Annotated in this window: 184 protein-coding genes, 3 pseudogenes and 1 riboswitch; of the genes and pseudogenes, 156 read left to right on the forward strand and 31 right to left on the reverse strand. The window is 44.1% G+C overall.

Annotation, left to right across the window (positions count from 1 at the left end; all coding sequences use genetic code 11):
- Positions 1-86 precede the first annotated feature (86 nt).
- From udk to mtnN, 4 genes are all read left to right on the forward strand, one after another.
- Entirely contained in the window at positions 87-722 is a 636-nt protein-coding gene (gene udk, locus GDZ68_RS10545) for a uridine kinase (RefSeq protein ID WP_153722267.1), read from the forward strand.
- Between the two features lie 207 nt (positions 723-929).
- Complete coding sequence (greA, locus tag GDZ68_RS10550) at positions 930-1406, forward strand: transcription elongation factor GreA (protein WP_153722268.1); 477 nt, start codon at positions 930-932, stop codon at positions 1404-1406.
- A gap of 111 nt (positions 1407-1517) precedes the next feature.
- Entirely contained in the window at positions 1518-2204 is a 687-nt protein-coding gene (locus GDZ68_RS10555) for a DUF1510 family protein (protein ID WP_194841127.1), read from the forward strand.
- 42 nt (positions 2205-2246) lie between these two features.
- Entirely contained in the window at positions 2247-2939 is a 693-nt protein-coding gene (mtnN, locus tag GDZ68_RS10560; RefSeq protein ID WP_153722270.1) for a 5'-methylthioadenosine/S-adenosylhomocysteine nucleosidase, read from the forward strand.
- A 225-nt stretch (positions 2940-3164) separates the two neighbouring features.
- Here mtnN and sigK read toward each other — a convergent pair whose 3' ends face one another.
- Positions 3165-3866, reverse strand: a complete 702-nt coding sequence (gene sigK / locus GDZ68_RS10565; protein ID WP_153722271.1) for an RNA polymerase sporulation sigma factor SigK — start codon at positions 3864-3866, stop codon at positions 3165-3167.
- Positions 3867-4021: 155 nt separating this feature from the next.
- Between sigK and GDZ68_RS10570 the strand changes: the two genes are divergently transcribed.
- The 11 genes from GDZ68_RS10570 (at position 4022) to GDZ68_RS10620 (ending at position 12590) form a co-directional block, all read left to right on the forward strand.
- The gene (locus GDZ68_RS10570) at positions 4022-4537 is read left to right on the forward strand and encodes a YqeG family HAD IIIA-type phosphatase (protein WP_153722272.1); all 516 of its coding nucleotides are present in this window, start codon (positions 4022-4024) and stop codon (positions 4535-4537) included.
- A 2-nt stretch (positions 4538-4539) separates the two neighbouring features.
- Entirely contained in the window at positions 4540-5640 is a 1101-nt protein-coding gene (gene yqeH, locus GDZ68_RS10575; protein WP_194841128.1) for a ribosome biogenesis GTPase YqeH, read from the forward strand.
- Positions 5641-5665: 25 nt separating this feature from the next.
- Complete coding sequence (aroE, locus tag GDZ68_RS10580) at positions 5666-6493, forward strand: shikimate dehydrogenase (protein WP_153722273.1); 828 nt, start codon at positions 5666-5668, stop codon at positions 6491-6493.
- 2 nt (positions 6494-6495) lie between these two features.
- Entirely contained in the window at positions 6496-6786 is a 291-nt protein-coding gene (gene yhbY, locus GDZ68_RS10585) for a ribosome assembly RNA-binding protein YhbY (protein ID WP_153722274.1), read from the forward strand.
- A 10-nt stretch (positions 6787-6796) separates the two neighbouring features.
- Complete coding sequence (locus GDZ68_RS10590; RefSeq protein ID WP_153722275.1) at positions 6797-7381, forward strand: nicotinate-nucleotide adenylyltransferase; 585 nt, start codon at positions 6797-6799, stop codon at positions 7379-7381.
- Positions 7356-7928 carry a bis(5'-nucleosyl)-tetraphosphatase (symmetrical) YqeK gene (gene yqeK / locus GDZ68_RS10595; protein WP_153722276.1) on the forward strand — a complete coding sequence of 191 codons (573 nt, stop codon included), beginning with the start codon at positions 7356-7358 and terminating at the stop codon, positions 7926-7928. The genes GDZ68_RS10590 and yqeK overlap by 26 nt, the downstream gene beginning before the upstream one ends.
- Before the next feature lie 3 nt (positions 7929-7931).
- Positions 7932-8276 (forward strand): ribosome silencing factor, encoded by a 345-nt coding sequence (gene rsfS, locus GDZ68_RS10600; protein WP_153722277.1) that lies wholly within the window; start codon positions 7932-7934, stop codon positions 8274-8276.
- Positions 8273-9013 carry a class I SAM-dependent DNA methyltransferase gene (locus GDZ68_RS10605; protein ID WP_153722278.1) on the forward strand — a complete coding sequence of 247 codons (741 nt, stop codon included), beginning with the start codon at positions 8273-8275 and terminating at the stop codon, positions 9011-9013. The genes rsfS and GDZ68_RS10605 overlap by 4 nt, the downstream gene beginning before the upstream one ends.
- A gap of 72 nt (positions 9014-9085) precedes the next feature.
- Positions 9086-9730, forward strand: coding sequence for a helix-hairpin-helix domain-containing protein (locus GDZ68_RS10610; RefSeq protein WP_153722279.1), 645 nt, complete (start codon positions 9086-9088; stop codon positions 9728-9730).
- A 17-nt stretch (positions 9731-9747) separates the two neighbouring features.
- Positions 9748-10311, forward strand: coding sequence for a ComE operon protein 2 (locus GDZ68_RS10615; protein WP_153722280.1), 564 nt, complete (start codon positions 9748-9750; stop codon positions 10309-10311).
- Between the two features lie 17 nt (positions 10312-10328).
- Positions 10329-12590, forward strand: a complete 2262-nt coding sequence (locus GDZ68_RS10620) for a DNA internalization-related competence protein ComEC/Rec2 (protein WP_153722281.1) — start codon at positions 10329-10331, stop codon at positions 12588-12590.
- Positions 12591-12653: 63 nt separating this feature from the next.
- Here the strand turns inward: GDZ68_RS10620 and GDZ68_RS10625 are convergent, their stop codons facing one another.
- Both GDZ68_RS10625 and GDZ68_RS10630 read right to left on the reverse strand, forming a co-directional pair.
- Entirely contained in the window at positions 12654-12788 is a 135-nt protein-coding gene (locus tag GDZ68_RS10625; protein ID WP_153722282.1) for a YqzM family protein, read from the reverse strand.
- Between the two features lie 133 nt (positions 12789-12921).
- The gene (locus GDZ68_RS10630; RefSeq protein WP_153722283.1) at positions 12922-13083 is read right to left on the reverse strand and encodes a hypothetical protein; all 162 of its coding nucleotides are present in this window, start codon (positions 13081-13083) and stop codon (positions 12922-12924) included.
- Positions 13084-13188: 105 nt separating this feature from the next.
- Between GDZ68_RS10630 and holA the strand changes: the two genes are divergently transcribed.
- A complete protein-coding gene (holA, locus tag GDZ68_RS10635; protein WP_153722284.1) occupies positions 13189-14196 on the forward strand; it encodes a DNA polymerase III subunit delta in 1008 nt (335 codons plus the stop codon).
- A gap of 72 nt (positions 14197-14268) precedes the next feature.
- On the opposite strand, the gene rpsT is transcribed toward holA, so the two are convergent.
- Complete coding sequence (rpsT, locus tag GDZ68_RS10640) at positions 14269-14520, reverse strand: 30S ribosomal protein S20 (RefSeq protein WP_153722285.1); 252 nt, start codon at positions 14518-14520, stop codon at positions 14269-14271.
- Between the two features lie 195 nt (positions 14521-14715).
- Between rpsT and gpr the strand changes: the two genes are divergently transcribed.
- The 25 genes from gpr (at position 14716) to recO (ending at position 40236) form a co-directional block, all read left to right on the forward strand.
- Positions 14716-15753, forward strand: a complete 1038-nt coding sequence (gene gpr / locus GDZ68_RS10645; RefSeq protein WP_153722286.1) for a GPR endopeptidase — start codon at positions 14716-14718, stop codon at positions 15751-15753.
- A gap of 56 nt (positions 15754-15809) precedes the next feature.
- A complete protein-coding gene (gene spoIIP / locus GDZ68_RS10650; RefSeq protein ID WP_228551078.1) occupies positions 15810-16610 on the forward strand; it encodes a stage II sporulation protein P in 801 nt (266 codons plus the stop codon).
- Between the two features lie 83 nt (positions 16611-16693).
- Entirely contained in the window at positions 16694-18517 is a 1824-nt protein-coding gene (lepA, locus tag GDZ68_RS10655) for a translation elongation factor 4 (protein ID WP_153722288.1), read from the forward strand.
- Between the two features lie 75 nt (positions 18518-18592).
- Positions 18593-19738, forward strand: a complete 1146-nt coding sequence (gene hemW / locus GDZ68_RS10660) for a radical SAM family heme chaperone HemW (protein WP_153722289.1) — start codon at positions 18593-18595, stop codon at positions 19736-19738.
- 84 nt (positions 19739-19822) lie between these two features.
- The gene (gene hrcA / locus GDZ68_RS10665; RefSeq protein WP_153722290.1) at positions 19823-20878 is read left to right on the forward strand and encodes a heat-inducible transcriptional repressor HrcA; all 1056 of its coding nucleotides are present in this window, start codon (positions 19823-19825) and stop codon (positions 20876-20878) included.
- Positions 20875-21453, forward strand: coding sequence for a nucleotide exchange factor GrpE (gene grpE, locus GDZ68_RS10670; RefSeq protein ID WP_153722291.1), 579 nt, complete (start codon positions 20875-20877; stop codon positions 21451-21453). The genes hrcA and grpE overlap by 4 nt, the downstream gene beginning before the upstream one ends.
- Positions 21454-21491: 38 nt before the next feature.
- The gene (dnaK, locus tag GDZ68_RS10675) at positions 21492-23321 is read left to right on the forward strand and encodes a molecular chaperone DnaK (RefSeq protein WP_153722292.1); all 1830 of its coding nucleotides are present in this window, start codon (positions 21492-21494) and stop codon (positions 23319-23321) included.
- Between the two features lie 356 nt (positions 23322-23677).
- On the forward strand, positions 23678-24799 hold the full coding sequence (gene dnaJ, locus GDZ68_RS10680; RefSeq protein WP_153722293.1) for a molecular chaperone DnaJ: 1122 nt from the start codon (positions 23678-23680) through the stop codon (positions 24797-24799).
- Positions 24800-24814: 15 nt separating this feature from the next.
- The gene (gene prmA, locus GDZ68_RS10685) at positions 24815-25759 is read left to right on the forward strand and encodes a 50S ribosomal protein L11 methyltransferase (protein ID WP_153722294.1); all 945 of its coding nucleotides are present in this window, start codon (positions 24815-24817) and stop codon (positions 25757-25759) included.
- 2 nt (positions 25760-25761) lie between these two features.
- The gene (locus tag GDZ68_RS10690; protein ID WP_153722295.1) at positions 25762-26502 is read left to right on the forward strand and encodes a 16S rRNA (uracil(1498)-N(3))-methyltransferase; all 741 of its coding nucleotides are present in this window, start codon (positions 25762-25764) and stop codon (positions 26500-26502) included.
- A 16-nt stretch (positions 26503-26518) separates the two neighbouring features.
- Positions 26519-27859, forward strand: coding sequence for a tRNA (N(6)-L-threonylcarbamoyladenosine(37)-C(2))-methylthiotransferase MtaB (mtaB, locus tag GDZ68_RS10695; RefSeq protein ID WP_153722296.1), 1341 nt, complete (start codon positions 26519-26521; stop codon positions 27857-27859).
- Between the two features lie 93 nt (positions 27860-27952).
- Positions 27953-28624, forward strand: a complete 672-nt coding sequence (gene deoC, locus GDZ68_RS10700) for a deoxyribose-phosphate aldolase (RefSeq protein WP_153722297.1) — start codon at positions 27953-27955, stop codon at positions 28622-28624.
- Positions 28625-29139: 515 nt separating this feature from the next.
- Positions 29140-29313, forward strand: coding sequence for a 30S ribosomal protein S21 (gene rpsU, locus GDZ68_RS10705; RefSeq protein WP_009496905.1), 174 nt, complete (start codon positions 29140-29142; stop codon positions 29311-29313).
- A gap of 289 nt (positions 29314-29602) precedes the next feature.
- Entirely contained in the window at positions 29603-30940 is a 1338-nt protein-coding gene (locus GDZ68_RS10710) for an NfeD family protein (protein ID WP_153722298.1), read from the forward strand.
- Complete coding sequence (floA, locus tag GDZ68_RS10715; RefSeq protein WP_153722433.1) at positions 30940-31941, forward strand: flotillin-like protein FloA; 1002 nt, start codon at positions 30940-30942, stop codon at positions 31939-31941. The genes GDZ68_RS10710 and floA overlap by 1 nt, the downstream gene beginning before the upstream one ends.
- Before the next feature lie 40 nt (positions 31942-31981).
- Positions 31982-32518, forward strand: coding sequence for a hypothetical protein (locus tag GDZ68_RS10720; RefSeq protein WP_153722299.1), 537 nt, complete (start codon positions 31982-31984; stop codon positions 32516-32518).
- A gap of 47 nt (positions 32519-32565) precedes the next feature.
- Complete coding sequence (locus GDZ68_RS10725) at positions 32566-32823, forward strand: hypothetical protein (protein WP_153722300.1); 258 nt, start codon at positions 32566-32568, stop codon at positions 32821-32823.
- Positions 32813-33904 carry a sporulation protein YqfD gene (locus tag GDZ68_RS10730; RefSeq protein WP_153722301.1) on the forward strand — a complete coding sequence of 364 codons (1092 nt, stop codon included), beginning with the start codon at positions 32813-32815 and terminating at the stop codon, positions 33902-33904. The genes GDZ68_RS10725 and GDZ68_RS10730 overlap by 11 nt, the downstream gene beginning before the upstream one ends.
- Before the next feature lie 5 nt (positions 33905-33909).
- Complete coding sequence (locus GDZ68_RS10735; RefSeq protein ID WP_194841129.1) at positions 33910-34875, forward strand: PhoH family protein; 966 nt, start codon at positions 33910-33912, stop codon at positions 34873-34875.
- A 245-nt stretch (positions 34876-35120) separates the two neighbouring features.
- A complete protein-coding gene (locus GDZ68_RS10740; RefSeq protein ID WP_228551079.1) occupies positions 35121-37235 on the forward strand; it encodes an HD family phosphohydrolase in 2115 nt (704 codons plus the stop codon).
- Positions 37236-37252: 17 nt separating this feature from the next.
- Complete coding sequence (ybeY, locus tag GDZ68_RS10745) at positions 37253-37726, forward strand: rRNA maturation RNase YbeY (RefSeq protein WP_153722302.1); 474 nt, start codon at positions 37253-37255, stop codon at positions 37724-37726.
- Positions 37727-37730: 4 nt separating this feature from the next.
- Positions 37731-38081: a diacylglycerol kinase family protein gene (locus tag GDZ68_RS10750; protein WP_153722303.1), complete on the forward strand. Its 351-nt coding sequence runs from the start codon at positions 37731-37733 to the stop codon at positions 38079-38081.
- Positions 38082-38111: 30 nt separating this feature from the next.
- Positions 38112-38522 (forward strand): cytidine deaminase, encoded by a 411-nt coding sequence (locus GDZ68_RS10755; RefSeq protein ID WP_153722304.1) that lies wholly within the window; start codon positions 38112-38114, stop codon positions 38520-38522.
- Positions 38506-39420, forward strand: coding sequence for a GTPase Era (era, locus tag GDZ68_RS10760; RefSeq protein WP_153722305.1), 915 nt, complete (start codon positions 38506-38508; stop codon positions 39418-39420). Before GDZ68_RS10755 ends, era begins: the two co-directional genes overlap by 17 nt.
- A 33-nt stretch (positions 39421-39453) precedes the next feature.
- Positions 39454-40236: a DNA repair protein RecO gene (gene recO / locus GDZ68_RS10765; RefSeq protein WP_153722306.1), complete on the forward strand. Its 783-nt coding sequence runs from the start codon at positions 39454-39456 to the stop codon at positions 40234-40236.
- Positions 40237-40263: 27 nt separating this feature from the next.
- On the opposite strand, the gene GDZ68_RS10770 is transcribed toward recO, so the two are convergent.
- The gene (locus tag GDZ68_RS10770) at positions 40264-41643 is read right to left on the reverse strand and encodes a glycine--tRNA ligase (RefSeq protein WP_153722307.1); all 1380 of its coding nucleotides are present in this window, start codon (positions 41641-41643) and stop codon (positions 40264-40266) included.
- A gap of 315 nt (positions 41644-41958) precedes the next feature.
- On the opposite strand from GDZ68_RS10770, the gene GDZ68_RS10775 reads away from it, so the two are divergent.
- From GDZ68_RS10775 to GDZ68_RS10815, 9 genes are all read left to right on the forward strand, one after another.
- Positions 41959-42597 (forward strand): helix-turn-helix transcriptional regulator, encoded by a 639-nt coding sequence (locus tag GDZ68_RS10775; RefSeq protein ID WP_153722308.1) that lies wholly within the window; start codon positions 41959-41961, stop codon positions 42595-42597.
- An 11-nt stretch (positions 42598-42608) separates the two neighbouring features.
- Positions 42609-43427 carry a pyruvate, water dikinase regulatory protein gene (locus GDZ68_RS10780; protein WP_153722309.1) on the forward strand — a complete coding sequence of 273 codons (819 nt, stop codon included), beginning with the start codon at positions 42609-42611 and terminating at the stop codon, positions 43425-43427.
- Positions 43428-43595: 168 nt separating this feature from the next.
- On the forward strand, positions 43596-45407 hold the full coding sequence (gene dnaG, locus GDZ68_RS10785; RefSeq protein ID WP_153722310.1) for a DNA primase: 1812 nt from the start codon (positions 43596-43598) through the stop codon (positions 45405-45407).
- 15 nt (positions 45408-45422) lie between these two features.
- Entirely contained in the window at positions 45423-46592 is a 1170-nt protein-coding gene (gene rpoD / locus GDZ68_RS10790; RefSeq protein WP_153722311.1) for an RNA polymerase sigma factor RpoD, read from the forward strand.
- Positions 46593-46682: 90 nt separating this feature from the next.
- Positions 46683-47249, forward strand: coding sequence for a hypothetical protein (locus tag GDZ68_RS10795; RefSeq protein ID WP_153722312.1), 567 nt, complete (start codon positions 46683-46685; stop codon positions 47247-47249).
- Between the two features lie 94 nt (positions 47250-47343).
- Positions 47344-48483 carry an acyl-CoA dehydrogenase family protein gene (locus GDZ68_RS10800; RefSeq protein WP_153722313.1) on the forward strand — a complete coding sequence of 380 codons (1140 nt, stop codon included), beginning with the start codon at positions 47344-47346 and terminating at the stop codon, positions 48481-48483.
- 138 nt (positions 48484-48621) lie between these two features.
- Positions 48622-49005, forward strand: coding sequence for a cytochrome c550 (cccA, locus tag GDZ68_RS10805; RefSeq protein ID WP_228551080.1), 384 nt, complete (start codon positions 48622-48624; stop codon positions 49003-49005).
- A 120-nt stretch (positions 49006-49125) separates the two neighbouring features.
- Positions 49126-49824 (forward strand): tRNA (adenine(22)-N(1))-methyltransferase, encoded by a 699-nt coding sequence (locus GDZ68_RS10810; RefSeq protein WP_153722315.1) that lies wholly within the window; start codon positions 49126-49128, stop codon positions 49822-49824.
- Positions 49821-50939 carry a Nif3-like dinuclear metal center hexameric protein gene (locus tag GDZ68_RS10815; RefSeq protein WP_153722316.1) on the forward strand — a complete coding sequence of 373 codons (1119 nt, stop codon included), beginning with the start codon at positions 49821-49823 and terminating at the stop codon, positions 50937-50939. Before GDZ68_RS10810 ends, GDZ68_RS10815 begins: the two co-directional genes overlap by 4 nt.
- A gap of 49 nt (positions 50940-50988) precedes the next feature.
- On the opposite strand, the gene GDZ68_RS10820 is transcribed toward GDZ68_RS10815, so the two are convergent.
- Together GDZ68_RS10820 and vrrA are read right to left on the reverse strand one after the other, a co-directional pair.
- The gene (locus GDZ68_RS10820; RefSeq protein ID WP_153722317.1) at positions 50989-51954 is read right to left on the reverse strand and encodes a 4-hydroxy-3-methylbut-2-enyl diphosphate reductase; all 966 of its coding nucleotides are present in this window, start codon (positions 51952-51954) and stop codon (positions 50989-50991) included.
- 69 nt (positions 51955-52023) lie between these two features.
- The gene (gene vrrA / locus GDZ68_RS10825; protein WP_153722318.1) at positions 52024-52476 is read right to left on the reverse strand and encodes a VrrA/YqfQ family protein; all 453 of its coding nucleotides are present in this window, start codon (positions 52474-52476) and stop codon (positions 52024-52026) included.
- A gap of 113 nt (positions 52477-52589) precedes the next feature.
- Here vrrA and GDZ68_RS10830 point away from each other — a divergent pair, with 113 nt between their 5' ends.
- Together GDZ68_RS10830 and GDZ68_RS10835 are read left to right on the forward strand one after the other, a co-directional pair.
- On the forward strand, positions 52590-53885 hold the full coding sequence (locus GDZ68_RS10830; protein ID WP_153722319.1) for a DEAD/DEAH box helicase: 1296 nt from the start codon (positions 52590-52592) through the stop codon (positions 53883-53885).
- Positions 53886-53896: 11 nt separating this feature from the next.
- On the forward strand, positions 53897-54784 hold the full coding sequence (locus GDZ68_RS10835) for a deoxyribonuclease IV (protein ID WP_153722436.1): 888 nt from the start codon (positions 53897-53899) through the stop codon (positions 54782-54784).
- 38 nt (positions 54785-54822) lie between these two features.
- Here the strand turns inward: GDZ68_RS10835 and GDZ68_RS10840 are convergent, their stop codons facing one another.
- Positions 54823-55065 (reverse strand): hypothetical protein, encoded by a 243-nt coding sequence (locus GDZ68_RS10840; RefSeq protein WP_153722320.1) that lies wholly within the window; start codon positions 55063-55065, stop codon positions 54823-54825.
- Between the two features lie 99 nt (positions 55066-55164).
- Between GDZ68_RS10840 and GDZ68_RS10845 the strand changes: the two genes are divergently transcribed.
- The 8 genes from GDZ68_RS10845 (at position 55165) to GDZ68_RS10875 (ending at position 59668) form a co-directional block, all read left to right on the forward strand.
- The gene (locus GDZ68_RS10845) at positions 55165-55935 is read left to right on the forward strand and encodes a metal ABC transporter ATP-binding protein (protein WP_153722321.1); all 771 of its coding nucleotides are present in this window, start codon (positions 55165-55167) and stop codon (positions 55933-55935) included.
- Positions 55932-56762: a metal ABC transporter permease gene (locus GDZ68_RS10850; RefSeq protein WP_153722322.1), complete on the forward strand. Its 831-nt coding sequence runs from the start codon at positions 55932-55934 to the stop codon at positions 56760-56762. The genes GDZ68_RS10845 and GDZ68_RS10850 overlap by 4 nt, the downstream gene beginning before the upstream one ends.
- A 22-nt stretch (positions 56763-56784) precedes the next feature.
- A complete protein-coding gene (locus GDZ68_RS10855) occupies positions 56785-57201 on the forward strand; it encodes a Fur family transcriptional regulator (RefSeq protein WP_153722323.1) in 417 nt (138 codons plus the stop codon).
- Between the two features lie 278 nt (positions 57202-57479).
- On the forward strand, positions 57480-57656 hold the full coding sequence (locus GDZ68_RS18095; RefSeq protein ID WP_194841130.1) for a hypothetical protein: 177 nt from the start codon (positions 57480-57482) through the stop codon (positions 57654-57656).
- 382 nt (positions 57657-58038) lie between these two features.
- Complete coding sequence (locus tag GDZ68_RS10860) at positions 58039-58329, forward strand: hypothetical protein (protein ID WP_153722324.1); 291 nt, start codon at positions 58039-58041, stop codon at positions 58327-58329.
- Positions 58330-58448: 119 nt separating this feature from the next.
- A complete protein-coding gene (locus GDZ68_RS18395) occupies positions 58449-58658 on the forward strand; it encodes a DUF4083 family protein (protein ID WP_194841131.1) in 210 nt (69 codons plus the stop codon).
- Positions 58659-58754: 96 nt separating this feature from the next.
- Positions 58755-59198 (forward strand): hypothetical protein, encoded by a 444-nt coding sequence (locus GDZ68_RS10870; protein WP_153722325.1) that lies wholly within the window; start codon positions 58755-58757, stop codon positions 59196-59198.
- Between the two features lie 188 nt (positions 59199-59386).
- Positions 59387-59668 (forward strand): hypothetical protein, encoded by a 282-nt coding sequence (locus GDZ68_RS10875; protein WP_194841132.1) that lies wholly within the window; start codon positions 59387-59389, stop codon positions 59666-59668.
- 466 nt (positions 59669-60134) lie between these two features.
- On the opposite strand, the gene GDZ68_RS10880 is transcribed toward GDZ68_RS10875, so the two are convergent.
- Genes GDZ68_RS10880 through GDZ68_RS10895 form a run of 4 tightly spaced genes read right to left on the reverse strand, consistent with a single transcriptional unit; the run spans position 60135 to position 62779 of the window.
- Positions 60135-60698 (reverse strand): 5' nucleotidase, NT5C type, encoded by a 564-nt coding sequence (locus tag GDZ68_RS10880; protein ID WP_153722326.1) that lies wholly within the window; start codon positions 60696-60698, stop codon positions 60135-60137.
- Positions 60695-61819, reverse strand: a complete 1125-nt coding sequence (ispG, locus tag GDZ68_RS10885) for a flavodoxin-dependent (E)-4-hydroxy-3-methylbut-2-enyl-diphosphate synthase (RefSeq protein WP_255425145.1) — start codon at positions 61817-61819, stop codon at positions 60695-60697. Before ispG ends, GDZ68_RS10880 begins: the two co-directional genes overlap by 4 nt.
- A gap of 60 nt (positions 61820-61879) precedes the next feature.
- Positions 61880-62224 (reverse strand): hypothetical protein, encoded by a 345-nt coding sequence (locus tag GDZ68_RS10890; protein ID WP_153722327.1) that lies wholly within the window; start codon positions 62222-62224, stop codon positions 61880-61882.
- Between the two features lie 45 nt (positions 62225-62269).
- On the reverse strand, positions 62270-62779 hold the full coding sequence (locus GDZ68_RS10895) for a DUF1189 family protein (RefSeq protein WP_194841133.1): 510 nt from the start codon (positions 62777-62779) through the stop codon (positions 62270-62272).
- A gap of 239 nt (positions 62780-63018) precedes the next feature.
- Between GDZ68_RS10895 and GDZ68_RS10900 the strand changes: the two genes are divergently transcribed.
- From GDZ68_RS10900 to GDZ68_RS10915, 4 genes are all read left to right on the forward strand, one after another.
- Positions 63019-64650 (forward strand): Na/Pi cotransporter family protein, encoded by a 1632-nt coding sequence (locus GDZ68_RS10900; protein ID WP_153722329.1) that lies wholly within the window; start codon positions 63019-63021, stop codon positions 64648-64650.
- Between the two features lie 133 nt (positions 64651-64783).
- Entirely contained in the window at positions 64784-65266 is a 483-nt protein-coding gene (locus GDZ68_RS10905) for a DUF456 domain-containing protein (protein WP_153722330.1), read from the forward strand.
- Between the two features lie 87 nt (positions 65267-65353).
- A complete protein-coding gene (locus GDZ68_RS10910; protein ID WP_153722331.1) occupies positions 65354-65962 on the forward strand; it encodes a superoxide dismutase in 609 nt (202 codons plus the stop codon).
- Between the two features lie 100 nt (positions 65963-66062).
- On the forward strand, positions 66063-68225 hold the full coding sequence (locus GDZ68_RS10915) for a peptidoglycan D,D-transpeptidase FtsI family protein (protein ID WP_153722332.1): 2163 nt from the start codon (positions 66063-66065) through the stop codon (positions 68223-68225).
- Positions 68226-68266: 41 nt separating this feature from the next.
- Here the strand turns inward: GDZ68_RS10915 and GDZ68_RS10920 are convergent, their stop codons facing one another.
- Both GDZ68_RS10920 and GDZ68_RS10925 read right to left on the reverse strand, forming a co-directional pair.
- Complete coding sequence (locus tag GDZ68_RS10920) at positions 68267-68755, reverse strand: hypothetical protein (protein ID WP_228551081.1); 489 nt, start codon at positions 68753-68755, stop codon at positions 68267-68269.
- Complete coding sequence (locus GDZ68_RS10925; protein ID WP_153722333.1) at positions 68752-69108, reverse strand: hypothetical protein; 357 nt, start codon at positions 69106-69108, stop codon at positions 68752-68754. The genes GDZ68_RS10920 and GDZ68_RS10925 overlap by 4 nt, the downstream gene beginning before the upstream one ends.
- A 173-nt stretch (positions 69109-69281) precedes the next feature.
- Here GDZ68_RS10925 and rpmG point away from each other — a divergent pair, with 173 nt between their 5' ends.
- The 5 genes from rpmG to GDZ68_RS10950 all read left to right on the forward strand — a co-directional run bounded on the left by rpmG (position 69282) and on the right by GDZ68_RS10950 (position 73386).
- On the forward strand, positions 69282-69431 hold the full coding sequence (gene rpmG, locus GDZ68_RS10930; RefSeq protein ID WP_153722334.1) for a 50S ribosomal protein L33: 150 nt from the start codon (positions 69282-69284) through the stop codon (positions 69429-69431).
- A gap of 55 nt (positions 69432-69486) precedes the next feature.
- Positions 69487-70071 carry a 5-formyltetrahydrofolate cyclo-ligase gene (locus tag GDZ68_RS10935; protein ID WP_153722335.1) on the forward strand — a complete coding sequence of 195 codons (585 nt, stop codon included), beginning with the start codon at positions 69487-69489 and terminating at the stop codon, positions 70069-70071.
- Positions 70064-70246: a YqgQ family protein gene (locus tag GDZ68_RS10940; RefSeq protein WP_153722336.1), complete on the forward strand. Its 183-nt coding sequence runs from the start codon at positions 70064-70066 to the stop codon at positions 70244-70246. The genes GDZ68_RS10935 and GDZ68_RS10940 overlap by 8 nt, the downstream gene beginning before the upstream one ends.
- A gap of 141 nt (positions 70247-70387) precedes the next feature.
- Entirely contained in the window at positions 70388-72280 is a 1893-nt protein-coding gene (locus GDZ68_RS10945; RefSeq protein WP_153722337.1) for an LTA synthase family protein, read from the forward strand.
- An 80-nt stretch (positions 72281-72360) separates the two neighbouring features.
- The gene (locus tag GDZ68_RS10950) at positions 72361-73386 is read left to right on the forward strand and encodes a YqgU-like beta propeller domain-containing protein (protein ID WP_153722338.1); all 1026 of its coding nucleotides are present in this window, start codon (positions 72361-72363) and stop codon (positions 73384-73386) included.
- A gap of 49 nt (positions 73387-73435) precedes the next feature.
- Here GDZ68_RS10950 and GDZ68_RS10955 read toward each other — a convergent pair whose 3' ends face one another.
- On the reverse strand, positions 73436-73618 hold the full coding sequence (locus tag GDZ68_RS10955; RefSeq protein WP_114923628.1) for a DUF2759 family protein: 183 nt from the start codon (positions 73616-73618) through the stop codon (positions 73436-73438).
- A gap of 158 nt (positions 73619-73776) precedes the next feature.
- Between GDZ68_RS10955 and GDZ68_RS10960 the strand changes: the two genes are divergently transcribed.
- A complete protein-coding gene (locus GDZ68_RS10960; RefSeq protein WP_153722339.1) occupies positions 73777-74412 on the forward strand; it encodes an MBL fold metallo-hydrolase in 636 nt (211 codons plus the stop codon).
- Positions 74413-74473: 61 nt separating this feature from the next.
- Here GDZ68_RS10960 and GDZ68_RS10965 read toward each other — a convergent pair whose 3' ends face one another.
- Positions 74474-74716: a DUF2626 domain-containing protein gene (locus GDZ68_RS10965; protein WP_153722340.1), complete on the reverse strand. Its 243-nt coding sequence runs from the start codon at positions 74714-74716 to the stop codon at positions 74474-74476.
- A 380-nt stretch (positions 74717-75096) separates the two neighbouring features.
- On the opposite strand from GDZ68_RS10965, the gene comGA reads away from it, so the two are divergent.
- The 10 genes from comGA to gcvPB all read left to right on the forward strand — a co-directional run bounded on the left by comGA (position 75097) and on the right by gcvPB (position 83599).
- A complete protein-coding gene (gene comGA / locus GDZ68_RS10970) occupies positions 75097-76101 on the forward strand; it encodes a competence type IV pilus ATPase ComGA (protein ID WP_153722341.1) in 1005 nt (334 codons plus the stop codon).
- Positions 76088-77131: a competence type IV pilus assembly protein ComGB gene (comGB, locus tag GDZ68_RS10975; RefSeq protein ID WP_194841134.1), complete on the forward strand. Its 1044-nt coding sequence runs from the start codon at positions 76088-76090 to the stop codon at positions 77129-77131. The genes comGA and comGB overlap by 14 nt, the downstream gene beginning before the upstream one ends.
- 61 nt (positions 77132-77192) lie before the next feature.
- A complete protein-coding gene (comGC, locus tag GDZ68_RS10980; RefSeq protein WP_408020121.1) occupies positions 77193-77453 on the forward strand; it encodes a competence type IV pilus major pilin ComGC in 261 nt (86 codons plus the stop codon).
- Between the two features lie 6 nt (positions 77454-77459).
- Positions 77460-77903, forward strand: a complete 444-nt coding sequence (locus GDZ68_RS10985) for a prepilin-type N-terminal cleavage/methylation domain-containing protein (RefSeq protein ID WP_153722344.1) — start codon at positions 77460-77462, stop codon at positions 77901-77903.
- A complete protein-coding gene (locus GDZ68_RS10990; RefSeq protein ID WP_153722345.1) occupies positions 77896-78195 on the forward strand; it encodes a hypothetical protein in 300 nt (99 codons plus the stop codon). Before GDZ68_RS10985 ends, GDZ68_RS10990 begins: the two co-directional genes overlap by 8 nt.
- Positions 78180-78626 (forward strand): competence type IV pilus minor pilin ComGF, encoded by a 447-nt coding sequence (gene comGF / locus GDZ68_RS10995; RefSeq protein WP_153722346.1) that lies wholly within the window; start codon positions 78180-78182, stop codon positions 78624-78626. Before GDZ68_RS10990 ends, comGF begins: the two co-directional genes overlap by 16 nt.
- A gap of 162 nt (positions 78627-78788) precedes the next feature.
- Positions 78789-79295: a shikimate kinase gene (locus GDZ68_RS11000; RefSeq protein WP_153722347.1), complete on the forward strand. Its 507-nt coding sequence runs from the start codon at positions 78789-78791 to the stop codon at positions 79293-79295.
- Between the two features lie 139 nt (positions 79296-79434).
- Positions 79435-79528: riboswitch (glycine riboswitch) on the forward strand.
- A 146-nt stretch (positions 79529-79674) separates the two neighbouring features.
- A complete protein-coding gene (gene gcvT, locus GDZ68_RS11005; protein ID WP_153722348.1) occupies positions 79675-80775 on the forward strand; it encodes a glycine cleavage system aminomethyltransferase GcvT in 1101 nt (366 codons plus the stop codon).
- Positions 80776-80796: 21 nt separating this feature from the next.
- Complete coding sequence (gcvPA, locus tag GDZ68_RS11010; protein WP_153722441.1) at positions 80797-82143, forward strand: aminomethyl-transferring glycine dehydrogenase subunit GcvPA; 1347 nt, start codon at positions 80797-80799, stop codon at positions 82141-82143.
- Entirely contained in the window at positions 82136-83599 is a 1464-nt protein-coding gene (gene gcvPB / locus GDZ68_RS11015; protein ID WP_153722349.1) for an aminomethyl-transferring glycine dehydrogenase subunit GcvPB, read from the forward strand. The genes gcvPA and gcvPB overlap by 8 nt, the downstream gene beginning before the upstream one ends.
- 48 nt (positions 83600-83647) lie before the next feature.
- On the opposite strand, the gene GDZ68_RS11020 is transcribed toward gcvPB, so the two are convergent.
- Both GDZ68_RS11020 and GDZ68_RS11025 read right to left on the reverse strand, forming a co-directional pair.
- Positions 83648-84916, reverse strand: a complete 1269-nt coding sequence (locus GDZ68_RS11020) for an ATP-binding protein (protein ID WP_153722350.1) — start codon at positions 84914-84916, stop codon at positions 83648-83650.
- 59 nt (positions 84917-84975) lie between these two features.
- Positions 84976-85353 carry a rhodanese-like domain-containing protein gene (locus GDZ68_RS11025; RefSeq protein ID WP_228551082.1) on the reverse strand — a complete coding sequence of 126 codons (378 nt, stop codon included), beginning with the start codon at positions 85351-85353 and terminating at the stop codon, positions 84976-84978.
- 147 nt (positions 85354-85500) lie between these two features.
- On the opposite strand from GDZ68_RS11025, the gene GDZ68_RS11030 reads away from it, so the two are divergent.
- The 4 genes and pseudogenes from GDZ68_RS11030 to GDZ68_RS11045 all read left to right on the forward strand — a co-directional run.
- On the forward strand, positions 85501-86334 hold the full coding sequence (locus GDZ68_RS11030) for a lipoate--protein ligase family protein (RefSeq protein ID WP_153722352.1): 834 nt from the start codon (positions 85501-85503) through the stop codon (positions 86332-86334).
- A gap of 163 nt (positions 86335-86497) precedes the next feature.
- Positions 86498-87313, forward strand: a pseudogene (locus GDZ68_RS11035) (ribonucleotide reductase N-terminal alpha domain-containing protein); the annotation flags it as partial.
- A gap of 281 nt (positions 87314-87594) precedes the next feature.
- A pseudogene (locus tag GDZ68_RS11040) lies at positions 87595-88779 on the forward strand (vitamin B12-dependent ribonucleotide reductase); the annotation flags it as partial.
- Positions 88780-89055: 276 nt separating this feature from the next.
- Positions 89056-89658, forward strand: a pseudogene (locus GDZ68_RS11045) (vitamin B12-dependent ribonucleotide reductase); the annotation flags it as partial.
- A gap of 83 nt (positions 89659-89741) precedes the next feature.
- On the opposite strand, the gene GDZ68_RS11050 reads toward GDZ68_RS11045, so the two are convergent.
- On the reverse strand, positions 89742-90947 hold the full coding sequence (locus GDZ68_RS11050) for an MFS transporter (protein ID WP_153722355.1): 1206 nt from the start codon (positions 90945-90947) through the stop codon (positions 89742-89744).
- Between the two features lie 250 nt (positions 90948-91197).
- Complete coding sequence (locus GDZ68_RS11055) at positions 91198-92193, reverse strand: DUF1385 domain-containing protein (RefSeq protein WP_153722356.1); 996 nt, start codon at positions 92191-92193, stop codon at positions 91198-91200.
- A gap of 122 nt (positions 92194-92315) precedes the next feature.
- Between GDZ68_RS11055 and GDZ68_RS11060 the strand changes: the two genes are divergently transcribed.
- The 26 genes from GDZ68_RS11060 (at position 92316) to GDZ68_RS11185 (ending at position 114699) form a co-directional block, all read left to right on the forward strand.
- Positions 92316-92741 (forward strand): hypothetical protein, encoded by a 426-nt coding sequence (locus tag GDZ68_RS11060; protein WP_153722357.1) that lies wholly within the window; start codon positions 92316-92318, stop codon positions 92739-92741.
- A gap of 71 nt (positions 92742-92812) precedes the next feature.
- The gene (aroQ, locus tag GDZ68_RS11065; protein ID WP_153722358.1) at positions 92813-93259 is read left to right on the forward strand and encodes a type II 3-dehydroquinate dehydratase; all 447 of its coding nucleotides are present in this window, start codon (positions 92813-92815) and stop codon (positions 93257-93259) included.
- Positions 93256-94314, forward strand: a complete 1059-nt coding sequence (locus GDZ68_RS11070; RefSeq protein WP_153722359.1) for a M24 family metallopeptidase — start codon at positions 93256-93258, stop codon at positions 94312-94314. Before aroQ ends, GDZ68_RS11070 begins: the two co-directional genes overlap by 4 nt.
- A 21-nt stretch (positions 94315-94335) precedes the next feature.
- Positions 94336-94893, forward strand: coding sequence for an elongation factor P (efp, locus tag GDZ68_RS11075; RefSeq protein WP_153722360.1), 558 nt, complete (start codon positions 94336-94338; stop codon positions 94891-94893).
- A gap of 102 nt (positions 94894-94995) precedes the next feature.
- Complete coding sequence (locus tag GDZ68_RS11080; RefSeq protein WP_029054553.1) at positions 94996-95205, forward strand: hypothetical protein; 210 nt, start codon at positions 94996-94998, stop codon at positions 95203-95205.
- Positions 95205-95582, forward strand: a complete 378-nt coding sequence (locus GDZ68_RS11085; RefSeq protein WP_153722361.1) for a stage III sporulation AC/AD family protein — start codon at positions 95205-95207, stop codon at positions 95580-95582. Before GDZ68_RS11080 ends, GDZ68_RS11085 begins: the two co-directional genes overlap by 1 nt.
- Positions 95583-95618: 36 nt before the next feature.
- Entirely contained in the window at positions 95619-96518 is a 900-nt protein-coding gene (locus GDZ68_RS11090; RefSeq protein WP_153722362.1) for a stage III sporulation protein AE, read from the forward strand.
- A 9-nt stretch (positions 96519-96527) separates the two neighbouring features.
- On the forward strand, positions 96528-96692 hold the full coding sequence (locus GDZ68_RS11095) for a hypothetical protein (RefSeq protein ID WP_153722363.1): 165 nt from the start codon (positions 96528-96530) through the stop codon (positions 96690-96692).
- A gap of 67 nt (positions 96693-96759) precedes the next feature.
- Positions 96760-97185 carry a hypothetical protein gene (locus GDZ68_RS11100; RefSeq protein ID WP_153722364.1) on the forward strand — a complete coding sequence of 142 codons (426 nt, stop codon included), beginning with the start codon at positions 96760-96762 and terminating at the stop codon, positions 97183-97185.
- The gene (locus tag GDZ68_RS11105) at positions 97172-97723 is read left to right on the forward strand and encodes a SpoIIIAH-like family protein (RefSeq protein ID WP_153722365.1); all 552 of its coding nucleotides are present in this window, start codon (positions 97172-97174) and stop codon (positions 97721-97723) included. Before GDZ68_RS11100 ends, GDZ68_RS11105 begins: the two co-directional genes overlap by 14 nt.
- 960 nt (positions 97724-98683) lie before the next feature.
- Entirely contained in the window at positions 98684-99178 is a 495-nt protein-coding gene (gene accB / locus GDZ68_RS11110; RefSeq protein WP_153722366.1) for an acetyl-CoA carboxylase biotin carboxyl carrier protein, read from the forward strand.
- A gap of 13 nt (positions 99179-99191) precedes the next feature.
- Positions 99192-100538, forward strand: a complete 1347-nt coding sequence (gene accC, locus GDZ68_RS11115) for an acetyl-CoA carboxylase biotin carboxylase subunit (protein WP_153722367.1) — start codon at positions 99192-99194, stop codon at positions 100536-100538.
- A 16-nt stretch (positions 100539-100554) separates the two neighbouring features.
- Positions 100555-100941 carry an Asp23/Gls24 family envelope stress response protein gene (locus tag GDZ68_RS11120; RefSeq protein WP_153722368.1) on the forward strand — a complete coding sequence of 129 codons (387 nt, stop codon included), beginning with the start codon at positions 100555-100557 and terminating at the stop codon, positions 100939-100941.
- Between the two features lie 232 nt (positions 100942-101173).
- Positions 101174-101548: a transcription antitermination factor NusB gene (nusB, locus tag GDZ68_RS11125; RefSeq protein ID WP_153722369.1), complete on the forward strand. Its 375-nt coding sequence runs from the start codon at positions 101174-101176 to the stop codon at positions 101546-101548.
- Between the two features lie 42 nt (positions 101549-101590).
- On the forward strand, positions 101591-102457 hold the full coding sequence (folD, locus tag GDZ68_RS11130) for a bifunctional methylenetetrahydrofolate dehydrogenase/methenyltetrahydrofolate cyclohydrolase FolD (RefSeq protein WP_153722370.1): 867 nt from the start codon (positions 101591-101593) through the stop codon (positions 102455-102457).
- Between the two features lie 77 nt (positions 102458-102534).
- Positions 102535-103887 (forward strand): exodeoxyribonuclease VII large subunit, encoded by a 1353-nt coding sequence (xseA, locus tag GDZ68_RS11135; protein WP_153722371.1) that lies wholly within the window; start codon positions 102535-102537, stop codon positions 103885-103887.
- Positions 103887-104129, forward strand: coding sequence for an exodeoxyribonuclease VII small subunit (locus GDZ68_RS11140; protein ID WP_153722442.1), 243 nt, complete (start codon positions 103887-103889; stop codon positions 104127-104129). Before xseA ends, GDZ68_RS11140 begins: the two co-directional genes overlap by 1 nt.
- Positions 104122-105006 carry a polyprenyl synthetase family protein gene (locus GDZ68_RS11145; protein ID WP_153722372.1) on the forward strand — a complete coding sequence of 295 codons (885 nt, stop codon included), beginning with the start codon at positions 104122-104124 and terminating at the stop codon, positions 105004-105006. Before GDZ68_RS11140 ends, GDZ68_RS11145 begins: the two co-directional genes overlap by 8 nt.
- A gap of 195 nt (positions 105007-105201) precedes the next feature.
- Positions 105202-107100 (forward strand): 1-deoxy-D-xylulose-5-phosphate synthase, encoded by a 1899-nt coding sequence (dxs, locus tag GDZ68_RS11150; RefSeq protein WP_153722373.1) that lies wholly within the window; start codon positions 105202-105204, stop codon positions 107098-107100.
- A complete protein-coding gene (locus GDZ68_RS11155) occupies positions 107097-107918 on the forward strand; it encodes a TlyA family RNA methyltransferase (protein WP_153722374.1) in 822 nt (273 codons plus the stop codon). The genes dxs and GDZ68_RS11155 overlap by 4 nt, the downstream gene beginning before the upstream one ends.
- A gap of 79 nt (positions 107919-107997) precedes the next feature.
- On the forward strand, positions 107998-108447 hold the full coding sequence (ahrC, locus tag GDZ68_RS11160) for a transcriptional regulator AhrC/ArgR (RefSeq protein WP_153722443.1): 450 nt from the start codon (positions 107998-108000) through the stop codon (positions 108445-108447).
- A 17-nt stretch (positions 108448-108464) separates the two neighbouring features.
- A complete protein-coding gene (gene recN, locus GDZ68_RS11165) occupies positions 108465-110162 on the forward strand; it encodes a DNA repair protein RecN (protein WP_153722375.1) in 1698 nt (565 codons plus the stop codon).
- A gap of 117 nt (positions 110163-110279) precedes the next feature.
- Entirely contained in the window at positions 110280-111239 is a 960-nt protein-coding gene (locus tag GDZ68_RS11170) for a SpoIVB peptidase S55 domain-containing protein (protein WP_153722376.1), read from the forward strand.
- A 235-nt stretch (positions 111240-111474) separates the two neighbouring features.
- Complete coding sequence (gene spo0A / locus GDZ68_RS11175) at positions 111475-112269, forward strand: sporulation transcription factor Spo0A (RefSeq protein WP_153722377.1); 795 nt, start codon at positions 111475-111477, stop codon at positions 112267-112269.
- A 155-nt stretch (positions 112270-112424) separates the two neighbouring features.
- Positions 112425-113987 (forward strand): DUF342 domain-containing protein, encoded by a 1563-nt coding sequence (locus GDZ68_RS11180; RefSeq protein ID WP_153722378.1) that lies wholly within the window; start codon positions 112425-112427, stop codon positions 113985-113987.
- Positions 113980-114699, forward strand: a complete 720-nt coding sequence (locus GDZ68_RS11185) for a glycerophosphodiester phosphodiesterase family protein (RefSeq protein WP_153722379.1) — start codon at positions 113980-113982, stop codon at positions 114697-114699. Before GDZ68_RS11180 ends, GDZ68_RS11185 begins: the two co-directional genes overlap by 8 nt.
- A 19-nt stretch (positions 114700-114718) precedes the next feature.
- Here GDZ68_RS11185 and GDZ68_RS11190 read toward each other — a convergent pair whose 3' ends face one another.
- Positions 114719-114961 carry a DUF2627 domain-containing protein gene (locus GDZ68_RS11190; protein ID WP_153722380.1) on the reverse strand — a complete coding sequence of 81 codons (243 nt, stop codon included), beginning with the start codon at positions 114959-114961 and terminating at the stop codon, positions 114719-114721.
- Between the two features lie 200 nt (positions 114962-115161).
- Between GDZ68_RS11190 and GDZ68_RS11195 the strand changes: the two genes are divergently transcribed.
- From GDZ68_RS11195 to GDZ68_RS11235, 9 genes are all read left to right on the forward strand, one after another.
- Positions 115162-116259, forward strand: a complete 1098-nt coding sequence (locus tag GDZ68_RS11195; RefSeq protein WP_153722381.1) for a Leu/Phe/Val dehydrogenase — start codon at positions 115162-115164, stop codon at positions 116257-116259.
- A gap of 116 nt (positions 116260-116375) precedes the next feature.
- Positions 116376-117803, forward strand: a complete 1428-nt coding sequence (lpdA, locus tag GDZ68_RS11200) for a dihydrolipoyl dehydrogenase (protein WP_153722382.1) — start codon at positions 116376-116378, stop codon at positions 117801-117803.
- Positions 117804-117816: 13 nt separating this feature from the next.
- Entirely contained in the window at positions 117817-118821 is a 1005-nt protein-coding gene (locus tag GDZ68_RS11205) for a thiamine pyrophosphate-dependent dehydrogenase E1 component subunit alpha (protein WP_153722383.1), read from the forward strand.
- Complete coding sequence (locus tag GDZ68_RS11210) at positions 118821-119804, forward strand: alpha-ketoacid dehydrogenase subunit beta (protein WP_153722384.1); 984 nt, start codon at positions 118821-118823, stop codon at positions 119802-119804. The genes GDZ68_RS11205 and GDZ68_RS11210 overlap by 1 nt, the downstream gene beginning before the upstream one ends.
- An 18-nt stretch (positions 119805-119822) precedes the next feature.
- Entirely contained in the window at positions 119823-121163 is a 1341-nt protein-coding gene (locus GDZ68_RS11215; protein ID WP_153722385.1) for a dihydrolipoamide acetyltransferase family protein, read from the forward strand.
- Positions 121164-121982: 819 nt separating this feature from the next.
- Positions 121983-123656, forward strand: a complete 1674-nt coding sequence (locus tag GDZ68_RS11220; protein WP_153722386.1) for a methylmalonyl-CoA mutase family protein — start codon at positions 121983-121985, stop codon at positions 123654-123656.
- The gene (gene scpA / locus GDZ68_RS11225) at positions 123649-125805 is read left to right on the forward strand and encodes a methylmalonyl-CoA mutase (RefSeq protein WP_153722387.1); all 2157 of its coding nucleotides are present in this window, start codon (positions 123649-123651) and stop codon (positions 125803-125805) included. Before GDZ68_RS11220 ends, scpA begins: the two co-directional genes overlap by 8 nt.
- Positions 125806-125837: 32 nt before the next feature.
- Positions 125838-126887, forward strand: a complete 1050-nt coding sequence (meaB, locus tag GDZ68_RS11230) for a methylmalonyl Co-A mutase-associated GTPase MeaB (protein WP_153722444.1) — start codon at positions 125838-125840, stop codon at positions 126885-126887.
- Between the two features lie 99 nt (positions 126888-126986).
- A complete protein-coding gene (locus GDZ68_RS11235; protein WP_153722388.1) occupies positions 126987-127427 on the forward strand; it encodes a BrxA/BrxB family bacilliredoxin in 441 nt (146 codons plus the stop codon).
- Between the two features lie 57 nt (positions 127428-127484).
- Here the strand turns inward: GDZ68_RS11235 and prli42 are convergent, their stop codons facing one another.
- Positions 127485-127580, reverse strand: a complete 96-nt coding sequence (gene prli42 / locus GDZ68_RS11240; protein WP_153722389.1) for a stressosome-associated protein Prli42 — start codon at positions 127578-127580, stop codon at positions 127485-127487.
- Positions 127581-127704: 124 nt separating this feature from the next.
- Here prli42 and mce point away from each other — a divergent pair, with 124 nt between their 5' ends.
- The 6 genes from mce (at position 127705) to rnz (ending at position 133599) form a co-directional block, all read left to right on the forward strand.
- Positions 127705-128112: a methylmalonyl-CoA epimerase gene (gene mce, locus GDZ68_RS11245; protein ID WP_153722390.1), complete on the forward strand. Its 408-nt coding sequence runs from the start codon at positions 127705-127707 to the stop codon at positions 128110-128112.
- Between the two features lie 3 nt (positions 128113-128115).
- Positions 128116-129663 (forward strand): acyl-CoA carboxylase subunit beta, encoded by a 1548-nt coding sequence (locus GDZ68_RS11250; RefSeq protein WP_153722391.1) that lies wholly within the window; start codon positions 128116-128118, stop codon positions 129661-129663.
- A 17-nt stretch (positions 129664-129680) separates the two neighbouring features.
- Complete coding sequence (locus GDZ68_RS11255) at positions 129681-130808, forward strand: M20/M25/M40 family metallo-hydrolase (protein WP_153722392.1); 1128 nt, start codon at positions 129681-129683, stop codon at positions 130806-130808.
- A 35-nt stretch (positions 130809-130843) separates the two neighbouring features.
- The gene (locus GDZ68_RS11260) at positions 130844-131311 is read left to right on the forward strand and encodes a chemotaxis protein CheW (protein ID WP_228551083.1); all 468 of its coding nucleotides are present in this window, start codon (positions 130844-130846) and stop codon (positions 131309-131311) included.
- 134 nt (positions 131312-131445) lie between these two features.
- Positions 131446-132636 carry a DNA polymerase IV gene (locus tag GDZ68_RS11265; protein ID WP_153722394.1) on the forward strand — a complete coding sequence of 397 codons (1191 nt, stop codon included), beginning with the start codon at positions 131446-131448 and terminating at the stop codon, positions 132634-132636.
- Between the two features lie 15 nt (positions 132637-132651).
- On the forward strand, positions 132652-133599 hold the full coding sequence (gene rnz, locus GDZ68_RS11270; RefSeq protein WP_153722445.1) for a ribonuclease Z: 948 nt from the start codon (positions 132652-132654) through the stop codon (positions 133597-133599).
- A 43-nt stretch (positions 133600-133642) separates the two neighbouring features.
- Here the strand turns inward: rnz and proC are convergent, their stop codons facing one another.
- The 3 genes from proC to GDZ68_RS11285 all read right to left on the reverse strand — a co-directional run bounded on the left by proC (position 133643) and on the right by GDZ68_RS11285 (position 136803).
- A complete protein-coding gene (proC, locus tag GDZ68_RS11275; protein WP_153722395.1) occupies positions 133643-134452 on the reverse strand; it encodes a pyrroline-5-carboxylate reductase in 810 nt (269 codons plus the stop codon).
- Positions 134453-134540: 88 nt separating this feature from the next.
- A complete protein-coding gene (locus GDZ68_RS11280; RefSeq protein WP_153722396.1) occupies positions 134541-135650 on the reverse strand; it encodes a hypothetical protein in 1110 nt (369 codons plus the stop codon).
- Between the two features lie 10 nt (positions 135651-135660).
- Entirely contained in the window at positions 135661-136803 is a 1143-nt protein-coding gene (locus tag GDZ68_RS11285) for an SPFH domain-containing protein (protein ID WP_153722397.1), read from the reverse strand.
- Between the two features lie 189 nt (positions 136804-136992).
- On the opposite strand from GDZ68_RS11285, the gene GDZ68_RS11290 reads away from it, so the two are divergent.
- The 8 genes from GDZ68_RS11290 to GDZ68_RS11325 all read left to right on the forward strand — a co-directional run bounded on the left by GDZ68_RS11290 (position 136993) and on the right by GDZ68_RS11325 (position 146774).
- Positions 136993-137937 carry an MBL fold metallo-hydrolase gene (locus tag GDZ68_RS11290; RefSeq protein ID WP_153722398.1) on the forward strand — a complete coding sequence of 315 codons (945 nt, stop codon included), beginning with the start codon at positions 136993-136995 and terminating at the stop codon, positions 137935-137937.
- On the forward strand, positions 137924-138679 hold the full coding sequence (locus GDZ68_RS11295; protein WP_153722399.1) for an SDR family NAD(P)-dependent oxidoreductase: 756 nt from the start codon (positions 137924-137926) through the stop codon (positions 138677-138679). Before GDZ68_RS11290 ends, GDZ68_RS11295 begins: the two co-directional genes overlap by 14 nt.
- A gap of 278 nt (positions 138680-138957) precedes the next feature.
- Positions 138958-140208 carry a YbfB/YjiJ family MFS transporter gene (locus GDZ68_RS11300; RefSeq protein WP_194841136.1) on the forward strand — a complete coding sequence of 417 codons (1251 nt, stop codon included), beginning with the start codon at positions 138958-138960 and terminating at the stop codon, positions 140206-140208.
- A gap of 971 nt (positions 140209-141179) precedes the next feature.
- A complete protein-coding gene (locus tag GDZ68_RS11305) occupies positions 141180-142016 on the forward strand; it encodes a squalene/phytoene synthase family protein (protein WP_153722401.1) in 837 nt (278 codons plus the stop codon).
- Positions 142017-142048: 32 nt separating this feature from the next.
- A complete protein-coding gene (locus GDZ68_RS11310) occupies positions 142049-143791 on the forward strand; it encodes a sensor histidine kinase (protein ID WP_153722402.1) in 1743 nt (580 codons plus the stop codon).
- Positions 143784-144515: a LytR/AlgR family response regulator transcription factor gene (locus GDZ68_RS11315; RefSeq protein WP_153722403.1), complete on the forward strand. Its 732-nt coding sequence runs from the start codon at positions 143784-143786 to the stop codon at positions 144513-144515. Before GDZ68_RS11310 ends, GDZ68_RS11315 begins: the two co-directional genes overlap by 8 nt.
- Positions 144516-144649: 134 nt before the next feature.
- Positions 144650-146107 (forward strand): carbon starvation CstA family protein, encoded by a 1458-nt coding sequence (locus tag GDZ68_RS11320; RefSeq protein ID WP_153722404.1) that lies wholly within the window; start codon positions 144650-144652, stop codon positions 146105-146107.
- 208 nt (positions 146108-146315) lie between these two features.
- Positions 146316-146774: a helix-turn-helix transcriptional regulator gene (locus GDZ68_RS11325; RefSeq protein ID WP_153722405.1), complete on the forward strand. Its 459-nt coding sequence runs from the start codon at positions 146316-146318 to the stop codon at positions 146772-146774.
- A 78-nt stretch (positions 146775-146852) separates the two neighbouring features.
- On the opposite strand, the gene GDZ68_RS11330 is transcribed toward GDZ68_RS11325, so the two are convergent.
- The gene (locus tag GDZ68_RS11330) at positions 146853-147629 is read right to left on the reverse strand and encodes an NRDE family protein (RefSeq protein WP_153722406.1); all 777 of its coding nucleotides are present in this window, start codon (positions 147627-147629) and stop codon (positions 146853-146855) included.
- Between the two features lie 262 nt (positions 147630-147891).
- Here GDZ68_RS11330 and GDZ68_RS11335 point away from each other — a divergent pair, with 262 nt between their 5' ends.
- From GDZ68_RS11335 to GDZ68_RS11375, 9 genes are all read left to right on the forward strand, one after another.
- Positions 147892-148644: a DUF2087 domain-containing protein gene (locus GDZ68_RS11335; RefSeq protein WP_153722407.1), complete on the forward strand. Its 753-nt coding sequence runs from the start codon at positions 147892-147894 to the stop codon at positions 148642-148644.
- Between the two features lie 25 nt (positions 148645-148669).
- Positions 148670-149026 carry a GIY-YIG nuclease family protein gene (locus GDZ68_RS11340; RefSeq protein ID WP_153722408.1) on the forward strand — a complete coding sequence of 119 codons (357 nt, stop codon included), beginning with the start codon at positions 148670-148672 and terminating at the stop codon, positions 149024-149026.
- 216 nt (positions 149027-149242) lie between these two features.
- A complete protein-coding gene (locus GDZ68_RS11345) occupies positions 149243-149656 on the forward strand; it encodes a pyridoxamine 5'-phosphate oxidase family protein (protein ID WP_153722409.1) in 414 nt (137 codons plus the stop codon).
- A 169-nt stretch (positions 149657-149825) separates the two neighbouring features.
- Entirely contained in the window at positions 149826-151076 is a 1251-nt protein-coding gene (locus GDZ68_RS11350; RefSeq protein WP_153722410.1) for a Y-family DNA polymerase, read from the forward strand.
- A 119-nt stretch (positions 151077-151195) separates the two neighbouring features.
- Positions 151196-152956: an ABC transporter ATP-binding protein gene (locus GDZ68_RS11355; RefSeq protein WP_153722411.1), complete on the forward strand. Its 1761-nt coding sequence runs from the start codon at positions 151196-151198 to the stop codon at positions 152954-152956.
- Positions 152949-154727: an ABC transporter ATP-binding protein gene (locus GDZ68_RS11360; protein ID WP_153722412.1), complete on the forward strand. Its 1779-nt coding sequence runs from the start codon at positions 152949-152951 to the stop codon at positions 154725-154727. Before GDZ68_RS11355 ends, GDZ68_RS11360 begins: the two co-directional genes overlap by 8 nt.
- A 136-nt stretch (positions 154728-154863) precedes the next feature.
- Positions 154864-155574, forward strand: a complete 711-nt coding sequence (locus tag GDZ68_RS11365) for a cytochrome c biogenesis CcdA family protein (RefSeq protein ID WP_153722413.1) — start codon at positions 154864-154866, stop codon at positions 155572-155574.
- A gap of 33 nt (positions 155575-155607) precedes the next feature.
- Complete coding sequence (locus tag GDZ68_RS11370; protein ID WP_153722414.1) at positions 155608-155940, forward strand: thioredoxin family protein; 333 nt, start codon at positions 155608-155610, stop codon at positions 155938-155940.
- Positions 155933-156448: a CcdC family protein gene (locus GDZ68_RS11375; RefSeq protein WP_153722415.1), complete on the forward strand. Its 516-nt coding sequence runs from the start codon at positions 155933-155935 to the stop codon at positions 156446-156448. Before GDZ68_RS11370 ends, GDZ68_RS11375 begins: the two co-directional genes overlap by 8 nt.
- 41 nt (positions 156449-156489) lie before the next feature.
- On the opposite strand, the gene GDZ68_RS11380 is transcribed toward GDZ68_RS11375, so the two are convergent.
- Positions 156490-156900 carry a DUF2621 domain-containing protein gene (locus GDZ68_RS11380; RefSeq protein WP_153722416.1) on the reverse strand — a complete coding sequence of 137 codons (411 nt, stop codon included), beginning with the start codon at positions 156898-156900 and terminating at the stop codon, positions 156490-156492.
- A 132-nt stretch (positions 156901-157032) separates the two neighbouring features.
- Between GDZ68_RS11380 and GDZ68_RS11385 the strand changes: the two genes are divergently transcribed.
- The 5 genes from GDZ68_RS11385 to GDZ68_RS11405 all read left to right on the forward strand — a co-directional run bounded on the left by GDZ68_RS11385 (position 157033) and on the right by GDZ68_RS11405 (position 159149).
- The gene (locus GDZ68_RS11385) at positions 157033-157257 is read left to right on the forward strand and encodes a DUF1659 domain-containing protein (RefSeq protein WP_153722417.1); all 225 of its coding nucleotides are present in this window, start codon (positions 157033-157035) and stop codon (positions 157255-157257) included.
- Positions 157258-157280: 23 nt separating this feature from the next.
- Complete coding sequence (locus GDZ68_RS11390; protein ID WP_153722418.1) at positions 157281-157499, forward strand: DUF2922 domain-containing protein; 219 nt, start codon at positions 157281-157283, stop codon at positions 157497-157499.
- Positions 157500-157566: 67 nt separating this feature from the next.
- Positions 157567-157695, forward strand: coding sequence for a YvrJ family protein (locus GDZ68_RS11395; protein ID WP_153722419.1), 129 nt, complete (start codon positions 157567-157569; stop codon positions 157693-157695).
- A 117-nt stretch (positions 157696-157812) separates the two neighbouring features.
- Positions 157813-158448 carry an SCO family protein gene (locus GDZ68_RS11400; RefSeq protein ID WP_285835508.1) on the forward strand — a complete coding sequence of 212 codons (636 nt, stop codon included), beginning with the start codon at positions 157813-157815 and terminating at the stop codon, positions 158446-158448.
- A gap of 20 nt (positions 158449-158468) precedes the next feature.
- A complete protein-coding gene (locus GDZ68_RS11405; protein ID WP_153722420.1) occupies positions 158469-159149 on the forward strand; it encodes a lytic transglycosylase domain-containing protein in 681 nt (226 codons plus the stop codon).
- Positions 159150-159197: 48 nt separating this feature from the next.
- Here the strand turns inward: GDZ68_RS11405 and GDZ68_RS11410 are convergent, their stop codons facing one another.
- Positions 159198-159452, reverse strand: coding sequence for a GlsB/YeaQ/YmgE family stress response membrane protein (locus GDZ68_RS11410; RefSeq protein ID WP_153722421.1), 255 nt, complete (start codon positions 159450-159452; stop codon positions 159198-159200).
- Between the two features lie 122 nt (positions 159453-159574).
- Positions 159575-160090, reverse strand: coding sequence for a cysteine hydrolase family protein (locus tag GDZ68_RS11415; RefSeq protein ID WP_153722422.1), 516 nt, complete (start codon positions 160088-160090; stop codon positions 159575-159577).
- 325 nt (positions 160091-160415) lie between these two features.
- On the opposite strand from GDZ68_RS11415, the gene acnA reads away from it, so the two are divergent.
- From acnA to GDZ68_RS11430, 3 genes are all read left to right on the forward strand, one after another.
- Positions 160416-163130 (forward strand): aconitate hydratase AcnA, encoded by a 2715-nt coding sequence (gene acnA, locus GDZ68_RS11420; protein WP_153722423.1) that lies wholly within the window; start codon positions 160416-160418, stop codon positions 163128-163130.
- Positions 163131-163246: 116 nt separating this feature from the next.
- A complete protein-coding gene (locus GDZ68_RS11425) occupies positions 163247-163672 on the forward strand; it encodes an acyl-CoA thioesterase (RefSeq protein WP_153722424.1) in 426 nt (141 codons plus the stop codon).
- Entirely contained in the window at positions 163672-163986 is a 315-nt protein-coding gene (locus GDZ68_RS11430; protein WP_153722425.1) for a hypothetical protein, read from the forward strand. Before GDZ68_RS11425 ends, GDZ68_RS11430 begins: the two co-directional genes overlap by 1 nt.
- Positions 163987-164018: 32 nt before the next feature.
- Here GDZ68_RS11430 and GDZ68_RS11435 read toward each other — a convergent pair whose 3' ends face one another.
- Entirely contained in the window at positions 164019-164315 is a 297-nt protein-coding gene (locus GDZ68_RS11435) for a HesB/YadR/YfhF family protein (RefSeq protein ID WP_153722426.1), read from the reverse strand.
- A gap of 30 nt (positions 164316-164345) precedes the next feature.
- The gene (plsY, locus tag GDZ68_RS11440; protein ID WP_153722427.1) at positions 164346-164948 is read right to left on the reverse strand and encodes a glycerol-3-phosphate 1-O-acyltransferase PlsY; all 603 of its coding nucleotides are present in this window, start codon (positions 164946-164948) and stop codon (positions 164346-164348) included.
- Positions 164949-165174: 226 nt separating this feature from the next.
- On the opposite strand from plsY, the gene parE reads away from it, so the two are divergent.
- From parE to GDZ68_RS11470, 6 genes are all read left to right on the forward strand, one after another.
- Complete coding sequence (gene parE / locus GDZ68_RS11445; RefSeq protein ID WP_228551084.1) at positions 165175-167190, forward strand: DNA topoisomerase IV subunit B; 2016 nt, start codon at positions 165175-165177, stop codon at positions 167188-167190.
- Entirely contained in the window at positions 167187-169613 is a 2427-nt protein-coding gene (gene parC, locus GDZ68_RS11450) for a DNA topoisomerase IV subunit A (RefSeq protein WP_153722428.1), read from the forward strand. Before parE ends, parC begins: the two co-directional genes overlap by 4 nt.
- Positions 169614-169757: 144 nt before the next feature.
- Positions 169758-170801, forward strand: coding sequence for a S66 family peptidase (locus tag GDZ68_RS11455; protein ID WP_153722429.1), 1044 nt, complete (start codon positions 169758-169760; stop codon positions 170799-170801).
- A gap of 388 nt (positions 170802-171189) precedes the next feature.
- Entirely contained in the window at positions 171190-171426 is a 237-nt protein-coding gene (locus tag GDZ68_RS11460; RefSeq protein ID WP_153722430.1) for an ATP-dependent Lon protease, read from the forward strand.
- 56 nt (positions 171427-171482) lie between these two features.
- Positions 171483-171992: a GNAT family N-acetyltransferase gene (locus GDZ68_RS11465; protein WP_194841138.1), complete on the forward strand. Its 510-nt coding sequence runs from the start codon at positions 171483-171485 to the stop codon at positions 171990-171992.
- Between the two features lie 53 nt (positions 171993-172045).
- On the forward strand, positions 172046-173704 hold a 1659-nt coding region (locus GDZ68_RS11470; protein ID WP_153722431.1), incomplete at its 3' end, for a M3 family metallopeptidase.

Consider the following 173704-nt stretch of genomic DNA (forward strand, 5'->3'; position numbering starts at 1 on the left):
AGCATATGATACTTCGCTTCTGCCCGTTGGCGACGGTATTTTGATAGCGGTGAAAAAGGAATAGCAGGCAATAAAGGAGAATAGCTGTGAAGAAAAAACCAGTTGTGATCGGGATTGCCGGAGGTTCGGGTTCCGGTAAGACAAGTGTCACCAAAAAGATACATGAAGTGTTCCAAGGCCATTCGGTTGTGGTGATCGAGCAGGATGATTATTACAGAGACCAGTCGCATTTAGTGTTCGAAGAGCGTCTTCAGACGAACTATGATCATCCTTTGGCGTTTGACACGGATTTATTGATTCGGCATATTGAAGAACTTTTAGACAGAAAGCCGATTCAAAAACCGACGTACGATTATACGATTCATACCCGTTCGGCTGAAACAATTACGGTGGAGTCTCAGGATGTAATAATTCTTGAAGGGATTCTAGTACTGGAAGATGAACGTCTTCGTAATTTGATGGATATCAAATTATTTGTCGATACCGATTCGGATATCCGGATCATTCGTCGCATTTTGCGTGACATCAATGATCGCGGACGTACCGTAGATTCTGTTGTGGAGCAATATTTGTCAGTCGTCCGGCCGATGCATAATCAGTTTATCGAACCGACTAAAAAATATGCCAATATCATCATTCCCGAAGGCGGCGAAAATGCAGTTGCCATTGATTTGATGGTTACCAAAATAAAAACAATTCTTGCTTCTGAAGAAGAAGTATAATATGATGATGACATAATTTTAAATTAATTCAGCGAAAGCTCCTGTCTGACGGCTGCTGGATTATGTATAATTCGTAAAGTCACATTGGTTCAATTCTTTCCGAAAGTAGCGTAAGATGTGAACAATAATAGTTCCACTATGTCACATACCGAACGGCGGTGTGGCATAGTATTTTTTATGAACAGAAATTTTGAGGAGTGTTGTTAGATGGTTTCAGAGAAAAAATTCCCGATGACAGCTGCGGGTAAACAAAAATTAGAAGAAGAGCTAGAATACCTTAAAACAGTAAAACGTAAAGAAGTTGTGGAGCGCATTAAGATTGCACGCAGTTATGGTGACCTTTCAGAGAACTCAGAGTACGATTCGGCGAAAGAAGACCAGGCATTCGTGGAAGGTAAGATTTCTTCAATGGAGTCAATGATCCGCAATGCAGTCATCATCACGGAAGATGAACAGAACACAGATGAAGTGCAGTTAGGTAAAACGGTTACATTCAAGGAAATCCCGGACGGCGATGAAGAAACATACACAATCGTCGGATCTGCTGAAGCAAATCCAATCGAAGGACTTATTTCGAATGACTCTCCTATCGCTAAAGGGATAATCGGACGCAAAACAGGTGACAAAGTGAAGATACTTACTCCCGGCGGTGAAATGTCAGTAGAGATACGCGAGATAAAATGACAACTGTACCGTCTTCTCACTGAAGGCGGTATTGCTTATTTTGCAACCAACAGGCCCGCATAAACGTCTGATTGGAAAAGAGCGCAGACCGTGCAGAAGGAGATGCAAAGTATGGCAGATCGAGAACCCAGTTTTTCAAGGATGTCACGTAAAAAAGGTAAAAAAGATAAGTTATTGAATATCTTAATCGGTGTTGTCATTCTTCTCATACTAATCGTTGGAGTCACCTATATTGCAGGCAATGGCAAAGACGAAGCGAAAGAGGAGTCCCAGACAGAAAATGCACCGAAAGAGCCGATCGTTATTGAAGAACCGAATGACGAAGTTGCAAAAGATAAAGAAGAAGATGCGCCAGAAAAAGAATCTGCTGACGAAAATGAAATGGATGAGCATGTTGAGGGACAGATCGTCAATGAAAATAATCCTGATAAACTGGAAGATAACGACGGTGATTCCGTGACTGTCGCTCCCTCATCTGACAATAATGTAAAAGAAACGGTTATTGATTCGGATTGGAAACCAGTCGGAACTTCACAAACAGGCGAACATGTCTCGAAATACGACGGCGAGTCAGATGACTGGAATGAGAAAAAACAAGCAATAGCCTATGCGACAGGTTTATCTGAAGATCAAATGATTTTCTGGCGTATCCAAAATGGCGGCGGCCCGCAGAAATCAGAGGGCATTGTCTCCAGCAAGGACAAGTCTGAAAAATACAAAGTCTATCTGGAGTGGGTGGATGGCGAAGGCTGGAAACCGGTCAAAATGGACGTGCTTAATACATTGGAAACAAAGTGATGTGATTCATCAGGAAACCGAACTTTGAAGGAGCGAAAACAAATGAAAATAGCTATCGTCGGCGCAATGGAGGAAGAAGTTGAAATCTTGCGCAGAGAAATTGGCCTGGGGAAAATAACTGCCATCGGAAATTGTGAATTTATCGAAGGAAAAGTCGGCAAGCACCAAGTCATCTTAACAAAGAGCGGCATCGGTAAAGTAAATGCGGCCATGGCTACTGCCATCTTGCTGCAGAACTATAAACCGGATATTGTCCTCAATACTGGTTCAGCAGGCGGCACGCACCCCGATTTAGAAGTCGGGACTGTGGTGATCTCGGATTATGTCCTGCATCACGATGTGGATGTTACAGCATTCGGCTATGAGCCCGGTCAGGTGCCTCAACTGCCTGCATCATTCCCTTCAGACCAGAACTTGATTGACCTGTCAAGGGAAGCCGTTGTTGAGCTGGATACATACGAACATGCTGTAGGGACAATTGCTTCGGCCGATACTTTTATGTCAGACCCGCAAAAAGTTCTGCAAGTAAAAGAGCGTTTCCCCCGTGTTATCGCTGTGGAAATGGAAGCGGCTGCAGTTGCGCAGGTATGTTATCAATTCCAAACGAAGTTTGTTGTGATTCGCGCATTGTCTGATATAGCCGGGAAAGAATCATCTGTCAGTTTTGATGAGTTCCTGCCGCTTGCAGCAAAACATTCGTCACAGATAGTTATGCGTGTCATATCGAAACTCTAATTGTTATATGGTAAAATTAAAGGGTAGACAAAGCATAGGATAGTTTTGTTGAAAGGAGGGACATTCAATGGGATTCTTAATGGGTGGAGTATTTTTAATTACAGCTATTTTGGCTGCAGTGATTTTACGTGAGGTAAAAGCTGATTGAAGACAGATAAAATCAAAGCGTTTCCGATGGCGGGGGCCAAGGCTCCCGCATCAGAAACGCTTTTTGATTTACTGGACCTATCCCTGATATTCATGTTTAAAAGATTGGTATAGTTTAACGATTGCTCTTTTCTCGATGCGAGATACATAGCTTCTGGAAATGTTCAGTTGTTCTGCAATTTCTTTTTGAGTCATGGGTTGATCGTCGAGCAAACCGTAACGCCGCTGGATGATCTCCAGTTCCCGGGCATCCAGCTTGCCCAGATGCTTATACAAGCGCTCTTTTTGTTCGTTTTGCTCCACGGTGGTTTGAGGCGGAATGTCATCAGTCTGGAGAAGGTCTGCGATTTCTAAAGATTGGCCGTCTTTGTCGAGACCGATGGGTTCATAGAGGGAGACATCTTTTTGAACTTTTTTCTGTGTTCGTAAATACATGAGGATTTCATTTTCAATACAGCGGGCAGCATAAGTAGCCAGTTTTGTTTTCCGGTCCGGCGTAAAACTGTTAATAGCTTTCATGAGTCCAATTGCACCGATAGAAATATAATCATCGAGCAGCTCATGTTTCGGCTGAAATTTTTTCACGATATGGGCAACCAGCCGCATATTGTGTTCAATCAGTTCATCACGTGCACTTACATCGCCTTCTGCTAATCGTCTCAGGCAATCGGCTTCTTCCTTTTTCGACAGCGGACGAAGAAAAGCCTGCCCTTTTATATAGCCGATTAACGCGGGGATCTCTAACCACAGTTGCATGACGGCCATGAAAAACCCGCTCATGTGACCACCTCCGAATATTGATAGTTCAGCATATGCGAAGAACAGGCGTCCTATCACCCGATGAGAAAGTTACAAAAGCAGTCATTGGATTGCGTGCAGTATAAGCAACTATGTTATAATCAGACAAGAATTTGTTGTAGGGCGGAGTGGATAACGTGTTAAAACAATTTTTGCCAAGCGCATACGTGAAGTCGGTGCTGCACATCAAGCCGGAACAGCTTGTGGAAAATGGCATCAAGGGGATCATAACGGATCTCGATAATACATTGGTTGAATGGGACCGGGCAGAAGCCACAGAGGATATTATGGCTTGGTTTGATGAGATGCATAAGGCTGGTCTGCAGATTACGGTCGTATCAAATAATCACATAGAGCGCGTAAGTCATTTTTGTGATCCGCTCGGAATCCCCTATATCTGTGAGGCGCGGAAGCCGTTGAAGAGATCGTTCCGGCAGGCTATTGGGACACTTGGTTTGCCGAAAGAGCAAATCGTCATGATTGGCGATCAGCTGCTGACGGATGTCTTAGGGGCAAACCGTGCGGGGCTGTCCGTGATTTTGGTAGTGCCGGTAGCGAGTTCGGATGCGCCGATCACAAAATTCAATCGGGCGATTGAACGGAGAATTATGGCAAGGTTTAAGAGAAAAGGATTGATAACGTGGGAGGACTGAATTTGGAACCAATTAAGTGTATTGGATGCGGTATTACGATCCAGACGGCAGATAAGAAGGCAGAAGGCTATGCACCGCCGTCTTCGCTCGAAAAAGAGGATGTCATCTGCCAGCGCTGCTTTAAATTACGGAATTATAATGAATTACAGCCGGTCTCTTTATCGGGAGACGATTTTTTAGCGATTCTTAATGGAATTGGTGAAAAAGAAGGTCTGATTGTCAAAGTGGTTGATATATTCGATTTCAACGGCAGCTGGATCAATGGTCTTCAGCGTTTTGTCGGCAAGAAAGATATTTTATTGATTGGCAATAAGTCAGATATTCTGCCGAAAGCACTTAATCCGAAACGCCTGACGAACTGGATGAAGACCGAAGCAGCTAAATTAGGACTGAAGCCAATTGATGTCCTGCTTGTTTCCGCTGTAAAAGGCAACGGCATGGAAGAAGCACTGGAAGCGATCGAGAAATACCGCAAAGGCAAAGACGTCTATGTCGTCGGCTGCACGAATGTTGGGAAATCCACGTTCATTAACCGGATCATCAAGAATGCGACGGGTATGCAGGACGTCATTACCACATCTTATTTTCCCGGTACAACGCTTGATGTAGTGGAAATTCCGCTCGATGACGGTAAATCCTTAATAGATACACCCGGAATTATTAACGAACACCAGATAGCACATGATCTGGATGCGGAAGATTTGAAAATCATTACACCGAAGAAAGAACTGAAGCCGAAAGTCTATCAACTGAATGCGGAGCAGACGCTGTTCATCGGCGGCCTGGCGCGTTTTGACTTTATCCGGGGTGACCGGTCTTCTTTCAATCTGTATGTCGCAAACGGCCTGCAGATCCACCGTACAAAGCTGGCGAATGCGGATGAATTATATGCCAAGCATCTAGGCGAAATGCTGTCACCTCCGAGTGCAGCGTCGCTTGAAACGCTTCCGCCGCTTGTGCGTCATGAGTTTTCGATTAAGCAGGCGAAGACAGATATCGTGATTTCAGGTTTAGGCTGGATCACTATTCAGCACGAAAATGTACAAATTGCAGTACACGCGCCTAAAGGCGTCAATGTAATGATCAGACCGTCATTAATTTGATGACTAGCGGCAAGGGGGAATGAAGATGAAAAGTTGGTATGCTGTGTTAGGCGATCCAATCGCTCAATCGATGTCACCGGTGATGCATGATCAGTGGTTTGAAGAAGCAGGTCTCCACGCAACCTATATCCCGATCCATGTGCAGGCAGAAACGCTGGAACAGGCGATTGCCGGCTTGCGTACACTTGGCTCCGGGGGCTGGAATGTGACGGTGCCGCATAAACAGGCCATTATTCCTTACTTGGATGAAGTTGACAGCTCGGCTGAACGGATGGAAGCCGTCAATACCGTTTATCGTACAGAAGACGGAAGACTGATCGGCGCCAATACCGACGGCAGAGGATTTGTGAAGTCACTGGAAGAGTTTACGGCGCAGGAGCGTGTCACAGGGCCTGTACTTGTCATCGGAGCAGGCGGCGCTGCAAGGGGCATTGCATTTGCTTTGCAGGAAGCTGGCTACGGTCCGATGTACGTAACGAACCGCACTGTCTCTAAAGCGGAGGATCTTGCTTCCGAAATGGACGGCACACAAGTAATTTCAACCGAAGAAGCGGAACAGCGGCTCGGTGAATTCGGTCTGGTCGTGCAGACTACTTCCGTCGGCATGAATTTTGCGCAGGCGGGAATGCCGCTTGATCCGAAAGCTGCTGCCAAAAATGCAGTAGTGGCGGATATAATTTATAATCCGCTGGAAACGGCATTTCTGCAGACGGCAAGACTGGCAGGCGCCCGCACGATGAACGGTGTCGGGATGTTTGTTCATCAAGGAGCACTTGCTTTTGAGAAATGGACAGGCATTTATCCCGACACGAAAAAAATGATAGATACGATTACAATGAAAGTTGGCGGGTAAACATGTTAACAGGTAAACAAAAAAGATATTTGCGCAGCAAGGCTCATCATTTGACGCCGTTATTTCAAATTGGGAAAAGCGGTTTGACTGAACCGATCCTGGATCAAATTGACGAAGCGCTCGAAGCACGCGAACTGCTGAAAGTCAGCGTTCTGCAAAACTGTGAAGAAGATAAGACGGAAATTGCAGATACAATTGGTGCATTTAAAGGAATTGAAGTAGTACAGACCATCGGCAGTACGATTGTTCTATACAGGGAATCGAAAGAGAAGAAACGCATACAATTACCATAAGGAGAATCAGATGAAACGAATTGGCATATTAGGCGGCACATTCAATCCGCCGCATACAGGTCATCTGCTGATTGCCAATGAAGTCCGGTACGCCTTGCAGCTGGATGAGGTGCGTTTAATGCCGACAGCTGTTCCGCCGCATAAAACAGCTCCCGGAGACGCTTCTGCGGAACAGCGGCTGAGGATGGTCAAATTGGCGACGGCTGAAATAGAAGGTCTGAGTGCGTCTTCCTTTGAAATTGAGCGGGGCGGTGTATCCTACACGTATGATACGATGTCCCGATTAGTCCAGGAAGAACCGCAGCATGATTTTTATTTCATTATCGGCGGGGATATGGTCGATCAATTACCGAGCTGGCACCGGATTGCAGATTTACTGGACATCATCACATTTATAGGGGTGGAACGTCCGGGTGCCGAAAATCGTTCAGAGATTCCTGTCCGTATGGTAGAGACTCCGCAGCTGGATTTATCTTCTACTTTGATCCGCCGGCGCTTTCTTGAGGGAGGAACAGTGCAGTTGCTGCTTCCTCCTGCTGTCGAGGCTTATATTCGAGAGGAGAGATTATATGGATCTTCAACAAGTACGAAATGATCTGGAACAGCGACTGCCGCAAACACGCTACGAGCACATCCTGCGGGTGACAGAGGCTGCCAAAGAGTTGGCCAAAGAATCAGGCGTGTCCGTTGAAAAAGCGGAAATTGCGGGATTATTCCATGATTACGCCAAGTTTATGGATAAAGATGAGTTGCTTGAACTTTTGAAACGGGATGAAGAATACAAATTGTATTCACAATATCACTCAGAGCTGTGGCACGCGCCGGTCGGAGCATTGCTGGCGAAAGAGCGGTACGGCATAGATGATGAAGATATTCTTCAGGCGATTCGTTTTCATACCACAGGGCGGGCAGGCATGTCTAATTTGGAAAAAATCATTTATATTGCCGACCTAACAGAACCAGGAAGAAAATTTCCGGGTATCGAGGAATTACGGGAACGTATAAAAGGCCAGTCTCTTGAAGACCAAATGACCGAATGCATCCAACATACAGTAAAATTTCTTGTTCATCAGTACGCAGTCATATTCCCTTATTCATTTGACTGTTATAATGAACATGTACGGAGAAGAAAGGAACAGTGAAATATGCCAACATTATTGGAATTAGCTTATCAAGCAGTAGATAGTAAAAAAGCGGAGGATATCGTCGTGCTGAATATGGAGGGCATTTCGTTAATTGCCGACCAATTCATCATTTGCCACGCAAACTCTGAACGCCAGGTGCAGGCGATTGCACGCGAAGCGGCTGATCAGGCGTCAAAAGCAGGCTATACAGTTAAACGTATGGAGGGCTTTGATTCGGGTCGCTGGATTTTGGTCGATCTTCTCGATGTTGTAGTTCACGTCTTCCATAAAGAAGAGCGCGGGTTCTATAACTTGGAGAAACTATGGGGAGACGCACCGCTGCTGGACGTGGCGAGTGATCAATGAGTTCTTCCTATACTGAGTTCGCCCATATTTATGATGAACTAATGAATGATATTCCATATGACGCCTATATCGAGCTTCTCGATTTGGCGTCTGCTGGCGTTTCCGGAAAAAAAGTGCTTGATATCGGCTGCGGCACTGGCTTGTTATCTGCGATGCTTGCAAAAAGAGGGGCATATGTAACAGGGGTTGATCTGTCCTGTGACATGCTCGAAGTCGCTGCTCACCGTGCTGGCTCGCTCGGTCTGGCTATTCAGTTTAAAGAACAGCCTATGCAGCAGCTCGACGTGGAAGGGAAATTTGATGCGGCGGTTATTTCGATTGATTCGCTGAATTACGTAATTTCACAGAAAGATGTGGAAGAGACGTTTAACAGGGTCTACCAGGCGCTTGTCAAAGACGGCGTGCTGCTTTTCGATGTCCATTCGTTATACAAGATGGATGAAATTTTTCTTGAAGGCCCTTTTGTCTATGACAACGGAGGCATTGCGTATATTTGGGAAACGTCTCCCGGTGATCACGAACATTCGGTATATTCGGAGCTGGCTTTTTTTATGCGCCAGGAGAACGGCAGCTTCATTCGTTTTGACGAAGTACATATGCAGCGTTCTTTTTCAATCCCCGATTATGTCCGGATGATTGAAGAAGCGGGTTTTCATATTGAGCGGATTTTCGCTGACTGGGAGGATGAGCCGCCAACGGAAGAAAGTGAAAGAATATTCTTTCAAGTGCGTAAATAAGACTACCAAATTTGTAATCGATCGGGTATAGTTAGGAAGACTCCATACGGTTCCGAAAGAAAGGATGTTTGAATGATCCGTTCATTCCTTACCGAACAATGGCGTAAATTACTCATTCCTATTGCAGCAATCGCTGTATTATCCTCAGTTCTGTTCTTTCCCCGGGAACAAGCGGATATAACTTCCGAAGAACGAGGGCTAACCCTTTTCGAAACAATTGAAGAACCAGCCGAAGAAATGGAACCGCCTGCTGAAATATTGGCAGAAGTTGCAGTGCTGCCTATTTTAGTTGATGTTAAAGGCGCGGTGAAACATCCGGGTCTCTATTCATTGACAGAAGGAGACAGGCTCCACGACGCTGTAGAGAAGGCGGGAGGCTACAGAGACGATGCAGATACGCGTCTGCTGAATCATGCCCAGAAACTGCTGGATGAATCGGTCGTCTATGTCCCCGTTGCAGGGGAAGAGCCTCCGGTGTTCGAGCAGCCTTCAACAACTGCGGCTGGCGGCGGCGATTCTGATTCAGCCTTGATTAATATTAATACAGCCAATGAAACTGAATTCCAGCAACTGCCGGGTATCGGTCCGTCTAAAGCAACAGCGATCGTAAAATACCGTGAAGCGAACGGGGCATTTTCCCAGCTGGACGGCTTAAAAGAAGTTTCAGGAATTGGTGATAAAACATTTGAAAAATTAGAAGCGTTAATTACGCTTTGATAGATGGAGGCAACCGTATGGAGCGAATTACATGGGACCAGTTCTTCATGGCGCAAAGTCATCTGCTGGCGATGCGCAGCACATGCACACGTCTGTCTGTCGGGTCGATCTTAGTGCGCGATCAGCGGATTATTGCAGGCGGATATAATGGATCGATTTCCGGCGGCGATCATTGTATCGAACATGGCTGTTATGTGGTAGAGAATCATTGCGTGCGGACAATCCATTCCGAAATGAACGCCTTGCTGCAGTGTGCGAAATATGGAATTCCCGTAACGGATGCGACGATTTATGTGACGCATTTTCCATGTCTGCAATGCAGTAAAGCGCTGATTCAGGCCGGTATCCAACGGGTGAATTATGCGGAGGACTACCGTAACAGCGAATATGCGCTCGAGCTTTTTGCACAGGCGGGTGTAGAAGTTGAAAAAATACCGTTTGACGAGCGTTCCATCGACTTCGCAAGTGAAGGGAAGTTCTCCCTGTTCAGCGAAATGCTCGTGAAGATGCAGTCGCTTGGCGCCGACGATGAAGAATTGGATGCCCTTCAGCAAAGGGTGAACGATTTATTTGGCAAATAATCCGATCGATACGTTGGATGTATACAGCGATTCCTGTAGCCATTTCCGCGTTTGCTGCGGAAATCTCGGAATCGCTTCTATTACTTAATCTATTATTCCTCATACCCTTCCTCATTTTGCGAAAAGATTATGTTCATCTTGTGTTAACAGGAGTCATCGTCTGTTCCTCTTTTATGTATTTCTCCAAAGCTGTCCCGCCTTTATCAGTCACTGCTGCTACATCCTTTCAATGGAATGACCAAGTAAAAATTGACGGCGGTAAAATAAAAGGTTTTGCCAGACTTTCCGATGGCACGACAGTCTATTTGATGTATGCTCTACAATCGGAGAGTGAAAAAAAGAAATTCCAGTCAATAAATTTAGCAGCCTATCAATTTATGGCTGATATTGAGCAGAAAGAATTGGAACTGGCAGCTCATAGCTTTGCATTTGATATGGAACGTTATTTACGTATGAACGGGGCAGCCGGAATTATGGAAGTTGCAGCACTGCACTCGGGGGAAAAAGTTTCAACAGTCCGCAGCCGTTTATCAAACTATCGGTATCAATTAAAACAGCATATTTCTGAGCGTTTTCCTGCATCACTTGTTACGGAAGCGGAAGCGCTGTTAATCGGCGACCGTTCCGGGATGGACAGCGAGCTTCAGAAACAGTATCAAACTCTTGGCATTACGCATTTATTCGCCATCTCAGGTCTGCATGTCGGATTGCTTACATTTTTCATTCGAACGATACTTTTGCGTGCGAGTTTCCGCAGGGAGTGGGTGACGTATTTCCTTCTGGGGTTTCTGCCGATCTATGCGTGTATTGCAGGGGGAGCGCCGTCCGTGTGGCGTGCCGTATCCGTTACGATGATTTTGCTGCTGGCCGTCTCTGGAAAACTCCGGCTGAGACTCGATGATGCGCTTGCGTTAAGTGCTGCCTGTTTCATCATTCTGCAGCCGCATGTCGTTTTTCAGCCAGGTTTTCAGTTATCCTATCTAGCGGCTTTTTCATTGCTTTATTCTTCCGCGATTCTTCAACAGGCTAAAAATGGCCTTCATGTATCATTTTTAGTGACAGTTATTACGCAAGTGGCACTCTATCCAGTTTTGCTATACCATTTCTATGAATTATCGCTGTCTTCCTTTGCTGTCAACCTTCTCTACGTACCCCTTTATTCCGTTTTCATTCTGCCTGCGAATCTACTGTTGCTTGCGTGCAGTTTTATCTTGCCGCCTGCTGCCCAGCTGTTATTCAGTATCTATGAGCCGATTCGCGCTGCAATAGGCAGCTTTACCTCATGGCTTGCTTCTTTTCCTTTTCAGATGTGGACGCCCGGTCAGCCTGATGGACTCGGAAGTATAGCGGCAGTTGCGGGTATTCTAATTTTTTTAGTTTGTCTCGAGAAGAAAAAATCGGTCGTATTTGGACTCATCTGCTTGCTGCTTCCAGCTGTATTTTTAGAAATTAAGCCTTTGTTTCACCGTGAAATGATTATTTCGTATGTAGATGTCGGGCAAGGGGACAGTACAGTCATTGAGCTGCCGTTTCGCAAGGCTGTCTATGTAATCGATACCGGCGGGGTCGTTCATTTCGGTGAAAAGAATTGGAAGACGCCTGAAAAACCATTTGAAGTCGGGCGTAATATCGTCGTTCCCTATCTCAAGGCCAAAGGGATCACTACAATCGACAAGCTGATCATCACACATGCTGACTTGGATCATATGGAAGGTGCAGATGAAGTATTGGAAGAATTACTAATAAAGGAAATCCAGATGCCGCCGGGCAGTGAGCAGGAAAATACGATGGAAGAGGTGCTGCGGCTGGCAGTGGAGCAGAAGATTCCGCAAAAGCTTGTCAGTGAAGGAGTCAATTGGCGGATAGGTACATATGATTTTCTGTATGTGGCCCCAAGCGAAAGAGCGTACGAAGGAAATGACAGCTCATTGGTTTTGCTGATGAAAGCAGGAGAATGGACGTTTGTTTTTCCAGGAGACCTTGAAATGGATGGGGAAAAACGGCTGCTGAGCAGTTATAAGGGAGCAGATTTTGGACGAGTGATCTTAAAGGCAGGCCATCATGGCAGTAAGACATCAAGTACTGAGCCGTTTATTCGTTTCTTGATGCCCGAACTTGCTATTATATCTGCAGGTCGCAACAGCCGTTATGGACATCCGCATGCTGAAGTGACAGATCGTTTTAAAGAGTACGGCATACCCTATCTGTCGACTGCGGAAAATGGCACCATCGAGATTCGGGTACAGAAAGATTCTTATTCATTGCAGTCTTCTCGTTAGGGTATGAAATACAAATAGACACAGCCGATAGGTAACGGCTGTGTCTATTTTATCCGATAATAATTAGCGGGCGACGAAATCGATAATCGTAGCAACAACAAAAATTGCTGAAAAACCGATAAACGAAACGATAAAGCCGATGCCTGAATCAATCGCGTCATTGCGTTTTGATTGTACATCATGTTCAAATTCATTCATTGCTACACCTCCTAATTCCATACTAAGTATAGATGAAAGTGAATTAAAAATCCATAAAAATCGCAGTTTAATGGACTTGCAATGAACGATGACACAATTTGTTCAAAGAATGGATAAGGAAGCTGCCGTTATTTTAATAATATTTGTCTTTTTCCGCCTTTTCCCGATGGTTCGGTGTCATCGGCTGCTGTTTTGGCTGTAAGTGATCCAGTTCCGCAAGCTCCAATGAGATTTCTTCTTTTTCATTTAATTTTTTTTCGGAGTTTTTTACAGCAAATTTTTTATTCCGATTCATCTTGAAAAACCTCCTTTACTGCTTAGTATGATGGTTGATGAACAATTCATGTATCTGCTTCAAAGGTTTTTACGATATACTAAGGAAATAGTCGAGGTGAAAATCATGGTGACAAAAATTTGGAATGAAATTGAGAAAGGCGATGTGCAGCCGGTCTATTTATTGACGGGCACAGAGCAGCATTTGATAGATGAGACAGTTAAACGGCTGATCCGTGCTGTGCCGGGAATGACTGCATCTGAAGTGAATCGCTTTGATTTAGAAGAAGTGCCGGTACAGACGGTGCTCGAAGTAGCGGATGAATTGCCTTTTCTGGTAGATCATAAACTGATAGTCGCGAAAAACAGTACTTTTTTAAAAGCGACGGATAATTCGAAAGAAAAGCAGCCGCATCAACTGGAGCTGCTGGAAAAGTGGCTGGAAAATCCATCTCCTACTTCAACCGTTGTGTTTGTGGCGCCGTATGAGAAATTGGATGCCCGTAAAAAGATTACAAAAAAAATTAAAAAGCATGCAGTAGTGCTGGAGGCGGTAGCGCTGCAGGGACAGGATATGACGACTTGGATCATGCAGCAGGGCCGGGATAAAGGGGTGACCATCGATAAGAAAGAAGCGGCGTTTCTCATTGAAATGACTGGTTCCGATCTATTGATGTTGTCGACTGAAATAGATAAAATTGCAGGGTATCTGGCGTTTTCTGGAACGGTTACAGAGGATATTATTGAACAGCTCGTGCCGCGGACACCTGAAATGGATGTTTTTCGTCTGACGGATTCATTCGTCAATAACAGGAGAGCGGAATCATTGTCTGTTTATCATGATTTGCTTCGCAACGGTGAAGAACCGATTATGCTCTCTTCCTTAATTGCCAGTCAGGTACGTCTGATGATTCATGTCGTGAATCTGCGGAAGAAAGGCTATCAGCAGCAGCAAATTGCCACAACGCTTCACATTCATCCGTACCGGGTGAAATTGATGATGCAAAAAAGTCTGCCGGCTATGACTGTTCTGATGAAAGCACTGGATGATCTGGCGACGATCGATCTTCAGCTTAAGACGATGAGCGGCAACCGGCAGCGGTGCCTGGAATTATTTTTGATGAATGGTTTGTAACGCAATGAAATGTTCCGCAAATAATATAAAAAAAGACTGCCATCATAAGAGTGGCAGTCTTTTAATATTTCATTATTGAGCTTTTTTAGTTAAGCGTGATTTTTGACGAGCTGCAGTGTTTTTATGGATAAGACCTTTACGAGCAGCAGTATCCACTTTTTTCACAGCATCCTTCAAAAGCGCTTGTGCGTTTTCATCTTCACTGATGATCGCAGCGTCCGCTTTACGGACTGCTGTACGCATAGCAGCTTTCACATGTGAGTTTTGCACGTTAGCAGCGTTACTTTGTTTCACGCGTTTAATTGCACCTTTAATGTTTGGCATTTCATTCACCTCCAGCTTTCAGGTAAGGCAAGAGTGTTTCCACTATCATCCGGACATCTCTTTACAACAAGCATAATTTTAACAAAGCTCATGAAAGAATGCAAGAAAAAAAGGTAAAGTATATCAGCTTTACAGCAATCTTTTTCAGAATAATCACCGCTGATTTGCACAAGCTTTACATAAGAGGTGATTATCATGACGGAAATAAATTATTATCGGACAGATCTAATTGATGAAAGTGATGAATTTGTCAGGCATCAAGGGGCAAATGAAGAAAAAAAACTGAAAAAGATGTCAGGTATATCTGTAGAAGAACAGACGATTGGGCGAATTAAGGCGACGACTGTAAAAGTAACAGCTGAAGGTGAGGAAGAGATTGGAAAAGCCAAAGGTACATACATTACGCTTACAATTCCGACTCTCGCTGTTCATGAAATCGATGAATTAAAAAAACTCTGTGATACAGTCGTTGAAAAAATGGATAATTTGCTGAAAGAAAAACTGGACGGCAATTTTGATAAAATCCTTTTTATCGGACTTGGCAACCCGGATATCACGCCGGATGCTGTAGGTCCTGTGACAATGGGATTTGTGAAAGAAGTTATTCCGGATTATTACGAAGAGGATGACAGTGGAATCTTGGTCTATGCACCCGGCGTGACAATTCAGACCGGTCTTGAGACAGCGTCATTCGTTAAGGCCATCGTAGAAGAAGCAAAACCCGATGTCCTGATTGTTGTAGATGCACTGGCCGCTAGAAGCAGTTCTCGGCTGTGCAGAACCGTACAGCTGACAGATACGGGTATTCATCCCGGCTCGGGTGTAGGAAACAGCAGGAAGGAGTTGTCCGAAAATAGCCTTGGAATTCCTGTGATTGCGATTGGTGTGCCGACCGTCGTGGACGGGCCGGTGCTTGTAGCGGACGCGATCGATACGATGTTCGGCTATATCGCCGCGAAAATAGAGGAGGAAGGCATGCCGTCATCTAAACTGGCAACCCCGCGTTTTGCACAACGGTCAACGAATGACGCGGACCGTGCTTCATTGGCTCCGATTTTCGGCGACTGGTCCTCCTGGTCGCATGAAGAACGGATTCAGCTATTTGAAGAAGTCCTGACACAGCAAGAATTATCAACTTTCATTTCACCAAAAGAAATTGATTCGTGGGTCGCGCAGTACGCATCCTCCCTTTCCAGTTCTTTATTAAATTGGATTAGAAAAGTCAAAGAATAATTCAGTCATGGTCCTTTTTTCTTCTGCATACAGTGGAAGATAGAGGAGGGAGCATTATGAAAAAAACTTTGCAAATCTGGATGAGCGTCATATTCCTGCTATTCATCTTCCCTGTCGTTCTGCAGTTCCTGCCTAAAGAGCCGACAATTCCACCTGCTTTCTCATTGAAGGAACCAAGCATGATTGTCTATGCATCAAATATTCTGGAAGAAGATATCGAGCCGAAAGTGGAAGGGAATGTGCTGATTTATTCAACGCATTCCCATGAAGCGTATGAACCGATTACGAAAGCGGCTGATGGAAAAGTAGCTGCGTCTCACCATTCAGAAAATATTATGAAGGTCGGCAGTAAACTGAAGGACAATCTGAACGTTAATGGTGTGACAGCTGAGCAGCTGGATCTTGATATCGTCAAAATTATGCAGAAGGAAAAAATTCCTTATCACCGGTCTTACGCAGCCATTCGTCCGTATGTCAAGGAAAAGGTAGAGCAGCAGCCGTATGATCTCGTGATCGATCTGCACCGGGATTCATTGGGACCGTCAAGGTCGACAATCACTCATGCGAACGAGCGCTATGCCAAAGTCGGTTTTGTGGTAGGCAAAGATCATCCTTTCTTTGAAAAGAATTTAAGCAAAGCAAAACAATTAAAAGATCAAATGGAACAGCGTGTGCCTGGATTAACGAGGGAAATCATTATTAAAGGCGGACGTGGAGTTGACGGTAAATACAATCAGGACCTCGATACCAGCATGATTCTGATTGAGCTTGGCGGCGTCGGGAATACGGAAACTGAACTAAACCATACCATTTCAGTCATCGGAGAATCTGTTTCTGCCTTATTAACTGTGCAATAACCTCTCAAATATTGAAGTCTGCAAGGTTCACTGCTATAATTCAATTAGTCTAAATAGGTTCGTAAACGTAGGAGTGAACAGGGATGAATCAAGAGCAGAGAGCAGCACGTCAGAAGAACATACGGAATTTTTCTATCATCGCCCATATCGATCATGGGAAATCGACGTTAGCTGATCGTATTTTAGAAAAAACAGAAACCGTCAGCAAGCGTAATATGAAATCACAGACATTGGATTCCATGGACTTGGAACGTGAACGCGGCATTACGATTAAACTGAATGCTGTCCAATTAACATACACCGCTAAAAATGGTGAAGATTATACATTTCATTTAATTGATACACCGGGTCACGTCGACTTTACGTATGAAGTTTCCAGAAGTCTGGCTGCTTGTGAAGGCGCCATTCTGGTCGTTGATGCAGCCCAGGGAATTGAAGCACAAACACTGGCCAACGTTTATCTGGCACTGGATAATGATTTGGAGATCCTGCCGGTAATCAATAAAATTGATCTTCCTGCCGCTGATCCTGAAAAGGTAAGACAAGAGGTGGAAGATGTCATCGGGCTTGATGCTTCAGAAGCGGTTCTGGCATCTGCCAAAGCCGGTATCGGCATCGATGAAATCCTGGAACAAATTGTAGAAAAAGTACCGGCTCCCGAGGGAGACCCTGATGCTCCTTTGAAAGCGCTGATTTTCGACTCGCATTATGATCAATATAAAGGGGTTATTGTGAACATCCGAATTGTCGAAGGCAGAGTAAAGCCCGGCGACAAAATTCGTATGATGGCAACAGGAAAAGAATTCGAAGTTCTCGAAACGGGTGTCTTTACCCCGACCATATCCATGCGTGATGAATTGACGGTAGGAGACGTCGGTTTCTTATCTGCGTCTATTAAAAACGTCGGTGACACGCGTGTCGGTGATACTGTGACCACAGTAGAGAACTCTGCAAGTGAGCCTTTGCCGGGTTACCGCCGCATGAATCCGATGGTGTTCTGCGGGCTCTATCCGATTGACACATCTAAATACAATGATTTGCGTGAAGCACTGGAAAAACTAGAACTGAATGACTCCGCTTTAGAATATGAAGCAGAAACATCCCAGGCGCTTGGTTTCGGCTATCGCTGCGGTTTCCTCGGCCTGCTGCATATGGAGATCATCCAGGAGCGGATCGAGCGTGAATTTAAGATTGACTTGATCACAACAGCACCAAGTGTTATTTATAAAGTGAATTTAACAGACGGTACGTCCATAAACGTCGATAATCCGTCTATGATGCCGACTGCACAAAAAGTTGATTACGTTGAAGAACCTTACGTCAAAGCATCTATCATGGTGCCGAACGATTACGTAGGGGCTGTTATGGAGTTATGCCAGCACAAACGCGGTGATTTCATTACCATGGATTATATGGACAGTACGCGTGTAAACGTTATTTATGAACTGCCGCTCGCGGAAATTGTGTACGATTTCTTCGACCAGCTGAAGTCCGGCACAAAGGGCTATGCATCTCTTGACTACGAGCTGATCGGCTATAAACGTTCGAAACTTGTAAAAATGGATATCTTGCTAAACGGTGAAAATGTCGATGCACTGAGCTTCATTGTCCATAATGATTTCAGCTACGAGCGCGGAAAAGCGATCGTCGAGAAGTTGAAATCTCTTATTCCGAGACAACAGTTTGAAGTGCCGGTTCAAGCGGCGATAGGACAGAAAATTGTAGCCCGTTCGACGATTAAATCAATGGGCAAGAACGTTCTTGCTAAATGTTACGGGGGAGATATATCCCGTAAACGAAAACTTCTTGAAAAGCAAAAGGAAGGTAAGAAGAAAATGAAGCAAGTCGGATCGGTAGAAGTGCCACAAGAGGCGTTCATGGCCGTTCTGAAGATGGATGAAGATTAACAAATAGTTGCATGAGAGGGCAAAAAAACGCCCTCTTTTTGCTGTTTACATACTTAAATAAAAGGAGTTACAAGCATGCGCGGTGTGTATATTCATATCCCATTTTGTCAGCAAATCTGCCATTACTGTGATTTCAACAAAGTATTTCTGAAGAACCAGCCTGTCGATCAATATATTGAATCAATCGGTGACGAGTTCCGACTTATGCAGAAAGCAGGGCATTCTTTTGAACAGGTGGAAACCGTTTTTCTGGGCGGCGGCACACCAACTGCACTAAATGTCAAGCAGCTGGACCGATTACTGACGATCATTGCACAATTCGTTGATGTAGAGTCGTTGCGCGAATTCACATCAGAAGCCAATCCTGACGATCTATCTGAAGGTCAACTGGCTATCTTAAAAGAAAAAGGCGTCAACCGGCTGTCTATTGGTGTGCAGTCCTTTAATGAAAGACTGCTGCAGCAAATAGGGAGAACGCATTCTGCCGACGATATTGAGCGTGTCATTTCTTCAGCGCGTGCTGTCGGATTTGAAAACATCAGCCTCGATCTAATGTATGGCTTACCGACGCAAACCGTTAAAGAATGGGAAGAAACACTGGATCGTGCTCTGGCACTCGATTTGCCGCATTATTCGGCATACTCATTAATAGTGGAGCCGAAAACAGTATTTTATAACCGGATGACAAAAGGCAAATTGCCGCTACCGGGAGAAGATGCCGAAGCGGAAATGTTCGCGATGGTTATGGATCGTATGAATGAAGCGAACCGGCTACAGTACGAAATCAGTAATTTTGCGATTCCGGGCTATCCTTCGTTTCATAACCTGATCTATTGGGAAAACTCTCAATATGCCGGAATCGGAGCAGGAGCTCACGGATACTTAGGAACACAGCGATATGCAAATGTCGGTCCGCTGAAACATTATATAGAACGTCTGGCATTAGATGAACTGCCGATTAAAGAGGCTCATGAAGTGACTTGGAAAGAATCCATGGAAGAAGAAATGTTCTTGGGTCTGCGGAAAATTCAAGGGGTTTCGATTCCTCATTTTAAAGAAAAATTCAATAAGCCCATCGAAGAAGTATTTGGCCGCCCGATTGAAAAAATGCAGAAGCAGGGCTTGCTGCAAGTGAAAGATGACCATCTTTGCCTGACGAGAAACGGGATTTTTCAAGGAAATAATGTCTTCGAACAATTTTTGCTCGAAGACGAAGTTTGATTCGTTGACAGGCAAATTATAATTTGATAAATTATGAGTAGTATTAGCACTCGAAGTTAATGAGTGCTAACAGGAGTGATGATCATGTTGACAAACAGACAATTACTCATACTACAATTGACGGTGAAAGATTTTATCGAGTCTGCTCAGCCTGTTGGTTCCAGACAGCTGTCAAAGAAACCGGAAGCGCCATTCAGTTCAGCTACTATTCGGAATGACATGGCAGATCTGGAGGATATGGGTTATTTAGAAAAGACTCACACATCATCTGGAAGAATTCCATCTGAAAAAGGCTATCGGTTTTTTGTAGATCATTTATTACAGCCGCAAACCTTGAATTTGGAAGACAGCTTGCAACTGCGTACTTTATTCCAAGATAAAGTGGGGGAATCAGAAGAATTGATTCGAAATTCAGCAACGATCTTATCCGAGCTGACGAATTATACTTCTATCTTGCTCGGACCGGATACCTCGACGCATGCTGTAAAGAAATTCTCAATTGTTCCGTTGGATCAGAAGAAAGCTGTTGCGATTATCGTAACGGACAACGGTCATGTGGAAAATCGAATTTTCGATGTTCCGGAAGGACTGTCTGCTTCTGAAATTGAAAAGACAGTCAATATTTTAAATGAACGCCTGATCGGCACCTCTCTTGTACAGCTTCAACAAAAGCTGATGCAGGAAGCAAAGCATGTATTTCAGCAGCATATTAACCAGGCCGAGAAGTTATTCAGCTCGCTTCAGCAAGCAGTTGCGGTCGAGCCTGAAGAACGTCTTTATTTTGGCGGCAAGCTGAATATGTGGAAGCAGCCCGAATTTCATGACTTCCAGAAAATGAAGTCATTCTTTGAACTGATGGAAAAAGGCAATCCAGCTATGTCCCTGTTTCAAAAGAACGACCAGGGGATTCACGTTCGCATCGGTTCTGAGAACAAGGTAATTGATATGGAAGATTACAGTGTAATTACTTCGACATATTCGGCAGGTGAGAATATGGAAGGTTCCATTGCAATCATCGGTCCGAAACGAATGGATTACGGAAGAGTCATCACTTTGCTCGACATACTGAGCAGCGACTTATCTTCTGCGCTTCATCGGCTGACGATCGGACAAGACGCAGACAGGAGGCAAGACACGTGACTGAAAAAGACGAACTCCAGCCAAACGCTCAGGATGAAAACAGTTCTGAAGACGAGCAGGCTTTGGAAGAAACGACTGAACAGCAGAATGAACCTGCTGAAGAGCTCAGTGAAACAGAAATCCTTACAGCAAAAATAGATGAACTGACAAAAGCCCTTGAAGAAGAAGAGAGCAAGAAATTACGTGTGCTGGCGGATATGGAAAATGTAAAGAGACGGGCTTCACTCGATTACCAAGCACTGCAGACCTATCGGGCACAAAATGTGATGGTGCATATTCTTCCGGTCCTGGACAACTTCGAACGCGCACTTTCTGTTGAAGCAAAGGAAGCGGAAAGTCAATCGCTCCTCACGGGGATGGACATGGTATACCGTTCATTAGTGGAAGCACTGAAGGCAGAAGGTTTAGAAGAGATCGAAGCGAAGGATCAGGAGTTTGATCCAAACTTCCACCAGGCTGTAATGACAGGCAGCGATGAAGATAAAGAGTCTGGAATTGTTTTGGAAGAACTTCAAAAAGGGTATAAGCTGAAAGAACGTGTTTTACGGCCTTCCATGGTTAAAGTAAACGAGTAAATAACATTTATTGATGAAAATTAGGAGGAAAATCACACATGAGTAAAATTATCGGTATTGACTTAGGTACAACAAACTCAGTAGTAGCAGTATATGAAGGCGGAGAAGCGAAAGTTATTCCAAACCCTGAAGGCAACCGGACAACACCTTCTGTCGTTGCATTTAAAAACGGGGAGCGTCAAGTAGGGGAAGTGGCAAAGCGCCAGTCCATTACAAATCCTCACACCATCATGTCTGTTAAAAGACATATGGGTTCTGACTTCAAAGTAGAAGCAGACGGAAAAGAATATACGCCTCAGGAAGTTTCTGCAATGATTCTTCAATATATGAAGGGGTATGCAGAAGACTATCTTGGAGAAAAAGTAACAAAGGCAGTCATTACTGTACCAGCTTACTTTAACGATGCACAGCGTCAGGCAACAAAAGATGCCGGAACAATTGCCGGACTGGAAGTTGAGCGTATTATCAATGAGCCGACGGCGGCAGCGCTTGCTTACGGTATGGATAAGACAGACGAAGACCAGACAATTCTGGTTTACGACCTCGGCGGCGGTACATTTGACGTATCGATTCTTGAATTAGGCGACGGTGTCTTCCAAGTGCGTTCTACAGCAGGAGACAATAAACTGGGCGGAGATGACTTTGATGATATCATCATTGACTATCTAGTGCAGGAATTCCGTAAAGAAAATGCCATCGATCTTTCCAAAGATAAAATGGCGATGCAGCGCTTGAAAGATGCAGCTGAAAAAGCGAAAAAAGACTTATCAGGAGTTACATCAACACAGATTTCACTGCCGTTCATCACTGCAGGAGATGCAGGTCCGCTTCACTTGGAAATCACATTAACACGCGGTAAATTCGATGAATTAACAGCTGGTTTAGTAGAACGTTCAATGGTTCCTACACGCCAGGCGTTAAAAGATGCAGAACTATCTCCATCTGAAATCGACCGTGTAATTCTTGTCGGAGGATCAACACGTATCCCTGCTGTACAGGAAGCGATTAAAAAAGCAACAGGCAAAGAGCCGTTTAAAGGCGTTAACCCTGATGAAGTAGTCGCAATGGGTGCGGCGGTTCAAGGTTCAATCCTGACTGGTGACGTAAAAGACGTAGTATTACTTGACGTAACACCACTTTCATTGGGAATTGAGACGATGGGTTCTGTCTTCACAAAACTGATTGACCGGAACACAACGATTCCGACTAGTAAGTCACAGGTATTCTCGACAGCAGCGGATAATCAGCCGGCAGTGGATATCCATGTATTGCAAGGGGAGCGTCCGATGGCAACAGACAATAAAACGCTTGGCCGTTTCCAATTGACTGATATTCCACCGGCACCGCGCGGCGTTCCGCAAATTGAAGTAACTTTTGACATCGATAAAAACGGTATTGTAAATGTTAAAGCGAAGGATCTTGGAACTCAAAAAGAACAGAACATTACAATCCAGTCTTCATCAGGCCTTTCTGACGATGAGATTGATCAAATGGTTAAAGATGCGGAAGCACATGCTGAAGACGACAAGAAGCGTAAAGAAGAAGCAGAGTTGCGCAACGAAGCGGATCAGTTAGTATTCATGGCTGAAAAAACTTTGAAAGATCTGGAAGGCAAAGTGGACGAAGCGGAAATTAAAGAAGCACAGGATGCATTGGATGAGCTGAAAGCTGCCAATGAATCTGGAGACCTTGAAGAAATCCGTACAAAGAAAGAAAAACTGGACGGATTGGTTCAGGCACTTTCTGTTAAATTATACGAGCAGGCTGCAGCAGAAGCACAGGCGGCAGAAGGCGCAGAGCCGGGTTCTGCAGACGACGATGTAGTCGATGCGGACTTTGAAGAAGTAGACGACAAAGACAATAAATAATAATTAAGTTGAATTAAATGTTCTAAATTAGAAGCAATGCAGTTTGAATACTGCTTAGTTGATTGGAGTGCAAGGCGGCGACTCTGGGAGGATCAGCCCGACAGGTGATGACAACTTAGGGGAGCGAAGCGACCAAGTTGGCTCACCGCGGGCCCTCCAGAAAGCGTCCGCCTGGAACGGAAATCAACGATGCTAAGTTACTTCTACAATTTAGTATTTAAAATTCAACTTATATAAATCTTGACGGAAAAGTCAAAGTCCGAAATTCCGGCTTTGACTTTTTCGTTTGTTAACACAATTCATTTTCCACGTGGTACAATGGGCCACAGGTAAAATGCGATGAGGGGTGCAAATGAATGAGTAAACGAGATTACTATGATGTGCTGGGTGTTGCTAAATCAGCCACAAAAGAAGAAATACGCAAAGCATATCGATCACTTTCCAAGAAGTACCATCCGGACTTAAATAAAGAGTCGGATGCTGAAGTGAAGTTTAAAGAAGTCACAGAAGCATTTGAAGTGCTGAGCGACGAAAATAAACGTGCAAACTACGACCAGTTCGGCCATGAAAGTCCGAATCAAGGGTTTGGCGGATTTGGCGGCGGCGGTGCTGAAGGTTTCGGCTTCGAAGATATATTCAGTACATTTTTCGGCGGCAGTGCCAGAAGACGCGATCCGAATGCTCCTCAAAAAGGAAACGACCTACAATATACAATGACGGTGGATTTCATGGATGCGATCTTCGGCAAAAAGACGGAAATCGAGATTCCGCGTGAGGAAGTCTGTGACACATGTGACGGAACAGGTGCTAAAAAAGGTACAAGTGTAAAAACTTGTACAGAATGTAATGGTTCCGGTGAAATTTCTGTTGCGCAAAATACACCATTCGGTCAAGTTGTTAACCGAAGAACATGTCCGACATGTCAGGGAACTGGAAAGATTATTCCTGAAAAATGTGAGACTTGTCACGGTAAAGGCCGCGTAAATAAGAAGAAAATAATTGAAGTATCCATCCCTGCCGGAGTCGATCAGGGACAGCGTCTGCGTGTCGGCGGTCAGGGCGAAGCCGGAATTAACGGAGGACCTCCGGGTGACTTGTATATTGTCTTTAATGTACGTCCTCATAAGAAGTTTATTCGTGAAGAAGACGATATTATCCTTGAGCTTTCATTGACATTCCCGCAGGCTTCTCTCGGAGATGAATTAGAAGTTCCGACTGTTCACGGAAAAGTGAAGCTGAAAATTCCTGCAGGCACACAAAATGGCACGAATTTCCGTCTGCGCGGTAAAGGAGTCCCAAATGTTCACGGCCACGGAATCGGGGATCAGCACGTGATTGTCAAAGTGGTTACACCGAAGAAAATGACCGAAAAACAAAAAGAATTGCTGCGAGAGTTTGCTTCTATTGAAGGAGAAACCCCTGATGAATACTCCAGTTCATTCTTTGACAAAATCAAACGTACTTTCAAAGGCGAATGAAAGGATTGAAGAACTGTGAAATGGTCAGAAGTTTCCGTCCACACTACCCACGAAGCAACTGAGGCAGTAGCGAACATCCTGCACGAAGCAGGAGCAAGCGGCGTCATCATAGAAGACTCCAACGAACCCGATAAAGAACGTGTCAATCAGTTCGGAGAGATGTATGCTCTGAATCGTTCAGATTTTCCGAATGAAGGAGTCGTTATTAAAGCGTATTTGCCTGTCAACAGTTTCATTAATGAAACGGTGCAGGAGCTGGAGTTGGAAATTGAAGGACTCCGTCAATTTTCATTGGATCCCGGAGCATTCACGATTGGAATAACAGAAGTCGACGAAGAAGACTGGGCAAATTCCTGGAAACAGTATTATCATCCGGTGAAAATTTCAAAGCGGTTCACTATTGTGCCGACTTGGGAAGAGTATACGCCTTTCGAGACGGATGAACTGATCATCGAATTGGATCCCGGAATGGCTTTCGGCACGGGTACCCATCCGACAACCGTTCTGTGCCTCCAAGCGCTGGAGAAGTATTTAGAGCCCGGGCAGACGATTGTCGATGTCGGTACAGGGTCCGGTGTGCTCGCAATTGGAGCAGCACTGCTCGGCGCCAGTCAAATTACTGCACTTGATTTAGATGAAGTGGCAGTCCGGGCGGCGCAGGAAAATGTTGCGTATAACCATGTGGATGACCGCATCACTGTTCTGAAAGGTAATTTATTGGAAGCAATAGAAGAACCACCGGATGTAATCATTGCGAATATACTGGCTGACGTGATCATGTCGTTTTCTAAAGATGCATTTGACCTGGTCAAACCGGGAGGCTTATTTATTACGTCCGGCATTATTGGACAAAAGCGTGATGAAGTGCGGGAGGATTTACTGACCAAAGGCTTCGAAATTGTGGAGTCGGTGCTCATGGAAGACTGGGTGGCCATCATTGCGCGCAAAGGGCGTGAATAAGTGTGCAGCGATATTTTACAGAACATGCTTTTGACGCGCAAAGTACACTCTCTATAGCCGGAGAAGACTTCAAGCATATCGTCAAGGTGATGCGAATGACTACTGGTGATGAAATCATTACGGTTTACAATGGATCCGCAGTTGTGGCGGTCATTAAAGAAATAACAGATGACCAGGTAGTCGTCGAAAAGCGGAGTGAGCTTGGAAAGGATACTGAAATGCCTGTTCAAGTTACGCTCGCGTGCGGGCTGCCTAAAGGCGATAAGATGGATCTGATCACTCAAAAAGGAACAGAGCTCGGAATGACTGCTCTGATTCCTTTCGCTGCCGGCCGTTCTATTGTGAAATGGAATGCTTCAAAAAGCGGTAAAAAGATCGATCGTCTGCAAAAAATCGCAAAAGAAGCAGCCGAGCAGTGCCATCGCAATTACATACCGGAAATTTCTCCGGTCCTCAATCTGAAACAATTGATCGAAACAGCTGCAGACTTTGACGTCAAACTGTTCGCAGACGAAGAAGATGCGAAGAGCGATATCCCTCATAAGATTGCAGACCGGCTGAAAAACGTGTATCATAAACAATCGATATTAGTTGTTTTCGGACCGGAAGGCGGATTGGCGAGGGAAGAAGTTGAAATGCTGCAGGATGCAGGGTTTCTTCCAGTATCGCTGGGACCCAGAATACTGCGTACGGAAACGGCGCCCTTATACTTATTGTCCGCTATGTCTTATGAATTTGAATGAAAGAGGTGAGCAGCTTATGTCATCGGTTGCTTTTCATACATTAGGCTGCAAGGTGAACCATTACGAAACAGAGGCGATCTGGCAGTTGTTCCAGGAAGCCGGTTACGTGCGCGTGAACTTTGAAAAGAGTTCAGACGTATATGTAATCAACACCTGCACCGTAACCAATACAGGTGATAAAAAGAGCCGGCAGGTGATCCGCCGCGCGATCCGTAAGAATCCCGACGCGGTCATTTGCGTCACAGGATGCTATGCGCAGACATCACCTGCTGAAATCATGGCGATTCCCGGTGTGGATATCGTTGTCGGTACACAAGACCGCACAAAACTTTTAGGGTTGATTGAGCAGTACCGCGAAGAGCGGCAGCCGATCAATGCAGTGCGGAATATTATGAAGAACCGCGTTTATGAAGAGCTTGATGTACCTTCATTTACGGACCGTACTCGTGCTTCTCTGAAAATACAGGAAGGCTGCAATAACTTCTGTACTTTTTGCATCATTCCTTGGGCGCGCGGGTTAATGCGTTCACGTGATCCTCAGGAAGTCATCCGTCAGGCACAGCAGCTTGTGGATGCGGGTTATCTGGAGATCGTTCTAACGGGGATTCATACAGGCGGTTACGGAGAAGATTTGAAGGATTACAATCTTGCCCGTCTGCTGCGAGATCTGGAAGAACAAGTTACAGGACTTAAACGTCTGCGGATCAGTTCAATTGAAGCAAGCCAATTAACAGATGAAGTCATCGACGTACTGCGCGACTCGAAGATTGTGGTTCGTCACTTGCATATCCCGATTCAATCAGGTTCAAATACTGTACTCAAGAGGATGCGCCGCAAGTATACGATGGAATTTTTCTCTGAGCGTCTTATGCGTCTGAATGAAGCTCTGCCTCAATTGGCGATTACCTCTGACGTAATTGTCGGTTTCCCGGGTGAAACAGAAGAAGAATTTATGGAAACGTATAATTTTATTCGCGACCACAAGTTTTCTGAACTTCACGTTTTTCCGTATTCCATGAGGACGGGAACTCCTGCTGCACGAATGGAAGATCAAATTGATGAAAGCATCAAGAATGAACGTGTGCACCGTCTGATCACACTGAATGATCAGCTGGCTAAAGATTATGCAGCACAATTTGAAGGCGAAGTATTGGAAGTTATTCCGGAAGAGCTCTATAAACTGGATCAGGTCTCTGGTTTATATGAGGGCTACACTGATAACTATCTAAAAGTCGTTCTGCCTGCCGATGAAACGATGGTTGGACAAATTGTGCGCGTGAAAATTTCTAAAGCCGGGTATCCTTACAATGAAGGACAGCCTGTGCGAATCATTGAAGACCAAAAAATCACGATATAAGAAGAGGCCGCCGGACTTGGCGGTCTTTTTCGTGCAAGCAATTTCAAGCTTTGCTATACTGAAAGAAATGATATAGAAAAAGGAGCGCTTTCATTGACGAATAAATATGCCGCTTATATTGATCATACATTGCTAAAGGCAGAGGCAACAAAACAGCAAGTTCTGGAATTGTGTGAAGAAGCAAAGAAATATTCATTTGCCTCTGTTTGTATTAATCCATATTGGGTTCACACAACAGCCGAAGCACTGCAGGGAACCGAAGTAAAGGTCTGCACGGTCATCGGTTTCCCGCTGGGCGCAAGCACAACAGAAACAAAAGTCTTTGAAACAGAAGATGCAATTGCCAACGGAGCGAATGAAGTGGATATGGTACTGAATATCGGCGCGCTGCATAGCGGATTGCTTGATTATGTGCAGAAGGATATAGAAGGAGTCGTCCGGGCGGCCAAAGGCAAAGCGTTGGTTAAAGTCATTTTAGAAACATCTTTGCTCGATGATATGCAAAAACGGACTGCCAGTGAACTGGCGGTACTGGCAGGTGCTGATTTTGTAAAAACATCGACTGGTTTCTCAACCGGCGGAGCAACTCCTGAAGACGTCAAGTTAATGCGTGCAGTTGTAGGCCCGGAAATCGGCGTCAAGGCGTCAGGAGGCGTCCGCAGCCTTGAAGACGTCAATAAAATGATCGAAGCCGGTGCTACGCGTATCGGAGCAAGTTCAGGTGTTGCTATCATGAAGGGTCTCGAGTCAACTTCTGATTATTAATCAAAAGCGGAAAGCGCCGTTCAGCCTCGACCGGCACTGGAGGGTAAGCTGAAAAGGTGCGCCCTTTGCGCCTTTACAGCCTACCTGAAGTGACCCGAGAGGCTGGCGCTTGCAGCTGGATGAAATCAAAAGCGGAAAGCGCCGTTCAGCCTCGACAGGCACTGGAGGGTAAGCTGAAAAGGTGCGCCCTTTGTGCCTTTGCAGCCTACCTGAAGTGACCCAAGAGGCTGGCGCTTGCAGCTAGATGAAATCAAAAGCGGAAGCGGCTGTTCAGAGGCGGCAGGCATAAGGCAAAGCTGCGATGCGGTGTAGTTTGCCGTTCAGCCTCGACCGGCGTCGAAGAGCTTAAAATAAAGACGCCTTTCTGACTTTACCTTTAACACCGCAACGGCCCAAAAATTCTTATTAATATTCTAATAGTTTTTTATTGACCGGCAGCATTTTTTACGTTATAATTTGCTAGTACATGGCAAACAGCTATGTATGAAGTGTGCTCGGAGGGAGGGACAAGAGATATGACTAAGACAGTCGTTCGCAAAAATGAATCACTTGAAGACGCTCTTCGCCGCTTCAAACGTACTGTATCTAAAAGTGGTACAATACAAGAGGTAAGAAAGCGCGAGTTCTATGAAAAGCCAAGTGTAAAACGTAAAAAGAAATCAGAAGCGGCACGTAAGCGCAAATTCTAATTTCTGCCTACATTGAATTTTGAGACTAACAATTATTGCAATATCAGATAAACCGAAGATCCATAAAGGATTTTCGGTTTATTTTATTGTGTTGCATTTTTTTGCTTTAACTCAAAGTTCGTTCTGCAAATGCCCGGCCGCCGTGCTGAATTTTATCAAACACCTGCTTTAATACAAAGTTTTATGAGAAAACTTCATTTTTTTAAAATTCTTTTCAAGAAATGAAACCAAATGCTTTTTCAAACGTAAATAGTAAGTATAATAGGCAGTAGAGAGAGGTGAGAAAACAATGACTAAAATGATTAGGTCAGTTTTTCTGCTCATTTTATTCATCGGGACAATCGCGTTGCCTTTTATGCATACAGCAGCAGCTGAAACAAAAGTATATCATGTGCCTCTTCATCAAGAAGTAGAAAAAGGTCTCCATGCATTTCTTCAGCGCTCATTCAAAGAAGCAGCTGATGCAGGTGCTGACACGATTGTATTAGATATAGACACACCCGGGGGCTTCGTGGATGCAGCTGACCAGATTGCCAAGTTGATGAAATCAACGGATGCAGAGATCGTTGCGTTCATTAATAACCGTGCCTTGTCGGCGGGTGCGTTCCTTGCACTCTATGCAGATCAAATCTATATGACGCCGAACGGATCAATGGGTGCAGCGCAAGTAATCGACGGCTCCGGAAACGCAGCAGAAGCAAAAACCAACAGCTATTGGCTGGCTCAAATGAAAAATGCCGCTCTGCACAAAGAGGGCCGCGATGAGCAATATGCATTGGCTATGGCAAATCCAGACATTCATTTGCCGGACTTACGGGCACCAAAAGGTGAACTTTTAACACTTACCGCTTCGGAAGCAGAAGAAGTAGGTTATAGTGAAGGAACGGTTGCGACGTTTGATGAGTTGCTTGCGAAATTGGGCTTGGAAGATGCAACAGTGATCTCTACAGCGGAAACGTTCTCAGAGAAAGCTGCCCGCTTCATTACCAATCCGGTAGTCGTTCCGATTTTACTATCAATCGCCAGTCTTGGATTGATAGTGGAACTTTATTCGCCAGGTTTCGGTGTGCCGGGAAGTATGGGGCTCATTGCTCTGTTTTCATTTTTCTACGGACATACAGTAGCAGGGCTCGCGGGATATGAGACACTGATCCTATTCCTATTGGGCGTCGGACTCATCATCGCCGAGTTTTTCATTGCAGGAGGGATAGCGGGTGTCTTCGGAGTCCTGGCTATCATAGGAAGTATTTTGCTTGCAGGCACCAATTTGGCATTCATGGCAATCTCGGTGCTGATTGCGATAGCCGTAGCAAGTATAGGAGCGGTGGTTATAATGAAATTCTTCGGAAAAAAACTTCATCTGTTGAATAAAATCATCTTAATGGATACGATGGATACGGAAAGCGGTTACGTATCCAATGAAAACCGCACGGACTTACTGAATAAAGTTGCGGTCACGCTGACTCCGCTATATCCTTCCGGAGTTGCTGAATTAGACGGCGAACGGATTGATGTAGTGTCAGAGGGGCGTTATATTGATCGCGATACAGAAGTAGTGATCGTGGCGGTGGAAGGCTTTAGAATCGTTGTAAGAGAGAAGAAGAAAGAGGAGGAACAAGGCTTATGATGGGACTAGGAACAATCGGACTGGTAGCAGCAGTCTTTATTATCATCATCGTACTGGCAATATTCTTTACATTCGTTCCAGTAACGCTGTGGATTTCCGCTATGGCGGCAGGAGTACGAGTAAGTATCTTTACACTGGTCGGGATGCGTTTACGTCGGGTAATCCCGAGCAGAGTGGTTAATCCGCTGATTAAAGCACATAAAGCAGGTCTGACGGTATCGATCAACCAGCTGGAAAGCCACTACTTAGCGGGTGGTAACGTGGACCGCGTTGTCAATGCACTGATTGCAGCACAGCGCGCGAACATTGATTTGACATTCGAAAGAGCTCAGGCGATTGACTTGGCGGGACGTGACGTACTGGAAGCAGTTCAAATGTCTGTTAACCCGAAAGTTATTGAAACGCCATTTATCGCAGGTGTTGCGATGAACGGTATCGAAGTAAAAGCGAAAGCCCGAATTACAGTACGTGCAAACATTGACCGTCTCGTCGGTGGTGCAGGGGAAGAAACAGTGGTAGCCCGTGTCGGTGAAGGTATTGTATCGACGATCGGTTCTTCTGTCAGCCATGCGAAAGTATTGGAAAACCCGGATATGATTTCTCAAACTGTCCTGAAAAAAGGATTGGATTCAGGTACCGCTTTCGAAATTCTGTCGATTGATATTGCCGATGTGGATATCGGTAAAAACATCGGTGCGGAACTTCAGACTGAGCAAGCAATGGCAGATAAGAACATTGCCCAGGCCAAAGCGGAAGAACGCCGTGCGATGGCTGTTGCCAGCGAGCAGGAAATGAAGGCGAAGACTCAGGAGATGCGCGCGAAAGTGGTGGGCGCAGAATCTGAAGTGCCTCTAGCAATGGCAGAAGCGCTACGTACAGGAAATATCGGAATTATGGATTATATGAACTATAAAAATATTCAGGCCGATACAGGTATGCGTGATTCCATCAGTAAAGTAGGCGGCGACCAGCAAGGTCCCGAGCAGCACAAAAAAGACTGATTAACAGTAAAACAATGAATTCCCGGGAAGGGGATGCATAATGGAACAGCTCATCATTTTGGTCATCATGCTGGCGCTGGGCTCCCTGTTCGGCAAAAAGAAAGAAAAACCCGAACCGAAAAAACAGCCGCCAGTACAAAAACCGACTTATACACAGACAGTTCAGCGAGACTCGAGAGAACCGCAGCGCTCAAATGCAGCGCCTGTAAACAAATCACGTTCGCTGAAAGATCTTTCAAGAAACCTGTTTGAAGATATTCAAAAGGAATTTAAAGAGCTTCAGCAAGAAATACAGCCAGAAGAAGCCCCTGTAAAATCCCAGGCGCCTCAAACAGAAATCTTCTACCCGGAACCTGCCTTGGAGAAGAAGCGTCAGGAACGGGCTGTAAAGGCTGTTTCTACGCCGCGTTCAGAGCGTCAGTCCAACGCTAGAGGTAGATTCAGTTCAGATCAGCAGGAAGCGTTTCAGTCAAATGACCGCATTTTGCAGGAAGACTTGATTCCGACTACCCGTCAGCAAGTTTTGCAAGGGATTGTTTATTCTGAAATTTTAGGTCCGCCAAAATCAAAACGATAAGCATGTACCCCCTGTCACTTTCATAGAGTGAGACAGGGGGTTTTTTCGTGAAAAAATTATTCGCACTTCATCCATCTGTCATATTAGATGAGTTCCACACGTTACGGATTACGGGCTCTTATCAATTGAAAGCACTGAGCGAACAAGCCGTTTCCTTTCAAACTGATGATTTTTCTTTAACTGTTCAGGCTGAGGAGATAACTGTGCTCGCGCTGACTGAACAGCATGCCCATATCTCCATTTCTGAGCTGAAAGATTTATCAATCCGCTATCAGCCTCGCGAGGAATCGGCTTATGGCTACTAAACGTTTTGAAGTCCAGCTGAGTGCTGCCGGCGGAACATCTTCATTTCTTGGAAAGATGCAAGCTGAGCATGTTAAGATAAAAAATTTATATGTCGCGGGAAAGTCCGTGTATTTTGAAACGGACAGTAAAGGCATTCAGACGATTCGGCGTTTCAGAAAAAAGTACAGAGTAAAAGTGAAAATCTCCCGTAAAGGAAGTGATTCGCTTCATTTTCGTTTGTTCTCTTCATTTCTTTTTCTGATCGGCTGTCTGCTGCCCCTTTTGGCATCCATGTTTTTATGGAATGTTCAAGTAGACAGCGAAGTACCCGAACTGGCTGAGCGGCTGGAGAAAAAAATGACTAAAGCGCATATCGCGGTGCCTTCCTTACTGTCCCGACTGCCTGAAGAAGATGAAATGCGGCGAATGCTGATGCAGGATGAGCCTGCTCTGTCCTGGATTCGATTTAAGCGGGCGGGAACTTCTTTACAGGTCACACCGATGCTGGCACCTATGTCGACGGATGTGAAAGAAGATGTGAAAGAAAAGCCGTCTCATTTAGTGGCTAGAACAGGAGGCGTCATCACTAATTTTGCTTTGACCCGTGGCGAACGTGCGAGTATTATTCATCAGACAGTGAAAAAAGGAGACCTTCTGGCGACAGGTATCCTGGAACAAGGAGAAAAAACGACCGTAGTCGGAGCAGCCGGCGAGGTATTCGCAGATTATTGGCTGGAGGTACATTTTGAGCTGCCGCGCACAGTCAGCTATTCCTCGCTTGGAGAAGAACAGCTAAACGTAAAATGGAGAGTTCCATGGTTTGAAAGCAAAAGCGGGACCTATCATTTCAGAAGTCCGGTCGATGTAATCAAAACACGGAAAGATCCCGTTCATACTGTACGCTTGAAAAAGGGGATGGAAGAGACGGTTATTCTTCCGCTGCTGAAATATGACCTGTTATCGAAGAAACAAAACGAACTGCTGATTAAAGAGGAAAACATTTTACATGTATCGTTCACTAATGATAAAGTTAAAGGAGTTCTATTGTTTTTAATTAATGAAAATATTGCTGAAAAACAACCGATAACTCAAGGAGACTGAATATATTGAGCGAACAAACCATTCAACTGCATATTGAGGAACCAAATGAAGCGATCATGCTTCTTGGCATTTCTGATCAGAACATGAATTTGATTGAGGAAGAATTGAATATTTCTATCCGTACGAGAGGCGAGACGATCACGATCAGCGGAGAAGAAGAACAAGGTATAGCGGCCAAGGCATTGCTCGAGCAATTACTGAAAGTCATCCGCAAAGGAATCAATATTAATTTACGGGATGTTGCCACTGCGATTGAAATGGCGAAAAACGGCACGATCGAGTATTTCTCTTCTCTGTACGACGAAGAAATCGCGCGCAACACAAAAGGCAAAGTCATCCGAGCGAAAACGATAGGCCAGCGTGAGTACGTGTCCGCGATTCGTTCCAGAGATCTGGTATTCTGTATCGGTCCTGCCGGAACAGGAAAAACATATTTAGCTGTTGTCATGGCTGTTCAGGCTATGAAATCAGGCTCAGTAAAACGTATTATCCTGACACGTCCGGCTGTAGAAGCGGGAGAAAGCCTCGGTTTCCTCCCAGGAGACCTGAAGGAAAAGGTAGATCCGTATTTACGTCCGCTGTATGATGCGCTTCATGACATATTAGGTGCAGAACATACAGAGCGTCTCATTGAACGGGGGGTCATCGAGATCGCGCCATTAGCCTATATGCGCGGCAGAACACTGGACGATGCATTTGTTATTTTGGATGAAGCACAAAATACTACCAAGGCACAGATGAAAATGTTTTTAACACGGCTGGGCTTTGGGTCTAAAATGGTCATAACGGGTGATAAAACTCAGATTGATCTTCCGCGCGGAGCAGAGTCAGGCATCATTGTAGCTGAGCACATCCTCAAGAAAGTCCAGGATATCCAATTTATCTACCTGGAGCAGGGTGACGTTGTACGGCATCCGATTGTAGCTAAAATCATCGATGCATATGAGAAAGAACAGTCATCAAAATCATAAATTATAAATAGCCCGAGAACCTTTGCTTTAAGGTTTTCGGGCTTTTGTGTGAGGAACAATATGGCGGGGAGCTTAAACATCACTTCCGACAATGAGGAAATACATGCAGTATAACCCTCTAATGAGGTATAATGGCTAACATAGCTGTAAGGGTTCAAGCGTAATGTGAAAAAAGTTATAATGGATGAAGTAATTAAATGAATACATAAGCAATCGGCAAAAGTTATTGAAGGGAGGCAGTCTACTTGGGTAATGTTAAGCAATTGCTTTTGCAGCTGAAAAAAGTGAAATTTTCTTTTTTGCTGCTTCTGGTAGTTTCGCTGTCCAGCATTCTCTTATTTTTCATGATGTACGGCAACAGTCAGAATGAGACGTATGAAATTTCGGCTTATGAAATCTCACCAAAAACGATACGCTCGCCTAAAACGATTGAGGATACAGAGAAGACGGAACTGGAACGGGTCAGAGCCGAGCAGGCTGTTGCTGAATCCTACCGTTTTTCAGAAGATATCATGAAAAATAGACAGGCTCTGGTCAGCTCTATTTTCACTGCGGTCAGCGACGTGAAAGTAGAAGCGAAAAAAGAACCGGACATGACGACCGGCATGAAACTGAAACTGCTCAGAGAAAAACTTGACGGAATGGAGAACGAAGAATCCCTACTGCGTTTATCTGATGAGCAATTAAAACAGCTGGTGTCGTCAGAGCAATCCGAACTTGATGCTTTGCATCAGCAATTGCTGCAGATCATAGGCAAAGAATTGTCCAAACCGTTTAAACAGGAAGCAGTGCCGACACATCGCTATGAAGTGGAACGGCAGCTTCGTCAGACAAGCACCGCGTCGTCAGGACTGTTGGATGTAGCCCTGTCACTGGGAAGGGCGGCAATGGTCGAAACCGAGGTTATCGATGATGAATTGACGGAGAAAAACAAAGCGGATGCGCGTGAATCAGTGGAACCGATCCGTATTCTGCAGGGACAAGTCATTGTACGTGAAGGACAATTGATTGACCGGGATATCTATCAGCAACTGAAACTGGCGGGAGTGCTGACGAATCAGTCTTCTATCAAACCGTTGCTTGGCATCAGTATATTTGTGCTTTTCATTTCAGCGTTAATTGGAATCCATTTTTCTAAATCAAAAAAGGAAACACAGTTTAAAAAGAAAGCCTTGCTAATGTTTTATGTAATCTTTTTTTCGGTCATATTATTAATGAAAATGATCAGTTATATCGATCATGAATTTGATGTGCAGATCGCTTTTTTATTTCCGACTGCACTCGCACCGATGCTTATTAAACTGCTGATCAATGAACGCACTGCCGTCTTATCGGCCATATTAACAGCAGCCACTGCAGGAATCATGCTTCAGGAAGGTCTCGCGGCCATTATGCAGATGGAAGTGGCATTGTATATTTTGTTCGGCGGGATTGTCAGTATTTACGTAATCAGCGAGACAGGCAGACGGTCGACGATCCTGCAGGCGAGTCTTGCAGTATCAGCGTCAAACCTGTTATTTATTATTTTTTATCTGCTAATGACGCAGACCAGCTATACACTGCCTGAGCTGACGTTCTACGCAGCGGCAGCTGTCACGTCGGGGATTCTTTCCGGCGCATTGACAATTGGTTTGCTGCCGTTTTTTGAAACGGTCTTTCAATTGCTTTCCAATATGCGCCTGGTCGAACTGTCCAATCCGAACCATCCTTTGCTGAAGAAGATCTTAGTGGAAACACCGGGGACGTATCATCACAGCATCATGGTGGCAAACTTAGCAGATGCAGCGTGTGAAGCCATTGGAGCAAACGGGCTGCTGGCACGTGTCGGAAGCTATTACCATGATATCGGCAAATCAATTCATCCAGGCTTCTTTATTGAAAACCAGCATGCCGGTCAAAATCTGCATGATTCCCTGCCGCCTGAGAAAAGTCGTGATATGATAATAGCTCATGCAGAAGACGGGGCGGGTATTTTGGAGAAACATCATATGCCTGCCGAACTGGTTGCGATTGCAAGACAGCATCACGGCACCAGCTTACTGAAGTTCTTCTATGTTAAAGCGAAAGAAATGAATACAGAAGTTAAGGAAGAGGATTTCAGATATCCAGGTCCGAAACCACAGACTAAGGAAATTGCTGTTATCATGATTGCAGACAGCGTGGAAGCGGCAGTACGCTCAATGAAAGAGCCGACGCCTGAAAAAATCGCCTCATTGGTCGAAGCAATCGTGCGGAGCAAAGTGGAAGATGATCAATTCGATGAATGTGACTTATCAATGAAAGAAATCAAACAAGTAAAACGAGTAATTTGCGAAACGATGAACGGTATTTTCCACAATAGAATCGAATATCCGGATTAATGGAGGAGCAAGAGAATATGATAGACTTTTATTTTCAAGATGATACCGAGACAGTCGGAAAACAGTCAGAAGAATTAATTACCGATTTATTGAATCACGCGGCGAAAATGGAAGAGATGAATGGCTTGTATGAATTGTCGATCACTTTTATGGACGATCATGCAATTCAGTCAGTCAATGCGGAATTCAGGGGCAAAGACCAACCGACCGACGTCATTTCATTCGCGTTAGAAGAATTATCTGAAGGTGAAGTTGCCATCGTACACGAGCAGGATATGCCGGTTGTACTCGGCGACATTATTATTTCAATTGAAACGGCTCAGCGCCAGGCGGAAGAATATAATCACACATTCGAGCGGGAACTTGGTTTTTTGGCACTGCATGGTTTCCTTCACTTACTTGGATACGACCATTTGGATGAGGAAGAAGAACGTGAAATGTTCGGAAGGCAAAATGAAATTCTGACGTCGTTCGGCTTAGAACGGAAGTGAAAGCGTGAAGAAATTTCTAAAGGGTTTTGTTTACGCCTGGGACGGAATTCTTGACGGCTTTGCAGAAGGGCGTAATATGAAATCACATGGCCTGTCGGCGGTCGTTGTAGCGATTGCCGGTTGGCTGACGGGATTGTCTATGATGGAATGGCTCATTATCGTTCTATTGATTGGCGGAATGATGTCGCTTGAATTAATGAACACTGCCGTAGAGTATGTCGTGGACCTTGTAACGTCTGAATATCATCCTTTAGCAAAAAAGGCGAAGGATATTGCAGCCGGTTCTGTGTTGATCTTTGCTTTGACAAGCGCGGTCATCGGCTGTCTGATCTTTTTCCCGAAATGGTTCGGCTGAATGAATATAAAATTAAATGGAGTGAAGTAAATGAAGATTGAACAATTACGAAATGAAGCAGAAATTGCGATGAAAACGGCATACGTGCCTTATTCAAAATTCCCGGTAGGTGCAGCGCTGGAAACAGCTGACGGTAAGATTTACCACGGCTGCAATATCGAAAACTCTGCGTATGGCCTGACAAACTGTGCGGAAAGAACGGCTATATTTAAAGCAATATCAGAAGGTGAGAAAGCTTTCAAAACACTCACCGTCATAGGAGATACGGAAGGTCCGGTTTCACCATGCGGTTCCTGCCGCCAGGTCATAGCGGAATTCTGCGCACCCGATATGCCCGTTTATTTGACTAATCTAAAAGGGAATGTGCAGGAGACGACTGTCGAACAGCTATTGCCGGGAGCTTTTTCCAAGGGGGATTTAGATTATGCCGAAGAACGATAATGCCTTTAAATCAGGTTTCATTTCTATTATTGGCCGTCCTAACGTAGGTAAATCCACTTTCATCAACCGGATGGTCGGACAGAAAATTGCTATAATGAGCGATAAGCCGCAGACAACTAGAAATAAGGTGCAAGGAATTGTTACCAGCAAAACGTCTCAGATGATCTTCATTGATACCCCGGGTGTTCACAAACCGAAACACCGTCTGGGTGACTTCATGCTGAAAGTAACACGCAGCACGCTCAGCGAAGTGGATGTCATCATGTTTATGGTGAATGCGGATGAAAAAATCGGGACTGGCGACCGTTTTATCATGGAATGGCTGGAAAAATCGGAAACACCTGTTTTCTTGGTTATCAATAAGATCGACCTTGTACATCCCGATCAGCTTTTTGAAATCATTACATCGTATACGAAAGAAATGAAGTTTGCGGAAGTCGTTCCGATATCTGCATTAAACGGCAATAATATCGAACGGTTGACGGAAACACTGGAAAGCTATTTGCCGGAAGGTCCTCAATTTTATGATACGGACCAAGTGACTGATCATCCGGAACGTTTTATAATATCTGAAATGATTCGTGAAAAAGTCCTGCATACGACACGCGAAGAAATTCCGCATTCCATCGCCGTGGCAATTGAAAGTATTGAACAGGATCCTGCTACTGAAAAAATGCATATTCGGGCAACAATCATTGTTGAGCGGGATTCGCAAAAAGGAATTGTCATTGGTAAAGGCGGTAAACTGCTGAAAGAAGTGGGTACCAAAGCCAGAAAAGATATTGAAATGCTTCTCGGCCAGAAAGTTTTCCTGGAGTTATGGGTAAAAGTCCAGAAAGATTGGCGCAATCGTCCGAGCCGCCTGAAAGAATTCGGCTTTAACGAGGAAGATTATTGATGTAGTAAACCTTTGAGCTAAGGGGGGAGTGCTTTGCTGAACAAGATAGAAGGATTTGTTTTAAAAAGTATCCCATACGGCGAATCTAATAAAATTATCACACTTTATACAAGGGAAGCGGGGAAAATCACTGCGATGGCGCGCGGAGCAAAAAAGCCCGCGAGCCGATTAGCGGCGATTACCCAGACATTCACTCATGCTTACTTTTTGATTCGTGCGAGCCGGGGGATGGGTTCCGTTGAGCAGGGGGAACTGATCGACAGTATCCGTCATATCCGTTCAGACCTTGAGACGACAGCTTATGCCGGCCTGGTCGTTGAATTGATTGATCGTCTGACAGAAAGTGAGCAGGAAAATGAAGGCGTCTTTCGTTTGCTTGCGGAGTCCTTTCATGCGATGGAAGAAGGTTATGACGCTGAAGCCATCTCGTTGTTTGTGCAGTGGAAAATGCTGCCGGTGGCCGGTATACACCCCATTCTTCATGAATGTGCAAACTGCGGGGCGACGGAAGGGGAGTTTGCTTTTTCTTTTCAGCAAATTGGATTCCTCTGTCACCGCTGTTTCAGTGTGGATCCCTATATCATCAGGCTTTCACCGACACAGATTAAATTAATCCGAATGTTCTACAATGTACCGCTGGATCAGATCGGCAAGTTGGAGTTAAAGAAGCCGACGAAAACATTCATGCAGAAACTGGTATCGACAATTTATCACGAACAGACAGGGGTATATTTGAAATCCAGGAAGTTCATTGAGCAGTTGGACCGTACACCCGAGCTTCAGAAACCAAAAGAAAACCCGGAAGAAGAAGGCTGAAGCCGACTTTTTCCGGGTTTTCTATTATTAAAATTGTAAGTGTTTCTCGATATATGCTTTCACGTCTGCGATCGGCATACGCTCCTGCTCCATGGAATCACGGTGACGGACAGTCACTTGCTGGTCTTCCAATGAATCAAAGTCGTATGTGATACAGAATGGTGTTCCAATTTCATCTTGGCGGCGGTAGCGGCGGCCGATTGATTGGGAATCGTCATATTGTACCGGGAAATGCTTTGCAAGTTCCATGTATACTTTGTCTGCATCATCTGCAAGTTTTTTAGACAGCGGCAAAACTGCTGCTTTAATTGGCGCAAGTGCCGGGTGGAAACGCAGTACAGTACGCTTGTCACCGTCTTCCAGCTCTTCTTCGTCGAATGCATCACAAAGGAAGGCAAGGGTAACACGGTCGGCTCCTACAGAAGGCTCGATGCAATATGGAACATATTTTTCATTCGTAATAGGGTCCTGATAATGGAAGTCCTCGCCTGAATATTCCATATGGCGCTTCAAGTCGAAGTCCGTACGATTTGCGATACCCCAGAGTTCGCCCCAGCCAAACGGGAATTTATATTCAATATCGACAGTCCCTTTTGAGTAGTGGGAAAGCTCATCTTCATTATGCTCGCGAAGACGGATATTGTCTTCTTTCAATCCAAGATTCAGCAATAGATTCTTGGAAGCATCGCGCCAGTACCCGTACCAATGCTCGTCTTCACCCGGTTTACAGAAGAATTCAAGTTCCATCTGTTCGAATTCACGAGTACGGAACGTAAAGTTACCCGGTGTGATTTCGTTACGGAAACTTTTACCGACCTGTGCAATACCGAATGGCACTTTCTTTCTCATGGAACGCTGAACGTTTTTGAAGTTGACGAAAATCCCCTGTGCTGTTTCAGGGCGCAGGAAAATTTGGTTGGCGGAGGAATCTGTCACTCCCTGGCTCGTCTTGAACATCAGATTGAACTGACGGATTTCCGTATAATCCATTGCGCCGCAAGTAGGGCAGACGATATTGTGCTCTTGAATTAGATCAAACATTTTTTCAAACGGCAGCCCGTCGACAACCAATTCGATTCCTTTTGCATCCAATGCTTCTTCGATTAACTTATCCGCACGATGACGCGTTTTACATTTTTTACAGTCGATCATCGGATCGTTGAAGTTGCCGATATGACCAGATGCTTCCCAGACTTTCGGGTTCATCAGGATAGCGGAATCAAGTCCGACGTTATATGGTGACTCCTGAATGAATTTCTGCCACCAGGCACGCTTAATATTGTTTTTCAGTTCGACACCCAGCGGACCGTAATCCCAGGTATTCGCCAAACCGCCGTAGATGTCAGATCCAGGAAATACAAAACCCCGCTGTTTTGATAAATTCACTACTTGTTCCATCGATAACATAATAAAATCCCTCCAATTAAAATAAGCACTCGTCTCCGGACATAGACATGTCCGGGGACGAGTGCATGATGACCCGCGGTTCCACCCCGATTGGTTTTTCAACCCACTTTCATAATGAATAGTTCAGCTCCCGGGTGCCGTTTTCGTGTAATTACAGGCTCTCACTATCCCTGCTCGCTTTTCGTTTACACTACTTATTGACCGTTCTTCGCTTACTTCATTCAAAATTAGTTTAGCATGCTTCTCCTTTCTTCGCAATAGTCAGCGTCTTGATATATAATTAGATAGTAAATACTACTTTGAAGTCTGAAGGCGGTGACATGTTTGGAATTAAATACACGTCAAAATGAAATCCTTGACATCGTTAAAGGAAATGGACCTATTACAGGAGAACAAATTGCGGAGCGTCTTTCACTGGCACGTGCAACAATCCGGCCCGATTTGGCAATCTTAACGATGGCGGGATATTTAGATGCAAGACCGCGTGTAGGTTATTTCTATTCTGGCAAGAAACCGATTCAATCGGTGGCGGACGGTATGGTGGATATGAAAGCTGCGGATTTTCAATCAAGACCCGTAGTGGTGACAGAAAATCTTTCAGTCTATGATGCAATATGCCAGCTGTTTTTAGAAGATGTCGGTACGCTGTTTGTAGTGGATCAGAAATCATTGCTGACGGGTGTGCTCTCAAGAAAAGATTTATTAAGGACGAGCATTGGAAGGACAGAGCTGGACAAAATTCCGGTACATGTCATTATGACCAGAATGCCGAATATCACTTATTGCTTGAAAGAAGATACGCTGATTTCTGTGGCAAAAAAGATGATGGACAGCCAAATTGATTCATTGCCTATCATTAATAAGAAAGATGAAGGACTGGAAGTAATCGGCCGTATCACGAAAACGAATATTACAGCCGCATTTCTTTCATTAGCAGAAGATCATGATTTATGAGGAGTGACTGTATGCCGAAATTTACATTATTCATTGTCTCAGATTCTGTTGGAGAAACAGCTGGTCTTGTAACAAAGGCAGCTGCAAGTCAGTTCCGGCATGATTTAGAGACAGTCTCCATAAAGATATTCTCTTACATAGAGGAAGACTCTCAGCTTGAGGAAATTGTTTTCCTGGCAAAACAGCAGCAGGCACTCGTTGTCTTTACACTGGTAAAAAGCTCTATGCGTCAGCAATTGCAGATGCTGTGCAGGGAGCTTGAAGTGAAGTGCGTTGATTTAATGGGCCCGCTTATAGAAGAAATGGCAAATCAAATTGGTCAGGAACCTTTTGAAGAACCTGGACTGGTCCGGCAGCTGGATGATCAGTACTTCAAAAAGATCGAAGCTATTGAGTTTGCGGTGAAATACGACGACGGCCGTGACACTCGCGGGGTTATGGAGGCGGATATCGTACTGATCGGTGTTTCAAGAACCTCCAAAACACCATTATCTCAATTTCTCGCCAATAAAGGTTATAAAGTTGCCAACGTTCCGCTTGTTCCGGAAGTAGATCCGCCAGCGGAATTATTTTCAATAGACCCTGCGAAATGTTTTGGATTATTCATATCCGTTAATCAACTGAATTCGATTAGAAAAGCCCGCTTGGAGACATTAGGCTTGAAAGATGACGCAAACTATGCGAAAATAGCACGTATTCAACAAGAAATTGAGTACTTTAATGAAATTACGACAAGAATCGGCTGTGAAGTCATTGACGTAACCAATCGTGCAGTGGAAGAAACAGCCAACATGATTTTAAAATGGATCGCTCAAAGGAAGGCCAACTAAACCGGATGGTTAGGTCTTCTTTTTTCTGTGTGCATGAAACTGGCTGTTTTTTACGGCAGTTTGCTAACTTTCGAACAGAATGAAAGTTTTTAAGTGAATTTTGTCGATAAAGAAGGGTTTTTTAGAAAGACCGCGAATTTATGTATATAGAGTAGAAATGGTGATAGAATGACAAGAATATCTGACGAGACAATCGAGGAAATCCGTACAGGAACCGACATTGTCGACTTGATCAGTGAGTATGTCCAGTTAGCCAAAAGAGGCAAGAACTGGTTTGGACTTTGTCCATTCCATGAAGAGAACAGCCCGTCATTTTCTGTTTCCGAAGACAAACAGCTTTTTCACTGCTTCGGCTGCGGAGCGAGCGGCAATGCAATTACGTTTATGATGGATATGGAAAACCGAACGTTTATTGATTCCATTGTTAAGCTGGGCAGCAGGATGGGGATCGAACTCGAAGCGTCGGCGAATGAACAGCAGGCATCGAAAAGCTCTTCTCATCAACAGATGCAAAAAGCCTATGCGCTTGCCGCCAACTTTTACAGCCATCTGCTCTTAAACACCATAGAAGGCGAAAAAGCACTGGAATACTTAGAAAAAAGAGGGTTTACGCGCGATCAAATCGAACAGTATGAAATAGGATGGTCTCCTGTTCAATCGGATGCTCTGTCTTCCTTATTAAAAAGACAGGGTTACGACCTGAAAGAAATGGAAACTGCAGGGCTTTGTTTGCAGAAAGACGATGGCTCTGGTTTTTTTGACCGCTTCAGAGGAAGAATCATGTTTCCGATACAAGACGATAATGGAGTAACCATTGCCTTCTCCGGAAGAAGGCTGGAGGACTCTTCCACTGATGCCAAATACATCAACAGTCCGGAAACACCCATTTTTGAAAAGAGCAAGGTTTTGTTTAATTTTCACCGTGCACGTCTTAATGTTCGGAAAACGGGTAAAGTAATACTATTCGAAGGTTTCATGGATACGATTTCCGCAGACCGCGGGGGTATTGGAAATACAGTCGCAGTCATGGGAACTGCCTTGTCCTCTCATCATATTGTGAAACTGAAGCGTATGGCAAAAAAAGTCGTGATTTGCTGCGACGGTGATTCTGCCGGCTGGGGGGCCGCCAAACGATTTGCCGACAGCTTGATCGACAGCGGGATGGATGTGCTTGTGGCCACGCTGCCTGACCGGATGGATCCTGATGATTTCATTTCGGAAAAGGGAGTGGAAGCTTTCAGTCAGAAGGTTCTTGATCAGCCGCTCTCATACATCTCGTTTGTCGCGGCTTATTATAAAAGAGACAAAAATCTGACGGTTGATCATGATATTAAGCAGTATGTTCATGAAGTGTTCAATGAGCTTGCCCACCGTTGTTCTCCTATTGAGAAAGACTTACTGATTCAGCAGCTCCACGGTGAAACACATGCTTCAAAAGAATCGCTTGGACAGGAATTCACTAAGTCGATTGCCCGGAAGGCTCAGCATAAACGAGATGCAGATCCCGTACAGGCAAGCCAACCGGTAAGTGTAAGCCGCACTACAGCGAACAGAACAGAAACAGATCGGGCAGAACAGCTGCTTCTGGCACATCTCTTAATGGATGCCGACTTGTTTGAGGAAAAACGGCTGGAGCTTCAAGACTTATTTGTCAGGGAAGATGTGATTAAAATCTTCTTTAAGTTGGCTGCTTTTTATGAACAGTACGACATGCCGAACTATCAGCGGTTTGCAGAAATGCTGGAAGACCGGCAGTTAAAGAAAATTGTTATGGAAGCCATTTTGACCGAGCGTTCTCAAGAGCATACCGGACAAGAGGTGGATGACTGTATTCGCCATTTAAAGCGAAGCCAGCTAAAACGTCTAATTAATCAAAAACAGCACGAATCAAAAGAAGCAGAAAAAAGGAACGACCTACTAAAAGCAATGGAGTTGGCAACGGAAGTTATCCATCTTGTGAGATCGTTAAAGGTTCTGTAAGGAGGTATAGTCACTATGACAAAAGAAGAAAAAGCGGGAGAAGCGGAATTGACCCTTGAAGAAGCAAAAGCAGCTATTATAGAGGCTGGTAAAAAAACAGGTGAACTAACTTTGGAGGATGTCACGGAAAAACTGGCATCTTTTGAAATGGAACCTGAGCAATTCGAAGAGTTTCTAGATCAGATAGAAGCACAGGAAATCGAAATGGATAGAAAAGAAGAGGCTGATCCCAAGAGTGACAAGGAAGAACAATTTGACTTAAATGACTTGAGTGTACCGCCAGGTGTCAGAATCAACGATCCCGTTCGGATGTATTTGAAAGAAATCGGCCGTGTTGACTTATTAACAGGTAAAGAAGAAGTAGATCTTGCTATCCGGATTCAAGAAGGTTTGGAAGCAGAAGCGGAACTTGCAGAAACAAATACGATGACTCCTAAGATAGATAAAACTATCCTGCGCGGTGAAAATGCCAAAAAGAAATTGGCGGAAGCTAACCTGCGCCTAGTCGTAAGTATTGCAAAACGCTATGTCGGCCGTGGAATGCTGTTTCTTGACTTAATTCAGGAAGGGAATATGGGTCTGATTAAAGCCGTAGAGAAATTCGATCATACAAAAGGCTTTAAATTTAGTACGTATGCAACTTGGTGGATCCGCCAGGCGATTACCCGTGCTATTGCAGACCAGGCCCGCACTATTCGAATTCCTGTGCATATGGTGGAAACTATCAATAAATTGATTCGTGTCCAGCGCCAGCTTCTTCAAGATCTCGGACGTGAGCCGTCACCTGAAGAAATCGGCGAGGAAATGGATCTGACTCCTGAAAAAGTACGTGAAATCCTTAAAATTGCACAAGAACCTGTTTCTTTGGAGACACCTATTGGAGAAGAAGATGATTCCCATTTAGGTGATTTCATTGAGGATTCAGAAGCACAGTCACCTTCCGATCATGCAGCCTATGAACTGTTGAAAGAACAGCTGGAAGATGTACTGGATACACTTACCGACCGGGAAGAGAACGTTTTGCGACTGCGATTCGGCCTGGATGACGGCCGTACAAGAACGCTTGAAGAAGTAGGCAAGGTCTTCGGCGTCACACGTGAACGTATCCGTCAGATCGAAGCAAAAGCACTTCGCAAACTGCGTCATCCATCCCGCAGCAAGCGCCTGAAAGACTTTTTAGAATAACATCTGCATCGGCTTCATAACAGCCGATGCTTTTTCTTCTGTATACATAATCTTAAAAATTTTACGATCGGCATCATTGGAGGAGAAAGGATGACTAAGGAAAAGAAACAGATCATCATATCTGAAATACGCTATTGGAAAACCAATAAATTGCTTCCCGAACATTATTGTGACTTTTTGATTACCTTATATGCTCAAGGTGAAGATCCTGATGAGGTGGCAGTAAAAGAACAATCCACACTGCAAAAAGAAAGCAGACAGCTGAGGACAAAGCAATTGTTGATCCTGTTTATCAGCATGCTGCTCGCAGGGGCCGCATCCGCTGCTATGTTTTTACTGAATGAATACCCGGCAGCTACTTTGCTGACAGCAACGGTTCTTTCGGTATTTTTACTTATCATGGCATCCGGAAAGAATTTCATTAGAAAAGGCTTTGCACCTTTTTTATACATATCAATGGCCTTTCTACTACTGATGATGTCATTGAAAATCTGGACAGCATTTTTTGATGGAGAAACGTCTTTATTAATCGGCCTGCTCGTCTTGAATTGTGCGCTGTGGCTGTTTACAGGCAGACTGATGAAACTGCTTTATTTCACAATCTCAGGTTTACTTGGTTTATTAGTGATCGTCGGATTTTTGATATTATCTTTTTGATAGATTGGGTGGAATATAAGGAAATCATTGCTATATTTCATCCGATTTCTATATAATGAAATGTAAAGGCTTTCATTATGAGAGGATGATCAAAATGAACTTTGATTTAACTCAAGAACAGCAAATGGTGAAGAAGTTAATGAGAGATTTTTCTAATGAAGAGGTGGCGCCGGGAGCAGTAGACCGTGATCGAACCGGGAAGTTTCCGCTTGATATCTTCAAAACGCTTTCTCAGATGGGTATGATGGGGCTGCCTTTTCCGGAAAAGTATGGCGGTGCAGGAGCAGATACAATAAGTTTTGCGATTGTGACTGAAGAACTGAGCCGTGCGTGCGCTTCCACAGGGATTACGTATTCGGCACATATTTCACTTGGGGGGGCACCTTTGCATTTATTTGGAACAGAGCAGCAGAAGCAGGATTTTCTGATACCAATCTGCACAGGTGAATCACTGGGAGCATTTGGTCTGACGGAACCAAACGCGGGGTCGGATGCAGGCGGAACGGAGACGGCCGCGGTGCTTGAAGAAGGTAAATATATAATAAACGGCTCGAAAGTCTATATAACGAACGCGAGCTATGCAAAGCATCTGGCTTTGACAGCTGTTACCGGTCGAAAGGACGGCCGGAAAGAAATCAGCGCGATTATTGTTCCGACAGACACAGAAGGCTTCACAATCATCGACAACTATGAAAAGATGGGGCTGCATGCCTCAAATACAACGGAGCTGATACTCGATCAGGTTACCGTGCCGGAAGAAAATTTACTTGGCGAAAGAGGCAGGGGTTTTCAGCAGTTCCTCGTCACCCTGGACGGCGGACGTATCGGAATCGGAGCGATGGCAGTCGGAATCGCCCAAGCAGCCTACGAGCGCGCCTTGAATTATTCAAAAGAACGAAAGCAATTCGGAAAAAGCTTGTCATCATTCCAAATTACACAATTCAAACTGGCTGATATGGCGATGAAAATCGAACTTGCCCGAAATATGGTCTATAAAGCGGCATGGATGAAGGATCAAGGCAGGAAATTCACGAAAGAAGCATCGATGTGTAAACTTTACGCTTCTGAAATTGCCATGCAGATAGCCAGTGAAGCCATTCAAATACACGGTGGATACGGCTATATGCGGGAATACGAAGTCGAACGATATCTACGGGATGCGAAGCTGCTCGAAATTGGAGAAGGCACCTCAGAAGTACAGCGTATGGTCATCGCAGGACAAATTGGCTGCTGACTGCGGAATTATGTCCAATCTGTCACAAAAGGTGAAAAGTCGCCCAATAACACTTTCAGTTTTCTCAAAGATACAGTACAATGTTAATTGTGTACTGTATCTTTTACAGAATAGATTCTGATGAAGGAGGGTAATCCAATGAATAAAAATCCTGTTATACCTTATCTTTTGATTTTTGCGCTGGGAATTGGACTGATTTTCTTCATGTCACTTTATGGTTTAGATCAAAAGAAAGAAATTGCCGGTGCTAACGAAGAAGAAGGTACTGAGCAAGGCAAGGAAGAAGAAAATGCAAATACCGGCGAATTTGATGCGGAGGCAGTTGCGCAGCAGAAATGCATAAGCTGTCACGGTGAAGGCTTGTCCGGCGGAATGGGACCTGCATTAGCTGGTTCATCATTCGAAGCGGATGAAATGCATGACGCAATCAAAAACGGCGTTCCAGGAACTGCAATGCCTGCTGGACTTGTTCCAGATGAGAACATAGATGAAATGGTTGACTACATTTTATCATTAGACTGATCGCCTACTTATGAATAAGAGCTATTAAATCAAGGATTACTTCCCTGGTTTAATAGCTCTTTTGCATTGCATGAAATGTTTGCCGACTATACAATAGAGTGGAATGAAAGGCGGGAAATTATGAACACCAATCACTTATCAGAACGTCTTGCGATGGTCGCAAGTTTTGTTCCGCAAGACACGGTACTGGCCGATATCGGCAGCGACCATGCCTATTTACCATGCTATTTAAAAAACATAGGAAAGATACAGCGCGCAGTTGCCGGGGAAGTCGTCAAAGGTCCTTTCGAATCTGCACGCCGCAATGTGCAGTTGAATGGTTTTTCCGATCATATTGAAGTGCGATTGGCAAATGGACTGCTGGCAATCGAACCAGCAGATAAAGTGGAAACTGTAACAATTGCAGGCATGGGCGGAACGCTGATCACAACAATTCTTCAAGACGGCATGAAACGCCTTGACGGAGTGAAACGGATTGTAGCACAGCCGAATATTCATGCGATTGCGATCAGGCAGTGGGCTATGAAAAATGGTTTTTTGATTGCGGATGAAGAGATTTTGCAAGAAGACGGAAAGATATATGAGGTCGTGGTTTTGGAGAGAGGCATTGCAGAATATTCGGATGCCGACCTTCTTGTAGGCCCTATCCTGCGAAAGAAAAACTCAGACGTTTTCCAGGCAAAGTGGGAAAGAGAAATGTGTGAATGGAAACGTGTTATAAGAGCCTTGGAGCAAGCAGAAAGAACCGAAGAAATTCAAAAGAAAAAAACAGAGATAGAACAAAAAATAGAATTAGTCAGGAAGGTGTTAACTGCATGAAAAAGGTAAATGGATATCAGATCATTGAGCTATTTGAAAAGTGGTCACCGAAGCGGCTTGCATTTGAAGGAGACCCGGTGGGATTGCACATAGGCCAGTTAAATCGCCAGGTGAATAAGGTGCTGGTAACACTTGATGTCAATGAACAGGTGATTGACGAAGCGGTTGAACAGGGTGCCGCTCTGATCATTGCGCATCATCCCCCTTTATTCAGACCCGTGAGAGCAATTTTGACGGATACACCTCAAGGGCGGATGATTGAAAAATGCATCAAGCATGACATTGCTGTCTATGCCGCGCACACCAATCTCGATATTGCGGAAGGCGGTGTGAATGATATGCTGGCTGATCGTCTTAAATTGACAGAGACGGAGCCGATTGAAGTGACGAATTCCGAACACTTAGTAAAGCTTGCGGTATTCTGTCCTCAAGGAGATGCAGATCAACTGCGCTGTGAACTGGCAGCAGCAGGCGCAGGAGCGATCGGGGATTATGCAGGCTGCAGCTTCAGCTCACAGGGGATAGGACGTTTCACGCCTGTCAATGGAGCGAATCCGGCAATCGGTGAAGTAGGGAAGCCGGCGGAAGTGAAAGAAGAGCGAATCGAAGTTGTGTTCCCTGAAAGTCTGCAGTCTAAAATAATCAAGACCATGTGTACAGTCCATCCCTATGAAGAACCGGCGTTTGATCTGTTTAAAATGCAGCAGACAACGAATATTCAGGGAATCGGTAGAGTAGGCCGTTTGGCAGAAGATATGACATTGAAGCAATTTGCCGCGCATGTAAAAGAGGCATTTCAAGTGCCTGCTCTGCGTTTCGTCGGAGATCCGGAGACGGTTGTACGCAAAGTGGCTGTTCTCGGTGGAGACGGCAACAAATACATTTCAGCCGCAAAGCGCAAAGGTGCAGATGTGCTCGTGACTGGCGATTTATATTATCATACGGCACAAGACGCGGAGGCACTGGGACTGGCTGTTGTCGACCCGGGACATAATATTGAAAAAATTATGATCAGGGGAGTGGCTGAAAAATTGACTTCTCTCTGTCAGGATAAGAATTTTGATATCGAAATTCTCGAATCCCGCGTGATTACCGAACCCTTTCAGTTTCTGTAAATAAATAAAACCGCTAAGAAAAAATTATCTCTTAGCGGTTTTTTATTATTTATGGTTCAATTCGAATGACAGGTGAAGGATTTTTGATTTTAGGTAAAATTCTATCCAGTTTGAACTGGCGCTCTGCCTTGTGAGTCGAAGGGTCTGCCGGATCAAATGCAGTCAAATAAGCAATTACTTCTCTGACGATGAGAGTAGGTGTAGAAGCTCCTGCCGTCACCGCGACTGTCTCTATATCCATCAGCCATGCTGTGTCAATCTCCGAGACATCAGAGATACGGTAGGAAGGAGTATTGGCAATCTCTACAGATACCTGCGTCAGACGGTTTGAGTTATTGCTCTTCGGATCGCCTACAACGATCAGCAGATCTGCCTCTCCCGCCTGCTCTGCCACTGCTTCCTGACGTACTTGAGTCGCCAGACAGATTTCTTCATGAACTTCTATATGCGGGTACTTCTTCTGCAGCTCTTCCATAAGATGTGCAACATCCCACTGGCTCATAGTGGTTTGATTGGTAACCAGCAGCTTTTCGTTGCTGATATTCAGATTATCAATATCTTCCAGTCTCTCAATTAGATGAACAGACTCCGGTGCTACGCCGATGGCTCCCTCTGGTTCAGGATGATGTTTTTTACCAATATAGAGAATGTCGTATCCTTCCGCAACTTTCTCTTCAATCAGGTGATGCGTCACAGAGACATCGGGACAAGTGGCATCAATGGCCACTAAGCCTTTCTCTTTTGCCAGTTTGCGGACTTCAGGAGAAACTCCGTGTGCTGTATAGATGACAGTTCCTTTATCTACTTTACGCAATATATCCAGTCGGTTTTCTCCATCCAGCGTAATGATTCCATCTTCTTCAAAAGCGTCGGTAACGTGTTTATTGTGGACGATCATGCCTAATATATAAATGGGTCTCGGCAGGGATGTATCAAGTGCAGCATTTCTTGCAATGACCATCGCATCAACCACACCATAACAATAACCTCTAGGTGAAATCTTGAGTACTTTCATTTATTCCACTCCACTCCTCTAGTAACTTCTCTTTCATTATAGCGGAGATTCGCGGCTGATTCAAAGAGTTCAGAACGGAGGCTGAAAAATCCTTGGTGAAGATGGCTGTTCTGCTATCGGGCCGGGTGTGCTGGAAACAGGCGGCACCGGATTATTCCCTCTTGCAATGGAAGAGGGAGCCGGGGCATCAGGCATGGATTGAAACCCTTTATATAATTTCCACATGGCAGGCAGGTTTTGAATCATCGGTGCAAACTGCTGCACAAGCGGCGCAAACTGCTGAGCAGTGTTCAGGAAACGGTTGGCGGTCTGCATATACTGATCAGCTCTCGACGCACCGCCAGCTCCTGCTCCGGTCCCGGCCCTCATCTGCTGATTAGCAGCCTGCTGAAATCCTGGGTTCTGCTGCGTGCCCATACCCTGAGGAAAAGACTGACCGCCGGGAGGAAGTTGCGACGCAGGTGGCATCTGTCTCATGGGCTGCTGCTGATTGCTGAACGGATAAAATGATTGATATCTCATCACAAACTCCTTTCTGAAATTTTTTAGTTGCTTCTCTTCATATCCTATGCGAAAAAAACAGCTGATGGCACCGAATCATGTTACAATAAGAAATACGCTAGAGGAGGAACGATATGTCTAAATTTACAGATTATCAATTCAAACCGTTTTTGAGGGAAGCCATTCAAAAATTAGGGTTTGAAGAACCGACACCCATTCAAAAAGAAATGATTCCACTTATAATGAAAAATACCAGTGCGATTGGACAGGCACATACAGGGACAGGAAAATCACACAGTTTCCTGATTCCTCTTGTGGAAAAAATCGACACAGAGACAGATGAACTGCAGACGGTGATCACTGCACCGACCCGTGAATTAGCGACCCAGCTTCATAATGAATTGAAGAAGCTGATTGACGGCACCGATATTAAAAGTGCAATTCTTATTGGCGGTACCGATAAGAAAAGGTCTGCAGATCGTTTGCGCAGTACGCCGCATATCATCGTGGGAACACCAGGCCGGATACAGGATATGTCTGAGACAGGTGCCTTGGCAATTCATACGGCGACTCAGCTTGTAATTGATGAAGCCGATCTTGCATTTGATATGGGATTCATTGAAGATATTGATAAATTTGCTTCCAGAATGCCGAATAAGCTCAACATGTATGTATTTTCAGCAACAATTCCCGAAAAGCTGAAACCGTTCCTTGCTAAATATATGAATTCGCCTGTACATGTACAAATGGATGATAAAAAGCCGTTGACGGAGAACATGCACTATTCATTGGTTCCTGTCAGAAGTATGGACAAAAATAAGAAACTGCTTCATGTAATGGATGCGATACAGCCTTACTTGGCGATCATCTTTACGAATACGAAGCAAAACGCAGATCAGCTTGCGAACTATTTATCGGCACACGGTTTTAAGCCGGGCCGTATACACGGAGACCTGACACCGCGTGAACGTACACGGATGATGAAGCAGGTGCGTGATCTTGAATATCAATACATCGTCGCAACTGATTTGGCTGCGAGAGGAATCGATATCCCGGGTGTCAGCCACGTTATCAACTTTGAATTGCCGGAAGACCTTGAGTTCTTTATTCACCGTGTCGGCCGTACAGCGCGTGCAGGTTTAGAGGGCACAGCGATCACGTTATACGAACCGGCAGATGAAGATGCGATTAACCGTATTGAAAAGCTTGGCATACCGTTCGCCCACGAAGATGTCAAAAACGGCGAATGGATCGAAGTGAAAGAACGTCAGGCACGGAAGAAACGGGTCAGAGAAACAGATGAAATCGATAAGAAAGCAGATTCGTTTGTCCGTAAACCTGATAAAGTGAAGCCTGGCTATAAGAAGAAAATGGCAGAAGAAAAAGAAAAGTTCAAGAAGAGACAAAGGAGAATAAAAAAGAAATCATGAGTGCAAATGAAATCCTATTAGGCTCCCACGTATCCATGAGCGGCAAGAAGATGCTGGAAGGATCCAGTGAAGAAGCGGCAGGCTACGGAGCCAACACATTTATGATCTACACTGGAGCACCGCAGAACACCAGACGTAAACCGATAGAAGAATTGAATATAGAGAGCGGAACTGCGCTGATGAATAAGAGCGGACAGTCAAATATCGTTGTCCACGCGCCTTACATCATCAATATCGCCAACACGACTAAGCCAGAAACCTTCCGTCTGGGCGTTGATTTTCTGCAGCAGGAAATTCGACGTACGGAAGCGCTCGGCGCCAATCAAATCGTACTCCATCCCGGCGCCCACGTAGGTGCAGGAGCAGAGACAGGCATTGCTAAAATCATTGAAGGTCTTAATGAAGTGCTTTCTGAAGATGCAAATGTACGTATTGCACTCGAGACAATGGCGGGGAAGGGTACAGAATGCGGCAGAAGTTTCGATGAGATTGCAAAGATCATTAACGGCGTGGAAAATAATGAACGGCTTTCCGTCTGTTTCGATACATGCCACGTTCACGACGCAGGCTATGATATCGTGAATGACTTTGCAGGCGTTCTTGAAGAGTTCGACAAAATTGTCGGGCTTGACCGGATTTCTGTTATCCACGTCAACGACAGCAAAAACGAATGCGGCGCAGGAAAAGACCGTCATGAAAACATCGGTTTTGGTCATATTGGTTTTGACCCGCTCGCCTATATTGTCCATCACCCGACGTTTAAAGACGTTCCAAAAATTTTGGAGACGCCTTTCATCGGGACAGACAAAGCAAATAAAAGAGCTCCATATGCAGTTGAAATCGCTATGCTGAAGAGCAAAAAGTTTACGCCTGAATTACTGAAAGAATTGAACGTTTAATATCGTATTACAGGCGCTGCAGAGATGCAGCGCTTTTTTTATTGCAGTTTATACTGCTCCATATACAAGATCATTTCTTCATAACCGATAATTGAAGAGACTTTCTCTAAAAATGCCGCAGGGATCCCCGTGAACAGCCAGGACAGTGAAACCTCATCCAGCAAAGGACGAAGCTGTTGAATCTGTTTTACGGTTAGCTGAACTCCGTTACTCGCTGCATAGTTCTGTGCATCCTGATCCGATAACTGTTTAATCTCCTGAATCAGCTGAAGTAAATCCATCTGTATCAAATCCTTTCAATTGGTTGTATCCCTGTGCAACTTCCTATATAATGCATAAAGTAATCGGAATGATTACGAATTGAAGGAAGGGATATGTATATGACAAATTCCATCATCAAATTAGAGCATATAACACACAAATATCATCATTCCATCGCCTTATCAGACGTCAGTCTCGAAGTGAAACAGGGTGAATTTTGGGCATTGATCGGTCCGAACGGTTCCGGCAAGTCCACATTGCTAAAAATCATCTTGGGACTCTTGACGCCAATGGAGGGGACGGTCGAATTATTCGGCGTGCCGATCGATTCATTCAAACAGCAGCAGCGAATTGGCTATGTTTCACAGAAAGCCAATGCTTTTACTACAAAGTTTCCTGCTACTGTCCTAGAAGTCGTCAAGAGCGGCCTGACGAGCAAAAAAGGACTGTTTAAACGATTTACTAAAGAAGATGAACAGCGGGCAATCGATGCTTTGGAAGTCGTCAAAATGGCGGACCGCCAGTCTGAGAGCATAGGCGATCTTTCAGGCGGACAGCAGCAGCGCGTTTTTATTGCGAGAGCGCTTGTAAGCAAGCCTGATCTGCTTATTATGGATGAGCCGACAGTCGGGATTGACAGACAAAATGCTGATTCTTTTTATTCTATGCTCAGTGAATTAAACCGTGAGTATGGTATTGCAATTTTACTGGTCACGCATGAAGTTGATTTAGTGACACAGCTCGCTACGCATGTGGCGTGTCTGAACCATACGATACATTTCCATGGTATGCATCAGGACTACGAAAAAATGAGTGAAGAAGAATTGTCTGGCTGGTACGGCCATTCGGTTCGTCGGCTTCATCAGAAGGAAACGGAGAATCTCACATGATTGAAGCGATTTTCACCTACGAGTTTTTACAAAATGCGGTACTCTCCGGACTGGTGATAGGACTGATTGCACCGATGCTCGGATTATTCATTGTGGTTCGACGCATGGCGATGATTTCCGATGCATTAAGCCACGTGGCTTTGGCGGGGATTGCAGGCAGCCTGTATTTGAGTCAGCAAGTATTATTTTTTGCTGCGCTGAATCCGGTGTATTTAGGGATGGCGGCAGCTGTTGTCGGTTCCTTGCTGATTGAACGGCTGCGAAGAATCTATAAAAGTTTTGAAGAGCTGGCCATACCGATTATCCTTTCTGCCGGAATTGGCTTTGGCGCGATATTTATTTCATTGGCAAAAGGTTTTGGCACAGATTTGGTCGGTTACTTATTCGGCTCTGTTTCCGCTGTCAGCCGCCAGGATCTGTATATCGTCCTGCTGATTGCAGTCATTGTGATTTTATTTATATACTTTTTATATAAAGAGTTGTTTTCATTAGCGTTTGATCCAGAGTATGCAAGAGTGTCAGGGGTTAATGAACGAATTATTCAAGCGGCATTTATGGTGATTACAGCACTCGTTATCGGAGCTTCTATGCGTATCGTCGGGATCTTGCTCGTATCGTCATTGATGACATTGCCTGTGGCGGCGGCAATCCAGCTAGCCAAAAGCTATAAAGGTGCATTGATTTATTCCATCATATTTGGTGAAATTGCTGTGATCATTGGTCTCATATCTGCTTATTATTTAGATATTGCACCAGGCGGAACAATAGTAGTAACTTCAGTTTTCATCTTACTGATTGTGCTTTTTGGGAAGAAAGTGCGGTCATGATGATCGAGAGGGGCGTATCGGTATGACGATTGATGAAGCGTGGGAAATTTTATTGAAGCATGAGTTTAAACGGACAAAAAACCGGGATATTCTGCTGAAGTTTTTTGATCAGGCGGATCGTTATGTCACGGCGATGGAAGTCAGAACGGCGGTAGAGAAGGATAATTCGGGAATCAGTTTTGATACGATCTATCGGAATCTGGCCGTTTTTTCAAAGCTTGGTATATTGGACGAAACGGAATTAAATGGAGAACGTCTTTTCCGCATGCAATGTGCCACTGATCATCATCACCATCATTTTATCTGCACGACATGCGGGAATACAAAATCCATTCCCAGCTGTCCGATGGATAGTGTGACGGTGAATCTGTCGGAATATGAAATAGACGGACATAAATTTGAGATCTATGGCAGATGTCCGGATTGTATTAGAGTGTAAATGCGCACAGTACATTTTTAATAAATAAGATCTAGAGCTCAAGACAATCCGCGGTTCGGATAAGTCTTGGGCTCTTTATGGCTGGTGGAGATATTCATCTTAACACAATTTCTTAACCGATCTTATGGTAGGTTCACCTAAATTTCTAACTTTATGGAGGTTGCTGGAAAGAAAAGATGTTATTATGGAGTGGAATTAGAAATAATGGAGATACCACAATCTGAGCCACTTGTGGAACAATTTATGTTGTAATGAACGTTGAGGAAGGAGTGTATGGGATGAGTAAATATAAAAAACGTACTGTATACATTTCGATTGTAATTCTTGCTTTCTTTTTAACATTATCACTTATCATGCAACAATGGGGATTCTTCCTATGGAGTTTACTGCCTGTCTTTCTAGTTTTGATGACCACGTTTTCCGCCAATTTTGACCGGAAAAGTAGTGAGAAATGAAAGGGCTTATTCAATCGACAAGGCGCTCCAATGGTATTAACAAAGCGTCTGATTTTCATTATCGGTCCAGATTGTTTATTTAACAGGGTTTTTAAATATTTCCGTGGGAGCGGCGTGGGAAATGAGGGAGAAGAGTGTTAGCAGTTTTTGTATTAGTAGTTTTGATAGTATATTTGTTCGACTTTGCCAAAATAAGAAAACAGAATCAAACAGTGATTGTACAGAATGATAAGATTATCTCTCTCTTGGAAGAGATTAAAAGTAAACAATAATTACTCTTCAATCGGGCGCAATTATTGAATAAGGATTTATGTTCTTTCAACAATAGGGTCATTTTGTTGGAGGACGTTTTCACATATTCATGTAGATAGGTAGGGAATATATGTCTGATAAAACAAGTAAAAATATAATGATAGGTATTTTAGTCTGCTTGGTAATAATTGCTTTGAAACCGACGCCGTCTTTTCAATCTGAATTTCCATCCTCATTAGAAGTAAGTGATTATCGTGGTGAAGCAGTTGTTCAACTTGCAGAAAATAGAATAGCAATTGTCGATAATAACACAAACTCAGGAATGCATGGAGAAGTATTGGTACTCGAATTTGATGAAACGAGTAAAAGTTTTAAAATGCTTGGTCGATATAATTACATCAGCGAATTATTCAATGAGTAAAGATAAAATTAGTTGAAAAAGTAACTAAGTATTGGGCGCTTTAACTGAATAAAGAAGCGCCCTGAATTTCATTCTCGGGCCATTTAACAGAAGTTGAAAAGTAGGAGAGGAAGATTATTTTGGACTCACTAAATAGCTCAGTTAACATTGGTGATATTGTATTTACTACAATTTTTATTCTGCTAATAATCCTATTCTTTGTTTCATTGACGGTTTTCATCAGAAGATTATCAGTTACTCAAAGGAAAAGAGCCGAAAATAATGTAAAAGTGGAGCGGAAACTAGATAGAATAATTGAACTGTTAGAGCAAGATAAATCAAACAAATAAGACGTTTAGGGTTCCATTAATGGGCGTGATTGCGTGGAAGCGATTGCGTCCAAATCCTGTAAAAGGGCTTGATAAGTGAATTGGAGGGGGTTAAGAATGCATGATTATAAAGAATTTTACATAAACAGTTTTGAAACCTACTCATTTACTCGCTTGGTGAGAACTCAGAACTTTGAGTTTTACTTTATTCTTGGACGAAATGACGTGCGAAACTTTAATGAATGTTGGGATGGTAGGTTAACAGAAGTATTGGGATACCTAGTTATGTATTCAGATGTTCAAAATGACAAGCAAATAAGTTATATATATCTAATTGAAGATGAAAATAAAGATTTTCTGGATATTACTCTTCATACAAGGATGTTTGTAAATGAAATGTACACATATTTAATGAACTTTGATATGGGAGATGATGAAAACTTTATTATCAAAAAAACTAATGTGTATCAAAAGGAATTACTTGAAGAAAACATTGGTGAATTTATAAAAAAGGTTGTTGACGAAGATATTCCTGAGATAGCCCTAAATGAAATAATCTAAGAAAAACTTAAAAAGTTCTTTTTGAGATGTCTCACTTTTCTAAAGACGTTTTTGTTTCTATGTGTTCTATTTCAAGAAACGGGCGCTTTAACTGAATAAAGAAGTGCTCTGAATTGTATTATCGGAACATTATCTAGAGTGGATTAGTAAAGTAATCAATTTTTTTAAAAATGAAGGGATTGGTTAGAATGATGATTTTAGCACCATTCCTTGTGGCTATTTTGTCGGGAAGCATTGTATTGTTGATTACTTGGGGCTTAACAAAAAAAGGTTTTTCTTTACTTGTAAGAAATCTACCAGGAGTCGCTACAGTAATAGCTGCGATAATCCTATTTTACATTGGTTTTGTAGCTGTTAGAGGATTTGAAGGAGCAGCGTATTTAATTCTTGCTCTCTTTTTAGTTGGCTTTGCACTAGCTGCTTTTGTAATGACAAACGTAATGACAAAAAAAGTGGTTATCACAAAGTAATAATAACTTTTGTCTTTTCAGGAATCGGGCGCGATTATCGCACACTCATAAATTTCATTTCTCATTTTATTGAGGAATGAAACTTTTTTTATCAATTCCACCAACTTCATAGCAAACAACTATCCTAACTAATCACGTAAGTATAAATAATAAAAAAACACCTAACAAAAGTAGAATTTTCTACTTTTGAAAGGTATTTATCTATATATATGAGCAGAAAGGAAAAATGGTTGTTTTTCTGGAGTACATTGGGTCGGAGTATGGCATATTTCTTGGCTTCACGTTACGGGAACTGGCGATCTCCCTGTCTCCTCACTCCTCCACTGATTGGAATCATCGTACTTGCGCTGCTCTCTCATAATATGTGGCTCATGCTTTTTATAGAGAGGCTGTTAATTGAGATGAAATACACAAAAAACGCTTAGATATTCTAAGCGTTTTTCAGATTCATTATCGGAATTTCAATTTAAGCAAACAATCGCTGTACCTGCTGATTTGCTTCTTGCCAGTCTTTCACCCGAATAACACCATTTGGAATCGGTTTGCGGTTATACGGCGTGTCAAACAAGAATACGGGGATATCAAGTTCTTCATGGATTTCCACTGCATTGTCATGTTTATCTTCGAAAAAAGCATTTACAGACAAGCGTTTTGCTGTTTCGATCTTATGATGCGTGCCGATCAACTCTACATGATCAAACGGTATCTGTTGTTCCTGAAACCAATTGGTCGTGCATTCCAGTACATTTTGACCGCGAGCTGAGATGTAGTACAGCTCATACTGTTTTTGCCAGTCTGACAGCACTTCTTTTGCAAACTGCTGGGCAGGGGATGTTTGATAAATCAATTCCTCTGCCCCTTTATACCACTCGCCGAATTGGACAGGATCCACATCAAAAGCTTTCGTCAGATCATACTCTTTAATATCTTCAAGTGTCAAATTCGAACCAAAGCGCTTATTGATATGAGGCAGCAGGGAAGTAGGGCATGTTACGGTTCCGTCAATATCGATTCCAAAACGGGTTTTCATTCAGAAACGCCGCCCTGAACCAATGCCTCTTCCTGTCTTTTCTTTTCGAAGTATTCCTCTGCCAGTTTATCGATTTCTTTCTTCAGTTCTTCCACCATTGTTTCTTCAGGTACTTTACGGACAGTTTTACCGTGCATGAACAGCAGCCCTTCACCGCGGGCTCCCGCAATTCCGATATCCGCTTCTCTTGCTTCACCCGGTCCGTTTACTGCACAGCCGAGCACTGCTACTTTTAAAGGTGCTTTAATATGAGAAATATATTCTTCCACTTCATTGGCAATGGAAATCAAGTCGATTTCGATACGGCCGCAAGTCGGGCAGGAAATCAGTGTTGCAGCATTCGAAGACAATCCAAATACTTTCAGAAGCTCTCTTGCCACTTTGATTTCCTGCACAGGGTCAGCACTCAGCGACACGCGCATCGTGTTTCCGATGCCTGCTGACAGCAATGTGCCAAGTCCCGCTGAACTTTTAATAGAACCCGCGAACAGCGTACCGGATTCTGTGATGCCCAAGTGCAACGGATAGTCAAATGCTGCCGCAGCTAATTTATAAGCCTCAATCGCTAAGTTTACATCTGAAGCTTTCAATGAAACGATAATATCGTGGAAATCCAAGTCTTCTAAAATCTTAATATGATGCAGGGCACTTTCTACCATACCCTCAGCAGTCGGATAGCCGTACTTTTCAAGAATTTTCTTCTCGAGTGAACCGGCGTTCACACCGATACGGATCGGAATGCCTTTTGCCTTTGCAGCATTAACGACCGCTTCTACTTTTGACTGGCGTCCAATGTTGCCCGGGTTGATTCTGATTTTATCTGCACCTTGCTCAATTGCAATTAAAGCTAATTTATAGTCAAAATGAATATCTACTACTAACGGAATATTGATGCGCTTTTTAATTTCGCCGATTGAATAAGCAGCACGCTCATCCGGGCAGGCTACACGTACAATTTGACATCCTGCTTCTTCTAAACGAAGGATTTCGGCAACAGTAGCCTCCACATCATGCGTTTTCGTAGTCGTCATACTTTGAATAAACAGTTCATTGCTTCCCCCGATTGTCAGGTTACCGACTTTTACAGGACGGGTGTTGGAACGATGAATCATTTCTGTCATTGCGATTCTCTCCTTCAAATAAATAAATAACTAAATTCATCCACCATATTGAATGGAAAATTACTTTGTGCTCTGTTCCTGGCAAGCTGAATCTGTTTCTGCTCCGAGAGGCAACTGGATTTGTTCGCCCGCCAGAAGCTTCTGGCGTTCCAGATGAGGATTCAAGTCATAAAACAACTCGAGCCTTTCCAGAAAATTATGAGTTGGATCTGGGTATAATGCAAATAACGACTCTATTGTATCATCTTCAACCGTCCGAATGACAATGGAAGGATTGACCGCTTCCTCAATACAGGACGTTTCATCGTCGAAAAAGGCTGCAAGAGGGATTGTCCCATCTGTCAAATCCACGCGAACGAAATGAACGATACAAAAAACAGCGAGTGCAAGTATAAATATTCTCATGGCAATCCCTCCTGTCACACACTATGCAGACAGGAAGGGGAATATTCATCGCGGTTTCTTAGGATAATACACTGCTGCCCGCCACACATAGAGCAGATGGACTAGCGACGAGATCCACAAGCTGTAATTTTGCATGCCTGGCATGAATTCAAATACCATCGTCAGCAAAATAGGGAGAGTGGCAGAAATCGCCGCAGTCCGCCACATAAAACGAAACTCACCTCTGCGGCTCAGCAGCCTCAGCAGCAATACTCCTATAATACCAAAAATGCTGATGCGAATAAATAAATACGATGTGATAATGACGAGCTGCAATATAAAGGCAACCGGGTAAAGTAAGAAACCGATCGCATTGCCGATATTGGCGACTTCAGGCGTCGATTGAAAAAGTGTATGGTCGCCGATTAAAAACTGCAAAAATGCGATGACAGTATATAGAAAGACAAAAATGAATAGGTACTGAATCACTTTACCGATCGGCAGCAATCGAAATGCAGCCAGTTTCTTAGGTTCATACAATGAAGCGGTAAACAGCTGACGAAATTTCAGATTCAATGAGACGGCCTCCCTTTCTACAGTATAGTCTATCATTTATTTAAAACCTTCATGTAACGTGTAATTTCGACATTCTTATGACAAATCATTGCTGCTTTGTTAAGGTGTTGTAAAGATTAGTGTTCAGTGCTTTACAATTTGCTGTTGCTCCTAACATAATAGGGTGAAACTTCTCACTTGCTAAACGAGTGGGAAGAGGTAAAACCATACATAATCGTTTGATGGAGGTTGACAATTAAATGGAAGTTAACTGGCAAGAAGTGGTGTTCCAGTTTCTTGGGGGATTAGGTATTTTCCTTTTCGCAATTAAGTACATGGGGGATGGATTGCAAAAAGCTGCGGGGGACAAACTTCGTGCAATCTTGGACCGTTTTACTACGAATCCATTTATGGGCGTTCTTGTCGGTATTATTGTTACGGTACTCATTCAATCCAGTTCGGGAACGACCGTTATCACCGTCGGACTGGTCAGCGCAGGCTTCATGACACTGCGTCAGGCAATCGGCGTTATCATGGGTGCCAATATTGGTACAACCGTAACTGCCTTCATCATCGGATTGGATGTCGGTGCGTATGCATTGCCGATCATGGCTGTCGGTGCGTTTCTGATCTTCTTCATCCGAAAGGCTAAAATCAAAAACTTGGGAGAAGTCATATTCGGCTTCGGCGGATTGTTTTTAGGCCTAGAGCTGATGAGTAACGGGATGAAGCCTTTGCGTTCTCTGGAGGCATTCGCTGACTTTACGCTGGCGATGAGTGATCATTCCCTGCTGGGTGTCGTGGCCGGTACCATTTTTACACTCGTTGTCCAAAGTTCCAGTGCGACAGTCGGGATCTTGCAAGGACTCTACGCAGAAGATCTTGTTACGATGAAAGCGGCTCTGCCTATACTTTTTGGTGATAATATCGGTACGACCATTACGGCGGTTCTCGCTGCGATCGGTGCTTCCGTTGCCGCCAGACGTGCCGCAGCGGTCCATGTTCTTTTCAACATTGTCGGTACGGTTATCTTCATGCTCCTGTTGATACCTTTCACGGCTTACGTGGAATGGATTTCAGGCCTGCTTCATTTAGAAAATAAGATGCAGATTGCGTTTGCCCACGGTTCGTTCAACGTGGCGAATACCATTCTGCAATTTCCGTTCATCGGTGCCTGGGCGTATCTTGTAACCAAGATGATCCCGGGGGAAGACGTGACGATTGAATATAAGCCTAAGCATCTGGATCGGCATTTCATTGCACAGTCTCCGGCGGTAGCGATTGGACAGGCTAAGGAAGAAATTATCCGTATGGGTGATTTCAGTGTGCGGGGTCTGCAGGAATCGTTTGAATACTTGAAGACCGGTCAGAAAAAGCACGCGGAAACAGCCTATCAAATAGAAGATGCCATCAATAACCTCGACCGCAAAATTACGGATTATCTCGTTGAAATTTCAGCGGTTACCGTAGCACCTGCTGAATCAGCACGCCACGTTATGCTGATGGACAGTGTGCGTGATATCGAACGAATTGGTGATCATTTCGAAAATATTGTCGAGCTTATCGACTTGCGTGAAACGAATAAATTGAAATTGACAGGCGACGCACTGGACGATTTGACAGAAATGTTTACATTGACAATTGAAACTGTTCAAAAAGCAGTGGAGTCGCTTGATAAAACGGATATTGGATTAGCGCGCCTGGTTTCTGAAAAAGAAGATTTGATTGATAATATGGAACGTCGTTTCCGTAAAAATCATATCGTCCGCCTGAATGAAGGAAGCTGCAGTGCGCAGGCAGGCATGGTCTTCGTAGATATCGTTTCAAACTTGGAACGGATCGGCGATCATGCGGTAAACATTGCGGAAGCTATTTTAGGTAAACATGTGTGAATAGGTGCTGAATATGAATACAGATGAATCAGGCATTGCCGCAATTACGCCGCAATGCCTGATTTTCTTTTTTACCGGAGTATGATGTAGAATGAGTAATCTGATGAAAATTTTATAAAAGAGGAGTGGGCGCATGATCTGGATCGGCTGGATTGTTACGGTACTTTTGTTTTGCATTGCATTTGCAGGGCTTGTTTATCCCATCATTCCTTCTGTTGTGTTTATACTTGCGGGTTTTCTGGCGTACGGTTTTATCATTTCATTTGATGAGCTGACGTGGCTGTTCTGGATAATTGAAGTGTTATTTGTCGTGCTGCTGTTCGGAGCGGATACGATCGCCAATCTGGTCGGCGTCAAACGTTTCGGCGGCAGCAAAGCAGGCATGTGGGGCAGTACTGTTGGTTTGCTGATTGGACCATTTGTCATCCCTGTCGCTGGAATTCTGGCAGGTCCTTTTATAGGAGCCATCATCGCAGAGTTGCTGATCACCCGTTCAGGAATCAAGCAGGCGTTTAAGACTGGGATCGGCTCGGTTGTCGGTTTCTTGACATCAGTTGTCGTTAAAGGGGTCATTATGGGCATCATGATTGCTATTTTTCTATTTTTTCTCCGTTGACAGTCCATTTTCTTTGAATGCTGACTCATATTTTGATAATGTGAAGAGGTAGGGCAAAACAGAGATAATTTAGAGGAGGAATGGAAAATGGCTTATACATTACCAGAACTACCATACGCTTATGATGCGTTGGAGCCACACATCGACAAAGAAACGATGAACATCCATCACACGAAACACCACAACACGTATATTACAAACGTGAACAATGCGTTGGAAGGTCATGATGAACTTCTGAACATGCCGGTTGACGAATTGGTGGCAAATTTGGATAAAGTTCCCGAGGACAAGCGTACAGCAGTCCGCAACAATGGCGGCGGTCATTCAAACCACTCATTCTTCTGGCAGATCCTGTCTCCAAATGGAGGAGGAAATCCAAAAGGTCAGGTTGCTGAAGCAATCGACAAAAAGTTCGGCAGCTTTGATGCACTTAAAGAAGAGTTCGCAAAAGCGGCAACAACACGTTTCGGTTCAGGATGGGCTTGGCTCGTACTGAATAACGGCGAGTTGGAAGTAACTTCAACACCTAACCAGGACTCTCCTTTAATGGAAGGCAAGACTCCTTTACTGGGATTGGACGTTTGGGAGCACGCATACTACCTAAACTATCAAAACCGCCGTCCTGATTACATTTCAGCATTCTGGAATGTAGTAAACTGGGATGAAGTTGAAAAGCGTTACCAAGACAATAAATAAGTGAAACCCGACACACATCTGATTCGTCAAGATGTGTGTTCTTTTATGGCATCATGCTATAATATCTCATACATAGAATTTGATAGAAAGGAGACTCCCGTTGAAAAAGACTACCAGAAAAGCAGATCAGGCAAAGGCACGTCAGCGAAAACATATTGCTTTTCGAATGAATTTTCTCTTTGTAGCGATTTTCGTACTTTTTTCATTGCTGATATTCCGCTTAGGCTATCTGCAGATTGTCAAAGGCGAAGATTTCACCAGGGAGCTCGAACGTACAGAAGAAATTGCTGTCAATACGAGCACCCCCCGCGGAAGAATATATGACCGAAATGGTCAAGTGCTGGTTGACAATGAACCCAAAAATGCCATAACCTATACAAAAACTTCGTCCACCTCCTCTGAGGAGATGTTGAAACTGGCAAAAAAGCTGTCTACATTAATTGACCGGGATACCAAGCGTGTGACGCTGGGGGACAAGCGGGACTTTTGGATTTTATTGAATCCTGAAGAGGCAGCCAAAAAAGTAACCAAAAAAGAAATGCAAAATGTTAACAAAAACGAGAAAACGTCCAAAAAGGAAAAACAGCGACAGATTAACCAAATGACCAGAGACCGCATCACGGAAGAAGAAATAGACTCTTTAAGTGAACAGCAATTGAAAGTTCTGGCGATTTATAGAGAGATGATGGCGGGGTACGCTTATTCCCCCCAGATCATTAAAAGTGATGACGTAACAGACAAAGAATTTGCAGTTGTCTCGGAACGCTTGAATGAACTGCCGGGAGTCAATACGACGACTGACTGGGACCGCATCAAGAAATCTGACAGCGCAATCCTTGGTTCAACGACAAGTCCGATCGAAGGAATTCCGCGTTCACATCTGGATTATTTTTTAGCAAGGGATTATTCCCGCAACGACCGGGTCGGCAGAAGTTATCTCGAAGCTTATTATGAAGACTTGCTGAAAGGTCAAAAGACTATTGTGAAAAATATTAAAGACCGGACTGGTAAAGTCATTGAAACGAAGACTGTGAAAGAGGGCGAACCCGGAAAAGACCTCGTGCTGACGACAGACAGTGAACTTCAGGAGGCTTTGGAAGAAATTGTGTCGAATAAATTACTGAAACTGAAACGAGGTGCCAGTGCAGGTGCTCTCGAGTCAGCGTTCCTGGTTATGCTGGATCCGAATAACGGCGAAATTTTGTCATTAGTCGGTAAAAAAGTAGGGCGGGATGAAGAGACTGGAAAATTAGCTATTCAAGATTATACGTTCGGCACCTTCACTTCTGCTTACGAAGCCGGTTCTACAGTAAAGCTCGCTACCATGCTGACTGGCTACAGTGAAGGAGTAGTAAACGTCGGTGATGTCAAAATCGATGAACCGATCCGAATTGGACGTACGGTAAAACGATCACTGTTTAACCGTAACGGCAGAGTGGCAGTGAATGATATTACCGCGCTGGGGCGTTCATCTAACGTGTATATGTTCCGAATTGCTATGGCGCTCGGTAAAGGGAATTACCGGCCCGGCCAGGCGTTGGCAATAGATAAAACGGCGTTTGAGACATTCCGGCAGACGTTCGCTTCATTTGGCCTGGGAACCAAAACCGGTATCGATCTGCCCGGGGAATACAGTGGTGTAACCGGAACAGAAACAATTACCGGAAAATTACTGGATTTTTCAATTGGCCAATTTGATACGTATACTCCGCTGCAGCTGGCTCAATATGTGTCAACTGTCGCTGCAGACGGCAATAGAATAGCACCAAGAATTTTGAAAGAAATCCGCGAACCTTCTCCTGATGGCGAAGTATTGGGTGAACTGGTAGAAGAAAGGCCAGCAGAAGTCTTGAACCATATTAATAATACACAGCGAGAAATTGATCAAGTGAAAAAAGGGATGTATTATGCGTATCATGCTTCCAACGGAACAGCCGCCAGTGTATTGAAAGATTACGATGCTGTCGGGAAGACAGGGACTGCACAATCATCTTATTACACCGGCAATAAATCAAATCCTGTCATATCGACAATTAATCTGTCTCATGTAGGTTTTGCGCCGTATGAGAATCCAGAAGTCGCCTATGCGGTGATGATACCTTACATTTCTACCAACACAAACACCTATCCGGGTTCCGCGGCCAATGAAATTGTCAAAGAAGCGTTAGACACGTATTTAAAGTTAAAAAAAGAACGTGCGGCGAAACGGATTGATTCTTCTCCTGAAATTAAAATTAAGAAAGTAACTGAAGAAGAAAAATGAGAAAACCACCGCTAATGTGTCATTGACACACAGCGGTGGTTTTATTTTGTCAATACCTCAGCGATTTCTTTAAAACTCATGTCGGAACTCAGTTCAAATGTTCCGATTTGGATCTTGCCGGCATACCCATAGTCTTTCATATAGACATCAAATTTAGCGGCATCTTCTATAATATGCGCGCGTTCCAGAGTGCTTGATAAATCTGAAGAGTTTGATCCGGGTTTAACTGTTACTTTCTTCGTTACTGCAGTTGTTTCGATTTCTTTAGCTGCCGGTTGCTTTTCCTTATCGTTTTCCAGGTCAGGCACCTGCTCGGCATCCGGATCACTTCCAGGTGTTTCATCTAACGTAATCGTTTGGGAAATAGCGAGCTCTTTCTTAACGACTTCCAATTCTTTTTTCGTTTCTGTCAGTCCTTTCTTCCATGACTTGTCCTCATCCTCTGCCTGCGGCATATTGCTGATGGCGTATAATGTACCGCCTGCGATCAGGCAGCCAATTCCGACAGAGCGCAATAGATCCTTGATCATATCCGCACTCCTTTAGAACGCAGCACAGCAACTACTTCGTCTTCGGGCAATGAGGCTCTTTGAGAAATCTCGGAAATTGTATAGCCCTGGCTTTGCAGGGAAGTGATTTGATTGACGATGATGGCATGTACAGCTTTTTTTGGTGCAGCTGTATAGCGGTCAGTAACCGGTGTGCCAACCATCAATTCTTCTTCGAGTACACGCACTCTTTTTTTTAGGTTACTCGTTTCCTGGTGGAGACTGACGGAAACTTTCTCCAATTCATCTTCAAATGCTCGTGAATTATTGCCGACAAAAAATGAAGCAATAAGAGCCACTACGCCAATAATGAGCAAAATAAGGGCAATATCCATTTCAATACCTCCAAAATAACCAGAGTTTCCTTCATAATACCATAGGCCTTGTACGAATGATATTTGAATCTTTCTGCTGTACAATGATCAAATTTATGGTATAATTTATAAGTCGTATAAATCATGCTCATATTTTTAATTATATCTATCGCTAATGAGTGGGAGGGACAGTAATGCGCGTAAATATTACACTCGCTTGCACGGAATGTGGAGAGCGCAATTATATTTCAAAGAAAAACAAGCGTAACAATCCGGAACGCATTGAAATGAAAAAATATTGCTCACGTGAACAAAAACAAACTTTGCACCGTGAAACGAAATAATCATTGAAACCAAAACCTGCTTCGGTTTTGGTTTTTTCTTACGGGAGGTAGGATATTGGATAAACAGCAACTTCGAAAGCAAGTCTTGCAGCAATTACATCAATTAAATCCATCTGATCACGAACAGCGATCAACTCTGATACAGGAAAGAGTTCTTGCTTCGGATGAATTTAAGCATGCACGGACTATCGGGATCACGCTTTCCAGGTTTCCGGAAGTGGCGACGCATCGTTTGATTCAAATCGCTTGGCAGGCTGGCAAACGAATTGCTGTCCCTAAATGCACTGCTTCTTCTAGAGAAATGGATTTTCGTCTGATTGAATCATTCAATCAGACAGAAACTGTCTACATGGATTTAAGGGAACCTATCATTGAACAGACTGAATCCGTTGAACCCGAGGAGATCGACTTGCAGATTGTACCCGGAGTTGTCTATTCTCTCGAAGGATACCGTATCGGTTTTGGCGGAGGATATTATGACCGCTACCTGCTTTGTTATCCGTTTGAAACAATATCTTTGGCATTTGAACGTCAAATAATGGATAATATAGACAGGGAACCGCATGATATTCCCGTCTCATATTTATTTACAGATGAGCGTATCATAGACTGTCAGAAAGCGCGTGAAATGGATGAATGAGTTTTATGATGTACTCCAGCTGCTTAAAAGGTTCGGAATTATTATATATACAGGCAATAAGAAACAGGACAGCATTCTGATGGAATCAGAAGTGAAGGAGCTGTACGATTATCAATTCATTGATCAGCAAACGTACTTACAAGCCTTGTTGGTTCTGCGAAAAGAGATCGTATAAGATCATACAAACAGACAAACGATAGGATGTTCGAACCATTCCTGCTCGTTTCTGAAACTTTTCTTTCAATCAACCGTCTATCTGTTAGGCAAAGATAAATCATACTACTACTTTTGACTAGAAATGAAAGGAAGAGATGGAATGAAGAAAATAGATTGGCCCAAGCATTCCGTACTCATTATCGCATTGATCGCCACTTGGCTGACAACATATATCGGCTACTTAACCAGCTTCAATATGAACATCGATAATGCTATGCAGCAATTTATCCTATTTATCAATCCGCTGACATTCCTGGCGTTTGTATATGGGATCGCATTGTTTATTAAAAAGACGAAGACCCGTAACCGATATATTGTAACAATCAGCATACTTACATCCATCGTGATGTTCAGCAACGCGGTATTCTATCGCTTCTTTACGGATTTCATCACACTTCCGTTACTGTTCCAAACAAGTAACTTTGCAGATTTAAGTTCTTCTATTACAGAGAACATGCATTTTCTCGATGTGTTTTTCTTTACTGATGTTATTATCATACTGCTTGCAATTCGCTTTATTCCTCAGGAGCCCCTTCAGACCACAGGAAGAAAAATGGGTCGCAAAGTTTACTTTGCAGCAGCTGCCACCTTGCTGATGTTCAACTTGGCCATGGCAGAGGCACAGCGTCCGCAATTGTTGACACGCAGTTTTGACCGCGAGCTATTAGTGAAAAACATCGGGGCATATAACTATCATTTATATGATCTGTTCGTTCAGTCCAAGTCACATGCTCAGCGTACATTTGCAGATGGGACTGAACTGACTGAAATAGAGAACTACGTAAAGGCTAACCGTGCACAGCCGGATCCTAAAATGTTCGGTACAGCTGAAGGCCGCAACGTCATTATCGTTTCATTGGAATCTTTACAGAACTTTGTCATCAATAATGAGATGGACGGTCATGAGATCACGCCATTCCTTAACGAACTGACAAATGATAAGGATACATTCTATTTTGATAACTTTTATCATCAGACAGGCTTAGGCAAAACTTCAGATTCTGAGTTTATCGCAGAGAATTCACTGTATGGCCGTAACGGCAGCGCAGTTTTCTTCACACACAGCGGCAATTCGTATAATTCATTATCCGAAAGCCTGAATGATAATGGTTATTTCACCAGTGTCATGCATGCCAACAGGAAAAGTTTCTGGAACCGTGATATTATGTATAAAGCGCTTGACGTCCAAAAGTTCTATGACGTAGACAGCTATACAATTGGCGAAGGCGAGGCAGTTAACTGGGGAATGAAGGATATTCCATTCTTGGAACAGTCGGTAGAACTGATGAAGGATATGCCGAAACCGTTTGGAACTCGAATGATAACCTTGACTAATCACCATCCATTTGATTTGGATGAAGAAGATATGATGATTCCTGCGTATACTTCTAATTCCAATACGCTGAATAAATATTTCCAGTCAGTTCGTTATATGGATGAAGCCATAAAAATCTTCTTTGAAGATTTGAAGAAAAATGATTTATATGATAACTCTATTATCGTAATGTACGGTGATCATTATGGTATTTCGGAAAATCATAACAAAGCGATGGGCATGTACATGGATAAAGAAATCACACCGTTTGATAATGCCGAACTGCAAAAAGTTCCATTGTTCATCCATATCCCGGGCTCAGGCAAAGGGAAGCAAATGGATGAGCTGGCAGGACAAATCGACTTGCGTCCGACCATTCTTCACTTATTGGGGATTGACACAAAAGCGGATATGCAATTTGGTTCTGACATCTTCTCACCAGACCATGAACCATTTGTCATTTTCCGTGACGGCCGACTGGTGACAGATAAGAATATTTATGCACAGGAAGTCTGCTATGATATCGAAACGGGAGAGCCGACTGATGAAGCGCAGTGTGAACCGTATGTGGAACGCGCAACGACTGAATTGAATTATTCAGATACGATCATCAATGGCGATTTGCTTCGTTTCAAAGAACGAGAAGATGGCAGTCCGGAGATAAAAGAAAGCAAATAAGTGGAGAGAGCTGTGCGGCCGACATGCCGTGCAGTTCTTTTTATTTATATTGTACAGAAATCTGGAAAAGGGGAAATGCTTTGAAGCGGACCATTTTGATGATCTCACTGTCCCTATTCTTAGTGGGCTGTGAGCAAACGGAAACAGAAAGACACGTAGAGACGGACAATCCTGGAATTGTCAAAGAAGTGTTTGCTCCGAAAAAACTGCCGCGTGCGGAGGGAGAGATTCGATTCGTGGCAGGATGGTGGGATGAAGAGCAAATTCTTTATATAGATCATCAAGAAGGATTAGACCGGCTGCGTTCATTTAATATAGCCACAGGCAACGTACATACGATGTTTACGGATCAGGCTGCTATTTCAGAAGTACTGATTCATCCATCGAAAGAACAAGTATTAATAAAAACGGCAAATCATGCAACAGAGGCAAATATAGCGATACTCGATAAAGACATGAAAATTCTGGATGAAGTAACTGTCGAATCATCTGAACTTGAAATTCAGTGGAATGCGGTTGATTCAAACCAGCTGCTGATCTCTGCATTTCAAGAAGACTGGAGCTTTCAGGTTATGCATTACGATATTAATGAGCGAAGGATACAGCCGATAGAAGTTGACAATCCATTTCCTAAATGGCTTGGAAAAGACCAGATCGTCTATTTGGATGACAGTGAATTAATTAAAGAGACGTTTGAAAAGAAAGAAAAAGAAGTCTTGGCTGCTGATACGGAGGAACTCCACAATTCAGCTGGTCAATTGCTGGTAGAATCGGCAGGCGAAGACCACAAAGAATATGCGGTGTTAGACAGCGACGGGGAAGAGAAGTATAGCTGGCAAGCGGAAACTTCTTCAGAAACGATTGAAGATGTCGAATTTATTGATGAAGATAATATTATTATGTCAACTAGAGAAGAAATATCTGATGATGATCAATCTGCGGTCTTCATTCACAGGCAAGAGGGACAGGAAGTAAAGCGATATGAAACCACTGCTGAAGGCGGAATGATCGATTGTTCGCCGGACGGCAACTCCTGCCTGGTGGGGTACAGTTTAGATACCATATTACAGCTGGATACAGGCGAGACAATGAAATGGACAGAATAAAAAATAAGGACGGCCTCAGTAAAGAGGTGTCCTTATTTTTTGGAACTTATTATTTGTGTAGCTGTGGCGGGTATCCTGCATATATAACAGTAGCAATCGTAAATCCTCCGATAACTACAACAGTTACCACATTGAAAACTATACTTAAAAGATTCCGCTCTTTAAAAGCTTGGACCGTTCCAAAGACTGCTAAGATTGCAATCAATCCAAAAATGATGACCAATAAATTCATTGAGTAGACACTCCTTTCAACATTGAAAAAATGAATGCCGTATAGCGATATTCCTCCTCTATTGTACTGTTAATGAAACGTTTTGTCGAGATTAAATAGTGACGATTGTTTGAAATATGTATTGGCATTCATTAATATTAGAAAAAGAGGTGAGTTAATTGAAAATACATATCCATCCGCTTGGCCCAATCCAGACGAATTGTTACGTTGTGGAAGACGAAGACAAGAATTGTTTGGTGTTTGATCCGGGAGATGAAAGCGACGCGCTGCTTGCTGAACTGCAGAAGCTTTCACTAAAGCCGGCAGCTATCCTGCTGACACATGCGCATTTCGATCATATCGGCGCTATTGAGGCGATCCGGCAGGCATATGATATTCCGGTGTATCTGCATAGCGCTGAAAAAGACTGGCTAGGAAACGCTGATTTAAACGGCTCCGGTAAATATCCAATGCTGCCGAATGTCGTATGCAGCCCTGCAGACGTATTGCTGAATAACGAAAAAAGTTTGCAGGTCGGGCCTTTCATAATGGGAATTCGCTATACACCCGGTCATTCGCCAGGAAGCATCTCCTATGTCTTTGAGGACGAGGGATTTGCGATTGTAGGGGATACGCTGTTTAAAGGAAGTATAGGACGTACCGACCTGCCAGGAGGCAATACGGAAACGCTTTTAGCTTCCATCCATAACGAACTGCTGTCACTTGACGAAGAACTGGTGATTTACCCGGGCCATGGGCCTGCGACGACACCGGGGATTGAACAAGATCAAAATCCATTCCTGCATGGTTTCTAAAAGAATTTGTACAAAACAAAAAACAGCTCTCTGTGAAGAGGCTGTTTTTTGTATGTACGGATTAGTGTCCTGCACCTTGTACATGAATAAATATGGAATAGTAACTGAAACCAACCATGAACATCATTAAGTATGCTCCGAATAAGTACATGTACATACGCTCTGAAAGTTTCAAGTATCCAAGCAGTACGAAGAAGATAGTGCTTGCGACCAACAGTAAAGAAGCAGGAATCATGTTTCCAACATAGAACATGACCGCAAAAATACCTGTCCAGAATCCGCAAAGTTTGAACATATTATCCATCTACGCGTCCCTCCTTCACAACAATACAATAAGCTCTTATCCATTATAATAGAACGCCGGCCTAAAAGTAAACTCCAATCAATTTCACATTGTGACAAAAAAGTGTACTTGTGCAAGCGGCTTACCAAAATGCTCATCATAAACGTCAATTAAATCTGCGAATGATCAGCTGCCCTTAGTATACCAGAACTTGGGGCGAAAATAATATGAAAATTCATTTTTGATCCGAAAATACGCTTTGAAAATTATTAATGGCGCCTAAATTCTATTGAAAAATGAATAGTCTCAAATGAATACAACTTTTCAACAATTTCAATCCGTTATATACTCCTGCTTAAGATGAAAAGTGGTCTTTCATCAGACGAAGAAAGGGGAGAATTATGGAACTCACAGCGAACCCGATTGAAAAAACCTGTTTTCAGCTGTTGGAGAAAGCAATCCAGTCTGAAGCGACCGACCTGCATTTTGTCCCGACGTCTGATGGCTATAATGTAGCGATCCGTAAACATGCCGTCTTCTCAAAAATTGGCCAATTTCCTCAAACATTAGGCAGCCGTTTAATTTCCTTCTATAAATTCCTGTCTTCACTGGATATCAGTGAACAGCGGCGTCCTCAAAGCGGTTCTTTTCACCGGTCCTTCTCCGATCAAAATTTTTCATTCCGTGTCTCTACGATACCTTCCATTCAATTACGCGAAAGTGTGGCAATCCGGATTCAAAAACATGACAAAATCGTGCCGCTGTCAGAATTATGCATGAAACCAGAGTGGACCAGACAGTTATCTGAGGCTGCTGCATTCAAACAAGGTCTGTTTTTAGTGACAGGACCGACAGGATCGGGCAAGACGACAACTTTATATTCGCTGACTGCTCACTGCGTGAACCGGTTGGAGAGGCATGTCATCTCATTAGAAGACCCGGTTGAGAATAATCACAGCCATCTGCTGCAGATTCAGGTAAATGAACGATCCGGAATTACTTATTCTGCAGGATTGAAAGCTATTTTGCGTCATTCGCCCGATGTAATTATGATAGGCGAAATACGCGATGCGGAAACAGCGAAAATAGCTGTAGAAGCCGCGCTGACAGGGCATCTTGTCCTGAGTACAGTTCATGCGAAAGATCCCGTTGGCTGCCTGTATCGACTACTGGATTTAGGAATTCATCTGGAAGAGCTTCGGCAAACGGTCATTGCCATTTCAGCGCAGCGTTTAGTGACGAATTCGACAGGGGATACAGTGGCGGTGTTTGAAATTTTACAAGACCTTCAAATTGAGGAAGCAGCTGAAGCCATTACCAAAGGGCAGCGTTTTTCACTGCCTGTTGAGCAAAAAATTGAAACGCAGTCGGCGCTCTATGAAAAGGCAATCCATGCAGCAGATTAAATTTGCCAGGAAACAGAAGTTGGAGAAACCTGCCGAGTTTTTACAGCGGCTTTCCATTTTGCTTCAGGAAGGATATACATTTCATGAAGGATTGATTCTCATTTTGCCTTATCATACGAAGGATTATGAAGAGAAGCTGATACAAGTGGAGAACGAATTAAAAATGGGCTATGGCGTCTCTTACATATTGAAGAGTTTAGGATTCAGCAACAGTATGATGCTGCCGATAGTCATTGCGGAAGTGGACGGTAATTTAATTCGGGCTTTACATGAAGTGTCGGCAAGGGTCAGCCGTTCGCACGAGAAAAAACAGCAGCTCAAAAAAATAATGGCATACCCGGCAGTTTTGTTTACCTTCTTATTAATATTATTAGTAGCATTTCGCCAGTTTTTCCTGCCGAATTTCGAGGCATTGACAATCCTGCGTTCTAGTGAACAGTCAGGAATTGTTCAATACTTGCCTAAACTAGTCTCTTCTATTCCGGATTTACTGCTCATTGTGCTGATCATATCCACTGTTGCCATAATTACGCTGAATCTGTGGATGAAGAAAATGACCGCTGCAGAAAAATTAAAAAGACTGCTGAAAGTACCAGTCGCAGGACTATTTTACAGTGAGATGAAAACCAAAGATTTAGCAAGTGAACTTGGCAGTTTATTGCAGTCCGGACTCTCATTGCAAAGTGCGCTGAATGTTTTACATGAACAAGAGGAAGATTTGATCCTTGCTGAAATCACCAGGCAATTGAGTACGCATGTCATCTACGGAGAACCTTTACATGAGGCAATCCGCCTGACGGACGGTTTATCTGCCCGTTTGGCTGATTTTGCGAAACACGGAGCGGACAGCGGCTATTTACCGAAAGAACTGCTGATCTACAGTGAACATACGAACGATCTGTTGGAAGAAAGATTGAACAGATGGCTTGCAATCCTGCAGCCCGCTTTATTCGGCATGCTGGCAATCTGCATATTACTGGCTTATCTGGCAATCTTACTGCCGGTATACAGGATGATCGACACGATATAAAGGGGGAAAAGAATTGATTAAGAAATTGCACAGCAATGAAAAAGGTTTTACGTTAATCGAAATGATGATTGTACTTCTCATTATCACTATTCTAGTTTTAATCGCGATTCCGAATGTGACGAAGCACTCCAAATCGATTGATGAAAAAGGCTGCGCTGCTTATATTAAAATGGTAGAAGGCCAGGTGCAAGCTTATAAGATGGATAAAAAGTCTATACCGAGCCTCAGCAGTTTAGAAACAGAAGGTTATTTGCCGGAAACTCCTACATGTCCAGACGGCACAGCAATAACAATAGATGCCGATGGAAAGGTCGGATCCTAAAAATAGATGAAATTCTTTAAACGGCAGAATGGCTTTACATTTGTTGAACTTTTGCTCGTACTCTCGATCTTAGTCGTACTTACCGCTGTTATTTTGCCGTTCAGCGAAAAGCGGCTCAATCAAATGACAGAAGAAGATGCATTAAAAGCTTTTATGGCAACAGTCCACGAAACGCAGCTATATGCGACAACGCACAAGGAGCATGTAAGGCTGAGATTCTCTGAAGGGGGAAGCGTCTATAAATCACTTCGCAGCGATCTGTCAGTTTTTGCGTCGGGCCGTTTCCCTGAAGGAATGGTCAAAGTCCAGAATACTGGCTTGGTTGAATTAGAATTTCAGCCTTCAGGTAATATGTATCCTACAGGGAAATTGACTATTCGGACGAAAAACTCGGGAACGAAAACGATTACTTTTCAATTTGAAAGGGGGAGGATGCTGATCAATGGATGAAAAAGGGCAATCATGGCCGGAAGCAATGCTATCGTTGGTTATAGTTATGGTGATTTTCAGTTCATTGCTCCCTATGGCGACTCGTTTGACGACATCCGTTCTGATGAAGAAGAATATGATGATAGCTGCGGAAACAAGCTTTCAAGCGGCTATCCACTATCGTACAGGCGGGGAGATGGCGGGGGTCAGAACACATGAAGGCCTTGATTATCACTGGACAGTCTTCGCCAATGAAATTTGTGTGACATATGAAGAGCTGCGCGGTGTGCACAGTAAATGTACAGGTCTATGAAACGTAAAAATGAAAAAGGTTTTTCTTTACTGGAGAGCTTGATCCAGTTGTTGATATTTTCCATGTTGATTCAGCTGACGGTATTATTCTTTTACTGGAAAGCGCCCATTCAATCGAGTTATCAAAGCGATTTTTTGGGTGAGTGGGAATTATTCTCTTTGGAGCTGCAGCAACTGCTTAAAGAAGTTGAATATGTTGAGGGACCGATGAACACGAGCGTTTCATTTAAAACAGAAAAAGGGTTGGTAACGATTCAGCTGTATAATCAGCTCATACGAAAAGTTGTCAGCGGGCAAGGACATGTGCCTTTATTGGTAGATGTTGCCTCTTGTCAGTTTACCGTTGAGGGGAATCGGCTGCAAGTGTCTGTAGAAAGGCTGGACGGTATCAAAAAAGAAAGGACGTTTGCGATTGGATTATATTCAGAATGAAAAAGGAGGGATGTTTGTTTTCGCCATAATTCTATTATTTTTCGTAAGCCTCTTTCTTTTTTCCCTTGTTTCATGGCATGATAGCTTATATAGCATATATGACTCGCTCGAGATCTATTATGAACGGGAAGCAGTCAAATTAATGAAACGGGATGAATAAACATGAAAAGGATTTACTTGGTAGGATTTATGGGATGCGGGAAAAGTGCAATCGGCAAGCGGCTTCATTCACTGACAGACATTCCCTTTTACGATATGGACCATGAAATTTCGGATGAGATGGAGCTGACAATTCCAGAAATTTTTGAGCAATACGGCGAACTTTTCTTCCGCAAGCTGGAAACGGAATTTTTAGCGTCTTTTCCCGAAGAATTTTGTATCGTCGCAACGGGCGGCGGTGTGGCGGTGAAAGAAGAAAATATCCGTTTAATGCGCGAAACAGGCATGGTTTTTTTCCTGAATGCTTCGTTTCGTGATATTTGGCGGAGAATTTCTACGGATGTCAACCGCCCGATCGTTCAGCAGTCTTCAAGAATGGAACTGGAATTGCTTTATAATACACGCAAGCCAAAGTATTTGCAGGCCAGTCATTTTACTGTCGAAACAACAGGAAAGTCTCTCACTGAAATTGCAGAGTATATTATCTTCCAGATTGAAAGGTATCAATAATTGTCAAATGATAAGGCGAATGATTACAGGTCTGTACTGTTTATCATTCGTCTTATGCGCTTTATTAGAAATGGATTGCGCTTACTTCTTAATAATGTTAAGATATCAGTGAAGTGTAAGATTTAATTTAATAATGCGAATGATTGCATGGGGAGAGCGCGCATTAGGCGCCGCCGAAGGAGCAAGTAACGATATGTTATGAATCTCTCAGGTAAAAAAACGCATGCAGGACGCATCTCTGGACTTAGCCGGATAGATCGGCTGCCATTCAGGCAAAAGGACAGGGGTTCTCTTATTTATAGGAGACCCCTGTCCTTTTTTGATTGAATACATACTGTCCGGCTTATTAAACGGTACAGACCATAAAGGAGGAAGCAATTTGACAAATCAACTATTGCGCACGCCCTTATTTGACAGTTACAAAGAGTACGGAGGGAAAACGATCGATTTCGGCGGATGGGAACTGCCGGTTCAATTTTCCAGCATCAAGGCAGAACACGAAGCCGTCCGGACTAAAGCGGGATTATTCGATGTATCGCATATGGGCGAAGTTTTGGTCAGCGGCAGCGGGGCGCTAGACTATTTACAGAAACTAGTGACAAATGATGTTTCGAAACTGCAAATCGGCCAGGCTCAGTATACGGTTATGTGTAATGAGCAGGGCGGGACAATTGATGACTTCTTAATTTATAAGTTGGAAGATGAGCGCTATTTGTTGGTTGTCAATGCATCCAATATTGACAAAGACGTTGCGTGGATGGAGAAACAGAAAACGGCGGATATCGTGATCGATAATCAATCTTCAAATTATGCGCTGCTGGCACTTCAGGGTCCTCTGGCGGAGAATATACTGCAGAAATTAACAGCTGAACCGCTTGATGAAATTAAGTTTTTCCGATTTAAAGAGCATGTTCAGCTAAGCGGTGAGGATGTACTTATTTCACGCACTGGCTATACAGGAGAAAATGGCTTTGAAATTTATGGAACACCAGAAGCGATACAATCACTTTGGCCGAAGATTTTACAGGCGGGTGAAGCGGAAGGAGTCGTTCCGGCTGGACTTGGCGCACGTGACACGCTGCGTTTTGAAGCAGGTTTGCCATTATATGGACAGGAACTGACAGCGGACATCTCTCCGCTGGAAGCGGGACTTAGTTTCGTCGTAAAATTGAATAAAGAAGCAGACTTCATTGGAAAAGATGTATTGAAGAAGCAAAAAGAGCAGGGTGTGGAAAGAAAACTGGTTGGTCTCGAAATGATTGATAAGGGGATTCCGCGTACTGGTTATAAAGTATATTCAGGTGATCAGGAGATTGGTGAAGTAACAACAGGTACGCAATCGCCGACGCTGAAAAAAAATATTGGTTTTGCACTCCTTGCCTCTGATTTCACTGAACTGGGAACAGAAGTAGAAGTGGAAGTGCGTAAAAAGTTTTTGAAGGCAAAAGTAACCGCAGCACCTTTCTATAAAAGATCATAAGCGAAAAGGGGTCAAAATATGTTGAAGCATCGTTATCTTCCTATGACGGAGCAAGATCAGAAAGAAATGTTGGAAACGATTGGAATTTCTTCCGTTGATGAATTGTTTGCAGATATTCCTGAAAAGGTTCGTTTTACAGGTGAGTATAAGATTAAACAGGCAAAATCCGAAACATCTTTATTGAAAGAACTTGGCCGGCTGGCGGCAAAGAATGTCAACGCGCAGGATTATGCTTCATTCCTTGGGGCAGGCGTTTATGATCACTACAAGCCGATCATCGTTGATCATGTCATTTCGCGGTCTGAATTCTACACAGCGTATACACCGTATCAGCCAGAAATTTCTCAAGGAGAATTGCAGGCTATTTTCGAATTTCAGACGATGATCTGTGAACTGACAGGAATGGATTTGGCGAATTCCTCCATGTACGATGGTGGAACTGCATTGGCGGAAGCAGGAACGCTCGCTGCCGGCCATACAAAACGCAAGAAGTTGCTGGTGTCTTCAACAGTTCATTCGGAATCACAAGCAGTAGTGAAATCCTATGCAAGCGGACAGTCCATTGAAGTGGTAACGATTCCGCACGCAGACGGCGTAACGGATATTGAAGAGCTTAAGAGGTTAATCGATGATCAGACAGCTGCAGTACTTGTTCAATACCCAAACTTTTACGGTCAGGTGGAAGATCTGCAGACGATGAGTGATATTGCTCATGAAAACGGTGCACTTTTTGTTGTGTCGGCAAATCCGCTGTCACTCGGACTTCTGACGCCTCCGGGTGCGCTTGGTGCGGATATTACAGTAGGGGATGCACAGCCGTTTGGTATCGCCGAAGCTTTCGGAGGTCCTCACTGCGGTTATTTCGCAGTAACAAAGAAACTAATGCGCAAAGTTCCGGGCAGATTAGTCGGTGAAACGACAGATGATCAAGGACGCAGAGGCTATGTGCTGACGTTGCAGGCCCGTGAACAGCATATCCGCCGCGATAAAGCGACATCCAATATTTGTTCCAATCAAGCCTTGAATGCGCTGGCTGCTTCTGTTGCCATGACAGCACTCGGCAAAGAAGGCATTAAGGAGATTGCTTATCAAAATATCGCAAAAACGGCTTATGCCCGTTCCGCATTTGAGAAAGCTGGTTTTGAAGTGAAGTTCAGCCCGTCTCATTTCAATGAAATTGTCGTAGACTGCAAAGCGCCTGTTAAAGAAGTGAATGAGCGTTTGCTAAAGCAGGGCATCATTGGCGGCTATGATCTCAGTCTAGTGGATGGAAATCTGGCAAATCATGCGCTGGTTGCGGTAACGGAACAGCGTACGAAAGAAGAAATCGATGCATACGTGCAGGAACTGGAGGCTATTCATGCATAACGAAAATCAATCCCTCATATTTGAGATCTCAAAAGCCGGTCGTGTCGGTTACAGTCTTCCTGAACTGGATGTACCTGAAGTAGATGTTACTTCTATCCTGCCGCAAGGTTTGATCCGTACAGAAGATGCTGAACTGCCGGAAGTGGCAGAACTCGATATTATGCGTCATTACACAGCACTGTCCAACCGCAATCACGGTGTAGATACAGGATTTTATCCGCTTGGTTCATGCACAATGAAGTACAATCCGAAAATAAATGAAGCAGTCGCCCGTTTCCCTGGATTTGCCCGTGTTCATCCGCTGCAGGATGAGTCGACAGTGCAAGGTGCATTGGAAGTGGCTTATGATCTGCAAGAGCATCTGGCTGAAATTACCGGCATGCCTGCGGTGACACTACAGCCTGCTGCCGGAGCACACGGTGAGTGGACGGCCCTGATGATGATCCGTGCATTCCACGAGGCAAACGGTGATACGGAGCGTACGAAAGTGCTCGTTCCGGACTCTGCACACGGAACAAACCCTGCTTCTGCAACAGTGGCCGGTTTTGATACGATCACAGTAAAATCAAATGATAACGGGTTAGTGGACTTGGAAGACTTAAAATCGAAAGTAGGCACGGATACAGCTGCCTTGATGCTGACGAATCCAAATACGCTTGGGCTATTTGAAGAAGATATTCTTGAAATGGCTGCGATCGTGCACGGTGTGGGAGGTAAACTCTATTATGACGGGGCAAACCTGAATGCCGTCATGTCAAAAGCACGTCCTGGAGATATGGGCTTTGATGCCGTTCACTTGAACTTGCATAAGACGTTTACGGGACCGCACGGCGGCGGAGGCCCAGGTTCAGGTCCGGTCGGTGTAACGGAAGAACTGGCAGCATTTATGCCAAAGCCGGTTATCACGAAAAAAGAAGACCGTTTTGTTCTGGACTACGACGTGCCGCAATCAATTGGCCGAGTGAAGCCGTATTACGGCAACTTCGGTATTTATCTGCGTGCTTACACGTATATTCGCACGATGGGTCCGGACGGCCTGAAAGCCGTAACGGAATACGCTGTGCTGAATGCCAACTATATGATGCGCCGTCTCGAGCCGTATTTTGATCTGCCGTATACGCAGCATTGCAAACACGAGTTTGTATTATCAGGCCGGCGCCAGAAGAAACTGGGAGTCCGTACGCTTGATATGGCAAAACGTCTTCTTGATTTCGGCTACCATCCGCCAACGATCTACTTCCCGCTGAACGTAGAAGAAGGAATGATGATCGAGCCTACGGAAACTGAATCAAAGGAAACTTTGGATGCTTTCATTGAAGCGATGATTCAGATCGCCAAAGAGGTAGAAGAAAATCCGGAAATCGTTCAGGAAGCACCGCACACAACTGTGATCGGACGTCTGGATGAAACGAAGGCAGCACGTAAACCGGTTCTGCGTTATACAAAAGAAGCATAATAAACGGTAAAAGGAGAGACGATAATCATCGTCTCTCCTTTTCTGTGTTCAATTAAATCCGATGGAAGAATCGGTGTCCCAGTCATTGCGTGTCGCCTGGCGGTGCTGTTTCTGCAATTCTTTAATGCGCTCAGCGAACGAAATGGTTCCTTCATAGTGATAGGTAAGCGCAATCGACATATACAACTCATTTAATTGAGAGATGGACAGTTCTTTGGTCTGCTCGGCTATTGCGTCAATATGGCTTTCATCAAGTAAGTTCTTACGGTCGAGTCTTTGTATATATTCTTTCCGCACATTTTTTGTGGGCGAGGTGATTTCATACGTGCTGTCAAACCGACCAGCACGGTTTATTAAGGCAGGGTCTATACGTTCGGGATAATTCGTTGTGCCGATGATAAAGAGGCCGTCGCGGACGTGTACGCCGTCCAGTGTGTTCAAAAATGTACTGCGCATATGTTCGGGCATGGAATCCATGTCCTCGATGACAAGAATGGCGGGTGCCAGACGTTCAACGGTCGAGAAAACCTCCTGTACAGAATGACTGCCTGTGAATTCAGTGATCTGCCAATAGACAACCGGTGCATCGGTCATTCCAGTAATTGAACGTACGAGAGTAGTTTTGCCGTTGCCGGGAGATCCGTAGAGCAGGATACCCCGTTTATACGGCAGGCCATACTCCTTGAAGAAGCGTCCGTCGTCAGTGAAAAACTCATCGATGGATCGGAACAGCTCATTTTTCAGCTTTTCATCAAGCAGCACATCCTTGCGCTCAATTTGTTCGCCTGCGCCGTAAGTTTTCTTTCCGATGCCTTCTTCCGTATCGACTAAATACGTTATGGCGGCCTTCATGGATTCTCTTTGAATGGTGTTCAATTCATGAATAAAGTGTCCGACGTGTTCGGCAGAAGGAGCGAAAAGCATTTGTTCTGACCAAGTCTCACCAGTCGTCACATAATACGTAATTTTAGCTGCAGCTATCTGATAACCGGGAAAGAAAAGCAACTGATTGTCGATCGTTTCGGATTTTTCAATGGAAAATCCTGTTGCCGAGGAATCCGGTATGACTTTTTCGCTTGGCAGTGTTTCATAGATATGTGCAAGCGATTCATAGTCAATCTTCTTTTGATGAATCAGTTCCGGCAGCATCGAGTCGGTATAAGTTAGGAATTCTTCAGCATTGATAATCTTCCAGTCATCAGGCGAACGCTCCTGAAGTTTGTTTAAGATCGCCTGAATGACTTCAGCGTAAGGCTGCAGATGAGGCAGTTTTACGTATTGCTCCGGCAGACTTGGAATTAGAAAATTGGACTTCAATGGTTGTTCATTCTCCTTTATAAATAATAAATCCCCCTGAACAGGAGGATTCAATATTGTTATTTTGTTTTAATTTTTCCTGACCACTGCTTGAATCCGCCCTGCAATTGATAAATTTCCGTACAGCCTTTTTTCTTCAGGAATAAAGCAGCCCGGCCTGTACGGCTGTTATTTTGGTCGTAAAGATAGATCTGCTTGTCGGGGCGAATTTCTTTATAACGCTGTGAAAACTGTGTAAATGGAATATTACGGGCACCTAAAATATGTCCGGCATCAAAATCTTTTGGCTCCCGGACATCGATCAGCTGCGCTTTACGGTATCCTTGGATAAATTGTTCCTGCGTTAATGTGGTGAGTGCCTTTCGTACGCGAAGATATGTAATAACGAAATACAGGATGACTGCGAGCAACACTGCGCCCAAAATAAAGTAATTCAAAAAACTTCCCCCTTTTATCAATATCTCTATTATAAAGATTATCTAGCATCAGTTCAATCGGAATGTTAAAATGTAATGCGTTATTGTTTTTTTTGTTCACGATTTCATATAGCATAAATGAAATATGACACATTAAGGAGAATGAATATGACAAAAGCGGTTTGGCACTACGTAGATTCAGGGAAATGTACCCCGTCTTTCAATATGGCGCTTGACGAGGCGCTTCTTGATTTACATAGCCGCGGTGAAATCGGCCCGGTTCTGCGTTTTTATGAATGGTCACCTCCTACCTTATCGATCGGATATTTTCAGCGCATCGAAAAAGATATCGATATGGAGAAAGTTAAAGAGCTCGGTCTGGGCTTTGTCCGAAGACCGACTGGCGGCAGAGGTGTTCTGCATGAACATGAATTGACTTACAGTGTCATTGTCAGCGAACAGTATCCCGATATGCCTGATTCTGTCACAGAAGCATACCGTGTAATTTCAGGCGGCTTATTGCAGGGATTCCGCAATTTAGGCTTGCAGGCAGAGTTCTCAATACCGGATGAAGAAGTGACAGATCAGCTGAGACGTCCGAAAAGCGGAGTCTGTTTTGATGCGCCGAGCTGGTATGAATTGGTCGTAGAAGGCAAGAAAGTTGCAGGCAGTGCGCAGACACGTCAAAAAGGTGTTATTTTACAGCATGGCGCGATATTAATGAGTTTAGACGTGGATAAACTGACTTCGATCTTTACTTATTCATCTCCGGAACTGAAAGAACGTGTACGCAGAACGCTGCCGGACCGTGCGATTGCGATTGATCGCCTGACAGACCGGGAAATTACGGTCGATGAATGCAAGACCGCATTTTCGCAAGGCTTCGAGAGTGCTCTTGATATTTCATTGGAGCCTCTCGAATTAACGGAGGAGCAGATGAATCTGGTGCGCAGAATTGAAAAAGAAAAATATGCGAATGATGACTGGAATTTCAAAAAGTAATGTTAGCTCTTTTGTGCTATTTTTTTAACTGAAATGTTGCTGCATTAACTTTTTGAAATTTCAAGAGAAAAATAGCTCATTGACAAAAGATCTATATGTAGTAGATTTATTTATAACGAGAACACAATATATGGTGTTCTGATGGAAATAAGGAGGATGTTATATGGTAACGATCTCTAAACAGGGTGAACCATTTTTGAACAAACAGCAGTTGAATGAGGACATATCAAAGTTTCCGCAAGTACATCCGATTACAGATGATATGAAACTGACACACAGCGGGGTATCACGTCTGGTGATGATCGACCGTTATTCATTTAAGGATACGGAAAAGAAAACGCTGAAAGAAGGAGATTTCGTCGTACTGACTGTGCGCGAAGATCCTAAATTTCCGGCACGCGGTTTAGGTTATATTGTGAAATTGGACAAGACTGAAGGGAAAGCAGACATCTGGATCGAAGAAGAGTTCAGATCTTCTATTGATGATGCAGAAGAGCAGCAGCGCGGCACAATTACACGGCCATTAGATGTATTGGAAAAGCCGCTCGAAGTGTTTTATGAACAGATTGCGATGCGTAACGCGACAGGGCTTGCTTCTGTAGAGAAAACGGAAGATCAAAGAACCCGGTCATACGACATGTTCTATGACCAGCTTCGATCTCTGAATTTCATTCCGGCGGGACGAGTTCTGTACGGAGCAGGTTCGGATACGGACGTAACTTTCTTCAACTGCTACGTCATGCCGTTTGTGCCTGATTCCCGTGAAGGAATTTCCGATCACCGCAAGCAAGTGATGGAGATCATGAGCCGCGGCGGCGGTGTTGGCACAAATGGTTCCACATTGCGTCCGCGCAACACACTCGCACGCGGAGTAAACGGCAAATCTTCCGGTTCAGTTTCCTGGCTGGATGATATTGCAAAATTGACGCATCTTGTGGAACAGGGCGGGTCAAGACGTGGTAAAAAGAAGTGCCTCGTCTATAAACTAACCTCGTGAATTGCTGGAAACTCTTTTATGACTTGTTGGCTACAACGTGACCGGAAACGGTGAACGTGAATGCTTGAAAACAACAAGTGGTTAAAGACAATCAGCAGCCAAGCCTCTAAGACAATTGTTATGAGGAAGGTTCAACGACCATCGAAAGCATGCAGAAGCAGAAGCGAGTAGAGTAGGGTTCAAGCGAACTCGAAGTGCGAGGACACCATGAAGGTGTAAGATATGGTCTGAACTCTATGGCGACATAGAGAGTTGATCAAGCGAATCAACGCAACGAAATGGCTCAAATGATTATGTTGTCCAACTGGCACCCCGACATCTGCGAATTCATCATTTCCAAGATGCAGAATCCGCGAATTTTGCGGTATTTGATCGAAAACACAGAAGAAGAGTTAATTAAGAAACTCGCGAATGAAAAATTGAGTTTCAAGCCGCTGACAGCGCAAGAAGAAGCGATGTATCAAGGGATTATGAATTATAAACACATCGCCGGCCAAGGCGGTTTCAATCCTGCCATTATTCGTGATGCAGAGCTGAAGCTTCAGGATGGCGGAACGTACTCCGTTCATAATCCTGAATTCCTGACAGGTGCAAATATTTCAGTGACATTGACGGATGATTTTATGAAAGCTGTGGAAGAAGATGCTGATTATGATCTTCGTTTCCCGGCTGTAGAAAATTATTCACCTGAAGAAATGAAGCATTATAATGAGCAGTGGCATGAAGTTGGCGATGTACGCGAATGGGAGCGTCTTGGTCACGAAGTTCGTGTCTACCGTACTATTAAAGCCCGTGCATTATGGGATCTGATCAATATTTGTGCAACATATTCTGCAGAGCCGGGCATTTTCTTTATTGATAATGCGAATGACGAAACGAATGCAAAAGCGTATGGACAGCAAGTTGTCGCTACAAACCCATGTGGTGAGCAACCACTCGCACCATATTCCGTCTGCAATTTAGCAGCGGTCAACCTCGCGGAAATGGCGGATAAAGAAACAAAGACTGTGAACTTCAATAAACTAAAAGAAACAGTAAAAACCGGCGTACGCATGCAGGATAACGTAATCGATGCTACTCCGTATTTCCTGGAAGATAACAAGGTGCAGGCTCTCGGTGAACGCCGTGTAGGACTTGGCGTCATGGGACTTGCCGATCTGCACATTTATTGTGAAAAAGAATACGGGTCTCCTGAAGGCAACCAATTGGTCGATGAAGTATTTGAAGCTATTGCGACAACAGCTTACCGCGAATCAATTGAATTGGCGAAAGAAAAAGGAAGTTTCCCGTTCTTGATTGGTAAGACAGACGAAGAAACAAAAGCATTGCGTCATGCATTTATTAATACTGGTTTCATGAAACGTATGCCTGAAGATATTCGGGAAGCGATACTTGAACACGGTATTAGAAACTCTCATCTACTGACTGTTGCTCCAACGGGTAAATGAATTGCCCCCGATGCAAGTAATTGCATCGTGCACATCTGGCTATATGCGGGAAACCCTGAGAATCCCTTCGTACCTGTAACTTGCCATTACGTAAAAAGGTAAAAATCGAAAGGTGCAGACAATCCGCAGGGAAGTCATGGCTGACCCCTCAACGACTACACGCCGGACAACCAATAGAATCAAAATCGGTTGATGATATAGTCTGACCCATATGGCGACATATGGAGCGGGTATTGATAATCCCGCCCTCCTGAAAATAGGAGAGTAACAAAAGTGAGTACTGGAACAATGGTAGGAGTTTCCACAGGTCTAGAACCTTATTTCTCCTTCACTTATTACCGCAGCGGACGTCTCGGTAAATTCATCGAAGTAAAAGCGGAAATTGTAGAAGAGTATCTACAAAGCAATCCAGACGCAGATCCGGATAACTTGCCGAAATGGTTTATTTCATCTATGGAGCTTGCACCGGAAGCACATGCTGATGTGCAGTGCATCATCCAGCGCTGGATTGACAGCTCCATCTCTAAAACGGTTAACGCGCCAAGAGGCTATACCGTTAAGCAGGTGGAGAGCGTTTATGAAAGACTGTATAAAGGCGGAGCAAAAGGCGGCACAGTTTACGTAGACGGCAGCCGTGATTCGCAGGTTCTGACTCTGAAAGCGGAAGATAATATTCCGGATACAGAAGAAGCGGTAGAAGTAATGGAACAGCCAAAAGTCGTGCTCGTCAACACGATTCAGGCATTGCGTTCAACAAACGTTACGATCGGTTCTGAAGTAGGCGATACATGTCCGGTCTGCCGACAAGGTACGGTAGAAGAAATCGGCGGATGTAATACATGTACAAACTGCCAGGCGCAATTAAAATGCGGATTATAAAAAGTGCAATTTAAAGAAGTGCAATTCAAATAATGAAAAGCCGTATGAGAGTGAACGTCACATCTCATACGGCTTTTTATCGTTTATTCAGCTGTAATCATAAAATCCCGGCGTCGGATGACTGCATAGACAGCTCCGGCAGCCAACAAAGCAGCGGCTAAGATAAATGTGATTCGTATGTCCATCATCTCCGCCACCGCCCCGAAGCCAAGTGAGGAAATACCAAATAACAAGGAAATTACAGCGCTTTGCACTGCATAAATTTTAGGGAGTTCTTCAACTGTTGCTGATTTTTGGAGCAATGTCTCACTTACAATGCTTTTCACTTGCTGGACAACCCCATTTAGTATGACGATTATGATTGAAATCCAGGGTATAGCCGTCAGTCCAAAAAGAAGCGTGACCATACTAATGCCGAATGAAAATAAAATCAGCAATTGTCTAAGATTATTCTCAATCCTAGCCGCGTATCGTGAACATATGATACCGCCAATAATCATGCCCGCAAAAAACGCAGTATTGATGTAGCCCCACCAAGCTTCTGTCTGATTCAGCACTTCCGCCACAAAAATATATAGAATAGAAGCAATCCAAACCACGTTAGCAATCGCCTCGAACACTATAATTACATGCAGACTTCTGAAAAGTGGGTTTTTCCAAATGATTTTCCAGCCTTCAGTCAGCTCACCGCTTTGTTTTCCATTAGTAGCCTTTCGATGAAAAGGTACTGGATCCAAAATCCCGAACATCATGAAAGTGGATATGATATAAAAACCCAACGTACTCAAAATCACGAGCTTCCCGCCAGCCAATGCAACGAAAATACCGCCGAGAGCCCAGCCGCCTAAATTCACTGTTTCAGAAACAATGGAAAAGAAGCTGTTTGCTTTCACGAGCTGTTCTTTTTGAACAATCCGCGGCAGCATAGCATGACTTGCAGGCGATGCCCAGCCGTCCAGAAAGGCAATGGCACCTACAAAAAACAAAATAACGAAAACAATCAGTTTAGCTTCAGTCATCAAAAAAAGGACCAGAAAGCTTAGCAAAACGGTCTTGCCTGTCTGTGAATAAACTAACAGCCTTTTTAACGGATAACGATTCAGCAGCCATGGGGAAACGATTCCGCTTATAAACCGGCCAAACATATTGATGAAAGGCACTAAAGCTAAAATAAATGGTGACTCAGTCTGAATGTACAAAATAGAAATAATCCCTACGATATAAAAAACATCGCCAAGATTAGCCAGAGACTGACCTAACCAAAGAAAACGAAACGATTTATTCTTCATTCTTACTACCCCTTTTAAATTAAATTGTAATCAATTTTATTAGGGTAGTTTTACACTCGTATAATACCTCCTCTACACTGAAACAGCTCAATACAATAAAAAAGATGGATCATGCATGGTATACAGAAAGCTTCAAGCAAGGCAGTAAGAATGAAAATATATCTGAATTTAGTTAATAGTATCATATCAGTCTCCGTAAAATCAAAACACCCCGTAAGTCAGTTGACTGACTTGCGGGGTGTTATTTTCATTAAGACAGCATCGACACAGGTTTCTGTTCGTCTGCTGATTCTGTTTCTACTGCAACTTCTTTATTCAGAACACCGATACCGTGCTCTTCAATTTCCAATAATTTCTCAAAGGAAGCAATTGCCACTTCCACCTGCTTGTCATCCGGTTCTTTTGTAGTCAGCAGCTGCAGCCAAAGACCAGGGTAGCCTAAATAACGAAGTACCGGCACATTTCGGACCGAGTTCGTCAGCTGAAGCACTTCAAATGAAATGCCGAGAACTACAGGAATTAAGAGTATCCGGTTCACTACGCGCAGCCAGAGCGGATCAGTCGGCACGAGGAAGTAGATAAACATTCCGACAATGACGGTGAACAAGAGGAAACTGCTGCCGCACCGGTAGTGTAAACGGGATTGGGACTGGACATTTTCTACGGTCATTTCTAAGTTATTCTCATAATTGTTGATAACTTTATGTTCTGCGCCATGATACTGAAATACGCGTTTGATCAGAGGCGTCATCGAAATCAGGCCAATATACGTCAGCAGCAGAGTCAGTTTAAAGAAACTCTCCAGCATAATCTGGGCGGTCTTTCCGGGAGCCACTGATTGAAATAACTCCGCCAGGAAAACAGGTACTAACGTGAAGACGAATTTACTGAATAAAAAGGTAAGCACGCCGACTGCGGCCACGCCGAGAATCATTACTAATTTTGATGTTTCTTCTTCTGTCTGCTGCTCATCTTCCTCACCTGGCATCACATCATACCGGTCACTTGCAAAGGTTAAATGCCTGGAACCGTTCCCGGCCGATTCAATCAAGGCCACAATGCCCCGGATTAAAGGAATTTTTTTCAGTTTTTGCCTCACCGGATGCTGTTCTCTTGGTACATGAAAATACTCAATGGAATCATCTTTCCTGCGAATAGCAGTAACGGTATCTTGTTTTCCGCCGAACATGACTCCTTCTATAAGCGCCTGTCCTCCGTATGCAGGAGGAGTTTTGGATTCACTCATTACATACCCACACTTTCTTTCGTTAGAAACGATATCACTAGTGTACTAAAAAATCGGACAATGCACCATTCAGATGTTTAAAAAAATCCAAAAAAACTCACACTGTCAGGGGAGGGATCACTATGCGCATTACCACGACGCACGTTCTCACAGCTTTAATGGCCGCTGTACTGTCTGTTTTCTCAATGAAATTTCTGCAAGTCTTCAAATTCATCAAATGGTCACCAATAGGCTGGACGAAGAGGTTCCACCTATTCATTGATTCACCCGAATGGGTAAAATGGCTAATGCTGGGCATCATTTGTTTCGTGCTATTTTTCCTGTTATATATGATTGCACTTTTCACATATAAAATTCCGCCAGTCATTTCCTCACTCGTCTTCACCGCCATCGCCATTTTCGCTATCGAATGGACGATTTATGTAAAACCCGATATGACAATGGCTCAATTCATCAAAAAACTTTCTATTCCATTTGCCTGTCTGCTTGCCATGATCATCCGATTTGTCATCGGTACATCCGTTTATGTAAGAAAAACTTTAGGATAATAAATGAAATAGTTTGTCCGGCCTACTCATTGTGCTAAAATAGGAAAGAAAAATGAGTGGGGGGAGATTGGATGGAACTTCTGTTATTGAACGGTCCGAATTTAAACCGTCTCGGCAAAAGGGAACCTGATATATACGGTGCAGAAACACTGGAAGATATTGAAAACAGGATACAGCGTCTGGCTGAAGAAGCGGATGTAACGGTATCTTGTTACCAGTCGAATATTGAAGGGGAACTGATCAACAGGATCCATGATGCAGGTGACAACGAAATTGACGGCATTATCTTTAATCCCGGTGCATTCACGCATTATAGCATTGCGCTGCGGGACGCCATTGCTTCAATTTCTGTTCCCGTCATTGAAGTCCATATCTCAAACATACATACACGTGAAGAATTCCGCCACACTTCCGTCATTGCGCCAGTCGCAGCCGGACAGCTCTGCGGATTCGGAACAGACGGGTATGATCTCGCCTTCCATGCGTTTCTGCTAAAACGAAAGGAGAGACAATCATGAAGATAGAAAAACTGCGTCAACTTCTGGAAGAACAGCAAGTTGATGCGCTGCTGATTACAAGCCCATACAACCGCCGCTATATGACCCACTTTACCGGATCAGCGGGAGCCGTGATTATTTCCCGCAATGATGCCGTTTTCATTACTGATTTCCGTTATATGGACCAGGCGAACGAACAGGTTCACGGATTCCGCATTGTTCAGCATACCGGCACGATGATTCAAGAGGTTGCGAATCAAGTAAAAGAAATGAAGATTCGTACACTGGGATTCGAAAAAGAGCATATGAGCTACAGCCAGTTTGAAATGTACAAGGAGCATACAGAAGCAGAACTTGTTCCTTCAGCCGGCTTAGTTGAAAAGTTGCGTCTGATTAAAACACCCGACGAAATTGAAACACTGAAGCAGGCGGCTGCTATTGCAGATGCTGCGTTCGTCTATATTTGCTCTGTCATCAAAGCAGGAAAAACCGAGCTCGAAATTTCCAATGAATTAGAGTTTTTCATGCGCAGGCAGGGTGCAACATCTTCTTCATTCGATATCATTGTCGCTTCTGGCGAAAGAGGGGCTTTACCGCATGGGGTCGCTTCTGCTAAAGTGATTGAAGATGGTGATTTTGTAACGATGGATTACGGTGCGCTCTATAATGGATATATTTCTGACATCACACGAACCGTGGCAGTCGGACAGCCTTCTGCTAAACTGGCAGAAATATATGATGTGACGCTCAAGGCGCAGGAGCTTGCGGTGGAGAACATCAAGCCGGGTATGACAGGAATCGAAGCAGATAGAATCGCACGGGACTATATCAAGTCAAAAGGCTACGGTGAAGCATTCGGTCATTCGACTGGTCACGGAATCGGAATGGAAGTCCATGAAGCACCCGCGCTGTCGTTCCGTTCTGAGACGGTGTTAGTGCCGAATATGGCAGTGACGGTTGAACCGGGAATTTATCTGCCGGGTATCGGCGGTGTCCGGATCGAAGACGATCTTCTGATCACAGAAACGGGCAATGAACGTTTGACTAAGTCTACAAAAGAGCTTCTAATTTTATAATCGAATAATGGAGGAATACCAATGATTTCAGTAAACGAATTTCGTACAGGATTAACAATTGAATTTGACGGAGATATTTGGCGCGTAATGGAATTCCAGCACGTGAAACCGGGGAAAGGCGCTGCATTCGTACGTTCGAAATTGCGTAATCTTCGTTCAGGAAACGTCCAGGAAAAGACGTTCCGTGCGGGAGAAAAAGTAGAAAAAGCACAAATCGACAACCGCCGCATGCAGTATTTGTATGCAAACGGCGACGAGCATGTATTCATGGACAATGAATCATACGAGCAGCTGGAACTCGCTTCTACACAGCTTGAATATGAATTGAAATTCCTGAAAGAGAATATGGAAGTTCATGTCATCACTTATAAAGACGAAGTACTCGGCGTTGAACTGCCGACTACAGTTGTACTGGAAGTTGCTGAAACAGAGCCGGGCATCAAAGGTGACACGGCGAGCGGCGGATCGAAGCCTGCAAAAATGGAAACAGGCTTGACTGTACAAGTCCCGTTCTTCGTTAACCAGGGTGATCATCTTGTGATCAACACAGATGAAGCGGAATACGTCTCCCGCGCCTAATCAACTATACACATCGAGCACACGAGAAAACTCTCGTGTGTTTTTTTGTGCATAACGTTTATCTGCTTTTCATAGAGTAGAGCATGGAGGAGGCGTAGCGGGATGGAATTGAACGATTTATTGCGCATCGCCGGAGTCGGGCTGGTCATTGGGGTTCTGCATGTATTCTTTGAACAGACAGGCAAGAAGGAATTCTCATTTTTTCTGTTTTTCCTTGCCTATCTTTACATCTCCATTGAATTATTAATGTTTCTCCGAATATTTTTTACGGAGATCACTGAATTCTTCAGCTGGTTGTCAATGGCAATGTAATGACGGTTATTTTTCAGCTGCTCGTTGTGTATCTGCTGTTACTGCTTCTATCATTTGCAGCGCCTGCTCTGCATCCCATTATGTACACCGCTTTATTCCTGTTGGTCGTCATGTACGTATTCAGCACGGTTTTTATTCCGTTTGCCGTAAACGTATTATCGCTGATGGAAAAGCTGCCTGCTCCTTACGCGACCTTACTACTTGTAAGTGCAGGGTTGTATTATGTAGCCGAGTTGCTGGCACTCCAAATGAAAGATGAAGGGTACGGCGCATTCGCCCAGCTATTCCAGACAGTCATGAAAATTGTCATTCTCACGCTTTGGTTGCCTTCTATTCAAAAAGTCATCGAAACCATTCATGCTCTTATTCCCTGGTGAGCCTGGAATCTATCATAACGAACGGACGAGACGCCGATGCCGGATTTTCTGCAAACTTTACTCGCTGATGTGCTGGGACCGTTTTTTCTACTGATGGTCATGCTGCTCCTGTCACTGCTTATCGATTTCTTTCTTCCGCATTTTCAAAAATGGACGAGATTGCTGCTGCTGATCTTCATTTTATTGCTGCTGCTCGAACCTGCTGCTGACAGCTTTCGGCAAATTCAAGTCATTACACATTCTATTGCTTCCATGTTCCTTGGAATGTATCCGCTAATAGCAGCTATGGTTTTAGCTTCCGGAGCGACGTTTGGAGTCGTGAACTTTCAACCTGCCATGCTGTTGTTTTCACAAGGCGCCGTATTCTTTGCAGAAAAGTTTCTGCTGCCGATTCTTATGACTGCACTTTTACTCGATATCCTGACACGTCTGCAGCCCGAAATCGTACTGACGAAAATGGCTGATTTACTGAGGACTTCCTTACTGGCTGTTGTATCCGCGCTGGTAGCTGCCTATTCCATTTTCATTACAGCGGGCGGCGCGCTGACCTGGACGATGAGCGGTACGCTGAACGAACCGGTAAAGGAGCTCATACGTCAGAATATCCCGTTTATCGGTTCGCTTTTGACCGATACGCTTGGTTCAATCGGCCGCTATTCTTCCGGTGCCACTGCCTATCTGAGTATTTGGATGCTATTTTCTATCTGGACGGTTGCGCTGCTGCCTGCTTTGCGGATTTTAGGTATTGCATTTTTATTCAGATGGACCGCTGCGATCATTGAGCCGTTTTCACAAAGAGAAGTATCTGGATTAGTGGATGACATCGGCCGCACATTATTCGTATTATGTGCAATCTCCTTTCTGCTGTCATTCGCATTTATCTATACAGCGATCTTTATTGTGACATTCATCAAGCTGATGACGATTGGGAAATGAGGAAATGCGGTGTTTCTATTTTTAATCGGCCTCATCCATTTAGTATGGCTGGCGCTGCTCATTCAGTTGCTGACCAGTGCTGAAATGGAAAAGTCCTTTATGCCGCTAATTAAATTAGCAGTCGGCCTCTGGATCCTGCAGTTTTTATTGCAGCTGGTTGGTCATAAGTGGTGAACGCTCTACATAGTATTCAAATGTAGAAATTAATTTCATCAAGTCACGTTGAGATGGTGATGGACACATGCAAAAAACAACGAAAAAATCACAGATCTTGCTAGTCGGTCTCATGTTGATGGTAGGCAGCATATTCTTCATCACCAGCAGTGGAAGCTTAGGAGGGGAAAAGAACAAAAAAGAGGAGAAACGCTTGCTGTCTACATTTGAAGAAACACTGGAACAAATGGAAGGTATAGGTGCAGTAAAGGTCTATTTCCATTATGACGAAAGAGAATTGGAGAGTTCATTGGCCGGCTATTTCTCAATGTCTGCTGCTCAGGATAAAAGCCGTTCAGAGTTAAAAGGTCTTCTCGTAGTAGCAGAAGGAGCAGAAGATCCAGCCGTCAGAAACGAGCTTTCACAGCTATTAGCCAATGTACTACAACTGCCGGAACATCGTATTGTCATCGTGGAAATGAAGAAAAGGGGGAGTTATCTTGAAAACAAATAAACGTACAGTATGGTTCTTAACATTACTCAGTCTGGTTGCAGTCATCTCGATCTACTACGTGAAGAAAGAGGCGCCGATGCCGTTTGACGGAATAGCGATCTTCACGAAAGAAACAAAAGACGCAACCAAGCTATTGGAAAAGGAAGGAAAAACAGACGAAGTGAAACCGGTTTTTGCCGAGTCATATATTTTCCAGGACATGAGAATGGAAGTACGCAACGAGCGTAGCGAAATGGTGGAACAGCTAACAACAAAAATGACTTCTTCAGATTATACAGCAGAACAAAAGAATGAAATTTTCAACGAAATTGCAGAGCTGAGAAAAGTCAGTTCAACTGAAGCGTTGATGGAAATGCAGATTGCAGCACTTGGCTATCCGGAAGTATTCGTCCGTACAGAAGAAGATCGTGTGAATGTCACAGTTCTGTCAAATGAAAGCCACTCCACGAAAATGGCGGATGAAATTACTCAGTATGTCATGTCAAGCTGGGATGGTGCACAAACAGTAAAAGTGGATTTTGCTGAGCCGAAACAATAATCGACCAAGCCGGAAGCAATTTAGCTTCCGGCTTTTTTATGCAGGTTTTTACAGAATAATTATGGCTCAACACCAAATTCTGTTCTTGACAACCTGTCACATGTGTATTGCGAAAATCTTGTTGCAGTTTAAACCCGCTTCGGCGCTGGGGGATTGCCTTACGCTGTGAGCCTACTGGCGAAGAACATGCCAGCAGTCTCACAGCAACGGCCGACCCCGCAGTTGCGCCTTCGCTGGTATATGGAATATATGTCATGTTGTTTTTTGGCAGAATAGCACCGCACCTCTCGTAGTAATCTCAAATAGTACGCTCATACTGCCACTCACGCATAAAGTCTTGAAACACCAGCCAGTGTACCGTAGTGGAAGGCAACTTAAGTACGCCGACAGGTGCCTTAATTTCTGCAAAAATCACAGAAATACGACAAAACGAACCCTACGCTGTTCGCTTGGCAACGGTTGCATGACTCACTTCGTGTGAGCCCGCGATTAACCACTCCGGGGAGGATCAGCCTGACAGGTAAGACTACTTGCGGGAGCAAAGCGAGAGCCGTCAAGAAGAACGGCTTTTGCGAGTAAAAGCGAAGCGTTAGGAGCACAACTTTGCACTTCAAGTTGGCTTACCGCGGGCCCTCCGGAACGCGTCCGCCTGGAACGCAGGGAAACGGTATCTTCTCACTTACCATCCTATACTGCGCCATCACAGTCAAATCTCAAACTGCTCATGAAATAAACTGTCAAGCACATGTTTTGATGAAGACCCATAATTATTGTGTAAACTATTATGTCTGACAGGATAACATATAGTCGCGTATAATTATTCATTTTACTAAATTTAGGAATTACAGGATAAATATTCATCCAATAAAGAATTATTTACGATTTTACTATTCCAAATTTATTGCAAAACGTCTATCATAGTAAAGGATAGAAAGAATATAACAGTCAGGAGAATCAGATATGATGAAAATTCAAGAAATTCGCGAAATTATCAAACTGATCGATCAATCATCCATTCAAAAATTCACGTTTGAATCAGACGGCGGGAAAATTAAACTTGAAAAAAATTCCGGGCAAACGCTTACAGCAGTTTCCGAAGCGCCTGCTGCAAAGGCAGCTCCGGCACCACAAGCACCGGCAGCTCCTGCGGCACCTGCTCCGGTACAGGAAGCTCCTCAGCAAGCAGCTCCTGCTGAAGTGGCAGAAGATACATCGCTTCATAAAATCACATCTCCTATGGTCGGTACGTATTATCAGGCTTCTTCACCAGATGTAGCGGCTTATGTTAAAAAAGGTGACAAAGTAACACCTGAGTCAATCGTCTGTATCGTAGAAGCTATGAAATTATTTAATGAAATTGAATCAGAAGTATCCGGGGAAATCGTTGAAGTGTTAGTGCAGGACGGTCAACTTGTGGAATACGGACAACCTTTATTCCTTGTAAAAGAGAACTAAGGGGGAATTCTAAATGAAAAAAGTATTAATCGCAAACCGCGGAGAAATTGCGGTACGGATCATTCGTGCTTGTAAGGAAATGGGCATTGCAACGGTTGCGGTCTATTCTGAAGCCGATCAGGATGCACTGCACGTTCAGCTGGCTGATGAAGCTTATTGCATCGGGCCGCGTCTTTCAACAGACAGTTATCTGAATTTCTCCAACATCATCAGTCTGGCGAAAGCAACGGACTGTGACGGAATTCACCCGGGCTACGGCTTCCTGGCAGAGAACGCAAGCTTTGCAGAATTATGTGAAGAAGTGAACATTGAATTTATAGGTCCTACTTCGGAAGCGATTGCAAAGATGGGAACAAAAGATGTTGCCCGTAATACAATGCAGGATGCAGGCGTTCCAATCGTTCCTGGATCAGATGGAATAGTCGATGATGCAGATCATGCGCTTGAAGTGGCAAGAGGCATCGGTTTCCCTGTTATTATCAAAGCGACAGCAGGCGGCGGCGGTAAAGGAATCCGTGTTGCACGCGACGAAGAAGAACTTGTGAAGGGCGTCAAAATCACCCAAAAAGAAGCAGCTGCTGCTTTTGGCAATCCAGGCGTCTATCTTGAAAAATATATCGAAGTGTTTCGCCACGTAGAAGTACAAGTACTCGCTGATAAATTCGGCAACACGATCCATTTAGGTGAACGTGACTGTTCGATTCAGCGCCGTATGCAGAAACTCGTGGAAGAAGCTCCTTCACCAGCGCTTACTCCCGAGTTGCGCAAGCAAATGGGCGATGCAGCAGTAAAGGCTGCAGAAGCGGTGAATTATCGCGGTGCAGGTACAGTGGAATTCATTTTCGACCATATTAATCAAAAATTCTATTTCATGGAAATGAATACAAGGATCCAAGTTGAGCATCCCGTGACAGAAATGATCACAGGAATTGATTTGATTCAGCAGCAGCTTAAAGTGGCTTCTGGAGAAAAATTATCAATGAAGCAAAAAGATATCAAATTTAACGGGTGGTCCATTGAATGCCGGATCAACGCGGAAAATCCAGAGAAAAACTTCATGCCGTCACCAGGACAGGTAACGATGTACTTACCGCCGGGCGGATTTGGCGTGCGGGTGGATTCAGCAGTGTATCCGGGTTATGCCATTCCTCCGTTTTACGACTCTATGGTCGCGAAACTGATCGTTCATGCCGATACACGTGAGCAAGCGGTCGCTCGGATGAAACGTGCACTGGATGAATTCGTAGTGGAAGGCGTCCGCACAACGATTCCATTCCATTCCAACTTAATGGATAATGAAGTGTTTCAATCAGGAGATTTTGATACGAAGTTTTTAGAGAAATATGATGTCATGAAATAATTGGAGGAGAATTGTAATGGCTGAAAAAACAAATCCGTCATTTGTCGGGATGACTCCGTCTGGAGATGCCGTGCTTGGACGTGTCCAGCTGGCTCCTGAAGTGCTGGAAGTCATCATCGGCATTGCTGTGACTGAAGTCGGCGGCGTCGTTGCCACTCAAGGTAATTTTGCGACAGGTGTTGCAGAAAAATTGGGTAAAGTGATGTACGGCAAAGGTGTAAAGACCGAGTGGGCAGATGAAGGACTGAAAATCGATGTGTACTGCATTATCGAGTATGGCCATTCCATTCCTACAGTTGCAGCTGAAATTCAGAGGGAAGTGCGTCAGGCAATTTACCACATGACTTCACTCACCACTCACGAAGTAAATGTCCATATTACCGGCATTCAATTCGACGAGTAAACTATACGAAGAAAAACATTATCCTCATTCAGGATAATGTTTTTTTCGTCGAGTTGATTTGAAATGAAACAATAACCTGCGGATGCTCTTTGATCTTATCGATTAACCTTCATCGTTCGAAGATCCCCCACCTTTATAAATCCTTTCAAAATCGCTTGATTCTACTAGTTCTTTTCGTTGTTTTTATGCTATCATTAGTTTTTGAAGATGCGCGGCAGAGGAGACCAGAAATATGAAACGACGAGAAGCACGTGAAAAAGCGATACAAACGCTATTTCAAATGGATAATAGTGAAATGAATGTTGACGAAGCAATCGGATATATAATCGATACACGGTCAGATGCTTTTTATGAACAGCTGGTACGCGGCACAGCTGAGCATATAACAGAAATTGATGAAAAAATCACAAATAACATGGAAAACTGGTCAATCGACAGACTTCCGAAAATCGAACGGACCGTACTGCGTCTTGCAGTTTATGAACTGCTCTACAATGATGAAGTGCCAAACCGAGTCGTTTTAAACGAAGCGATTGAACTTTGCAAAACGTTCGGCGATGAAAAATCAGGTCGCTTTGTGAACGGAGTATTATCAAAATTCAACTGATTGTATGCAATACAAATAACAAAAACGTTTGGTGGGAAAATCATGTCTAGTAAAAAAATCGATGGCAAAGCAATTGGACAAGAAATCCGAAATGAACTGAAAGAACAAGTGGCTTCTTTAGTGAAACAAGGCTGCCAACCTGGATTAGCAGTTATTTTAGTTGGCGAAAACCCAGCATCCCAGACATATGTGAAAAACAAAGAAAAGTCCAGTATAGAAGCAGGTATGAAATCAGAGTTGATTAAGATGCCGGATACGGTTTCTGAAGAAGAACTGTTAAATGAAGTAGAGAAGCTTAATCAGGATGACTCGATTGACGGTATTCTGGTACAACTTCCTCTACCAAAACATATTGATGAAAACAAAGTAATCCGCGCAATCAGTCCGGAAAAAGACGTAGACGGTTTTCATCCGATGAATGTCGGGAAAATGCTGATCGGCCAGGAAACATTTCTTCCATGTACACCATACGGCATTATGCAATTGCTGGAACGTTCAGGCATTGAAATTGCCGGTAAGCATGCCGTCATCATCGGAAGAAGTAATATTGTAGGCAAGCCGATGGGACAGTTGCTGCTTCAAAAAGACGCCACCGTCACATACTGCCACTCACGTACAAAGGATTTGAAACATTTCACGAAACAGGCAGATATCCTGATTGTCGCAATTGGAATCGCTAAATTCATCACCGACGATTACATCAAGGAAGGCGCTGTAGTCATCGATGTCGGTATGAACCGCGATGAAAACGGGAAACTTTGCGGTGACGTGGACTATGAGTCGGCAGAACAAACAGCCGGCGCTATAACACCTGTGCCGGGCGGAGTAGGCCCCATGACGATTACGATGCTGCTGAAGAATACCGTGGAGAGTGCAGAAAAAAAACTGAAAGACAACAACAAGAACTAACCGATATTCAATACACTTTACCGGGAGACGCCTGATACAAGGCGCCTCTCTATTCATAAAAGGGCAGGTGACCATGCATGTCCAGTCAAACTTTTTTAACCGTTCAAGCGCTGACAAAGTATGTCAAACGTAAATTTGATGCAGATCCTCATCTGCGGAACGTCTATGTAAAAGGTGAATTATCCAACGTAAAGCTTCATCCGTCAGGACATATTTACTTTACACTAAAAGACGACAAGACAAGAATTCAGGCAGCCATGTTCCGTTCCCGTTCCGCTGTATTGCAGTTTAAACCTGAAAACGGCATGAATGTGCTGATAACAGGTGACGTGACAGTGTATGAAACGGCAGGAAGCTATCAGCTCTACGCTCAAACTATGGAACCAGACGGTATTGGTGCACTCTTCCTGGCATTTGAACAGTTGAAAAAGAAGCTGCAGCAGGAAGGATTGTTTGAACAGCGTTTCAAGCAGCAGATTCCGCCGCTGCCCCGGACAATCGGCATTGTGACAGCTGAGTCAGGCGCGGCACTGCGCGATATGTATTCTACAATCACGCGCCGATATCCGATGGCTGAAATGATCCTGTTTCCTGCATTGGTGCAAGGACGCACAGCCGCTCCCTCCATTGTCAAAGCGATTGAACAGGCCAATAAAACGCCAAATATCGACGTACTGATAGTCGGAAGAGGCGGCGGATCTATTGAAGATTTATGGGCATTTAATGAAGAAGAAGTAGCCAGGGCCATTTTCTCCAGCAGAATCCCCATTATCAGTGCAGTCGGACACGAAACGGATACGACAATTGCAGACTATGCTGCGGATCTCCGGGCTCCCACTCCGACAGCTGCGGCAGAAATGGCGGTTCCGGATCAACTGCAGTTAATGCATCATCTGAACAACAGGCAGCGTACCCTCTTCACAACAGTTCAGAATTTGCTGAGACAGCAAAGCAAACGGCTGGAAACAGCGGTATCTGCCTATCCTTTACAGTACCCGGATAGATTGTACCGGCCGTTTATTGAAAAGTTGGAAATGCTTGATGACCGTTTGCGCCGTAACAGTGAGCAAGCTGTTGCGAAAAAAAGAATGGTGTTTAACCAGTTGCATGCAGGCTTTCAATATTACACCCCCCTCCGGCGAATTCAGCTGGAACAGCAGCAAACACAGCAGCTGAAAATGCGTGTTGACCGGGCGGCGGAGCAAATTGTAAAGCAGCAGCAACAACGATTCATTTCACTTATGCGTATGATGCAGGCATTGAATCCTCTTCAGATAATGGAGAGAGGTTTTTCCATAGCCTATCAAGAAGATGAAGTCGTAAAATCTGTCCATGAGCTGACAGCCGGGCAGCCTCTGACCCTCCGATTGACAGACGGAAAAGTTGAGACAACGGTGGAAAACATTATTCCCAAGGAGGTCGAGAAGTGATGGCCGAAGAAAAAGAAATGCAATTCGAACAGGCGATGCATCAATTGGAAGAAATCGTACAAAAGCTTGAAGCAGGAGAGGCCCCTTTAGAAGATACGATCACTCTGTATCAACAAGGAATGGAACTCTCTGCATTCTGCCAAAAGAAATTGCAGAATGCAGAAAAGCAATTGATTCGAATGATGGATCAGGAAGGTAATGAAACACCATTTGATCCGACAGCAGGTGAACCGAATGAATGAAAAACTGAAAGTATTCATCGACAGGAACATTCCCGAAATTGAAAGAGAACTGACAAATCAGCTAGCTAAGTCTGATATCCCGGCTATTTTACACGAATCCATGACGTATTCAGTGGAAGCCGGCGGTAAACGAATTCGACCTCTTTTAGTTCTCGCTGTTTTAGCAGATTTGCAAAAAGACTCGGCAGATGCATTGCGAGTGGCTGCTGCTGTTGAATTGATACATACATATTCTTTGATCCATGATGATCTTCCATGCATGGATGATGATGATTTTAGAAGAGGAAAACCGACTAACCATAAGAAGTTTGGTGAAGACGTCGCGACGCTGGCAGGAGACGCAATGCAGGCACTCGCATTTGGCGCGTTGTCTGAACTGAGAGAAACGCCGGCTGAGGATGCTATTGAATTAGTCGGTTTATTGGCTAAAGCATCAGGAGCGCAGGGAATGGTAAAAGGTCAGGTGCTCGATATGAAAGGTGAACAACAGCTGCTTCCTTTGAAAGAGCTGGAAGAAGTTCATATTCATAAAACAGGTGCGCTGTTATCTTTTTGCGTCGATGCGGGAGCTGTACTGGCACACGCGACAGATGAACAACGGAAATATTTGTCTGTGTTCTCACGCAATATTGGATTAGCTTTCCAAATTCAAGATGATATCTTAGATGTGACAGCAACAACTGAAGAGCTGGGCAAACCGGCCAACAGTGATACATCGAGTGAAAAGTCCACCTATCCTTCATTGCTTGGACTGGACGGAGCCCAAAAGCAATTGAAGGATCGCCATGAACAGGCAATACACGCCTTACGTGCAATTGATTTGGACCAGTCGATTCTGCATCTTCTTGCGGACTATATTATTGAACGAAAAAAGTAAAAGCAGACCATTATATTTGTGTCGGCTGATGTTACTGTTATAATGTAGAAAACAAAACAATACCTGCAGAGTCGGATGGTTAAAAAACACGGTGTTCTCATTTGGATATTTCGTCTAAGCTATTGTATACGGCTTAGTGCAATTGTCTGTGCATTACAGAATGAATTACTTACTTGGTGAAGGTGTGTGATCTCGATGGATCTTACAAAGATTACTAATCCATCTTTTGTGAAAGAGCTCAATAAAGAACAATTACTGAAGCTGGCTGAAGATATCCGCCATTTCTTAATTGAAAATTTATCGGTGACAGGCGGCCATATCGGTCCCAACCTGGGCGTTGTGGAATTGACAATTGCCTTGCACCGAATTTTCGACAGCCCGGCAGATAAAATTTTATGGGATGTTGGACATCAGTCATATGTCCATAAAATTTTAACGGGACGTGCAGGAGAATTTGAGACTCTACGTAAATATAAAGGTTTGAGCGGTTTCCCGAAGATGTCGGAAAGCATCCATGATGTATGGGAGACCGGACATAGTTCTACCTCTCTGTCGGCAGCTATGGGAATGGCTGCTGCAAGAGATATAAAACATGAAAAAAGTTATGTGATTCCTGTGATTGGGGACGGTGCATTGACTGGCGGCATGGCTCTTGAAGCACTGAATCATATCGGTCATGAAAAAACGAATCTTACAGTTATCTTAAATGACAATGAAATGTCGATCGCACCGAACGTGGGCGCCCTTCATTCGATTTTAGGGAAATTGCGTACAGCGGGTAAATATAATAATGTTAAAGAAGAGCTGGAATTCATTATGCGGAAGATTCCGGCAGTGGGCGGAAAAGTCGCAGATGCAGCTGAACGTGTAAAAGACAGCCTGAAATACTTAGTCGTCAATGGCGTATTCTTTGAAGAGCTTGGTTTTACGTATCTTGGCCCAATTGACGGTCATGATTTCGCTGAACTGGAACGCTCTCTTCAGTATGCAAAGAAAATGGAGGGGCCGGTGCTTCTTCATGTCATTACGAAAAAAGGCAAAGGCTACAGCCCTGCGGAGATGGACAAAATCGGTACTTGGCACGGAACAGGTCCTTATAAGATTGAGACAGGTGATTTCGTCAAATCTCCTGTAAAAGGTCCTGCTTGGAGTGCGTTAGTTTCTGAAACAGTCCGTAAATTAGCGAGGAAAGACCGCAGAATCGTTGCGATTACACCTGCGATGCCTGTTGGCAGTAAGCTTGAATCGTTTGCAGCAGAATTCCCGGACCGCTTTTTCGATGTGGGAATAGCTGAGCAGCACGCTGCTACTATGGCAGCAGGTCTTGCAGCCACTGGCATGAAACCGTTCCTGGCGATTTACTCTACATTCCTGCAGCGAGCATACGATCAGATGCTGCATGATATTACACGACAGAAACTGAACGTCTTTATTGGCATAGACCGTGCCGGACTGGTTGGTGCGGACGGTGATACTCATCACGGTGTCTTTGACATCGCATTCCTGCGCCATATGCCGAATCTGGTAATCATGATGCCTAAAGATGAAAATGAAGGCCAGCATATGGTCAAGACCGCTTTGGAATACAATGAAGGCCCGATTGCTATGCGTTATCCTCGAGGAAATGGTTATGGGGTGCCGATGGATGAAGAGCTCCATACGATTCCAATCGGTACATGGGAAGTGCTGAAAGAAGGCAAGGATGCAACAATCCTGACATTCGGTACAACAATTCCAATGGCCTTCGCGGCGGCAGAACAGCTTAAAGAGCAAGGCAAAGAGGTATCGATTGTCAATGCGCGCTTTATTAAACCGCTGGATACCGATTTATTGGATGATCTGTTTGCTGGAGGAAAACCTATTATTACTATTGAAGAAGCAGTGCTGGCCGGCGGTTTCGGAAGCGCGGTTCTTGAATATGCAGAACAAGTTTCTCACACATCTACGATTATTGAACGAATCGGAATTCCTGATGAATTCATTGAACACGGAAATGTTGACGAACTGTTAATGGAAATCCATATGACACCTGATCATGTAGCAGAAGTAACATTAGATGCACTGAAACAGGCTGCAGAAAGAGAAAAGGTATGAATTCTACAACTAAAAAAGAACGGGCAGATATTTTATTGGTGGAGCGCGGACTGACTGCCTCACGCGAACAGGCTAAACGTTCCATCATGGCAGGACTGGTATATTCAGATTCGTTGCGAATTGAAAAAGCAGGTGAAAAAATTGCTGTTGACGCCCCGTTGACAGTAAAAGGACCTGCGATTAAATATGTCAGCCGGGGCGGTTTGAAATTGGAAAAGGCGCTGGTGTCTTTTCCGATTTCTGTAGAAGGAAAGATTGTGCTGGATATCGGTGCTTCAACAGGCGGTTTCACGGATTGCGCTCTTCAAAACGGTGCGGTTCATTGCTATGCACTGGATGTCGGCTACAATCAGCTGGCCTGGAAAATTCGCCAGGATGAGCGAGTGACCGTTATGGAACGAACGAATTTCCGGCATGCCACAATGGATCTGTTCACTGAAGGCATGCCTGAAGCGGCGACGATCGATGTATCCTTTATATCGCTTTCACTTATTTTACCAGCATTAAAAAAGATCATTGTACCGGGCGGACCTGTCATTGCACTGGTCAAACCGCAATTTGAAGCAGGTAAAGAGAAAGTCGGCAAAAAGGGGATTGTACGCGAAAAAACTACACATCTGGAAGTTCTTGAAAAGATTTCCGGCATAGCAGAAGCAGAAGGATTTTCTGTTAAAGGTGCAGACTATTCGCCAGTCACAGGCGGTGAAGGGAACATTGAATTCCTTTTTTATCTCGTATCAGAAGATCAGCCAGTCTCTCAATTCACCACCGAAGACTTTAAGCAATTGGTGGCACAAGCACATAAAGACTTAACATAACGCGCAATGAGTTGCGCGTTTTTTAGATGGTCTGTATAATTTTACGATAGGTATGAAAAGAGAATCGGAGTGATTGAAGTTGAACAAAGGACAGCGGCATATTCGCATCAGAGATATCATTACCAATAATGAAATAGAAACGCAGGATCAATTAGTCGACAGCTTAAAAAGTGCTGGAGTGGACGTCACGCAAGCGACCGTCTCAAGAGATATAAAAGAACTTCATCTGATCAAAATTCCATCACCTTCAGGCAATTACAAATACAGTCTGCCGCCCGTTCATCGTTATAACACGGAAGAAAAGCTGAAGAGAATGCTGGAAGATGCTTTCGTCGGCATAGACAGCGCGAGTCATTTTATCACATTGAAAACGCTTCCCGGTAATGCGCAGGCTGTCGGTTCATTAATCGATAATTTAGACTGGGATGAAATGCTTGGAACGATTTGCGGAGACGACACATGCTTAATAATCTGCCGCGAAGAATCGAAGACAGAATACGTAAAAGATAAATTACTATCCATGCTATAAGTGAGGTGAGGAGTTCTTTGTTAAGTGAACTTTCAATTAAAAACTTTGCCATAATAGAACAGCTTGAAATCACATTTGATGAAGGATTGACCGTGCTGACCGGAGAAACAGGTGCAGGAAAGTCCATTATTATAGATGCCGTGCAATTACTGGCAGGCGGTAGAGGTTCACAGGAATTTATTCGTCACGGCGCGAAAAAAGCGGAACTTCAAGGGTTATTTACCGTGGACGAAAGTAAAAATGAGGTCGCAGAACGATTAGCTGAATTCGGAATTGAAGCCGAAGAAGGAGCCGTTATCTTACGCAGAGATTTGAATACAAACGGAAAATCGGTCTGCCGTGTGAATGGTAAACTGGTGACGATTGCGATTTTGCGGGAGATTGGTTCGCTGCTCATTGATATTCACGGACAGCATGAGAACCAGGAATTGATGAGTGAACGACGCCATATTGATCTGCTGGATTTTTATATAGGTGAACCCATTGAGCGGGCGATGTCAACGTATACTGAACTGTACGATAAATATAAAAAACTTCAGCAGCTTATCGCTGCAAAAACACAGGATGAACAGCAAATTGCGCAAAAAATTGATTTATATTCCTTCCAATTGGAAGAGATCGATGCAGCCAGTCTCATCATAGGCGAAGAAGAAGAATTAGAAGCTGAAAGAGTGAAGCTGCAGCATTTTCACCGGCTGTTTGATAGATTGAATACTTCCTATGAAGCCATTTCACTTGAATCACATGGACTGGACTGGATCGGCAATGCGATGAGTGATCTGGAAGAGGCCGCTTCCATAGATGATGAAATTAAACCGATGTCCGAGACAGTAAATTCCGCGTTTTATTCGCTGCAAGATGTCTCACATGATTTAAAACGATTGATTGATGGAATGGAATTTCAGCCTGAACGTTTACATTATGTAGAAGAGCGCTTAGCTTTGTTCCTTACGTTAAAACGCAAATACGGCAAATCATTAGAAGATATTTTGCTGTATCGTGACAAAATAGCAGACGCGCTGGATCAATTGGTGAATCGTGACGAAAGATTGCATCAAAACCAGGAGTTATTGGCACAATACGTTGAAGACTTGGAAATCGAGGCAAATGAATTATCAATTATCCGAAAAAAATCAGCTTTGCTGCTCGAAAAAGGCATTGAAGAACAGCTCAAGCAATTGTATATGGAAAAAGCTACATTTAAAGTGCAAATTCAGCGAAAAGAGCCTAATCAATTCGATGTAAATGGCTTCGACAATGTGGTATTTATGATTTCCACTAATCTGGGAGAACCTTTAAAACCTTTAGTCAGAGTCGCTTCAGGCGGAGAATTATCGAGAATGATGCTGGCTTTAAAAACAATTTTCTCACAGCATCAAGGTGTGACTTCCATTATTTTTGATGAAGTGGATACAGGTGTGAGCGGACGGGTAGCACAGTCAATTGCAGAAAAAATTGCTATGATTGCCAGTCATTCTCAAGTGCTCTGCATTTCGCATTTACCACAAGTCGCAGCGATGGCTGATCATCATTATTTGATAAAAAAAGAAATTCATGACGGCCGTACAACTACGGCAATTCACGATGTAATCCAAGAAGAACGCACAGAAGAATTATCACGTATGCTGTCAGGAGCTGAAATTACGCCGTTAACTCTTCAGCACGCTGATGAATTATTGAAGCTGGCGAAACAAAGGAAGCAAGCTTTCCGATAAGGAAAAAAGTATAGACGTATCCGAACCGAGTGGTATCACGTACTGTTTATTTTACCCTTTCATACTTTCTCAACGAACGGACATACCAAAGATATCTTTCGTTAGAGGAGGTGAATCATGGGATGGAATAAATCGTTTAAAACATTTTACAGTCTGCTTTTGCTGCTCTGTCTTTTCCCTGTAAATGCTTTTGCTCAGAGTGAATCCCTTATTCCAATGGGGCATTCGATTGGGATTCAAATGGATTTGAGTGGAATTTACGTGACCGGCGACGTTCTGATCGATAAGGAACAGTGGTTGAAAAAAGGGGATATCATTCAAGAATTGAATGGTGCTGAAACAAAACAGCTTGTTCATTTTGAGCGTTCTCTTCAAAAAAAAGACGGAGCTACGATGACAGTCGGCATTCTGCGGAATGGAGAAAAGATGACTCTCCAGGCAGATTTGCAACTCATTAAGCGCGTGTCTCCTTTTTTGAAAGACCGGACAGAAGGTACAGGCACCCTGACGTACGTCGACCCGGAAACCGGTACGTACGGAGCGCTGGGCCATCAAATTATCGACAGTACTTTGCAGACGCCTCCTTCATTTGAAAAGGGCGCGATTTATTTATCGGAAATTAATCAGATCAAGAAAAGTTCTCCGGGTTTTCCGGGCTATAAAATTTCCTCAATAGTCGATCCGAATAATTTACTCGGAACTATTCGGACCAACAGTATTTATGGGATTTTTGGCAACTGGAAGAACGCCTACAGTAAAGTGTTGGCCGAACCGCTTGAAATTATGCAGCCATTGGAAGTGAATGTCGGCCCTGCGGAAATCTTCACCACTGTAGAGGGTTCGAACGTCGAAAAGTTCCAGATACAGATCACCAAGCTGGAGGAAGATCAATTCCAGATCCTTTTAACTGATCAAAAGCTGTTGAAGAAAACGGGCGGTATTTTACAGGGAATGAGCGGAAGTCCTGTGATCCAGAACGGAAAATTCGTTGGTGCGATTACGCATATGTTTGTCGATGAGCCGGAAAAAGGTGCCGGTTTATTCCTCAAAACGATGAGAATGAGCGAAAAGAAGTGAAAAATGACCTGCGCGGATTCCAGCGCAGGTCATTTTTTTAGATTTATTCGACAGGAATAAGAATAAAACAGAAAAAAGTCGAAATAGATAGAAACCGTCGTACAGAAGTAACATTTTGAATGAATTTCAAAGTTAAAGTAGAAATTACCAAAATTTTCACTTGCGATATGAAGAGACAAACAACGTTAGACAAAGACAAAAAATCATGTCTACTTTATTTCGGGGGGAATCGGGAATGGAAAAAGTGAAAATAGCAATTGTGGATGACAATAAAGAATTAGTAAAAATGATGACGTCTTACTTTGAAAAGTATTCGGAAATAGAAGTGATTTGGACAGCGAACAATGGACAGATTTGTTTATCCATGCTGGAACAGGAACGTCCGGATATTTTATTATTGGATATTATCATGCCGCATCTGGACGGGATCGGCGTGCTGGAAACTTTGCATGAGACCAATTCAAAGGGAGATATGCAGATCATGATGCTCACTGCTTTCGGACAGGAGACCGTGATGTCCCAAGCTGCAGGATTAGGTGCTTCATATTTCATGCTGAAGCCTTTTGAATTAGATCGGTTGATTGGGCAAATATTCAAGGCGGCCGGAAAATCAAAGACAAATAACTCCTCCTATGCTGTACAGCAGCCGTCACAGCCAACTGGCGCTGTGACGCAAAAAGTTCTTGATACGGCGATCACGTCGATGATTAAAGAAATCGGGGTGCCTGCTCATATTAAAGGCTATGCATTTCTGCGTGAGGCCATTCAAATGGTTTACACGGATGTGGAACTGCTGGGATCTGTTACAAAAATTCTCTATCCGGATATTGCGAAAAAGTATAATACAACACCATCGCGTGTCGAACGGGCAATCCGCCACGCAATTGAAGTAGCGTGGAACAGAGGGAATTATGATTTAATTTCCAAAACATTCGGGTACACAGTACACCACTTAAAAAGCAAGCCGACAAACTCTGAGTTTATTGCAATGATTGCAGATAAAATCCGTTTGGAACATATGGTAAGCTGAGGGTATCTGGGAGAATAGTTAGATTATAATTATAAATGGAAGAAAAAGTTCGTACTTGTGAGAAAAAATACTTATTTATCGGTATTTTGGATATAAAGGACTATCCCTTTCTAAACTTAATCTCTTATACTTGTATAATATGAGGAGGGATTTTGTTGTTAGTAGAAAATGAACATTTTATCCTTTTAGAAGAGAATAATAAAGTAATTATGAGAACTGTAAAACAAGGTTTTCCCATAAAGTCATTTGATGCGCTGACAGCGGATCTTCCAAGATTAAAATTACACTCATTCAAAGAATTAATGAAAGCGCTGCAAACTGAAGGAGAACATGAAATCGGCATATTTTCTGCACCCTGTGAATTATATATTTCACCAAGCAAAATGAAGGCCGAGTTATATATTCATGCGACTACAGAAGAATATGCTTCTAACAGAGAGCTATATATAGACCAGGCAATCGGACTGCTGGAATCTAAAGGTGTATCTTATAGTAAAGAACTGCTTTATAAAATGCCTTTCGTTCCAGGCAATCCGATGTTGGCTGCTGTCGGCCGGGAACCGGTGAAAGGCCAGGATGCCAGTGTCTCGTACATTGAAATGCCCGACCGTAAACCAATATTGCGGGAAGATGGATCGGTAGACCATTACGAACTGAATTTTGTGACGTCGATTGCGAAAGATGATTGGCTTGGCGAAAAGATACCTGCTCAAGAGGGCGTTCCGGGATTCGACATTTTCGGAAATATAATTGCTGCAAAAAGAGGCGAAGATATCAAATTGGTTTATGACCGCCAGTCAGTCGGAGAATTCCAAGAAGAAGGAAAAGTCGTCTTGCGGGCATTGCATGGGGGTGCGCTGGAGCAGACGAATGGCCTGCTGGCTGTTGGCAAGCAACTGATTATACCGGAGGATGTCGGAACCAAGACTGGATCTATTACATTTGACGGCGCAGTACGAGTTCACGGCACTGTGCAGGCAGGTTTTTCGGTCAATGCTACTGGTGATATTTCAATAGAAGGAAAAGAAGGTATTACCAACGCCAAAGAAATTCGTTCTGAAGAAGGAGACGTCTATATTAAGGGTGGCGTTTTTGGAGCGGGTGAGACGGTGATCGAAGCCAAAAACTCTGTGTTCGTCAAACATGCAAACAATGCAAAAATTTATGGGAAACAGGTCAATATCGGCCTGTATTCATTGGGGTCTGAAATTTATGCAGACTATATCAGCATTGACCGTCATAAAGGGAAAGTCATCGGCGGCATTACAGAGGCGTTATTTTCCATCGAGTGCGCGTTTGCAGGGAATAGTCACGAACGATTAACTAAGCTCACGGTTAAAGGTGTGGATAAAGAGGGTGAGCTGGAAGAGATTCAACGTTTGGCGGAACAATTGAAAAATGAGCATGAAGAACTAAAGAAAATTGAGTTGACAATGGGGAAGATGGAAACAGTAAAAAGCAGTTTATCTGCAGCTCAGCTGGAGATGCTTGATAAGATGGGCACTACAATCCAAGCAAAGCAGCAGCAAATCATGAGTCTTGACCAAACGATCAAAACAAAACTTGAACTGGTTCAGACTGCCGTCTCTCCCAAAATAGAAGTGACAAGGGAGGCATATCCGGGTGTGAATCTGCAGATCGGTAAAATGTCTGCTATGTTGAATCGTGAAACAAAAGGAGTATTTGAACTGACTGGCGAAGGGGTTTTGAATGTCTAATAATCAGGTGTTTGCACATCGCGGAGCATCAGGGAGTCATTTTGAAAATACGATGGGCGCGTTTCGAGCCGCTGTAAAACAGGGAGCTGACGGCATAGAATTAGATGTCCAGCAAACAAAGGACGGGACACTTGTGGTCATTCATGACGATCGGCTGTCCCGCGTTACAGGAGTAGAACGGCAGATCAACGACATAACTTCAGAAGAACTGCGGCATATCAAGGTGGGGAAAACAGGAAGCAGGAGAGTTTTTGGGCAGCCTGTACCTAATTTATTTGATGTGGTGTCTTTTTGTATTGAAAACCAATTGTCGCTGAATATTGAATTAAAAGAGACTGTATACGGTCAGCCTGCAGCAATTGAGAAGATCCTGCATTATACAGAAGGGCTTGCGGATGTTCATATTTCCTCTTTTGATTATCAAACGCTTCAGTTAGTCAAGGAGCTGGACACCCATATGGAAACTGCACTGCTGCTGAAAAAGAATTCTGTTGACTGGGCGGATTTAACGTCATATGAAGTAGATGCATTCCACTTTCATAAGCGACTATGGAAAGATCCTTATCAGGAACATCTCAAGTCCAGCGGCAAGACGTTGCGAATGTACGGTGTAACAGGAGCCGAGTCTTTTCTTGCTTCCGCTCCGGAAGTTACTGGCTGGATTACAGACTATCCGAAACGTGTCCAGAAAAAAATAAAAGGATCAAGGTAAGCGATATACCTTGGTCCTTTTATTTAATGTCCTTTTTGAATCGGTCAGCTGCTCTGCCGCTTCTCCGGTCACGCCGCAGAAGAAAACCTGCGAAGAATCCTAAACCTGCCACAAAAAGCAGTAAGCCGCCTAAGAATTGCATCCAAATGAATGGAAATGGCTGAAACAAATGTCCAAATAATGAATCGCGCATTAATTTAATACCAAGAGCTGCTGCAATTCCTGGAATCAGCAGAACAATAAACGCAGCAAGACGTGCCATAATCTTCAACCCCTTACCTAATTAATTTTACCGTGTAAGGATGGATTGTCAAGGACCGTGCCATCATGTACGATGGAGATGTAGACAATATGTTAACACGCAGGAAAATCAATGATTGGCTGTCAAAGTTGCATTCTGTCTATAAGAAACCTAAAATTAATTACATAGAAATCTAATTTTACTTACTTGGAGGGATAGCAATGGAATTATTCACTTATATGGAAGATCACGATTATGAACAGCTTGTACTTTGTTATGACAAAACATCCGGATTAAAGGCGGTTATCGCGATACATGATACAACGCTTGGACCTGCACTTGGCGGAGCACGCATGTGGACGTACGACAGTGAAGAAGCGGCAATTGAGGATGCACTGCGTCTGGCAAAAGGCATGACATATAAAAACGCTGCTGCAGGGTTAAATTTAGGCGGTGGTAAAACAGTCATCATCGGCGATCCGAAAAAAGATAAGAACGATGAATTATTCCGTGCGCTGGGACGCTATATAGAAGGGCTGAACGGCCGCTATATCACCGCTGAAGACGTAGGGACAACTGAATTTGATATGGACTTGATCCATTTGGAAACAGATTACGTCACAGGCATATCTTCCGGCACAGGCTCCTCAGGAAATCCATCACCTGTTACAGCACTTGGTATATACAAAGGAATGAAGGCTGCGGCAAAAGAAGCATTCGGTGATGATTCATTGGAAGGAAAGACTATCACAGTCCAAGGAGTAGGGAATGTAGCATATACGTTATGTGAATATCTACATAGTGAAGGCGCCAAGCTGATTGTTACGGATATTAATAAAGAGGCTGTTCAACGGGCAGTGGATGCATTCGGAGCAATAGCTGTTGAAACAGATGAAATTTATTCACAGGAAGCGGATATCTTTGCACCGTGTGCACTCGGTGCAGTTATCAATGATGAAACTCTCCCTCAATTCAAAGTGAAAGTCATTGCAGGTTCAGCAAATAACCAATTGAAAAACCCTGAACACGGCGACCGGCTTCATGAAATGGGAATTGTTTATGCGCCGGACTACGTCATCAATTCTGGCGGTGTCATCAACGTAGCCGATGAACTCATAGGCTATAATAAAGAACGTGCATTAAAACGTGTAGAAGGCATTTATGATACGATCCTAAAAATATTTGAAATTTCTAAACGGGACGGTATTCCTTCCTATCAGGCAGCAGATCGTTTGGCGGAAGAGAGAATGGCGAGGGTGGCTGCGACAAGAAATACATTCCTGCGAAGTGAAAAGAGTATTCTATCAGACAAAAAGTAAATAAATATACAAAAAGAAGTCAGCGGTGGGCACTGAACAGACAACCCACCGCTGAACGTGCATGTCTACTATTATTTTTTAGAATTTAAATTTGTCGGTGAAAGGTGTGCGATTATTTGAGCAAGGAATACGACTTAGTCATATTAGGCGGCGGGACAGGTGGCTATGTGGCAGCCATCCGTGCAGCACAGCTCGGGTTGCAAACAGCTATCGTCGAAAAATCAAAGCTTGGCGGAACATGTCTGCATAGCGGCTGTATCCCAAGTAAAGCCTTACTGAAAAGCGCTGAAGTCTTTCGGGCTGCCAGCAGCGAAGCGAGTGAATTCGGTGTGAATACGGGGGATGTGTCGCTGGACTTTTCCCAAGTGCAAAAAAGAAAGAATCAAATCGTCAGTCAGTTGCATGTAGGTGTTGAAAGCCTGATGAAAAAAGGGAAGATTGATGTCTTTCACGGAACAGGGAGAATACTGGGAGCTTCGATTTTCTCTCCAATGCCGGGGACCATTTCAGTTGAGATGGACAACGGTGATGAAAATGAAATTCTTATTTTAAAAAACCTGATAATTGCTACAGGTTCTAAACCGAAAACTTTACCGGGATTGGATATTGATGAAGAGCAGATTCTGACTTCACAGGGAGCTCTGGAAATGAAGGCGCTTCCTTCTTCTATGACGATTATTGGCGGCGGTGTCATCGGAATTGAATGGGCATCTATGCTGAATGACTTTGGTGTGCAGGTCACTGTACTGGATCGTCTGGAGCGCATTTTGGCGACGGAAGATCATGAAGTCGCAGCGACAGTCCAGAAGGCTCTGGAAAAGCGCGGTGTGACATTCAGATTAGGTGCAGCAATTCGAACGGATTCTATTCAGAAGCAACCAGGAGAAGTTACGGTTTCTTACCAGATGGGTGCGCAGGAATATTCAGTCAGCAGTGAAAGACTGCTAGTATCTGTGGGCCGGGACTCAGTCATCGATGATATCGGTTTGCAAAACACTGAAATCCAAGTGGAAAAAGGTACGATTCAGACGAATAAATTTTATCAAACGAAAGACCAGCATATTTATGCAATCGGAGATGTGATCGGCGGACTTCAATTGGCGCATATGGCGGAGCATGAAGGGTTATTTGCTGTCGATCATATAGCGGGTATCAAGCGTGAACCTTTGGATATGGATGCAGTTCCGCGCTGTGTATATTCGTTTCCGGAGACAGCTGCTATCGGTCTGACAGAAAAGCAGGCAGAAGAACGAGGGATCAAAGTGAAAGTAGGAAAGTTTCCATTTAAAGCGAATGGAAAAGCATTGGTGAATGGCTATGCAGAAGGTTTTGTGAAAGTTCTGGCTGATCAGGACAGTGACGATATAATCGGCGTTCATATGGTAGGTCCGCATGTTACAGATCTCATTTCCGAAGCCGGTCTTGCTATGGTTCTCAATGCAGTTCCTTGGGAAGTATCTTCTGCGATACACCCGCACCCGACATTATCTGAAGCACTCAGTGAAGCGGCTTTGGCTGTTGAAGGCATTGCCATTCACATGTGAAGGAGGAAGCAGAATGAATAATCGTCATATCGAATTGGGTCTGACAGATGAAGCCGTGCTGCAAATGTACGAAACAATGCTGATGGCACGGCGTTTGGACGAACGCATGTGGCTGCTGAACCGTTCAGGGAAAATACCATTTGTCATTTCTTGTCAAGGGCAGGAAGCTGCCCAAGTGGGAGCGGCATTTGCCCTGAATCATAAGAAAGACTGGATTGCGCCATACTATCGGGACATGGGAATTGTGCTGCATTTTGGCATGACACCTAAAGAGCTGATGTTGTCGGCATTTGCGAAAGCAGAAGACCCAAACTCGGGCGGCAGACAGATGCCCGGACATTTTGGTCAGCGCAAAAATCGCATAATTACCGGGTCTTCTCCAGTTACCACACAGCTGCCGCACGCAGTGGGAGTGGCGCTGGCTGCGAAAATGAATAAAGAAGATTTCATTACGTTCGTTACGTTAGGCGAAGGCTCATCCAATCAGGGAGACTTCCATGAAGGGATGAACTTTGCCGGCGTGCATAAACTGCCGACTGTCATCATGGTGGAAAATAATAAATATGCAATTTCTGTTCCTGTCAGTAAACAGCTGGCCTGCGAACACGTATCTGACCGTGCAGCAGGGTATGGAATGCCAGGAATCACCGTGGACGGCACTGATCCTTTAACGGTGTATGAAGCGGTGAAGGAAGCTGCAGATCGTGCGAGAAGCGGTGAAGGTCCTACGCTAGTTGAAGCAGTATGCTATCGGCTGACGGCGCATTCTTCAGATGATGACCAGCGTTTGTATCGTGACGCAGAAGAGCTGGAAAATGAAAAAAAACTTGATCCTTTACTGACTTTTCTTCATTACTTACAGGAAACAGAGCTGTTAACTGAAGACAAGCATGATGAAATAGAACAGCGGGTTAAAGAAATTGTCGATGAAGCGACGGAATATGCAGAAGCAGCTCCCTATGCAAAACCTGAACATGCGATGCGTTATGTTTATGAGGAAAAAGGAGGCGGAGCATAATGGCCGTTCGTTCATTTATCGATGCCATTAACCTGGCAATGAAAGAAGAAATGGAACGTGATGATCAAGTATTCGTACTTGGAGAAGATGTCGGCCGAAAAGGTGGTGTATTCAAAGCGACGATCGGCTTATACGAGCAGTTTGGCGAATACCGTTCGCTCGATACTCCTCTTGCAGAATCTGCCATTGCAGGAGTCGCAATCGGTGCTGCGATGTACGGCATGCGGCCGATTGCAGAAATGCAATTTGCGGATTTCATTATGCCGGCTGTGAATCAAATTGTTTCAGAAGCCGCGAAGATCCGATATCGGTCAAATAATGACTGGTCTTGTCCGATTGTAATCCGGGCACCATTTGGCGGAGGCGTACACGGTGCGCTTTATCACTCGCAGTCTGTGGAATCGATGTTCGCATCCACACCTGGTCTGAAAATCGTCATCCCTTCCACTCCGTATGATGCAAAAGGTTTGCTGAAAGCGGCTGTGCGGGATGAAGATCCTGTTCTGTTCTTTGAACATAAGCGTGCGTACCGTTTGATAAAAGGCGAAGTGCCTGATGAAGATTATGTACTGCCGATCGGAAAAGCAGACATCAAGCGCGAGGGTGATGATATTACAATCATTACGTATGGTCTTTGCGTCCATTTCGCCCTGCAAGCTGCAGAACGTCTACAGGAAGACGGGATTTCGGTTCACCTTCTGGATTTAAGAACAGTGTATCCGCTGGACCGTGAAGCAATTATCGAAGCCGCTTCCAAAACAGGCAAGGTATTATTGGTGACGGAAGATAATCTCGAAGGCAGTATTATGAGTGAAGTGGCTGCCATCATTGCGGAGCATTGTCTATTTGAACTGGATGCCCCGGTCAAACGGCTGGCTGCACCGGATGTACCTGCTATGCCTTACGCGCCTTCGATGGAAAAGTTTTTTATGATGAATCCGGAAAAGGTAGAAAAAGCAGCAAGGGAATTAGCGGAATTCTAGTCTAAGGAGGCGTGTAGGATGGCAATCCAAAAAATTACCATGCCGCAGCTGGGGGAGAGTGTCACAGAAGGAACTATTGAAAAGTGGCTCGTGAAGCCCGGTGATGCGGTTGAAAAATATGATGCATTGGCTGAAGTGACAACAGATAAAGTGACTGCTGAAATACCTTCTTCATTTGCAGGGAAAATCACGGAGATTATTGCAAATGAAGGCGAGACAATTGAAGTAGGCGGGACAGTCTGCCTGATTGAAGCTGAAGGTACAGCTGCACAGCAGCAGCCGGTTGTGGAATCTGCAGAAACAACCGTTCAACCCGAGCAAGAACGAAGTGCACAGCAAGCGCAACCGGCAAAACCGTCAGCGAAACTTGCTGCTAGAGGAAAAGCCGCAGGCCGCTATTCGCCTGCTGTCTTAAGACTTTCACAAGAACACGAGATTGATCTGTCTCAAGTATCGGGTTCTGGCAGAGAAGGTCGAATCACCAGGAAAGACCTATTGGCTTTCATTGAAGACGGCGGGTCTCAAACGGCTCAGGCGGTTACGGAACAGCCGTCTGCTGCCTCAGAAAAACAGCCGGTACAGCAGGAGCTGACTTATACAGATAATGAAAAGTCTGGTTTCGAGCAGAATGTCACGCCGAATGTACAGCTTGAAAACGGAGATATTGAAATTCCGATAACAAGTATCCGGCGCGCGATTGCAAAAAATATGGTGCGTTCCGTAACAGAGGCACCCCATGCCTGGACAATGATCGAAGTGGATGTCACGGAACTAGTGGCTCTGCGTGATGGTGTGAAAGATGAATTCAAAGAAAAAGAAGGATTTAACTTAACGTATTTCGCCTTTTTCATCAAAGCCGTTTCACAGGCGCTGAAAGAATTTCCGGCTGTCAACTCCATGTGGGCAGGCGACAAAATCGTCATGAAAAAAGACGTCAATATTTCGATCGCCGTGGCGACGGACGAAGCACTTTATGTACCGGTCATTAAGCAGACTGATGAAAAAACGATAAAAGCGCTGGCCCGTGATATTCACGAACTGGCAGGTAAAGTGCGCAATGGTAAACTGCAGACGAAAGATATGCAGGGCGGCACGTTCACAGTCAATAACACGGGTTCATTTGGATCGGTGCAGTCAATGGGGATTATCAATTATCCGCAGGCTGCTATTCTGCAGGTGGAGACGATCGTAAAACGCCCGGTTGTGATGAATAACGGCATGGTCGCCATTCGTGATATCGTCAATTTATGTTTATCACTCGATCACCGCGTGCTCGATGGATTAGTCTGCGGAAGATTCCTTGCGCGTGTGAAAGAATTATTGGAGAATATGTCGAAAGACCAGACTTCTTTATATTAATGCCTGACAACCTTCAGATTATTGCTGAAGGTTGTTTTTCAACGTAAGTTTTAATAGTTAGGTAAATTCGGTCTGTACCAAAATCGGTTCTTGAAAACTTGTCATGTCTGTATTGCGAAAATGATGCTGCAGTTTAAATCCGCTTCGGCGCTGGGGGATTGCCTTACGCGATAAGCCTACTGGCGAAGGGCATGCATCATTGCCTTAATTTCTGCAAAGAACGCAGAAATACGGCAAAGCGAACCCTTCGCTGTTCGCTTCGCAACGGCCGACCCCGCAGTTGCGCCTACGCTTTTGCTAGAAAATGTATGTCGTGTTGCCTTTCGGCAGAGTATGAGTTAAGTTGGCGTGGTTTCGTTTCTCGACTTTGTAAACACTTTTATCACAAGGATCTAAACCTTTGCAGAATGCTAAGTATTGCATAAAACGCCTTACCTATCGTAATAGTCTCAGATATTTTGCTCCTACTGCCTTCTCGCACAAAAATTATTAAAACACCAGCCAGTGTACCGGAGTGGAAGGCGGCGACTCTGGGAGGATCAGCCCGACAGGTGAGACAACTTGCGGGAGCGCAGCGACCAAGTTGGCTCACCGCGGGCCCTCCAGAACGCGTCCGCCTGGAACGCAGGGGAACGGTCTTCTACCCACCTACCATTCTATACTGCGCAATCACGGTCAAATCCATGAAATAGACTGTCAAGCACATGTTATTGTGAAGAGGCAAATTAGCTAATAACTTCTAATTTGCCTCTTTCTTCATCTAGCACACTGCGGTACACTAGAACTAATGAAGGTTTACAAGATGGAAGGAGCACCAGTATGCCGATACATAATATGAAAGCCTTTGCATTTGAGGCGCCGAGTTATGATGAATGGAAGGAAGCGGCTGTTCAGTCATTGAAAGGGAAATCTTTTGAATCCCTGCTGACTAAAACTGCTGAAGGAATTGATTTGCTTCCTTTATATACGAAAGAAGATATTGACCAGCAGCAGATTTCGCGTGTGACGAAGCCGCAATTTGGCTGGACAATTGCCCAGCCTGCCGCTGCAGAAAATGGAGAGCAGTTTCTTCTTCAGTTGACAGAGTCGCTGGAAAGAGGCAATCAGGCAATCACATATAACGGGTTAAAAGCAATGGTCTGGACGGAAGAGGAATTGCGGCAGTTAGCACAATTGCTGACAAAGCATCCGGTTCTGCTCATGGATATTGAAAAAGACGATCCTATTATGCAAGCCTTTACATTTGTTGAGGAATCTGATCGCGCTGCAGTCAAAGGGATAGTGATAAGCGATACCGCTGTTCTTCCTGGCAAATTCCCTAATTTCCGTACAAAAGGCGCTGACTTATGGACAGTACATCATGAAGGTGCAGATGCAGTAACGGAATTGGCGTTAAGTTTGGCAATTGCTGCTGAAAAGGCCGAGGAAGCCGGTTCATTCGAAGAGTTCACTGAAGGGTTTTATGCACGATTTGCTTCAGATACGCATTTCTTCATGGAAATTGCGAAATTCCGGTCGTTCCGCGTTTTGTGGAAACTTTTCAACGATGCCTATGGCGTGGCAAACGCGAAACAGGTTCCGCTGGTGGCCATTACCTCATTGCGTTCTTATTCGAAACTTGATCCGTATGTAAACTTGCTGCGCGGTGGAAATGCGGCATTTGCTGCTGTTCTTGGAGGAGCAGATTGGCTGACTGTCCTGCCGCATGATGTTTTAACCGGCACATCGCCGGGCTCCAATCGATATGCCCGAAATATTCAGCTGATATTGAAAGAGGAAACACATATTGATCAAGTGCTCGATCCTGCAGGCGGTTCCTATTTCATTGAGACATTAACTGCTGAATTGGTTCGCAAGTCGTGGGATAAGTTCCTGACAATCGAAGAGATAGGCGGTTACCAGTCATACTTGCAGTCAGGCGAACTCAGCAGGCAGTTTGCACAGCGACAGAAGGAAGCAGCTGTCGGCAAAAAGACAATGATCGGAACGAATGTCTATGCGGAGTTAACGGATACAAATATTGCAGAATCACCGGAAATTGCCGTGACGAAACGGTTAGCGGAGCCTTTTGAAAATCTTCGTGCGCGTCAGCAGGAAAGTCTGCCGAAAACGGTCCTGATCAATTTCGGTGCCCTGAAAGATTATAAGCCGCGTGCTGACTTTGTCAGTGGATTTTTGGCAGTCGGCGGAATTGAAGCGCAATGGAGCCCTTCATTCGAATCAATTGATCAAGCGCTCGGTTGGATTAGCGAACAGCAGCCTGATTATGCAGTGCTTTGTGCTTCGGCAGCGCAGTCAGAAGAGGTTATTGCCGAATTCCTTAACATGCAGAAAACGAACTGTGTAATCGATGCAGCAGGTAAATACGATCAGGATGTTGAAGATCAATGGCTTGCTGACGGTCTGCACGGCTTCATTTTTGCGGGACAGGATAAAATCGACAAGTTGAATGAAATTGCAAACATCAAGAAAGGGGGGCTCCCAGGTGAGTAAACCCGATTTTCGTAAAGTGAATATTGAGCAGTCATTGAATGAACTGTCGCAATTTGCGCAGACAAAAGAAGATTTCACTACAAATGAAGGCATCAAGGTCTCTCCTGTCTACACAGCGGAAGATGTTGAGGCAACAGAACATTTACAAGACTATCCGGGAATTGCGCCGAATACCCGCGGTCCATATCCGACGATGTATGTGGCGCGCCCGTGGACAGTCAGACAATACGCAGGGTTCTCGACTGCTGAAGAAAGTAATGCATTTTACAGAAGAAACTTGGCAATGGGGCAAAAAGGTCTGTCTGTTGCTTTTGATCTGGCAACTCACCGGGGCTATGACTCCGATCACCCGCGGGTAACCGGTGATGTGGGGAAAGCAGGCGTTGCCATTGATTCGATTGAAGATATGAAAATTTTATTCGACGGAATACCGCTCGATCAAATGTCTGTTTCCATGACCATGAACGGCGCTGTACTGCCTGTTATGGCATTTTATATTGTCGCGGCAGAAGAGCAGGGCGTTCCCGCTGAAAAACTTTCAGGAACGATTCAGAACGATATCCTGAAAGAATATATGGTGCGGAATACGTATATATTCCCGCCGGCTATGTCCATGCGGATTATTGCAGACATTTTTGCATATACGTCAAAAAATATGCCGAAATTCAACTCGATTTCGATTTCCGGGTATCACATGCAGGAAGCTGGTGCTACAGCAGATATCGAGCTTGCCTATACATTGGCGGACGGGTTGGAGTATGTGCGGACAGGTCTGCAGGCAGGAATCGATATTGATTCATTTGCTCCGCGATTGTCGTTTTTCTGGGCGATTGGCATGAATTATTTCATGGAAATTGCGAAAATGAGAGCAGCGAGAAAAATCTGGGCGCAGATGATGCAGTCATTCGATCCGAAAAATCCGAAAACACTTGCACTGCGCACACACTCCCAGACATCCGGCTGGAGCCTGACAGAACAGGATCCGTTCAACAACGTCACACGCACACTTGTTGAAGCAAATGCAGCTGCGATGGGCCATACGCAGTCACTTCATACCAACGCACTGGACGAAGCAATCGCATTGCCGACAGACTTTTCCGCACGGATTGCCCGGAATACCCAGTTATTTCTGCAGGAAGAGACGATGATGACGAAAGTAATCGATCCATGGGGCGGCTCTTATTATGTGGAAAAACTGACTGAAGAACTGATGGAAAAAGCATGGGATTTAATTGAAGAAATTGAGTCGCTTGGCGGAATGGCAGAAGCAATTGAGACAGGGTTGCCGAAAATGAAAATTGAAGAGGCGGCAGCAAAACGTCAGGCGAAAATAGACTCTAAAGCAGAAACAATTGTCGGTGTAAATAAATACCGCCTGGATACAGAAGATGCGATTGATATTCTCGATATTGATAACACACTCGTGCGTCAGAAACAAATTGACCGCATCAATAAAATGAAACACGATCGCAATGAGCAGAATGTCGAAGATGCATTGAAGGCGATTGCCGAGTCTGCAGAGAGCGGAGAGGGAAATCTTCTCGCACTGGCAGTTGACGCGGCAAGAGCGCGTGCAACAATTGGTGAAATATCCGATGCGATTGAATCTGTTTCAGGACGTCATAAGGCGGTGATCCGTTCAGTGAGCGGTGTATACAGCTCTAATTTCTCGAATGAAGAAGAGATTCAGGAAGTTACAGACATGACAGAGGAGTTTTTGGAGAATGAAGGTCGCCGGCCGCGCATTCTTATTGCAAAGATGGGACAGGACGGACATGACCGCGGTGCGAAAGTTATCGCCTCTTCGTTTGCCGATTTAGGATTTGACGTGGATATCGGACCGTTATTTCAAACGCCTGAAGAAACCGCTTTGCAGGCGGCAGAAAACGATGTGCATGTGATCGGCGTCAGTTCACTGGCTGCAGGACATAAAACACTGGTGCCGACATTGCGTGAAGAACTGAAGAAAATTGGCCGTGAAGATATTTTAGTTGTCGTAGGCGGAGTGATACCGGCACAGGATTATGATTTCTTGCGTAAAAATGGTGCAGCCGCCATCTTTGGACCTGGTACAGTGATTCCGGTGGCAGCCCAAAAAGTCATTGAAGAAATCTACAGACAACTGGGGTACGAGGAAGTGACGGATTGACAAACAGACAAAATGGAGCAGATGATTCAGCCATGCATGTCATGCGCGGTATCGAGTCGACACATGACGGGTTTATAGCCTCTTCACGTAAGCGCTTTGTTAAGAAAGCTTCTCCTGAAAAAGATCTGGAGTCTTTACGCACGGAAATCGAAAAAGGTTCCCGGCTTCATTTAGCAAAAGGCATCACGCTGCTTGAAAGTACGAAACAGAGTGATAAGAAACTTGGTCAGGAAGTACTGACGAAATTACTGCCAAAGACAGGAAACTGTATTCGCATCGGCATTACTGGTGTTCCGGGAGCAGGTAAGAGTACATTTATCGAAGCATTTGGATTGATGCTTGCGAATAGGGGCCATAAAGTCGCGGTTCTTGCGATCGATCCCAGTTCCACGCTGACAGGCGGCAGCATACTGGGTGATAAGACTCGGATGGAAGAGTTGGCACGCCATAACAATGCGTTTATCCGTCCATCGCCGTCCGCTGGTACGCTCGGCGGTGTGCATAAGAAAACCCGTGAAACAATGCTGCTCTGTGAAGCGGCGGGATATGATGTGATTCTTATTGAAACGGTCGGTGTCGGACAGGGAGAAACCATTGTCCGGGGCATGGTTGATTATTTCCTGCTGCTCGTTCTGACTGGTGCAGGGGATGAACTGCAAGGGATGAAAAAGGGCATCATGGAGCTGACAGACGGCGTTGTGGTTCATAAAAATGACGGCGGCAATATGCCGATGGTGAAAAAGACCGTACGTGAATATAAACGGATCCTTCATATGCTGCAGCCGGCTTCTCCGGGCTGGACTTCTACTGCCCAGCCGGTTTCTTCTATTGAACATACCGGATTGCAGGAAGTATGGGAAACTATTTTAGAGTTCCGGCAGGCTATGCAGGATAATAATTATTGGAATATGAGAAGACAGCTTCAAACGAAAGATTGGTTTCATTCGATGATAAAAGATCATCTAATCGATTCGTTTTTTGCGGAAGAAGGACGCAAGAATCAGGTAAAAGGGCTAGAACAGGAACTGCTTGACGGAAGCGTGACAGTTTCAGGAGCAATAGACCGATTGTTTCCTTCTTGATTCGGGGCTGTTTATGCTATGATTGAAGAAGATGGCCGGTTCATTGAGAAATGTGGCTGTGGCGATCAAAATTAATTATATTGAAAGGAGATACTATACATGACTATGAACTTTGATTTTTACATGAACGATATTACGAGCCAGGCGAGATCCGAGATGGAAGCGAGCGGCTATGAGCAATTGCAGACACCTGAACAAGTGGAGGAAGCTTTCAAACGTTCCGGAACGACACTAGTTATGGTGAACTCAGTGTGCGGCTGTGCAGGCGGAATCGCACGTCCGGCGGCAGCTCATGCAGTACATTATGACAAGCGTCCGGATCATCTGGTTACTGTGTTTGCAGGACAGGATAAAGAAGCAACTGCACAGGCGCGTATGCACTTTGGTGAAGACCACATTCCTTCTTCCCCGTCATTTGCATTGCTTAAAGATGGAGAACTTGTATCAGAAGTCGGCCGTTTTGAAATTGAAGGCCACGACCCGATGTCAGTTGTCGTAAATCTTCAGAGCCAATTTGAAGAGCACTGCGAAGAACTTTAATCGTTTTATCCAAATAAAAAAACAGTTCGCATGATTACCATGCGAACTGTCATTACATTAAAAGAGCATGCTGAGACCCATGAACAGGGTGGAAGCGACCATAGCGGCGACCATAATATAGACAATGACTTTTTGAACTTTTTTATTACTCATTCAACTAAACTCCTTACATGTTGAGATAGGTATAGCTTTATTTTAACAGAATTACGTACTTTTACAACTGGAATGGCCGTTCGGAGATTGAATTACTACTATCTGGGCAAAGGGGAAATGCCGCGTGAATAAAGTCGATCATATAGGGATTGCAGTAAAAAATATGGAAGAATCATTAGAATACTACATACATACACTCGGATTGGAAGTTATGGCGATCGAAGAAGTGGAAAGCCAGGGCGTTAAAGTCGCTTTCATTGACGCACATAATGTGAAGATCGAATTGCTGGAACCGATGTCCGAAGCCAGTCCGATTGCCAAATTTATTGAAAAACGCGGTGAAGGGGTTCACCATATTGCTTTTGGCGTCTCGGATATTCGTACGAGAATGCAAGAGTTGAAAGAAAAAGGGGTAAATCTGCTGCAGGATGAGCCGAAACCGGGAGCAGGCGGAGCGGAAGTCGCGTTTATGCATCCGAAATCATCTTATGGCGTGCTATATGAATTATGTGAAAAGACAAAGGGGGAATAAGAGATGGATATTTACGATAAAATTAATGAGCTGTATGACAAGAAACGTGAGATTGAGCTGGGCGGCGGAGACGAACGGATCATTAAACAGCATGAAAAAGGCAAACTTACAGCCCGCGAGCGGATTGAACTGTTAGTGGATGAAGGGTCTTTCGTAGAGTTAAATCCATTTGTTGTTCACCGGACAATCGACTTCGGCATGGACAAACAAGTTGGTCCCGGCGACGGTGTCGTAACAGGCTATGCAAAAATCCACGGCCGTCCAATTTACTTATTCTCTCAGGACTTCACTGTATTCGGCGGCGCGCTCGGAGAAATGCATGCGATGAAAATAGCGAATGTCATGGATCTGGCAGCAAAAAACGGGGCGCCTTTTATTGGGCTGAATGACTCGGGCGGTGCACGTATCCAGGAAGGCGTGCTGTCGCTGGACGGATACGGTGAGATTTTCTACCGCAACTCGATTTATTCAGGTGTAATTCCTCAGATTTCCGTCATTCTTGGACCGTGTGCAGGCGGCGCCGTCTATTCACCTGCGATTACAGATTTCGTCATTATGACGGACCAGACCAGCCAGATGTTCATTACCGGACCGAAAGTTATCGAAACGGTGACAGGTGAAAAAATCACTTCAGAGGGGCTCGGCGGAGCAAAAGTCCATAATACGATTAGCGGAAACGCGCATTTACGTGGAGCAAACGAGCATGAAGTATTGGATAAAGTCCGTGATCTGCTGTCTTATTTGCCGCAGAATAACACGGAAAAGACACCGATCCAGCCTTATGAAGAACAAAATGACTATCGCGAAGATTTAGCGGATGTAGTGCCATTCGAAACTATCCGGCCTTATGATGTGCGTAAAGTATTGGAGCATGTTGTCGATGAAGGGTCATTCTTTGAAATACAGCCGGAGTTCGCAAAAAACGCTGTTGTCGGCTATGCACGGATGAAAGGCGAAACAGTTGGATTCGTCTGTAATCAGCCGAAAGTAATGGCTGGCGGATTGGATATCGATTCCTCTGATAAAATTGCGCGTTTTATCCGCACTTGCGATTCATTCAATATTCCATTGATCACGTTTGAAGACGTAACGGGTTTCTTCCCTGGAATCAAACAGGAGCACGGAGGAATCATCCGTCATGGAGCAAAGATTCTTTATGCATATTCGGAAGCGACTGTTCCGAAAATCACATTAATTTTGCGTAAGGCATTTGGCGGTGCGTATGTAGCTTTGAACTCTAAATCAATCGGTGCAGACGTTGTTTATGCCTGGCCAAATGCAGAAGTTGCGGTAATGGGAGCAGAAGGCGCCGCGAACATTATCTTTGCACGGGATATTGCGAACAGTGACGATCCTGAAGCGATGCGCACAGCTAAAATTGAAGAATATCGTGAAAAGTTTGCAAATCCATACGTTGCTGCTTCCCATGGTATGATTGATGATGTAATCGATCCGCGTGAAACTCGTATTAAATTACTGCAGGCACTCGAAATGATGCGTAATAAACACGAAGATCGTCCAAAGAAAAAACACGGAAATATACCTCTATAAGTAAGGGAGTCTTTTTGGTGAATGAACAGCGATTGCTAAATGAATTTTTAGAATTAGTACAGATTGATTCTGAAACGAAGAATGAACGCCAGATTGCAGATGTATTGAAGAAGAAACTGGAAGCACTCGGTTTTGATGTAACAGAAGATGATACGAGCAAGAAAACAGGACACGGGGCAGGAAACTTGATTGCCAATTTGAAGGGATCAAATTCATCGGCAGACCCTATTTATTTCACTTGTCATATGGATACTGTCGTCCCTGGACGGCAAATTAAGCCTGTCGTAAAAGAAGACGGCTATATCTACAGTGACGGTTCAACCATTTTAGGTGCGGATGATAAAGCAGGAATCGCCGCTTTGCTGGAACTTGCGAAAATCCTTCAGGAACAGGGCAACAAACATGGAGATATTCAGTTCATTATTACAGCAGGCGAAGAAAGCGGTTTGGTCGGAGCGAGAGAAATGGATCCGAAGCTGTTGAAAGCTAAATATGGTTTCGCAGTCGACAGTGATGGAAAAGTAGGCGGCATCGTTACCGCGGCTCCTTACCAGTCGAAACTTTGGACGACAATCTATGGAAAGACAGCCCATGCCGGTGTGGCTCCTGAAAAAGGAATCTCCGCGATCACTCTCGCTGCGAAATCGATAGCGGGAATGAAGCTTGGACGGATCGATGACGAGACAACAGCTAATATCGGCAGATTTGAAGGCGGTAAAGCGACAAATATCGTTTGCGAGGAAGCGTTCATTCTTTCAGAAGTGCGCTCGATCAATCCTGATAAAATGCAGCAGCAAATCGATCTGATGACAGAAAAATTTGCGTCTACTACAAGTACACTCGGCGGTAGAGCGGAGACGAAAACAGAGCTGATGTACCCCGGTTTTAATTTATCCGAAGATGAGCAGGTCGTGCAAGTTGCGATGGAAGCTATTCGAACTGTCGGACGCGAGCCGAACATTATGACGAGCGGCGGCGGAAGCGATGGAAATGTATTTAACGGTATGGGAGTCCCGACTGTTACTTTATCTGTCGGATATGAAGAAATTCATACCAAAAATGAACGTATGCCTGTCGAAGAACTGAATAAGTTGGCAGAATTATTACTGGAGATCGTACAGCAGACATCTAAGAAAGCTGACTGATCCTTCAAACCCACTGTATGAAAGAAGGGGCAACTATGCAAACTGTTATTGTGCGGACTGGAAATGAAGAATATGCGCTGCCTGTAGAATCAGTTGTTTCCATAGAGAAACTTGAATACATCACGCCGATTCCCCATCTGCCTGAATACTTACTTGGTCTGATGAAGGCACGAGGAGAATTGGTGCCAATTTTAGATTTCAGTCAAATTCTATATCATAAACCTACTCCGCGGGACGAAGAATCACATGTCGTGGTGTTAACGACGAATCAGCTGGAAGTCGGGCTGCTAGTACTAGACGCAAAAGAAATTTTGGAGCTGCCGGAAGAAAAACTAACTTCTACTGCGCTGAAAGCCTATTCCAAGACGCCTTATTTCACTACAGTCGCAAATCTGGAAGACCGAGTGATTACGGTTATCGACCCGGATATTTTGGCAACTTCACTTTCAGGCATGGATGAAATTTCGGCTTATATGAAAGAACAGCGCCAGTCAGCAGAATAAGATCAAGATCAGCAAGATGATGAATACATTCAGCAAGTGACATAGACTTTGAAAAAGTGGCAGGCTGAAGCTGGTTTGCCATTTTTTTCTGTTGATTCAGCCGCTCGATAAATTAAAGAAAGAATGGTGTATATATGATGGAACTCACTTCAGCGAGTCCGCGAGTCATCATGCATCTTGATATGAACAGTTTTTTCGCTTCAGTCGAACAAGTGGCTGATCCAAAATTAAAAGGAATTCCACTTGCTGTAGCAGGTAATCCAAAAGAACGACGAGGCATTCTTGTTACTTGTTCTTATGAGGCAAGGGCATATGGAGTTTATACTACGATGACTGTAGGGGAAGCGAAACGGCTCTGTCCTCAACTGACAATTGTGCCGCCCCGTCATGAGCTTTACCGCCAAATGTCTGATTCGGTGTTTGAAATTCTGCGCAGCTACACAGAATGGGTCGAGCCTGTATCTATAGATGAAGCCTATATCGACACGACGGAGATCGGCGGGCTGACAAATGCCTTTGATTTGGCATCAGAAATACAGCTGCGGATTTTGAGAGAACTGGATCTGCCGTGCTCCATCGGAATCGCGCCCAATAAATTCCTGGCCAAAACCGCTTCTGATATGAAAAAACCGATGGGCATTACCATTTTGCGCAAGCGGCAGGTTCCGGAGATTCTGTGGCCGCTGCCGGTCATTGAAATGCACGGCATCGGCAAACGAACGGAAGAGAAATTGCAGAATGCAGGCATTAAAACTATTGGAGATCTGGCAGCAGCAGAGAAAATTACAATTGAAGGTTTATTGGGGAAGAATGGTGTTCGCCTGCAGAAACGTGCCCACGGAATCGACACACGTCCAATTGATCCTGAAAGTGCGGATGAGCGCAAAAGTATCGGTAGTTCCACTACTCTGCCGATTGATCTGACAGAACTTGATGAGTGTATCCCGATTTTTGAACGTTTGGCGGTGAAAGTAGCAAAGCGGCTGGAGGCCAAATCGCTAGCGGGTGTGACTATTACGATACAGATTCGCTATTCGGACTGGCAAAATACATCAAGAAGCCGAACGGTTCATCAAGCGGTCTATGCAGCGGATGATATTACCGCCGTCGCGTTGGAGCTATTTATAAGACACTGGAACAATGAACCTGTCAGGCTGCTGGGTGTAACAGTCGGAAACGTAATCGAACGGCATGAAATGGTTGAGCAGCTGACATTTGATAATTACGAACAGCTGGAAAAAGAATTTCAGATGGATCAGCTTGTTTCAAATCTGACTGAACGTTTCGGTGATGGGGTTATTAAAAAAGGATGGTCAAATAAGTAGGAAGGAGAGAGAATGATGGATATTGAATTTTTAGGCACTGGAGCTGGCATGCCGTCAAAACAGCGCAATACATCTGCTCTTGTGTTGGATCTGACGGATGAAAACAGAGAAAACTGGCTGTTTGACTGCGGTGAAGCAACACAGCATCAACTCTTGCACAGTCACATCAAACCGCGTAAAATCACGAAAATTTTCATTACTCATCTGCACGGTGACCATATTTTCGGCTTGCCGGGGTTTCTCAGTTCCCGCGCATTTCTGGGAGGGGTGGACCCTGTTGATCTATACGGGCCTGCCGGCTTGAAAGAATGGCTGGAGCATACGTATAAAGTGACAGGAACGCATCTTCCTTACAAGCTGAATATCCATGAAGTAACAGATGGCCTGTTGTTGGAAAGCAATGAATTCAGAGTATATGCGAAAGAGGTTCAGCACGTCGTCAGGAGCTTTGGCTATCGAATTGAACAGAAAGATTTGCCCGGCACTCTGCTGATCGACAAGGCTGTTGAGAAAGGTGTGCCAAAGGGTCCGCTGCTGCAAAAGCTGAAGGATGGACATGATATCCTATTGGAAAACGGCATTACAGTTTACAGCAAGAATGTTACAACTGAACGAAAAAAAGGGTTCATCATTACGGTGATTGGCGACACATCTTACTGTGAAGCTGCTGTTGAACTGGCTGACTGTGCAGACATTCTTATTCACGAAGCGACTTTTACGAATGAATACGCAAAAGGCGCAAAAGAGTTCGGACATTCCACTATTGTGGAGGCGGCAACGATTGCCAAACGAGCACATGTTAAAAATTTGATTGTCAATCATATCAGTGCACGTTTCCTGCCGGGGGAGATGCCGGAATTTCTGGCGGAAGGGGAAGCGGTATTTCCACATCTATCGATTGCAGAAGACTTTATGCGCTTTCAATGGAAAAATAATGAGTTGACTTGTCTGACTAAAAAATAAGCAGCCTAGCCCTGAATCAAGGGACTGGCTGCTTATTTTTTCATTAAGATAATACACCTAATTCACGTGATCTCGCTTCTGCACTCTTGATACAGTCTGCGATCACCGATTTAAAGTCGTGACTTTCCAATGCCTGCAATCCGGCTGCCGTCGTGCCTCCGGGACTTGTCACATTCATGCGCAGAGTACTCGGTTCTTCACCAGTAGTTTTCAACATGGCTGCAGCCCCTTCAAGCGTCTGCAAAATCAATTCGCGTGCAACAGCCGCCTGCAGACCTTGTGCAGCAGCCGCTTCTTCAAGCGCTTCGACCAAATAATAAATATAGGCCGGGCCGCTGCCGGAAAGTGCTGTGACGATGTGGAGTTCGTCTTCATCCACCACTTTTACAATACCGATCGCACCCAGCAGGTTCAAAATCGACTGCTGCATCTCTAGTGAGACTTCTTCATTGAATGCGATTCCACTTGCTGATTTACCGATGGTTGCGGAAGTGTTTGGCATGGACCGGGCAATCGGCCGTTTCCCAAGACCCTTTTCAAAAGTATCGATTGAAGTACCGGCTATAACAGAAAGAATAGCTGTGTTTTCTGTAAGCAACGGCCGGATATCCTGCATAACCTGCTGAATATCTTTCGGTTTAGTTGCCAATACCACTAAGTCGATTTCTTTCATGAATGAACGGTCTTCACAAACTTTCGTAATGCCGTATCGTGATTCTAAATGACAAAGTCTGTCAGAGTCTGAACGATTCATGACGTAAACTTGTTTTCCAGGCAGTACTTCCTGTTCCACAATGCCGGCGATAATTGCTTCCGCCATCGATCCGGCTCCTACAAATAAAATCTTTTCCATCTCTATCCATCCTTACTGCTCGTTCATTTTTAATTTCACTGAATTATGTCATGTACGTAACTGAATGTCAAACAGGCAGGACGTTCTGTCAGCCTTGGGCAAACAGATAGATGATAAATATAACAATCAGGACACCAATTGAAACGAGCGCCACTTTTATGAAACTGATTGGATAATTGCCTGATACTTTTCCTGACTGTCCATTGACGATAAACTGATATACTTTTTGATTGAATTGGAAGGAAGAGATCCATAAAGGAAGCAGCAAATGTTTATAGGTAATGTCTGAGTAATCAGTAGAAACATTGACTACTTCCACAATATCGCCCGCTACGCTGCCTTCAATTCCGCTGACAATCCGCTGTTCCATATAGTTCTGTGCTTTTTTAAATCCTTGCTGCAAGGAGACCGAATAGCGCTCCGCTAAAAAGCCGGACATATATTCCGTTTTATAATCAGTTAATGCGTCCAGCTGAAAAGGCTGCACTTTTTGCAGCAGCTTTGCATCCACAGTAGTCGACGCTTTGATTAATACGTCATCAAAAAACTTTCGGTAATTACCGCTTTGCTGGTGCCATCGGATTTTCCGGACTTGTTCCGTTACGGTTTTAGGTTTGCCGTCTTCATATATGGTACGTGTTTCAGTTACATAATAATAGTTTCCTACCCGGACGACATAATGAGAAAAGGTCTTGCTGTCATACGTCCAATAGGGCAGGTAGGCGCCTGAAATTTTATTCAGACGGTAGGTTTGTTTTAATTTCGAAGGTGCAAAGAAATGCCCCTTGATCCAATCCCGGAATTTCGCATGCGCTTCTTCTTTGGAAACATGGAAAGGAATGACTAGTCCCGGTGCAATGCCTGCATCATGTTCGGTCACAGCGATATGCGAGGAGCCGCAAAATGAACAGAAATCTGCCACAACATTTGCGTCAAGGACGGATTCCGCCCCGCAGTTACTGCAGGAAAATACTCGTACATCATCTTTCCATAAATGGTTCAGATCGGTGCCGGCTTTTTCGAAGTCCAGTTCGACATTCTGATCAAATGTGGCTTCAATCGGGATTTCGTGACTGCAGAAAGGGCACTTTAAACTGCCTGAAGCAGGATCAAACTCCGTATTGCCGCCGCATGAAGGACATTTAATATTTTCTGTGTCTTCTTTTAAAGCAGTTTGCTGGTCATCAAATGAAGTCACGATTCATCCCTCACTTTACGTCTAACGTTTCTCCGCAATCTGCACAAAACTTTGCATTCGGCAGATTGGCGTGCGAACATTTCGGACAAATTTTTTCTTTAATTTGTGCAGTGCCGCATATACTGCAGAATTTAGCGTCTTTCGGAAGGGGTGCTTGGCAACTGATGCATGGCACTTTTTCTGTTTCCGCAGACTTGCCGCACTGACCGCAAAACTTGGCGTCAGTATTTAACGTCGCCTGACAATGTGGGCAGCTCTTTGTTGGTGCCGCCGGCTGTGCAGGCTGGTTATTCGGATTCATGGCATTGGCCATTACCTGACCCATTGAGACACCGGCACCCATGCCCATCCCTGCTCCTGCCAACCCGCCGCCTGAGTCATTTTTTGCTATATCCCGGATCGCTTCAGCAGCCTGGTATTGCTGATACTGCTGCATATTGCCGAGTACGCCCATCGTTGTCCGTTTATCCATTGCCTCCTCGACTTCTTTTGGAAGCGAGAGATTTTCTATATAAAGCCCGGTGATCTCGAATCCGAATGAAGCGAATTTCGGACTCATCTTCTGTTTGCCCTGCACACTTAATTCGTCGTAATGCATCGCAAGATCAAGAGCCGGAATTTGAGACTCTGCAAATAAGTCAGACAGCCCCGAAATGATCATTTTTTTCAAATGGCCTTCCACTGAATTGGTATCATATGAACTGTTCGTTCCAAAAAGCTCACGCAGGAACACGACCGGATCGGATACGCGGTACGAATAGATTCCATAACCGCGAAGACGGATCATTCCAAAATCCTGATCGCGCATCATGATCGGATTGGAAGTGCCCCATTTTTGATCGATGAACTGTTTTGTATTGATGAAATAGACTTCCGCTTTAAAAGGTGAATCAAAACCATATTTCCAAGACTTTAATTTTGTCAAAATTGGCATATTTTGTGTATAAAGAATATGGCGGCCGGGACCGAATACATCTGCCAGTTCGCCTTCATTGACCATGATTGCGACCTGTGATTCTCTGACTGTCAGTTCGGCTCCCATTTTGATCTCGTTATTATGAACAGGGAATTGATAGACTAGCGTATTGGCATCCTGATTCTGCCATTCTATTACTTCGATAAATTGGTTTTTGAAAAAATTAAAAATACCCATTACTATCCCTCCATATAGTCAATGTATTGCATAAATCGCTATTTCTTGTAGTATAACATACGGCGGTTAACGATTTAGGTTTCATTTCTGTGTGAATTATTTAACAAAATGGAGGAACGATGCGTGACGCCTTCATTAAAAGAGAGTACAATAGACTGAACAGTCATTCATTTATTAGGAGGAAATTGCATGATAGAAAAAATAATTACACCTACACCTTTTGCGGTAGGGGATGTCAATTGCTTTTTATTGAAAGGCGATGCGCTGACGTTGGTTGATGCAGCAACAAAAACACCGGAGGCGCATGAAGTGCTGCGTCTGAAACTGAAAGAGCTCGGCTATACATTCAGTGATATTGAGCAAGTATTCGTTACACATCACCACCCCGATCATTGCGGCTGGATTGAAGCGTTCGACCGTGCAGAAATACTCGGCCATCCTTATTTGAATTACTGGCTGTCGCGTGATCAGGAATTTCTGGATCGGCATGATCGTTTTTACGAACAGAATCTTCATGAAGAAGGTGTCCCTGAAGAGTATTTGAAATGGGTGAAACGTTTCCGTCGTTCAGTCGACTTGATGGGCAATCGTCCGGTTGACCGGATAATGGGCGAGGGAGATGATCTGCCGGGTCATCCTGGCTGGAAAGTGCAGGAATCTCTCGGTCATGCACAAAGCCATCTGTCCTTATTTAATGAAAAAGAAGGCATTTTACTCGGCGGAGATCTGTTATTGGAGAAAGTTTCATCGAATCCGCTGATAGAACCGCCGTTTGAGAAAGAGCAGGGACGTCCTAAAGCTTTACTTCAATATAATGCATCACTTTCCCGGCTGTTAGATCTGCCGGTCAACATTGTTTATGGGGGACATGGCGGAGAAGTGCTGAACGCTCATTCGTTAATCAAAGAACGTCTTCAAAAACAGGAGGACCGTGCGATGAAAGTTCTGGGTATGCTGAAAGAGCAGCCGCATACTGTTTTTGAGCTGACTAAACGTCTATTCCCGGCAGTCTATGAAAAAGAACTAGGACTGACATTGTCTGAAACGATCGGCCAGCTGGATTATTTAGTCGATAAAGAACTCATTGATGAAATATTGGATGACAACGGAGTTCATCAGTATGCCGTCAGATAAGGTCATTTTGATCACGGGTGCGACGAGCGGTGTCGGTTTTGCATTGGCGAAACGGCTTGCCGGTGTGCCGGGTTTGCATATTATGGTAACCGGACGTAATGCACAGGCGCTTGAGAATCTTAAAATGCTTGGTGTCGAAGGGTTTTGTGCAGATCTTCGGGATGTGGAGCAGCTGAATTGGCTCGTATCACGTATTGGTAAACCAGACGTGGTTGTTTTTTCCGCTGGAGTGGGGAAATTTAATTTAGCCCACGAGGTTTCAGATGGAGAAATGGAAGCGATGCTAGAGACGAATGTACTCGTTCCGATGCAGCTGACGAAACGACTTCTGCCTGCCATGATGGCACGCAGAAGCGGACAGTTATTATTCGTTGGCTCACAGGCGGGAAAGGTGGCTACCCCTAAAACGTCTGTGTATGCTGCGACAAAGCATGCATTAATCGGCTATACGAATGCACTGCGGATGGAAGCAGCGCCTTATCAGATTGATGTTTCCGTAATTCATCCGGGACCGATTGACACGCCGTTCATCGATTCAGCGGATCTAACAGGCAGTTATAAGCAGGCACTCGGGACCCGGCTGCTGTCGGTGGAAAGTGTTGTGCACTCTATTATGGAGTTGATCAGTCAGCCGAAACGGGAAGTGAATCTGCCTAAAATCATGGGTCTGACGAGTAAGTTATATGCCCTCGCTCCTGCAGCAGTGGAACGTCTCGGCCGGTCTTTCTTTTATAAGAAGTAAAATTATATAGATACTATCTCTGGCTTACTTGGTATTTACGAGTAAGCTTTTTATGATCGATAATAATATTATGTAAACTAGAATAGTATTTGAATATTCAGCTATCGATGGTATACTAATTGTGAAGAAGTTCACATGTTTGACATATACTAGTTTTACTCACTCGGAAATTCCGTTCCGTTTTATCCGCGTCCCTACACCTTGATCAGCAGACTTTTGAGTGGAATCAATGAGTGAACATTTCAGAAGTCAGAATGAGTCAGAAGGGATGGGATTCTATGTTGGCGAAAGAGCACGGACAAAATATTTGGAAGTATGCTTTTGCAAGTGTGGCGGTTACGGTCAGTTCGCTTGGATTCGGGCGCATGTCGTACGGTATTGTGATGCCGTTCATGAAAGAGAATCTGCAAATGTCCTACAAACAGGCAGGGATGCTTGCAACAACTATTTCAATCGGTTATTTGCTGATGGTTATTTTCGTGGGGCTGCTGGCTGCGAAATATGGTGCGAAAAAGTTGGTGATTTTCGGAACTGGCCTGGTCACATTCGGTTTGTTCATGCTGTCTGCAGCCGGAAGCTACGGACTGACACTTACCGCCATGTTTCTGCTGGGTATCGGAACTGCTTTCACCTATACGCCGTTAATTACCATATTGGTCGGCTGGTATCCGAGGAAAAGAGGAATGCTGATTGGATTTCTAGTCAGCGGAATGGGGCTTGGCACGTTACTGTCCAGTGCGCTGATTCCATTTTTCACTGCCTGGTTTGGTGTCTCCGGCTGGCGCTATCTTTGGTTTTTCTACGGAACTCTATCCATTATTTCCATCATTATCGCAGTAATAATTCTACGCGATCCTCCTCTCCCGCTGCTGAAGAAAGAGCAGCAGAAGAGGACGTTCTGGACACGTGTGTATTTAAATAAACGAGTGCTGCGAGTCGCTTTCATATATGGTCTTGTGGGGTTTGCCTATTTGATTCCGCAAAGTTTTTTGTTCAGTTATATACTGGAAGTCGGCCTGACAAAATTCCAGGCAGGACAGATCATGGCTGTCTGCGGTGTCATGTCTATTTTCAGCGGTCCATTATGGGGAGGCGTTTCGGACCGCATCGGAAGAAAATCGGCGTTGCTTTCTACTCTTGGAATTGGAGCTGTATCTCTGATTATTCCCGTTCTGTTTCCGGTCTATTCCGGTCTGATCGTCAGTCAATTCCTATGGGGAATGACCATTGTCGGCATGCTGTCACTCTGCCAGGCATTGTCTACGGAGCAGGTACATCCGACATATGCGCCGGTAGCACTCGGCTATGTAACATTTTTCTTCGCGGCAGGACAGTTGCTCGGTCCGGGAATCGGCGGCTGGCTGATTGATCATTTTCAGCAAATTCCGCTTACGCTGGTTATATGCAGCCTGTTACTCGCGCTGGCATTCCTGCTATCTTTCCGGATTAAAGAGCATGCAGTGGATGTTGATGTCACTGAATTCGAAGCAAAACCGGTGCTATCATCTTTCAGGATAGAAGAGCAGTGAGCAATTTTATTGATTGGAATTTGCCTTACGTTGTGAGCCAGCTGAATGTATGAAATTTTGCTTTTTTGCAGACTGCGTATTTAGTTGATGTTGTTTCGTTGCTCTACTTTTCAGGTAGTTTGAAATAGGTGTGTGTTTGCAGTTTGAATCCGCTTCGGCGCTGGGGGATTGCCTTACGCTATGAGCCAGCTGGCAAAGACCACGCCAGTTGTCTCACAGCAACGGCTAACCCCGCAGTTGCGCCTTCGCTGGTATAGGGAAAGTATAACATGCTGCTTTTTTGCTGGGTTCGAATGGAGTTAGTGTGGTTTCGCTTGACTTTGCAAACACATTGATTACAAAAGTCTAAGACTTTACAGGATGATAAGTAATGCATGAAACACCCCACTTTTTGTAATAATATCAAATAGTATGCTCATACTGCTTGCTCACACAAAACGTATTGAAACACCAGCCAGTGTACCTTCGTTCCAGGCAACCTAAATCCGCCGACAAGGCCTTAATTTCTGCAAAAACCACAGAAATACGGCAAAGCGAACCCTTCGCTGTTCGCTTGGCTCACCGAGGGCACTCCGGAACGCATCCGCCTGGAACGCAGGGGAACTGTATCTCTCCACGTACCCATCCTGCACTTCGTAAACCATAAAAAACTTCACCGCAAAAAACGCAAGCAGAATAAGGACAAATCCAAATTCCATTTGAATATGTCCGAGATGAAATCTTGTATTCCTGGGGAATAAAAGGTAAAAACGCGACTTGCAATGCGAAATCCCTGATAGATTGAAATAGTCCGAACTATATTTAGAACGCTGGGTCTCCCCACAAGGATATTCAGCTTTTTTCATTGGATTTTGACAATCCTTTCAAAACGACTTAATGTTAGAATGAATGATATAATGAAAAAATCTTATATAAATATTGTCATACTGAATGCAGAATGTACGCACAGTTATTGATGGAGGGATTTTGAAGTGAAAATGGACACGAAACTACAAAAAGAAGCAATGAAAGTATTGAAAGAAACGAGCCGTACTTTCTTTATACCAATCAAACTCCTTGAACCAAACGTAAGAGAGGCCGTAGCATCAGCTTATTTATGCATGCGTGCGATCGACGAGATAGAAGACCATGAAAAAATTGAATCAGCAGACAAAATTGTATTGCTTAATGAAACCTGTACGATACTTGAAAATAAAATTACGGAGAACGCACCGATTCAACCTGCGCTTGATGAACTGTATTCGCCATATCGCTCGCTGCTGCCCGAGGTCACTCTTCGTCTGGCTGACTGGGTGGAGTTTTGTCCCGAAACTGTAGCTGATAAAGTGCTTGAATCGACTGCGATTATGGGCAGAGGTATGGCGAAATGGGCAGAGAAAGACTGGATAGTCAAAACCCGTGAAGATTTAGACGATTATACGTATTACGTTGCTGGCTTAGTGGGCGTCATGCTGACAGATATCTGGCGCTGGTATGACGGCACGGAAACAGACAGGGACCTGGCGATTGGATTCGGCCGCGGTCTGCAGTCCGTCAACATCCTCCGTAACTATAAAGAAGATGCGGAACGCGATGTGGATTTCTTCCCGAATGACTGGAAGCTGCCGCAAATGTTCAGCTATGCGGAAGAAAATCTCGAACTGGCAGACAAGTATATTACAGACATTAAGACAAAAACGATACTAAACTTCTGTAAAATCCCTCTCGCTTTAGCACATAGTACATTAGATGCATTGAAAGAAGGACGGGAGAAAATGTCGCGCACGGAAGTAGTGGCAGTTGTCAATAAAGCGATGAGGTCCAAATAGAGTTACCCGATTCGGCAGAATGGAGGATGGCGATGTTTGATTTACTCATTATCATGTTTGAGCGGGTCGGAATGATCATCGCTGTCGCTTTCATTTTGACGCGGTTTCGATTTTTTCAAAACATGGTCCATCAGGATTTACTGGATCGCAGACAGGAAATGACTGCGATTCTCTTTTTTGGTCTGTTCGGTATTTTTGGCACCTATTTCGGTGTTGCACTGGATATGCAGACACTTCATTTCAAAAACATGTCACTTGAACTGACAACGGATGAAGCGATCGCCAACTCCCGAGTAATCGGAGTGGTAGTGGCTGGTCTTCTCGGCGGCTACAGGTTCGGGATCGGTGCAGGGTTGATTGCTGGAATTCACCGTATGTCATTAGGCGGATTCACGGCGATTTCCTGTGGTATTTCTACCATTATCTCTGGTATTCTGGCGGGCTATTTCTATAAAAAGGGCAAGCATACAAGTCCGTTTACCGCATTTTTGATCGGTGCATTTGCCGAAACAGTCCAAATGCTTCTTATTCTACTTTTGGCAGATCCATTTCCGAAAGCGCTTGCATTAGTGCAGGCAATCGGTCTGCCGATGATTTTGGCAAACGGAATCGGCACTGCGCTGTTTATACTGATTGCCTATAACGTCATTAGTGATCAAGAGAAAGTTACGGCGCTGCAGGCGCAGAAAACCCTGCGTATTGCAGATCAGACACTAGGTTATTTACGGACGGGAATGAATAAAAAGACGGCTTCTGCAGTCTGTAAGATTTTGCTTGATGAACTGGGTCCCGGCGCAGTTGCAATGACGGATAAGACAGATATTCTGGCATTCGTCGGTAATGAAAAAGGAGATGCAAATGGCCCTATTCAGACAGATATTACGCGTCAAGTTATACAAAATGGCGAATTAATTGTAGCAGATCAATTGGAACAGCATAATAATTCACGCAGCTCCAAATTTGGTGCGGTCGTTGTTGCGCCGCTGAAGACACGCAATGAAACGGTCGGTACACTGAAACTGTATTATCCTTCACGCAAAGCAATAACTGATGTCACTACCGAACTCATCGCTGGCTTAGCAGAGTTGCTTAGCAACCAGTTGGAAATTGCTGAAGCAGATCATGCCTACCAACTGGCGAAGGAAGCAGAAATCCAGGCGCTGCAGGCACAGATCAGTCCGCATTTCCTGTTTAATTCCATGAATATCATTATTTCATTGATTCGTACTAATCCCGATGAAGCCAGAAAACTGTTGTCTTCCTTATCGTATTTTCTGCGGCAGAACCTGGAAGGAACGACGGCGAAGATGGTCACGTTGCAGCAGGAGCTCACACATGTGGAGGCCTATCTGCAGATTGAAGAAGCGCGTTTCATTGATAAACTGAAGGTTTGTATCGATGCGGACCCTTCCATTATGCAGGAGAAGATACCGCCATTGACACTTCAGCCGCTTGTCGAGAATGCGATTACGCACGGTATTAAAGATATGGACCATAATTCAATCGTGCATATTGCGATTGAAGATACTGTAAATGGAATTTGTATTACAGTAGAAGATAATGGTAAGGGTATTGAACAGGAGCGGCTGAATATACTGGGGACTGAACAAGTATATTCAGAAAAGGGAACCGGACTTGGGCTGTTCAATGTAAACCGCCGTTTAATCATGTCATTCGGCACAGAGTCGGGTCTGGCAATCGTAAGTGTGCCGAATGAAGGAACGAGAATTTCGTTTCGAATTCCGAAATCAGAGGTGAGCATGCAGAATGAATGAGTTAATTAGTGCATTGGTTGTGGACGATGAGCGCTATGCTCGAGAGGAATTGATTTTTCTGCTTGAGCAGTTTGAGCGAGTGAAAATTGTCGGAGAAGCTGATTCCGGAGAAACGGCGATAATCAAAGCGATGCAGCTCCAGCCGGATATCGTATTTCTGGATATCGAGATGCCGAAAGTGGATGGCATGGAAGTTGCCAAATCATTAAGTGCACTGAAAAAAGTCCCTTATATCATCTTTGCGACAGCTTATCCTCAATTTGCGGCAGAAGCTTTCCGTATACATGCGTTTGATTACTTATTGAAGCCGTATGATGAAGAGCAATTACGTCAGACAGTTGGACGGGTGGGGGAGGCTTTATTTCCAGCGAAAATTGCAGAACTGCCAAAACGCTTCGATAGGTTGCCTGTTGAAACGGAAGGAGAAATCCATTACATCGCGGTGCATGATATTTTGTATGTGCACCGCGAAGAGAAGTGGACAAAAATTGTGACGTTCAGCCGGGATTATGAAACGAAAATGACATTAAAAGAATTAGAGAGCAGACTGATCCCTTCCTCTTTTTTTCGTATCCATAAAAGTATTATAGTGAATCTCGAACATGTTATTCGGTTGACACCCTGGTTTAACGGGGCTTATCAGCTGGAGCTGGACCGCCGCGATGAAAATCTTCCGGTTAGTCGAAATTATGTTAAAGAACTGAGACAACGACTGGAAGGATAAGAAGCTTGCATGTTAATCCCTCTCCAGTGCATCTTACTCTCTTATTCTGACATGTTATGAAAAAACGTCATCAGCATCCCCTCTATCTTATATACTCGATGTAAGCGTTATCATTACGAGGAGGGGAAATTGCTATGATTACTTTTTTATTTTCTATTGTTCTATTAATTGTCGGGTATTTTACTTACGGTAAGTACATCGAGAAGATGTTCGGCGTGAAAGAGGAACGCGCAACTCCTGCATATACGAGCGGGGACGGAGTCGACTACGTGCCGATGAGCACAAAAAAGAACTCCTTAATTCAGCTCTTGAATATTGCGGGTGTCGGACCGATCTTCGGGCCGATCATGGGAGCTTTATATGGGCCTATCGCTTTTCTTTGGATCGTTATAGGCGCTATTTTCGCAGGCGCCGTGCATGACTACTTGACGGGAATGATCTCCATCCGAAACCGTGGTGCGCATTTGCCCGAACTCGCTGGAAAGTTTCTCGGTAAAGTCATGAAGCATATCGTTAACGTATTTGCACTTCTTTTATTGGTTTTAGTCGGGACGGTTTTTGTATCCGCTCCTGCGGGACTACTTTATAACTTAATGAACGGCTGGATGGCAATGGGCATCATTGTAACATTGATTTTCGCTTATTATATTTTGGCGACATTGCTGCCGATTGATAAGATTATCGGACGTTTTTATCCAATCTTCGGTGCTTTGCTGATTATCAGTGCACTCGGAGTAGGAGGGATGATGTTAGTGAAAGGTGCACCGATTCCCGAATTATCATTCGCGAATATGCATCCAGATAATCTGCCGATCTTCCCATTATTATTCTTGACGATTTCATGCGGTGCTTTGTCCGGTTTCCATGCGACACAGTCACCTATTATCTCACGTACGACACAGAAGGAAAGTCAAGGACGTAAAATTTTCTACGGAATGATGATTGCTGAGGCAATCGTCGCAATGATCTGGGCGGCTGCAGGTATGGCGTTATTTAACGGTCCGGTTGGCCTGAATGAACTGCTTGCTGCAGGAGGACCTGCACTGATCGTTAGTGAAGCATCTACGTTAATGCTTGGTGCTGTCGGCGGAACGCTCGCTATTCTTGGTGTTATCATTTTGCCGATCACTTCAGGCGATACAGCATTCCGAAGTGCACGAATGATTATTGCAGACTATATTAAATATCCGCAAGTAAAAATACTAAACCGTCTGTGGATTGCAATCCCAATGTTCGTCATCTCCATTGTGCTGACTCAGGTAGACTTCGATATCTTATGGAGATACTTCTCATGGGCGAACCAGTCGACAGCCGTAATTGCACTGTTTGTGGGGGCGATGTATCTGTTCATTGCAGGTAAGAATTACTGGGTTGCACTGATTCCCGGAACGTTCATGCTGATGGCGACGACCACCTATATCCTGAACGCGGCCATTGGATTTGGATTGCCGATGAATGTTTCGTATATAGGTGCCTCTGTCATCTCGATCTTCTTAGTGGCCTTGTTCTTCTACTCCGCTGTGAAAGCTCGTGCTGCACAGATTCCGTTAGAAGAAGACATTAGCGGATGGAGAGCTACCGCGGCCGAATAAATGATTTGTCATCAGCCTGCTGAACGCAATAATTCAGCAGGCTTTTCTATGCCTGCAGTCCAAAAGTTGAGTATGTAAAGCCTTTGTTTATATGATAGACTGAGTACATCATTACTACTAATTACAATATTTATTACTTACTTCTCTAAAAGTAACTAAATACTTTAAAAGTGTATTAATACACTTTTGGTGTAAAAGGGGTGCTTAGGTGAATAAACAGACCGTGATTGATTTAATACTTCCACGATTGAAGTTGGTTCGTACGGAAATGAATTATACGCAGGATCAGATGGCGAAGATATTGGGGATTTCAAAGAAGACGCTTGTCCAATTGGAGAAAGGCCGCCAAGAGCTGAGCTGGACGGTTGCGGCTGCGGTTTGTGCGCTGTTCCGGGAAAGTTCGTTATTGCGGTCAGTCATGGGGGATGATCCGGTAGAATTGGCGGAGATTGCTGTGCATCCGGTGATTCATTCACGCGAGATCGGCTCTGCAGCTGCGGTTAATTGGTGGACGGAAGTCGGTCAGTGGCAGCAATATCGTCTGCAGCAGCATACTGCAGGAGGACATTACCGGATTATCGAAGCTGGAGGAAAACGTCTTTTCATTACGGGGGATAAAGAAATAGCATTGGCTGAATTTAAAAGATATATGGATATAGTGATGTGAAGATGGAAATATAATGATTTTATTGGTATATGAAAATAGTATAAATGTGTTATAAAGATAACAAACCTGGCCGCATATTTATGCAGTCGGGTTTTCAATTGTAAAGCTGAATTTTTGTGCTGTGGCAAATACACCGTTTTTGAATGTTCGTTCTTCAAAGTATACTTGATCTTCTGAATCTACCAGCAGGACTGTCGTGCAACGGGTGCCGTATTCTTTTGAAGCGATGAATATGGAAGACAGCATACTTTCCAGTTCTCCTCCGACACCTGTGTCCGGCAATTGCTCAGATGGAAACCTTTCTGCGCGCTGCATCATATTAAATAAAACATCTACATCAATTTCATTTGTGCTTTCTGCATAATCGCATAGAAGTTTTTTTACCGCTTCCGTTTTCGGCCACGGCGTATTCATGAAGGCGTTGCTCAGACCATGTGTGCCGTTTTTTAGGTGTTCGGTTTTCTGTTCGATGTTGGAGTAATAGTATAGTTCTTCACTGGATCCCACCAGCACATTGAACCCGCTGTATTCATTTTTGCTGTTATGTAATTGTTCGAGGAAGTCCTCAGGTGTTTCATTCGATTGGAGATAGGAAGAGACGATATGCCCCCGTGACTGCCCGCCGGTTTCAGGAAGAGAGAAATCACGGTGATTTGTCAGGGCTGCGATCTTTCCCTGCTTATTGATGCCGAGCCATGTGCCCATTTGCTCTAGATCGCGTCCTGCCAGGATATCAGGATAATCCGACCAGAAATCTGCAGGGGTAGTCGGCCGGTTGTATGCTTCGTCGCGGTTTGCCATCATAATAAGTTTATATTTGGGGTGTTTTTGTAATTGAAAAGCCAATAAACACATGGTTCTCAGCCTCCGTGTTGTGTATTTTTGGTTAGTGTACCATGAGCCTTCTTGTTTGGCGAGTTGTGCCAGGCTGTTTCTAATTATAAAGCAATTAATGCAAATTATTACTTGGTTTGTTTGTTATTAATCAAACAAGTGTTAGATGTGTTTGTATTTCTTGTTGACGTTTCCTCATAAGAAGTTTAATATAACAGATATAAAGTAAACGATTATATACTTTGTTTGCTTTAATTCAAATATTAAATGGATGTGTTTGTATATGGAGCTATCAGCGCTTTTTTGGAATTCTTCTTTATCTGAGATGAAGAAAGGCTATATCGAACAGGAGGATACTTATATTTGTCTGCTGTGCGGTACGAAAACAGAAAAAGGAATTATTTATCCTTATGAGAATATGTTTTATGATGCAGAGAGATACATGAGAATTCATATTGAATGCACTCACTGTTCTGTATTTGATTATTTGACCGGGTTAGATAAGAAGCTGACGGGTCTCACAGATCACCAAAGGGACCTTCTTCGTCTATTCTATCGGGGGAAGAGTGATAAAGAGATTCAGCAGGAACTTGAAATTGGAAGTCTTTCTACAGTCCGGCATCATCGGTTTGTATTAAAGGAAAAAGAACGGCAGGCCAAGACATTTTTAGCCATGATGGAACTGCTGAATGAACGGGACGACCTCGCCCCGGCTTTCGTGCATCCTCATACTACTGCAAAACTGATTGACAGCCGATATAATATTACGGAACAAGAGCAACAGGAAACGATTGCAAAATTCTTCTCTGAAGGAAACGGCGGTCCCATTAAAAAGTTTCCCCCGAAGGAAAAGCAGCGTCTGATTGTTCTGCGAGAGATTGCAAAACAGTTTAGTTCTGAAATCATCTACAATGAGCAGGAAATAAATAACATTTTGAAAGCTGTTTATAAAGATTATGTGTTGATCAGAAGATATTTAATTGAATATGGATTTTTGGATCGTGCACAGGACGGAAGCCAGTATTGGCTAAAATAAATGAGACGAAGGCAGGAATGGCAAAATGGATCGAAAAAAAGAATTGAAGCAGATTTATAAGGAGACTACAATTGAGGCTGGTGTTTTTCAAATTAAGAACAATGCCAATCAAAAGATTTTCATAGGAAGCACACGGAATTTCAAGACACTGAACGGTGTGAAATTCAGTTTGGAAACGGGCGTTTATATAAATGAGCAGCTTCAGAAAGATTGGAAAGCATTTGGCAAAGAAGCTTTTCAAATAGATATCTTAGAAACGCTGGAAAAGAAAGAAAGTCTCTATTTTAATGAAAAAGAAGCGCTGGCTGATCTGGAGAATAAGTGGCTCGAAAAACTTCAGCCGTATGGAAACCGAGGTTATAATTCCAAAAAACTTTCTTGATTTAGGCTCATCCTTTTCTTTTGTTACGGCCAATCAGCCTATTGAGCATCATAAAAATTGTTCTGCAGTGTACCAAACAAGTTATCTTGGGCAGACTTTGGTGAAAATCTTGAGTAGTTGTATGAAGTACGCTTTAATGTACCGCGGCTTTCTTCCATTGTTTAAAAATAGTTCGGATGGGAATAGTAGAAGTAATCGCGAAAGGAGCGGACGCAGATGACTGCAAAAGATACTGTGAAGAAAATTCTTGACGAAAGTTTTATCGGGACAATGGCGACGGTGGACAATAATAAGCCATACACCCGCTATATGACATTTATGAATGATGGATTGACCCTGTATACACCCACTAACAAAAAGACTGAAAAGGTGGATGAGCTGAAGGATAATCCTTACACGCATATCCTGCTTGGCTATGATGGGGAAGGATTCGGAGACGCATTTGTTGAATATTTGGGACGTGTCTCCATTTCATCCGATGAAGGACTGAAAGAAAAGATTTGGAATGACCAGATGAAAAACTGGTTTGAAGGACCTGATGATCCGAATCTCGTGATTTTGAAAATTGAGCCTGAATCAATCCGCCTGATGAATAAAAAAGGACAGCCGCCAGAAGATATTACGATCTAATTGGCATAGGAACAGCCGACCTGCAGAGGTTTGGCTGTTTTTTTTACGCCTTACATGATGTTGCTGCGGAAATAGGCAGCAAACCCGCTAATTCCCATTGATTGAACATCATGATGGTGGGTATAATACAACGAAAGGAACACTTGTTCTTGCGGAGGGTGAAGGCCATATGGTGCAATTACCGAATAAACAAATCGCCTGTCTCGATATGCGCAGTTTTTATGCAAGCTGCGCGGCAGCTATTGAAGGGCTTGACGTAATGGAAACCCCGATTGCGATTATCGGCAACATCGAACGCAAGGGAGGCGTTGTCCTGGCTGCTTCACCGCCGCTCAAAAAACAGTTCGGCATCAAGACAGGCATGCGGCTGTATGAAATTCCGAATGATCCGAGCATCCGGCTGATCGAACCGAAAATGCAATTTTACATTGATGTCTCGATGGAGCTGACAAAGCTGCTGAACCGCTATGTGCCGAAAGAAGCGATTCATGTATACAGTATTGATGAAAGTTTTGTCGATTTTACAGGGACGGAAAAGTTATGGGGCCCCTTAGAAAATCTGATTGACAGGATACAGGATGAACTGTACCGGCAGTTTCAGCTGCGTTCTGCCTGCGGAGTAGGGCCGAATATGCTGCTGTCGAAACTGGCGCTTGATCTGGAAGCGAAGAAAACAGGAGTGGCATACTGGACGTACGAGGATGTACCGGAGAAACTGTGGCCAATTGCGCCGCTTCGTAATATGTGGGGGATTGGACGGAGGCTGGAACGGACGCTTGAGGATATGGGGGTGTATTCAGTCGGTGATTTGGCGCACACACCGCTCGATTATCTTGAGAGGAAGTTTGGCGTCATGGGAAATCAGCTGTATTATCATGCGCACGGTATTGATTATTCGGAGCTCGGCTCGGTATTAATCGAAGGGCAGATCAGCTATGGGAAAGGCCAGACATTGCTGCGCGATTACATAACAATGGACGAAATTTTAACGGTGGTGCTCGAAATGTGTGAGGATACGGCAATGCGCACACGGCTGGCGGGCAAGAAAGGGAGGACGGTCCAGCTCTCTTTCGGCTACTCAAAACATGCACTCGGCGGTGGATTTAACCGGAGAAAAACGCTGACGGAAGCAACGGATCAAACTATGATTGTTTACCGCATCTGTATGGAACTGATAGAAATCTATCACGACGGCCGGCCGGTCCGCCACATTTCTGTCAGTCTTGCCAATCTCGAAGAATCTTACGGTCTGCAGCTCAGTCTGTTTGAACCATCGAACTGGAAACAGCAGCAAATCGGACGTGTAATGGATGAACTGCGGATGAAATATGGCTCAGCCTCCATTCTGCGTGCTGTCTCTGTTACGTCAGGAGGAACTGCTTACCGCAGGAATCAATTGATTGGCGGTCATTATAAATGATGCAGGCTGTTTGAATTATTTCAGAAACCGAAAAATTGCATTTCCGGAACTTCCGGTATAGCAAGCAGTCTGATAAAATCAAATAGAAACTAGGCCGTCTTACGCAAGGAGGAACAAATATGAAAGTGTTAGTTGATTTGGGCTGGTTTTTTAAAGAACGGAAAAAGCAGTATATTATCGGGGTGACTGCCTTAATGCTCGTTGCGGTACTGCAGCTTGCACCTCCGAAAATCATTGGAATGATTGTCGATGCTGTGGCAGAAGGAACGCTCACTGCGGGCATGCTGAAGCGATGGATGATTATTCTGGCGGCGGCAGGCGTCTTAATGTACATGGGCCGTTATTTATGGCGAGTGATGATCTTTGGTTCTGCCGTTTATCTGGCACGAACAATGAGAGAGCGCTTATTCCAGCATTTTACCCGTATGTCTCCCTCGTTTTATCAGCGCAGGAGAGTCGGGGATCTGATGGCGCACGCGACTAACGACATCAGTGCTGTACAGCAGACGGCAGGTATGGGAATCTTGACGCTTGCCGATTCAGTGTCGACCGGCGGGTTTGTCATTTTGACAATGGCATTGACGATCAGCTGGAAATTGACGCTGATTGCATTGATCCCGATTCCGTTCATGGTTATTCTGACAAGTTATTATGGACGGTTGCTGCGCCGGCGTTTTATGGTTGCCCAGGAAGCCTTCTCGGATTTAAATGACAAGACGCAGGAAAGTATTTCAGGCATCAAAGTACTGAAAACATTCGGTCAGCAAAAAGAAGATATTAAAGCGTTTACCGAACGTTCAGAAAAAGTAGTGCAAAAAAATATGCGGGTTGCTAAAATCGATGCATTATTTGATCCAACGATTGCCTTGATTTTTGCGGTGTCTTATATTTTGGCGTTTGTCTTCGGCACCCGTTTCATCATAGCCGGCGACTTGAAGATTGGTGAACTGATTGCATTTATTTCATATCTCGGACTTTTAACATGGCCGATGTTTGCCATAGGTTTCTTATTTAATATCGTGGAACGCGGGAATGCTTCTTACAGCAGAATTCAAGACTTACTGTCGGTAGAGCAGGAAATTCAGGACCGTCCCGGCGCGGTTGATGAGCTGCCTCAAGGAGATATTGTATTTGATATTGGCACCTTTACGTTTCCTGACGATACGGAATCGGCGCTGCGGGATATTCACTTTACATTGAAGCAGGGTGAGACACTCGGCATAGTAGGAAGGACAGGATCAGGGAAAACCGCTATTCTGAAATTGCTCATGCGTGAGTTCGAAGGGTATACGGGCTCAATTACGTATGGCGGAATACCGATCACGCGGTATAAGAAAGAAAGTCTGCGGCGGGCGATCGGCTATGTTCCGCAAGATCATTTCCTCTTCTCTACAACGCTGGGTGAGAATATCGCTTTTACAAATCCTGCCATTGATCAGCAGGAAATTGTGGCGGCTGCAAAAGCGGCACATATTCATGAAGATATTCTGGCGTTCGCCGATGGGTATGAAACGATGGTCGGAGAACGCGGCGTGTCGCTGTCAGGCGGACAAAGACAACGAATCTCAATCGCGCGTGCGCTGCTGATGAATCCGGAGCTGCTGCTTCTGGATGACTCGCTCTCAGCAGTCGATGCCAGAACAGAAGAGGCTATTCTGCATTCATTAAAAGAGCAGCGGACAGGTAAGACGACTGTCATCACATCACATCGTCTGAGCGCGATTCAACATGCACATCAGATTATTGTGATGGAAGAAGGAAAAGTGGCAGAAATAGGAGATCATCAAAGCTTGCTGAAGAAGCAGGGAATCTACAAAGAGATGTACGAACTGCAGCAGCTTGAGTCGATTGTGGAGCAAGGAGGCGAGACATATGAATAAGCAGGTGAATCTGTCCGCCAAAGACCAGCTGAAAACATTTATGCGACTGGCGCGTTATGTCCTGCCATTTAAACGAAGTGCATTCATTGCGATGGTTCTGCTGATGATTACAGTTACGGCAACAGTTGTCGGTCCGCTGATCATCCAGCTATTTATCGATGACTATGTCGTGCTGCGTGAATTTCCTGCACGGCAGGTCTGGATCATTGCGATTGCTTATGTGGGACTGCAGCTGGTAAACGTCATTGCGCTGTATTTTGAAACGCTGCGTTTCCAGGAACTTGCGCTGTCGATTATCCAGCAATTACGAATTGACGTATTTACGAAAGTACAGAAAATGGGACTGCGTTATTTTGATCAGACACCTGCGGGCGGCATCGTTTCACGGGTAACGAATGATACGGAGTCGATCAAGGAAATGTTTGACAATGTGGCGGTAACCTTTCTGCAGGCGATTTTCGGTCTGATAGGTGTTTACATTGCGCTGTTTTCATTAGATGCAAGATTGGCACTTTATACATTGGTGCTGTTGCCGCTGTTCCTGGTGATTGTATCGGTATACCGTTATTACAGTGCGGATTTTTATCAGGATATCCGCGAACGGCTCAGTCAGCTGAACGCGAAAATTTCCGAGTCACTTTCAGGAATGGGAATGATTCAGGCATTTCGTCAGGAAAAGCGGCTGTCTGATGAATTCATTGAGGTCAATGAAGGGCATTATCGTGCAGGGATGCGAAACATCAAGTTCGACAGTCTGCTGCTTGGACCGTTTATCGATTTGCTGTATACCGCCACGGTCATTGCAGCGCTCAGTTACTTTGGTGTGACATCTTTGACGACTGCGGTGGATGTTGGGATTATCTATGCGTTTACTGCGCTGCTTACTCGGTTGTTTCAGCCGGTTCAGCAAGTGATGCAGCGGATGTCCATGTTCCAGCAGGCAATCGTTTCGGCATCACGGGTTTTCGCGTTAATTGATGATCCGCAGCTGGAGCCTGTCCAAACGGCCGGAACAAATGAAAAAATAACGGACGGTAAGATCGAATTTCGCAATATAACATTCAGTTATGATGGAAGGAACGAAGTGCTGAAAAATATTGCCTTTACTGCAAATGCCGGCGAAACAGTCGCGCTTGTCGGCCATACAGGGAGCGGGAAGAGTTCCATCATTAACCTGTTTATGCGTTTCTATGAATATGAGCAGGGCGAAATCCTGATAGACGGTGTTTCATTGAAAGACTATTCAATGGAAGAATTGCGGATGAAAGTCGGATTGGTTCTGCAAGACCCGTTCATGTTCTACGGAGATATCACAAGCAATATCAGGCTGCATAATTCCGCGCTGACTGACCGGGATGTCAGGGAAGCAGCTGAATTTGTACAGGCAGACCGTTTCATTGAGGAGTTTCCGGAAGGCTATCAGCACAAAGTGTCAGAAAGAGGTTCTACATTTTCGAGCGGCCAGCGTCAGCTGATTGCATTTGCACGGACTATGGCCATGCAGCCGAAGATTTTAGTGCTCGACGAAGCGACGGCGAATATTGATACGGAAACGGAAGTGGCGATTCAGTCAAGCCTGGCGAAAATGCGGGAAGGCCGCACGACGATTGCGATTGCTCACAGACTCAGTACCATACAGGATGCTGAACTGATTCTCGTATTGCATCACGGTGAAATTGTTGAAAAAGGGACACATCTTGAATTGCTGGCAAGAAAAGGATTGTATTATACGATGTATGAACTGCAAAACGGTGTACAGGAGAATAGCTGATAGATTGTCAAAAAGATTTCACAAACAAATGAAGCGTAATCTATAGACAGTTTTGGTACGATAGAGTGGGAAAGTTGACAGAACAGAAATGATCTGTCAGCTTTCTACTATTCCTGATCATGAAGGAGGAATTACTTTGGGGGCGGATGTGAATATATTCTTTGCGTTCGGTGCAGGTTTTTTAAGTTTCATCTCTCCTTGCGTGCTGCCACTATACCCGGCCTTTATATCGTATATCACCGGTATGTCACTGGATGATTTGGGTGATAAGTCAAAAGGAATGAGCCGTACCGGTATTTTACATACGCTGTTCTTTTTACTTGGGTTCTCTGTAGTATTCGTTATTCTGGGATTCAGTACATCGTTCATTGGCTCGATTTTCTTACAGTATCAAGATTTAATCCGTCAGCTTGGCGCGATTTTCATTGTGATTTTTGGTCTGATGACAATCGGATTATTCAAACCGGAATTTTTGATGAAAGAGAAAAAACTGCAATTTAAAAACCGTCCGGCAGGTTATTTCGGTACAGCGCTGATCGGACTTGCTTTCTCGGCAGGGTGGCAGCCGTGTATGGGACCCATAATCGGTGCGATCATCTACCTGGCGGCTACAAACCCAGCTTCGAGTATGCTGTATATGATGCTCTACGTGCTCGGCTTTGCGATTCCATTCTTCTTCCTGTCATTCTTCATCACAAGAATCAGCTGGATCCGCAGACACAGCATGACGATCACTAAGGCAGGCGGATATTTGATGATTGTATTTGGTATTGTGCTGTTCTTTAACGGCATGGTCTATTTCACTAGTCTGCTCAGCCCGATTTTCGGTGATTTCCAGGGCTTCTAATGAAAAAGTAATCAAACAGAGGAGAGGTGCAGTATGCAGGAGATTCATTCATTTAATGAGTGGCAATCCCTATTGAACAGCTCCAAGCAATTTCTGTTGTTTGTAAAAACCGATCATTGTTCTGTTTGTGAAGGACTTTATCCGCAAGTGGCGGCACTCGGGGAATCCTATGCATTTCCGTTTTACCGCGTGAATGCCGCGGAAGTTCCTGAACTTGCAGGCCAGCTCGGACTCTTTACAGCCCCTGTTGTGTTATTGTTCCATCAGCAAAGGGAAATGGCGCGTTTTGCACGGATCGTTCCAATGAATGATTTGACAAGGCGGATGGATGATCTAGAAGAGTGGGGGAAAGCAGAAGATGAGTAAGCTGCAAGATTTAGTCGATTATATTTTCACAAGCATTCCGCCGGTCTATCTGATTATCGGTTCGACAGTAATTTTTCTTGTAATGACAACATTTGTTTATACGATGCGGGCGAAAGCATCGAATAAGCCGATACAGGTTAAGAAAATAATTTTGCCGCCGCTATTCATGTCGACCGGGATGCTGATGTTCTTGTTTGACGAGTTTCAGGTTCCCTGGACACAGGTTCTCGAAGCGAGTCTCGTCGGATTAATCTTCTCGGCTTTCTTAATCAAAACAACGAAGTTCGAAATGAAGGAAGATGGGATTTACTTAAAGAAATCTAAAGCTTTCCTTATTATTTTGTTCAGTCTGCTGATTTTGCGGATGATTGGTAAAATCGTACTCAGCAACTCAATTGATGTGGGCGAGCTTGGCGGAATGTTCTTCATTCTGGCATTCTCCATGATTCTGCCTTGGCGGATTGGGATGCTCGTGAAATATAAGAAACTCGAAAAAAACATAAAATAAAAGCAATCTGTCCTTTTATGGGCAGATTGCTTTTTCACTTATCAGCCGAATAAATGTTCATACGGCTGCATGTCGACATCCATTTCATTCAGCTTTTTGCGAAGAAAGTTGTGATCCCGCTTAGGTGTCGCGAGAATATATCCTTTAATAATATGGTCAAATTCAATTGTTTTTGCGCGGTCTTCCAATGCGATCTGTCCAATTTTTGAAGCGATTTTCTGCTTCGCTACATCACGGAATAATTCAGGTACCGGCGTAACCAGTTCATTTAACATTCCTTTAGCTTCGGGGTTCCATAAATGCAGTGATTTGTTGACATAATGCTCTTCCCAGTCCAATGTCGATTTGCCGTCTTCTTTCGGAAAGACTTTCAGGAACTTTCGGAACATGAAAAATCCGCCGATACCGAATAAACCGATCATTACAATGCCCCAGAATAAGATAAACCACATAAATAGGTCCTGCACAGTTATTCACCTCTTCCATTCTACTCTCCATTATAGAATCATTTGAAAAATATTTCACTAACAAAGTATCCTTTTTGATCTTTCACTCTATATAGAGGGTGAAAGGAGGTGATACACATGGCAGCTACACTGGAATTCAATTCTGCAGCCGGCAAGATTCACTTCAACGCTGGAACGAATGAAAAGGGCAGCATCATCCGCAAGGTCAAGACGTACAAGAATCTCAACAGCCAGTCTTCAGCAGACAGCCTGCATATTGCATTGACTCAATTAGCTTCTTTATCAAGCTACTTGCTGATCAAAGTTGAGAAGGTCGTAACAGAAGAAATACAAAATGACTAAGGAAGAAAAGGAGGAACGGGAAAATGGCAAAAGTATTGGAATTGAACTTTTTGACGGCAGCTGAAGAACCGGTGAAATTGACTGTGGAGGCTCCAAGAGACAATGTAACAGCGGAACAAGTGGAATCAGCTATGCAGCAAGTGATCAACAGCGGAGTATTTGTTGTAGAAGATTCTCCGTTGGCACAAATTAAAAGTGCACGGATTGTAGAGCGGGATACGCAGGTTCTACTGACACGTTAATAGCAGGAGCCGGCATTCTACGGAATGCCGGCTTTTTTACATCCAAAGAAGAAAGGAGGAGACGCAAATGGAGCATTGGCTGCAACTCATTCAGGACGTGGGATTTCCGATATTCGTATCGTTTTACCTGCTGCACAGGCTTGAAGTAAAGCTTGAAGCAATCCATGAAGTTCTCTCCGATATAAAAAACCGCTGAACTTCATGAGAACTTCATGAAACCGTCAATGTTTAGCCAAATAGGAACAGACCTCCGCCTTGTTTGATAAAGGAACTTTCGATATGATGAAGTGACTATTACAAGGTGGAGGAATCAATGATGAAGAAAAAGTTTTTGGTGCTGCTGACACTCATATTTGTGCTCGTGCTGAGTGCGTGCGGCGGTGGATTTAAGCCTGATCACAAGTACAAAGTGGAACCATTTGAATTTACCAATCAAGATCATGAAAAAGTGTCGAATGAAGATTTGAAAGGCGAAGTATGGCTGGCACAGTTTATTTTCACAGTTTGTGAAGATGCGTGCCCGCCGATGATGAGCAATATGTTCACGCTGCAAAAGAAATTGCAGGAAAAAAATGTGGAGGATTACAAAGTAGTGGCCTTCAGCATTGATCCTGAAACGGATACGCCGGAAGCTTTAAAAGATTATATGGAAGCATTTGTTGCGCTTACGGACAATGATAAGAAGGAACTCGGAGTTGACGATCAGCATCTGCGTGATAAATGGGAGCTGCTCACAGGCTATGATATGAAAACGATCGAGAAGCTGGCGGCGTCTTCATTCAAACAAGTCGTGAAAGAAATTCCGAACAGTAACCAAGTGCTGCACAGTGTTTCATTCGGCCTGGTGAATCAGGATGGGGAAGTCGTAAAATTATATGACGGGCGAGATGATGTTCCTTATGATACAATCGTAAAAGACATGAAAGCGCTGATTAAAGAAGGCAACTAAGATGGGGAAGAGGTGAGGCAATGAAGAAAAAAAAGGTCAGTCGGTCAATCCGTATAAAAATCGCCTTCCTGATCTTTTTAATACCCGTTGCCGTCACCGTCTTCACGATTGCTGCAATCCTTTGGACAAGTATTGAAAATAATGACGTCATCAGGAAATCTGCTTCGACTCTGTTAAGTATGCAGGACCGGCAGAGCGGTACCGCAATCCCGGAGGAATATATTCCGATTTACATCGCCGCGGGCAAAGAATACGGTATTCCTTGGACACTGCTCGCAGCACATCATCGGATTGAGACGCGATTCTCCACTATGAATATAGATGTATCGCCGGCAGGTGCAGAAGGTCCAATGCAGTTTATGCCCTGTACATTTGTTGGCTGGGGTTATCCGGGCTGCAAAGAACTTGGGAAGGGAAGTATCCCGGAAAAAGATAAAACCGATCCTGCAGTCATTAAAAAATATGGCGGTTACGGGGTAGATGCAAACGGAGACGGAATCGCGGACCCATTTAATATTGAAGACGCGATATTCAGTGCGGCGAACTATCTGTCCAAAAGCGGAGCGGCAGACGGTCAGATAGAAAAAGCCATCTTCCATTATAATCACAGTGAAACGTATGTAGAAGATGTGCTCTGGTTTTTTAATGAATTTGAAGAGCAGCGTAAAGCGAATGAAATGGAAATACAAGCAGCAAAATAAAAAAGTGGAGCTTCCAATTAAGGAAGACTCCACTTTTTATGTCTAAATTTACGATGCTCTGCGCATACTCTTCATAATCAGACTGACGATAAAGACAAGTACGATCGCCCCGATTAATGCTGGTAAAAAGTAGAAACTGGAGATTTGCGGACCCCATTCACCTAACAATGCACCACCGATCCATGCACCGACAATACCTGCAATAATGTTACCAATAATGCCGCCTGGAATATCTCTGCCTACAATAAGTCCAGCTAACCAACCAATGACGCCTCCGATAATTAAGAACCAAAGAAAACTCATGCTGTTCATCTCCTTTAAGAATTTGTGTGTATCTCTTGCTTAGTATTTGTATTACCATTTTTTTAATACATGAAACCTTTTTTATCCTGAAGATGAAAATAAAAAAAGTTCAGACAGTTTGTTTACTGCTGAGACAGTGCCCAGTTATGGCCTGCCGGATTAAAGCTTGCAACGCCGCCTTGATGGATGATAATTTTATACCCTTTATTGTAGGCATCCACTGCTGTATGTAAAATACAGATATCTGTGCAGACGCCTGTCAGATGAATTTCCGTAATGCCGCGGGCGCGCAGCTGAATATCTAAATCAGTGCCGGCAAATGCACTGTATCTTGTTTTATCCAGCCCGATAATTTTTTGCTTATGCGCTTTGTAAAGATCATTCATTTTGCCGTAGAGATTTCTTCCTGCTGTTCCACGAATATTATGAGGAGGGAACAGGGCGTTTTCGGGATGGTACGGATCGTCTTTTTCATGAAGATCATTTATGACGAAAACGGGCTGCTGCTGTTTGAGGAAATCCTCTGTTAACTGTACGATATAGTCTTCAAGCGCAATCCCTGGCTCGCCGCAAGTCAGTGCTCCGTCGATTGCCACGAAATCTACTGTGTAATCTACAACCAATAATGCTTTATTCAATTTTATCAGCTCCTTACTAGTATTCTGGCATAGTGGCGGCTGAATATCCAGACATGTGTAAAGACAGTGAGGGAAAAATCCTTTTAAAAGACAGAATTTGTATGATAGGTATCAGAAAGGAAATTCTTCCTAGTGAATTGCCGTCTATTTGAGAATCGGAATGACTAATTGAGAATTCTTAATGATATTTGATTTAGTCATTGGTTTTTCTTATATCAACCTATAATTTATATGTATTTTACTAATCTTCTTTGCTATACTATGATGGAGTAGAGGAAAGATGTGTATTTATTATCTTTCAGTACATAAAGGAGGAGACCAAATCATGGCAAAAAGCAATTTACACAACAGCCGTCAGTCTTTCAAGGTGAATGGAAAGACATATAACTATTACCGCCTAAAAGCTTTAGAAGAAGCAGGCCTTTCAAACATTTCTAAACTTCCTTATTCAGTGAGAGTATTGCTGGAATCAGTTCTTCGTCAGCACGACGGATACGTAATCAAAGATGAGCACGTAGAAGACCTGGCAAAATGGGGCACTGTACAGAACGCAGATGCTGAAGTGCCGTTCAAACCTTCCCGCGTTATCCTTCAGGACTTTACAGGTGTTCCTGTTGTAGTCGACCTTGCGTCATTACGTTCAGCAATGAAGGAACAAGGCGGAGATCCTAATAAGATCAACCCAGAAATCCCAGTGGATCTGGTTATTGACCACTCTGTACAGGTAGACAGCTACGGCACGCCGCAGGCTCTTCAAATGAATATGGAGCTTGAATTCGAGCGTAACGCTGAGCGTTATCAATTCTTGAGCTGGGCTCAAAAAGCATATGACAACTACCGTGCAGTACCACCTGCAACGGGTATCGTTCACCAAGTAAACTTGGAGTACCTTGCAAATGTTGTTCACGCTGTTGAAAGTGAAGACGGCACATTCGAAACATACCCTGATACATTGGTGGGAACTGACTCCCACACAACGATGATCAATGGTATCGGAGTACTTGGATGGGGCGTCGGCGGGATTGAAGCTGAAGCAGGAATGCTTGGACAGCCTTCTTATTTCCCAATTCCTGAAGTAATCGGTGTTAAATTGGTTGGAGACCTTCCGGACGGAACGACTGCAACTGACTTGGCATTGAAAGTTACTGAAACACTTCGTGCACAAGGCGTAGTAGGGAAATTTGTTGAGTTCTTCGGACCAGGCGTATCTAAACTGCCACTTGCCGACCGCGCGACAATCGCTAACATGGCGCCTGAATATGGTGCTACTTGCGGATTCTTCCCGGTTGATGAAGAAGCATTGAACTATATGCGCTTAACAGGCCGCGATGAAAACCATATCGCTGTAACGAAGCAATATTTGATCGAAAATGATATGTTCTTCACACCTGAAAAGGAAGAGCCGACATTCACAAAAGTGGTTGAAATCAACCTAAGTGATATCGCTGCAAACCTTTCAGGTCCTAAGCGTCCGCAAGACTTGATTCCATTGACTGAAATGCAACAGTCTTTCAAAGACGCAGTTGTTGCTCCAGAAGGGACTCAAGGCTTCGGTCTTACACCAAAAGAGCTTGAGAAAAAAGGCACAATCAAGTTTGAGGACGGCCGCAAGGTTGATCTGAAAACGGGCGATGTGGCTATCGCAGCGATTACTTCTTGTACAAACACTTCAAACCCTTACGTAATGTTAGCGGCTGGATTGGTTGCGAAGAAAGCTGTAGAAAAAGGACTTACGCCTCCTGCTTATGTGAAAACTTCATTGGCACCAGGTTCAAAAGTCGTAACAGGCTACTTGAATGATTCTGGTTTGTCTGAGTACTTGGACAAAATCGGGTTCAACACAGTAGGTTACGGATGTACTACATGTATCGGTAACTCCGGTCCATTACTTCCGGAAATCGAAAAAACAATCGGTGACGAAGATCTTCTAGTAACGTCTGTCCTTTCAGGTAACCGTAACTTTGAAGGCCGCGTACACCCATTCGTTAAAGCGAACTACTTGGCTTCACCTCCATTGGTTGTTGCGTATGCACTGGCTGGAACGGTGAACATCGACTTCGCTAAAGATGCGATTGGACAGGATAAAGATGGAAACGACGTATTCTTCAAAGACATCTGGCCTTCTACTCAAGAAGTCAATGATGTTTTGAACGCTACAGTTACTCCTGAATTGTTCCGTAAAGAATATGCCCGCGTATTCACTGAAAACGAAGCTTGGAATGCAATTGAAACGACTGACGATTCTCTATACGATTTCGATGAGTCTTCAACTTACATCCAAAATCCTCCGTTCTTCGAAAACCTTTCGAAAGAACCAACGGATATCGAACAGCTAAAAGGCCTGCGTGTAATCGGTAAGTTCGGTGATTCCATCACGACTGACCATATTTCACCTGCCGGAGCAATTGGTTTGAATACACCTGCAGGAATCTACTTGCGCGAAAACGGCGTAGAGCCGCGTAACTTTAACTCATATGGTTCACGCCGTGGTAACCACGAAGTCATGATGCGCGGAACGTTTGCGAATATCCGTATTCGTAACCAAATCGCAGCAGGCACTGAAGGGGGATTCACTACGTATTGGCCAAACAAAGAAGTTATGCCGATCTATGATGCGGCTATGAAGTATCAGCAGGACGGAACAGGTCTCGCAATTCTTGGCGGTAAAGACTACGGAATGGGATCTTCTCGTGACTGGGCAGCAAAAGGCACGAACTTGCTGGGAATCAAAACAGTTATCGTAGAAAGCTTCGAGCGTATCCACCGTTCTAACCTAGTGATGATGGGTGTACTTCCGCTGCAATTCATCAATGGTGAGAACGTTGAATCTCTAGGCTTGACTGGTGAGGAAGAAATCTGTGTCAATATCGCTGAAGGCGTAAAACCACGTTCAATCCTTAAAGTTATAGCAAAAGCTCCGGACGGCAAGGAAACTGAATTTGAAGTGCTTGCACGTTTCGACTCTGAAGTGGAGATCGATTACTACCGTCACGGCGGAATCCTGCAAATGGTTCTTCGCGACAAGTTGAAAACAAACTGATAATACTATAAGAAAGAGATGTCCGACTCCGTTGGACATCTTTTTTCTATGTTTGAAATGCTATAGCAAGCAAAGTCATTTTTCGTTCGCTATACTGGATAATGAGGTGAAGAAAAATGTTTACAAGTGAAAAAGAAATTGAGGTTCGTTATGCAGAAACCGATCAAATGGGTGTCGTTTACCACGCGAACTATTTAGTTTGGATGGAAATTGGACGGACATCACTTATTCAGGATCTAGGGTTTCATTATGCGCAGCTGGAGAAGGACGGTTATTTGTCGCCAGTTACCGAGCTGTCTGTGAAGTATAAGACATCGATTACATATGGAGAGACCATCTCTGTGCGGACATGGGTAGAATCGCACGGCAGACTGCGTACGGTCTATGGTTACGAGATTCTGCATGCCGATGGAGTGGTAGCAGCGACAGCTGTATCTGAACACGTTTTAGTAAAAAAAGGCAGTTTCCGTCCTGTTTCATTAAGCAAAATCGATCCGCAGTGGGATGCGAAATATGCAGAGATTCAGCGAAGTGAAAACTGATGGCTTTCGGTATTAAGCGACAGGAACTGCAAGCTTGGAAAGAGGCGGTAAGCCGGGGAGAAATCGCGTTCTTGACGCATTACTGGCTTGATGACCGGTTTCCCGGTGTCAATACTGTCACAAAGGCAGGATGTTGTGATATAGAGAAACTGATCAGTTGGGGGAGACAATATGGCTTGCGTCCTGAATGGATGCATGCAAGAGAGAAATATCCGCATTTTGACCTGCTGGGAGAGCGGCAAACGGAGATATTGAAGGCAGAACAGCGTCTCGAGCAGTTGCTTCGATTTAAAAACGGCAAGAATAACCTGTAAGTTATTCTTGCCGTTTAATATGTCCTATTATGTCAGGAATTCTTACTGTATGAAAAAGCTAATTCTTCGCTCGCGGGGTCAGTATCCACTTGCAAGTCATGATTATCAAAAAACCATATATCACGTTCTTCAATATAAAAATGAACACCATCCATAACGGTTTCCACCGCTATTTCATCAGGTATTTCTTTCGTAATGCCTAAGGAAAAGCCTTCATGAAGGGGACTTGATCCGCCATAACGTGCAAAAAACTTTACATAATCACCTGGTGAAGCTTCCATTTCATCTTTAAACCAGTGTTCTGCATTTTCGGATATGCTGATATTCAAGAAGTAAAACGCCCTTTCTCCCAAAGCAGCCTATAGCCACTTTATTTTTGGTTCTGTTCCCTCTTTTATACGGCTAATATTGGCTCTGTGCCTATAAAAAATGAAAAAGCCCATCAGCGAAATTACCAGGAATAAGTATAAGTCGCCTGTTAGTAAATAATAAATCAGACAGTACACAGGCCCAAGCACTGAAACGATGATGGAAGTTAAAGAGACCATCTTCGTCAGCTTCAATGCGATTAGAAACGTAAGGACGACCAAAATGAAAATTGGCCAATTATATCCAAGTAAAACACCGCCGGAAGTAGCTACCGCTTTCCCGCCTCTGAGGTTTGCGAAAAGAGGGAAGATATGACCGAGAACTGCCGCAATCCCGAGTATCAACGGATGAATTGTATTGTCGTGAAAGTAAGGAAGCAGCGGCAATAGCACTGCTGCAGTCCCTTTAAAAATATCGAGAAGAGTAACGATGATTCCTGCTTTTTTCCCCAATACACGAAACGTATTAGTTGCACCCATATTTCCGCTTCCATGCTCTCTGACGTCTGTTTGATAAAATAGTTTCCCGATCCATAATGCAGACGGGATCGAACCAAGCAGGTAGGCCGCCAGAATGATTAGATAAGTTTCCATAATGAACCCCTTTTGCATGATTACTTGTTTGCATTAAGTTTAGCAGAAGAGTAAGTTTGGAACAATAACTGATTTACACAGGCCATAGCAAAGCCTGTTATTCGAAATGTCGGAAGCTGTCGTTCATTAGGTTGTCATCTTTTCTGCATTGCAATCCTGAGATTTCTTCTATACAATAAGTTGACTGCATGAAAACGTTGATTTGACAGCTTTTATCAGAAGAGGTATGATTAAATTAAGAGAACATTTGTTTGACGGGGGTTTCATTTTGGCGAAGGAAAAAATTCAAAACACATATGATGATAGTTCCATTCAAATTTTAGAAGGTTTAGAAGCCGTACGCAAAAGACCTGGTATGTATATTGGTTCGACGGATACCCGCGGGCTGCATCACTTGGTTTATGAAATAGTGGATAACTCTGTAGATGAGGCATTAGCAGGCTTCGGATCAGAGATTGATGTAACCATTCATTCAGACGGCAGTGTCAGTGTCCGGGATTTCGGACGGGGCATGCCAACAGGAAAGCACCAGTCAGGAAAACCGACAGCAGAAGTCATTTTGACTGTATTGCATGCAGGCGGAAAGTTTGGACAGGGCGGATATAAGACATCCGGCGGTCTGCATGGTGTAGGTGCATCTGTGGTCAACGCCTTATCAGAATGGCTCGAAGTGACGATTTTCCGTGACGGCAAGAAATTCCGGCAGCGTTTTGAGAACGGCGGACATCCGGCTACGACGCTTGAGCAGATCGGCACAACGAAAGAAACAGGTACAATCATTCATTTCAAACCGGACCGCACAATCTTTTCAACGATTAAATATCAATACGATACGCTGGCTGAAAGATTGCGTGAATCTGCGTTTCTATTGAAAGGCTTAAAGATTGTTCTGCAAGAAGAAGGTACCGATAAAAAAGACGTTTTTCATTATGAATCAGGTATCGAAGCATTTATTGAGTATTTGAACGAAGAGAAGGACGTCCTGCATGATGTGGCGTATCTGGAAGGTGAAAATGACGGCATAGAGGTCGAATTTGCTTTCCAATTCAGCGACGGCTATGCAGAAACGATTCTTTCATTCGTCAACAATGTACGGACGAGAGACGGCGGAACGCATGAAACCGGGGCGAAAGCAGCAATGACACGTGTTGTGAATGAATATGCACGTAAAGCAGGTCTGCTGAAGGAAAAAGATAAGAACCTGGACGGAGCGGATATCAGGGAAGGAATCGCTGCGATTGTTTCCGTTCGTATTCCTGAAGAAATCTTGCAGTTTGAAGGACAGACGAAAGGCAAACTTGGTACGAGTGAAGCGCGTACTGTGACTGATGCGGTGGTTTCTCAAAAATTACTGTATTTCTTGGAGGAAAACGCGGAATTAAGTGCAAACCTTGTACGTAAAGCCATTCGTGCCCACCAGGCGCGTGAAGCGGCACGAAAAGCAAGAGAAGATGCGCGTTCCGGTAAAAAACGACGGAAATCAGATACTTTGCTGTCCGGGAAACTGACTCCGGCTCAATCACGAAATGCCGCGAAAAATGAATTATATCTGGTGGAGGGTGACTCTGCCGGAGGATCTGCCAAGCAGGGACGTGACCGTACATTTCAGGCGATTTTGCCATTGCGGGGTAAAGTGATCAATACGGAAAAAGCCAAGCTCGAAGACATCATGAAAAATGAAGAGATCAATACGATCATTCATGCAATCGGGGCAGGCGTCGGCGCAGATTTCCAAATTGAAAATGCCGCATATGACAAAATTATTATCATGACGGATGCGGATACAGACGGTGCACATATTCAAGTGCTGCTGCTGACATTCTTTTACCGCTATATGAAACCTTTGATTGAGGCCGGAAAAGTGTATATCGCACTGCCGCCGCTGTTCAAAGTGTTTAAGGGTTCCGGAAAGAGTGAAAAGCTTGCGTATGCCTGGACTGAAGACGATTTAGACGCCGCCATGAAAAAGATCGGCAAAGGCTATATGCTCCAGCGCTATAAAGGTCTCGGCGAGATGAATGCCGATCAATTATGGGAAACGACGATGAACCCGGAAACGCGCACCTTGATTCGCGTAACGATTGAAGACGGTGCGAAATCAGAGCGCCGTGTGACGACACTGATGGGCGATAAAGTCGAACCGCGCCGAAGATGGATCGAAGAAAATGTCGATTTTGGCTTAATTGAAGAACATAATATTTTAGACAATGCATTTATACATGTTGAGGGGGATATGGAATGACCCATTCAGAAACTTTTCAAGATCTTCCCTTAGAAGAAGTGATTGGCGACCGATTTGGGCGTTACAGTAAGTACATCATTCAGGACCGTGCAATTCCGGACGCTCGTGACGGTTTAAAACCGGTTCAGCGCCGGATTTTGTATGCGATGTTTCATGAAGGAAATACGCATGAAAAAGCGTTCCGTAAGGCAGCTAAAACAGTCGGTAACGTGATCGGTAACTACCATCCGCACGGAGATACGTCTGTCTATGATGCAATGGTGCGGATGAGTCAATCCTGGAAACTGCGACACGAAATGATTGATATGCACGGAAACAACGGGTCGGTCGACGGGGACTCTGCAGCTGCGATGCGTTATACAGAAGCACGCTTATCTGCGATCGCCAGTGAGATGCTGCGCGATATTCGTAAAGAAACGGTCGATTTTGCACCGAACTTTGATGATACGGAACTCGAGCCGACCGTATTGCCCGGTCGTTTTCCGAACCTTTTAGTCAACGGAGCAACGGGAATTTCAGCAGGATATGCAACGGACATCCCGCCTCACGCTCTTCATGAGGTGATCGATGCCGTTTTGATGCGCCTGAAAAAACCTGATGTCAGCGTCGAAGAATTGATGACGGTTATTCCCGGCCCGGATTTTCCAACGGGAGCCATTATTCAAGGAACTGACGGTATCAAAACGGCTTATAAAACGGGTAAGGGACGCTTCATTATTCGTGCAAAATGGGAAACAGAGCAGTTAAAAGCCGGTAAATCCCAAATTGTTATCACGGAAATCCCGTATGATGTGAATAAAGCGAATCTGGTCAAAAAAATGGATGAGCTGCGTCATGACCGCAGACTTGATGCGATCGCGGAAATTCGCGATGAATCCGACCGTACAGGCATGCGAATTGTTGTAGAGCTGAAAAAGGACATGGACAGCCATGCGATCATGCAGTATTTGCTCAAAAATACTGACCTGCAGATTACGTATAATTTCAATATGATCGCAATTTCGGGCAGACGGCCGATGCTGATGTCTCTGCCGATGCTGCTTGATGCATATATCGATCATCAGAAAGACGTCATCACACGACGTTCTAATTTCGATATCCGCAAGGCCAAAGACCGTCTGCATATCGTCGACGGCTTAATGCATGCCTTGTCCATTCTCGATGAAGTGATTAAGACAATTCGTGCATCCAAAGACAAAAAAGATGCAAAACAGAACTTGATCTCAGCGTATGAATTTACGGAAGTACAGGCGGAAGCGATCGTTTCGTTGCAGTTATACCGCCTGACTAATACTGATATTACAGAATTGAAACAGGAAGAAGCGGAACTGCGTAAACTGATTGCCGAGCTTGAGGAAATTCTGGCAAGCGAGTCGAAATTAATCGCTGTGCTAGTGAAAGAAATCAAAGCCATCCGTAAGCAGTTTGCCGAACCTCGCCGTTCTGTCATTGTTGAAAAGATAGAAGAGTTGAAAGTAGATATGGATATTTTAATTCCAAGCGAGGAAGTCATGGTATCTGTGACGAAAGGCGGCTATATTAAACGTACGAGTATGCGTTCTTATTCTGCCTCCAATGGTGTTGGCCAGGAAATGAAAGAATCCGATTATTATTTATTGGAGTCTGCGATGAATACGCAGCATCATCTCCTGCTGTTCACTTCATTGGGTAATTACATCTATCAGCCTGTCCACGAGCTTCCTGACATACGCTGGCGTGATTTAGGTCAGCATGTATCGAGTATTGTGAGCCTTGAGCCAAACGAAGAACTGGTGGACGTGATCAGTCTCGAAAAATTCGACGAAAACTTAAGCGTTTTAACTGCGGCCTCAAACGGCAATGTGAAATTGTCCAAGCTGACAGATTTCCAAGTGCAGCGTTATAATCGTTCATTCAAAGCGATGAATATAAAAAAGGGCGAGACACTGGCCGGAGCGCAGATCGTAACGGGTAATGAAGAGATCTTGTTAGTGAGTAAACAGGCTTATGCTTTGCGTTTCAGCTTAACTGAATTATCGATCACCGGTATACGTACAGGCGGTGTAAAAGGCATCAATTTGAAGCCGGAAGATGAACTGGCAGCGTTTATTGTAGTGACGGAGAAAACGAAGAATATTTTCGTAGCGACCCAGCGTGGTTCAGTAAAACGAATGAATGTAGCAGAATTCGAAACGGCTGCCAGGGCGTTAAGAGGCGTCACGGTCCTTAAAGAACTGAAAACCAATCCGTATCGTATTGTAGATGCAAGGACGGTGAATGAAGACGAGCAGTTTATATTGCTGACAGCAAAGGATCAAAAGATAGAAATCGACCCAATGACACTGAAGAACACGAATCGGCAGTCTACCGGCAGCGCAGTTGTCAATGAAGCGAAAGACGGGCAGATTGTCCATGTGGCAGTTGTCAAAAAAGATGTTAAATAGGAAGTATGAGACGGATTGCGGCCCTCAAAGGCTTGCAGTCCGTTTTTTGATACAGAGACGGTTGTGTAATCTTATGAAAAGTGAAATAATTGAACGAAGTATTATAGTGAAAACGCGTTCTGCAATGAAAGGAAGGAAATTCTTATGCTGATTAAACAAAAAAAACTGCAGCCTGGCGATCGTGTGGCAACAGTCAGTACGTCGTGGGGAGGCGCCGGTGAACCCAATCTGCGCTGGCGCTATGAACAGGGAGTCAAAAGACTGGAGGACGTGTTCGGGCTGGAAGTGGTGCCGATGCCAAACAGTTTAAAAGGCGCAGATTATCTTTATGATTCGCCTCAGGCCCGTGCTGAAGATTTGATGACGGCATTTGAAGATGACAGCATCAAAGGGATTATCGCCAATATCGGAGGGGAAGACAGCATCCGCCTGCTGCCGTATATTGATTTCAACGTGATGCGTGAACATCCAAAGGTTCTCATGGGTTACTCGGATGTGACGATTTCCCATTTATTCTGCCTGAAAGCAGGTATTTCCTCATTTTACGGTCCGGCGATCCTGACCGATTTTGCTGAAAATATCGAAATGGATCCTTACACAGTGGAAATGGTGAACCGGACTCTCTTCTCGAATGAAATCATCGGTGAAATCCAGCCGGCATATGAATGGACAAGTGAACGTCTGGAATGGATCGAAGAGAATAAAGGGAAACAGCGGACGATGCGGAAAAATGCCGGTTATGAAGTGCTTCAAGGTTCAGGTACAGCTCAAGGACGTTTAATAGGCGGCTGCATTGAAGTGCTGGAGTTTGCCAAGGGAACCGCGCTTTGGCCGGAAAACAAGCATTGGGACAATAGCATACTATTTTTTGAAACTTCGGAAGAAAAGCCGGATCCACAGATGATCAGGTATTGGCTGCGCAATTATGCAGCGCAAGGCATCCTGCATAAAGCAAACGGGATCATTTTCGGCAAACCGCAGGATGAGAAGTACTACGAGGAATATAAAAGAGAAATTCGCTCTGTCATGAAAGAATATGATCTGGAAGAGCTGCCGATCCTGTATAATCTGAATTTCGGGCATACTGAGCCTAAGTTCATTTTGCCGTATGGCGCCCTGGCTGAGATTGACTGCGAGCAGGGAACCTTTATGATCTTGGAAAGCGGTACGGAAGAATTTGATCTGTAGGAGAAGAGAAGGGCGGGAGATCCATGCTTGCAATGTTCATTATGTTTGTGATCATCATTCCACTCTGCACGCTACTGCATGAAGTGGGGCATGGGCTTGGTGTCCTGGCAACATCCAAGTCACCTGTATAAATAGCTAGGAACTGATCGAAAAGAGAGTTGAGAGTAGTCACGATCGTTTGTAGAGGCGATTTTATCAGCACCAGACATGTGGAAAGAGCGATCCCTGTGAAGCATATCATTTTTGAATTGACCTCTATTAACCTTTCTTTTTAAATTATTTTGGCAACACTGTTTATGATTCCTAAAATCTCGAAATTTTATTTTCAATATTTTCGATCCATTCAATATATTCTTGAAAGTCTGTTTACTTAGTGAGGGAGGATGTTATGAAGTTAGTAGGGTGTATTTTATTTGCCGGGCTTTTAGGTATTTTAGTTTACTTTGGACCTATTGGCTGGTATATGTTATATGCAATTATTGTCGGAGTAATTTTCAGAGCATTTATCTTATTGCGGGATCTACATAAACATTTAGTGCCAGTAGATATTAATGATGGAGTAAAAGATGCTTATGAGAGATATTTACTGGAGAGAGAAGAACGCGAAAAAGCTAGTAATGAATGACGATTTTGCAATACTGCATACAAAAGAGCAGATTATCTAATGGGAGGAGATAATTATTGGATATCTCAATTGAAAAGTTAAAAAGCACGGACCAAAAAAATCTATATGCATTTGAACTGGAAAACCGGGCCTTTTTCGAGGAAATGGTTCTTTCCCGCGGAAATGATTATTATAAACCTGAAATTTTTAGAAGCAGGCATCGAGCCCTGCTTGCAGAACAGAGCGAAGGGATTTCCTATTTTTATTTAATTAAAGACCAAGAAGGCACTATTCTCGGCAGGATCAATCTAGTTGATATAAACAAAAACAGTAAAACTGGTCATCTGGGCTATAGAGTAGGACAGCAGCATACCGGAAAAGGCATTGCCAAAACAGCCTTGCAATTGCTTTTAGAAAAAGTAAGTGAACTGGGCATCAAACAAATTTTGGCGAAAACAACAAGTAATAATACAGCTTCTCAAAAAGTGTTAAAGAAAAATGGATTTACACAAATGGAAGATAGTAATGATGAATTTGAAATGAATGGTTTGAAGTTAAAGTTTGTTAGTTATTCTTGGACTAATTAGAAATTGTCATATTAAACTGTCTCTGCGACATATTGATTGGGTGTGGACTTATTATGGAGGAATTCAAGACGGCAACTCGTTGGAAATTGGATAATCTGCAATGTGGTTTCAATTTAGACAAATATAATTTTTATTTGGGTGGAATGAATGATAAGTTGATAGAACTCGAAAGTTATTCAGAAACAAACATCTTATCTGAAAGTGATTTAGTAATAATTTCTCAACTAATACAACAAATTGACTCAGCCGAATCTTTTTATCATTGCTTACTTACAGAGGATGTTGAGCCATCTTATCTGAGTTCATTAAACGAAACGATCTCAACGTTGAAAAAGCAAGTTTATTCAATACTGTCCAATTTGCAGGGGAATCTACATAGTATGAGTGAACCGCTATACGTAGAATGGGCAAAAGATGTTAAACAGACGGATTTTCTTACCGAATTATTAGACTATGCAAAAGTAGAAGATAAGATTTCAGAACCTTCCACAGTAGGCAGTCTGGAAGCTCATTACCTGCAAGTTAGAGATAGCTTAAGAATAAAATTTGATTACTTGAACGAAATGAAAGAACTGACTTTTGGAGAAGCAATCGATCTAGCCATGTCGCATCCTGCGCAATCTTATCGGACTCTTATATTCCAGGAACTTAACAAAACTCTTGAAGAACAGGCGAACAGCTTTGCTTCGATTTATAATCAAATGGTGGGACTGCGACTTCATGAAGCTCAGATAAAAAAAGTAAATTGCCTTGATGAATCGTTAATTTTAAATGGAATTTCTAAACAAACACTGGATGTAGTGTGGGAGACTATAGATTCAAATTTACATGCGCTCTCCAAATATTTTAACGTAAAGTCAAATAAAGCTACCAATGAAAGACTTGATTGGCATGAATTCATGTCTCCATCTCCTAATGATCCTGCACAACTGACTTTCGATCAAGCTGTTGATGCAATTACAAAGTCTCTTGAAAGTATCGACAGCAATATGAGTGAGTTTGTTAAGGATGCAGTTGCTAACGGATGGGTGGATGCAGAACCACGTATAACAAAGCAATCTGGGGGATTTTGTGTTCCATTCATTTCAGAAGGAGAGTCTAGAATCTCCTTGAATTTCGATAATAAAATTAACAGCGCAAGGATACTGGCACATGAATTTGGCCATGCCTGGCACTTTAAACAAATGTCGGTTGTTCCTTCCCTTCGTTTTTTAGAAGATACGTTAGAAATGACAGTAGCAGAAACGTCCTCCATTTTCTTTGAAACTGTATGTATTGATTATCTCATACAAAATACTAGTGATATTTCAATCAAAAAATCAATCCTGGGGGAGAAGATTGAGCGAAGTTTAACTTATTTGATGTCCATAAAAGGTGCTTTTTCTTTTGAGGAAAGATTTTATGAATGCAGAAAGTCTGGTCTGTTAGATGCAGAACAGATAGAAGAACTTTCATTACGGTGTCAGAATGAAGCTTATGGAGGTAATTTACGTAATTATGAGCCTTTCGTGTGGATTAAGTATGGACAGTTCTATCAAGCGAATACTCCGTTCTATAACTATCCCTATACCATTGGCTTCTTATTAAGTTTAGGACTTTTAGATTCGGCTAAGAAAGATCAACAATTTGACCGCAAGTTTCAAAGCTTTCTGAGTGAAACCAGAACGGTACCCTTAGAACAATTAATGAAGAAGCATTTCCAAATTGATCTG

Source organism: Sporosarcina cascadiensis (assembly GCF_009650995.1).
Lineage (GTDB): Bacteria > Bacillota > Bacilli > Bacillales_A > Planococcaceae > Sporosarcina > Sporosarcina cascadiensis.

Coding starts and splice junctions, on each gene's coding strand:
- acnA (WP_153722423.1), top strand. CDS start 160,416: ATGGCAAAAAGCAATTTACACAACAGCCGTCAGTCTTTCAAGGTGAAT.
- GDZ68_RS10965 (WP_153722340.1), bottom strand. CDS start 74,716: ATGGATAATATGTTCAAACTTTGCGGATTCTGGACAGGTATTTTTGCG.
- efp (WP_153722360.1), top strand. CDS start 94,336: ATGATTTCAGTAAACGAATTTCGTACAGGATTAACAATTGAATTTGAC.
- GDZ68_RS11460 (WP_153722430.1), top strand. CDS start 171,190: ATGAAGTTAGTAGGGTGTATTTTATTTGCCGGGCTTTTAGGTATTTTA.
- GDZ68_RS11155 (WP_153722374.1), top strand. CDS start 107,097: ATGAATTCTACAACTAAAAAAGAACGGGCAGATATTTTATTGGTGGAG.
- accC (WP_153722367.1), top strand. CDS start 99,192: ATGAAAAAAGTATTAATCGCAAACCGCGGAGAAATTGCGGTACGGATC.
- GDZ68_RS10590 (WP_153722275.1), top strand. CDS start 6,797: ATGAAACGAATTGGCATATTAGGCGGCACATTCAATCCGCCGCATACA.
- GDZ68_RS11385 (WP_153722417.1), top strand. CDS start 157,033: ATGGCAGCTACACTGGAATTCAATTCTGCAGCCGGCAAGATTCACTTC.
- GDZ68_RS10870 (WP_153722325.1), top strand. CDS start 58,755: ATGCATGATTATAAAGAATTTTACATAAACAGTTTTGAAACCTACTCA.
- GDZ68_RS11055 (WP_153722356.1), bottom strand. CDS start 92,193: ATGAGTGAATCCAAAACTCCTCCTGCATACGGAGGACAGGCGCTTATA.
- comGF (WP_153722346.1), top strand. CDS start 78,180: ATGTACAGGTCTATGAAACGTAAAAATGAAAAAGGTTTTTCTTTACTG.
- plsY (WP_153722427.1), bottom strand. CDS start 164,948: ATGGAAACTTATCTAATCATTCTGGCGGCCTACCTGCTTGGTTCGATC.
- vrrA (WP_153722318.1), bottom strand. CDS start 52,476: ATGAGATATCAATCATTTTATCCGTTCAGCAATCAGCAGCAGCCCATG.
- GDZ68_RS10840 (WP_153722320.1), bottom strand. CDS start 55,065: ATGGATTTACTTCAGCTGATTCAGGAGATTAAACAGTTATCGGATCAG.
- comGB (WP_194841134.1), top strand. CDS start 76,088: ATGCAGCAGATTAAATTTGCCAGGAAACAGAAGTTGGAGAAACCTGCC.
- rpmG (WP_153722334.1), top strand. CDS start 69,282: ATGCGCGTAAATATTACACTCGCTTGCACGGAATGTGGAGAGCGCAAT.
- GDZ68_RS11050 (WP_153722355.1), bottom strand. CDS start 90,947: ATGAAGAATAAATCGTTTCGTTTTCTTTGGTTAGGTCAGTCTCTGGCT.
- GDZ68_RS11360 (WP_153722412.1), top strand. CDS start 152,949: ATGAATAAGCAGGTGAATCTGTCCGCCAAAGACCAGCTGAAAACATTT.
- GDZ68_RS11350 (WP_153722410.1), top strand. CDS start 149,826: ATGGTGCAATTACCGAATAAACAAATCGCCTGTCTCGATATGCGCAGT.
- GDZ68_RS11195 (WP_153722381.1), top strand. CDS start 115,162: ATGGAATTATTCACTTATATGGAAGATCACGATTATGAACAGCTTGTA.
- lepA (WP_153722288.1), top strand. CDS start 16,694: ATGAATCAAGAGCAGAGAGCAGCACGTCAGAAGAACATACGGAATTTT.
- GDZ68_RS10815 (WP_153722316.1), top strand. CDS start 49,821: ATGAAAAAGGTAAATGGATATCAGATCATTGAGCTATTTGAAAAGTGG.
- GDZ68_RS11455 (WP_153722429.1), top strand. CDS start 169,758: ATGCTGATTAAACAAAAAAAACTGCAGCCTGGCGATCGTGTGGCAACA.
- GDZ68_RS11250 (WP_153722391.1), top strand. CDS start 128,116: ATGGATATTTACGATAAAATTAATGAGCTGTATGACAAGAAACGTGAG.
- GDZ68_RS10720 (WP_153722299.1), top strand. CDS start 31,982: ATGGAACAGCTCATCATTTTGGTCATCATGCTGGCGCTGGGCTCCCTG.
- ybeY (WP_153722302.1), top strand. CDS start 37,253: ATGATAGACTTTTATTTTCAAGATGATACCGAGACAGTCGGAAAACAG.
- dnaG (WP_153722310.1), top strand. CDS start 43,596: ATGACAAGAATATCTGACGAGACAATCGAGGAAATCCGTACAGGAACC.
- GDZ68_RS11315 (WP_153722403.1), top strand. CDS start 143,784: ATGAATGAGTTAATTAGTGCATTGGTTGTGGACGATGAGCGCTATGCT.
- GDZ68_RS11030 (WP_153722352.1), top strand. CDS start 85,501: ATGACAAAAGCGGTTTGGCACTACGTAGATTCAGGGAAATGTACCCCG.
- meaB (WP_153722444.1), top strand. CDS start 125,838: ATGCATGTCATGCGCGGTATCGAGTCGACACATGACGGGTTTATAGCC.
- GDZ68_RS11090 (WP_153722362.1), top strand. CDS start 95,619: ATGCCGGATTTTCTGCAAACTTTACTCGCTGATGTGCTGGGACCGTTT.
- GDZ68_RS10800 (WP_153722313.1), top strand. CDS start 47,344: ATGAACTTTGATTTAACTCAAGAACAGCAAATGGTGAAGAAGTTAATG.
- parE (WP_228551084.1), top strand. CDS start 165,175: ATGATTAAATTAAGAGAACATTTGTTTGACGGGGGTTTCATTTTGGCG.
- nusB (WP_153722369.1), top strand. CDS start 101,174: ATGAAACGACGAGAAGCACGTGAAAAAGCGATACAAACGCTATTTCAA.
- GDZ68_RS10905 (WP_153722330.1), top strand. CDS start 64,784: ATGATCTGGATCGGCTGGATTGTTACGGTACTTTTGTTTTGCATTGCA.
- gcvPB (WP_153722349.1), top strand. CDS start 82,136: ATGCATAACGAAAATCAATCCCTCATATTTGAGATCTCAAAAGCCGGT.
- GDZ68_RS11340 (WP_153722408.1), top strand. CDS start 148,670: ATGGATCGAAAAAAAGAATTGAAGCAGATTTATAAGGAGACTACAATT.
- GDZ68_RS11410 (WP_153722421.1), bottom strand. CDS start 159,452: ATGAGTTTTCTTTGGTTCTTAATTATCGGAGGCGTCATTGGTTGGTTA.
- GDZ68_RS11375 (WP_153722415.1), top strand. CDS start 155,933: ATGAGTAAGCTGCAAGATTTAGTCGATTATATTTTCACAAGCATTCCG.
- prli42 (WP_153722389.1), bottom strand. CDS start 127,580: ATGAGTAATAAAAAAGTTCAAAAAGTCATTGTCTATATTATGGTCGCC.
- accB (WP_153722366.1), top strand. CDS start 98,684: ATGATGAAAATTCAAGAAATTCGCGAAATTATCAAACTGATCGATCAA.
- GDZ68_RS10925 (WP_153722333.1), bottom strand. CDS start 69,108: ATGGATATTGCCCTTATTTTGCTCATTATTGGCGTAGTGGCTCTTATT.
- GDZ68_RS10830 (WP_153722319.1), top strand. CDS start 52,590: ATGTCTAAATTTACAGATTATCAATTCAAACCGTTTTTGAGGGAAGCC.
- rpsU (WP_009496905.1), top strand. CDS start 29,140: ATGACTAAGACAGTCGTTCGCAAAAATGAATCACTTGAAGACGCTCTT.
- GDZ68_RS11335 (WP_153722407.1), top strand. CDS start 147,892: ATGGAGCTATCAGCGCTTTTTTGGAATTCTTCTTTATCTGAGATGAAG.
- GDZ68_RS11120 (WP_153722368.1), top strand. CDS start 100,555: ATGGCTGAAAAAACAAATCCGTCATTTGTCGGGATGACTCCGTCTGGA.
- GDZ68_RS10875 (WP_194841132.1), top strand. CDS start 59,387: ATGATGATTTTAGCACCATTCCTTGTGGCTATTTTGTCGGGAAGCATT.
- GDZ68_RS11310 (WP_153722402.1), top strand. CDS start 142,049: ATGTTTGATTTACTCATTATCATGTTTGAGCGGGTCGGAATGATCATC.
- GDZ68_RS11425 (WP_153722424.1), top strand. CDS start 163,247: ATGTTTACAAGTGAAAAAGAAATTGAGGTTCGTTATGCAGAAACCGAT.
- floA (WP_153722433.1), top strand. CDS start 30,940: ATGGGACTAGGAACAATCGGACTGGTAGCAGCAGTCTTTATTATCATC.
- xseA (WP_153722371.1), top strand. CDS start 102,535: ATGTCCAGTCAAACTTTTTTAACCGTTCAAGCGCTGACAAAGTATGTC.
- GDZ68_RS11370 (WP_153722414.1), top strand. CDS start 155,608: ATGCAGGAGATTCATTCATTTAATGAGTGGCAATCCCTATTGAACAGC.
- GDZ68_RS10890 (WP_153722327.1), bottom strand. CDS start 62,224: ATGAGAATATTTATACTTGCACTCGCTGTTTTTTGTATCGTTCATTTC.
- GDZ68_RS11100 (WP_153722364.1), top strand. CDS start 96,760: ATGCAAAAAACAACGAAAAAATCACAGATCTTGCTAGTCGGTCTCATG.
- GDZ68_RS11395 (WP_153722419.1), top strand. CDS start 157,567: ATGGAGCATTGGCTGCAACTCATTCAGGACGTGGGATTTCCGATATTC.
- GDZ68_RS11320 (WP_153722404.1), top strand. CDS start 144,650: ATGATTACTTTTTTATTTTCTATTGTTCTATTAATTGTCGGGTATTTT.
- GDZ68_RS11380 (WP_153722416.1), bottom strand. CDS start 156,900: ATGTGGTTTATCTTATTCTGGGGCATTGTAATGATCGGTTTATTCGGT.
- GDZ68_RS10605 (WP_153722278.1), top strand. CDS start 8,273: ATGAGTTCTTCCTATACTGAGTTCGCCCATATTTATGATGAACTAATG.
- GDZ68_RS11300 (WP_194841136.1), top strand. CDS start 138,958: ATGTTGGCGAAAGAGCACGGACAAAATATTTGGAAGTATGCTTTTGCA.
- GDZ68_RS11070 (WP_153722359.1), top strand. CDS start 93,256: ATGAAGATAGAAAAACTGCGTCAACTTCTGGAAGAACAGCAAGTTGAT.
- GDZ68_RS11170 (WP_153722376.1), top strand. CDS start 110,280: ATGGGATGGAATAAATCGTTTAAAACATTTTACAGTCTGCTTTTGCTG.
- GDZ68_RS11205 (WP_153722383.1), top strand. CDS start 117,817: ATGAATAATCGTCATATCGAATTGGGTCTGACAGATGAAGCCGTGCTG.
- GDZ68_RS10845 (WP_153722321.1), top strand. CDS start 55,165: ATGACAAATTCCATCATCAAATTAGAGCATATAACACACAAATATCAT.
- dnaJ (WP_153722293.1), top strand. CDS start 23,678: ATGAGTAAACGAGATTACTATGATGTGCTGGGTGTTGCTAAATCAGCC.
- spo0A (WP_153722377.1), top strand. CDS start 111,475: ATGGAAAAAGTGAAAATAGCAATTGTGGATGACAATAAAGAATTAGTA.
- GDZ68_RS10625 (WP_153722282.1), bottom strand. CDS start 12,788: ATGAATGAATTTGAACATGATGTACAATCAAAACGCAATGACGCGATT.
- rsfS (WP_153722277.1), top strand. CDS start 7,932: ATGCCAACATTATTGGAATTAGCTTATCAAGCAGTAGATAGTAAAAAA.
- GDZ68_RS10880 (WP_153722326.1), bottom strand. CDS start 60,698: ATGAAAACCCGTTTTGGAATCGATATTGACGGAACCGTAACATGCCCT.
- parC (WP_153722428.1), top strand. CDS start 167,187: ATGACCCATTCAGAAACTTTTCAAGATCTTCCCTTAGAAGAAGTGATT.
- dxs (WP_153722373.1), top strand. CDS start 105,202: ATGGATCTTACAAAGATTACTAATCCATCTTTTGTGAAAGAGCTCAAT.
- GDZ68_RS11085 (WP_153722361.1), top strand. CDS start 95,205: ATGACGGTTATTTTTCAGCTGCTCGTTGTGTATCTGCTGTTACTGCTT.
- GDZ68_RS11355 (WP_153722411.1), top strand. CDS start 151,196: ATGAAAGTGTTAGTTGATTTGGGCTGGTTTTTTAAAGAACGGAAAAAG.
- GDZ68_RS10985 (WP_153722344.1), top strand. CDS start 77,460: ATGAAATTCTTTAAACGGCAGAATGGCTTTACATTTGTTGAACTTTTG.
- GDZ68_RS11190 (WP_153722380.1), bottom strand. CDS start 114,961: ATGGCACGTCTTGCTGCGTTTATTGTTCTGCTGATTCCAGGAATTGCA.
- cccA (WP_228551080.1), top strand. CDS start 48,622: ATGAATAAAAATCCTGTTATACCTTATCTTTTGATTTTTGCGCTGGGA.
- rnz (WP_153722445.1), top strand. CDS start 132,652: ATGGATATTGAATTTTTAGGCACTGGAGCTGGCATGCCGTCAAAACAG.
- GDZ68_RS11185 (WP_153722379.1), top strand. CDS start 113,980: ATGTCTAATAATCAGGTGTTTGCACATCGCGGAGCATCAGGGAGTCAT.
- GDZ68_RS11210 (WP_153722384.1), top strand. CDS start 118,821: ATGGCCGTTCGTTCATTTATCGATGCCATTAACCTGGCAATGAAAGAA.
- GDZ68_RS10755 (WP_153722304.1), top strand. CDS start 38,112: ATGAAGATTGAACAATTACGAAATGAAGCAGAAATTGCGATGAAAACG.
- GDZ68_RS10610 (WP_153722279.1), top strand. CDS start 9,086: ATGATCCGTTCATTCCTTACCGAACAATGGCGTAAATTACTCATTCCT.
- sigK (WP_153722271.1), bottom strand. CDS start 3,866: ATGAGCGGGTTTTTCATGGCCGTCATGCAACTGTGGTTAGAGATCCCC.
- era (WP_153722305.1), top strand. CDS start 38,506: ATGCCGAAGAACGATAATGCCTTTAAATCAGGTTTCATTTCTATTATT.
- GDZ68_RS11235 (WP_153722388.1), top strand. CDS start 126,987: ATGACTATGAACTTTGATTTTTACATGAACGATATTACGAGCCAGGCG.
- GDZ68_RS11215 (WP_153722385.1), top strand. CDS start 119,823: ATGGCAATCCAAAAAATTACCATGCCGCAGCTGGGGGAGAGTGTCACA.
- yqeK (WP_153722276.1), top strand. CDS start 7,356: ATGGATCTTCAACAAGTACGAAATGATCTGGAACAGCGACTGCCGCAA.
- aroE (WP_153722273.1), top strand. CDS start 5,666: ATGAAAAGTTGGTATGCTGTGTTAGGCGATCCAATCGCTCAATCGATG.
- GDZ68_RS11290 (WP_153722398.1), top strand. CDS start 136,993: ATGATAGAAAAAATAATTACACCTACACCTTTTGCGGTAGGGGATGTC.
- aroQ (WP_153722358.1), top strand. CDS start 92,813: ATGGAACTTCTGTTATTGAACGGTCCGAATTTAAACCGTCTCGGCAAA.
- comGC (WP_408020121.1), top strand. CDS start 77,193: ATGATGATTGTACTTCTCATTATCACTATTCTAGTTTTAATCGCGATT.
- hrcA (WP_153722290.1), top strand. CDS start 19,823: ATGTTGACAAACAGACAATTACTCATACTACAATTGACGGTGAAAGAT.
- GDZ68_RS10820 (WP_153722317.1), bottom strand. CDS start 51,954: ATGAAAGTACTCAAGATTTCACCTAGAGGTTATTGTTATGGTGTGGTT.
- GDZ68_RS10620 (WP_153722281.1), top strand. CDS start 10,329: ATGTATACAGCGATTCCTGTAGCCATTTCCGCGTTTGCTGCGGAAATC.
- GDZ68_RS11060 (WP_153722357.1), top strand. CDS start 92,316: ATGCGCATTACCACGACGCACGTTCTCACAGCTTTAATGGCCGCTGTA.
- proC (WP_153722395.1), bottom strand. CDS start 134,452: ATGGAAAAGATTTTATTTGTAGGAGCCGGATCGATGGCGGAAGCAATT.
- GDZ68_RS10940 (WP_153722336.1), top strand. CDS start 70,064: ATGAATGAGTTTTATGATGTACTCCAGCTGCTTAAAAGGTTCGGAATT.
- comGA (WP_153722341.1), top strand. CDS start 75,097: ATGGAACTCACAGCGAACCCGATTGAAAAAACCTGTTTTCAGCTGTTG.
- GDZ68_RS11145 (WP_153722372.1), top strand. CDS start 104,122: ATGAATGAAAAACTGAAAGTATTCATCGACAGGAACATTCCCGAAATT.
- GDZ68_RS10795 (WP_153722312.1), top strand. CDS start 46,683: ATGACTAAGGAAAAGAAACAGATCATCATATCTGAAATACGCTATTGG.
- ispG (WP_255425145.1), bottom strand. CDS start 61,819: ATGACAGAAATGATTCATCGTTCCAACACCCGTCCTGTAAAAGTCGGT.
- GDZ68_RS10945 (WP_153722337.1), top strand. CDS start 70,388: ATGAAGAAAATAGATTGGCCCAAGCATTCCGTACTCATTATCGCATTG.
- GDZ68_RS18095 (WP_194841130.1), top strand. CDS start 57,480: ATGAGTAAATATAAAAAACGTACTGTATACATTTCGATTGTAATTCTT.
- GDZ68_RS11000 (WP_153722347.1), top strand. CDS start 78,789: ATGAAAAGGATTTACTTGGTAGGATTTATGGGATGCGGGAAAAGTGCA.
- GDZ68_RS11390 (WP_153722418.1), top strand. CDS start 157,281: ATGGCAAAAGTATTGGAATTGAACTTTTTGACGGCAGCTGAAGAACCG.
- folD (WP_153722370.1), top strand. CDS start 101,591: ATGTCTAGTAAAAAAATCGATGGCAAAGCAATTGGACAAGAAATCCGA.
- GDZ68_RS10780 (WP_153722309.1), top strand. CDS start 42,609: ATGCCGAAATTTACATTATTCATTGTCTCAGATTCTGTTGGAGAAACA.
- gpr (WP_153722286.1), top strand. CDS start 14,716: ATGACGGAAATAAATTATTATCGGACAGATCTAATTGATGAAAGTGAT.
- GDZ68_RS10955 (WP_114923628.1), bottom strand. CDS start 73,618: ATGAATTTATTGGTCATCATTTTTGGATTGATTGCAATCTTAGCAGTC.
- GDZ68_RS11400 (WP_285835508.1), top strand. CDS start 157,813: ATGATGAAGAAAAAGTTTTTGGTGCTGCTGACACTCATATTTGTGCTC.
- GDZ68_RS10730 (WP_153722301.1), top strand. CDS start 32,813: ATGGCTACTAAACGTTTTGAAGTCCAGCTGAGTGCTGCCGGCGGAACA.
- rpoD (WP_153722311.1), top strand. CDS start 45,423: ATGACAAAAGAAGAAAAAGCGGGAGAAGCGGAATTGACCCTTGAAGAA.
- GDZ68_RS10990 (WP_153722345.1), top strand. CDS start 77,896: ATGGATGAAAAAGGGCAATCATGGCCGGAAGCAATGCTATCGTTGGTT.
- GDZ68_RS11080 (WP_029054553.1), top strand. CDS start 94,996: ATGGAATTGAACGATTTATTGCGCATCGCCGGAGTCGGGCTGGTCATT.
- GDZ68_RS10770 (WP_153722307.1), bottom strand. CDS start 41,643: ATGTTATCGATGGAACAAGTAGTGAATTTATCAAAACAGCGGGGTTTT.
- GDZ68_RS10860 (WP_153722324.1), top strand. CDS start 58,039: ATGTCTGATAAAACAAGTAAAAATATAATGATAGGTATTTTAGTCTGC.
- mtaB (WP_153722296.1), top strand. CDS start 26,519: ATGTCATCGGTTGCTTTTCATACATTAGGCTGCAAGGTGAACCATTAC.
- GDZ68_RS10810 (WP_153722315.1), top strand. CDS start 49,126: ATGAACACCAATCACTTATCAGAACGTCTTGCGATGGTCGCAAGTTTT.
- GDZ68_RS11140 (WP_153722442.1), top strand. CDS start 103,887: ATGGCCGAAGAAAAAGAAATGCAATTCGAACAGGCGATGCATCAATTG.
- mtnN (WP_153722270.1), top strand. CDS start 2,247: ATGAAAATAGCTATCGTCGGCGCAATGGAGGAAGAAGTTGAAATCTTG.
- GDZ68_RS10555 (WP_194841127.1), top strand. CDS start 1,518: ATGGCAGATCGAGAACCCAGTTTTTCAAGGATGTCACGTAAAAAAGGT.
- GDZ68_RS11430 (WP_153722425.1), top strand. CDS start 163,672: ATGGCTTTCGGTATTAAGCGACAGGAACTGCAAGCTTGGAAAGAGGCG.
- GDZ68_RS10900 (WP_153722329.1), top strand. CDS start 63,019: ATGGAAGTTAACTGGCAAGAAGTGGTGTTCCAGTTTCTTGGGGGATTA.
- GDZ68_RS10920 (WP_228551081.1), bottom strand. CDS start 68,755: ATGATCAAGGATCTATTGCGCTCTGTCGGAATTGGCTGCCTGATCGCA.
- GDZ68_RS11260 (WP_228551083.1), top strand. CDS start 130,844: ATGCAAACTGTTATTGTGCGGACTGGAAATGAAGAATATGCGCTGCCT.
- greA (WP_153722268.1), top strand. CDS start 930: ATGGTTTCAGAGAAAAAATTCCCGATGACAGCTGCGGGTAAACAAAAA.
- spoIIP (WP_228551078.1), top strand. CDS start 15,810: ATGAAAAAAACTTTGCAAATCTGGATGAGCGTCATATTCCTGCTATTC.
- GDZ68_RS10710 (WP_153722298.1), top strand. CDS start 29,603: ATGACTAAAATGATTAGGTCAGTTTTTCTGCTCATTTTATTCATCGGG.
- hemW (WP_153722289.1), top strand. CDS start 18,593: ATGCGCGGTGTGTATATTCATATCCCATTTTGTCAGCAAATCTGCCAT.
- yhbY (WP_153722274.1), top strand. CDS start 6,496: ATGTTAACAGGTAAACAAAAAAGATATTTGCGCAGCAAGGCTCATCAT.
- GDZ68_RS10615 (WP_153722280.1), top strand. CDS start 9,748: ATGGAGCGAATTACATGGGACCAGTTCTTCATGGCGCAAAGTCATCTG.
- rpsT (WP_153722285.1), bottom strand. CDS start 14,520: ATGCCAAACATTAAAGGTGCAATTAAACGCGTGAAACAAAGTAACGCT.
- GDZ68_RS10910 (WP_153722331.1), top strand. CDS start 65,354: ATGGCTTATACATTACCAGAACTACCATACGCTTATGATGCGTTGGAG.
- GDZ68_RS11220 (WP_153722386.1), top strand. CDS start 121,983: ATGCCGATACATAATATGAAAGCCTTTGCATTTGAGGCGCCGAGTTAT.
- holA (WP_153722284.1), top strand. CDS start 13,189: ATGGTGACAAAAATTTGGAATGAAATTGAGAAAGGCGATGTGCAGCCG.
- GDZ68_RS11345 (WP_153722409.1), top strand. CDS start 149,243: ATGACTGCAAAAGATACTGTGAAGAAAATTCTTGACGAAAGTTTTATC.
- GDZ68_RS10630 (WP_153722283.1), bottom strand. CDS start 13,083: ATGAATCGGAATAAAAAATTTGCTGTAAAAAACTCCGAAAAAAAATTA.
- dnaK (WP_153722292.1), top strand. CDS start 21,492: ATGAGTAAAATTATCGGTATTGACTTAGGTACAACAAACTCAGTAGTA.
- GDZ68_RS11295 (WP_153722399.1), top strand. CDS start 137,924: ATGCCGTCAGATAAGGTCATTTTGATCACGGGTGCGACGAGCGGTGTC.
- GDZ68_RS10855 (WP_153722323.1), top strand. CDS start 56,785: ATGACGATTGATGAAGCGTGGGAAATTTTATTGAAGCATGAGTTTAAA.
- GDZ68_RS11285 (WP_153722397.1), bottom strand. CDS start 136,803: ATGGGTATTTTTAATTTTTTCAAAAACCAATTTATCGAAGTAATAGAA.
- GDZ68_RS11265 (WP_153722394.1), top strand. CDS start 131,446: ATGATGGAACTCACTTCAGCGAGTCCGCGAGTCATCATGCATCTTGAT.
- GDZ68_RS11330 (WP_153722406.1), bottom strand. CDS start 147,629: ATGTGTTTATTGGCTTTTCAATTACAAAAACACCCCAAATATAAACTT.
- GDZ68_RS11405 (WP_153722420.1), top strand. CDS start 158,469: ATGAAGAAAAAAAAGGTCAGTCGGTCAATCCGTATAAAAATCGCCTTC.
- GDZ68_RS10850 (WP_153722322.1), top strand. CDS start 55,932: ATGATTGAAGCGATTTTCACCTACGAGTTTTTACAAAATGCGGTACTC.